Annotated in this window: 181 protein-coding genes, 6 tRNA genes, 1 other RNA gene and 2 pseudogenes; 88 read left to right on the top strand and 102 right to left on the bottom strand. The window is 73.3% G+C overall.

All coding sequences use genetic code 11. The features are described 5' to 3' along the window. Positions 1–303 precede the first annotated feature (303 nt). The 3 genes from ACH4SL_RS09455 (at position 304) to ACH4SL_RS09445 (ending at position 1,682) form a co-directional block, all read left to right on the top strand. A tRNA-Arg gene (locus tag ACH4SL_RS09455) sits at positions 304–376 on the top strand. 419 nt (positions 377–795) lie between these two features. After that, a complete protein-coding gene (locus tag ACH4SL_RS09450) occupies positions 796–1,296 on the top strand; it encodes a MarR family transcriptional regulator (protein WP_398443027.1) in 501 nt (166 codons plus the stop codon). A gap of 182 nt (positions 1,297–1,478) precedes the next feature. Continuing rightward, positions 1,479–1,682, top strand: coding sequence for a MarR family transcriptional regulator (locus tag ACH4SL_RS09445; RefSeq protein WP_398443025.1), 204 nt, complete (start codon positions 1,479–1,481; stop codon positions 1,680–1,682). Between the two features lie 3 nt (positions 1,683–1,685). On the opposite strand, the gene ACH4SL_RS09440 is transcribed toward ACH4SL_RS09445, so the two are convergent. After that, positions 1,686–3,923, bottom strand: a complete 2,238-nt coding sequence (locus ACH4SL_RS09440) for an MMPL family transporter (protein ID WP_398443023.1) — start codon at positions 3,921–3,923, stop codon at positions 1,686–1,688. Between the two features lie 114 nt (positions 3,924–4,037). Here ACH4SL_RS09440 and ACH4SL_RS09435 point away from each other — a divergent pair, with 114 nt between their 5' ends. Further along, complete coding sequence (locus tag ACH4SL_RS09435; protein WP_398443021.1) at positions 4,038–4,844, top strand: TetR/AcrR family transcriptional regulator; 807 nt, start codon at positions 4,038–4,040, stop codon at positions 4,842–4,844. Here ACH4SL_RS09435 and ACH4SL_RS09430 read toward each other — a convergent pair. The 7 genes from ACH4SL_RS09430 to ACH4SL_RS09400 all read right to left on the bottom strand — a co-directional run bounded on the left by ACH4SL_RS09430 (position 4,813) and on the right by ACH4SL_RS09400 (position 14,125). Beyond that, on the bottom strand, positions 4,813–5,622 hold the full coding sequence (locus tag ACH4SL_RS09430; RefSeq protein WP_398443019.1) for a DedA family protein: 810 nt from the start codon (positions 5,620–5,622) through the stop codon (positions 4,813–4,815). The genes ACH4SL_RS09435 and ACH4SL_RS09430 overlap by 32 nt on opposite strands. Positions 5,623–5,804: 182 nt before the next feature. Next, positions 5,805–6,554, bottom strand: a complete 750-nt coding sequence (locus ACH4SL_RS09425; protein ID WP_398443017.1) for an SDR family NAD(P)-dependent oxidoreductase — start codon at positions 6,552–6,554, stop codon at positions 5,805–5,807. Positions 6,555–7,050: 496 nt separating this feature from the next. Continuing rightward, entirely contained in the window at positions 7,051–8,340 is a 1,290-nt protein-coding gene (locus ACH4SL_RS09420; RefSeq protein WP_398443014.1) for a citrate synthase, read from the bottom strand. Positions 8,341–8,464: 124 nt separating this feature from the next. Beyond that, the gene (locus tag ACH4SL_RS09415; RefSeq protein ID WP_398443011.1) at positions 8,465–10,684 is read right to left on the bottom strand and encodes an ATP-dependent RecD-like DNA helicase; all 2,220 of its coding nucleotides are present in this window, start codon (positions 10,682–10,684) and stop codon (positions 8,465–8,467) included. A 290-nt stretch (positions 10,685–10,974) separates the two neighbouring features. Further along, positions 10,975–11,829, bottom strand: a complete 855-nt coding sequence (locus ACH4SL_RS09410) for a sugar phosphate isomerase/epimerase family protein (RefSeq protein WP_398443009.1) — start codon at positions 11,827–11,829, stop codon at positions 10,975–10,977. Next, positions 11,826–12,977 (bottom strand): dihydrodipicolinate synthase family protein, encoded by a 1,152-nt coding sequence (locus ACH4SL_RS09405; RefSeq protein WP_398443007.1) that lies wholly within the window; start codon positions 12,975–12,977, stop codon positions 11,826–11,828. Before ACH4SL_RS09405 ends, ACH4SL_RS09410 begins: the two co-directional genes overlap by 4 nt. Beyond that, positions 12,974–14,125 (bottom strand): Gfo/Idh/MocA family protein, encoded by a 1,152-nt coding sequence (locus ACH4SL_RS09400; protein ID WP_398443005.1) that lies wholly within the window; start codon positions 14,123–14,125, stop codon positions 12,974–12,976. The genes ACH4SL_RS09405 and ACH4SL_RS09400 overlap by 4 nt, the downstream gene beginning before the upstream one ends. 325 nt (positions 14,126–14,450) lie before the next feature. On the opposite strand from ACH4SL_RS09400, the gene ACH4SL_RS09395 reads away from it, so the two are divergent. The 6 genes from ACH4SL_RS09395 (at position 14,451) to ACH4SL_RS09370 (ending at position 21,027) form a co-directional block, all read left to right on the top strand. Next, positions 14,451–15,557: a LacI family DNA-binding transcriptional regulator gene (locus ACH4SL_RS09395; RefSeq protein ID WP_398443002.1), complete on the top strand. Its 1,107-nt coding sequence runs from the start codon at positions 14,451–14,453 to the stop codon at positions 15,555–15,557. Positions 15,558–15,678: 121 nt separating this feature from the next. After that, entirely contained in the window at positions 15,679–16,599 is a 921-nt protein-coding gene (locus ACH4SL_RS09390) for a GNAT family N-acetyltransferase (protein WP_398443000.1), read from the top strand. 101 nt (positions 16,600–16,700) lie between these two features. Next, the gene (locus ACH4SL_RS09385; protein ID WP_398442998.1) at positions 16,701–17,498 is read left to right on the top strand and encodes a sugar phosphate isomerase/epimerase family protein; all 798 of its coding nucleotides are present in this window, start codon (positions 16,701–16,703) and stop codon (positions 17,496–17,498) included. A 72-nt stretch (positions 17,499–17,570) separates the two neighbouring features. After that, positions 17,571–18,473, top strand: a complete 903-nt coding sequence (locus ACH4SL_RS09380) for a LysR family transcriptional regulator (protein ID WP_398442996.1) — start codon at positions 17,571–17,573, stop codon at positions 18,471–18,473. Positions 18,474–18,524: 51 nt separating this feature from the next. Beyond that, positions 18,525–19,046: a hypothetical protein gene (locus ACH4SL_RS09375; RefSeq protein ID WP_398442994.1), complete on the top strand. Its 522-nt coding sequence runs from the start codon at positions 18,525–18,527 to the stop codon at positions 19,044–19,046. A gap of 154 nt (positions 19,047–19,200) precedes the next feature. After that, on the top strand, positions 19,201–21,027 hold the full coding sequence (locus ACH4SL_RS09370; protein WP_398442992.1) for a glycoside hydrolase family 3 protein: 1,827 nt from the start codon (positions 19,201–19,203) through the stop codon (positions 21,025–21,027). Positions 21,028–21,064: 37 nt separating this feature from the next. On the opposite strand, the gene ACH4SL_RS09365 is transcribed toward ACH4SL_RS09370, so the two are convergent. Beyond that, positions 21,065–24,895: an ABC transporter ATP-binding protein gene (locus tag ACH4SL_RS09365; protein ID WP_398442989.1), complete on the bottom strand. Its 3,831-nt coding sequence runs from the start codon at positions 24,893–24,895 to the stop codon at positions 21,065–21,067. Positions 24,896–25,066: 171 nt separating this feature from the next. Next, positions 25,067–26,035, bottom strand: coding sequence for an agmatinase (gene speB / locus ACH4SL_RS09360; RefSeq protein WP_398442987.1), 969 nt, complete (start codon positions 26,033–26,035; stop codon positions 25,067–25,069). Positions 26,036–26,206: 171 nt separating this feature from the next. Between speB and ACH4SL_RS09355 the strand changes: the two genes are divergently transcribed. From ACH4SL_RS09355 to ACH4SL_RS09345, 3 genes are all read left to right on the top strand, one after another. Beyond that, complete coding sequence (locus ACH4SL_RS09355; protein ID WP_398442984.1) at positions 26,207–27,010, top strand: phosphatase; 804 nt, start codon at positions 26,207–26,209, stop codon at positions 27,008–27,010. 86 nt (positions 27,011–27,096) lie between these two features. Next, complete coding sequence (locus ACH4SL_RS09350) at positions 27,097–27,798, top strand: response regulator (protein WP_398442981.1); 702 nt, start codon at positions 27,097–27,099, stop codon at positions 27,796–27,798. Further along, positions 27,795–28,985 (top strand): sensor histidine kinase, encoded by a 1,191-nt coding sequence (locus tag ACH4SL_RS09345; protein ID WP_398442979.1) that lies wholly within the window; start codon positions 27,795–27,797, stop codon positions 28,983–28,985. The genes ACH4SL_RS09350 and ACH4SL_RS09345 overlap by 4 nt, the downstream gene beginning before the upstream one ends. Before the next feature lie 21 nt (positions 28,986–29,006). On the opposite strand, the gene tesB is transcribed toward ACH4SL_RS09345, so the two are convergent. The 3 genes from tesB to ACH4SL_RS09330 form a co-directional block, all read right to left on the bottom strand. Beyond that, positions 29,007–29,882: an acyl-CoA thioesterase II gene (gene tesB, locus ACH4SL_RS09340; RefSeq protein ID WP_398444064.1), complete on the bottom strand. Its 876-nt coding sequence runs from the start codon at positions 29,880–29,882 to the stop codon at positions 29,007–29,009. A 5-nt stretch (positions 29,883–29,887) separates the two neighbouring features. Continuing rightward, positions 29,888–31,045, bottom strand: a complete 1,158-nt coding sequence (locus ACH4SL_RS09335; RefSeq protein WP_398442977.1) for an acyl-CoA dehydrogenase family protein — start codon at positions 31,043–31,045, stop codon at positions 29,888–29,890. A gap of 105 nt (positions 31,046–31,150) precedes the next feature. Beyond that, entirely contained in the window at positions 31,151–31,762 is a 612-nt protein-coding gene (locus tag ACH4SL_RS09330) for a TetR/AcrR family transcriptional regulator (protein WP_398442975.1), read from the bottom strand. 99 nt (positions 31,763–31,861) lie between these two features. On the opposite strand from ACH4SL_RS09330, the gene ACH4SL_RS09325 reads away from it, so the two are divergent. The 6 genes from ACH4SL_RS09325 (at position 31,862) to glmS (ending at position 40,178) form a co-directional block, all read left to right on the top strand. Continuing rightward, positions 31,862–33,490, top strand: coding sequence for a carboxyl transferase domain-containing protein (locus ACH4SL_RS09325; RefSeq protein ID WP_398442973.1), 1,629 nt, complete (start codon positions 31,862–31,864; stop codon positions 33,488–33,490). A 7-nt stretch (positions 33,491–33,497) separates the two neighbouring features. Beyond that, a complete protein-coding gene (locus ACH4SL_RS09320; protein ID WP_398442971.1) occupies positions 33,498–35,624 on the top strand; it encodes an acetyl/propionyl/methylcrotonyl-CoA carboxylase subunit alpha in 2,127 nt (708 codons plus the stop codon). Further along, positions 35,621–36,637: a hydroxymethylglutaryl-CoA lyase gene (locus tag ACH4SL_RS09315; RefSeq protein ID WP_398442969.1), complete on the top strand. Its 1,017-nt coding sequence runs from the start codon at positions 35,621–35,623 to the stop codon at positions 36,635–36,637. Before ACH4SL_RS09320 ends, ACH4SL_RS09315 begins: the two co-directional genes overlap by 4 nt. Before the next feature lie 8 nt (positions 36,638–36,645). After that, positions 36,646–37,806 (top strand): acyl-CoA dehydrogenase family protein, encoded by a 1,161-nt coding sequence (locus tag ACH4SL_RS09310; RefSeq protein WP_398444062.1) that lies wholly within the window; start codon positions 36,646–36,648, stop codon positions 37,804–37,806. A 193-nt stretch (positions 37,807–37,999) separates the two neighbouring features. Further along, the gene (locus tag ACH4SL_RS09305) at positions 38,000–38,275 is read left to right on the top strand and encodes a hypothetical protein (protein WP_398442967.1); all 276 of its coding nucleotides are present in this window, start codon (positions 38,000–38,002) and stop codon (positions 38,273–38,275) included. A gap of 88 nt (positions 38,276–38,363) precedes the next feature. Then, the gene (gene glmS, locus ACH4SL_RS09300) at positions 38,364–40,178 is read left to right on the top strand and encodes a glutamine--fructose-6-phosphate transaminase (isomerizing) (protein WP_398442965.1); all 1,815 of its coding nucleotides are present in this window, start codon (positions 38,364–38,366) and stop codon (positions 40,176–40,178) included. A gap of 64 nt (positions 40,179–40,242) precedes the next feature. On the opposite strand, the gene ACH4SL_RS09295 is transcribed toward glmS, so the two are convergent. After that, positions 40,243–40,764, bottom strand: a complete 522-nt coding sequence (locus ACH4SL_RS09295) for a universal stress protein (RefSeq protein WP_031514753.1) — start codon at positions 40,762–40,764, stop codon at positions 40,243–40,245. Between the two features lie 771 nt (positions 40,765–41,535). Here ACH4SL_RS09295 and ACH4SL_RS09290 point away from each other — a divergent pair. From ACH4SL_RS09290 to ACH4SL_RS09280, 3 genes are all read left to right on the top strand, one after another. After that, entirely contained in the window at positions 41,536–42,870 is a 1,335-nt protein-coding gene (locus tag ACH4SL_RS09290; protein ID WP_398442962.1) for a helix-turn-helix domain-containing protein, read from the top strand. Positions 42,871–42,875: 5 nt separating this feature from the next. Then, positions 42,876–43,493 carry an oligoribonuclease gene (gene orn, locus ACH4SL_RS09285; RefSeq protein ID WP_398442960.1) on the top strand — a complete coding sequence of 206 codons (618 nt, stop codon included), beginning with the start codon at positions 42,876–42,878 and terminating at the stop codon, positions 43,491–43,493. Positions 43,494–43,628: 135 nt separating this feature from the next. Further along, positions 43,629–43,704, top strand: a tRNA-His gene (locus ACH4SL_RS09280). A 158-nt stretch (positions 43,705–43,862) separates the two neighbouring features. On the opposite strand, the gene ACH4SL_RS09275 is transcribed toward ACH4SL_RS09280, so the two are convergent. Beyond that, the gene (locus ACH4SL_RS09275; RefSeq protein WP_398442958.1) at positions 43,863–44,615 is read right to left on the bottom strand and encodes a TetR/AcrR family transcriptional regulator; all 753 of its coding nucleotides are present in this window, start codon (positions 44,613–44,615) and stop codon (positions 43,863–43,865) included. A gap of 84 nt (positions 44,616–44,699) precedes the next feature. Between ACH4SL_RS09275 and ACH4SL_RS09270 the strand changes: the two genes are divergently transcribed. From ACH4SL_RS09270 to ACH4SL_RS09260, 3 genes are all read left to right on the top strand, one after another. After that, positions 44,700–46,094, top strand: a complete 1,395-nt coding sequence (locus ACH4SL_RS09270) for an MFS transporter (RefSeq protein ID WP_398442956.1) — start codon at positions 44,700–44,702, stop codon at positions 46,092–46,094. After that, on the top strand, positions 46,091–46,459 hold the full coding sequence (locus ACH4SL_RS09265) for a nuclear transport factor 2 family protein (protein WP_398442954.1): 369 nt from the start codon (positions 46,091–46,093) through the stop codon (positions 46,457–46,459). Before ACH4SL_RS09270 ends, ACH4SL_RS09265 begins: the two co-directional genes overlap by 4 nt. A gap of 86 nt (positions 46,460–46,545) precedes the next feature. Continuing rightward, positions 46,546–46,929, top strand: coding sequence for an NUDIX domain-containing protein (locus ACH4SL_RS09260; protein WP_398442952.1), 384 nt, complete (start codon positions 46,546–46,548; stop codon positions 46,927–46,929). On the opposite strand, the gene ACH4SL_RS09255 is transcribed toward ACH4SL_RS09260, so the two are convergent. Beyond that, on the bottom strand, positions 46,904–47,362 hold the full coding sequence (locus ACH4SL_RS09255) for a winged helix-turn-helix transcriptional regulator (protein ID WP_398442950.1): 459 nt from the start codon (positions 47,360–47,362) through the stop codon (positions 46,904–46,906). The two genes, ACH4SL_RS09260 and ACH4SL_RS09255, sit on opposite strands and share 26 nt — an antisense overlap. A 103-nt stretch (positions 47,363–47,465) precedes the next feature. Between ACH4SL_RS09255 and ACH4SL_RS09250 the strand changes: the two genes are divergently transcribed. Continuing rightward, on the top strand, positions 47,466–48,092 hold the full coding sequence (locus tag ACH4SL_RS09250; protein WP_398442948.1) for an NADPH-dependent F420 reductase: 627 nt from the start codon (positions 47,466–47,468) through the stop codon (positions 48,090–48,092). Positions 48,093–48,329: 237 nt separating this feature from the next. Here the strand turns inward: ACH4SL_RS09250 and ACH4SL_RS09245 are convergent, their stop codons facing one another. After that, positions 48,330–51,266 (bottom strand): glycoside hydrolase family 48 protein, encoded by a 2,937-nt coding sequence (locus ACH4SL_RS09245; protein ID WP_398442946.1) that lies wholly within the window; start codon positions 51,264–51,266, stop codon positions 48,330–48,332. A gap of 341 nt (positions 51,267–51,607) precedes the next feature. Here ACH4SL_RS09245 and ACH4SL_RS09240 point away from each other — a divergent pair, with 341 nt between their 5' ends. Further along, complete coding sequence (locus ACH4SL_RS09240; RefSeq protein WP_398442944.1) at positions 51,608–53,161, top strand: cellulose binding domain-containing protein; 1,554 nt, start codon at positions 51,608–51,610, stop codon at positions 53,159–53,161. Between the two features lie 312 nt (positions 53,162–53,473). Continuing rightward, on the top strand, positions 53,474–55,309 hold the full coding sequence (locus ACH4SL_RS09235; RefSeq protein WP_398442942.1) for a discoidin domain-containing protein: 1,836 nt from the start codon (positions 53,474–53,476) through the stop codon (positions 55,307–55,309). Positions 55,310–55,518: 209 nt separating this feature from the next. Here the strand turns inward: ACH4SL_RS09235 and ACH4SL_RS09230 are convergent, their stop codons facing one another. Beyond that, complete coding sequence (locus ACH4SL_RS09230) at positions 55,519–56,550, bottom strand: LacI family DNA-binding transcriptional regulator (RefSeq protein ID WP_398442940.1); 1,032 nt, start codon at positions 56,548–56,550, stop codon at positions 55,519–55,521. A gap of 306 nt (positions 56,551–56,856) precedes the next feature. Here ACH4SL_RS09230 and ACH4SL_RS09225 point away from each other — a divergent pair, with 306 nt between their 5' ends. The 4 genes from ACH4SL_RS09225 (at position 56,857) to ACH4SL_RS09210 (ending at position 61,877) form a co-directional block, all read left to right on the top strand. Next, complete coding sequence (locus tag ACH4SL_RS09225) at positions 56,857–58,209, top strand: ABC transporter substrate-binding protein (protein WP_398442938.1); 1,353 nt, start codon at positions 56,857–56,859, stop codon at positions 58,207–58,209. A gap of 163 nt (positions 58,210–58,372) precedes the next feature. Then, the gene (locus ACH4SL_RS09220; protein WP_398442936.1) at positions 58,373–59,374 is read left to right on the top strand and encodes a carbohydrate ABC transporter permease; all 1,002 of its coding nucleotides are present in this window, start codon (positions 58,373–58,375) and stop codon (positions 59,372–59,374) included. 3 nt (positions 59,375–59,377) lie between these two features. Next, positions 59,378–60,298 carry a carbohydrate ABC transporter permease gene (locus tag ACH4SL_RS09215; RefSeq protein WP_398442934.1) on the top strand — a complete coding sequence of 307 codons (921 nt, stop codon included), beginning with the start codon at positions 59,378–59,380 and terminating at the stop codon, positions 60,296–60,298. Positions 60,299–60,395: 97 nt separating this feature from the next. Beyond that, the gene (locus tag ACH4SL_RS09210; protein WP_398442932.1) at positions 60,396–61,877 is read left to right on the top strand and encodes a glycoside hydrolase family 1 protein; all 1,482 of its coding nucleotides are present in this window, start codon (positions 60,396–60,398) and stop codon (positions 61,875–61,877) included. An 85-nt stretch (positions 61,878–61,962) separates the two neighbouring features. Here the strand turns inward: ACH4SL_RS09210 and ACH4SL_RS09205 are convergent, their stop codons facing one another. The 3 genes from ACH4SL_RS09205 to ACH4SL_RS09195 form a co-directional block, all read right to left on the bottom strand. Continuing rightward, positions 61,963–62,649 (bottom strand): response regulator transcription factor, encoded by a 687-nt coding sequence (locus tag ACH4SL_RS09205; protein WP_398442930.1) that lies wholly within the window; start codon positions 62,647–62,649, stop codon positions 61,963–61,965. A gap of 184 nt (positions 62,650–62,833) precedes the next feature. Then, positions 62,834–63,703 carry a spermidine synthase gene (locus ACH4SL_RS09200; protein ID WP_398442928.1) on the bottom strand — a complete coding sequence of 290 codons (870 nt, stop codon included), beginning with the start codon at positions 63,701–63,703 and terminating at the stop codon, positions 62,834–62,836. 24 nt (positions 63,704–63,727) lie between these two features. After that, the gene (locus tag ACH4SL_RS09195; RefSeq protein WP_398442926.1) at positions 63,728–64,114 is read right to left on the bottom strand and encodes a hypothetical protein; all 387 of its coding nucleotides are present in this window, start codon (positions 64,112–64,114) and stop codon (positions 63,728–63,730) included. Positions 64,115–64,426: 312 nt separating this feature from the next. Between ACH4SL_RS09195 and ACH4SL_RS09190 the strand changes: the two genes are divergently transcribed. Next, positions 64,427–65,968 (top strand): alpha/beta hydrolase, encoded by a 1,542-nt coding sequence (locus ACH4SL_RS09190; RefSeq protein WP_398442924.1) that lies wholly within the window; start codon positions 64,427–64,429, stop codon positions 65,966–65,968. 364 nt (positions 65,969–66,332) lie between these two features. Here ACH4SL_RS09190 and ACH4SL_RS09185 read toward each other — a convergent pair whose 3' ends face one another. The 8 genes from ACH4SL_RS09185 to ACH4SL_RS09150 all read right to left on the bottom strand — a co-directional run bounded on the left by ACH4SL_RS09185 (position 66,333) and on the right by ACH4SL_RS09150 (position 75,542). Beyond that, a complete protein-coding gene (locus ACH4SL_RS09185; RefSeq protein WP_398442921.1) occupies positions 66,333–68,843 on the bottom strand; it encodes a phosphatidylglycerol lysyltransferase domain-containing protein in 2,511 nt (836 codons plus the stop codon). Between the two features lie 107 nt (positions 68,844–68,950). Continuing rightward, a tRNA-Lys gene (locus tag ACH4SL_RS09180) sits at positions 68,951–69,024 on the bottom strand. 56 nt (positions 69,025–69,080) lie between these two features. After that, a complete protein-coding gene (locus ACH4SL_RS09175) occupies positions 69,081–69,713 on the bottom strand; it encodes a bifunctional DNA primase/polymerase (protein WP_398442919.1) in 633 nt (210 codons plus the stop codon). A gap of 111 nt (positions 69,714–69,824) precedes the next feature. Then, on the bottom strand, positions 69,825–70,217 hold the full coding sequence (locus ACH4SL_RS09170) for a hypothetical protein (RefSeq protein WP_398442917.1): 393 nt from the start codon (positions 70,215–70,217) through the stop codon (positions 69,825–69,827). A gap of 114 nt (positions 70,218–70,331) precedes the next feature. Next, positions 70,332–71,702 (bottom strand): AAA family ATPase, encoded by a 1,371-nt coding sequence (locus tag ACH4SL_RS09165; RefSeq protein ID WP_398442915.1) that lies wholly within the window; start codon positions 71,700–71,702, stop codon positions 70,332–70,334. Next, positions 71,699–73,309: a hypothetical protein gene (locus ACH4SL_RS09160; protein ID WP_398442913.1), complete on the bottom strand. Its 1,611-nt coding sequence runs from the start codon at positions 73,307–73,309 to the stop codon at positions 71,699–71,701. Before ACH4SL_RS09160 ends, ACH4SL_RS09165 begins: the two co-directional genes overlap by 4 nt. A 43-nt stretch (positions 73,310–73,352) precedes the next feature. Then, positions 73,353–74,432, bottom strand: a complete 1,080-nt coding sequence (locus ACH4SL_RS09155) for a hypothetical protein (protein WP_398442911.1) — start codon at positions 74,430–74,432, stop codon at positions 73,353–73,355. A gap of 138 nt (positions 74,433–74,570) precedes the next feature. Continuing rightward, a complete protein-coding gene (locus ACH4SL_RS09150; RefSeq protein WP_398442909.1) occupies positions 74,571–75,542 on the bottom strand; it encodes a phosphatase PAP2 family protein in 972 nt (323 codons plus the stop codon). 268 nt (positions 75,543–75,810) lie between these two features. Here ACH4SL_RS09150 and ACH4SL_RS09145 point away from each other — a divergent pair, with 268 nt between their 5' ends. The 3 genes from ACH4SL_RS09145 to ACH4SL_RS09135 all read left to right on the top strand — a co-directional run bounded on the left by ACH4SL_RS09145 (position 75,811) and on the right by ACH4SL_RS09135 (position 77,729). Beyond that, positions 75,811–76,500 carry a TetR/AcrR family transcriptional regulator gene (locus ACH4SL_RS09145; protein WP_398442907.1) on the top strand — a complete coding sequence of 230 codons (690 nt, stop codon included), beginning with the start codon at positions 75,811–75,813 and terminating at the stop codon, positions 76,498–76,500. Between the two features lie 90 nt (positions 76,501–76,590). Further along, on the top strand, positions 76,591–77,184 hold the full coding sequence (locus ACH4SL_RS09140; RefSeq protein WP_398442905.1) for a histidine phosphatase family protein: 594 nt from the start codon (positions 76,591–76,593) through the stop codon (positions 77,182–77,184). A gap of 116 nt (positions 77,185–77,300) precedes the next feature. Then, the gene (locus tag ACH4SL_RS09135; protein WP_398442903.1) at positions 77,301–77,729 is read left to right on the top strand and encodes an OsmC family protein; all 429 of its coding nucleotides are present in this window, start codon (positions 77,301–77,303) and stop codon (positions 77,727–77,729) included. A 12-nt stretch (positions 77,730–77,741) separates the two neighbouring features. Here ACH4SL_RS09135 and ACH4SL_RS09130 read toward each other — a convergent pair whose 3' ends face one another. Continuing rightward, the gene (locus ACH4SL_RS09130; RefSeq protein ID WP_398442901.1) at positions 77,742–79,040 is read right to left on the bottom strand and encodes a M6 family metalloprotease domain-containing protein; all 1,299 of its coding nucleotides are present in this window, start codon (positions 79,038–79,040) and stop codon (positions 77,742–77,744) included. Then, complete coding sequence (locus tag ACH4SL_RS09125) at positions 79,033–80,376, bottom strand: M6 family metalloprotease domain-containing protein (protein ID WP_398442899.1); 1,344 nt, start codon at positions 80,374–80,376, stop codon at positions 79,033–79,035. The genes ACH4SL_RS09130 and ACH4SL_RS09125 overlap by 8 nt, the downstream gene beginning before the upstream one ends. A gap of 322 nt (positions 80,377–80,698) precedes the next feature. Here ACH4SL_RS09125 and ACH4SL_RS09120 point away from each other — a divergent pair, with 322 nt between their 5' ends. Both ACH4SL_RS09120 and ACH4SL_RS09115 read left to right on the top strand, forming a co-directional pair. After that, complete coding sequence (locus tag ACH4SL_RS09120) at positions 80,699–82,480, top strand: putative bifunctional diguanylate cyclase/phosphodiesterase (protein ID WP_398442896.1); 1,782 nt, start codon at positions 80,699–80,701, stop codon at positions 82,478–82,480. 358 nt (positions 82,481–82,838) lie between these two features. Further along, positions 82,839–83,087, top strand: a complete 249-nt coding sequence (locus tag ACH4SL_RS09115) for a glycine zipper domain-containing protein (RefSeq protein ID WP_398444059.1) — start codon at positions 82,839–82,841, stop codon at positions 83,085–83,087. Here ACH4SL_RS09115 and ACH4SL_RS09110 read toward each other — a convergent pair. Both ACH4SL_RS09110 and ACH4SL_RS09105 read right to left on the bottom strand, forming a co-directional pair. Next, a pseudogene (locus tag ACH4SL_RS09110) lies at positions 83,054–84,439 on the bottom strand (glycoside hydrolase family 18 protein); the annotation flags it as partial. The gene ACH4SL_RS09115 and the pseudogene ACH4SL_RS09110 overlap by 34 nt on opposite strands. A gap of 275 nt (positions 84,440–84,714) precedes the next feature. Further along, complete coding sequence (locus ACH4SL_RS09105) at positions 84,715–85,800, bottom strand: LLM class flavin-dependent oxidoreductase (RefSeq protein ID WP_398444057.1); 1,086 nt, start codon at positions 85,798–85,800, stop codon at positions 84,715–84,717. A 450-nt stretch (positions 85,801–86,250) separates the two neighbouring features. On the opposite strand from ACH4SL_RS09105, the gene ACH4SL_RS09100 reads away from it, so the two are divergent. Next, positions 86,251–87,009, top strand: a complete 759-nt coding sequence (locus tag ACH4SL_RS09100) for an IclR family transcriptional regulator (protein WP_398442894.1) — start codon at positions 86,251–86,253, stop codon at positions 87,007–87,009. 70 nt (positions 87,010–87,079) lie between these two features. After that, positions 87,080–87,156, top strand: a tRNA-Lys gene (locus ACH4SL_RS09095). Positions 87,157–87,210: 54 nt separating this feature from the next. Here ACH4SL_RS09095 and ACH4SL_RS09090 read toward each other — a convergent pair. Both ACH4SL_RS09090 and ACH4SL_RS09085 read right to left on the bottom strand, forming a co-directional pair. Then, positions 87,211–88,005: a pentapeptide repeat-containing protein gene (locus ACH4SL_RS09090; protein WP_398442892.1), complete on the bottom strand. Its 795-nt coding sequence runs from the start codon at positions 88,003–88,005 to the stop codon at positions 87,211–87,213. A 351-nt stretch (positions 88,006–88,356) separates the two neighbouring features. Further along, positions 88,357–89,766, bottom strand: coding sequence for a M1 family metallopeptidase (locus ACH4SL_RS09085; RefSeq protein ID WP_398442890.1), 1,410 nt, complete (start codon positions 89,764–89,766; stop codon positions 88,357–88,359). 282 nt (positions 89,767–90,048) lie between these two features. On the opposite strand from ACH4SL_RS09085, the gene ACH4SL_RS09080 reads away from it, so the two are divergent. Continuing rightward, the gene (locus ACH4SL_RS09080) at positions 90,049–91,188 is read left to right on the top strand and encodes a PP2C family protein-serine/threonine phosphatase (RefSeq protein WP_398442888.1); all 1,140 of its coding nucleotides are present in this window, start codon (positions 90,049–90,051) and stop codon (positions 91,186–91,188) included. 32 nt (positions 91,189–91,220) lie between these two features. Here the strand turns inward: ACH4SL_RS09080 and ACH4SL_RS09075 are convergent, their stop codons facing one another. Beyond that, positions 91,221–91,871 carry a TetR/AcrR family transcriptional regulator C-terminal domain-containing protein gene (locus tag ACH4SL_RS09075; RefSeq protein ID WP_398442886.1) on the bottom strand — a complete coding sequence of 217 codons (651 nt, stop codon included), beginning with the start codon at positions 91,869–91,871 and terminating at the stop codon, positions 91,221–91,223. 90 nt (positions 91,872–91,961) lie between these two features. Between ACH4SL_RS09075 and ACH4SL_RS09070 the strand changes: the two genes are divergently transcribed. Beyond that, the gene (locus tag ACH4SL_RS09070) at positions 91,962–93,344 is read left to right on the top strand and encodes an FAD-dependent monooxygenase (protein WP_398444054.1); all 1,383 of its coding nucleotides are present in this window, start codon (positions 91,962–91,964) and stop codon (positions 93,342–93,344) included. On the opposite strand, the gene ACH4SL_RS09065 is transcribed toward ACH4SL_RS09070, so the two are convergent. Next, complete coding sequence (locus tag ACH4SL_RS09065) at positions 93,345–96,287, bottom strand: FAD-binding and (Fe-S)-binding domain-containing protein (RefSeq protein ID WP_398442884.1); 2,943 nt, start codon at positions 96,285–96,287, stop codon at positions 93,345–93,347. Between the two features lie 201 nt (positions 96,288–96,488). On the opposite strand from ACH4SL_RS09065, the gene ACH4SL_RS09060 reads away from it, so the two are divergent. Beyond that, positions 96,489–97,244, top strand: a complete 756-nt coding sequence (locus ACH4SL_RS09060) for an ANTAR domain-containing protein (protein WP_398442882.1) — start codon at positions 96,489–96,491, stop codon at positions 97,242–97,244. A 34-nt stretch (positions 97,245–97,278) separates the two neighbouring features. On the opposite strand, the gene ACH4SL_RS09055 is transcribed toward ACH4SL_RS09060, so the two are convergent. The 11 genes from ACH4SL_RS09055 to ACH4SL_RS09005 form a co-directional block, all read right to left on the bottom strand. Then, complete coding sequence (locus ACH4SL_RS09055) at positions 97,279–97,938, bottom strand: class F sortase (protein WP_398442880.1); 660 nt, start codon at positions 97,936–97,938, stop codon at positions 97,279–97,281. 15 nt (positions 97,939–97,953) lie between these two features. Beyond that, the gene (locus tag ACH4SL_RS09050) at positions 97,954–98,622 is read right to left on the bottom strand and encodes a hypothetical protein (protein ID WP_398442878.1); all 669 of its coding nucleotides are present in this window, start codon (positions 98,620–98,622) and stop codon (positions 97,954–97,956) included. A gap of 119 nt (positions 98,623–98,741) precedes the next feature. Further along, positions 98,742–99,521, bottom strand: a complete 780-nt coding sequence (locus tag ACH4SL_RS09045) for an HAD-IIA family hydrolase (protein ID WP_398442876.1) — start codon at positions 99,519–99,521, stop codon at positions 98,742–98,744. A gap of 102 nt (positions 99,522–99,623) precedes the next feature. Continuing rightward, positions 99,624–100,721 (bottom strand): 2-aminoethylphosphonate ABC transporter substrate-binding protein, encoded by a 1,098-nt coding sequence (locus ACH4SL_RS09040; protein ID WP_398442874.1) that lies wholly within the window; start codon positions 100,719–100,721, stop codon positions 99,624–99,626. Between the two features lie 52 nt (positions 100,722–100,773). Beyond that, on the bottom strand, positions 100,774–101,571 hold the full coding sequence (locus ACH4SL_RS09035) for an ABC transporter permease (RefSeq protein WP_398442872.1): 798 nt from the start codon (positions 101,569–101,571) through the stop codon (positions 100,774–100,776). After that, positions 101,558–102,448: a 2-aminoethylphosphonate ABC transporter permease subunit gene (locus ACH4SL_RS09030; protein WP_398442870.1), complete on the bottom strand. Its 891-nt coding sequence runs from the start codon at positions 102,446–102,448 to the stop codon at positions 101,558–101,560. Before ACH4SL_RS09030 ends, ACH4SL_RS09035 begins: the two co-directional genes overlap by 14 nt. Further along, the gene (locus tag ACH4SL_RS09025) at positions 102,441–103,511 is read right to left on the bottom strand and encodes an ABC transporter ATP-binding protein (RefSeq protein WP_398444052.1); all 1,071 of its coding nucleotides are present in this window, start codon (positions 103,509–103,511) and stop codon (positions 102,441–102,443) included. The genes ACH4SL_RS09030 and ACH4SL_RS09025 overlap by 8 nt, the downstream gene beginning before the upstream one ends. A 415-nt stretch (positions 103,512–103,926) precedes the next feature. Further along, complete coding sequence (locus tag ACH4SL_RS09020; protein ID WP_398444049.1) at positions 103,927–104,655, bottom strand: phosphonatase-like hydrolase; 729 nt, start codon at positions 104,653–104,655, stop codon at positions 103,927–103,929. Between the two features lie 218 nt (positions 104,656–104,873). Further along, positions 104,874–105,992: a TIGR03364 family FAD-dependent oxidoreductase gene (locus ACH4SL_RS09015; RefSeq protein ID WP_398442868.1), complete on the bottom strand. Its 1,119-nt coding sequence runs from the start codon at positions 105,990–105,992 to the stop codon at positions 104,874–104,876. A gap of 126 nt (positions 105,993–106,118) precedes the next feature. Next, a complete protein-coding gene (locus ACH4SL_RS09010) occupies positions 106,119–106,877 on the bottom strand; it encodes a GntR family transcriptional regulator (protein WP_398442866.1) in 759 nt (252 codons plus the stop codon). Between the two features lie 79 nt (positions 106,878–106,956). Then, complete coding sequence (locus ACH4SL_RS09005; RefSeq protein ID WP_398444047.1) at positions 106,957–107,985, bottom strand: ROK family protein; 1,029 nt, start codon at positions 107,983–107,985, stop codon at positions 106,957–106,959. 137 nt (positions 107,986–108,122) lie between these two features. Here ACH4SL_RS09005 and ACH4SL_RS09000 point away from each other — a divergent pair, with 137 nt between their 5' ends. Both ACH4SL_RS09000 and ACH4SL_RS08995 read left to right on the top strand, forming a co-directional pair. Next, positions 108,123–109,184 carry a Gfo/Idh/MocA family oxidoreductase gene (locus ACH4SL_RS09000; RefSeq protein ID WP_398442864.1) on the top strand — a complete coding sequence of 354 codons (1,062 nt, stop codon included), beginning with the start codon at positions 108,123–108,125 and terminating at the stop codon, positions 109,182–109,184. Then, the gene (locus ACH4SL_RS08995; protein WP_398442862.1) at positions 109,181–109,651 is read left to right on the top strand and encodes a heme-degrading domain-containing protein; all 471 of its coding nucleotides are present in this window, start codon (positions 109,181–109,183) and stop codon (positions 109,649–109,651) included. The genes ACH4SL_RS09000 and ACH4SL_RS08995 overlap by 4 nt, the downstream gene beginning before the upstream one ends. Before the next feature lie 351 nt (positions 109,652–110,002). Here ACH4SL_RS08995 and ACH4SL_RS08990 read toward each other — a convergent pair whose 3' ends face one another. Next, positions 110,003–110,854 carry a fumarylacetoacetate hydrolase family protein gene (locus ACH4SL_RS08990; protein WP_398442860.1) on the bottom strand — a complete coding sequence of 284 codons (852 nt, stop codon included), beginning with the start codon at positions 110,852–110,854 and terminating at the stop codon, positions 110,003–110,005. Between the two features lie 249 nt (positions 110,855–111,103). Then, a complete protein-coding gene (locus ACH4SL_RS08985) occupies positions 111,104–112,417 on the bottom strand; it encodes a DUF445 domain-containing protein (RefSeq protein ID WP_398444045.1) in 1,314 nt (437 codons plus the stop codon). A 97-nt stretch (positions 112,418–112,514) separates the two neighbouring features. Between ACH4SL_RS08985 and ACH4SL_RS08980 the strand changes: the two genes are divergently transcribed. After that, positions 112,515–113,699 (top strand): aminotransferase class V-fold PLP-dependent enzyme, encoded by a 1,185-nt coding sequence (locus ACH4SL_RS08980; protein ID WP_398442858.1) that lies wholly within the window; start codon positions 112,515–112,517, stop codon positions 113,697–113,699. Positions 113,700–113,723: 24 nt separating this feature from the next. On the opposite strand, the gene ACH4SL_RS08975 is transcribed toward ACH4SL_RS08980, so the two are convergent. After that, entirely contained in the window at positions 113,724–115,982 is a 2,259-nt protein-coding gene (locus ACH4SL_RS08975) for a transglycosylase domain-containing protein (protein WP_398442856.1), read from the bottom strand. A gap of 414 nt (positions 115,983–116,396) precedes the next feature. Here ACH4SL_RS08975 and ACH4SL_RS08970 point away from each other — a divergent pair, with 414 nt between their 5' ends. The 4 genes from ACH4SL_RS08970 to ACH4SL_RS08955 are packed head-to-tail and all read left to right on the top strand — an operon-like array spanning position 116,397 to position 119,979. Beyond that, entirely contained in the window at positions 116,397–117,200 is an 804-nt protein-coding gene (locus ACH4SL_RS08970) for an ABC transporter permease (RefSeq protein ID WP_398442853.1), read from the top strand. Then, positions 117,193–118,089 carry an ABC transporter permease gene (locus ACH4SL_RS08965; protein WP_398442851.1) on the top strand — a complete coding sequence of 299 codons (897 nt, stop codon included), beginning with the start codon at positions 117,193–117,195 and terminating at the stop codon, positions 118,087–118,089. Before ACH4SL_RS08970 ends, ACH4SL_RS08965 begins: the two co-directional genes overlap by 8 nt. A gap of 39 nt (positions 118,090–118,128) precedes the next feature. After that, positions 118,129–119,079 (top strand): ATP-binding cassette domain-containing protein, encoded by a 951-nt coding sequence (locus ACH4SL_RS08960; RefSeq protein ID WP_398444043.1) that lies wholly within the window; start codon positions 118,129–118,131, stop codon positions 119,077–119,079. A gap of 51 nt (positions 119,080–119,130) precedes the next feature. Continuing rightward, entirely contained in the window at positions 119,131–119,979 is an 849-nt protein-coding gene (locus ACH4SL_RS08955; RefSeq protein WP_398442849.1) for a GNAT family N-acetyltransferase, read from the top strand. 92 nt (positions 119,980–120,071) lie between these two features. Here the strand turns inward: ACH4SL_RS08955 and ACH4SL_RS08950 are convergent, their stop codons facing one another. Both ACH4SL_RS08950 and ACH4SL_RS08945 read right to left on the bottom strand, forming a co-directional pair. Next, positions 120,072–120,374 (bottom strand): GroES family chaperonin, encoded by a 303-nt coding sequence (locus ACH4SL_RS08950; protein WP_398182103.1) that lies wholly within the window; start codon positions 120,372–120,374, stop codon positions 120,072–120,074. A 49-nt stretch (positions 120,375–120,423) separates the two neighbouring features. Beyond that, the gene (locus ACH4SL_RS08945) at positions 120,424–120,750 is read right to left on the bottom strand and encodes a DUF3618 domain-containing protein (protein WP_398442847.1); all 327 of its coding nucleotides are present in this window, start codon (positions 120,748–120,750) and stop codon (positions 120,424–120,426) included. Positions 120,751–120,847: 97 nt separating this feature from the next. Between ACH4SL_RS08945 and bcp the strand changes: the two genes are divergently transcribed. The 4 genes from bcp to ACH4SL_RS08925 all read left to right on the top strand — a co-directional run bounded on the left by bcp (position 120,848) and on the right by ACH4SL_RS08925 (position 122,588). Then, positions 120,848–121,315, top strand: a complete 468-nt coding sequence (gene bcp / locus ACH4SL_RS08940) for a thioredoxin-dependent thiol peroxidase (RefSeq protein WP_398442845.1) — start codon at positions 120,848–120,850, stop codon at positions 121,313–121,315. Positions 121,316–121,390: 75 nt separating this feature from the next. Next, complete coding sequence (locus ACH4SL_RS08935; protein ID WP_398442843.1) at positions 121,391–122,011, top strand: HNH endonuclease signature motif containing protein; 621 nt, start codon at positions 121,391–121,393, stop codon at positions 122,009–122,011. Next, positions 122,008–122,505: an HNH endonuclease gene (locus ACH4SL_RS08930; RefSeq protein ID WP_398442841.1), complete on the top strand. Its 498-nt coding sequence runs from the start codon at positions 122,008–122,010 to the stop codon at positions 122,503–122,505. The genes ACH4SL_RS08935 and ACH4SL_RS08930 overlap by 4 nt, the downstream gene beginning before the upstream one ends. Positions 122,506–122,512: 7 nt before the next feature. Continuing rightward, positions 122,513–122,588: transfer RNA gene (locus ACH4SL_RS08925), tRNA-Leu, on the top strand. Between the two features lie 52 nt (positions 122,589–122,640). On the opposite strand, the gene rdgB is transcribed toward ACH4SL_RS08925, so the two are convergent. From rdgB to ACH4SL_RS08910, 3 genes are all read right to left on the bottom strand, one after another. Beyond that, positions 122,641–123,246: an RdgB/HAM1 family non-canonical purine NTP pyrophosphatase gene (gene rdgB, locus ACH4SL_RS08920; protein ID WP_398442839.1), complete on the bottom strand. Its 606-nt coding sequence runs from the start codon at positions 123,244–123,246 to the stop codon at positions 122,641–122,643. A 73-nt stretch (positions 123,247–123,319) separates the two neighbouring features. Beyond that, the gene (gene rph, locus ACH4SL_RS08915; protein WP_398442836.1) at positions 123,320–124,057 is read right to left on the bottom strand and encodes a ribonuclease PH; all 738 of its coding nucleotides are present in this window, start codon (positions 124,055–124,057) and stop codon (positions 123,320–123,322) included. 338 nt (positions 124,058–124,395) lie between these two features. Further along, complete coding sequence (locus ACH4SL_RS08910) at positions 124,396–124,629, bottom strand: glucose PTS transporter subunit EIIB (RefSeq protein WP_031524681.1); 234 nt, start codon at positions 124,627–124,629, stop codon at positions 124,396–124,398. 273 nt (positions 124,630–124,902) lie between these two features. On the opposite strand from ACH4SL_RS08910, the gene ACH4SL_RS08905 reads away from it, so the two are divergent. Both ACH4SL_RS08905 and ACH4SL_RS08900 read left to right on the top strand, forming a co-directional pair. Next, on the top strand, positions 124,903–126,144 hold the full coding sequence (locus ACH4SL_RS08905; protein ID WP_398444041.1) for a PTS transporter subunit EIIC: 1,242 nt from the start codon (positions 124,903–124,905) through the stop codon (positions 126,142–126,144). Between the two features lie 182 nt (positions 126,145–126,326). After that, positions 126,327–127,640: a PTS transporter subunit EIIC gene (locus ACH4SL_RS08900; protein WP_398442834.1), complete on the top strand. Its 1,314-nt coding sequence runs from the start codon at positions 126,327–126,329 to the stop codon at positions 127,638–127,640. Between the two features lie 158 nt (positions 127,641–127,798). On the opposite strand, the gene ACH4SL_RS08895 is transcribed toward ACH4SL_RS08900, so the two are convergent. The 7 genes from ACH4SL_RS08895 to clpS form a co-directional block, all read right to left on the bottom strand. Next, positions 127,799–128,551 (bottom strand): MBL fold metallo-hydrolase, encoded by a 753-nt coding sequence (locus ACH4SL_RS08895; RefSeq protein ID WP_398442832.1) that lies wholly within the window; start codon positions 128,549–128,551, stop codon positions 127,799–127,801. Positions 128,552–128,885: 334 nt separating this feature from the next. After that, positions 128,886–129,836, bottom strand: a complete 951-nt coding sequence (locus ACH4SL_RS08890) for a PLP-dependent cysteine synthase family protein (RefSeq protein WP_398442830.1) — start codon at positions 129,834–129,836, stop codon at positions 128,886–128,888. Next, the gene (locus ACH4SL_RS08885; RefSeq protein ID WP_398442828.1) at positions 129,836–130,114 is read right to left on the bottom strand and encodes a MoaD/ThiS family protein; all 279 of its coding nucleotides are present in this window, start codon (positions 130,112–130,114) and stop codon (positions 129,836–129,838) included. The genes ACH4SL_RS08890 and ACH4SL_RS08885 overlap by 1 nt, the downstream gene beginning before the upstream one ends. A 333-nt stretch (positions 130,115–130,447) precedes the next feature. Further along, a complete protein-coding gene (locus ACH4SL_RS08880) occupies positions 130,448–130,867 on the bottom strand; it encodes a Mov34/MPN/PAD-1 family protein (protein ID WP_031524693.1) in 420 nt (139 codons plus the stop codon). Between the two features lie 73 nt (positions 130,868–130,940). Further along, on the bottom strand, positions 130,941–132,458 hold the full coding sequence (locus ACH4SL_RS08875; protein ID WP_398442825.1) for an amino acid permease: 1,518 nt from the start codon (positions 132,456–132,458) through the stop codon (positions 130,941–130,943). Positions 132,459–132,535: 77 nt separating this feature from the next. Next, positions 132,536–133,105 carry a DUF2017 domain-containing protein gene (locus ACH4SL_RS08870; RefSeq protein ID WP_398442823.1) on the bottom strand — a complete coding sequence of 190 codons (570 nt, stop codon included), beginning with the start codon at positions 133,103–133,105 and terminating at the stop codon, positions 132,536–132,538. Continuing rightward, positions 133,105–133,422 (bottom strand): ATP-dependent Clp protease adapter ClpS, encoded by a 318-nt coding sequence (gene clpS, locus ACH4SL_RS08865; protein ID WP_398442821.1) that lies wholly within the window; start codon positions 133,420–133,422, stop codon positions 133,105–133,107. The genes ACH4SL_RS08870 and clpS overlap by 1 nt, the downstream gene beginning before the upstream one ends. Positions 133,423–133,577: 155 nt before the next feature. Here clpS and ACH4SL_RS08860 point away from each other — a divergent pair, with 155 nt between their 5' ends. Both ACH4SL_RS08860 and ACH4SL_RS08855 read left to right on the top strand, forming a co-directional pair. Further along, entirely contained in the window at positions 133,578–134,900 is a 1,323-nt protein-coding gene (locus ACH4SL_RS08860) for a nicotinate phosphoribosyltransferase (protein WP_398442819.1), read from the top strand. Positions 134,901–135,275: 375 nt separating this feature from the next. Next, on the top strand, positions 135,276–135,851 hold the full coding sequence (locus ACH4SL_RS08855) for an isochorismatase family protein (protein WP_398442816.1): 576 nt from the start codon (positions 135,276–135,278) through the stop codon (positions 135,849–135,851). Positions 135,852–135,854: 3 nt separating this feature from the next. Here the strand turns inward: ACH4SL_RS08855 and ACH4SL_RS08850 are convergent, their stop codons facing one another. Then, positions 135,855–136,157, bottom strand: coding sequence for a hypothetical protein (locus ACH4SL_RS08850; protein WP_398442814.1), 303 nt, complete (start codon positions 136,155–136,157; stop codon positions 135,855–135,857). Between the two features lie 88 nt (positions 136,158–136,245). Then, entirely contained in the window at positions 136,246–138,678 is a 2,433-nt protein-coding gene (locus ACH4SL_RS08845) for an immune inhibitor A domain-containing protein (protein WP_398442812.1), read from the bottom strand. A gap of 353 nt (positions 138,679–139,031) precedes the next feature. Between ACH4SL_RS08845 and ACH4SL_RS08840 the strand changes: the two genes are divergently transcribed. Further along, positions 139,032–139,316 carry a hypothetical protein gene (locus tag ACH4SL_RS08840; protein WP_398442810.1) on the top strand — a complete coding sequence of 95 codons (285 nt, stop codon included), beginning with the start codon at positions 139,032–139,034 and terminating at the stop codon, positions 139,314–139,316. Positions 139,317–139,357: 41 nt separating this feature from the next. Here the strand turns inward: ACH4SL_RS08840 and ACH4SL_RS08835 are convergent, their stop codons facing one another. Next, the gene (locus ACH4SL_RS08835; RefSeq protein WP_398442808.1) at positions 139,358–139,999 is read right to left on the bottom strand and encodes an RDD family protein; all 642 of its coding nucleotides are present in this window, start codon (positions 139,997–139,999) and stop codon (positions 139,358–139,360) included. A 75-nt stretch (positions 140,000–140,074) separates the two neighbouring features. Further along, complete coding sequence (locus ACH4SL_RS08830; RefSeq protein WP_398442806.1) at positions 140,075–141,277, bottom strand: RDD family protein; 1,203 nt, start codon at positions 141,275–141,277, stop codon at positions 140,075–140,077. Positions 141,278–141,547: 270 nt separating this feature from the next. On the opposite strand from ACH4SL_RS08830, the gene ACH4SL_RS08825 reads away from it, so the two are divergent. Further along, positions 141,548–142,027 (top strand): SsgA family sporulation/cell division regulator, encoded by a 480-nt coding sequence (locus ACH4SL_RS08825; protein WP_398442804.1) that lies wholly within the window; start codon positions 141,548–141,550, stop codon positions 142,025–142,027. Between the two features lie 37 nt (positions 142,028–142,064). Here the strand turns inward: ACH4SL_RS08825 and ACH4SL_RS08820 are convergent, their stop codons facing one another. Further along, complete coding sequence (locus ACH4SL_RS08820; protein WP_398442802.1) at positions 142,065–143,432, bottom strand: FAD-binding oxidoreductase; 1,368 nt, start codon at positions 143,430–143,432, stop codon at positions 142,065–142,067. A gap of 359 nt (positions 143,433–143,791) precedes the next feature. Here ACH4SL_RS08820 and ACH4SL_RS08815 point away from each other — a divergent pair, with 359 nt between their 5' ends. From ACH4SL_RS08815 to ACH4SL_RS08805, 3 genes are all read left to right on the top strand, one after another. Further along, positions 143,792–145,573 carry a DEAD/DEAH box helicase gene (locus ACH4SL_RS08815; protein WP_398442800.1) on the top strand — a complete coding sequence of 594 codons (1,782 nt, stop codon included), beginning with the start codon at positions 143,792–143,794 and terminating at the stop codon, positions 145,571–145,573. Between the two features lie 241 nt (positions 145,574–145,814). Then, entirely contained in the window at positions 145,815–146,612 is a 798-nt protein-coding gene (locus tag ACH4SL_RS08810; protein WP_398442798.1) for an IclR family transcriptional regulator, read from the top strand. A gap of 79 nt (positions 146,613–146,691) precedes the next feature. Next, on the top strand, positions 146,692–147,480 hold the full coding sequence (locus ACH4SL_RS08805; RefSeq protein WP_398442796.1) for a S16 family serine protease: 789 nt from the start codon (positions 146,692–146,694) through the stop codon (positions 147,478–147,480). A gap of 9 nt (positions 147,481–147,489) precedes the next feature. Here the strand turns inward: ACH4SL_RS08805 and ACH4SL_RS08800 are convergent, their stop codons facing one another. The 3 genes from ACH4SL_RS08800 to ACH4SL_RS08790 all read right to left on the bottom strand — a co-directional run bounded on the left by ACH4SL_RS08800 (position 147,490) and on the right by ACH4SL_RS08790 (position 150,320). Continuing rightward, a complete protein-coding gene (locus ACH4SL_RS08800) occupies positions 147,490–148,761 on the bottom strand; it encodes an MFS transporter (protein WP_398442794.1) in 1,272 nt (423 codons plus the stop codon). 122 nt (positions 148,762–148,883) lie between these two features. Beyond that, the gene (locus ACH4SL_RS08795) at positions 148,884–149,489 is read right to left on the bottom strand and encodes an ArsR/SmtB family transcription factor (protein WP_398442792.1); all 606 of its coding nucleotides are present in this window, start codon (positions 149,487–149,489) and stop codon (positions 148,884–148,886) included. A 360-nt stretch (positions 149,490–149,849) separates the two neighbouring features. Continuing rightward, positions 149,850–150,320, bottom strand: a complete 471-nt coding sequence (locus ACH4SL_RS08790; RefSeq protein WP_398442790.1) for an Lrp/AsnC family transcriptional regulator — start codon at positions 150,318–150,320, stop codon at positions 149,850–149,852. Positions 150,321–150,450: 130 nt separating this feature from the next. Between ACH4SL_RS08790 and hppD the strand changes: the two genes are divergently transcribed. Further along, positions 150,451–151,578, top strand: coding sequence for a 4-hydroxyphenylpyruvate dioxygenase (gene hppD / locus ACH4SL_RS08785; RefSeq protein WP_398442788.1), 1,128 nt, complete (start codon positions 150,451–150,453; stop codon positions 151,576–151,578). 27 nt (positions 151,579–151,605) lie between these two features. On the opposite strand, the gene ACH4SL_RS08780 is transcribed toward hppD, so the two are convergent. Beyond that, a complete protein-coding gene (locus ACH4SL_RS08780) occupies positions 151,606–153,075 on the bottom strand; it encodes an MFS transporter (RefSeq protein WP_398442786.1) in 1,470 nt (489 codons plus the stop codon). Between the two features lie 223 nt (positions 153,076–153,298). Between ACH4SL_RS08780 and ACH4SL_RS08775 the strand changes: the two genes are divergently transcribed. From ACH4SL_RS08775 to ACH4SL_RS08750, 6 genes are all read left to right on the top strand, one after another. After that, positions 153,299–153,370: transfer RNA gene (locus ACH4SL_RS08775), tRNA-Cys, on the top strand. A 131-nt stretch (positions 153,371–153,501) separates the two neighbouring features. Further along, positions 153,502–155,520 carry a hypothetical protein gene (locus tag ACH4SL_RS08770; RefSeq protein WP_398442784.1) on the top strand — a complete coding sequence of 673 codons (2,019 nt, stop codon included), beginning with the start codon at positions 153,502–153,504 and terminating at the stop codon, positions 155,518–155,520. Between the two features lie 62 nt (positions 155,521–155,582). Then, complete coding sequence (locus ACH4SL_RS08765) at positions 155,583–156,644, top strand: hypothetical protein (RefSeq protein WP_398442782.1); 1,062 nt, start codon at positions 155,583–155,585, stop codon at positions 156,642–156,644. A gap of 27 nt (positions 156,645–156,671) precedes the next feature. Next, a complete protein-coding gene (locus ACH4SL_RS08760) occupies positions 156,672–156,956 on the top strand; it encodes a hypothetical protein (protein ID WP_398442780.1) in 285 nt (94 codons plus the stop codon). Between the two features lie 11 nt (positions 156,957–156,967). Further along, on the top strand, positions 156,968–158,050 hold the full coding sequence (locus tag ACH4SL_RS08755) for a hypothetical protein (protein ID WP_398442778.1): 1,083 nt from the start codon (positions 156,968–156,970) through the stop codon (positions 158,048–158,050). Between the two features lie 79 nt (positions 158,051–158,129). Then, complete coding sequence (locus tag ACH4SL_RS08750; protein WP_398442775.1) at positions 158,130–158,897, top strand: isocitrate lyase/phosphoenolpyruvate mutase family protein; 768 nt, start codon at positions 158,130–158,132, stop codon at positions 158,895–158,897. A gap of 23 nt (positions 158,898–158,920) precedes the next feature. Here the strand turns inward: ACH4SL_RS08750 and ACH4SL_RS08745 are convergent, their stop codons facing one another. The 9 genes from ACH4SL_RS08745 to ACH4SL_RS08705 all read right to left on the bottom strand — a co-directional run bounded on the left by ACH4SL_RS08745 (position 158,921) and on the right by ACH4SL_RS08705 (position 170,280). After that, a complete protein-coding gene (locus ACH4SL_RS08745) occupies positions 158,921–159,910 on the bottom strand; it encodes a hypothetical protein (protein WP_398442773.1) in 990 nt (329 codons plus the stop codon). Beyond that, positions 159,895–160,557 (bottom strand): hypothetical protein, encoded by a 663-nt coding sequence (locus ACH4SL_RS08740; RefSeq protein WP_398442771.1) that lies wholly within the window; start codon positions 160,555–160,557, stop codon positions 159,895–159,897. The genes ACH4SL_RS08745 and ACH4SL_RS08740 overlap by 16 nt, the downstream gene beginning before the upstream one ends. A gap of 211 nt (positions 160,558–160,768) precedes the next feature. Further along, positions 160,769–163,087 carry a xanthine dehydrogenase family protein molybdopterin-binding subunit gene (locus ACH4SL_RS08735; RefSeq protein ID WP_398442769.1) on the bottom strand — a complete coding sequence of 773 codons (2,319 nt, stop codon included), beginning with the start codon at positions 163,085–163,087 and terminating at the stop codon, positions 160,769–160,771. 82 nt (positions 163,088–163,169) lie between these two features. Next, positions 163,170–164,909 carry a 2Fe-2S iron-sulfur cluster-binding protein gene (locus tag ACH4SL_RS08730; protein WP_398442767.1) on the bottom strand — a complete coding sequence of 580 codons (1,740 nt, stop codon included), beginning with the start codon at positions 164,907–164,909 and terminating at the stop codon, positions 163,170–163,172. Continuing rightward, the gene (locus ACH4SL_RS08725) at positions 164,906–165,778 is read right to left on the bottom strand and encodes an FAD binding domain-containing protein (protein ID WP_398442764.1); all 873 of its coding nucleotides are present in this window, start codon (positions 165,776–165,778) and stop codon (positions 164,906–164,908) included. The genes ACH4SL_RS08730 and ACH4SL_RS08725 overlap by 4 nt, the downstream gene beginning before the upstream one ends. Positions 165,779–166,066: 288 nt before the next feature. Beyond that, positions 166,067–167,686 carry a beta-N-acetylhexosaminidase gene (locus ACH4SL_RS08720; RefSeq protein WP_398442762.1) on the bottom strand — a complete coding sequence of 540 codons (1,620 nt, stop codon included), beginning with the start codon at positions 167,684–167,686 and terminating at the stop codon, positions 166,067–166,069. A gap of 414 nt (positions 167,687–168,100) precedes the next feature. Then, the gene (locus tag ACH4SL_RS08715) at positions 168,101–169,339 is read right to left on the bottom strand and encodes a tetratricopeptide repeat protein (RefSeq protein WP_398442760.1); all 1,239 of its coding nucleotides are present in this window, start codon (positions 169,337–169,339) and stop codon (positions 168,101–168,103) included. A 51-nt stretch (positions 169,340–169,390) separates the two neighbouring features. Continuing rightward, entirely contained in the window at positions 169,391–169,690 is a 300-nt protein-coding gene (locus ACH4SL_RS08710; protein WP_398181034.1) for a DUF3039 domain-containing protein, read from the bottom strand. 11 nt (positions 169,691–169,701) lie between these two features. Further along, positions 169,702–170,280: a YqgE/AlgH family protein gene (locus tag ACH4SL_RS08705; RefSeq protein ID WP_398442758.1), complete on the bottom strand. Its 579-nt coding sequence runs from the start codon at positions 170,278–170,280 to the stop codon at positions 169,702–169,704. A 268-nt stretch (positions 170,281–170,548) separates the two neighbouring features. Between ACH4SL_RS08705 and murA the strand changes: the two genes are divergently transcribed. Further along, positions 170,549–171,922, top strand: a complete 1,374-nt coding sequence (gene murA / locus ACH4SL_RS08700) for a UDP-N-acetylglucosamine 1-carboxyvinyltransferase (RefSeq protein WP_398442756.1) — start codon at positions 170,549–170,551, stop codon at positions 171,920–171,922. Between the two features lie 100 nt (positions 171,923–172,022). Here the strand turns inward: murA and ACH4SL_RS08695 are convergent, their stop codons facing one another. The 11 genes from ACH4SL_RS08695 to ftsE form a co-directional block, all read right to left on the bottom strand. Then, positions 172,023–172,304 carry an HU family DNA-binding protein gene (locus ACH4SL_RS08695; protein WP_398442754.1) on the bottom strand — a complete coding sequence of 94 codons (282 nt, stop codon included), beginning with the start codon at positions 172,302–172,304 and terminating at the stop codon, positions 172,023–172,025. 213 nt (positions 172,305–172,517) lie between these two features. Further along, positions 172,518–173,969: an NAD-dependent malic enzyme gene (locus ACH4SL_RS08690; protein WP_398442751.1), complete on the bottom strand. Its 1,452-nt coding sequence runs from the start codon at positions 173,967–173,969 to the stop codon at positions 172,518–172,520. 654 nt (positions 173,970–174,623) lie between these two features. Then, on the bottom strand, positions 174,624–176,903 hold the full coding sequence (locus ACH4SL_RS08685) for a HelD family protein (protein ID WP_398442749.1): 2,280 nt from the start codon (positions 176,901–176,903) through the stop codon (positions 174,624–174,626). Positions 176,904–177,081: 178 nt separating this feature from the next. Beyond that, entirely contained in the window at positions 177,082–177,669 is a 588-nt protein-coding gene (locus ACH4SL_RS08680) for a CGNR zinc finger domain-containing protein (protein ID WP_398442747.1), read from the bottom strand. A 430-nt stretch (positions 177,670–178,099) separates the two neighbouring features. After that, positions 178,100–179,251, bottom strand: coding sequence for a uroporphyrinogen-III synthase (locus tag ACH4SL_RS08675; RefSeq protein WP_398442745.1), 1,152 nt, complete (start codon positions 179,249–179,251; stop codon positions 178,100–178,102). A gap of 130 nt (positions 179,252–179,381) precedes the next feature. Further along, positions 179,382–180,746, bottom strand: a complete 1,365-nt coding sequence (locus tag ACH4SL_RS08670) for a nitrate/nitrite transporter (protein WP_398442743.1) — start codon at positions 180,744–180,746, stop codon at positions 179,382–179,384. 184 nt (positions 180,747–180,930) lie between these two features. Then, positions 180,931–181,300, bottom strand: a transfer-messenger RNA (tmRNA) gene (gene ssrA / locus ACH4SL_RS08665). Between the two features lie 127 nt (positions 181,301–181,427). Further along, positions 181,428–181,904 (bottom strand): SsrA-binding protein SmpB, encoded by a 477-nt coding sequence (gene smpB, locus ACH4SL_RS08660; RefSeq protein ID WP_398442740.1) that lies wholly within the window; start codon positions 181,902–181,904, stop codon positions 181,428–181,430. A gap of 18 nt (positions 181,905–181,922) precedes the next feature. Next, positions 181,923–183,188 (bottom strand): S41 family peptidase, encoded by a 1,266-nt coding sequence (locus ACH4SL_RS08655; RefSeq protein ID WP_398442738.1) that lies wholly within the window; start codon positions 183,186–183,188, stop codon positions 181,923–181,925. Positions 183,189–183,287: 99 nt separating this feature from the next. After that, positions 183,288–184,205: a permease-like cell division protein FtsX gene (gene ftsX / locus ACH4SL_RS08650; protein ID WP_398442736.1), complete on the bottom strand. Its 918-nt coding sequence runs from the start codon at positions 184,203–184,205 to the stop codon at positions 183,288–183,290. Positions 184,206–184,322: 117 nt separating this feature from the next. Beyond that, positions 184,323–185,012 carry a cell division ATP-binding protein FtsE gene (ftsE, locus tag ACH4SL_RS08645; RefSeq protein ID WP_398442734.1) on the bottom strand — a complete coding sequence of 230 codons (690 nt, stop codon included), beginning with the start codon at positions 185,010–185,012 and terminating at the stop codon, positions 184,323–184,325. Positions 185,013–185,344: 332 nt separating this feature from the next. Here ftsE and ACH4SL_RS08640 point away from each other — a divergent pair, with 332 nt between their 5' ends. Then, on the top strand, positions 185,345–185,536 hold the full coding sequence (locus ACH4SL_RS08640) for a hypothetical protein (RefSeq protein WP_398442732.1): 192 nt from the start codon (positions 185,345–185,347) through the stop codon (positions 185,534–185,536). Positions 185,537–185,615: 79 nt separating this feature from the next. Here ACH4SL_RS08640 and ACH4SL_RS08635 read toward each other — a convergent pair whose 3' ends face one another. The 4 genes and pseudogenes from ACH4SL_RS08635 to ACH4SL_RS08620 all read right to left on the bottom strand — a co-directional run bounded on the left by ACH4SL_RS08635 (position 185,616) and on the right by ACH4SL_RS08620 (position 192,484). Then, the gene (locus ACH4SL_RS08635; protein WP_398442731.1) at positions 185,616–186,488 is read right to left on the bottom strand and encodes a hypothetical protein; all 873 of its coding nucleotides are present in this window, start codon (positions 186,486–186,488) and stop codon (positions 185,616–185,618) included. Positions 186,489–186,726: 238 nt separating this feature from the next. Beyond that, positions 186,727–187,845 (bottom strand): peptide chain release factor 2, encoded by a 1,119-nt coding sequence (prfB, locus tag ACH4SL_RS08630; protein WP_398442730.1) that lies wholly within the window; start codon positions 187,843–187,845, stop codon positions 186,727–186,729. Positions 187,846–188,879: 1,034 nt separating this feature from the next. Next, a pseudogene (locus tag ACH4SL_RS08625) lies at positions 188,880–190,163 on the bottom strand (serine/threonine-protein kinase); the annotation flags it as partial. A gap of 536 nt (positions 190,164–190,699) precedes the next feature. Next, complete coding sequence (locus tag ACH4SL_RS08620) at positions 190,700–192,484, bottom strand: serine/threonine-protein kinase (protein ID WP_398442729.1); 1,785 nt, start codon at positions 192,482–192,484, stop codon at positions 190,700–190,702. A 774-nt stretch (positions 192,485–193,258) separates the two neighbouring features. On the opposite strand from ACH4SL_RS08620, the gene ACH4SL_RS08615 reads away from it, so the two are divergent. The 6 genes from ACH4SL_RS08615 to ACH4SL_RS08590 all read left to right on the top strand — a co-directional run bounded on the left by ACH4SL_RS08615 (position 193,259) and on the right by ACH4SL_RS08590 (position 204,355). After that, positions 193,259–196,672 (top strand): FtsK/SpoIIIE domain-containing protein, encoded by a 3,414-nt coding sequence (locus tag ACH4SL_RS08615; RefSeq protein WP_398442728.1) that lies wholly within the window; start codon positions 193,259–193,261, stop codon positions 196,670–196,672. Positions 196,673–197,195: 523 nt separating this feature from the next. Beyond that, a complete protein-coding gene (locus ACH4SL_RS08610; protein WP_398442727.1) occupies positions 197,196–198,632 on the top strand; it encodes an ABC transporter substrate-binding protein in 1,437 nt (478 codons plus the stop codon). Positions 198,633–198,736: 104 nt separating this feature from the next. After that, positions 198,737–200,017 (top strand): carbohydrate ABC transporter permease, encoded by a 1,281-nt coding sequence (locus ACH4SL_RS08605; RefSeq protein WP_398442726.1) that lies wholly within the window; start codon positions 198,737–198,739, stop codon positions 200,015–200,017. Next, the gene (locus tag ACH4SL_RS08600; RefSeq protein WP_398442725.1) at positions 200,014–200,934 is read left to right on the top strand and encodes a carbohydrate ABC transporter permease; all 921 of its coding nucleotides are present in this window, start codon (positions 200,014–200,016) and stop codon (positions 200,932–200,934) included. Before ACH4SL_RS08605 ends, ACH4SL_RS08600 begins: the two co-directional genes overlap by 4 nt. A gap of 110 nt (positions 200,935–201,044) precedes the next feature. Further along, the gene (locus tag ACH4SL_RS08595) at positions 201,045–202,007 is read left to right on the top strand and encodes a class I SAM-dependent methyltransferase (protein WP_398442724.1); all 963 of its coding nucleotides are present in this window, start codon (positions 201,045–201,047) and stop codon (positions 202,005–202,007) included. 107 nt (positions 202,008–202,114) lie between these two features. Then, positions 202,115–204,355, top strand: a complete 2,241-nt coding sequence (locus ACH4SL_RS08590; protein WP_398442723.1) for a CDP-glycerol glycerophosphotransferase family protein — start codon at positions 202,115–202,117, stop codon at positions 204,353–204,355. Between the two features lie 171 nt (positions 204,356–204,526). On the opposite strand, the gene ACH4SL_RS08585 is transcribed toward ACH4SL_RS08590, so the two are convergent. Continuing rightward, complete coding sequence (locus ACH4SL_RS08585) at positions 204,527–206,773, bottom strand: CDP-glycerol glycerophosphotransferase family protein (protein ID WP_398442722.1); 2,247 nt, start codon at positions 206,771–206,773, stop codon at positions 204,527–204,529. A gap of 187 nt (positions 206,774–206,960) precedes the next feature. Here ACH4SL_RS08585 and ACH4SL_RS08580 point away from each other — a divergent pair, with 187 nt between their 5' ends. The 7 genes from ACH4SL_RS08580 to ACH4SL_RS08550 all read left to right on the top strand — a co-directional run bounded on the left by ACH4SL_RS08580 (position 206,961) and on the right by ACH4SL_RS08550 (position 217,326). Continuing rightward, entirely contained in the window at positions 206,961–211,058 is a 4,098-nt protein-coding gene (locus ACH4SL_RS08580) for a CDP-glycerol glycerophosphotransferase family protein (RefSeq protein WP_398442721.1), read from the top strand. Positions 211,059–211,177: 119 nt separating this feature from the next. Continuing rightward, positions 211,178–211,612, top strand: coding sequence for a DUF2304 domain-containing protein (locus ACH4SL_RS08575; protein ID WP_398442720.1), 435 nt, complete (start codon positions 211,178–211,180; stop codon positions 211,610–211,612). Next, entirely contained in the window at positions 211,609–212,505 is an 897-nt protein-coding gene (locus ACH4SL_RS08570; RefSeq protein WP_398442719.1) for a glycosyltransferase family 2 protein, read from the top strand. The genes ACH4SL_RS08575 and ACH4SL_RS08570 overlap by 4 nt, the downstream gene beginning before the upstream one ends. Next, entirely contained in the window at positions 212,502–213,539 is a 1,038-nt protein-coding gene (locus ACH4SL_RS08565; protein ID WP_398442718.1) for a glycosyltransferase family 2 protein, read from the top strand. Before ACH4SL_RS08570 ends, ACH4SL_RS08565 begins: the two co-directional genes overlap by 4 nt. A gap of 67 nt (positions 213,540–213,606) precedes the next feature. Next, entirely contained in the window at positions 213,607–214,209 is a 603-nt protein-coding gene (locus ACH4SL_RS08560) for a class I SAM-dependent methyltransferase (protein WP_398442717.1), read from the top strand. After that, a complete protein-coding gene (locus ACH4SL_RS08555) occupies positions 214,206–215,741 on the top strand; it encodes a DUF6020 family protein (protein WP_398442716.1) in 1,536 nt (511 codons plus the stop codon). Before ACH4SL_RS08560 ends, ACH4SL_RS08555 begins: the two co-directional genes overlap by 4 nt. Before the next feature lie 85 nt (positions 215,742–215,826). Further along, positions 215,827–217,326, top strand: coding sequence for a hypothetical protein (locus ACH4SL_RS08550; protein WP_398442715.1), 1,500 nt, complete (start codon positions 215,827–215,829; stop codon positions 217,324–217,326). 52 nt (positions 217,327–217,378) lie between these two features. Here ACH4SL_RS08550 and ACH4SL_RS08545 read toward each other — a convergent pair whose 3' ends face one another. The 3 genes from ACH4SL_RS08545 to ACH4SL_RS08535 all read right to left on the bottom strand — a co-directional run bounded on the left by ACH4SL_RS08545 (position 217,379) and on the right by ACH4SL_RS08535 (position 223,997). Continuing rightward, positions 217,379–222,349, bottom strand: a complete 4,971-nt coding sequence (locus ACH4SL_RS08545; RefSeq protein ID WP_398442714.1) for an NAD-glutamate dehydrogenase — start codon at positions 222,347–222,349, stop codon at positions 217,379–217,381. A 285-nt stretch (positions 222,350–222,634) separates the two neighbouring features. Next, on the bottom strand, positions 222,635–223,288 hold the full coding sequence (locus ACH4SL_RS08540) for an HAD family hydrolase (protein ID WP_398442713.1): 654 nt from the start codon (positions 223,286–223,288) through the stop codon (positions 222,635–222,637). Between the two features lie 202 nt (positions 223,289–223,490). Further along, a complete protein-coding gene (locus tag ACH4SL_RS08535) occupies positions 223,491–223,997 on the bottom strand; it encodes a DUF6912 family protein (RefSeq protein ID WP_398442712.1) in 507 nt (168 codons plus the stop codon). 138 nt (positions 223,998–224,135) lie between these two features. On the opposite strand from ACH4SL_RS08535, the gene ACH4SL_RS08530 reads away from it, so the two are divergent. Beyond that, positions 224,136–224,651 carry an Rv3235 family protein gene (locus ACH4SL_RS08530; protein ID WP_398442711.1) on the top strand — a complete coding sequence of 172 codons (516 nt, stop codon included), beginning with the start codon at positions 224,136–224,138 and terminating at the stop codon, positions 224,649–224,651. A 65-nt stretch (positions 224,652–224,716) separates the two neighbouring features. Here ACH4SL_RS08530 and secA read toward each other — a convergent pair whose 3' ends face one another. Continuing rightward, positions 224,717–227,524, bottom strand: a complete 2,808-nt coding sequence (gene secA / locus ACH4SL_RS08525; protein WP_398442710.1) for a preprotein translocase subunit SecA — start codon at positions 227,522–227,524, stop codon at positions 224,717–224,719. Between the two features lie 269 nt (positions 227,525–227,793). On the opposite strand from secA, the gene ACH4SL_RS08520 reads away from it, so the two are divergent. Next, positions 227,794–228,396 (top strand): GNAT family N-acetyltransferase, encoded by a 603-nt coding sequence (locus tag ACH4SL_RS08520; RefSeq protein ID WP_398442709.1) that lies wholly within the window; start codon positions 227,794–227,796, stop codon positions 228,394–228,396. Positions 228,397–228,493: 97 nt separating this feature from the next. Then, positions 228,494–229,681: a winged helix-turn-helix domain-containing protein gene (locus ACH4SL_RS08515; protein ID WP_398442708.1), complete on the top strand. Its 1,188-nt coding sequence runs from the start codon at positions 228,494–228,496 to the stop codon at positions 229,679–229,681. A 48-nt stretch (positions 229,682–229,729) separates the two neighbouring features. On the opposite strand, the gene ACH4SL_RS08510 is transcribed toward ACH4SL_RS08515, so the two are convergent. Then, positions 229,730–230,461: a response regulator gene (locus tag ACH4SL_RS08510; protein WP_398442707.1), complete on the bottom strand. Its 732-nt coding sequence runs from the start codon at positions 230,459–230,461 to the stop codon at positions 229,730–229,732. Between the last annotated feature and the right edge of the window lie 225 nt (positions 230,462–230,686).

Raw genomic sequence — 230,686 nt, 5'->3', positions numbered from 1 at the left:
AAGGCCGGGCAATGGCCGCGTGACAGCGCGGCGAACAGTGCGGAAGCCCTGGTAGGCGGTGCCCAGTGGGACACAGGAGCCAGAATGAGCCACCGGCATAACGAGTGCACAACAGCAGCGTTGCGACCCGTCAAAAGCGATGCGGCTCGCGCGCCTGCCTGCGATTATCGGACCGCTTCACCGAACCTCCACAACGTGCCACGCGAGTGAAGCAGACAGCAGCACGGACGCGGCGCCCTATCCTTGACCTCGGCACAGGTCACGGAACCAGCCAGGGGCGTAGACAGCCGCGGCCGCTGTCCGGCCCCCGTAGCTCAGCGGATAGAGCAGGTGCCTTCTAAGCACTTGGCCGCAGGTTCGAGTCCTGCCGGGGGCGCCTTCGCGCGGCCGGTGCCTCCTCCGGAGGCGCCGGCCGTCGGCATCCACTGGTTCGGGCGGCCCGAATCTAGCGAGGCACGCGTAGCAACGGCGTAAAGGAACACTTCCGTCCGCTCCGCCGGCCCAGTGGCTCCGCACCGCGATCACCCCCAGGCGCCGCCCCCTCCGAAGGGGCACACGGGGGGACAAACAACCTCGCCATTCCCGCCTGCCCCACTGGTCAGCCGGGGTGGCGACGTTTTGCGCAAGTCGGATGAGCCGCTTATGGGGTTGTGAGAGGGTGTGCGCCAAAGCCGCCTCTACCGGACCGCAGATACGGCAACCGGAAGGATCACGTCCGCCCGGAAGCCGCGCCGCGGCGGTGCGGTAGTTTTTTGCCTGTCCCCGCGTGCTAGCGATTACGAGGATCGTCTGCGTATGGATTCCACACTCCCCGGAACCACGTCGGCAGCTTCGGCGGCACGGCGGCGGAGGCGGCTGAACCACCGGATCCAGGACGGCCTGCGCGATCTCAGCATCCAGATGGCGCTGCTCAACCACCAGGTCGGCATGCACCTCGATCTGCGGGACGCCGATCTGGAGTGCCTGGACCTGATCAGTCGGCACGGGCCGATCGGACCGACCGCCCTCGCCAAACGCGCCGGGATGCATCCGGCGACCCTCACCGGCGTGCTCGACCGCCTGGAGCGGGGCAACTGGGTGGTGCGCACGCCCAACCCCACCGACCGCCGGTCCGTACTGGTCCAGGTGGTCAAGGAGCGCACGGTCGAAGTGGCGCGCCTCTTCGCCGCGATGAACAGCGCGGTCGACGGAATCTGCTCCGACTACGACGAGGCCGAACTGGTCCTGATCGCCGACTTCCTCCTGCGGACGTCACGCGCCGGGCGGCTGGCCACGGACGAGTTGGCCGACAGCTGACCGGCGGACTCCCGTACCTCCTGCTCCCGCCCCGGAGCCCCTGTTACCCGTTCGCGACATTTGTCACTGTTACGCGGATTCCACGTCACAGGTGATCAACAGGCCCATGTGGCTTCCCTACCGGCGTTGTTGTCCCGGCGAGTGTGCTGACGGACAGTCATCCTCGCTCGGGAGGTAGCGATATGCCGGACCGGACTCTGTGGTCGTACGCGGACATCGCGACATACATCCGCGTGCAGGTCGACACGGTGCGCTCCTACCGCAAGCACGGGCACCTCCCCGATCCTGACCGGGTGGAGGGCGGTAAGCCGTACTGGTACGCGGACACCATCCGCGCCTGGAGTGCCCGGCGGCCGGGAAACCGCGGCCGCCGGGCTCCGGGGTGACCGTCAGCTTCTGGCCGCCGGTTCGGGGTCCCGCCGCCCGCCGGGGCGCGAGGCCTCGTCGCCCCCTCCGCCGTGGACCACTCCTCCGCCCTCCGATATGCCGAACCGCTCGTGGAAACGGCGCAGGACGGGCGGCGCCCACCAGGTTGCCCGCCCGGTCAGCCGCATCACCGCCGGCACCAGCAGCGTGCGTATCACCATCGCGTCCATCAGCACCGCCAGCGCGATGCCCAGGCCCAGCATCTTGGTGTTGGCGACCCTGGACATGCCGACCCCCACCATCACCACGGCCAGGATGACGGCGGCGGCGGTGATCAGCCCGCCCGTCCGCCGCAGGCCGAAGACGATGGACGACTGGTGGTCGCCGGTCCGGTCGTACTCCTCCTTGATCCGGGAGAGCAGGAACACCCCGTAGTCCATGGAAAGGCCGAACGCGACGCAGAACATCAGCACCGGCAGGCTGGTCTCTATGCTGCCCGTCGCGGTGAAGCCCAGCAGTCCGGACAGATGGCCGTCCTGGAAGACCCAGACCACCGCGCCGAACATCGCCGTGAGACTGAGCGCGTTGAGGAGCACCGCCTGCACCGGCACGATCACGCTGCCGGTCAGCAGGAACACCAGCAGCAGGGTGACCACACCGATGATGGCCGCCGCCCAGGGCAGTCGCTGCGCTATGGCGTGCTTGCTGTCCACGAGCACCGCCGACTGGCCCGTGACCGAGGCCCGGAAGTCCGTCCGCACGCCGCGGATCTCCCCCACCAGGTGCTGCGGACCGGAATCCACCGCGGCTCCCTTGGGTACGACCGTCAGATAGGCGGTGCCCGCCTCCTTGCCGGCGACCGGATCCTCCACCCGCACCACGCCCGGCAGACCGGCGACGCGGGCGCGGTAGTCCGCCAGCGCGGCGGGGTCGGCGCCCTCGGCGAGTACGGTGATCGCTCCCACCGGGCTCCCGGCGTAGTCCTGCCGGAGGTGCTGCTGCACGACGTGCGCTTCAGCCCCCGACGGCAGCTGCCGGTCGTCGGCCGATCCGAACTGCACGCGCAGGAAGGGCAGCCCGAGCAGCAGCAGCGCCGCCACCGCGGCCACCGCGAAAGCGGGCGCCCGGCGCATCACCAGCCGGGCCAGCGCGGCATAGCGGGCGCCGGGCTCGACCGCCGCCGCCCCCGCACGTGACCGGCGGCGCAGCAGCCGCCTCAGGTCCAGCGCGTTGACCCGCCCGCCCAGCAGCACCAGGGCGGCGGGCAGCACGATGAGCGCCGCCGCAGCGGCGAGCACCACCACGGCCACACCCGCGTAGGCGAAGGAGCGCAGGAAATACTGCGGGAAGACCAGCATCGCCGCGAGTGCGGCCGCCACCGTGAGCGCCGAGAAGAGCACCGTGCGGCCGGCCGTCCGCAGGGTCGTCGCCACCGCGCGCCGCGGATCGGCGCCCGCGGACAGCTCCTCGCGGAAGCGGCGGACGATGAACAGCGAGTAGTCGATCGCCAGCCCGAGGCCCAGGGCAGTGGTCAGGTTCTCGGCGAAGACCGAGACGTCGGTGAATCCGGTGATGCCGCGCAGCACCGCGCTCGTGCCCAGGATCGCGATGATGCCGATGCCCAGCGGGAGCAGCGCGGCGACGGCGCTGCCGAAGACCATGACGAGCAGCACCAGGGTGATCGGCAGCGCGATCATCTCCGCGCGCAGCAGATCCTGCTGGATCGTCGTCTGCATCTCGTGCTGTACCTCCGCGGTGCCGCCGACCGTGACGCTCACCGGGCCGTGCGCGCCGCGGTAGGCGGGGGCGATGCGTTCGACCTCGGCGGCCACGGCGTCGTCGTCCCCCCGCAGCCGGGCGGCGATCATCGCCGAGCTGCCGTCCTTGGCGCGCAGCACCGGCGCGCGGGTGTCCCAGTACGAACTGACACCGGAGACGTCGGGGTCCGCGGCGAGCCGGGCGGCGAGCCGGCGCCCTTCGGCCGCGACCGCCGGGTCGTCCGGATCGCCGCCCCGGGTGTCGACCAGCAGCACCAGGTTGGGCTGGGAGTCGGGGAAGTGCTCGGCGAGCGCCTTCGTGGCGTACGACGACTGGGATCCGGGGGCCTCGAAGCCGCCGCTGGACAGCCGGTCGCCGACCCCGCTGCCCGCCACGACGGCGAGCGCGGTGAAGAGCAGCGCGAGCAGCAGCGTCAGCCGCGGTCTGGCGGTCACGACCCGCGTCCAGCCCCCGACTGCACCCGCATGGTTGACATCAGCCATGGCAGAGGTGTCCTCTCCCCCTAGAACGACTAAAATCGCAAACGTGAGTGATCGCTCGCATTTTCAGAATGCGAGCGGTGGCTCGTGTTTGTCAATCCCCCTCTGGGAGTACACGTGTCCGAGGCGGACGAGAAACCGAGACGGCGTCAGGCCCGCGGCGAGCGCCGGGTCACGCAGCTGCTGAAGGCTGCCGCCAGCGTGTTCTGCACGGTCGGCTACACGGCGTCCAGCACCAACGCCATCGCGCGGGAGGCGGGCGTGTCACCCGGCACGCTCTACCAGTTCTTCCCGAACAAGGAGGCCATCGCCGTCGAACTGGGAAGCCGGCTGATCGGGGAGATGGAGGAGACCCACGGACGGGTCTTCACCGCGGAGAACGCCCGTCTCCCGCTCGACCGGCTGGTGGACGCGGTGGCGGACCCCTTCATCGAGTTCAACTGCGCCAACCCCGCGTTCTTCTCGCTCATCAAGGGCTCCGACACACCGGGCCGGATCGCGGAGGAGCACGACACCCTGCACGCCACGCTGCTCGACCGGGTGGCCTGGGTACTGGCACTGCGCCGTCCGTCGCTCTCGCCGACCGAGCGCACGGTGATCGCGCAGATGAGCTTCGCGATGTTCAAGGCGGGCCTCGAACTCATCCTGCTGACCGAGGACGACGCCGCGCGCACGGCGTACGCGAGGGAGCTGAAGAGCGTGCTCTACCGCTACCTCGGGCCCCACGTGGGCACCGGTCCGGTCGAGATCGGGGAGGAGGAGAAGGCCGCGGCGCGGACCTCGCTGGCCGCGGGGGGTGCGCTCTGGTTCGACGGTCCGCCGCAGGACATCGCGTACCGCCCGGGGTCCGGGTCCGGGACCGGCACGGAGGACCGCGCCACGCCGGGAGCGGCTATTTCCTCCGGCCTGCCGAAGGGCAGCTGAACGTCCCGTCGTGGCCGTCCCGTGGCCCCGCCGGCGGACCGACCCTTCCGGCGCCCTTGCCGGAGGGGTCGGACGGGCCCGACGGGCAGGGCACCGTACGGCCCTCACGGACCAGGGAGGTCGCGATCACGGCCGAGGGCCGAGGCGCACCGCCCGCCTGACGGCGCTCCCTGGCCCGTGAGAGCCACTGCGCGCCCGTACCGAGGGCGGCGACCAGCAGGGAGATCCCCAGGCCCAGGGAGAGGGCGTAGAAGGAGTTGGAAGCGGCCTCGCCGCTGATGTAGCCGGCCCCGACCGAGTAGGAGGCCCAGACCGACTCGGCCACGCCGGCGCCGATCGCGTAGCGGCGCACCGGATAGCGCATGATCCCCGCCGCCAGGCCGCCGATCACCCGTCCGCTGGGCAGGAAGCGCACACCGATCACGAAAGGGACGCCGTGCCGCTGTATGCGCAGCGCGGCCCACTTCAGCAGTGCCTCGCGGCGCGGTCTGCGGTGCATCCGCTCCAGCACCCGGCCGCTGAGCGCGCGCCCGGTGCGGTGCATGCCGAGATCACCGAGCACCGCGCTGGCGGCGACCACGAGCAGCACGAGCGCGAGGTTCAGATGGCCTTCCGCGGCCATCACCCCGCCCGTCACGAGGAGTACGGAATTGGGCACCAACGGTGGAGCCGTTGTCGCGGCCAGGATCGCGTACGCCCAGATGACGTGGCCGCCCCTCAGGAACTCGGCGAGTCCGGAGGTGAAGTCAAGTGACGACACACTCAGTGCAACGTCCATCCCACCGCCCCTCTTCCCCTTCCCCTTACTCAACGCTGACAGCGCGGGGCGGGGTCGGCAAGCGCATTGTCCGCGCTGCGGCCGATTCCCAGGGAAGCTCATCCTGAGGGTCCAGTCGCGGTACTCCTCAGGTAGTACGTCGCCGCAAGGGAAGTGAGGGGGACGGATGCGGGGCGGGCCGTTCAGCGGCCGAGCAGTTCGCCCCCGTTGACCTGGAGGATCTCGCCGGTGATGAATCCGGCCTCCGGTGAGGCGAGGAAGAGCACGGCAGAGGCGACGTCCGCGGGACGGCCGACCCGGCCGACCAGGGTCCGGCCGGCGCGCCGCGTCAGCTCGGCGTCGTTGAGCCGCGAGCCGAAGAACTCGGTGCCGGCGACCGTGCCGGGCGCCACGATGTTGCAGGTCACGCCCTGCGGGCCGAGTTGCGCGGCGAGGGAGTGGTTCCACGCGTGCAGGGCGGCCTTGGAGGCCCCGTAGGAGCCGCCGCCGCGCAGCGCGGCCACCGACGTCACCGTGACCACCCGGCCGCTGTCCGTGGTGAGGCGGTCCCGCAGCGACTCGGTGAGCAGGACGGCGGTCAGGACGTTGCGTTCGAAATCGCCGCGCCAGCGGGCCAGCACGCCGTGCGGCCCGGCGCCGACGGCCAGCTCCCGGCTGCCGGCGTTGTTGACCAGCACGTCCACCCGCTCGGGCAGGTGCGCCAGCGCCGCCTCGACGTCGTCCGGGTCCGCGAGGTCGCAGACCACGGGGGTGATGTCCAGTCCGTGTTCGGCCCGGATCTCCTCGACCGCGGCGTGCAGGACCTCCCGGCGGCGACCGACGATCGTGACCCGGTGGCCCTCTTCGGCGAAACGCACCGAAACGGCCCGCCCGATGCCCGTACCGCCCCCGGTCACCACGATGTTGCGCACCGCTGCCGCGTTCTGTGCCATGAACTCCGCCCCTCCAGGAGAGACAGCACGGTACGGGATGCCCGCGAAGTGGGCGCGAGCGGGGTAGCCTGCGGAAACAGCCTTCTCGAAGAGACGTAGATCACACGGCGGAGAACGTAACCATTACAGTGGTTGGCGGGTCTTATGTCTTGAGTACCGTGCTCCCGGCGGAGCCGGTCGGGGGGCTGTAGGTCGGACCGTCTTGGGGGACGGTCCGGAACGCGTCGCCGGGGCGACGCCCGGGGAGCTTGAGCGGCCCTCCCGGGCCGCTTTCGTCCCGGCAACGGCGCACAGCCGCCGACAATGACGCCCGGTCGGACCCGTGGGGGGATCCGTTCCGGGGAACGGGAGCGCCCCGTGCCGGACCCGTGGGGGGATCCTGCGCGGGGCGCTTCCTTGTACTGCCTTGTACTGCATCCGTTCCGTCCGGAACGGAACGCGCGCGCCGGACGACGCCGAGGCGTCGGTCCGGGCGCGCGCGGGGTGACGCCGAGCGTCAGCGGGCCTCGACCGAGACGTAGTCGCGGATCTCGACGCCCGTGTAGATCTGCCGCGGACGGCCGATCCGGGAGCCGGGCTCCTTGATCATCTCGTGCCACTGGGCGATCCAGCCGGGCAGCCGGCCGATGGCGAACAGCACGGTGAACATGCTGGTCGGGAAGCCCATCGCGCGGTAGATCAGGCCGGTGTAGAAGTCCACGTTCGGGTAGAGCTTGCGCGACACGAAGTAGTCGTCGCTGAGCGCGTGCTCCTCCAGCTTGAGCGCGATGTCGAGCAGCTCGTCGGACTTGCCGAGCGCCGAGAGGACGTCGTGCGCCGCGGCCTTGATGATCTTCGCCCGGGGGTCGAAGTTCTTGTAGACGCGGTGGCCGAAGCCCATGAGCTTGACGCCGTCCTCCTTGTTCTTCACCTTGCGGATGAAGGAGTCCACGTCGCCGCCGGTGGCCTGGATGCCTTCGAGCATCTCCAGCACCGACTGGTTGGCACCGCCGTGCAGGGGGCCCCACAGGGCGCTGATGCCGGCCGAGATCGAGGCGAACAGGTTCGCCTGCGACGAGCCCACCAGGCGGACGGTGGACGTCGAGCAGTTCTGCTCGTGGTCGGCGTGCAGGATGAAGAGCTTGTCCAGCGCGCTGACGACGACCGGGTCGAGCTCGTACTCCTCGGCGGGGACGGAGAACGTCATCCGGAGGAAGTTCTCGACGTAGCCGAGGTCGTTGCGCGGGTAGACCACCGGCTGGCCGACGGACTTCTTGTACGCGTACGCCGCGATCGTCGGCAGCTTGGCGAGCAGCCGGATCGTGGAGAGGTAGCGCTGTTCGGGATCGAAGGGGTTGTGGCTGTCCTGGTAGAACGTCGACAGCGCGCTGACCACGGACGACAGCATCGCCATCGGATGGGCGTCGCGCGGGAAGCCGTCGTAGAACCGTTTGACGTCTTCGTGCAGCAGGGTGTGCTGGGTGATCTGGCCCTTGAACTCCGCCAGCTCGTCGACCGTCGGCAGCTCGCCGTTGATCAGCAGGTAGGCGGTTTCGAGGAACGTGCCGCGCTCGGCGACCTGCTCGATCGGGTAGCCCCGGTAGCGCAGGATGCCTTCCTCGCCGTCGAGAAAGGTGATCGCGGACTTGTAGGCCGCGGTGTTGCCGTAACCGCTGTCCAGTGTCACCAGGCCCGTGTCGGCGCGCAGCTTGCCGATGTCGAAGCCCTTGTCACCGACAGTGCTCTCAACCACCGGGTAGCTGTGCTCGCTGTCCCCATACCGCAGTACTACAGAGTTGTCGCTCACGTCATTCCCTCACCGACGGTTTTGCCTCTTCTTCGAGGTGCCCTGACTACGTCCACTGTCCCCCATTTGGCACTGGTGCGTGCACTCGGGGTCGGCCATCGGGCCGAAAAGTGGCACGGAGTGCCTATTTTGCGCCCCTGGACAGCCGGTGGTCGAGAGCCGTGAAGCGTCGGCCTGCCGAGACCGTGCGCACCGCCTGCCCGATCGCCCGCCGCGAGCCGACCAGGACGACCAGGCGTTTCGCCCTGGTGACCGCGGTGTAGAGCAGATTGCGCTGGAGCATCATCCAGGCGCCCGTGGTGACCGGGATCACCACCGCCGGGTATTCGCTGCCCTGGGAGCGGTGGATGGTCACGGCGTAGGCGTGGGCCAGCTCGTCCAGCTCGTCGAAGTCGTAGCCGACCTCCTCGTCCTCGTCGGTGCGCACGGTGAGCCGCTGCTCCACGGCGTCCAGGGCCGTGACCACGCCCACCGTGCCGTTGAAGACACCATTGGCGCCTTTGTCATAATTGTTACGGATCTGGGTCACCTTGTCGCCCACACGGAACGTGCGGCCCCCGAACCGGCGCTCCGGCAGGTCGGGGCGGGCCGGGGTGACGGCCTGCTGGAGCAGCCCGTTGAGCGTCCCGGCCCCTGCCGGGCCGCGGTGCATCGGGGTGAGCACCTGGACGTCCCGCCGCGGGTCCAGGCCGAACCGGGCCGGGATGCGGCGCGCGACGACGTCCACGGTGAGCCGGCCCGCCTCCTCCGAGTCCTCCTCCGCGAAGAGGAAGAAGTCGGGGAGCCCCTGCGTCACCGGCGGCAGCCCGGAATTGATGCGGTGCGCGTTGGTGACCACCCCGGACTGCTGGGCCTGCCGGAAGATCCTGGTCAGCCGCACGGCCGGTACCGGGCTGTCCGGCGCCAGCAGATCCCGCAGCACCTCCCCGGCACCGACGCTGGGCAGCTGGTCGACATCCCCCACGAAGAGCAGGTGCGCTCCCGGAGGCACCGCCTTGACCAGCTTGTTCGCCAGCAGCAGGTCCAGCATGGACGCCTCGTCGACGACCACGAGATCGGCGTCCAGCGGGCGGTCGCGGTCGTATGCGGCGTCGCCGCCCGGCTTCAGTTCCAGCAGGCGATGGACGGTGGACGCCTCCGCCCCGGTCAGCTCCGCCAGCCGCTTGGCCGCCCGCCCGGTCGGGGCCGCCAGCACCACCTTCGCCTTCTTCGCCCGTGCCAGCTCCACCACGGAGCGCACCGTGAAGGACTTGCCGCAGCCCGGGCCGCCGGTCAGCACGGCGACCTTCTCCGTCAGCGCGAGCCGCACCGCCTGCTGCTGCTCCGGGGCGAGGTCCGCGCCCGTGTGGCCCGCCAGCCAGGACAGCGCCTTGTCCCAGTCCACGTCCCGGAACGCCGGCAGCCGCTCCTCGGGCCCGCGCAGCAGCCGGACCACCTGCGCGGCCAGCGCGATCTCGGCACGGTGGAAAGGCACCAGATAGACGGCCGTGACCGGCTCGCCGTCCCCGTCGGGGGCCGGGACGCTCTCGCGGACCACGCCCTCCTCGTCGGCCAGCTCGCCCAGGCAGTCGATCACCAGGCCGGTGTCGACCTGGAGCAGCTTCACCGCGTCGGCGATCAGGCGCTCCTGCGGCAGGAAGCAGTTGCCCCCGTCGGTGGCCTGCGACAGCGCGTACTGCAGCCCGGCCTTCACCCTTTCCGGGCTGTCGTGCGGTATGCCGACGGCCTGGGCGATCCGGTCAGCGGTCAGGAAGCCGATACCCCACACCTCGGCCGCCAGCCGGTAGGGCCGGCCCTTCACCACGGAGATCGAGGCGTCGCCGTACTCCTTGTAGATCCGGACGGCGATGGAGGTGGACACCCCCACGCCCTGGAGGAAGACCATGACCTCCTTGATGGCCTTCTGCTCCTCCCACGCGGCCTCGATCTTCCTGGTGCGTTTGGGCCCGAGACCGGGCACCTCGATCAGCCGCTTCGGCTCGCCCTCGATGACCTCCAGCGTGCTGACGCCGAAGTGCTCCACGATCCGCTCGGCGATCCGCGGACCGATCCCCTTGATCAGCCCCGAGCCGAGGTAGCGGCGTATGCCCTGCACGGTGGCCGGCAGCACGGTCGTGTAGTTCTCCACGGTGAACTGCTTGCCGTACTGCGGATGGGAGCCCCAGCGGCCGTGCATGCGCAGCGACTCGCCGGGCTGGGCGCCGAGCAGCGCGCCCACCACGGTCAGCAGGTCGCCGGAGCCGCGCCCGGTGTCCACCCGGGCGACCGTGTAGCCGCTGTCCTCGTTGGCGTAGGTGATCCTCTCCAGGACACCCTCCAGCACCGCGAGTGACCTGTCCGTCATGCCGACCTCCCTCCCCGGAGCCGATCTGATCCGACGGTACCGGCAGGCAGGGACACGGCGTTCGCGGCCTGTGGACAACCCCGCGGGGCGGCGGCCGCACGCCCCGCGGAACGACGGGAGCGGGGCCCGGCACCGCCGGACCCCGCTCCCGTCCATCACCCCCGAAGCCCCCCTCGGGCGCATTACCCTCACGGCTTCCCAGAGGCCCTCCCGCGAAGCCGTGACGCCCTATACGACATGCCACCCGCCGTCAGGGTTGTCCTACGACGGCCATACTTCTCAAGATTTTTTCAGCTGACGTGCGCCACGTACCTCTCGGCGATCTCCGCGACGACGTCGGCGCCCTCCCGCGCCCACAGCGCCGGGTTGAAGATCTCCACCTCGACGGGGCCCCGGTAGCCTGCCGCGTCCACCGTCTCCCGCCACCCGCGCAGGTCGATGCACCCGTCACCGAGCTGGCCGCGCCCCAGGAGCACACCCTCCGGAAGCGGGGTGACCCAGTCGGCGAGCTGGAAGGCCGCGATCCTGCCGCCCTCCCCGGCGCGCCGGGTGTGCGCGGGGGCCTGGTCGTCCCACCACAGGTGGTAGGTGTCGACGACCACGCCGACCTGGTCGGCGGGAAAGCGCTCGGCGATCTCCAGTGCCTGGCCGAGGGTGGAGATCACGCACCGGTCGGAGGCGTACATCGGGTGCAGCGGTTCGATCGCCAGCCGCACCCCGCGTTCTCCGGCGTACGGGGCGAGTTCCGTGAGCGCGTCCGCCACCCGCTCGCGCGCCGCCGCGATGTCCCGGTCACCGGCCGGCAGGCCCCCGGACACCAGCACGAGCGTGCCCGTCCCCAGGGCGGCGGCCTCGTCGATCGCCGCGCGGTTGTCGTCCAGCGCCTCGGCACGCAATTCCGCGTCCGTCGCGGTGAAGAAGCCCCCCCGGCACAGCGAGGTCACCGTCAACCCGCTGTCCCGCATCAGGCGCGCGGCGCGTTCCACGCCGTACTCCTGCACCGGGGCGCGCCACAGCCCGACCTTGTCGATGCCCGCGGCCCGGCATCCCTCGGCCAGCTCCGGCAGCGACCACTGCTTGACCGTCTCCTGGTTGATGCTCAGCCGCGCGAGATCGTACGGCTGCGTCCGTGCGGTGTCGGTCATGCGTCCACTCCGTGCAGGGTCAGCAGCCGGCGCATCCGGTCCTCGGCGAGTGCGGGATCGGGGAAGAGCCCGACCCGGTCGGCGAGTTCGTAGGCGCGTGCCAGATGCGGCAGCGAGCGCGCCGACTGCAGCCCGCCGACCATGGTGAAGTGCTGCTGGTGGCCGGCCAGCCAGGCGAGCAGGACCACGCCCGTCTTGTAGAAGCGCGTCGGCGCGCAGAACAGGTGGCGCGACAGTTCGACGGTCGGGTCCAGGATCCGGCGGAAGCCGTTCGTGTCACCCGTGTCCAGGACGCTGACCGCCGCCGAGGCCAGCGGCGCCAGCGGGTCGAAGATGCCGAGCAGCGCGTGGCTGAAGCCCTGCTCGTCCCCGGCGATCAGCTCGGGGTAGTTGAAGTCGTCGCCGGTGTAGCAGCGCACCCCACCGGGGAGCCGGCGGCGCAGCTCCACCTCGCGCCGGGCGTCCAGCAGCGAGATCTTCACCCCGTCGATCTTGTCCGGGTGCGCCGCGACGACCTCCAGGAAGGTTTCGGTCGCCGCGTCCAGATCGGCGCTGCCCCAGTAGCCGTCGAGTGCCGGGTCGAACATCGGCCCGAGCCAGTGCAGGATCACCGGCTCGGCGGCCTGCCGCAGCAGATGCCCGTACACCCGCAGGTAGTCGTCCGGGCCCTTCGCGGCGGCCGCCAGCGCTCGCGAGGCCATCAGCACGGCCTGCGCTCCGGCGGCCTCGACGAGCGCGAGCTGCTCCTCGTACGCGGCCGTCACCTCGGCAAGGGTGGCGGGACCGGTCAGCTGGTCGGTGCCGACCCCGCAGGCGATCCGGCCGCCCACCGCCCGCGCCTCGGCCGCGGAGCGGCGGATCAGCTCGGCGGCCCCCGCCCAGTCCAGGCCCATACCCCGCTGGGCGGTGTCCATGGCCTCGGCGACACCGAGGCCGTGCGCCCACAGATGGCGCCGGAAAGCGAGCGTCGCGTCCCAGTCCACCGCCGCGGGGGCGTCCGCCGCGGTGCGCAGCGGATCGGCCACCACATGGGCGGCCGAATAGACGACACGGCTGCGGAGCGGCAGATCCGGCGCCATTGCCACGGCTTCCGTGCGCGGCACGTACCGGTGGGACGTCCCCGACTCGTCGGGCAGTTCGATGCTCACAGCGACAGCTCCGGCACGTCGAACCGGCGGCCCTCCGCGGAGGACCGCAGCCCGAGCTCCGCCAGCTGGACACCGCGCGCACCCGCCAGCAGGTCCCAGCGCCAGGGCTCGTCGAGGACCACATGGCGCAGGAAGAGCTCCCACTGCGCCTTGAAGCCGTTGCCGAAGTCGCTGTTGTCGGGGACCTCCTGCCACTGGTCGCGGAAGACCTCGGTCGCGGGCAGGTCCGGATTCCACACCGGCTTGGGGGTGGCGGACCGGTGCTGGACGCGGCAATTGCGCAGCCCGGCGACGGCCGAGCCGTGGGTGCCGTCGACCTGGAATTCCACCAGCTCGTCCCGGTTGACGCGGACGGTCCAGGAGGAGTTGATCTGCGCCACGGCGCCGCCGTCGAGTTCGAAGATGCCGTACGCGGCGTCGTCGGCGGTGGCGTCGTACGGCTTGCCGCGCTCGTCCCAGCGCTGCGGGACATGGGTGGCGGTGAGCGCCTGGACCGTGCGCACCCGGCCGAAGATCTCGTGCAGGACGTAGTCCCAGTGCGGGAACATGTCCGCGGTGATGCCGCCGCCGTCCTCCGCGCGGTAATTCCACGACGGGCGCTGCGCGCTCTGCCAGTCGCCCTCGAAGACCCAGTAGCCGAACTCGCCGCGGATGGACAGGATCCGGCCGAAGAAGCCGCCGTCGACGAGCCGCTTGAGCTTCAGCAGGCCGGGAAGAAAGATCTTGTCCTGGACCACGCCGTGCTTGACGCCCGCTTCCTGCGCGAGCCTGGCCAGCTCCAGCGCCCCTTCCAGCGACGTGGCGGTCGGCTTCTCGCAGTAGATGTGCTTGCCGGCCGCGATAGCCTGCCTGACCGCGGCCTCACGCGCCGAGGTGACCTGGGCGTCGAAGTAGATCTCGACCGACGGGTCGGCCAGTACCGCGTCCAGGTCCGTCGACCAGTGCTCGATGCCGTGCTGCTCCGCGATGGCGCGCAGCGCGTGCTCCCGTCGGCCGACCAGGACGGGTTCCGGCCACAGCACGGTGCCGTCTCCCAGGTCGAGCCCCCCCTGCTCGCGCAGGCTGAGGATGGAGCGGACCAAGTGCTGCCGGTATCCCATGCGTCCGGTGACGCCGTTCATGGCGATCCGCACAGTCCTGCGTGTCACGTGGGGTCCTCTTCTCGGTGGTTCGGCGGGCCCGGCCGGTGCGGAGCCCACGGCGGCAACTGATGGCGAGCGCCGCAGCAAGGCGTACAGCAAGCGCTTTCTTTCGGTCTCACGCTAACCCGCGAGTCCCGTTCCGGGCAAGAGGTGCCACGATGAGGGAAAGCGCTTGCTGCCCGTCTGATGTGCACTCCCGATGACGCCCGGGGTGCCGGGATGAGAGCATGACCCGCGGGACCACGCGATCCCGCCCACGGCGCACACGGCCGGTCACCACCGACACGTCCGGTCGGCGCCGCGGGACCAGAAGACGGAGGACGGCAGCGAGATGGCAGTGACTCTGGCCGACGTCGCGGCACGCGCCGGGGTGTCGTCCGCCACGGTCTCCCGGGTGCTCAACGGCAACTACCCGGTGGCCGGAAGCACTCGCGAGCGGGTGCAGCGCGCGGTGGCCGAGCTGGACTACGTGGTCAACGGGCAGGCGCGCGCGCTGGCCGCCGCCACCTCCGACCTGGTGGGCGTGCTGGTCAACGACGTCGCCGACCCCTTCTTCGGGATCATCGCCAGCGCTCTCCAGGCCGAGGTCGGAGTGAGCGCCGCCGAGCCGGGCGGCAAGCTGACCGTCGTCTGCAACACCGGCGGGTCGCCGGAGGCCGAACTCACCTACCTCACCCTGCTGGAGCGCCAGCGGGCCGCGGGCGTGGTCCTCACCGGCGGCGCCGTGGACAGCTCCGCACACACCGATTCCGTCAGCGCCCGCCTCGCTCGCCTGGCCGCGTCCGGCACCCGCATCGTGCTGTGCGGCCGCCCGCCGCTGACCCTCCCGGGCGAGACGGGACCGCTGACCACGCTGGCGTTCGACAACTTCGGCGGGGCCCGGCGGCTGACGGAGCATCTGCTCTCGCTCGGCCACCGCCGCATCGGCTACGTGACGGGGCCGGCGGAACGCAGCACCACCGGCGACCGGCTCGCGGGCCACCGCGCGGCGCTCGCCGCCCACGGCCTCGCGCCGCGTCGCGGAACGGCCGGTACCGGCACGGCGGGGGACGCGGCGGACGACCCGCTGACCGTGCACGGCGGCTACGACCGGAACGCCGGCTACGACGCGACGCTCGAACTGCTCCGCCGGGACACCGACGTCACCGCCATCGTCGCCGCCAACGACACCGTCGCGCTCGGGGTCTGCGCCGCGCTGCGCGACCGCGGGCTGCGCATCCCCACGGACGTGTCGGTCGCCGGCTTCGACGACCTGCCCTTCAGCGCCGACGCCTCACCCGCGCTGACCACGGTCCGCATTCCGCTCCAGGAGGCAGGCGCGCGGGCCGGCCGGCTGGTGATGGGGCGGCTCGCGCCGCCGCCCGGCGGGGTGACCACGATCGCAACCGAGCTGATGGTCCGCGGGTCGACCGCGCCCCCGGCCGCCGGGCGCGTCTGAAAGTTATCCACAGGCGGCGAAAGCCCCTTCCGCCGGGGTCGCCCGTCGGCCTACCTTTGACTCAGTCAAGGTTCGACCGGTCGGACAGCGGCCGGCTCAACGGCAGGACGGGGGACGCATCATGGCCGTCAAGGAGATCCGCGAGTTCAACCGCTTCTACACCAACCTCATCGGCGCGCTCGACTACAGCCGCCACCTGCACACGCCCTTCACCCTCACCGAGGCGCGCGTGCTGTACGAACTGGCGCACGCCCCGCGGACCGACGCCGCGGACCTGCGGCTCGAACTGTCGCTGGACGCCGGGTATCTCAGCCGGATGCTCGCCCGCTTCGAGGAGCAGCAACTCGTCACGCGCGGTCCGTCCGCCGAGGACGCCAGGCGGCAGCGGATAGAGCTGACCGAGCAGGGCCGGGAGGCAGCCGGGCTGCTGGAGGAGCGGTCGCAGGAAGCCGTGGCCACGCTGGTCGACCGGATGGCGCCGGATGACCGTCCGCGGCTGGCCGAGGCCATGCGCACCGTCCGGGAGATCCTGCGGGACAGCGCCGTACCTCCCGCGAAGGGCCGGGTGACCCTGCGCGGGCCGCGCCCCGGCGACCTGGGGTGGGTGGTGGAGCGCAACGCGGCGGTCTACGCGGAGGAGTACGGGTGGAACGAGGAGTACGAGACGCTGGTCGCGCGTATCGTCGCGGATTTCGCCGAGACGCGGGAGCCGACGTGTGAGGCCCTGTGGATAGCCGAGCTGGACGGGCGGCGCGCCGGTTGTGTCTTCTGCGTGCGCGACACGTTGCCCGGCACGGCGCGGCTGCGGCTGCTGCTGGTCGACCCGTCGGCACGCGGGCACGGGATAGGCCGGCGGCTGGTCGAGGAGTGCCTGGCCTTCGCCCGTTCGGCGGACTACCGCGACATGGTGCTGTGGACCAACGACGTGCTCGGCCGTGCGCGGTCGATCTACCAGCGGGCCGGCTTCCGGCTGGTCGGCGAGCAGCCGCACCACAGTTTCGGCAAGGATCTCGTGGGCCAGGACTGGCATCTCACCCTGTAGTGCCGTGGTTGCCCGGTGCACGGCCGCGGACGGTACGGCGTCCGTACGACGCCGGCGGATCACGGTTGACCAGGCCGGATCGGGTGCCTAGTGTCCGGCGAATGAGATTCGCGTTCTCCACTCTCGGTGTTCCCGAACTGCCCGTCGACCAGGTGGCCCGGCTTGCCGCGGACAACGGCTTCCACGGCGTCGAACTCCGCGCGAGCCCCGAGGGCCCGGTGCACACCGGCCTTTCGGCGGATCAGAGAGCCGATGTGGCAGCGGAGTTCGGCAAGGCCGGGATCGAGGTCCTGACGGTCGCCGGATACGCAAAGGTGGCCGCCGCCGGGGACGACCAACCGGTGCTGGACGAGATCGCCGCGGGTGTGGCCCTGGCCCACGACCTCGGGGCGTCGTTCCTGCGGGTCTTCCCCGGCGGCAAGGACCTGCCGGCCGAGGAGGCGGACGCGCTGGCCGCCCGGCGGCTCGCGGCGGCGGCTCCGGCGGCGGCCGACCTGGGGGTGAGGGTGCTGTTGGAGACCCATGACTCGCACCGCGCCGGGGCCGACGTCGCGCGCGTGGTCGGCCGGGTCGGGCACACGGGCGCCGGTGCGCTGTGGGACGTCATGCACACCTGGCTGGCGGGAGAGCAGCCCGCGTCGAGTTTCGCGGCGCTGGCGCCGTACCTGGGATACCTCCAGGTCAAGGACATCGCCTCGGCGGCCGACACCACCCCGCTGCCGCTGGGTGCCGGTGCGCTGCCGCTGGCGGAGACGGTCGAGGTGCTCAGCCGCGCGGAGTGGGACGGCTGGCTGTGCTGGGAGTACGAGAAGCGCTGGTATCCGCAGGTCCCGGAGCTGGCGGGGCTGCTGGGAGCCGCCCGGGACCACCTTGACCGGCTGCTGACGGAGTCCGCCTGACGTAGGGCGGGGCCGCGGCGCCCCGGCCGGCCGACGTCACGTCGGGGTCGGGGCGGGGCGGAGGAGGGAAGCATGCTCGATCTGGGGCGGCTGAAGGCGCTGCACGCCGTGCACGCGCACGGCTCCATCGGCGCCGCGGCGACCGCGCTGGGGTACACGCCCTCCGCGGTGTCGCAGCAGATCTCGAAGCTGGAGCGGGAGACGCGGACGGTCCTGCTGGAGCGGCAGGGGCGCGGGGTGACGCTGACCGATGCCGCGCAGCTGCTGGTCGCGACCGCTGAGCAGTTGATGGCGATCGTGGAAAAGGCGGAGGTGGCGCTGGAGGAGCAGCGGGGCAAGCCGTCGGGGCGGCTGACGCTGGCGGCGTTCCCCACCGCGGCGAGCGGGCTGCTGCCCGCGGTCCTGGCGGAGCTGACGGCGAGCTGTCCGGCGCTGGAGCTGCGGCTCCTGGAGGTGGACGCCCATCTGTCGGTGGATCTGGTGGCGCGGGGCGTGGTGGACCTGGCGGTGGCGCACGACTGGGACATCGCGCCGCTTCCTGCTCCCGAGGGTGTGGAGCGCTGCGTCATCGGGAACGACGCGTGCGACGTGCTGGTGCCCGCGGGCCACCGGCTGGCGGGTCGGGAGCGGTTGGTGCGCTCCGACGTGGCGGCCGAACGGTGGATCTGCCAGCCGCCGGGTTCGGTCTGCCACGACTGGCTGGTGCGGACGCTGCGGGAAGCCGGCCGGGAGCCGGACATGGCCTTCCAGGTCGGCGAGTACGGCACACAGGTGGCGCTCGTGGCGGCGGGGCTCGGTATCGCGCTGGTGCCCAGGCTCGGGCGCGGGCCGATACCCGAGGGGGTGCGGGTGCTCCCGCTGGAACCCGCGCCCGTGCGGCGGCTCTACGCCCTGTGGCGGCAGGGCGCCGCCCGCCGCCCGTCGATCGAGGTGGCGGTGGCCACGCTGCGCGCCCACTGGCCCGCGGCGGCCTGACGGCCCGCCAGGGGTGCGGAACCGGCGGGGCGGGCGGCCCGTCCCACCGGCATGACGCTGACGACGACTTCGCGCAGGGCGGCCGCGGCCGCGGTGCTGGCGGCGGCGCTCGCCGTGGTGGGCGGCGGGTGCGGGACGCAGGAGGGCTCGGGCGGGCAGCAGGGCACGCCCGGGGCGGCGAGCGCCTCCCCGACGACGGCGGGTGACGGGACGCCCGTGGGGCAGGTGGTCTTCTTCACCTCGGCGCCCCGCGGCCCACGGGACGGCCACGAGGTGCTCGGCAGCCGGGCCGACGCCGAGCGCTTTGCCGCGGCTTTCACCGACGGGCAGGCCCGGACGCGGCTCACCGCCGTGGCGCGCGGCACCGACTTCACCCGGCAGGTGCTGGTCGGCTGGACACGGCCGACCGGGTGCAGCACGGCCACCGCGGCCGCCCTGCACATGTCGGGCAACCAGCTGGAACTGCACGTCAGCCAGCCCGAGCCGCTGCCGGAGTGCGTGGCGGCCTTCCGGGTCTCGGTGGTCTTCCAGGTGCCGCGCGAGCGCATGCCGACGCGCCCGGAGTTCGCCTGACGCGGGATCAGGCACGACGGGCGGGGTCGGCCGTACGGAGGACTTCGCGCGGGAGTTCGACCAGACCATTGACCGGCGAAAACTTCCACGCTATCCGTGTACCTCTGGAAATTTCCTTCAGCGTGCCTTCCTCCTCCGTCAGAAGGAGTTCGTCGTGCACCATCACCCGTCCCGCCGCTCCCTGCTCACCGCCGCCGCGGCCGGCTCCGTCGTCGCCGCGAGCGCCGCGCCCGCCGCCGCGGCCGGCGGCCGCTCCGCGCTCAGCAGCACGCAGCGCCGTACGATCCGCTCCCTCATCCGGCGCATGAGCCTGGAGGAGAAGGTCGGTCAGTTGTTCGTGATGCGGGTCTACGGGGCGTCGGCCACCGACCCCGACCCCGCGGACGCGGCCGCCAACCAGAGCGAGATCGGCGTCTCCACCGGCGCGGAGCTGCTGGCGAAATACCACGTCGGCGGCATCATCTACTTCGCCTGGGCCCACAACACGCAGAATCCGCACCAGATCGCCGACCTGTCCAACGGCCTCCAGCGTGCGGCCCTCGCGCAGGGCGCCCCCGTGCCGCTGCTGATCTCCACCGACCAGGAGCAGGGCGCGGTGGCCCGTATCGGAGCGCCGGGCACGCTCTTCGGCGGCGGCATGGCGCTGGGCGCCGACGGCAGCCCCGCGGACGCCCGGACCGCGGCGAGGGTGATCGGCACCGAACTCGCCGCGATGGGCGTCAACCAGAACTACTCCCCCGTCTCGGACGTGAACATCAACCCGGCGAACCCGGTGATCGGCGTGCGCTCCTTCGGCGCCGACCCGGCCGCGGTCTCCGCGCTCGCCGCCGCCCAGGTGCGGGGCTACCAGAGCGCCGGCATCGCCTCGACCGCCAAGCACTTCCCGGGCCACGGCGACACCGGCACGGACAGCCACTTCTCGCTGCCGGTCATCACCCACACCCTGGAGCAGTGGCAGACCACCGACGCCCCGCCCTTCCGCGCGGCCATCGCGGCGGGCATCGACTCGATCATGACCGCACACATCCTGGTGCCCGCCCTGGACGACTCCGGTGACCCGGCGACGCTCTCCCACCCCATCCTCACCGGTGTCCTGCGCGAGCAGCTCGGCTACGACGGGGTAGTGGTCACCGACGCGCTCGACATGGCGGGCGTCCGGGAGAAGTACGGTGACGACCGGGTGCCGGTGCTCGCGCTCAAGGCGGGCGTGGACCAGCTGCTCAACCCGCCGCTGCTGGACGTCGCCTACCGCGGTGTCCTCGACGCCGTGGCCTCGGGTGAGCTGACCGAGGAGCGGCTGGCGGTCTCCCTGGAACGCATCCTGGCCCTCAAGCTCCGTCTGGGCCTCTTCCGTGACCCGTACGTCAGCCGCGCCGGGGTCGACCGGGCGGTCGGCACCCGGGCCCATCTCGCGACCGCCGACCGGATCACCGACCGCGGCATCACCCTGCTCGGCAACGACACGGGTGTACTTCCGCTGCCCCGCCGCTCGCACCGCGACCTGCTGGTGGTCGGAGCCGACCCGGCGGCCCCGTCGGGGACCGGCGGCCCGCCCACCGCCGTCCTGGCACGGGCCCTGACCGACCTCGGCCACCCCGCGCAGGCGCTGTCCACCGGCACCGCGCCCGGGCAGGCCCTGATCGAGCAGGCCGTCGCCGCGGCCGCCGGCAAGGACGCGGTGGTGGTGTGCACCTACAACGTCACGGACGTGGCGCCCGCGCAGATCGCGCTCGTCGCGGCCCTGGCCGCCACGTCGGTGCCGGTCGTGCAGGTCGCCGTCCGCAACCCCTACGACATCGCGTACCTGCCGCCGGTGGCGGCGTCGCTCGCCACCTACGGCTGGACGGACGTGTCGATGCGCGCGGTGGCCCGGGTCATCGCCGGCAAGGCGTCGCCGGCCGGCCGGCTGCCGGTCGCCGTGCCGCGCGCGGACGACCCGGCCACCGCGCTCTTCCCGATCGGCTACGGCCTGGACTACTGAGCCGCCGCCAGGGGACCTTCCCCGCGGGTGCGGGCGGTCAGGCCGCCGCCCGCACCTCGCCGGTGAAGGTCCGCCACAGCTCGGCGTAGCGCCCGTCGCGGGCCAGCAGCGCCTCGTGCGTACCGTCCTCGACGACCCGTCCGTGGTCGAGCACCACGACCCGGTCGGCGCGCGCCGCCGTGCTCAGCCGGTGGGCGACGACCAGCGTCGTCCGGCGCGTCGCCAGCCGGTCGGCGGCCTGGTTGACCAGGGCCTCGGTCGCGAGGTCGAGCGCCGCGGTGGCCTCGTCCAGCAGCAGGATCGCCGGGTCGACCAGCTCGGCGCGGGCCAGCGCGATCAGCTGCCGCTGGCCCGCGGACAGGTTCCGCCCGCGCTCGGCGACCCGGTGCAGATAGCCGCCGTTCAGCGTGGCGATCATCGTGTCCGCGCCCACCGCGCGGGCCGCGGCCTCGACCTCGGCGTCGGTGGCGTCCATCCGGCCGTAGGCGATGGCGTCGCGCACCGTTCCGGGGAAGAGGTACGGCTCCTGGGGGACGACGCCGAGCTGCTGCCGGTAGCCGGTGAGGTCGAGCTCGCGCACGTCGTGGCCGTCCACCAGGACCGCTCCGTCGGTCGGGTCGTAGAACCTGGCCACCATCTTGACCAGGGTCGACTTGCCCGCGCCGGTCTCGCCCACGAAGGCGACGGTCTGGCCGGCCGGGATACGCAGGTCGATGCCGGAGAGGGCCTCGCTCCCCTCGGCCTGGGGCCCGCCGTAGCGGAAGTGCAGGTCGCGGAAGACGATCTCGCCGCGCAGCGGGCCGGCCTGCCGCGGTGCGGCGGCGGCCGGGGTGGTGGTGGGTTCGCGGAGCAGCTCGCCGATCCGGCCGAGCGACACCGACGCCTGCTGGTAGCCGTCGAAGACCTGCGAGAGCTGCTGCACCGGGGAGAAGAACAGGTCGATGTAGAGCAGGTACGCCACCAGTGCGCCCGCGGACAGCGTCCCCGCGCCGACCCGGTGGGCGCCGACGATCAGCACCAGCGCGGCGGCCACGCTGGACAGCAGCTGCACGAAGGGGAAGTAGACGGAGATCAGGAACTGGCCGTGCACCCGCGCCCGGCGGTATTCGGCGCTGCGCCGCGCGAAACGCGCGGCTCCGCTCCGCTCGCCGCGGAAGGCCTGCACCACGCGCAGCCCGGCGACGTGCTCCTGCAGGTCGGCGTTGACCACCGCGACGCGCTCACGGGCCAGCTCGTAGGCGCGGACCGACTTACGGCGGAAGGCCCACGTCCCGACGATCAGGATCGGCAGCGTGGCGAAGACCAGCAGGGCCAGCTCGACATCGATGAGCAGCAGCGCCACCAGGATCCCGGCGAAGGTGAGCACGCTGACCAGCGCCGTCACCAGGCCCGTCTGCAGGAACGTGGACAGCGCGTCGACGTCCGTGGTCATCCGCGTCATGATCCGGCCCGTCAGCTCGCGCTCGTAGTAATCCAGGCCCAGCCGGTGCAGATGCGCGAAGATCTTGACCCGCAGCGTGTAGAGCACCCGCTCGCCCGTACGGCCGGTCAGCAGCGCGGAACCCCATTCGGCGGCCCACTGCGCCAGCACCAGCCCGAGGCCGAGCAGCGACGCCGCCCACACCGCGCCCAGCGCCTGGCGGCGCACACCCGCGTCGATGCCGTGCCGGATCAGCACCGGCAGCAGCAGCCCGGCGAGCGCGTCGACCGCCACCAGCAGCAGGCTCACCAGCAGCGGTGAGCGGAAGCCGCGCAGCAGGGCGCGCAGGCCGAAGGACTGGTCGGCGGTACGCGCCTGCTCCTCGTCGACCTCCGGGGTGTCCACGGCCAGCGGCAGCGCGGCCACCTTCGCCAGCAGCTCCGGCGTGGCCGGCATACCCGCGAGCGCTCCGGCCATCGCGCCGGGGCCGCCACCGGGCCGGGCCGGGGCCGCACCGGCGCGCGGCGCACCGGCGGCGCCGTCCTCCCCCGGTGGCCGACGCCGGTCGGCGGGCCACAGTTCGGGCGTGACCGACCCGGACGGGCCCGGACCGGCCGGAGCGCCGCTGTTCTGCGCGCCCCCGTCCTCGCGGCCGAGGACGGCGACGGGGTCGATCTCGATCACGTCGGCGCCGAGGGCGTCCGGGTCGGTCAGCAGCGCCCGGTAGAGGGCGCTGCGTTCCTGGAGCTCGTCGTGCGTGCCGATGTCGGACAGCCGCCCGGCGTCGAGGACGGCGATGCGGTCGGCGAGGGCCAGCGTGGAGCGGCGGTGGGCGATGAGCAGGGTCGTACGGCCGCGCATGACCTCGCGCAGCGCGTCGAATATCTCGGCCTCCACCCGGGCGTCGACGGCAGAGGTCGCGTCGTCGAGCAGCAGCAGCCGCGGGTCGGTGAGGATGGCCCTGGCCAGGGCCACGCGCTGGCGCTGGCCGCCGGAGAGGGTGAGGCCCTGCTCCCCGACCACGGTGTCGTAGCCGTCCGGCAGCGCGCTGATGAAGCCGTGCGCCTGGGCGGCCCGGGTCGCGGCGAGGATCTGCTCCTCGGTGGCGTCGGGGTGGCCGTAGGCGATGTTGGCGCGCACGGTGTCGGAGAACAGGAAGCTGTCCTCGGGGACCATGCCGATACGCGACCGCAGCGACTCGAAGGTCAGGTCCCGCACGTCGACGCCGCCGACGCGCACCGCGCCGCCGGTGACGTCGTAGAAGCGGGGCAGCAGCAGCGAGACGGTGGACTTGCCCGAGCCCGAGGCGCCGACGACCGCGACCGTCTCGCCGGGCGCGATGGAGAGGTCGAAGCCGTCCAGGACCGGGCGGTCCGCGCTGTAGCCGAAGCTGACGTGGTCGAAGTCGACGGTCGCGGGGGCGTCCGCGGGCAGCTCCGCGGCGCCCTCCTCCAGGGTGGGCTCGGTGTCGATCAGCTCGAAGACGCGCTCGACACCCGCCCTGGCCTGCTGGCCGACGGTCAGCACCATGGTGAGCATCCGGACCGGGCCGGTGAGCTGCGCCAGGTAGGTGGAGAAGGCGACGAACGTGCCCAGGGTGATCTGGCCCCGCGCGGCCATCCAGCCGCCGAGCGCGAGCATGCCGATCTGCCCGAGCGACGGCACCGCCTGCAGGGCCGGGGTGTAGCGGGCGCTGAGCCGGACCGTACGCAGCCGGCCGGCGAAGAGCCTGCGGCTGACCTCGGTCAGCTTGCCCATCTCCTGCTGCTCCTGGCCGAATCCCTTGACCACCCGCACACCGGTCACGGAGCCGTCGACGATCCCTGCGACGGCCGCCGCCTGCCCCTGGGCGTACCAGGTGGCGGGGAAGAGGCGGTGACGGGAGCGGTTGGCGATGATCCACAGCGCCGGGGCGACGGCCAGCGCGACCAGGGTCAGCAGCGGTGAGAGCACCAGCATGACGACCAGCGAGAGCAGGAAGAGCAGCAGGTTGCCGATGACCATGGGCAGCATGAAGAGCAGGCCCTGGATGAGTTGGAGGTCGCTGGTGGCGCGGCCGACGACCTGGCCGGTGCTCAGCTCGTCCTGCCGGCGGCCGTCCAGCTTCATGATCGTGCCGAACATCTCGGTCCGCAGGTCGTGCTGCACGTCCAGCGCGAGCCGGCCGCCGTAGTAGCGGCGCATGTACGTCAGCCCGTAGACCACCAACGCGGCCGCGACCAGGGCGAACGCCCAGGGGGCGAGCGGCTTGTCGTGCTTGACGATCACGTCGTCGATGATCAGCCGCGGGACGAGCGGCACCAGTGCCGCGACGGCCATCCCGAGCAGCGAGGCCCCGAGCGACAGCAGGACGCTGCGCCTGTAACGCCAGCAGTACGAGGACAGCCGGCGGAGCCATCCCTGCTCCGGGCCGTCCTTCGCCGCTGTCTCCGGCTTCGCCGTCGTCACGCCGTCCTCCCACCGATTCGTCTGTCGTCCACCCCGCGACTCCAACACGTCCTGCTGCGCATTTCATCCTCCCGCAACAAAACCAACGACCAAGGTCGCACAAGAGTGCGACCTTGGTCGTAATCCCTTCGAGTGATTCCGGCCGGGTGAGCCGGCGGCGGTGGAGCAGCGCTAGGAGGCGTCCCGGCCGGCGGCGATCTGCCGGGCCATGATCGTCGTGAGTTCGTAGGCGGTGTGGGAGGCGGCGACCGAGGTGATCTCGGCGTGGTCGTAGGCAGGGGCGACCTCGACGACGTCCGCGGAGACCAGCGTGCAGTCGGCGAGCCCGCGCAGGATCTCCAGCAGCTCGCGCGAGGTCAGGCCGCCTGCCTCGGGGGTGCCGGTGCCGGGCGCGTGGGCCGGGTCGAGGACGTCGATGTCGACCGAGATGTACAGCGGACGGTCGCCGATCCGTTCCCTGAGCTGCTGCGCCACCTCGTCGACGCCGCGCCGCATGACGTCGGCCGACGTCACGATGCCGAAGCCCATCCGCTCGTCGTCGTCCAGGTCGCGGCGCCCGTACAGCGGGCCGCGGGTGCCGACGTGGCAGAGCGCCGAGGTGTCGAGCAGGCCCTCCTCGACCGCGCGGCGGAAGGGCGTCCCATGGGTGTAGGGGGCGCCGAAGTAGGTGTCCCAGGTGTCCAGGTGCGCGTCGAAGTGCAGCAGCGCGACGGGGCCGTGGCGGTCGGCCACGGCCCGCAGCAGCGGCAGCGCGATGGTGTGGTCGCCGCCGAGCGTCATCAGCCGGGCGCCCGTGCCCAGCAGGTCGTCCGCCCCCGCCTGCACACCGTCCACCGCCTCGGCGATGTCGAAGGGGTTGACGGCGATGTCGCCGGCGTCGGCGACCTGGGCGAGCGCGAAGGGCGACGCGTCCTGCGCGGGGTTGTAGGGCCGCAGCAGGCGGGACGCCTCGCGGATCGCGTTGCCGCCGAAGCGCGCCCCCGGGCGGTAGGACACCCCGCTGTCGAACGGGACGCCCACGACGGCGATGTCGGTGCTGCCCACCTCGTCCAGCCGGGGCAGCCGGGCGAAGGTGGCCGGGCCTGCGAAGCGCGGGGTGCGCGAGGAGTCGACGGGGCCGCGCGGCTGTGCGCTGCTCATGCTGACTGCCTTTCTGCGTGCGGGACGCACGCGGTGCGGGTCCCGGCGACCGTATGCCGCCGCAGGAAGTCCCCGAGTTGTACGTTCCCGCGCAACCGGGCCGTCTATTACGCCTCGGCGTCGATCCACAGGACATCGCACACGTCGGCCGCCGGGCGGGACAATGTCCCCATGCCCAAGCATCCCGGCGCCGCCGCGCCCACCCGCCGCGCCCTCGTCTCCCACCTGATACGCACCCGGATAGCCGGGGACGTGGCCACGAGCCGGGAGAACAACCTCGACCACTACCGCGAACTGGCGGAGGGCAACCGCTACTACTGGTTCGGCCTGGACCTCGGTGACCGCTGGACGGACCGCTCCGACGTCCTCGGGCTGATGGCCGAGCGCTGCGGCGTGGTGGCGGACAGCGGGCATGTCGTCGGGCAGGACACGATCGACCCGGAGCTGACGGTCGACGGCCTGGACCGGATGGCGGTCGCGCTCCACAAGGCGGCGGAGAACCGCTCCCGGGTGCTGCTGGCCACCGGTCACCCCGCGGGACTGTACGAGGTGCACCACATGCTGGGCCGCGCGCTGCGGGCGGCGGGCTGCACCCTGGTCCTGCCCGCCGACCGGCTCTACGCCGACGGGGGCGAGATCCGGCACGTCGGGTCGGTCGCCATGCTGCACCGGGCCGGCGGCCTGGTGCACACCCATTCGCCGGACCCCATGCGGGAGGTCCTGACCGGGCTGGAGCGCCAGGGCGAGGCGCCGCCCGATCTGGTGGTCGCCGACCACGGCTGGGCCGGCTGCGCGGGCTCCCGCGGCATCGACACGGTCGGCTTCGCCGACAGCAACGACCCGGCCCTCTTCGTCGGCGAGGCCGAGGGGAAGGTGCTGGTGACGGTGCCGCTGGACGACAACGTGCCGCCGCACCTGTACGCGCCGATGACGGCGTACCTGCTGGCGCAGGCCGGGCTTCCGCAGCCCGGCTGAGGCCCCGCGGCCGTCCGCGCGGACCTGACGCGTCCCCGATCCCTCGTTACGATCAGTGAAGGCGGGTGAGGAAGGCGGGCGGCAGCGTGGTCCAGGTAGCGATCGTCGATGACGAAGCGCTGGTCAGGGCGGCCCTGCGGAGCATCCTCGAATCCTCGGGCGACATCCGGGTGGTCGCCGACTGTGACGGCCACCAGGCGCTGGCCGCGGTCGCCGCCTCCCGTCCCGACCTGGTGCTGCTCGACGCGGTCATGCCCGAGCCCGACGACGGTCTGAGCGTCCTGCGCGCGCTGCGGGCCCTGCCGGAGCCGCCCGCGGTGGCCATGCTGACCGCCTTCGACACCAGCGCGCACCTGCGGGCCGCGATGGCGGCGGGGGCCTGCGGCTTCCTGCTCAAGGACACCGCGGTCGGCACCCTGATCGACGCCGTGCGCATCCTCGCCTCCGGCGGCACGGTCTTCACCCCGACCGTGGGCCGGGCCGTGGTCGACGGTTTCCTCGGCGCCCCGCCCCATGCCCCGGATCCCGTACCGACGACGGACTCCGGCGATGTACGGGAGGCGCCGGACGCCGCCGTGGGCGCGCTCACCGGGCGGGAGCGGGACGTGCTGGCGCTGCTCGCCGCGGGCGAGCCGAACGCGCGGATCGCCGCGGAGCTGCGCATCTCCGTGGGCACGGTGAAGGACCACGTCCGCGCGGTGCTGCGGAAGCTGGGCGCCCCCAACCGGGTGGCCGCCGCGGTCATCGCGCACCAGGCGGGGCTGGCCCGGCATCCGGAGCGCGGGTGAGATTCCGCGCCGCGGCCCCCGACACGGCGCTGCTGGCCCTGTCCGCGACCGAGGTATGGGCCACCCGGTCCTTCGGCGGGCCCGTCTCGCTGGCCTTCGCCTGCCTCGGCACGGCGGCTCTGCCCTTGCGCCGCCGTTTCCCCCTGACGGCGTACGCCACGACGCTGCCCGCCCTCGCCCTCGGCTACATCTGGTTCTCGCCGATGGGCACCCTCTACGAGATCTCGGCGGGCGGGGCCGCGCGGGAACGCGGCACATTGCCGCGCCGTACGCTCCGCCCGGCAATGTCCGGGTGGGTGTCCGGCCGGGCGCTGCTGATCGGCGGCTGCGCGCTGCTGGCCGCGGTGGTCAACCTCGTACCCTGGCCCTTCCGCGACCCCGTCACCTGGTCGCTGTCGGACACGATCCTCGCGGTCATGCTGTCCGCGCTGCTGGCCGTGGCGCCCACCGCACTGGGCCTGCTGGCCTCGTCCCGCCGCGAGCTGACCGGGCGGCTGGCGGAGCTGGCGGCCAGCAGGGAGCGCGAGCACGCGCTGGCCGCGGAGCAGGCGGTGGTGCGCGAGCGGGCACGGCTGGCCCGCGAGATGCACGACACCGTCGCCCACCACATCAGCCTGATCGCCGTGCAGTCCGGCGCGCTGGAGGCGACGGCGAAGGGGCCGCAGGCGCGGGCCGCGGCGAGCGCCGTACGCGAGCTGAGCCGGGACGCCCTGGACGAGCTGCGCCGGATGGTCGGCCTGCTGCGGCTGCCCGCCGCGACGGCGCAGGAGCTGGCCGCGGGCCCGGGCCTGGCCGGTATCCCGGCGCTCATCGCGGCGGCGGGGCCGCAGACGCACGGGGACCTGGCCGTGGTGGCGGAAGGGGCGGACGGCGAGCCGCCGGCCGAGGTGCAGCAGGCCGCCTACCGCATCGTGCAGGAGGCGCTGACCAATGTGCGCAAGCACGCGCCCGGCGCCCGCACCCGGGTGCGCGTGCAGCGCAGCGGCGCCGAGTTGCTGGTGGAGGTGCGCAACGGCCCGGGCACCCAGCCGTCGCCGGCCGCGCTCCCGTCCGGCGGCCACGGCCTGGCCGGACTGCGCGAGCGCGCCGCCCAGCTCGGCGGGGAATTCGCCGCGCTGCCCGGGCCGTCGGGCGGTTTCGTCGTGCGGGCCAGGCTGCCGCTGCTCCCGGACGGCCGGGCAGGGTGAGCAGCGGAGCGGCCGCCGGGGTCAGGTCCGGGGGATGCGGACGAGGCCTTCCTGGATGACCGAGACGGCGAGCCGGCCGTCCTGCGTCCAGATACGGGCCGAGGCCAGGCCGCGGCCGCCGGAGGCGGAAGGGCTGTGCTGGTCGTAGAGCAGCCACTCGTCGGCGCGGAAGGGCCGGTGGAACCACATGGCGTGGTCCAGGCTCGCGCCGACGACGTCGCCGACCGCCCACCCGCCGCGGCCGTGCGCGAGCAGGACGGAGTCCAGCAGCGTCATGTCGGACACGTAGGTCGCGAGGCACACGTGCAGCAGCGGGTCGTCGGCAAGCTTGCCGCGGGTGCGGAACCAGACCTGGGAGCGCGGCTCGCGCGCGGTGCCGGCGGTCAGGAACGGCGGGTCCTCGACGTAGCGCAGGTCGACGGCCGCGCGTGCTTCCAGCAGCCGGTCGATGACGCCGGGGTCGGGGAACTTGTCGGCGTGGGCGGGCAGCAGCTCCGCGGCGTCCGGCAGGCTTTCCGGGGCGGGCGCGTCGGGCATCGGCTCCTGGTGCTCCAGCCCCTCCTCCGCGGCCTGGAAGGAGGCCGACAGGTGGAAGATGGGCTGGCCGTGCTGGATCGCGACGACCCGCCGGGTGGTGAAGGAGCGGCCGTCGCGGATCCGGTCGACCTGGTAGACGATCGGCGCGCCGGGGTCGCCGGGCCGCAGGAAGTACGCGTGCAGGGAGTGCGCCCCGCGGTCCGCGGGGACGGTGCGCCCCGCGGCGACCAGGGCCTGCGCGGCGACCTGGCCGCCGAAGACCCGCGGCACGACCGCCGGGCGGCTGACACCGCGGAAGATGTCCTGCTCGATCGGTTCGAGATCGAGCAGGGCGAGCAGTGCTTCCAGGGGCTCGTTCAGTTCGCTCACAGGCCCATCGACTTGGCGATGATCGACTTCATGACCTCGCTGGTGCCGCCGTAGATGCGGTTGACGCGGTTGTCGGCGTACAGGCGCGCGATCGGGTACTCGTTCATGTAACCGTATCCGCCGTGGAGCTGCAGGCAGCGGTCGATCACCCGGGCGGCGACCTCGGTGCAGAACAGCTTCGCGGACGCGGCGTCGGCGGCGGTCAGCTCGCGCACGTCGTGGGCGTCTAGGGCGCGGTCGACGACGGCCTGGGCGGCGTCCACCTCGGCCTGGCAGGCGGCCAGCTCGAACTTGGTGTTCTGGAACGACGCGACGGACTGGCCGAAGACCGTGCGGTCCTTGACGTAGGCCTTGGCGAAGCGGATCGCGGCCGCGGCCTGGGCGTAGGCGCCGACCGCGATGGCCAGCCGCTCCTGGGGCAGGTTCTGGCCGAGGTAGGAGAAGCCCTTGCCCTCCTCGCCGAGCAGGTCCTCCAGCGGGATCCTGACGTCGGTGAAGGACAGCTCAGCGGTGTCGGAGGCCTTCAGGCCGAGCTTGTCCAGCTTGCGGCCCACCGCGTAGCCCTCCGACGCGGTGTCGACGACGAAGAGCGAGATGCCCGCCCGGCGGTCCTCCTTCGTCGCGGGCGCGGTGCGCGCGCAGACGATGACACGGTCGGCGTGGACGCCGCCGGTGATGAAGGTCTTGGCGCCGTTGAGCACGTAGTGGCTGCCGTCGGCGGACAGCTTGGCGGTGGTCTTCATCCCGGCGAGGTCGGAGCCGGTGCCCGGTTCGGTCATCGCGATGGCGAACATGGTGTCACCGCTCGCGAAGCCCGGCAGCCAGCGCTTCTTCTGCTCCTCGTCGGCGTACGCCATCACGTACGGCAGGCACAGGCCGGTGTGCACGCTGCTGCCGCCGAAGCTGACCCCGGCGCGGGCGCACTCCTCGGTGAGGACGGCCTGGAACTTGAAGCTCTCCTCGCCCGCGCCGCCGAACTCCTCGGGCACCTCGATACCGAAGACGCCCAGCTCACCGAGCTTGCGGTAGAAGTCGCGCGGCGCCTGGCCCGCGGCGAGCCACTCGTCGTAGACCGGGACGACCTCGGCCTCGATGAAGGCGCGTATCGTCTCGCGGAATGCTTCGTGGTCCTCGTTGAACACCGTACGACGCACAGCGCGCCTCCCGTCGGCGAGTGGTGACGAATGAACTGGACTGACCGGCCCGCCGTCCCCGCCGCCGACCGGCAGCGCGGCACGGCGGGCGGGATAAGCAAGCGCTCAGTAAGTTACCCGCCAGTCCTGCGCGCTGTCCAGGGCGCCCAGGGCGCCGAGAGCCAGCTTGCGCAGCAGTTCGGACATCCCGGCGCGGCTGGCGAGGACGGCCTGTGCGCCGAGGTGCGGCGTCGAGTTCAGCAGGCCGAAGACGGCGTGGACGGCCGTCCGTACCTCACGCTCCGTGGCGCCCGGATGGACCGCGCCGACCACCCCCACCCACACCTCCACGTACTGGCGCTGGAGCTGGCGGACGAGCTTGCGGTCGGACTCGCGCAGCCGGTCCAGCTCGCGGTCGTGCAGGGTGATCAGCGGCCGGTCGTCGATCGCGAAGTCGATGTGGCCGCGGATCAGCGCGTTCAGCGCCTGCTCGGGACCGGCCGCCTCCGCGACCCGGCGCCGGCCCGCGGTCAGCAGCCGGCCGCTGATCCCCACCAGCAGCTCGGCGAGCATCGCGTCCTTGCCCGCGAAGTGCCGGTAGAGCCCGGGGCCGCTGATGCCGACCGCGGCACCTATCTCGTCCACGCCCACGCCGTGGAAGCCGCGCTCGGCGAAGAGCCGTGCGGCCTCCCTGAGGATCTGGTCGCGCCGGCTGAGCGCCGAATTCGTCGAGTTCATGAGGTCGAGTCTAGACAATCCGGTTAGCGAGCGTTAACGTGGGGTAATCAAGTTAACGACCGCTAACATCCTCGCTCGCGAAGCCCGGGGGGCAGAACCATGGCAGCACCCGTCCTCACCACTACCGCGGATCCGGCATCCGAGGCGTTTCGCACCAACACGGCCGCGCACACCGCGCTCTCCGCGCACCTGCGCGACACGCTCGCGGCCGCGCGCCTGGGTGGTGGGGAGAGGGCCAGATCCCGACATACGGCGCGGGGGAAGCTCTTGCCCAGAGACCGGGTGGACGGGGTGCTCGACCCCGGCTCGCCCTTCCTCGAACTGGCACCGCTGGCCGCCGAGGGGATGTACGACGGGCAGGCACCGGCCGCCGGGGTGATCGCGGGGATCGGCCGGGTGGCCGGGCGCGAGGTCGTGGTGGTCGCCAACGACGCGACGGTCAAGGGGGGCACCTACTACCCCATGACGGTCAAGAAGCACCTGCGTGCCCAGGAGGTCGCCCTCGACAACCGGCTGCCGTGCGTCTACCTGGTCGACTCCGGCGGCGCCTTCCTCCCCCGGCAGGACGAGGTCTTCCCCGACCGCGACCACTTCGGCCGGATCTTCTACAACCAGGCCACCATGTCCGCCCGCGGGATCCCGCAGATCGCGGCCGTGCTGGGGTCGTGCACCGCCGGCGGCGCCTACGTCCCGGCGATGAGCGACGAGGCGGTGATCGTCCGCGGGCAGGGCACGATCTTCCTGGGCGGACCGCCGCTGGTGAAGGCTGCCACCGGCGAGGTCGTCACGGCCGAGGAGCTGGGCGGCGGCGAGGTGCACTCCCGGATCTCGGGGGTCACCGACCACCTCGCCGAGGACGACGCGCACGCCCTGAGCATCGTGCGGAACATCGTCGCCACCCTGCCCGGGCGCCCCGCCCCGCCCTGGACACTGCGGCCGACCGAGCCGCCGGCCGTGGATCCCGCCGGCCTCTACGGGGTGGTGCCGGTCGACTCCCGGACCCCCTACGACGTACGCGAGGTGATCGCCCGGCTGGTCGACGGCAGCCGGTTCGCCGAGTTCAAGGCGGAGTACGGGACGACCCTGGTCACCGGTTTCGCCCAGCTGGCGGGCCATCCGGTGGGGATCGTGGCGAACAACGGCATCCTGTTCGGCGAATCGGCCCTCAAGGGCGCCCACTTCATCCAGCTGTGCGACCAGCGCGGCATCCCGCTGCTCTTCCTGCAGAACATCTCGGGCTTCATGGTCGGCCGGCAGTACGAGGCGGGCGGCATCGCCAAGCACGGCGCCAAGATGGTCACGGCCGTGGCCTGCGCGCGGGTTCCCAAGCTCACGGTCGTGATCGGCGGATCCTACGGGGCGGGCAACTACTCGATGTGCGGCCGGGCCTACAGCCCGCGCTTCCTGTGGATGTGGCCCAACGCCAAGATCTCCGTGATGGGCGGCGAGCAGGCCGCCTCGGTGCTCGCGACGGTCAAGCGCGACCAGCTCGCCGCGGCCGGCGAGAAGTGGAGCGAGGAGGACGAGGAAGCCTTCAAGAAGCCCGTCCGCGAGCAGTACGAGGCGCAGGGCAACGCCTACTACGCCACCGCCAGGCTCTGGGACGACGGGGTGATCGACCCGCTGGAGACCCGCACGGTGCTCGGGCTGGCGCTCACCGCCTGTGCGAACGCCCCGCTGCCCGCCGCCGATCCCGCCGCGCCCGGCTACGGCGTCTTCCGGATGTGAGGCCGAGATGAGCACAGTCGATTCCACCGATTCCACCGCCGCCGGCCAGGGCCGCGCGGAGCACGCCGGGACCGCCGCCTTCGGCACCGTGCTGGTCGCCAACCGGGGCGAGATCGCCGTACGGATCATCCGCACGCTGCGCGAGCTGGGGATGCGGTCGGCCGCCGCCTTCACCGCGGCGGACGCCGAGGCGCGGCACGTCCGGGAGGCCGACACCGCGGTGCGGGTGGAGAGCTATCTGTCCGCCTCCGACCTGGTGCGGGCGGCGCTCGCCGCCGGGGCCGAGGCCGTGCACCCCGGCTACGGCTTCCTCGCGGAGAACGCCGCCTTCGCCCGGGCGTGCGCCGAGGCGGGCCTGGTCTTCGTGGGACCGCCCGCGGCCGCGATCGAGCTGATGGGCGACAAGATCCGGGCCAAGGAGACGGTACGGGCGGCCGGGGTGCCGGTGGTGCCCGGAAGCCAGGGCAGCGGGCTGACCGACGCCCAGCTGGCCGAGGCCGCGCGGGAGATCGGCGTGCCGGTGCTGCTGAAGCCGTCGGCGGGCGGCGGCGGCAAGGGCATGCGGCTGGTACGGGACACCGCGCTGCTGGCCGAGGAGATCGCCGCGGCCCGGCGGGAGGCCCTGGGGTCGTTCGGTGACGACACGCTGCTCGTGGAGCGCTGGATCGACCGGCCGCGGCACATCGAGATCCAGGTGCTGGCCGACGGGCACGGCGGGGTGGTGCATCTGGGCGAGCGCGAGTGCTCCCTCCAGCGGCGGCACCAGAAGGTCGTCGAGGAGGCGCCCTCGGTGCTGCTGGACGCGGCCACCAGGGCGGCGATGGGCGAGGCCGCGGTGCAGGCGGCCCGGTCCTGCGGGTACACGGGTGCGGGGACGGTGGAGTTCATCGTGCCGGGCGCCGATCCTTCGGCGTACTACTTCATGGAGATGAACACCCGGCTCCAGGTCGAGCATCCGGTCACCGAGCTGGTGACGGGGCTGGATCTGGTCGCCTGGCAGTTGCGGGTGGCGGCGGGTGAGCGGCTGGACTTCGCGCAGGAGGACGTCACGCTCAGCGGACACGCGGTGGAGGCGCGGGTGTGCGCGGAGACGGCGCGGCCGGCGGACGGGCGGGTCGACTTCCTGCCCTCGGCGGGCCGGGCGCTGGCGCTGCGCGAGCCGGTGGGGCGGCCCGGGGTGCGGGTGGACTCCGGGCTCGCGGAGGGCACGGACGTGGGCACCGCCTACGACCCGATGCTGGCCAAGGTCGTCGCGCACGGTCCCGACCGGGAGACGGCGCTGCGGCGGCTGCGGGCGGCGCTGGCGGAGACGGAGGTGCTGGGCCTCGACACCAACACCGGTTTCCTGCGGCGGCTGCTCGGCCATCCGGCGGTGGTGGCAGGGGATCTGGACACCGGGCTGATCGACCGGGAGGCGGCCCGGCTGGTGCCGTCCGAGGTGCCGCAGGAGGTGTACACGGCGGCGGCGTTGCTGCGCCACGAGGCCCTGGCGCCGCGGCCCGGCCCGGAGGGCTGGACGGACCCCTTCTCGGTGCCCAGCGGCTGGCGGCTCGGCGGGGAACCGGCCTGGACGGTGCATCACCTGCGGGTGCCGGGGCGGGATCCGGTGGAGGTGCGGGTACGGCCGGGCGAGGTGCGGGTCGGTGACGGGCCCGCGGTGCCCGCCCGGATCACGGTCGACGGCCCGCGGGTGCGGCTGGAGCTGGCGGACCGGATGCTGGCCTTCTCGCACGCGGGCGAATGGCTCGGGCGGGAGGGCGACAGCTGGCGGGTGCGGCCGTACGACCCGGTGGCCGAGGCGCTGCGGGGTGCGGCGCTGGGTGCGGGCGGCGGAGCGCTGTCGGCGCCGATGCCGGGGACGGTCACGGTGGTGAAGGTGGCCAAGGGCGACGAGGTGGTGGCGGGCCAGAGCCTGCTGGTGGTGGAGGCGATGAAGATGGAGCACGTGATCACCGCGCCGCACGACGGGACGGTGACCGAGATCGATGTCGCCGTGGGCGCGGCGGTGGCGATGGACCAGGTGCTCGCCGTGGTGGCCCCGGCGGGGCAGGGGCAGGGCGGCCCGGACGGCGCGGCGCAGGGTGGTCCGGGGGCGGAAGCGGGCCGGGGTGCGGTGGCCGGGGGTGCGTCATGAGGGCGGCGGACGAGGTGGCCGGCGACGGCGGCGGTGCGGCGGAGCCCGGGGTGCTGGAGCTGGGGCTGCCGGCGCCGGTGCGGGCGGACGGGTTGCCGCGCAGGGTGCGCATTCACGAGGTGGGGGCGCGCGACGGGCTGCAGAACGAGAAGGCGGTGGTGCCGACCGCGGTGAAGGCGGAGTTCGTGCACCGGCTGGCGGACGCGGGGCTGGGGACGGTCGAGGCGACGAGTTTCGTACGGCCGAGCTGGGTGCCCCAACTGGCCGACGCCGCCGAGCTGATGCCGCTGCTCGCCGACCTGGCGGGGCGGGATCCCGCGGTGCGGCTGCCGGTGCTGGTGCCCAACGAGCGCGGCCTGGAGCGGGCGCTCGATCTGGGGGTGCGGGAGATCGCGGTCTTCGGGAGCGCCACGGAGTCCTTCGCGCGGGCGAATCTGAACCGGACGGTGGCGCAGTCGCTGGAGATGTTCGAGCCGGTCGTGGCGCGGGCCGGGCAGGAGGGGCTGGCGGTGCGCGGCTACCTGTCGATGTGCTTCGGCGACCCGTGGGAGGGTCCGGTGCCGCCGGCGCAGGTCGCCGCGGTGGCCCGGCGCCTGTACGCGATGGGCTGCACGGAGCTGAGCCTCGGCGACACGATCGGGGTGGCGACACCCGGGCAGGTGGCGGCGCTGCTGGACGAACTGACGGGATCGGACGGGCCGATCCCGGTGGAACGGCTGGCCGTCCACTTCCACGACACCTACGGGCAGGCGCTGGCGAACACGCTGGCCGCCCTCCAACGGGGCGTGACCGTGGTGGACGCCTCGGCCGGCGGGCTCGGCGGCTGCCCGTACGCGAAGAGCGCCACCGGAAACCTCGCCACGGAGGACCTGGTCTGGATGCTGGACGGACTCGGCATCGACACCGGGGTCGACCTCGACCGCCTCAGCGCCACAAGCGTCTGGATGGCGGAGCAGTTGGGACGGCCGAGCCCGTCCCGTACCGTCCGCGCCCTCACCCACCGGGAGCAGTAGCCATGACCATCGACCACCGGCTGTCCGAGGAGTACGAGGAGCTGCGCGTCACCGTCGCGGAGTTCGCCCGCGAGGTGATCGCCCCGGCGATCGGGGACTTCTACGAGAAGGAGGAGTTCCCGTACGAGATCGTGCGGGAGATGGGGCGGATGGGGCTGTTCGGGCTGCCCTTCCCCGAGGAGTACGGCGGGATGGGCGGGGATTACTTCGCGCTGTGCCTGGCGCTGGAGGAGATCGCCCGGGTGGACTCCTCGGTCGCGATCACGCTGGAGGCCGGGGTGTCGCTGGGGGCGATGCCGGTCTTCCGGTTCGGCACGGAGGAGCAGAAGCAGGAGTGGCTGCCCAAGCTGTGCTCGGGCGAGATGCTCGGGGCCTTCGGTTTGACGGAGCCGGACTGCGGGTCGGACGCGGGCGGCACGCGCACCACCGCCCGGCTCGACGAGAGCACCGGCCAGTGGGTGATCAACGGCACCAAGAGCTTCATCACCAACTCCGGCACGGACATCACCGGGCTGGTGACGGTGACCGCGGTGACGGGGCGGAAGGACGACGGGCGGCCGCTGATCTCGTCGATCATCGTGCCGTCCGGCACACCGGGCTTCACGGTGTCGAAGAAGTACAGCAAGGTCGGGTGGAACGCGTCGGACACCCGGGAGCTGTCCTTCTCCGACTGCCGGGTCCCGGCGGGAAATCTGCTCGGCGAGCAGGGCCGCGGCTATGCGCAGTTCCTGCGCATCCTCGACGAGGGACGGATCGCGATCTCCGCGCTGGCCACGGGGCTGGCACAGGGCTGCGTGGACGAGTCGGTGCGGTACGCGCGGACCCGGGAGGCCTTCGGCCGGCCGATCGGCGCCAACCAGGCCATCCAGTTCAAGCTCGCCGACATGGAGATGCGCGCGCACACCGCGCGGCTGGCGTGGCGGGACGCGGCGTCCCGGCTGGTGCACCGGGAGCCGTTCAAGAAGGAGGCCGCCCTCGCCAAGCTCTACTCCTGCGAGGTGGCCGTGACCAACGCCCGCGAAGCTACGCAGATCCACGGCGGCTACGGCTTCATGAACGACTACCCGGTGGCGCGGATGTGGCGCGACTCCAAGATCCTGGAGATCGGCGAGGGGACGAGCGAGGTCCAGCGGATGCTGATCGCCCGGGAGCTGGGACTGACCGGCTGAGCCCCCCGGATCCGACGGAGGCCCCGGAGCCGGCCGGGCGCCGTCCGGATCCGACCGGGCGCTGTCCCGATCCGACCCGATACAGGGCATTTCTGCGCCCGCCGTCACTCCTTTGGCCGTTCCTGAGCTGCCATCCTGCCCGGAATCGGGCAGGATTCTTGCAAAGCGAAGATCATCACACCAGTATCAACGGGTGCTCGAACGCCGGACCCCGTACGACGACCTGATCGACCACCTGGTGCGCACCACGCCGCTGCACCGCGGCGAGGCGTCCCGGGTCGTCCTGGACGTCCTGGCGTACTTCGACGAGACGACGGAGGAGTTCGTCCGCCGCAGACACCGCGAGCTCCAGGCGAAAGGCCTGGTCAACGCGGAGATCTTCGCGCGGATCGGCGAGGAGCTGCCGCACCGCGCGGTCGCGCCCGCCGGGCTCTCCCAGCGCCAGCTCCGCCGCATCGTCTACGGCTGAGAAGACCCCGGGCACCAGGGCAAGCAAGGCGTCAGGGCATCAGGGCTTCAGGGACAAGCGCAGGACGACGGAGAGGGACGGACGGCTCATGTGCGGAATCGTCGGGTACATCGGCAAGCGTGATGTGGCCCCACTGCTGCTGGAGGGCTTGCAGCGGCTGGAGTACCGCGGTTACGACTCGGCCGGCATCGTCATCACCGGCAAGTCGGGCGAGCTGCGGACGGTCAAGGCCAAGGGCCGGGTGCGGGAGCTGGAGTCGCGCATCCCCAAGCGCTTCGCCGGTACCACCGGCATCGCCCACACCCGCTGGGCCACCCACGGCGCGCCCAGCGACGTCAACGCGCACCCGCACCTGGACGCCGGGGAGAAGGTCGCCGTCGTCCACAACGGCATCATCGACAACGCCTCCGAGCTGCGCATCCGGCTCACGGCCGAGGGTGTCGTCTTCGCCTCCGAGACCGACACCGAGGTGCTGGCCCATCTCATCGCCCGGTCCGCCGCCGAGACGCTGGAGAAGAAGGTCAGCGAGGCGCTGCGCTCGGTCGAGGGCACGTACGGCATCGCGGTGCTGCACCAGGACTTCCCGGGCCGGATCGTCGTGGCCCGCAACGGCTCGCCCGTGGTGCTGGGGATCGGCGAGAAGGAGATGTTCGTCGCCTCCGACGTGGCCGCGCTCGTCGCCCACACCCGGCAGGTCGTGACCCTCGGCGACGGCGAGATGGCCACCCTCAAGGCCGACGACTTCCGCACCTACACCACCGAGGGCTCGCAGACGACGGCGACGCCGACCACGGTGGAGTGGGAGGCCGAGTCGTACGACATGGGCGGCCACGACACCTACATGCACAAGGAGATCTTCGAGCAGGCCGAGGCCGTCGACCGGGTGCTGCGCGGCCGGATCGACGACCGCTTTGCGACCGTCCACCTGGGCGGTCTCAACATGGACGCGCGCGACGCGCGCAGCGTGCGCCGCATCAAGATCCTCGGCTGCGGCACCAGCTACCACGCCGGGCAGATCGGCGCGGGCCTGATCGAGGAGCTGGCGCGCATCCCCGCGGACGCCGAGCCCGCCTCGGAATTCCGCTACCGCAACCCGGTGGTCGACCCCGACACCCTCTACGTCGCGGTGTCGCAGTCCGGCGAGACGTACGACGTGCTGGCGGCCGTCCAGGAGCTCAAGCGCAAGGGCGCCCGGGTGCTGGGCGTGGTCAACGTCGTGGGCTCGGCGATCGCCCGCGAGGCGGACGGCGGCACGTACGTGCACGCCGGGCCCGAGGTGTGCGTGGTGTCCACCAAGTGCTTCACCAACACCGTTGTCTCCTTCGCGCTGCTGGCCCTGCATCTCGGCCGGGTGCGCGATCTGTCGGTCACCGACGGGCGGCGGATCATCGAGGGGCTGCGCCGGCTGCCGGCGCAGATCGAGGAGATCCTCAAGACCGAGCAGGACATCAAGCAGCTGGCCAAGTCGTACGCCGACGCGCACTCGATGCTCTTCATCGGCCGGGTCCGCGGCTACCCGGTCGCACGCGAGGCGTCGCTGAAGCTCAAGGAGGTCAGCTACATCCACGCCGAGGCCTACCCCGCCTCCGAGCTCAAGCACGGGCCGCTGGCGCTGATCGACCCGTCGATGCCGACCGTCGCGATCGTGCCCGACGACGACCTGCTGGAGAAGAACCGCGCGGCGATGGAGGAGATCAAGGCCAGGAACGGCCGGATCCTGGCGGTCGCGCACCAGGTGCAGGAGAAGGCGGACCACACGATCGTGGTGCCCAAGAACGAGGACGAGCTGGACCCGATCCTCATGGGCATCCCGCTCCAGCTCTTCGCCTACCACACCGCGCTCGCGCTGGGCCGCGACATCGACAAGCCGCGCAACCTGGCGAAGTCCGTCACCGTGGAGTAGCCGCACCGGGCGCGGGAGCGTACGTGCGCGTACGCCCCCGCGCCCGAGCGCGTACGCGCACGCCCTACGGGATGACGACGACCGGGCGCTGCGCCCGGCGGGCGAGGCGGCCGGCGACCGAGCCGAAGATCCGCCCGGCCAGCCCGTGGGTGCCGCCGACCACGATGGCGTCGGCCTCGTACTCCCGGCCGACCTCCTCCAACTCGTGGCAGATGTCGCCGCCGCGCTCCACCAGCACCCAGGAGATCTCGGCGAGGTGGTCCGAGCAGGCCAGCTCCAGGCCGAGCACCTCGGTGCGGTGGTCGGGGACGTCGACGAAGACCGGTGGCTCGCAGCCCGCCCACACCGTGGCCGGCAGCCGGTTGGCCACATGCACGATGATCAGGGCGGACGCCGTCCTGCGGGCCATGCCCACGGCGTACGCGAGCGCGCGCTCGCTGGAGACGGACCCGTCGAACCCGACGACGACACCGTGCCGGAAGGCCGGATCGCAAGGGTGCCGGGCGGGCGCCTGTTCGGGCAGCGCCGCGGCCGATTCGGCTAGCGGCCTGCGATCGGCGGGCTCGGGGAAGTCATGACCGGCCATGATGCGGATTCTCGGCGAGGGCGGCGCTGACGCGCCGAGCAACGGACAGGACGGGTCGTGCGGGTCGGTCCGCCGGACCGGCCGGTTTGGGCCAGTTCGCCACTTCCCGTCCCGCTCTCTCCAGAGTACGGCTGTAAGGACCGCCTGCACAGGTTCGGCAGCGTCTCCACCGGTCGCGTACCCGGAGTTCCCAGGAGAATGCCGGAGCGGCGCCGCGAGCGCAACGCCATCCCGCCAACCCGCGGCACGGCGCGGCGCACCGGAGCATCCCGGGGGCGCATCGGATCACCCGCGGGCGGCCGCGCGCCGTGAGACGGTCATACCCGCTGCTGCCACGGGATATCCACCGGATTCACCCGTTCCGTGCGGCAGTTGGCGGCGCGCCAGGGAGCCGCCCCGCGCGCGCCCGGCCGCCTTGTACGCGCCCCGCGCTCCTGAAGGTCGATTTTCGGCCAACTTCCGGGCCATGCACCGGCGTTCGGTTGGACGCCCGCTAACACCTCTGTCACCTGCGGTTCTACGATGCGGCGTGTCGCGGGTGACGCACTGCGTGGCCGAAGTGACGGGAGGCGTACTTCCCTCAGCGCGCAACGAGTGAAACGCTTCGTGATCGAATGCTTTACGCCACGTTGTCTTGTCGATTTGCCGTCAGGTGACAATGACGTCACTGACGCCCCACCTGACACAGTAGATTTGATCTTGGGTGGCCGCGCGGGGGGTACGTGCAGGACCGAGGTGACGACGCGTCGATTCGAGGGGGGCTTGAGCTCCATGAGCCAGGAGTCCGGTTCCGTTACGGCGACGGAGAGCCTGTCGCAGGCACCATCGGCATCGCCTCGCGCCATCCGTAAGCTCTCCGCGCGCCGGCGACCCGAGGTCGTGGCGGTGCTGCTGTTCAGCGGTGGCCCGATCTTCGAGAGTTCCATACCGCTGTCCGTCTTCGGGATAGACCGGCAGGACGCCGGGGTGCCGCGCTACCGGCTCCTGGTCTGCGCCGGCGAGGACGGGCCGCTGCGCACTACCGGCGGTCTCGAACTGACCGCGCCCTACGGCCTGGAGGCGCTCTCCCGGGCCGGCACGGTCGTCGTGCCGACCTGGCGGTCGATCTCCCAGGCCCCGCCGCCCGAGGCGCTGGAGTCGATCCGCCGCGCCCACGAGGAGGGCGCCCGCATCATCGGCCTGTGCACCGGCGCCTTCGTGCTGGCCGCGGCCGGGCTGCTGGACGGCAGGCCCGCCACCACGCACTGGATGTACGCGCCCACGCTCGCCAAGCGCTACCCGTCCGTGCACGTCGACCCGCGCGAGCTGTTCGTCGACGACGGCGACGTGCTGACGTCGGCCGGCACCGCCGCCGGTATCGACCTGTGCCTGCACGTGGTGCGCACCGACCACGGCGGCGAGGCGGCCGCGGCGCTCGCCCGCCGGCTGGTCGTGCCGCCGCGCCGGTCCGACTGGCAAACGGGCCAGCGGCACCTGGACCGCTCTTTACCGGAGGAGATCGGCGCCGACCCGCTCGCCGAGGTCGTCGCCTGGGCGCTGGAGCACCTCCACGAGCAGTTCGACGTGGAGGCGCTGGCCGCGCGCGCGTACATGAGCCGGCGGACCTTCGACCGGCGCTTCCGCTCGCTCACCGGCAGCGCGCCGCTCCAGTGGCTGATCACCCAGCGGGTGCTCCAGGCGCAGCGGCTGCTGGAGACGTCGGACTACTCGGTGGACGAGGTCGCGGGCCGCTGCGGCTTCCGCTCCCCGGTGGCGCTGCGCGGCCACTTCCGGCGGCAGCTCGGCTCCTCCCCCGCGTCCTACCGGGCCGCCTACCGGGCCCGCAGGCCGCAGGACGAGCCGGAGCGGCACCAGCCGCCCGCCGACCTGTCCGCGCTGCGCCGGGGCCCCGCGCCGACCGGTGCGGCGGCGCTGGCGGGGCACCATACGCCGGTCTCGCAGCTGCTCGCGCCGCCGGGCAAACCGGAGAGCGACGCCTATGCCGCGCGCGTGCCCGACCAGCCGGGGCGGGGTGAGCCGCAGGACGGGCCCGCCCGCTCCCGGCTGCGCGGCGCACGCGGTCTGGGCGCCGCACTGCCGGGACCGCGTGACCGCCCCGTAGGGTGAGACGCATGAACGACCGGATGGTGTGGATCGACTGTGAGATGACGGGGCTGTCACTGGCGCAGGACGCGCTGATCGAGGTGGCCGCCCTCGTCACCGACTCGGAGCTGAACGTGCTCGGGGAGGGGGTGGACGTCGTGATCCGCCCCCCCGCCGAGGCGCTCGACACCATGCCGGACGTGGTCCGGGCCATGCACACCGCCTCCGGCCTGCTCGACGAGCTGGCCGGCGGGATGGCGCTGGCCGAGGCCGAGCGGATCGTGCTCGACTATGTGCGCTCGCACGTCGCCGAGCCGCGCAAGGCTCCGCTGTGCGGGAATTCGGTGTCCACCGACCGCGGCTTCCTCGCGCGGGACATGCCCACGCTGGAGCAGCACCTGCACTACCGGATCGTGGACGTCTCCTCGGTCAAGGAGCTGGCCCGCCGCTGGTATCCGCGGGCCTACTTCAACAGCCCCGAGAAGAACGGCAACCACCGCGCCCTCGCCGACATCCGCGAGTCGATCGCCGAGCTGCGCTACTACCGCGAGGCCGTCTTCGTCCCGCAGCCCGGCCCCGACACGGACACCGCCCGCGCGATCGCCGCCCGCCACGTCCTCCCGTCGGAAGGCCCGGCCGCGCACTGACCCGGCCGCCGCGGGACCCGCACGGAGCCCCCGCGGGACCCGTACAAAAGCAGGGCGCGACCACCCCTCGCCACCCTGTACACTTTTCGAGGCGACGCCACCCCGGAAGATCACCGGGGCGACGTGCCGCCGATGGTGGGTGTAGCTCAGCTGGTAGAGCACCTGGTTGTGGTCCAGGATGCCGCGGGTTCGAGTCCCGTCACTCACCCCACCGAGGCCCCGGTCCGCGCAAGCGGGCCGGGGCCTCGCCGTTGTACGCAGCGGCTCTTTCGCGCTCGCAGGGCGGGTGGACTGCGGGCCGGTCGAGAAGGACCGGAAAACGCTCCCGTGAGTGGCGGGGTGGCGCCGGGGGCGGTAAAGGCGCGGGGCTCAGGGCGTGAGGCCGAGGGAGGCGACGAGGTCGCGCATCTCGTCGGCGTAGACGGCCGCCGGGTCGTGCACGAGGGCGCCCAGGTGGCCGTAGATCTCCAGGGCCATGAGGCCGTGCATACGGCCCCACATCCGCAGGGTCAGGGCGAGGCCGGCCGGGGGGAGGTCGGGGAAGTCCTCGCGGGCGTGGGCGGCCAGGCCCGCGTCGAAGTCCTCCCAGGTGTAGGCGCGGCCGTCCGGCTGGAGCGGACCGGCCGCGGGCCAGGCGGCGGCGACGAGGCCGATGAGGCCGGTGCAGGCGCGTAGTTCGGCGGATCTGCCGGGGCCGTCGTCGGGCGGGCGGTAGCCGGACACCGGGTCGCCGTAGATCAGCTTGAAGCCCGCCGGGTCGGCCAGCGCCCATGTGCGCATCGCCTGCGCCCACGCCAGGATCCGGGCGCCCGGCCGGTCCTCGGGGACGGCGTCGCGGGCGGATTCCGCGGCCTCCACCGCCGCGGTGTAGACGTCGCCGATCAACGTGGTGACCAGGTCGTCGCGGGTGCGGAAGTAGCTGTAGATCGCGCCGGCCGTCATCCCCATGTCGCGCGCGATGGCCCGCAGCGAGAGGGCGTCGGGGCCGCCGTCGGCCATGAGCCCGAGCGCGACCGCCTTGATCTCCGCGGTCGTCTGGGCGCGCATCCGCTCCCGGCGGCTCACCGGCTTCCCGGCCCCTGCCGTCCCCGTCCCAGCACCCGCTGTCCCTGTCTCGGCCACGGTTGACACTTTACAGGGTTGGACTACTGTACGGCGTGCCGTTTATTGAACGGCGTGTAGTAATTTTACGGCTCTAGGAGTCACATGGACCGGGACCGGCAACGCCTTGGGCTGCTGGCCTTGACGCAGCTCATCGTCGCTCTCGACTACAACATCGTGTACGTGGCGCTCCCCGACATCGGGGACGCGCTCGGCTTCGGCCCGCAGTCCGTGCAGTGGGTGGTCAGCGCCTACGCCGTCGGGCTCGGCGGGCTGCTCCTGTTCGGCGGGCGGGCCGTGGACCGGCTCGGCGCCCGCCGGATGTTCATGACCGGGCTGGCGCTGTACGGCGTCGCCTCCCTGGCCGGCGGCCTCGCGCCGAGCGCCGGGGTGCTCATCGCCGCCCGCGCGGTGCAGGGCGTGGGTGGGGCGCTGCTGACCCCCGCGACGCTCACGCTCGTCTACCGCGGCTTCGCCGAGGGACCGGCCCGCAACCGGGCGCTGGGCGCCTGGGGCATGGCGGGCAGCGCGGGCCTGGCGACCGGCTCGCTGCTGGGCGGGGTGCTGACCGAATACCTCGGCTGGGAGTGGGTGTTCTTCGTCAACGTGCCCCTCGCGCTGGGATGCGCGCTGGCCGCGCCCCGGCTGCTGCCCGCCGATCCGCCCCGCACCCGGGGCGCCTTCGACCTCCCGGGCGCCGCGCTGGCCACCGCCGGGTCGGTGCTGCTGGTCCTCGGACTGGCGAGCGGCCCGCAGGCCGGCTGGCTGTCGCTGCGCGGCGCCGGGGCGCTGGGGGCCGGGGCGGTGCTGATCGGCGTCCTGCTGTACGTGGAGGCGCGCACCCGCGACCCGCTGATCCCGCTGAAGCTGGCGCGCGGCCGCAACCTGTCCACCACGATGATCGTGATCGCCCTCTTCCAGGGCACCCTCGGCGGCGGCTTCTACATCCTGACGTCCTACCTCCAACCGGTCCGCGGCTACAGCGCGTTGCAGACCGGGCTGACGTTCCTGCCGCTGACACTGGTCTGCATGGCCGCGGCCCTCAAGGCCGCCCCGGTCCTGCTCGGCCGCTTCGGGGTCCGCACCACGCTCGCCGCCTCCACGGTCGGAACGGGCGCAGGCATCGCCGTGATGGTCGCGGGCACCACGTCCGGCGGCGGGTTCTGGACGCTGCTGCCCGGCAGCGTCGTGTGGGGCCTGTTCGGCGGCGTCGCCTTCGTCACCCTCTTCGCCTCCGCCGGATCCGGTGTCGCGCCCCACGAGCAGGGCGTCGCCTCCGGGCTGGCCAGTACCGCCAAGGAGGTCGGCGGCGCGATGGGCCTGGCCGCCTTCGTCGCGATCACCACCGGCTCGCCGCACCTCCTCGACGGCCTGCACGCCGCGGGCTGGACCGCCGCGGCGGCCACCGTCGTCGCCGGCCTGATCGCCCTGGCCCTGAAGGACCCCAGCCCCCAGCCCAACCCCGGCCCCTCCCCCGCCCTCGAAGGAGCAACCCGATGAGCACCACCGACCCGACGAGCACCCCCGGCCCACTCGGCACCGCCGATCTGATCGCCGCCTACATCGCCGTCTGGAACGAGCGGGACGCCGCCGCCCGCGAGACCCTCATGGGGACCGTCCTCACCGACGACTGCTTCTACTCCGACCCCGACCACGCGGGCCTGCACGGGCATGCCGAGCTGTCGCAGGCGATCGGCCTGGCCCACACCAAGCTCGGCGACCTGCGCTTCACCCTCGGCAGCCTGATCGGCGTCCACCACGACCGGGCGCTGTTCACCTGGCAGTTGGGCACCGTGGCCACCGGCTACGACGTGGTCGACTTCGACGGGGACCGCATCCGCAGTGTCGTGGGCTTCTTCGTCTGAGCGGCCCTGCTCCTGACGGCGCGTACCCCCCGGCACCGTACGGTCGGGGGGTACGGCGGCGGAGGAGTCGAGGGAGAGGGCACGCGGTGCTGATCGACACGGTGGCGTGGGTGCGGACCGAGGGCGGGCGGGTGCTGTGCGCGCGGCCGCGGGGGAAGGGGGTCTTCTACGTCCCGGGCGGCAAGCGGGAGGGAGCCGAGAGCGATCTGGAGACGCTCGTGCGGGAGATCCGGGAGGAGCTGGACGTCGTGCTCGACCCGGGGACGGCCGCGCACACCGGGACGTACGAGGCGGGCGTGGACGGCGGTCTCGTGCGGATGGCCTGCTACACCGCGGAATACCGCGGGGAGCTGATGCCCAGCAGCGAGATCGAGGAGATCGCCTGGTTCGGCTACGCCGACCGGCCGCTCGTGCCGCCCGTCGACCAGCTGCTCTTCGACGACCTCAGGGACGCCGGGCTGCTGGTCTGACCCCCTCCGCCGCGGACTCCTGGGCGGCCAGCAGGTCGTCGGCGTGGGCCAGCGTCCAGGCGGCGAGGGCGTGCAGGGGGCCGTCGACGAAGGTCACGCCGAGCGGCGTGAGGGCGTAGTCGACGTGGGGCGGGGCCGCGGGGTGCGCCTGACGGGCCACCAGGCCGTTCGCCTGGAGGCGGCGCAGGGTCTCCGTCAGCGCCTTGTCGCTCGCGCCGCCCAGCCACGTCAGCAGGTCGCGGCGGCGGCGCGGGCCCGGACGCAGGCCCGCCAGCACCACCGCGTCCCAGGTGTGCGCCAGCAGGTCGGTGGCGGCCCGCAGCCCGCAGTCGGCGAGGAAGGGCGGCCCGGGCGGCAGCGGCGGCGGACTGCTCGCGGCGCAGGAGGCCGCGGCCTCCCCGGGCACGGCCGGGCTCTTCGTCGCAGGCGTCATACCCCCATCGTGCCGCAGCCGTTCCCTACCGGGCGGTGCGTATCGGCCTGCCTACCGTCCTGCCGAGACAGCAGGACAGGAAACGTCACAGGGGAGCAGGACGATGCGGATCGGCATTCTGGGCACAGGCACACTCGCGGTCGCGCTGGGCGCGGCCTGGGGGCGCGCAGGGCACGAGATACGGGTCGGGGGACGCTCGCGGGAGCGCGCCGCGGGCGCGGCGGCGGCGATGGGCGGGGCGGCGGGCGCCGTGGAGCCCCGGGAGGCGGTGGAGGGGGCGGACGCGGTGCTCGTCGCCGTCGCCTGGGAGGGGCTCGCGGACATCCTCGGGCTCGCGGGCGCGGCCGACGGGACGCTGTCCGGCACGCCGCTGCTCGACCCCACCAACGCGGTCGCGCACGGCGTCGGTGAACTCCTCACCGGCGACGGTCGCTCGGCCGCCGAGCACATCGCGGACCTCGCGCCGGGCGCGCACGTCGTCAAGGCCTTCCACCTCTTCGCCGCCGACCAGTGGAGCGGCGGCCGCGAGCCCGTCACGGTGGCGATGGCCGGGGACGACGCCGGTGCGCTCGCGGCGGCCGCGAAGCTGGTGGAGGACGCGGGCGGGCGGCCCGCCGTGGTCGGGCCGCTGCGCCGGGCCCGGCAGTTGGAGGAGGTGGCCGGATTCGTCATCGGCCTGGTCTTCGCGGGCGTCGACCCGTCCTCGGCGGTGCCGAGCGTCCCGGCGTAAGGGGGCGCGCGGGCCGCCGGGAGCGCTCCCCGTGCGTTCCCGGCGGCGTAAGGCTCACAGGCATGGACGACACCACGGCCCCGCGCAAAAAGCGCCGGACGACACCACGGCCCCGCGCCCTCCCAGTGCCCAGGGAGGTGCGGGGCCGCGGCCGGGGTCCCGGAGGGAGCGGGGCGGCCGGGCGGCTGTCAGGAGGCCCGGGTCATCTCCCGCCCCGGCTCCCGCCGGGAGTACGGATCACGCGCCGAAGAGCAGACCGTAGGCTCCCATCGCCATGGCGATGTCGGCCTGGGCCCAGAAGCGGTGATAGGTGAAGCTGGGCGCGGCGCCGCCGTCGAGATAGGCCTGCACCTTCGACCAGTTCGGGTCGTTCTTGTAGAAGGACCGCAGCTCGATGAAGGTCGAGTTGGAGTCGATCTTGTCGCCGTTGGGCATCGTGCCGGAGAAGCTGGACGGCACGTAGACCGGGTCGTCGAACCGGTTGTAGTCGGTCCGGGTCTCCGGGGTCGCGATGCCCAGCGGGTCCTGGTAGTTGGTCCACATGCCGTCGAGCAGCTGCTTGGCCATGGTCTTGGCGGCCGTGCTGCCGGACTTGGCGGCGTAGTAGGACAGCGTCTTGGCGTAGGCCGCCGTGACGCCCAGGTCGTTGCCGTAGGCCGAGACCGTCACGTGCAGACCGGCGTTGGTGCCCGGGCTGGACGCGTTCCAGGTGTCCGGCTGGCCGGTCCACTGGAGGTCGGACGGGATCTTGAAGGTGCCGTCCGCGTTGACGGTGGTCTCGGACATGGCCCAGGTGACCCACTTGTCGAGGATCTTCTTGGCCTTGGCGTCACCGGTCTGCTGGTAGTACTCCGCGACCCGCTCCATCGACCAGGCCTGCATGCCGAACCACTGGTTCGACGGCGGGTCGTGGTAGACGGGCTCCCAGTCGTACGCCATCCCGTAGAAGGTGGGCGTGCCGGCCGGGGGCTGGCCGTAGGCGCCGTCCCAGCTGTTGGTGGCGCCGCCGGCGATGGCGCCCTCGGAGGACTGCAGCCACTGGTAGAACTCCAGCTGCCGGCTGAGGCTCGTGGTCCAGTCGGCCTTGCCGGTCGCGGACTTCGGGGCCATGGCCGTGTCGGTGGTCAGCGCGTAGGCCGCCAGCGGGTTCTGGTAGCCGAAGTGCGAGGCGCCGTCACCGATGCGCCAGGACCAGCCGCCGCCGGTGCCGGACGAGCCGCCCCAGGCGTAGTACCAGGACAGCAGGTAGTGCTCGCTGTCCTTGCCGGTGCCGGCCGCGCAGGTGCTCGGGTTGGTGCAGTTGCCGATCTTCTTGAAGTACTTGTCGAAGAACGAGTACCGCAGGTAGTCGCCCATCTTGCCGGCCTTGGCGACGGTCGCCGCGACGTCCGCCTTCTTGCCCTGCGCGGTGGCCCACTGGTCGGCCCAGTACGCGGCCTGGATCGCGCGTGCGTCGGCGTCGGGGGCGTCGGTGTACTTCCACTGCTGCGCGTAGTTCGAGTCACCCGTGAAGAGGTCCAGGTAACCGTTCTTGCCGCCGTACTTGAACGCGTCGCAGGTCGGCTGCGGCACGGTCTCCCACACCGACTCCTGCGCACCGCGCTGGAAGGTGTTGATGTACGACGGGCCGTCCGCGTTCGGGCCCAGCTCGCAGCCGCCACCGGGCGTGTCACCGTAGCCGTAGACGTTGTCCACGTCCTCCAGCCAGTGCATGCCGTAGATGTCGTCAGAGCCGTAGGCCGACTTCAGCTCGCCCGCGATCGGGTCCACGCCGACCTTGATGTTGCCGTCGAGCTGCGACGGGTAGTCGCTCGGCAGCGGGTGCTCGGGGGCGTAGGTGGCCGGCGCGCTCGGGTTGTACGAGCTGCCGGTCGGCTGGTCCGCGTGGGTGGGGATCATGTACTTCTCCATGGTGCCCCAGGACGCGTTGAACTTGCTCCAGTCACCGCTGACCTGCCCGTACATGGCCTGCAGCCAGATCATGTACGAATACGCCTCGGACGTGGTCTCGTGACCGTAGTCCGGGGCCTCGACCATGAGCGTCTCGACCGAGTGGTACGGGATGCCCTCGGGCGAGAAGTAGCCGCTCGACGGGTCGGTGATCTTGCTGTAGAGCGACAGGAAGCGCGCCGCGTAGTCACCGGTCGCGGCGATCTCGCTGACCGAGACCGTCGCGGTGCTGTAGCCGGTGGCGGTGGCCGAGAAGGTGGCCGCGCCGGTGCCGGAGGCGTTGGCGGCGACGGTCACGTTCTGCGCGGTGGACCAGTTGGACGGGGTGAAGGTCAGGCTTCCCCCGGACTGGACGCTCAGCCCGCTGTTGCCCGCGGTCCGCGCGACGGCGACCGTCACGTTGGCCGCCGGGGCACCGGACAGCTTCACGCCGAAGGTGCCGGTCTTGCCCTGCTGGACCGACAGCGTCGTGGGCGAGGCCACGATCGCCGGGCCGCTCGCGACGTGCACGCCCACCGGGGTCGACTCGGCGGACGCGCCCAGGCTGTCGTAGGCCTTGGCGTAGACCGAGTAGTCACCGGCCGGGACGCTCGCCCAGTCGAACGTGTACGGCGAGGTGGTGTCGGTGCCCAGCAGCGTGGTGTCGTTGTAGAACTCCACCTTGCTGATCGTGGCGCTGTCCGCCGCGACCGCGGTCGCGGCCAGCGGGATCGTGGCGCCCGCGCTGTAGGTGGCACCGGCCGACGGGCTGGTGAGCACCGGCAGCGGCGGCTGGTGCGCGCCACCGCACACCGTGCCGTTGACGCTGAAGGACGTCGGCGCGGTGTTGGTGCCGCTGTAGTTGAAGTTGGCGCTGGTGGTGACGTTCGCGTTGGCGGCGATCGTCCCGTTCCAGTCGAGCGACTTGACGGTGACGGCCTTGCCGGACTGCGACCAGGTGCCGTTCCAGCCGCTCTGCAGCGTCTGGTTGCCGGTGTAGGAGTACGTCAGCGTCCAGCCGCTGATCGCGCTGCTGCCCAGGTTGGTGATCTTGGCGTTGGCGGTGAAGCCGGAGCCCCAGTCCTGGGTGGTGTAGTCGACGCTGCACGACAGTCCCGCGGCGTGCGCGGAGCCGCCGGCGGCCACCGTCATGCCGAGCGGCAGGGCGAGCGCGGCGGCCAGGGCCGTCAGCAGCTTCGTGACCCGCCGTCCCGGCCTTCTCAGGATCGGTCTTCCTCTTGCCATGCGGGAGGTCTCCTCGCGCTGGGGTGTGGGGGGATGGGTGGTGCTTCTCAAGCTGTGAACCAGTGGGAGCGCTCCCACCATCAAGGCGTTGCCGAATACCTGTCAAGAGGTGAAGCACAAAGCCCTGCTGGGGGGCCTGCGATGTGCACTAGTCGGTGTGTGCGGCGCACAGTCGGCAGATGGCCGGGATGTCCCCCCTACCCTTGGACGGCACTTGACGCTAGGGTCGTGCGCCGGACCAGTGGGAGCGCGTCCACTTCTTGGTGACGTCCACCGGCGCCCGGCACGGGCACCGCGGACGGCACCCTTCCTCGATCCCCCCACTTCACGAGGAGTCGCTCATGCGACGACCCACGCGCACCGCGGCGCTCGCCGTCGCGGCCGTGAGTACGGCGGCGGCAGCCGCCGCCCTGCTCCCCGCACTCGGCGCCACCGCGGCGGGAGCCGCACCGGCCTGCGCCGTTTCCTACTCGGTGACGAACCAGTGGGACGCGGGCTTCCAGGGCAACGTTGTCATCACCAACAACTCCGCTCCCACCACCAGCTGGAAGCTCGGCTTCGCCTTCTCCGGCGGCCAGAAGGTCACCCAGGGCTGGAACGCCGCCTGGACCCAGTCGGGCACCGCCGTGACCGCGGCCTCCGAGTCGTACAACGGCGTGATCCCCACCGGCGGCACCGTCAGCGCCGGCTTCCTCGGCAGCTGGTCGGGCAGCAACCCGGCGCCGACGAGCTTCACGCTCAACGGCGTCACCTGCAACGTGGACGGCGGCGGCACCACGCCCCCGACCACACCGCCGACGACGCCGCCCACCACTCCCCCGACGACGCCCCCCACGACGCCGCCGACCACACCTCCGACCACGCCGCCCGGCGGTGACACCGCGCCGCCCAAGCTGCACGTGTCCGGCAACAAGCTGCTCGACTCGACCGGCAAGCAGGTCGTGCTGCACGGCGTGAACCGCTCCGGCACCGAATTCGCCTGCGCGCAGGGCAACGGCATCTTCGACGGCCCGGTCGACGACGCCGCGATCAACGCCATCACCAGCTGGAAGGGCGTCACCGCGGTCCGCGTGCCGCTCAACGAGGACTGCTGGGAGGGCCTGAGCTACGTGCCCGCGGCGGACGGCGGCGCCAACTACATCGCGGCGATCACCGGTTGGGTCAACCGGCTGGTCGCGCACGGCATCACGCCGATCGTCGAGCTGCACTGGACGCACGGCCTCTACACGGGCAACTCGGCGGGCTGCACCGACGTCAACGCCACCTGCCAGAAGCCGATGCCGGACGCGCAGTACGCGATCCCGTTCTGGACCAGCGTGGCCAACACGTTCAAGTCGAACACCTCGATCGTCTTCGACCTGTTCAACGAGCCCTACCCGGACCGCGCGACGTCCACCACCGACCAGGCCTGGGCCTGCTGGAAGGACGGCGGCACCTGCCCCGGCATCAATTACGAGGTGGCGGGTATGCAGGACATGCTGGACGCCGTCCGCGGCACCGGCGCGCAGAACGTCGTCCTGATGGGCGGCCTGGCCTACTCCAACGACCTGACCGGGTGGCTGGCGCACGAGCCGACCGACCCGACCGGCAATCTGGCCGCGGCCGTGCACGTCTACAACTTCAACTCATGCGCGAACAGCTCCTGCTGGGATTCCCAGCTGGCGCCGGTCGCCGCGAAGGTGCCGCTGGTGGCCGGTGAGATCGGCGAGAACACCTGCGGGCACACCTTCGTCGACAGCTTCATGAGCTGGCTGGACAGCCACCAGCTGGGCTACCTGGGCTGGACGTGGAACACCTGGGACTGCTCGTCCGGCCCGTCGCTGATCTCCAGCTACGACGGCACCGCGACGGCGTACGGCCTGGGTCTGAAGAACCACCTGGCGTCGCTGGGCTGACCCGGCGGCACCCCGAGAACGGGGGCGGTCCCGTGCATGGATGGCGTGCACGGGCCCGCCCCTCCCGCTTTCCCGGGGCCGACCGGCGCCCGACCCGTGCCTGAGCTGCGCCTGAGCTGCGCCTGAGCGTCAACTTCCGCCCCGGGCGCATCCGTTCGAGACTCGTACTCGTTGCAGGCACCAACTGGCCATTATTGAACAACTTATTGACGCGCCCATGGGCTCCTTGTATACATCACCTCGCCGAGAGAGCGCTCTCATCCCGCTCCGCCGGCCTCCGGCACGGACCCCCCACCCGGTTGAGGAGAACACATGTCAGGCAGTACATCCCTGCTGGTGCGCAGGCCGGCGGGGCACCGCCGCGGGCGCCAGCCGTATCTCGTCCTCACCGCCCTGCTGGCACTGCTGGCCGGGCTCGTCCTGGTCGTCGGCTCGCAGTCGCCGGCCCGCGCGGCGGGCACCCTGCTCTCGCAGGGCAAGCCGGCCACCGCGTCGTCGACCGAGAACGCCGGCACCCCGGCCTCCGCGGCCGTGGACGGCAACACCGGCACCCGCTGGTCCAGCGCGGCGTCCGATCCCCAGTGGCTCCAGGTGGACCTCGGCAGCAGCCAGGCCATCAGCCAGGTGACGCTCAACTGGGAGACGGCCTACGCCAAGGCGTTCACGATCCAGACGTCCGCCAACGGCACGAACTGGACCACGGTCTACTCCACCACCACCGGCACCGGCGGCGTGCAGAACCTCGCCGTAAACGGTTCCGGCCGCTACGTGCGGATCAACGGCACCGTACGGGCCACGCAGTGGGGCTACTCGCTGTGGGAGTTCCAGGTCTACGGCGGAGGCGGCACCCAGCCCGGCGCCTGCACCACCACGAACGTCGCGCAGGGCAAGTCGGCCGTGGCGTCCTCCACCGAGAACGCCGGCACCCCGGCCTCCGCGGCGGTCGACGGCAACACCGGCACCCGCTGGTCCAGCGCCTTCAGCGACCCGCAGTGGCTGCGGGTCGACCTCGGCTCGTCGCAGCAGATCTGCGGCGTCGGGCTGAACTGGGAGGCGGCCTACGCGACCGGCTACCAGATCCAGGTCTCCGACAGCGCCGACGGCCCGTGGACGAACGTCTACTCCACGACCACCTCGACCGGCGGCGTGCAGAAGCTGGACGTGACCGGCACCGGCCGCTTCGTCCGGGTCAACACCACCGCGCGGGCCACCGCGTACGGCGTGTCGCTGTGGGAGTTCCAGGTCTTCACCACCACCGGCGGCACGACCGACGGCGGCGGGAACAACGGCGGCACCACGGGCGGCAGCACCGGCGGCACGACCCCGCCCGACAGCTTCTGGGGCACCACCGACGACATCCCGGCCGCGCACAACGTCATGGAGCTGAAGATCCTCAACCGGACCAACGGCGCCTACCCGGACAGCCAGGTCTACTGGAGCTTCAACGGCCAGGTCCACTCGATCGCCGAGCAGCCGTACTTCGACATGCCGGCGAACTCCTCGGGCCGGATGTACTTCTACGTCGGCTCGCCGAACAGCCAGTACAACGACTTCATCGAGTTCACGATCGGCGCGAACGTCTTCAACGGCAACACCACCCGGGTCGACGCCTGGGCGCTGCCGCTGGCCATCCGGCTGCACTCGCACGACGGCCAGGACATCCAGCTCGGCGACAGCCAGGACCTGTTCACCATGAGCCGCGACCAGGTCTTCCAGTCCTTCCAGAACGCGGTGCCGCAGCAGTTCAAGGTGCTCGCGCAGACCCAGGCGCCCTACCGGATCATCGCCCCGGGCAGCGACCCGAGCTTCCGTGAGGGCGGGGTGAACGCGAACTACTTCACCGCGTACGCCCAGTCGGTCGGCGTCAACGAGCCCACCTCGAACATCTTTGGCTGCGCCGGCTCCATGGGCGCCGACGCCGCCAAGTGCGCCGCGCTCAACCGGCACACCGCGACGCTGCCCGCCGACCAGCAGCAGGACCCGACCAAGTTCTACAGCGGCGACCCGGCCAACTGGTACGCCAAGTACTGGCACGACCACGGCATCAACCACCTCGCGTACGGCTTCCCGTACGACGACGTGGCCGGCCAGGCCGCGTACGCCTCGCAGCAGAACCCGCAGTGGATGGAGGTCGCGGTCGGCTTCTAGCCGGCCCCGTACTTCGCAGCCCCCCAGGAGTTCCCCGGTTCCCCCCACATCCCCCCACAAAGCCGGGGGCGGGCCCGGTGCACACGCCATGTGCACCGTCCCCGCCCCCGGCGGTCCGCCCTCGCGGGGGCCCTACGAGGCCCCTCGCGGCCCCGCGGCCGCCGGACGCCCCCCACGGCGTCCGGCGGCCGCTGCCGCGTCCACGGGGGTCATACGGACTCCCGCTGCACCAGCTCCGTCGACAGCACGACGTGGCGGCGTACCGACTTGCGCTCGGCGATCTCCTCCAGCAGCACCCGGGCCATGGTGCGGCCCATCTCCTCGGTGGGCTGGCGGACGCTGGTGAGCGCCGGGTCCATGTGGCGCGCGATCGCGGAGTCCTCGAAGCCGACGAGCGCCACGTCCTCGGGCACCCGGCGGCCCGCCTCGCGCAGCACCGCACGGGCGCCTGCCGCCATCACATCGGAGGCGGCGAACACCCCGTCGATCTCCGGGCGGCGCACCAGCAGCTCGCGCATCGCGCGGCGGCCGCCCTCCTCGGTGAAGTCGCCGCGCGCGACGAGGGCGGTGTCGAAGCCGCCGGCGCCGCCGGAGGCGGCCTCGACCGCCTGCCGGTAGCCGTCGAGGCGGCTGCGGGCCACGTACATGTCCGGCGGGCCGGTGATGGTGGCGACCTGGCGGCGGCCGCGGGCGATGAGGTGGGCGACCGCGGCGCGCGCGCCGCCGACGTTGTCGGCGTCGACGTAGGAGACCGACTCCAGGTCGCTGCGGCGGCCGTTGAGGACCGCCGGCATCTCCAGCTGCTCCAGCAGGTCCGGCAGCGGGTCGTCCTCGTGCACGGACACCAGCAGCACGCCGTCGACCCGGTGGGCGGCCAGGTACTGCGCGAACCTGGCGCGCTCCTTGGGCGTGCGGATCAGGGTGAGCAGCAGCTGCATGTCGGTGTCGGCCAGCTCGGCGCCGATGCCGCGGATGATGTCGGAGAAGTAGGGCTCGGCGAACAGCCGGGTCTCCGGTTCCGGGATGACCAGGGCGATCGCGTCGGTGCGGTTGCCGGCCAGCGCGCGGGCCGCGCGGTTGGGCACGTACCCCAGCTCGGCGATAGCGGCCTCGACGGCGGCCTTGGCGCGGTCGCTGACCCGGGGTGACCCGTTGATCACCCGGGAGACCGTGCCTCGCCCGACTCCGGCGCGCAGCGCCACCTCCTCAAGGGTGGGACGCCCGCTGTGCCGTCCGTTCATGGCCACTGCCGCCTCCTGTACTCATTTCGCGCCACCTTAGCGTCCGGTCCTTCCCCGCAGGAGCGGTACCTGAGAGCGCTCCCACACTACAAGCCCCAGGCAGGGGCTTCCGTTCAAGAAGTAATCGCGAGTCAGCTCCGGACACGTTCCGGCAACGAAATGGACTTCACATCTTGACACTGACCCCTCCGAGGCGTGAATGTTCCGGAAAGCCTACGTGGGAGCGCTCCCACAGCGCCAACTTTCGTAACACCCCGGGGACCACGCACCACCAGCACGCTGACCCACCCTGACAAGGAGAGTGGAATGCGCACTTCCGGCAGAACCCGCAAGGCCGCCGTCATCGCGGTCGCGGGTCTCGCAGCCTGCGCGACCCTGATCACCGGCTGCAGCAGCGACAGCAAGGACGACAGCAAGGGCGACAGCTCGAAGGGCGGCTCGTCCAACGAGAAGATCACCCTGCACGTCGGCGACTTCGGCTCGTTCGGCTACGACGACAAGAACGGCGCCGCTCTCTACGCCGAGTACCACAAGCTGCACCCGAACATCACGATCGTCGAGGACAACGTCTCCGACGGCCAGCAGTACTGGGACAAGCTCAAGCTGCACCTGACCCAGAACAGCGGCCTGTCCGACATCCAGGCGATCGAGGTCGGCTACATCGGTCTGGCGATCCAGCCGAACCTGGCGAACAAGTTCGTGGACTTCAAGACGGTCCAGGGCTTCGACGCAGGCGCGTGGCTCCCCTACAAGGAGACGCAGGCCACCACCGGCGACGGCAAGGTCATCGGCCTGGGCACGGACGCCGGCCCGACGGCGATCTGCTACAACAAGGACGCCTTCGCCAAGGCGGGCCTGCCCACCGACCGCGACCAGCTCGCGGCGGCCTGGAACGGTGACTGGCAGAAGTTCATCGACCTGGGCAAGCAGTTCCAGAAGAAGGCCCCCAAGGGCATGAAGTTCTCCGACTCCGGCAGCGGTCTGTTCAACGCGATCCTGGCCAGCCAGAAGGACCAGTACTCGGACGCCAACGGCAAGCTGATCTACGACAGCAGCCCGGGCGTCAAGACCGCCTGGGACCTGGCGACGGAGGCCGTGGAGGCCGGCATCACCGCCGGCTACCAGCAGCTGGACCCGCAGAACGCGTGGTCGGCGGCCTTCAAGACCGGCAAGTTCGCGACCGTGACCTGCCCGAGCTGGATGGTCGGCCTCGTGCAGACCAACTCCGGTGACGCGGGCAAGGGCAAGTGGGACGTCGCCACGCCGCCGCAGGTCGGCAACTGGGGCGGTTCCTTCCTGGCGGTGCCGAAGTCCGGCAAGCACGTCAAGGAGGCCACCGAGCTGGCCCAGTGGCTGACCTCGAAGGAGCAGGAGGTCAAGGTCTTCCAGAAGTTCGGCAACATCCCGTCGAACGTCGCGGCCCTTGACGACCCGGCGGTCCAGAGCCTCACGAACCCGTACTTCCCGGGCACCCCGATCGGCAAGATCTTCGCGGGCGCGGCCAAGACCATCACCCCGGCCCCGATCGGTCCGTGGGACGGCAACGTGAAGGACATCATCACCAAGAACGGCATCATGGACATGGAGAAGCGCGGCACGTCGAAGGACAAGGCGTGGCAGAACGTGGTCTCCCAGATCAAGGACAAGGTCGTTCAGTAACCCCCGGCGGGGCCGCCCGGCAGTGTCTCCCACCTGCCGGGCGGCCCGTCATACGGCCGGCTGCGAGAAGTGAAGCCATCCGGCCGAGGCCTCTACAAGTTCTGAACAACCCTCCCCCCTCCCCCGGTTCACCGCCCGCACCCCTACGGGAAGGACGCCACTCGTGGCCACCTCCGTCAGGGCGACGTCCGACGGCAGCCCGCCGTCTTCCAGGCCCGCCCCGCGCTCCACACCCCAGGACGGCAGCCGACCTCCCGGCTGGCGCGCCCGGCTCTACCGCTTCGACACCAAGGCGTCGCCGTACGCCTACGTCGCCCCGTTCTTCGTCGTCTTCGCCGCCTTCGGCCTGTTCCCGCTGATCTACACCGGCTGGCTCTCGCTGCACCAGGTCGAGCTGGGGACGCACGGGTCGTGGGTCGGTTTCGACAACTACACCGCGCTGTGGGACAGCCCGTTCTTCTGGAAGGCGCTGCGCAACACCTTCACGCTCGCGGTGATCTCCACGGTGCCGCAGCTGCTGATGGCGCTCGGCATCGCGCACCTGCTCAACTACAAGATGCGCGGCCGCTCCTTCTTCCGGGTCGCGGTCCTGGCCCCGTACGCGACCTCGGTCGCCGCGGCCACCCTGGTCTTCGTCCAGATGTACAACCCCGACTACGGCATCGTGAACGAGGTGCTGGGCAAGGTCGGCTTCCCGCACATCGACTGGGAGTCGTCCAAGTGGCCCGCGCAGATCGCCATCTCGTCGATCGTGACGTGGCGCTGGACCGGCTACAACGCGCTGATCTACCTGGCCGCGATGCAGGCCGTCCCCGCCGACCTGTACGAGGCGGCGGCGCTCGACGGTGCCTCGCGCTGGCGGCAGTTCGTCAACGTCACGATCCCCTCGATCCGCCCGACGATCCTCTTCACGATCATCGTCTCCACCATCGGCGCGACCCAGCTGTTCGGTGAGCCGCTGATGTACGGCGGTGGCGTCGGCATCACCGGCGGCACCGACCACCAGTACCAGACGCTCAGCCTCTACATGTACGACCAGGGCTGGAACGTCGGCGAGCTCGGCCGGGCCTCCGCGGTGGCCTGGGTCATGCTGCTGATCCTGCTGCTCATCGGTGCCGCCAACCTGCTGATCGCGCGCTCCAACCGCAAGAAGCTGGGGGGCTGACCCATGGCTCAGATCGCCGAGAACGCGCGGACCGCGGGTCCGCGCCACTCCACCGCCGCCGTCCCGCGCCGCCGCCGCGGCCGGGCCGGAGCGCCGGGCAAGCAGCAGAACGCCGGACCGATCGCGTACGTGCTGATCATCTTCGCCGCGCTGGTGTCGCTCTTCCCGCTGTACTGGACGATCAGCGCGGCGTCCCACACGGACCAGGACATCATCGACGCCCGTCCGTCGCTGCTGCTGCCGAGCAGCCACATGATCGCCAATCTGAAGATCGTCTGGGACCAGGTCGACATGACCAAGGCCCTCATCAACTCGACGATCGTGGCGGGCCTGGTGGCCCTCAGCACCGTGCTGTTCGCGACGCTGGCCGGCTTCGCCTTCGCCAAGCTGCAGTTCCGCGGGCGCAACGCGCTGCTGACCATCGTCGTCGCCACCATGACGATCCCGCCGCAGCTCAGCGTCATCCCGCTCTACCAGATCATCACCAACGTGGGCTGGGTCAACCATCTGCAGTCGGTCATCCTGCCCTCGCTGGTCGCCGCGTTCGGCGTGTTCTTCATGCGGCAGTACCTCTCCGAGGCGCTGCCGATCGAGCTGATCGAGGCCGCCCGCGTCGACGGAGCGCACAGCCTGCGCATCCTGTGGCACGTCGTCTTCCCCATCGCCCGCCCCGCGATGGCCGTCCTGGGCATGCTCGTCTTCGTCCAGGCCTGGAACGACTTCTTCTGGCCCCTCATCGCCCTGAGCGAGCAGAACCCGACAGTGCAGGTCGCACTGGCCGGTGTCGGCTCCGGCAACCACAGCGTGGACCACGCCGTGGTCGTCACCGCCGCCCTGGTCGCGACGCTGCCGCTGCTGCTCGTCTTCGCCGTGCTGGGCAAGCAGATCGTCGGCGGTATCACCGCGGGCGCCGTCAAGAGCTGACCTCGTGTGCCCGTACGGCGACCACCCCCCGCGCCGTACGGGCCCGTGAGAGCCCCCTCCCCCCGACTACCCCCTGATTCCCCTGGAGTCCCCCGTCATGACAGCTGTCCATTCAGAGGGCACCGAGCTTTCCGCCGGCTCTGCCTCGCTCCGCTTCCCCCCCGGCTTCGTCTGGGGGTCGGCGACGGCCGCCTACCAGGTCGAGGGCGCCGCAGCCGAGGACGGCCGGACGCCTTCGATCTGGGACACGTTCAGCCACACGCCTGGCCGGGTCCGCAACGGGGACACCGGTGACATCGCCGCCGACCACTACCACCGCTACCGCGACGACGTCGCCCTGATGTCCGACCTGGGCCTGGGCGCGTACCGCTTCTCCGTGTCCTGGTCGCGGGTCCAGCCCACCGGGCGCGGCCCCGCCGTCCAGCGCGGGCTGGACTTCTACCGCCGGCTGACCGACGAGCTGCTCGACAAGGGCATCACCCCGGTCGCCACCCTCTACCACTGGGACCTGCCCCAGGACCTGGAGGACGTCGGCGGCTGGACCGTCCGCGACACCACCGAGCGCTTCGCCGAATACGCCGAGATCGTCGGCAGCGCGCTCGGCGACCGGGTGCCGTACTGGACGACGCTCAACGAGCCGTGGTGCTCGGCCTACCTGGGCTACGGCTCCGGCGTGCACGCCCCCGGGCGCACCGAGCCGGAGTCCGCCCTCAAGGCCGCCCACCACCTCAACCTCGCCCATGGCCGGGCGATCGGGGTTCTGCGTTCCGTTCTCCCCGCTACAGCGCAGACCTCGATCACCCTCAACCTGCACCAGGTCCGCCCGCTCACCGACTCCGCCGCCGACCTCGACGCCGCCCGCCGTATCGACGCGGTCGGCAACCGGGTCTTCCTCGGCCCGATCCTCGGCGACGGCTACCCCGCCGACCTGCTCGACGACACCGCCCACATCGTCGACTGGGAGACCCTGGTCAAGGACGGCGACCTCGCCGAGATCGGCCGCCCGATCGACCTGCTCGGCATCAACTACTACACCCCGACGCTGGTCTCCGACGGCCGCGCGCACACCGAGGGCGCGCAGCTGCCGCGCAACGACGGCCACGGCGACAGCGACCACTCCCCGTGGCCCGGCTCCGAGCACGTCGCCTTCCACCTCTCGCCCGGCGAGACCACCGCGATGCGCTGGTCCATCGACGCGACCGGCCTGCGCGACCTCATCAACCGCATCGCCCGCGAACACCCGGGCCTGCCGATGATGATCACCGAGAACGGCGCCGCGTACGACGACTACGTCTCGCCCGAGGGCCAGGTCAACGACCCCGAGCGGATCGCGTACGTGCACGGCCACCTCGCCGCCGTCCACGAGACCATCGCCGCCGGCGCGGACGTCCGCGGCTACTTCCTGTGGTCCCTCATGGACAACTTCGAGTGGGCCTACGGCTACAGCAAGCGCTTCGGCGCGGTCTACGTCGACTTCGGCACCCAGCGCCGGATCCCGAAGCAGAGCGCCCACTGGTACTCCCAGGTGGCGCGGTCAAACGTCCTTCCGGACCTCCCGGAGGAGGACGGGAAGTCCTGAGGGGACGGGAAAAAGGAGCGGTACGGCAGTTCGAGGGTGCTGCCGTACCGCTCCTTTCGTCTTTCCTGCCTTCCGCGGATTCGCCCTACGGAGGCGGCTCCAGCTTGACGCCCACCCCGCGCAGCGTGTGCAGATAGCGCGGCCGCGCCGCCGACTCGCCGAGCTTGCGGCGCAGCCACGACAGGTGCACGTCGACCGTCCGGTCGTCCCCGTACGACTGCCGCCACACCTCCGCGAGCAGCTCCCGGCGCGCCACCACCACGCCCGGCCGCGCCGCCAGGAAGCTCAGCAGGTCGAACTCCCGCCGGCTCAGCGCCAGCGCCACCCCGTCCAGCACGGCGAGCCTGCGGCGGGCGTCGATCGTCAGCCCCCCGACCCGGAGCACCGCCTCCGCGGCCGGCACCGCGCGCCCCCGCGCCCTCCGTAACACCGCCGCCAGCCGTGCGACCAGCAGCTCCACCGCGTACGGCTTGACGACGTAGTCGTCCGCCCCCGCGTGCAGCAGCCGCACCGCCCGCGGCTCCTCCCGCCCCGTCGCCGTCACCACCACCGGCACATCGCTGAACCCGCGCATCATCCGCAGCGCCTCCGCGCCGTCCAGATCCGGCAGCCCCAGATCCAGCACGACCGCGTCGAACCGCCCGCGCCCCACTTCCCGTAACGCCTCCAGGGCGGTCCCGGCACTGCGCACGCTGTACGAGGCGTCCGCCAGATGGCGGATCACCGTGGAGCGCAGGAAGGTGTCGTCTTCGACGACCAGCACACTGGCCATCCCGGCAACTTAGCGCGTCCGGCTCCGCCGGGGTTGCTGTTGTGACGCCGCGGGGTGCCACTTGCGGTGGCCGCGCGATCTTCCGTGGGTGCCTGGCTGGGCGCGCAGTTCTCCCCCAGGCTCCGCCCGGGAGGTGCCCCCACGCGCCCCTGGTGGTTGCCCGGCGAGGTAAGCGCGTCCTCGATCAGCCGAAGGCGTCCGGCGGAGGTGCGGGGGACGGGACGGCGGTCGCGTCGGTCACCACCGGGGCGCCGGCCGTGAAGGCGGTCAGGGAGGGGCCGGACTCGACGCGGCCGGGGTGGGGGTCGGTGGCGACGCGGCGGGTCAGGTCGGGGACCGGGAGGGGGTGGTCGGCGGCCCACAGGACGGCGTTGCCGAAACGCTTCCCCCGCAGGACGGCGGGGTCGGCGGCGAGGCAGACCTCTGCGAAGGCGGCGCTCGCCGTGGCGATCTGGCCGCGCAGGAAGGCCAGCGCGCCGCCGTCCGTGAGGTTCGCGGCGTACGAGCCGTCGGGCCGCAGCACCCGGCGGACGTCCGCCAGGAATTCCGCGCTCGTCAGGTGCGCGGGGGTGCGGGCGCCGCCGAAGACGTCGGCGATGACCAGATCCGCCCACCCGTCCGGCACCTTCGCCAGGCCCGCGCGGGCGTCGCCGCCGCGCACCTTGATCCGCCAGCCGCGCTCCCACGGCAGATGCGCCCGCACCAGCTCCACCAGCGCGGTGTCCAGCTCGATGACCTGCTGCGTGGACCGCGGCCGGGTGTACGCGGTGTACCGCGCGAGCGTCAGCGCCCCGCCGCCGAGGTGGACGACCCGCAGCGGGGCGCCCGGCGGCGCGGCCAGGTCGATGACGTGGCCCAGCCTGCGCTGGTAGGAGAAGCCCAGATGGTCCGGCGCGGCCAGGTCGACATGCGACTGCGGCGCCCCCTCCACGACCAGCGCCCACGCCTGCGGGCGCTCCCGGTCCGGTACGAGGGCCGCGGCGCCGCCGCCGACCTGCGCGGTCACCGCCTCGGGGGTGCGCCCGCGGCCGCCGCGCTCTCTTCTGCCTGCCATGCGCCGATTATCCGGGCCCGGCGGCTACCTCGCGCGCAACCCCAGGTAACCGTCGGCCAGCTCGATCGTGCGGGCCGCCTGGCCGAGCGCGTCGCGCAGCACCGCGGGGTCCGTCACCGCGGTCTCCGCGCGCGGCGGCACCAGCCACCCGCCGTCCGCGCCGGGCGCGACCGCGCTCGTACACGAGCTGCCCGGCACGTCCCACCCGTCGGCCGTCCCGGGCGGCACGAGGAAGCCGAGGCTGGCCCCGTCGCCGTCGTGCAGCACCGGGCCGACGCCGCTGCCGTAGCGCAGCAGGTCGACCGCCTCCAGGCCCTGCCGGGCCGGCACCGTCACCAGCTCGCACGGCGCCGGCAGCTCGCTGCCCTCCGGGCTGGGGCCCGACCTGTGCGTACCGCTCGTGTCCGCCACGGCCAACACTCCTCTCACGACGGGATGTCCCACACCCGTACAACGCGCGACCCGGGCGCGGATTCGCTGCGCCAGGGGTGGCGTTGCCTGGCGAATAGCGCGCGGGATATCCGTTTTGTACGACTCGCTGCCCGCGGGGGGGGGTGGGAGGTACAGGGCCGAGCCCCGACGCCCCCGCGCCCGGCGTGCGGCGCCTCCGGCGGGGGCTGACGCGCGCTCCCGACCCGCCCACGGGTGGCACCGGCAGACGGCCGAGCACCCGCACGGGTGGGCGGGCAGGCAGGAAGACCGAACCCGCCCTAGCGTGAAAACATGGCCCGTCTGCGTATCGTCGCCACCCTCGCCGCGGCCCTGACGGCGGCCCTCCTCGCCACCCCGCACCCGGCGGACGGCTCCGCCACCCGCACCCCGTACGACCAGAGCCCCACCTGGGCCGGCTGCCCCAACGTGCCCACGCCCCGGCCGGGCGCGAGCCCGCAGCACATGGAGTGCGCCACCCTCAGCGTTCCGCGGGACTACGCCCACCCCGGCGCGGGTGAGCTGGACCTCGCGATCAGCCGCATCCCGGCGACGGGCCCCGGCCCGCGCCTCGGCTCGCTCCTGGTGAACTTCGGCGGGCCCGGCCTCCCCGGCATCCCGGAACTCGCCGCGGTGGCCGCGAACGGCGACCTCGCCCGGCTCAACGAGCGCTACGACCTCGTCGGCTTCGACCCCCGCGGGGTCGGCCGCAGCACCCCCGTGGACTGCGGCGACCTCTCCGGCGTGACGGCCACCGACGCCGCCGCCCAGGCGCGCCAGGTGGCCCGGGCCTGCCGCGCGCACTCCGGCGGCCTGCTCCCGTACGTCGGCACGCACAACGCCGCGCACGACCTGGACGTCATCCGTTCGGCCGTCGGCGACGACCGGCTGACCTACCTCGGGTTCTCGTACGGCGGCCGGCTCGGCTCCGTCTACGCGCACGAATTCCCGCAGCGCACCGGGCGGATGGTGCTGGACGGGGTGCCGGACCCGACGCTCGACGACGTCGGGACGGCCCTCGCGCAGAGCGCCGCCTTCCAGCACGCGCTGGACGACTTCGCCGCGGACTGCGCGGCGCGCTCCTGCCCGATCGCGGGGCACACCGCGAAGGAGGTCGTGGCGGGCATCGCGGAGCAGGGGCACGCCCTGGACGGCGGCGGGATCGCCACCGTGACCGGGCAGCTCGACCACGAGGGCTTCGTGCAGGGCGTGCAGAACGCGCTCTACTCCAAGGACGACTGGTCCGACCTGCGGGACGCGCTGCGCGCCCTGCGCACGGGTGACGGCGAGCCGATGATGCAGCTCGCCTACCCCGGGCAGATGGGCCAGCTCAGCGGCGCCGGGATGCTCGGGCGCGCCGGGCTCCCGCCGCTGCGGCCCGGCCGCTCCGGCGCCGGGACCGGGCCGGACTGGGCGGTGCCCGACAACTACGAGATGGCCAAGCTCGCGATCGACTGCCAGGACACGCCGGAGCGGCGCACGGTCGCGGGCGTGCACCGCCTGGACGGGCGCTTCTCCGCGGCGTCCGCGGTCTTCGGGCCGTCGATCGAGGCGACGCTCCTCGCCTGCACGGGGTGGCCGCCCGGCGACCACGCCTCCCGCGAGGTCTCCGCGCGGACGGCCCCCCAGGCGCTGCTGGTCGGCACGACCGCGGATCCGGCGACGCCGTACCCCGGGGCGGCGCACATGGCCGCGGCGCTCGGCAACGGGAGCCGCGTGCTCACGTACCGGGGTGACGGGCACGGGGCGTACTTCGCGCACAGCCGGTGCGTACGCGCCTCGGTGGAGGCGTATCTGGTGGACGGGACGCTTCCCCCGTCCGGGGCGGTGTGCTGAACGCTCCGGGGCGGTGGGTTGCGGTTTGGTGCGCGACCTTCCCTTGGCGGGGGCTGGGCGCGCAGTTCCTCGCGCCCCCGGTGTCACCCGGCGGGGCATCGCGCGCCCCGTGCGGGGGTGGGGTCGGGTGCCACTCCGGGGGTACCTCCTCGGAATGCGCGTCCGACCTCATGAGCTAGGTGGCGGGTCTTGCGTGCGCATTCCTCCGGGGGCACCCCCGGATCGTCCCCCTCCCGGGCATGGTTGGCGGCTGCCTGCCGGTGGGGGTTACGGTTCGCCGCCGACGGTGGTTGCGGCCCACAGGAAGACCGGCACTTTTCGCTCTTACCTGCACGGGTGGTGCGGGTGGGAAAACCCCGCGCCGTCAGGCGCGGGAAACCTCCGCGGCCGGGAGGCCGAGGATGCGGCGGGGGATGAGGAAGCCCTCGGCCACGGCGGTGGCGGCGGCGACGCGGGGGAGGTCGAGGCGGCGTTCGCAGAGGAGGTGGCGGGGGTGCCAGGTGGGCGCGTACGCGGAGTACGTGCGGGAGCGTTCCGCGATGTTCCAGTGGCGGGCCAGCAGGCGGAGGGGGCCGCGTGAGGTGGCCGCGGAGCGGAACGCCGTGGTGTTGAGGGAGACGCGGGTGATCGCGGCGAGGGGGCCGGGGGTGGCATGCGCCGCGGTGAGGAGGAGGTCGGTGAGGAGGTGGTCCGCGGGGGCGCGGCCGGAGTCGCGGTCGTAGCGGACGAGGTCGAGCGTGAGGCCGTCCGGGCCCCAGGGGACGAAGCCGAGGAGGGCGCAGGTGCGCCCGTTGGGGTCGAGGCATTCGGCGAGCAGGCAGTCGCCGTCCGCTTCGTCGCCGAGGCGGCCGAGGGCGACGGCGAAGCCGCGTTCCGCGGGGTGGCGGCGCCAGGCGTCGGCGAGCTGGCGCAGGCGGCGCCAGTCGTCGGGCGGGACGTCGCGCTGGGCGCGGATCCGTACGGTGTAGCCCGCGCCGGAGAGCAGGTCGTGGGCGTTGCGGAGGGCGGGGGCCTCGCCCGCGGCGAAGGTGCGGGGGGAGACGACGGCCTCCCCGCCGGAGGCGTACGCGTGGAAGCCCTCCGCCTGGTAGGCGGCGGCCGCTTCGGTGCCGGCGTTGGTGACGGCGGGGACCCAGGCGTGGGCGCCGGCGAGGTCGAGCCAGGCGGTGACGGCCGCGGGCCAGGCGGCGGGCGGGCCGAGGGGGTCGCCGGAGGCGAGGGCGACGCCGTTGACGACGCGGTAGAGGATGGCCGCGTCGCGGCCGGGGGCCCAGCACACGGACTTGTCGCGGCGCAGCGCGAAGTAGCCGAAGGAGTCGCGCCGCCCGTACGCGCGCAGCAGCTCGCGCAGCCGGCGCTCGTCGGCGGGCTGGAGGCGGGCGCGGCCGCGGGGGGCGCGGAAGAAGGCGAGCAGGACGACGAGCAGGAGGGCGACGCTGAGGACGTTGATGGCCAGGTCGGTCCAGCCGGGCACGGTGATGCCGGGCAGGTCGAACAGGCCGGAGACGGTCAGGACGCGCACGGAGGCGTAGCGCAGGCTCGCGGCCCACTCGCGCGGCGGGGTGCGGTCGGTGGCGTGCACCAGCAGGGTGCCGACGCCGACGGCGACGACCGCGCCGATCACCAGGCTGGTCAGGCCGAGGGCGACGTTGCCGCGCTCGCCGCGCACGTTGAAGACGGGGCGGGAGACCAGCAGCGCGAGCAGGAAGAGGACGGTGACGGCGAGCGCGAGCCAGTTGACGGCGTGGCCGCGGGAGGTGGACACGGCGCCGAGCGTGCCGATCAGGATCAGCGTGTAGCCCGCGGCGAGCACGGTGGTGAGGATCCACGCGGCGCGCTTGCGGCGGCGCAGGCTGACCGAGAGCAGCAGCGCGAGCACCGCGCCGGTGAAGCCGGGGCTGACCAGGAAGGCCGTGACGTACTCGCCGTCGGTGGCCGCCCGCACCCGCTGGCGGAAGGGGGCGACGAGGCCGGTGACGACGTTGACGGCGGTCGCCAGCCGCAGGTACCAGACGGCGCCGGTCGCGCCGGGCGCGCGCAGCGGGCGCAGCACCCGGGCGAGCAGCACCTCCAGGCGGGAGGGCGGGATGTCGACGATGGTGGGCCGGTGCGGCTCCGCCTTGGTGAGCGACACCGGGTTCGGCGCGCCCGCGACCGCGTCCATCACGCGGGTCTTCCACCCGACGAGCCGGCGGTGGATGCGCTCCTCGCGGCGCTCGGAGCGGGCCATCCGGCGCGGCCTGCTGCCGTAGCGCCAGCGCGCCCAGGGGCTGCCGGGGCGGGCCAGCCGCAGGGCGCCGACGACGGCGAGGAAGGGCAGCATCACGCCGAGCAGCCCGGTCCACACCTTGCCCTTGGCCAGGCACAGCACGACGAAGCCGAGCAGCACGGCGGCGACCAGGTAGGGGGTCCAGGAGGTGCCGCCGACGTAGCCGCCGAGGGGGGCCTGGCCGATGAGCAGCAGGCCGATGACGCACACCGCGAGGATCACCGCGTCGACGGACCTGCGGCCCTCCTCGCGCCAGTACACGTCCTCCAGGTGCAGCACGAGCGCGAACTCGTCGAGGACCAGGCCGCAGCCCGCGCCGAAGACGAAGGCCAGGATGTCGTGCGCGAGCGGGCCGCCGTGCACGGCGAAGGAGCCGACGCCGCCGACGATCATCATGATCTGGCCGAAGACGACGTGGTGGATGTGCAGGCCGCCGGGCTGGACGTTGCCCGGCCACCAGGACACGCCCCGGCGGATCATCCGGACGCTGAAACGGATGAAGAGGAAGGAGCCCAGCAGGCCCGCGAGGAGCAGGAAGAGCGGGGTGCGGCCGCCGGTGCCGGAGATGTGTACGCGGACGGCGTCCGACAGCGACCAGTGGCCCATCGTCCCAGGGTGCGTTCCGGGGCACACCCGGCCAAGCGGGCACGCCGGTCGTGGATGCCTTGCAACGCCGAAGGCCCTCCGCGAACACGGAGGGCCTTCGGATCAGGTGCGCCGCCAGGGACTCGAACCCCGGACCCGCTGATTAAGAGTCAGCTGCTCTAACCAACTGAGCTAGCGGCGCCTGCTGACGAGGAAGACATTAGCACCCCCCGCGGCGACCTGGGAAATCGATAAGGCTCACGCGTTCCCGGGCACTCCGGCGAGCACCGGCGGGGCCGCCCGGCGGGCCTCCCGGACCGCCCGCAGACACGCCCACAGCAGCACGTCCGGGCCCGGCAGCCAGGGGTGGCGGGTGTCGGGTGCGACGACCCAGCGTGACATTCCGGGGCCGGCTTCCGGACCCTCGGCCGCCGCCGGGTCGACGTCCTCGGGTAAGCCGTGGAGCGGCGGCACCGTCACCGCGTCCCCGGCGCCGTGGCAGAGCATCGGCGGCACCGCGCCCGCCCACTCCTCCCAGCCGAGCAGGGCCGGCAGCCGCTGGGCGGTGCCCGGCGCGACGAGCAGCAGCACCCGGCCGCGGTGCACGGCGACCGGGCCGCTGCCCGGACCCGCCGCCCACAGCTGCTCCAGCACCCGACGGCCGAACAGCGGGGTGAGGTTGACCACGTCGAAGGCCCTGCCGCACGGCAGGACGCTCGGCGCGCCCGGCCGGGCGGACCACAGGGCCTCGACACTGCGCGGGAAGGCGCTCGCGGAGGCCAGCCAGGCGGCGCCCTCCGGGGTGACACAGGCGGTGTGCCGGCGCCGCTGGGCCTCGGTGACTATGCCGACGACACTTCCCGCTGGGGTGTTCCGCTGCCATTCATCCATGTCATCTACAGGTACGCGTCCGGCAGGCCCCGGCCCGGCGAATCGCCCGAACACGGGACAGGAGCGGCGGGACGGCGTACCCTTCCGTCCTCACACCGCGCGACTGACCCGTTACGGGGTGGCACCACCGTCGGCGATCAGGGCCGCGCCCCACTCGGCCATCCGCCGGGCGTAGTCCTCCGACCAGCCCGCCTGCCGGGCGACCTCGTCGGCGCCGAGCCGGTCGAACCGGCGCGGATCGGTGAGCTGCGCGGCCGCGATGGCCTGGAATTCCGCCGCCCGGTCGGCCGCGCTGCGGAAGGCCTGCTCCAGCTCGCTCGCCCGGGCCAGCAGCTCCCGCGGGTCGTCCATCGACTCCAGCTCGAAGAAGCGGTCGCCGCCCTCGTCGCCGCCGGGCGCCCCCGGCTCGAAGAGCAGCCGTGCGGGGCGCCGGGGCCGCTCCGGCCGCCCGTCCCGCCCGCCGTCGCCCTCCCGGCCCGAACTCCGCTGCTGCTCCTCGGACATACGCTGACCTCCGCTGACCCGTTCCGCCTGCCGACCCCCCATTGTCCCGCGTGCGCCCTACCCACGGCCCCGCCCCCGTACGCCCTCACGCCCGCCACCCGGTGCGTCACGCCCTCACGCCCGCCACGCCACCCGGTGCTCCGACAGGTGGGCCAGCACCGCGTGGTTGGCCTCCCAGCCATCCGGGAATTTCACCGTCACGCCGAGGCGGACCGGGTCGGAGGAGGGGTGTTCGTCGAGGAGGTCGGCGACGCCCGCGCGGCAGACGACGATGCAGGCGTGGCGGTGGCGGGAGGCCAGCACGCACAGGCGGCCGGTCTCCAGGTGGAAGGCGGTGGCGTCGGGGCGGCCGGACAGCGGGTGGAGGACGACGGTGACGTCGAACTCCCGGCCCTGGAGGCGGTTCGCGGTGTCCACCGCCACGCCGGACGGCCCCGCCGGGACGCCCACCGCGGCGAGCGCCGAGCGGACGGCGGCGGCCTGGTCGCGGTGCGCGGTGCCGACCGCGATCCGGTCGGCGGTCAGGGGCGCGGGGTCGGGGCCGCGCTCGGAGTACGTCAGGCCGCCGCGGTCCAGCAGCCTGCGGACGACCGCGGCGACCGCCCGTACCGCCTCCGGGTCGGTGCGCGGGGTGTGCCGGGCGGGCAGCTCCAGCAGGCCCCAGCCGGACTCCGCGGCTTCGTCCAGCACCCGGTCGGGCCCGCTGCCCTCCCCCGGCACCCCGAAGACGAGCCGCCGGTCGCCGTGGCCCGTGCCGCTGCGGAAGGGGGTGTACGGGTAGAACGCGCGGGAGACCAGCGGGGCCGCCGACGCGGGCAGCCGCCAGGACACCGGCAGCCGGTGCTGCGGCAGGCCCGGGTTGTGGGCCAGCAGCGTCACGACCGCGCTCGCCGACGGATCCCAGCTCAGGCCCGCCCACTGCTCGGCGCCCACCACGCTGAAGGGGTCCAGCTGGCCCGGGTCGCCGACGAAGAGGGCACGCTCGAACAGGCCCGCGACCTGGAGCAGCGCGTCCGACCGCATCTGGTAGGCCTCGTCGACGATGGCGTGCCGCCAGGGCTCGACGTCCTTGACGTACGCCCACTTCGCGGCCGTCGCGATCACCACGGCGCGGTCGCGCAGTTCGGCGACGGAGGAGGATTTCGCGATCCCCGGATGCCGGTCGAGCGACGGGTCCGGGGCTGAGTCCGTGCCGTGCAGGCGGCCCACGGCGAGTTCGGGGTCGGCGGTCGCGAGCCGGTCGGCGAGATCGTCGACCTGCGCGTTCGTCTGCGCGACGATCATCAGCTGCTCGCCGGACGCGGCCAGTTCGCGGGCCGCGCGCACCACGAGGGTGGATTTGCCCGCGCCCGGCGGGGAGTCGACGACCACACCGCGGGCGCTGTGGCCCTTGGTGTCGGCCAGGATCGCCGCGGTCGCCGCCGCGGCCTCCGCCCCGGGGTCGAAGCGGTCGGCGGTGGCGGCGCCACCGGTGCCCTGCGTCACAGGAAGTCCTCCGCGGTCACGGTGTCCGGCGGCTCCGCCGGCAGTGGCTGCTGCGCCGCTCCCTGCCCGGGCGGCCCCCCGTGCGTCCAGGGCGTCGCCTCCGCCTCGGGCAGCGCGGGCCCGCCGCGCGGGTCGTGCGCGAAGAGCGTGAAGGTCACCCGGTCGCCGGGGGCGGGCACGGAGCCCTCGCGGGGCGTCTTCCCCGCGCCCATGCCGCCGGTGAGCCGCACGGTGACCAGCCACTCGGCGGGGGCGGGCTCCTCCGCCGTGTCCGCCGGGCGGGGCTGCGGCACCGGGTGGGCCGGGGTGACGGCCACCAGGTCCGCGGTCTGGGCGGACTTCGCGTCCGGGAGGGCGCGGAAGGCGCGCGTGCCGGGCTCTGCCTGGGGGAAGTCGGGGGTCGTGAGCGTCACCAGGGGGCGGGGCATGGGGCGGCGCCCCTCGGAGTACGCCATCTCCACCTCCCGCACCGTGCCGGTGAAGGCCTCGCCGGACAGCCGCCGGGCCGCCATCACCAGCGGGTCGTCCAGCGCCTCCTGGGCGTACAGGCGGGCCTGGGCCGTCTCCCGCCCGGCCAGCTTCTGCGCCGCCGTGACCGCGTCGTCCCGCCGGGGCTGCGGCGGCTCCCCCGCCCGGAGCCTGTCGCGGTGGCCGGTGAAGGACCAGCGGTCCCGCTTCCACCGCTCCGCGACGTGCGCGCCCTCGGGAAGCGCCCGCAGCAGGTCCACGCCGCGCCACACGTCCTCCCACGTCGGCCGCAGCTGCGACGCGACCAGCCGCCGTACGTCCGCCTCCGCGACCCGCATCGGGCCGGTCGCGCCCGCGGCGCGCGCCGCGTCGTAGCGCTCCAGCGCCGGGGCGAGCACCCGGTTGTCGAACACCGGGTCGGTCGCCGGGCCCGCGGGCGGGCTGAGCAGCAGGCCGTCCGCGCCGCGCCCGGTCTGCGCGCGGGCCGCGGCCGCCGGGCCGTCGAGCCCCGCGGGCGGGTCGATCCAGCCGAGCAGCGCGCCCAGGTGCTGGTCCTCCATCGCGCTCTGGCCCGTCGCCCAGTGCCGGGTGAGCAGGTCGGTCATCGCGACGAGCAGCGCGCCGCCGGGCGTACGGGCCCGCTCGGCGTAATGCGTGAGCCACCGCCCCAGCAGCGGCACCGGGACCGGCACCGGGTGCGGGGCGTCGGTGTCCTCGACGGTGCGCAGGTAGCGCGTGGACCGGCCCAGCAGCCGTACGTACTCCAGGGCCGCGCCGTTGGGCACGATCAGCTGCGGGGCGTCCGCGCACACCTCGGTCTCTTCGCGGTTCCGCGTCGCGGGCTCCGTCTCGACGTCGTCGGCGTACGCGTCCATCACCGGCAGGACGACACCGGCGAGCCCGGCGAAGAAGGCGAACCGCTGTTCGCGGTCGAGCGGCTGGGGTACGACGAGGAGCGTCGGCCCCTCCCGGTCGGTGCCCACCATCGCGCCCAGCGGCGCACCCGCCTCGCCCGCGGTCGTGAGCGGCACGAGGACGAGCGGGCGCTGCGCCAGGTGCCGGTGCAGCACCGTCGCGGCGGGAACCGCCCGGCCGCTCCCCGCGGCTTCGGCCCGGGCCAGCACGTTCATGAGGCTCACGCGGCCTCCCCGCGGAGCAGCCGCGTCATGCGGTCGCGCCCGCTCATGACGCCGCCTCCGCCTCGGCGAGGGCCTCCGCGCGGAGGGCGGCCGCGCGGCGGAGGGCGCGGATGGCGGGGTCGTCGGTGTCCGCGCCCGGCGCGGGGTGCGCGGCCGCGCGGACGGCGTCGAGGGTGGTGAGCGCGCCGAGGTCGGCACGCAGGGCGCGGCCCAGCGCCTCGACGGAATCCGCCGCGCGGGCGCGTTCACGGCAGTGGAAGGCGAGTTCGCAGCTGGCCAGGCACTCGGGGGCGTACGCGGCGGGGACGGCCTCGACGGAGGCGGCGAGGTCGGGGCGGGGGGCGGCGGGGTCGAAGGTCGTGCCCTCGGGGAGCAGCGCCGCGATCTCCTCGATCCGGGTGAGGCGGGTCAGCTGGCGCCGGGTGACGGCGAGTTGCTTGCGGACGTCGACGCTGTCCGCGGTGGGGAGGTTGGAGAAGTCCTTGGGGCAGACCAGCAGGATGTCGCTGCGGGTGCGGCCGGGCTCGACCGCGTCGAGCGCGAGGACGTACACCGCGGCCTGCCGCGCCGCCGCGCCGACCTTCATCGCGTCGGCGGCGCCGTCCAGGATCGGGAAGGACTTGATCTCGACGACGGTCCAGGCGCCGTCGGGGGCGACGGCCACCGCGTCGGGCTCCAGGAAGACGGTGGAGCCGGCGACGTCGAGGGCGAGCAGCGGGTGGTCCAGCAGTGTCCAGCGGCCGCGCGGGGCCTCGGCGAGGGCGATCCGGGTGCGGGCGGTGCGGCCCTCGGGGCCCGCCGCGCCGAGGTCGGGGACCTCCGCGCGCTCCCCGTCGGCGCCCAGCAGCCGCAGCAGTTCGGCGCAGCCGTCCGCCTTGACGCGGGCCTCGAAGGCGTGGCCGCGGGAGAAGGCGAAGCGCGACTGGCCGAACCGCGCGGGCGCGCCCAGCGCTTCGGCGACGGCTCCCTTGTCCACGCCCGCGGCGTCCAGCAGGGAGCGGCGCCGGCAGCCGGGGTTGGCGGCGAGGGCGGCGAGCGCCCGCGCGTCGAGTGGCCGGGCGGGGGTGTCGGGGCCGCGCAGCACGGCCAGCCGCTCGCGCAGTGTGTGGTGCGTAGTGCTCACCCGCGCAAGTGTGGCACCCGGCTACGACAACCGTCCCCCGCGCCGCCCGCGCGGGTCGCGGGCCCCGGACGCGGGCCCGGAAAAGCCGCAGGGCCCGCCGGACGGGATGCGTCCTGCGGGCCCTGCGGCACGCTCCTCCTACGCTCTGCTGGGCTCGTTGCGCCCCTGCGCCTCCGTGCCGTCCGGATCGGCCGCGGGGGCCTGCGCCGGGGTGTCCGGGGGCTCCTTCGCGTCGGGGGCCTGCGGGGCGTCCGCGGACGCGGCCGGGCGCGGGGCCGGGACCTTCACGGCCGGCTCGGCGGCGGGCTCCGGGGCGCCCGCGGGAGCAGCCGCGGCCGGGCGGACCTTGGCGTGGTAGTGGTCCAGCAGCCGCAGCGCGGGCTTGGCGAGCAGGAAGCCGACGCCCATCGTGGCGACGCCCGCCGCCGCGTCCATCAGGTAGTGGTTGGCGGTGCCCATGACGACCATCGCGGTGGTCAGCGGGTAGAGCACGCCGAGGACGCGGACGAAGGTGTTGCGGCCGTAGCGGAAGAGCATGATGCCGCACCACAGCGACCAGCCGACGTGCAGGCTCGGCATGGCGGCGTACTCGTTGGTGAGGTGGCCGAGGCCGCGCGGCGCGCTCGCGTCGGTGCCCCACCAGCCGTAGCTGCCGTACTGGGCCATGGTGTCCATGAAGCCGTGCGCCCCGGGCAGCAGCCGGGGCGGCGCGGTGGGCACGGTCGTGAAGCCGACCAGGCCGATGAGCGTGGAGATCATCAGCCAGGTGCGGGCCTGCCGGTAGTGCGTGGGGCGGCGCAGCCAGAGCCAGACCAGGATCGTCGGCGTGACGATGTAGTGCATCGACGCGTACATGAAGTCCGCGGGGACGCCGAGGAAGGCGTGGTGCGTGAAGAGCCGGTTGAACCACTGCTCCGGGTCGAGGTGGGTCAGCTGCTCGAAGTGCAGGATGTCCGCACCGTGCTCGACAGCGTCGTCCACGTCACCGCGCACCAGCAGACGCGCGCCGGAGTACAGCGCGTAGACCACGGCAATCAACGGCAGCTCGGTCCACCAGCGCAGCCTGCCGCGGTAGGCGGCAGCTCGCGGCGCGGCGGCTGTGATCGTCATTGCGGGCGTCTCTCCAGGTTCTCCGAACGCCGCGGGCGGCGGTCATGGACTTGTGGCGTACCCTCTACCGTACGACGTACGGTAAACCGTACGCACACCGCCCCGGCAGAAGCGGCGAAACCCCGAGTTTATGCGGCGTTCAGCGCTCGTACGGTGTTCAACCACCCACGGCGGGGGGTATGCATGCACCGCGGAGGACGCGGTGAAGACGCTCCGGGTTGCCCTCCTCGCCCCGTGTGATCGCAAAGGACGTGAAAAGAACAAGCCGATGTCCGCCACCCAGCCGGCCAGCCCGCCTCGGCGCCGCGCACCGCGCAACTCGCTCAACCCCGACCGTATCCTCGACGCCGCACTCGCCCTGCTCGACCGCGACGGCGCCGAGGCCTTCACCATGCGCGGCCTCGCCCAGCAGCTCGGGGTCGGCACGATGGCCGTCTACTCGCACTTCCGGGGCAAGGACGAGATCAGCGACGCCGTCGCCCAGCGGCTGCTGGACACCATAGAGCTTCCGCGGGGGCGTTCCGGGGATCCGCGCGGTGAATTGCGCGAGGTGTGCCTCGGGGTATATCGGCTGTTCACCGACCATCCGTCCGCGCTGGAGCTGCTGGCCGGGCGGCCGCTGCGCGGCGACGACGCGATCGGGCTCATCGACCGGATGCTCGCGCTGCTCCAGCAGGCCGGGCTGAGCCGGGAGGACGCGGCCCACGCGCACGTGGCGCTCATGCAGTACACGGTCGGCTCCGCGCTGTGGAACACCCGGCGCTCGCGCGTACTCGGCAAGGAGGGCGCGCGCGACCGGGTGCTGGCCAAGATCGCGGCGCTGGACGCGGACGCCTACCCCGCGCTGGTGGCCCTCGGGCCCGAGCTGCTGTGCGACCGCAACGAGGGCACGGGGCAGTTCGAGTACGGCCTCGACGGCCTGCTGTGCGGCCTGCTGCCGCGCGCCCCGCGGGCCTGAGCGCGCCCCCGGCCCCCGGCGGGCGGTCCGCACGCGTCTGAGCGATGATGGGATTTTCCGCTCTTCGCACGACACGAGAGGCCGCACCGCATGGCTGCGCGCATCCTTCTGGTCCGGCACGGCCAGACGGAATGGTCCCTGTCCGGCCGCCACACCGGGCGTACCGACATCCCGCTGACCGACGAGGGGCGCCGCACCGCGCGACTGCTCGGCGAGCGGCTCGCGGGCGCGCCCTGGCACGGCCTGCCCGGCACCGAGGTGCGCACCAGCCCGCTGGTGCGGGCGTCCGAGACGTGCGAGCTGGCGGGCTTCGGGGACGGGGCCAAGGAGTGGGACGCGCTCCTGGAGTGGCACTACGGCGACTACGAGGGCCTCAAACCCGCCGAGATCCAGGCGCTGCGCCCCGGCTGGCTCATCTGGCGCGACGGGGTGCCGGGCGGCGAGTCGCCCGACGAGGTGGCCGCGCGCGTGGACGAGGTGATCGCCCGCGTCCGCTCGGGCCACCACGACGTGCTGCTCTTCGCGCACGGCCATGTGCTGCGCATGCTGGGCGCGCGCTGGCTCGGGCTGCCGCCGTCCTTCGGGGCGTCCCTGCGGCTGGAGCCCGCGTCGCTGTCGGTGCTGGGCTGGGCCTACGGGCAGCCCGCCGTCGAACGCTGGAACGACACCGGCCACTTGGGCTGACGCACCGGCCGTCCTGACTCCCGGGACGGGCTGCCGGGGGAACACCGGCGGGACCGGGTAGCGTTCACCGGGCGGCGCAGCCGCGACCGACGTCCGTATCCGATGGAGGCTTGATCATGGCAACCACCCGCACCGCTACCACCCAGTGGCAGGGCCCGCTGATGGGCGGCGCAGGCACCGTCTCGCTCGACTCGTCGGGCGTCGGCAAGTACGACGTCTCGTGGCCGTCGCGCGCCGAGGCGGCCAACGGCAAGACCAGCCCCGAGGAGCTGATCGCCGCGGCCCACTCCTCCTGCTACTCGATGGCGCTCTCGCACGGCCTGGCCGGCGCCGGCACCCCGCCGGAGAGCGTGGAGACGCAGGCGAACGTCACCTTCCAGCCCGGTGAGGGCATCACCGGCATCGTGCTGCGGGTGCAGGCCCGCGTGCCCGGCCTGTCCGCCGAGGACTTCGCGGCCGCCGCGCAGAACGCCAAGGAGAACTGCCCGGTCAGCAAGGCGCTCGCGGGTGTGAACATCACCCTCGAGGCCGAACTGCTCAGCTGAGCCGAGGCCGTGTCAGCGGCGGGTGACCCGTATCGTCCAGTCGCCCGCCGCGTCGCGGCGCTGCACCCGGAAGGTCACACCGGACGCCTTGTCGGTCCAGGTCTGGCCCGCGGTGAAGGGTGCGTCGTTGAGGGAGTTGAAGGCGCCGCTGCTGAAGTCGCAGGCGGAGGTGCCGGGATGGCCGTCGACGAGGGTGACCGGGCCCTTGCCCGAGTCGACGTCGGTGCGCACGCGGTAGGCGAGTATCCCCTGCCGGCAGGCGTCGTTGTCGTCGCCGACCGCGGCCCGCGCCTCCAGCACGAAGACCTTGGTCGGGCCGTAGGGGACGATGACGGCCTTGCGTCCGCCGGGCACCTCGACCGGGCTGAGGGTGTAGGTGGCCGCGCCGCGCGCGGTGACGCAGGAGATCTGCCGGTCGGTCAGCCAGCCGAGCCGCCACTTGTGCCAGGCGAAGAGGTCGCCCTGCAGGCCCCAGTCGAGCGACATGGTGTCCCACTGCCCGGCGAGCCTGTCGGTGCGCGGGAAGTCGTCGGCGGAGTAGAGGTCGGGCAGTCCGAAGGCGTGGCCGTTCTCGTGGCTGAGGACGCGCGAGCCGGACTGGTCGTGGCCGTATATCAGCGACACCTTGTTCAGCCGGGCCCCGTCGTCGGTGGTCGCCGCCGAGGCGCCGGTCCAGGTGACCGACAGCACCGCCTCGTCGGCGGGCGGGCCCGCGTTGGGCGTGACCAGGACGTTGACCAGGTCGTAGCCGCGGAAATCTATGCTCTTGTCGGCGGCCTTGAGCAGGTCGCGCATCATCGCGGTGTGTGCGTCCCAGCCGTAGCCGCGGCCTATCCCGTACGCGCTGAAGGGCCGCGGCATGCGTATCCAGCGCAGCACCGGCGTGGACTCGTAGTCGAGCCGGCCGTACGAGGCGGTGGCGTACCACTGCTTGACCGCCGGGAAGAACTCGGCGTAGCGCTCGGCGGCGCTGTACGGGGCGCGCGCGTCGGGGAAGTCGATCAGCAGCGTCAGCGCGCGCACGGTGCCGGTGGACGGGGCGAACTCCGCGTCCGGGCCGCGGGCCGTGGAGTCCGGGAAGCCCTCGGACATCGCCACGCCGGGCACGGCCCGCAGCGCGCACGGCCGGGCCGCGGGCGGCGAGGCGGGCAGCGCGGGCGGGCCGCCGCCCGCCGACACCGAACTCCCGACGGCGAGCATCCCCGCGGCCCCCAGCGCCGCGAGCCGCACCCCGCGCCGCAACCCCCGCACGGCGGCCCGCCGCCCGCCGCCGGGGAGGCCCGGGAGGCCCGGGGCGGGCCCGTCAGACATCGCGGCCGGCGTCCGCGGCGCCGGTCGTGCGCTGGGTGACCTTGACCGCCCAGTCGCCGTCCGGCTCGCGGCCGGTGACGGTGACGCGGGCGGTGCCGTCGGGCAGGGTGTAGGACTCCCCCGGCCCGAGCGGCGCGTCGGCCAGCGGCGGGTAGACGGAGGTGGCCGCGCACGCCGAGCTGCCCGGGTGGCCGTCGACCACGGTGACGGGCCCGTCGCCGGACTCGCGGTCCGAGCGCACCCGGTAGAGCAGCACACCGGTACGGCAGGCCTCCGCGTCGTTGCCGGTACGCGTCCGGGCCTCGACCGCGAGCACGCTGTCCGGGCCCGTCCGCAGCACCAGCAGCTTGGTGCCGCCGCCGGTGGACTCGTCGGGGGCGAGGTCGTAGTAGGACGTGCCGGGGCCGGTGACGCAGCCGACCTGCTCCGGGCGCAGCCAGCCGAGCTTCCACTTGTGCCAGGCGAAGGGCTCGGGGGCCAGGCCGAACTGGCTGCCCATCAGGTCCCAGTCGCCGACCCGGGTGTCCCAGTCGGCGGCACTGCCGGGCGGCGGGCGGTCGTAGAGGTCGGGCAGGTCGAAGACATGGCCGGTCTCGTGGGCGAGCACGTTGCGGTCGGGCGGGTGGCGCTCGAAGACGGTCACGAGCCGGGAGAGCGGGTTGCCGTCGAGGGTGACGGGCCGGGCGAGGTTGACGACCTTGGTGGCGTCGGAGTCCACGCCGGGCGCGTCCGGGTCGGCGACGAGGTAGACGACGTCGTAGCCGCGGAAGTCGACCGCCGGGTCGGCGGTGGTCAGCGCGTCCCGCAGGTAGGCCGTACGGTCGGCGGCGCGCCAGTCGCGGTTGATGCGGTACGCCGTGGCCGAGCGCGGCATCGTCAGCCAGCGGTCCACGGTGTGCAGGTGCAGCCGGAAGTGCCCGGCGGACGCGGCGTCCCAGAACCGCGCGGTCGCCGGGTAGTGGTCGGCGGCGACCTCCCGCGGGGTCAGCGCGGGCGGGGAGTCGGGGAAGGACAGGAAGACCATGAGCGCGTCCACGTCGCCCTGCGCCCGCGGGTAGCCCGCCGGGGCGCTGCCGGCCTGCTCGACGCCGCCGGGGTCGACCAGGCCCTCGGAGTGGTGCGCCGCGGTGCGCGGCAGCAGGCACGCGGCGACGGGCGCGGCGTGCGCGGCGGGGCCGGTGCCGAGCGTCCAGGCGACGAGCGCGCCCAGCACGCACGACCCGGCGGCCAGCGCACGCGCCCCGCGCGGGCGCCCCGGCGCGTCCGCCGCGGCACGCGCGGAGCGGACGACGCCGCCGCCCGGCGTGTCGCCTGCCGGAATGCCTGACCGCCGCACATGGACCTCCGGGGAGGGTTCGTGAGCCCGTTCGGGACACCTCACCCACTCTGCGGGGTCTTGCGGTGATATGCGGAGTTCGGCTGCTCCGGCCGGGTGGCACACGGGGCGCCGCACAGGCCCGCGGAGCCGAACACCCGCACGGCGGACGGCATTACGTTCCGTAACGGTCAGGGGGATTCGATCAGGACCGTCACCGATTCGCACAGAAACGGTCGGTGCGCCGGAGCGCGTGCGGAGAATCACCACGGCGACGCTGGATCGCCCGCTCCGCCAGCCCATATGATCGCGTGCGAGACGAGCGCGACACGGGGAGCAGGCCATGGGCGGACCCGCGGGCGGCCCCGGCGTCGACCCCGACAGCACAGCACAGGTCATCACACAGAGTCACACGTCTGCCCCACACCCGCGCGGCACCGCAGGTCGCGACGAGGCCGAGCTGCGCGACTACCGGGCCGCCTTCGCCGTGGCGAGGGCCGCGATGGCGCTGCTCTCCCCCGAGGGCGACGTGCTCGCCGCCAACCCGGCGCTCGCCACCCTGCTGGGCGCCGCGCCCGAGCGGCTGGCCGCCGTCGGCGCGGGCCCGCTGCTCGGCCTCGCGGGCGACCCGCACGCCCGCGCCGCCTTCCACGACGTGCTGACCGGCCGCCGCGACAAGCTGCGCTGCACCCGCCGGATCACCCGGCAGGACGACGGCGGCGCCCTCCTCGCCGAGATCACCCTGTCGCGCACCGGCGCCCGCCCGCTGCTGCTGACCGTCGAGGACGTCAGCGAACGGGACGCGCTGCGCGAGCAGTTGCGGCATCTGCGGATGCACGACCCGGTCACCAAGCTGCCCAACCGGGCGCTGTTCTTCGAACGCCTCACCGACGCGTGCGACAGCGCGGCGGGCCGCGGCGCGGGGCGTATCGGCCTGTGCTACCTGGACCTCGACGGCTTCAAGGCCGTCAACGACACCCTCGGCCACCGGGTCGGCGACGAACTGCTCGCCGCCGTCGCCCGCCGGCTCCAGGCCTGCGCCGAGCCCGGCGGGCACCTCGTCGCGCGGCTCGGCGGCGACGAGTTCGCGCTGCTGGTGCGCGACTCCACCGGCACCGGGCAGGCCACCGCGCTGGCCGAATCCGTACTGACGGCCCTCCAGCAGCCCTTCGACATCGCCGGGCAGCGGCTCGCGGTGTCCGCGAGCATCGGCGTCGTCGAGCGCGAGGCGCCCGGCGACTCCGCCACCGGGCTCATGCAGGCCGCCGACACCACGCTGTACTGGGCCAAGGCCGACGGCAAGGCCCGCTGGACGCTCTTCGACCCCGAGCGCAACGAGCACCGCATGACCCGCCAGGCGCTCAGCCGCACCCTGCGGCAGGCCGTCGAGCGCGGCGAGTTCGTGCTCGACTACCAGCCGCTGGTGGCCCTGGACACCGGCGAGCTGCGCGGGGTCGAGGCGCTCGTGCGCTGGGAGCACCCGCACTTCGGGCGGCTGTCGCCGAACCGCTTCATCGGGCTCGCCGAGGAGGACGGCTCGATCGTCCAGCTCGGCCGCTGGGTGCTCGCCGAGGGCTGCCGGCAGGCGCGCGCGTGGCAGCTGGCGTACCCGGACGCGCCGCCCGCGGTCAGCGTCAACGTGGCGGTGCGCCAGATGTGGGATTCCGACCTGGTCGCCGATGTCGCCGCGATCCTCGACGAGACCGGCCTGCCGCCGCGGCTGCTCCAACTGGAGCTCACCGAATCCGCGCTCATGGGCTCCGCGGGGCGCCCGCTCCAGGCGCTGCACGCGCTGCACGAGATGGGCGTGCGCATCGCCATCGACGACTTCGGCACGGGCTACTCCAACCTGGCCTACCTGAGCCGGCTGCCCGTCTCCGCCCTCAAGCTCGACGGCTCCTTCGTCCAGGGCTTCCGCTCCGCCGAGCACCCCAACCCCGCGGACGAGACAATCGTCGAGGCCCTCGTCCAGCTCGCCCACCGCCTGGGCCTGACGGTGACGGCGGAATGCGTCGAGAACGCGGAGCAGGCGGAACGCCTGCGACGTATCGGGTGCGACACCGGGCAGGGGTGGCACTACTCCCGGCCCGTCGCGCCGGAGGCGATTGCTCAGCTCATTCGCTAGCGACGGCTACGGCTGCGCAGGGCGGTAACCACCAGGGGCGCGGGGAACTGCGCGACCAGCCACGACGGCGGGAAGATCGCGCATGCCACCGCAAGTGGCACCCCGGGCGCCGCCGGGCACCCCGAAGGGGCCCGCGTCCTCGGGGGGAGGGAGGACGCGAGCCCCGGGGACGGGGGCCGACCACTCATCAGCCGGCCCCCGCAGGGATCAGCAGGAACCGAGGTCCTGCCAGACTCCCCATTCACCGGTCGTGCCGGGCTCCTCGTTGGTGGTCCACCACTTGGCCTGCCAGTTGTGGCTCTTCCACGAGACCTGGTTGCCGCCGACGTAGACGGCCGAGGCCGACCAGGAGGGCAGGGTGCAGGTGCCGCCCGGCGGAGTGGTCGGGGGCGTGGTCGGAGGAGTGGTGGGGGGCGTCGTCGGCGGGGTCGTCGGCGGCGTCGTGGGCGGAGTGGTCGGCGGGGTGGTGGGCGGGTTCGTCGGGGACGAGCAGCCCGAGGCCGAGCTCTTCGTGGCCGTCACGATCTTGTTGAAGAGGGTGGCCGCCGGGTCCAGGTCGAGCAGCGAGTACATCATCGAGCCGGCGAGCCCGTGGCAGTGCGCGTAATCCGCCTTGGCCTGGATGGACTGGGCGCCGAGGCCGGTCCAGAACTCGTTGCCGTTGTAGAACCAGTTGGACTGCGTGGCCGCGTCGTAGAAGGTGTCGGCGGGGTTGTCGACGACGCCGGTCAGCTCCTTGTAGTACGCGGTGCCCGCGACCTGGCTGATGCCGCGCGCCTGCGACGGCCCGGAGGCCGACGAGTAGAGGCCGTGGTTGCTGCCCGCGGTCACGCCGGTCCACCCGCGGTAGTACGTCGGGTAGCCCATGGTGATCTTGCTCGCGGGGAAGCCGCCGGGGATGCCGTACGCCGAGTTGCCGGACGTCCAGGCCGTGATGGCGTGGTCGACGCTGTACTTCTCGGTGCCCGGGGCGACCGGGGTGGAGGGGTCGCTCGGCGACTGGTACAGCGGGTCCTGGAAGTTGGTGGGCCCGGTGGCGTCCCAGGCGCCGTGCATGTCGTACGTCATGATGTTCGCGTAGTCGAGGTACTGCCCGATCTTGTCGGTCTCGATGTTCGCGATCTTGTCCTGGCCGGACGGCATCGCCGCGGTGAGCAGCATCTTCTTACCGCCGTTGGCCGCGCCGTACGCGTCCAGCTCGGTGCGGAACTCCTGGGCCAGCTTGGTGAAGTTGGCCTTGTCGTTCGGGCTGTAGTGGTTGCCGACGTGGCCGTTCGGCGAGCCCGGGTACTCCCAGTCGAGGTCGAAGCCGTCGAAGATGTTCGCGGCCGCGCCGGTGCCGCCGTAGCCGCCCTGCACGGGGAGGTTGCCCTTGATGAACATGTCGATGCAGGAGCTGACCAGCTTCTTGCGGCTGGCGTCGGTCGCGGCGGCGTCCGAGAAGTACTTCGAGTAGGTCCAGCCGCCGAGCGAGACGACGATCTTCAGCTTCGGGTACTTCGCCTTGAGCTTCTTCAGCTGGTTGAAGTTGCCGACCAGCGGCTGGTCCCAGGTGTCGGCGACACCGTCGACGCTGATGTCCGAGCCGAACGACTTCTGGTAGTCGGCGAAGGCGTCGCCCGCGCCGTCACCGGCGTTGGGGTTGCTCTCGTTCGTGGAGTCGGACGCCTTCGTGGCCTCGAAACACGTGAGGTTCGTCGGGTCGATGTTCTCGAACGAGTAGTTGAGGATGTCGAGCTTGCCGGCGATGCCCTCGGTGTCGAGGTTCTTGGGGTAGAAGGCGTTGCCGTAGATGCTCCACTGGTCGTAGTAGGCGATGTTGACACCGCCACTCGACGCTGCCGCGGCCGCGGCGGGCTGGGCCGCCGTCGACGACGACTCCGCCTGCGCGGTGCCGAGTCCGCCGACGAGCGCGGTGAGCGCGCCGAGGGCGAGCGCGGCGCTCGTGGCCGCGGCCACGAACGCTCTCTTCCTGGACTGCACAAGAACCTCCGGGGGGAGAGGGAGGAACAACAGGGGGCTGCGGGGTATGGATAGTCCCCTGATCAAGTGCACGTCAATGGTCTGAACCAAAGCCAGGACTAGACCAATTTCGGGCCCGGCGCGGCCCGTTGACAGTTCACGACATGAGCAAAGCCGCTCGTCAGCCGGGTGACGAGCGGCTTTGACCCTGTGTGATGCTCAGCCCTGCGGTCAGTTCGGCGTTGGACCACCGGGGCGCGAGTAACCGGTAATTAACTCGCGGCGGCGTCCTTGGGGAGGCCGTACGCGTCCGCGATCAGGTCGTAGGAGCGCAGCCGGACGTCCGGTGTGTGCGCGTTCGCGGTGATCACCAGCTCGTCCGCGCCGGTCCGGGCGACCAGCTCGTCGAGTCCGGTCCGCACCGTCTGCGGGTCGCCGTGGATCACGTTGGCGGTCCACGTCCCCAGGAACTCCTCCTCCATGGGGCTGAACGGATACGCCGCCGCCTCCTCCGGCGTCGGGATCAGCCCCGGCCGGCCCATCCGCAGCCGCAGCATCCCCAGCGCGCCGGCCAGCACCTGGCGGCGGGCCTGCTCCGGGTCCTCGGTCGCCAGCGCCGACACCCCGATCGACGCGTACGGGCGGTCCAACACCTCCGAGGGCCGGAAGGACTCGCGGTAGAGCGCGAGCGCCGGGATCGTGTTCTGCGCGGAGAAGTGGTGCGCGAAGGAGAACGGCAGCCCCAGCGCACCGGCCAGCTGGGCGCTGAAGCCGGACGAGCCCAGCAGCCAGATGCTCGGCCGGTCCGGGGACTGCACCCCGCCGTCCGCACTGCCCTGCACCGGGCCCGGCACCGCATGGATACGGGCGAAGCGGTGGCCGGGCGGGAAGTCGTCGTCCAGGAAGCGGGTCAGCTCGGCGAGCTGCTGCGGGAAGTCGTCGGCGCCCTCGTGCAGGCCCTCGGTACGGCGCAGCGCCGCCGCCGTCGCCCCGTCGGTGCCGGGCGCGCGGCCCAGACCCAGGTCGATCCGCCCCGGCGCGAGCGCCTCCAGGGTGCCGAACTGCTCGGCGATCACCAGCGGCGCGTGGTTGGGCAGCATCACCCCGCCGGAGCCCAGCCGCAGCGTGCGGGTGTGGGCCGCGAGATGGGCCAGGATGACCGCGGGCGAGGAGCTGGCCACGCCGGGCATCGAGTGGTGCTCGGCCACCCACATCCGGTGGTAGCCGCGCGTCTCGGCGGTCCTGGCGATCTCCACGCTGGTGCGCAGCGCGTCGCCCGCCGTGACCCCGGCCCCGACACCCACGAGGTCCAACACCGACAGCGGTACGGGCGCGCTGCCGCGGGCCACCCCGCGGATCCCGTGTCCGGCGGGGCGGCGCTCCCGCTGCCCGCCGCCGTCCGGGCCGCCGCCCGTACGGCCGTCCGTCCCGCCGCTCGTGCCGCCGTCCGCCCGGGCCTGCTCGTCACCCACAGCCGGTGCCTCCTCGTCGCTCTTGCCTGCCGTTCGGCCGCGCGCCGGGCGCGCGGAATACCCCGGGAAAGCACAACCGGAGTGCCCGCGGGGTTGTTCCCGGCCGGAAATCGATGCACCCGGAAATCGGGCAATGCCGCTGGCATATGCCAGACAGGCCCCTTCCTGCATATACGCCTGCGGGCCCGGGAAGAAGCCGTCAACCTCCTCTTCCCATAACGGCTTTGGGGCTATCGTGGAATCCGGTCGACCTGCCGGCTCCACCCGCTTCCGGGCACGAGCCGTGACCAGCAGCGACGACCGGGACGCAAACGGTCACACCTGCAGGGGGCTACCGTGGCGCTTGAGGAGCACCGACAGACCGCGCCGGTCTACGCGGTCCAGCACGCCCTGCGCGTACTGGAGGCCGTCGACGCGCACCGGCACGGCGTCACCGCCGACCAGCTTGCCAGGGAGATCGGGGTGCCCACCGGGTATCTCAACCAACTCCTCGCCATGCTGCGACGCGAGCGTTATCTCGGATTCCTGCCGGGCGGCGGCTACGTCGTCGGCGAGTCCCTCGTGCTGCTCGGCGCCGCCCAGCACGACGACGCGCTCGCCGAAAAACTCCAGGCCATTCTCGTCGAGCTGCGCGACGAGGTCGGCGCCGCCGTCTATTTCAGCCGTTACGACGACGGCGAGGTCAACATCATCGACTTCGCGGCGGGCCCCGGCGCTCCCAAGGTCAACGAGTGGGTCGACTTCCGCTCGGCCGCCCACGCCAGCGCCGTCGGCAAGTGCCTGCTCGCGCAGCTCGACCACAACGGGCGGCTCGAACACCTCTCCCGGCACCGCCCCGCCCGCCTCACCTCGCGCACCGAGATCGACGACCGGGCCCTGCTCACCAAGCTGGAGCGGCAGCCCGCGAGCGTCCCCACGCTCGACCTCCAGGAGTACGCGGTCGGCACGGTGTGCGCGGCGATCCCCGTCACGATAGGCAAGACGGTGGCGTGCCTGGCCCTGTCGATGCCGCTCGCCAAGGCCCACCGGCTGCGCCCCGCCGTCGACACGCTCAACGAGCGGGCCGCGCCCGTGCTGCTCTCGATGAGCATCTGAGCCGCGGCGCGCAATCCGCCGGGAGGGTGGTCATCGGCACCCCTCGGAAGGCCGTATAGTTGACCTCGTTGCGCCGCTAGCTCAGTTGGTTAGAGCAGCTGACTCTTAATCAGCGGGTCCGGGGTTCGAGTCCCTGGCGGCGCACCACCGAGGCCCGTACGTTTCCGCGTACGGGCCTCTTCTGCGTGCGTTCCCGCCTGCTCAGGCCCAGTGGCCGGGGCGGGCGAGACCGTGCGGGAGGCGGGTCGCGCCGTCGCCGGCGGCGCCGCCGAGCTGGGTGGCGGTGACGAAGAGCGCACCGCGCAGGTCGGCGCCGCGCAGGTCCGCGCCGCGGACGTCGGCGCCGATCAGGTCGGCGGACCTCAGGTCCGCGCCCCGCAGGTCGGCACCGACCAGGAGGGCCCCGCGCAATTCCGCGCCCCGCAGGTCCGCGCCGCGCAGCTTCGCCCCCATGAGGTCGGCGCCGCCGAGCGCGCGGGCGCGCGGGAAGCGGGCGCGGGCGAGCGCCGAGGCCTCGCGCAGGACCGGGACGACCCGGGCGCGCTCGGCCGCGACGTCCAGCGCGAGCAGCTCGTCCGCGCCGCCGAGGCTCAGCGCCTCGACCCGCCCGGCCGCCGCCGCGGCGGCCGGGTGCAGCCGCTCGGCGGCGGGCAGGGCGCGTACGTCGGCGAGGTAGCGGAGCAGCTCGTGCAGCTGCCGCACGACCGGGAGCACGGCGAACATGGCCCGCCCGCCGTCCTCGGCGTCGCGCCAGCCGCGCCCGCCGAAGGTGTGCAGGGAGATCTTCTGCCCGGCCCCGAAGCAGTCGTACGCGGTGCAGCCCGCGTAGCCGCGGTCCCGCAGCCGGTCGTGGATCCCGCACCTGTGCGTGCCGTCGAGGTGTTCGCACGCCTCGCCGGGTGCCTTGTCCCGCGGGAAGTCCGCGGAGCGTGTGAACGCGAGGGCGACGCAGCACAGCCCGAAGCACTTCGCGCAATCCGCTTGCAGCGCGTCCACCGTCCCCGGCCCCTTCCGTCGACCCCGGCCCCTATGGTGCCGCACCCCCGCCCTCCGGGCTGCCCCGTCCCTTGCCGCGGGACCTTACGGCCGGTGGTGGGCTGGTCGCGCAGTTCCCCGCGCCCCTGGGTGATTGCCACTTGGCGTGGCATGCGCCGTCCCGGCCGGTGGGGGCTGAGCGCGCAGTTCCCCGCGCCCCTGAAAACGCTCGCCCTCACGCGCAAGGGGCCGCCCCCGCAGGGGGAAGCGCTTGCGGCGCGGGGCAACACACCAGGGGCGCGGGGAACTGCGCGGCCAGCCCACCGCCGGGGGAAGGTCGCGCGTCCCACCGCGAGGGGCAGCTCGGGGCGGCTACGTGCCCGGGAGCGTGGCGGGCTTGGCCGGCGTGTAGAGCCACGTCGTGAAGAAGGCGCCGAGGTCGCGGCCGGACAACCGCTCCGCGAGGGCGCGGAATTCGGCGATCGTGCCGTTGCCGTAGCGGTGCTGCGCGGGCCACGCGCGCAGGAGCTCGCGGAAGGCGTGCTCGCCGATCGTCGTGCGGAGGGCCTGGATGGCGACGGCGCCGCGGTCGTACACCGCGTCGTCGAACTGCTTGTCCGGGCCCGGGTCGCCGGGCTCCACCGTCCAGAAGGGATCGTCCGCCGGGTAGGAGTCGTACGTCTCCCGGGCGGCCTGCTGGGTCGTGGGGCCGCCCTGGTGCTCGGCCCACAGCCAGCTGCCGTACGTGGCGAAGCCCTCGTTGAGCCAGATGTCGGACCACCGCTCCAGCGAGACGTCGTCGCCCCACCACTGGTGCGACAGCTCGTGCGCGACCGTGCCGTTGCCGTCGGCGGTCGCGAAGACCGCGGGGCTGTAGAAGACCCGGGTCTGCGCTTCGAGGGAGAAGTGCGAGGGGACGTCGGGGACGTAGCCGCCCGCCGCGTCGAAGGGGTAGGGGCCGAACCAGGTGCTGAGGAAGTCGATGATGTCCGCGGTCTGCTCGACGCCCTTGCGGGCGTTCGCCGCGGTGGTGGCGGGCAGCGCGGTGCTGTACGCGTTGATGACCGGCACTCCGGCGCGCGTGCGGCTGCGGGTGATGTCGAAGTGGCCGAGGGCGAGCGTGGCGAGGTAGGTGGCCTGCGGGGCGTCCTGCCGCCAGTGGTAGCCGGTCCAGCCGCCCGCGGTGTGCTGCGACACGAGCAGGCCGTTGCTGATGGCCTGCTCGCCCTCGGGGACGCGGACGGTCACGTCGTAGGTGGCCTTGTCCAGCGGGTGGTCGTTGCTGGGGAACCACCACCAGGCCGACTCGGGCTCGTTCGCGGCGACCCCGCCGTCCGCGGTGCGCTGCCAGGACGTGAAGCCGTAGCGCTGCACACCGGAGGGCACACCGGAGTAGGTGACCGTGACGGTGAAGGGCCTGCCGCGCGGGAGGGTGCGGGCGGGGGTGACGACGAGTTCCTGCTCACCGCTGGTCGCGAAGCGCGCGGGGCGGCCGTCGACGGTGACCTTGCCGACCGTGAGGGCGAAGTCCAGGTCGAAGGAGGTCAGGCCCTGGGTGGCGGTGGCCCGGATCGTGGCGGTGCCGGAGAGGGTGTCGGTCGCGGGCTGGTAGCGCAGGTCGAGGTCGTAGTGGGAGACGTCGTAGCCGCCATTTCCGTACGTGGGGTAGTACGGATCGCCGATGCCGGGGGCGCCGGGTCCGGCGGACGCGGCGGACGCGGGGATCACCAGCAGGTAGCCGAGTACGGCGGCGGTGGCGGTCGCGAGCAGGCTCTTTCGCACCGAGTGTCCTCCCGTGCGGGACGTGATGGACTGACAGGGACACGTCGACCGTAGGGAGCGGACCCGCTCCCCTGCCACCCCATCGCCCCCATCTGTCGCAGAAACTTCACCCGGCGCAACACATGACGCCCCCTCACCGTCAGATGACGTGCCGTCACCCGCGCGGCGCGGGAACCTCACCGCCGTCCGGGCCGTTCCGGGGTGGAGCGGTGTCGATCACCCGGGCGGAGCGCTGCCGCCACGGGTACGGGCGGATAGGTTCACCATGTGAAGATTGTCTGGTTGAGGAAGGCCCTCCTGCGGGTGGAGGGCGAGTATCTGGCCCGCCTGGGCCTTTCGCTGCCGCTGGCGACCATCGGGCTCGTCGTCGTCGCGGACCTGATCGCCGGGCGCGACCACTTCCTCACCCCGGGCATCGTGGTCGCCCCGCCGCTCGCCGCGATCACCGTCAGCTGGCGCAAGACGGCCTTCATCGGCGTGCTGGGCCTTTTCGTGCAGGCCGCGCTCGCCCCGTACGACGGCATCACCGACATCCCCGACCACGACGTCTTCTTCGGCCAGGCCTTCGCGTACGCGCTCGTCAGCCTCTTCAGCGTCTACATCGCGTGGCGGCGGGAGACGGGGGCGAAGGCCTTCACCGCGATCGCGTCCGTCGCCGAGGCCGCGCAGCACGCGCTGATGCGCCCGCCCGCCCCGCGGGTCGGCCCGGTCCGGCTCGCGGTGCGGTACGTGTCCGCCGCGGACGCCGCGCAGATCGGCGGCGACCTCTACGCGGTACTGGAGACCCCGCACGGGGTGCGGGCCCTCATCGGCGACGTGCGCGGCAAGGGCCTCGCCGCGGTGCAGACCTCGGCGGTCGTGCTGGGCGCCTTCCGTGAGGCCGCGTTCGACGAGGGCGGGCTCGACACGGTCGCCCGGCGGGTCGACACCAGCGTGGGGCGGCACGTCACCACCGGGGATTTCATCACCGCGCTCTTCGCCCAGTTCGACACGCCGGGCTCCGTCGAGCTGCTGCACTACGGCCATGTGGCGCCGCTGCGGGTCGCGCGCGACGGGGTGGTCGAGACGCTCGACCCGCCCGAGCCGTGGGCCCCGCTCGGCCTCGCCGATCTCGTCCCGGGCGACGACGGGCCCGTCGCGTGGCGGGTGCCGCTCGTCCTGGGGGATGTCCTGGTGCTCTGCACGGACGGCGTGATCGAGGCGCGCAGCCCGATCGACGGCACGTTCTACCCGCTGGCGGAGCGGGTGGGGCCCATCGTCGTCGGCGCCGACCACGATCTCGACGCCGCGGTGGAGCGCGTCTTCGCCGACCTCCTCCGGCACGCGGGCGGCTCCCTCTCCGACGACGTCGTCCTCCTGCTGCTGGCCCCCCAGCCCCGCGCCCTCCCCGTCCACCCGCCGGACCCGCCGCTGCCGGGGTAGCCGGGGTAGCCGGGGTAGGGCCCGGCGCGGGGTCAGGCGACGCCGTAGCGGGCCGCGATGCCCGCGATGACGAGTTCGAGGCCGTCGGTGAAGTGGGCGTCGTAGTCGGCGAAGATGTCCGCCCCGGCCGCCGCGGACAGCGGGAAGTCCGCCATGGCGCGGGCGCGCTCGTCGACGTCGAAGCCCTCGCGGCGCTCGTCCGGCATGGGCTGCACGCCCTGCTCCTCGATGACGAAGCCGAGCGTGTAGAGGTAGCTGGTGGAGGTGGCGCGGACGGCCTGGGTGAGGGTGAAGCCCGCCGCGGTGAACAGGCGCAGGGTGGCCTCCATCTCCTTGACGTGCTCGTTTCCGGTGAAGCGCGAGCCGCTGAAGACGCGGGCGCCGTCGCGGTAGCCGCGCAGCGCGTCGCGCAGGCCGTGGTTGGCCTTGCGCAGCCGCTCCTGCCAGGTGTCGGCGGGGTCGAGGGCCGACCCGGCGACCATCCGCCGGTACATCTGCGTGGCCATCTCGTCGAGCAGCGCCTGCTTGTCCTTGAAGTGCCAGTACAGCGCGGGCGCCTTGACGCCCAGTTCGCGGCCGATGGCGCTCACCGTCAGGCCGTCGAGCCCGACCCGGTTGAGCAGGTCGAGCGCGGCGTCGGCGACCCGGGTGCGGTCGAGGGGGAGTCGGGGGGCGGCGTTCACGCTTGACAGTTTAACGCCGTTAAGGGCAGCCTGGGGGCATCGCAATTTAACGGCGTTAAGGAGATGGGTGGCATGGGGGACCGGACGTACGTGGACGCGGACGTGCTGGTGGTGGGCGCGGGCCCGAGCGGGCTCGCGCTCGGCGTCGACCTCGCCCGGCGCGGGGTGGACGTGCTGGTCGCCGAGCGCGGGGCGGGCCTCGCCCCCGGCTCGCGCGGCAAGGGCATCCAGCCGCGCACGATGGAGGTCTTCGACGACCTCGGCGTCATGGACGCGATCCGCGCGGCGGGCGGCGCCTACCCGCTCGGGGCCGTCTGGCAGGACGGCGCGATCGTCACCCGGCGCCCGATGTTCGACCCGTCCGAGGAGGACGAGTCGTCGCCCTACGCCGACCCGTGGATGGTGCCGCAGTGGCGCACCCAGCAGATCCTGCTGGCCCGGCTGGAGGAGCTGGGCGGCCGCGTCTCCTTCGGCCGCGAGGTCACCGGCCTCGCCCAGGACGCGGACGCGGTGACCGTACGCCTCGCGGACGGCGGCGAGCTGCGCGCCCGCTACGCCGTGGGCGCGGACGGCGGCCGCTCCGCGGTGCGCGGGGCGCTCGGCGTCGGCATGGCCGGGGAGACGGTCGACCCGCAGCCCCTGCTCGTCGCCGACGTCCGGATCAGCGGCCTGGACCGCGAGCACTGGCACATCTTCCCGCCCGCGGGCGACACCGGCTTCATGGTCGCCTGCCCGCTCGCCGGGACGGACGACTTCCAGCTCGTCGCCCAGTTCGCCGAGGGCACGGAGGTGGACCTCTCGCTCGACGGCGTCCGCACGCTCGTCGCGGCCCGCTCGCACCTGGCCGCGGGCGACGTCACCGCGCTGTCCTGGGCCTCCGACTTCCGCCCGCGCGCCGCACTCGCCGACCGCTTCCGCGACGGCCGGGTCTTCCTCGTCGGCGACGCCGCCCACGTCCACTCCCCCGCCGGGGGCCAGGGCCTCAACACCAGCGTGCAGGACGCGTACAACCTCGGCTGGAAGCTCGGCGCGGTGCTGCGCGGCGGCGCGCCCAAAGCGCTGCTCGACACCTACGAGGAGGAGCGCCGCCCGGTCGCCGCCGACATGCTCGGCCTCTCCACGCGCATCCACCGCGGCGAGGCCCGCCGCGGCGCCGCCACCCGCCAGCTCGGCCTGGGCTACCCCGTCTCCTCCCTCACCACCGAGACCCGCCCCACCCCCGGCCCCCTGCGCGCGGGCGACCGTGCCCCCGACGCCCTCGTCTCCGGCACCCGCCTGCTGGACGCCTTCCGCGGCCCCCACTGGACCCTCCTGACCACCGGCGAGGACGCCCCACCCCCGTACGGCCCCGGCGTCTTCCTCGTCCGCCCCGACGGCTACGTGGGCTGGGCGGGCCCGACGGAGGACGGCCTCACCGCCTACACCGCCAAGGTGGGCTCCCCCGAGCCCGTGCGGGTGCCGGCCGCCCGCTGATCAGCGCGTCGCCCGCTCCAGGGCGAGGATCACCGACTCGTACGGCTCGCCCGTGGCGCGGGACATGCCGACCTCGCACATGCGGTTGGCGCACAGGTAGGCGCCGTAGGGGCGGGCGGCGACCTCGTCGGCCTCGGGGCGGGTCGCGGACGCGGTCAGCTCCTCGTGGAGCATGCCGCGGTCGCCCGCGAAGCCGCAGCAGCCCGCGTCGTCGGGGGTGACGACCTCGCGGGCGAGGGCGGCGGCGACGGTGGCCAGCGCCGGGACGGGGGCGCCCAGGTGGTGGGCGGAGCACGTGGGGTGGAGGACCGCGGAGTCCAGCGGGGCGGTCACGGTGAGGCGGGGCAGGACGTGCTCGGCGGCCCACACGGTGGAGTCCAGGACGGTCAGCTCGCCGTGCAGCTCGCGGTTGGCGTCGGTGAGGTAGGGGACGACCTCGCGGGCGAGGCCGAGCGTGCAGGACGTCGCGTCCACGACGAGGGGGAGCCGGCCGCCGCCGGTCCACGCCCAGGCCTGCTCGACGACGCGGTTGGCCATGAGCGCGTTGCCGGCCGCGTAGCCCTTGGAGTGCCAGATGGTGGCGCAGCAGGTGCCGGTGACGTCGGGGGGTATCCACACCGGCAGGCCCGCGCGGGCCGAGACGGTGACCAGGGCGCGCGGCAGCCAGCCCGCCCCCTCGTCCGCGGGGCCGAAGACGCGGTTGACGCACGCCGGGTAGTAGACGGCCCGCGCGCCGTCCCGCGCCGTACGGGGCAGGGCGCCGGGCGCCGCGCCGGGGATCTCCGGCAGCCACTCGGGTATCAGCTCGCGGCCCGCCGCCCGCCGCGCCAGCGAGGTGGCGGCGGTCAGCGGGCGGTCGCCGACCCGGCCGCGCACCGCGTCGGCGGCGGCGACCGCGCCGCGGGCGGCGCGCTCCCCCGCGCCCCAGTGCCGCGCGGCGGACGCGGCGGCGCGCTCCTGCACACGGCTGTGCCGGGCGTGCCGGAAGGCCTTCATCATCGCGCCGGTGTCGATGCCGACCGGGCAGGCGAGCTTGCAGCTCGAATCCCCGGCGCAGGTGTCGACGGCGGCGTAGCCGTACGCGTCCAGCAGCGCGCCGAGGACGGCGGAGTCGGCGCCCTGGCGCAGCATCTCGCGGCGCAGCACGATGCGCTGGCGCGGGGTGGTGGTCAGGTCGCGGCTGGGGCAGACGGGTTCGCAGAAGCCGCATTCGATGCACGGGTCGGCGACCGCCTCGATCGCCGGGATCGTCTTGAGGCCGCGCAGGTGGGCGCGCGGGTCGCGGTCCAGGATCACGTGCGGGGCGAGCACGCCCCCGGGGTCGAGCAGCGCCTTGACCCGCCACATGAGCGCGGTCGCCGCCGGGCCCCACTCCTGCTCCAGGAAGGGCGCGATGTTGCGGCCGGTGCCGTGCTCGGCCTTCAGGGAGCCGTCGAAGCGCTCGGTGACGGTGCGGCAGAAGTCGGCCATGAAGGCGCCGTAGCGCTCGACGTCCTCCGGCCGGGCGGCGTCGAAGGTGAGCAGGAAGTGCAGGTTGCCGTGCGCGGCGTGGCCCGCGACGGCGGCCTGGAAGCCGTGCCGCCGCTGGAGGTCGAGCAGCTCCTCGCACGCCTCGGCGAGCCGCCCCGGCGGCACGGCGAAATCCTCGGTGATCAGGGTGGTGCCGGACGGGCGCGCCCCGCCGACCGCCGTGACGAACGCGGTGCGCGCCCGCCACAGCGCGGCGATCCGCTCCCGGTCGCGCGTGAAGCCGCCGTAGCCCTCCCCGGCGGGGACGGGCGCGACGAGGCCGAGGTCGGCGCAGACGTGCCCGGCGGCCCGCTCGTACGCGGCGAGCTGCGTGTCGTCCGCGGCGCGGAATTCGACCAGCAGCGCCGCGCAGCTCTCCGGCAGCCGCGCCCACTCCTTCGGTACGCCCGGCACCGCGGTCACCGCCCGCAGCACGTTGCCGTCCATCAGCTCCACCGCCTCCGCCCCGGCCTGCGCGAAGTGCGGCACGGCGGCGGCCGCGGCGGGCAGCGACGGGAAGAACAGCAGGCCCGCGGTCGCGGCGGGGCGCAGCGGCAGCGTCCGGTAGACCGCCTCGGCGACGAAGCCGAGCGTGCCCTCCGAGCCGATCATCAGGCCGCGCAGGATCTGGGCGGGGCTGTCGGCGTCGAGGAAGGCGTCCAGCCGGTAGCCGTTGGTGTTCTTGACCGCGAGTTTCGCCCGGATGCGGGCGGTCAGCTCCGCGTCGGCCTCGATCTCGTCGCGCAGGTCCAGCAGGCCCTGGTAGATGTCCGGCTCGGCGGCGGCGAGGGCCGTGTCGGCCTCCGGGTCGGCGGTGTCGACGACCGTGCCGCTCGGCAGCACGACCGTCAGCGAGGCGACCGTGCGGTAGGAGTCGCGGGTGGTGCCCGCGGTCATGCCGGAGGCGTTGTTGGCCAGCACGCCGCCGACGGTCGCGGCGCTCGCGCTCGCCGGGTCCGGCCCCAGCACCCGCCCGTGCCGGGCGAGCGCGGCGTTCGCGCGGGCCAGCACGGTGCCGGGCAGGATGCGGGCGCTGGCGCCGTCCGCCGCCACCTCCACGCCGGTGAAGTGGCGGCGGACGTCGACGAGGATGTCCTCGCCCTGCGCCTGCCCGTTCAGGCTCGTGCCCGCGGCCCGGAAGACCAGATGGCGGCGCTCGGACCGGGCGAAGCCCAGCAGCCGGACGACGTCCTGCACACTTTTGGGCACCACGACGGCCTGCGGCACGAAGCGGTAAGGGCTCGCGTCGGACGCGTACGCCACGAGGTCGGTGAGGCCGCTCAGGACCCGGTCCTCGCCCAGCAGCCGGACGAGCCCGGTCCGCAGCTCGGCGGGCGTGCCGCCCGCGAGGGTCTCCACCACCCGGTCCGGCGCGGCCTCCCCCGCGGGGGACGGCCGCAGCGCGGCGCCGCCCTTCGGTTCACGCACGGGCATGGGGACCTCCTCGGCGGGCGGCCCCGGGGGGCCGGACCAGGCGGAGAAACATTCCTTTCCTACCGCTCGGTGAGGATATGCCCGGGTGGTGCGGGTCGCGCGGGCTCCGCCCGCCGGTCTCCGTCCTGCGACGGAGGCGGAAGCGCCGGTCAGCGGCAATACTCGGGGCCGGAGCCGGTCCGACGGGGGAAGGGGAACGGCGTGCACGCACATCTGCCGGACGGGTGGGCCTCACCCGCGGGGCGGGAACCGTCCGGGGACGTGGAGCGGCTGCTGGCCGACACGCTGCTCGGGCTCGGGGACCCGCTCGACGACGAGGCCGAGGACGACGCGCCGCTGCGGGAGCTGGCCGCCCGGCTGCCGCGGCTGCTCCGGGTCGCCGCGGCGGGGGTGCTGCTGGCCGCGCAGGACGGGGAGCTGCGGGTGGCGGGCGCGTCCTGCGAGCCCGCGCGGCTCCTGACCGGGCAGGGGCCCGGGCCCGACAGCTACCACGAGGGCGCGGAAGGCGGGGCGCCCGACCTGGAGCGCGACCCCGGCGCCCTCCCGCCCGACTACGCCCGGCGGGCGCTCCGCGCCGGTTACCGCGCGGTCCTCGCCCTGCCGCTGCGGCACGGCAAGGAGACGGTGGGCGCGCTCGTCCTCTTCCGTGCGGCGCCCGGACCGCTGGACCCGGCCCGCGCGGACCTCGCCCGCACCCTCGCCGGAGCCGCCGCCCTCGGCGTCCTCCAGCGCAGGACCCGCCGCCACCACGCCCGCCTCGCCGCCCAGCTCCAGACCGCGCTGGACACCCGCGTCCCGGTCGAGCAGGCGAAGGGCCTGCTGGCCGAGCGCTTCCACGTCCCCGTGGACGTCGCCTTCGACCTCCTGCGCACCCACGCCCGCGCCCGCCGCCTGAAGGTGACCGACCTCGCCCTCGCCCTCCTCGCGGGCACGGCGACCGTACCGGGCCCTTCGTAGGCGCGTGCGCGGTTCTCCACCGGCGCCCGCGGGCTCACGCCTTGTGGGAGCCGGTCAGGGCCGCGTAGACGACGACGTTCGCCGAGTACGCCTGGGTGGTCTCGTCGAAGGCGCCGCCGCAGGTGATGAGGCGGAGTTCCGGGCGGCCCGCGGAGCCGTAGACGCGGGTGGCGTCGAAGTGGGACTTCTGCTCGATCTCGACGGCCTCGACGGCGAATTCGGCGACCGTGCCGTCGTCGCGGGTGACGGAGACGAGGGCGCCGCGGATGATCGTGGAGAGGGCGTAGAAGACCGCGGGCTGGGTCTCGGTGTCGACGTGGCCGACGACGAGGGCCGCGCCGGACGCGCCGGGGGCCGGGCCGTCGCGGTACCAGCCGGCGACGTCGGGGGTGGAGTACGGGGGCGGGTCGACGGCGCCGTCCTTGAGGCCGCGGGGGACGAGCTTCGCGTGGATGCCGACGGACGGGACGTCGATCCGGGTGGGGACGGCGGCGGGCAGCGGCAGGTGCGGGGCGTAGACCTGCGGGGGGCGGTCGGCGGCCGCGGCGGCGAGGTTGCCGCCGGTGGGCGGCGCGGTGGCGCCGGGGAGGTGGCCGCCGTGGCCGAGCAGCCACGCCGCCAGCAGGACCAGGCCGACCACCGCCGCGGCCCAGGTCCTGCCGCGTCCTTCCGTCCCTTCCGCCCCCTCCGCCATGCCGTTCAGCGCCGCTCAGCCGCGGTCGGCGGTACGGCGCCGGTGGAGGACCAGCCCGGCGAACCCGGCCGCCGCCACCGCGCCGGTGACGAGCAGCGGGCCGGTGCTGGTGCCGGCCGCCGCCGGGCCCGCGGCGAGCTGCGCCGGGGCGCCGTGGGTGACGACCTTCGCCGTGCCGCCGCCGCCCGCCGGGACGGGGTTGACGGGCGTCAGCGGGTTGTGGCCCCCGCCGCCACCGCCACCGCCGCTCGTGACCGTCACGGTCGCGGACGCGGAGCTGGCGGAGCCGTTGCACTCGACGGACACGGCGTAGGAGCCCTCCGTCGCGTCGGACTTGATGAAGGCCGTACCGTCCCAGCCGTCACCGGCGGGCGCGAGCGTGACCGCGTCCACGAACACCTCGGCGCTGGCCTGCGCCTTCGCACCGGACTTGCAGGAGGCCCTGAGGTGCAGGTTGACGACCCCGCCGGGCGCGACCGTCGTGGGCGAGACGTCCATCCCGGACGCCGACGACGCCGAGGACGAAGAGGACGAAGAGGACGAAGAAGAGGACGACGACGCGGACGAGGACCCACCTCCCCCCTCGTCCGCGAGCGCCTGCTTCGGCAGCCCGGTCACCCCGCCCAGGGCGAGCACGCCGAGAGCACCGGCGGCGGCGATGACGGGCATTTTCAGACCAAACATGGGGACCTCCGCTCGGCCGGGGCGGGGAGTCGCGCCCGGTGCTTACGAAGATCCCCGCGGGCCCCCGGCTTCGCACGCTCGGGGGTCCATCAGGGTGACACGGTCGATACGCAGCGTGATCAGATCTCGGCGACCAGGTCGGCGATGGAGTTCACGACGTAGGACGGCTTGAACGGGTAGCGCTCGATGTCCGGCACCGCCGTGAGCCCGGTGAGCACCAGGTAGGTCGTCATGCCGGACTCCAGCCCGGCCAGCACGTCGGTGTCCATGCGGTCGCCGATCATCGCGCTGGCCTCGGAGTGCGCGCCGATCGCGTTGAGCCCGGCGCGCATCATCAGCGGGTTGGGCTTGCCGACGAAGTACGGGTCCCGGCCGGTGGCCTTGGTGATGAGCGCGGCCACCGAACCGGTCGCGGGCAGCACGCCCTCGGGCGAGGGGCCGGTCTCGTCGGGGTTGGTGGCGATGAAGCGGGCGCCGCCGCGGATCAGCCGGATCGCCTTGGTGAGCGCCTCGAAGCTGTACGTGCGGGTCTCGCCGAGCACCACGTAGTCGGGGTCGTGGTCGGTGAGGATGTAGCCGACGTCGTGCAGCGCGGTCGTCAGACCCGCCTCGCCGATGACGTACGCGGTGCCGCCGGGGCGCTGGTCGTCCAGGAACTTCGCGGTGGCGAGCGCGGACGTCCAGATGTTGGCCACGGGCACGTCCAGGCCCATCCGGGAGAGCCGGGCGTGCAGGTCGCGCGGGGTGTAGATGGAGTTGTTGGTGAGCACCAGGAAGGGCTTGCCGGATTCCTTGAGCCCCTTGAGGAAGGCGTCGGCGCCGGGGATCGGGGTGCCCTCGTGGATGAGCACGCCGTCCATGTCGGTGAGCCACGAGTCGATGGGCTTGCGGGTCGACACCGGTCGGTCTCCTGTCGTCATGGCCTGCGTGGCGCCCCAGCGTAACCGGGGCGGGTGTGCCCCGCCCCGGGCGTCTCGGCTGCTGGGCGACCTGGTGCGGTGTCAGCTGCCGGTCGCCGACTGCCAGGCGTCGACGTACGTGGTCAGGTTGCTGTCGATGTCGTTCCAGTCGGGGGTGAAGACGTCGACACCGGACATGATCTTCTGCAGCTCGGTGGCGTTCTTGTCGGTCGGGTGGATGTCGCCGCGGGAGGCGAAGCCGCCGCCGACGGAGGAGACCTCCTGCTGGACCTCGGGGGTCAGGAAGTAGTCCAGGAGCTTCTTCGCCGCGTCCGCGTGCGGCGCGTTCTTCACGACGCCGGCCGCGTACGGCAGCGCGAAGGTGGTGGGCTTCCCCGTGGCCGTGGCGGCGGGGAAGAAGATGCCCTGGTTCGGCATGGAGGCCATGTCGGCGTAGTTCATCTGGACGTCGCCGTTGGCGACGAGCAGCTCGCCCTTGTCGACCTTGGCCGCGAGCTGGCCGGTGGACGCGGAGGGGCCGACGTTGTTGGCCTGGAGCTTCTTCAGGTAGTCCATCGCGGGCTGCTGCCCGCCGAAGTCGTGCACGGCCTTGATGACGACCGCGGTGCCGTCGCCCGCGACGCCGGGCGTCGAGTACTGGAGCTTGTTCTTGAACTTCGCGTCCAGCAGGTCGTCCCAGGTCTTCGGCGGCTGCGGCAGCTCCTTGGTGTTGTAGATGAAGCACAGGTAGTTGTTGACGATCGACACCCAGCGGTTGTCGGCGCCCTTGTCGGCCGCGGCGACCTGGTCGGCGCCCTTCGGGGTGTACGTGTCGAGCAGGCCCTTGGTGTCGGCCTGCTGGATGAACGGCGGCAGGGTGACGATCAGGTCGGCCTTGGTGTTGGACTTCTCCCGCACCAGGCGCTGCACCATCTCGCCGGAGCCGCCCTCGACGTAGTTGACCTTGATGCCGGTGGCGGCGGTGAAGTCCTTGAAGACCTTGTCGTAGAAGCCGTCGCCCGCGTCGCTGTGCAGGCCGTCGGCGCTGTAGACGGTGATCTCGGTGGAGGCCTTGCCGCCGTCCTTGCCGCCCTTGCCGGAGGCGGAGGACGAGCCCCCGCAGGCGGCCAGCGTCAGTCCGAGGGCGAGCGCACCGGCGACGGCGGTGAGCGGGGTGAGGGTACGGGGGTGAGCGCGCATGGCAGGTCGAACTCCTTGCGGGAACGTGGAGAGTAAGGGGAGGAGGAAGGTGTCAGCGGTGGTCGGCGCGCGAGCGCACCCTGCCCAGGGCGAGCAGCACGACGAGGGTGGTGAGCATCAGGGCGACGGCCAGGGCGGCACCGGTGAACAGGGAGCCGCGGTTGGTGGCCGCGTAGATCCGGACCGGGAGCGTCGTCCAGTCCGGCGGGTAGAGCATCATCGTCGCGCTCAGCTCGCCCATCGACAGCGCGAAGCACAGGGCGGCGGCGGCGCTCAGCGAGGGCAGCAGCAGCGGCAGCTTCACCGTGAGCAGCACCCGCAGCGGGCGGGCGCCGAGCCCCGCGGCGGCCTGCTCGTAGGCGGGGTCGAGGCGGGCCAGCGCGGCGGTCACCGACTGGTAGGCGAAGGCGGTGACGAGCACGGCGTGCGCCAGGATCACGATCCGCCGGGTGCCGTTGAGCAGCAGCGGCGGCTGCGAGAAGGCGACCAGCAGCGCGAGTCCGACGACGACCGACGGCACCGCGACGGGCAGCATGAACAGCGCGTCCAGCACCCGCCGGGCCCTGCCGCGCAGCCGTTCGGCGGCCAGCGCCGCCCAGCCGCCGGTCAGCAGCGCGAGCGCGCTCGCGGCCAGCGCCGTCCACAGGCTCGTGGTGAGGGCGTCCAGCGAGTCGCCGCCGGTGAGGTCGCGGTAGTGGTCCAGCGTGGGGTGCGAGGGCAGGGCGCCGCTCCAGTTCCCGGCGAAGGACGCGGCCAGGACGACGGCGAAGGGCAGCGCGAACAGCGGCAGGAAGAGGACGAAGAAGAGGACGCGGGCGGCGGTGCGCCCGGCGCGGCTATGCACCAGCACGGCGGGCTCCTCCGGTGGCGCGGGCGAGGGCGGCCCGGTAGAGGGCGTAGAGGGTGACCGACAGGACGACGCACACCATCGCGACCGCGCACGCGCCCGGGTAGTCGCCGTCGAGGATGGCCTTGCTGTAGACCATCAGCGGCAGCGTCGTGACGCCCTTGGCGCCGGTGAAGAGCACGATGCCGAACTCGTTGAGGCACAGCACCAGGACGAGGCTGCCGCCGGCCGCGAGCGCGGGCACCGCCTCCGGCAGCACCACCTGCCGGACGATCCGCGGCGCCCGCGCGCCCAGCGACGAGGCCGCCTCGATCTGGGCGGTGTCCAGCCGGGTGAAGGCCGCGAGCAGCGGGCGCATCACGAACGGTGTGAAGTACGTGATCTCGGCCAGCAGCACGCCCCACGGGGTGCGCAGGAAGTCCACCGGCCCCGTGGCGGCGCCGGTGACGTCCGTCCACAGGCCGTTGGCCATGCCGACGGTGCCGTAGACGAACAGCAGCGCGAGGGTGATCAGGAAGGACGGGAAGGCGAGGAAGACGTCGACGAAGCGGCCCAGCGCGCGGCTGCCGGGGAAGGGCACGAAGGCGATGACCAGCGCGAGGAAGAAGCCCAGCAGCAGGCACCCGGCGGTGGAGGCGCAGGCGATCCACACGGTGTTCCACAGCGCCTTGCGGAAGGACTCCTGTGCGAAGAGGTGCCGGTAGACGGCGGTGGAGTGGCCGCCGGTGTCGGGCGCGAAGGACTGCTTGGCGACGAGGTAGAGCGGATAGCCGAAGAAGAGCGCGAGCGCGGCGAGCGGGGGCAGGGCCCAGGCCCACGGCCTGAGGGCGGCGCCGCGGTTGCTCCTCACCGGGGCCGCCGTCTCCCGGGCGCTAGCCATGGTCGGCGCCTTCCCCGGTGATGCCCGCGGGCAGCAGCACCGCGTCCTGCGGGTCGAACGCGAGGGTGACCTCGGCGCCGGGCCGCGGGGGCTCGCGCAGGTCGCCGACGTCGGCGTGCAGCGCGGTGCCGTACGCCTCGACGAGCAGCCGGTGGGTGTGGCCGCGCCACTGGACGGCGGTGACGGTGCCGCGCAGCTGGTTCGGGCCGTCCTCCGCGAGCCGCAGCGCGTGCGGCCGTACGCACACGGTCGCCTCCGCGCCGGGCGCGATGCCGGCCGCGGGGGCGGGGTCGAGGCGCAGGACGGCCGGGCCCAGCCGGTAGGTGCCGTCGGCCGCCGCCGTGACGGGCAGCAGGTTGGCGTTGCCGACGAAGGTCGCGGTGAAGGCGGTGCGGGGGGTGCGGTAGAGGGCGTCGGGGGTGCCGCAGTCCTGGAGCCGGGCGCGGTCCAGGACGGCGATGCGGTCGGCGAGGGTGAGCGCCTCGATCTGGTCGTGCGTGACGTAGAGCATCGAGAGGTCCGGCAACTCGCGGTGCAGCCGGGCGAGTTCGGCGAGCATCCCGGAGCGCAGGGCGGCGTCCAGCGCGGACAGCGGCTCGTCGAGCAGCAGCACGCCGGGCCGGATGGCGAGCGCGCGGGCCAGCGCGACGCGCTGCTGCTGGCCGCCCGACAGCTCACGCGGGTAGCGGCGGGCGTAGCCGCGCATCCCCGTCATCTCCAGCGCCTCCGCGACCCGCGCGGCGGTCTCGGCCCGCGAGGTGCGGCGGGCCCGCAGCCCGAAGGCGACGTTCTGGTCGACCCGCAGGTGCGGGAAGAGCGCGTAGCTCTGCACGACCATCCCGATCCCCCGCCGGTGCGGCGGCAGCCCGGTGACGTCCCGCCCCCCGATCAGCACCCGCCCCGCACTGGGCGTCACAAACCCGGCGACGGCCCGCAGCGCGGTGGTCTTCCCCGACCCGGAGGGCCCGAGCAGCGCCATCACCTCGCCCGGCTCGACCACCAGGTCCAGCCCGTCCAGCACGGTGCTCCCGCCGTACGCGACACTGACCCGCTCGAACCGGATCCCGGACGCGGCGGTGCCCTTGCCGGGGGCGGTGACGGGTGCGGGGGCCGACTTCCCGGCCGCGCCGGACGCGGGGGCGGAGGCGGGCTTCCCGGCAGCGCCGGACTCGGCGGCCTCGGCCGCGAGGTCCGGCGGCGCCTCGCCGGAGGCGGCGGGCGCGGGAGCACCGGGGGCGGTGCCGACGGCCGTTGCCTCGCCGGAGGCGGCGGGCGTCCCGGCCGCGAGGCCGGATCCAGCCGCGCCGGACGCCGGGGCCGCAGGGGCCGGCGTCCCGGACGCGCCGGGCTCGGCGGCCTCGGCCGCGAGGTCCGGCGGCGCCTCGCCGGCGGCGGGCTTCCCGGCCCCGGTGGGCGCGGGGGCCCCGGCCGCGAGGCCGGGCGTCGTGCCGTCAGGGGTGCTGCTGTTCGCGGGCATGTCAGCGCTCCCGCAGCAGCGCGGGGAGTTCGGCGACGGAGCCGAGGACGTGGGTCGCGCCTGCCGCGTGCAGTTGCTCGGCGGTGTGCGCGCCGGTCGTGACGCCCGCGGCCACCGCCGCGCCCGCGCGCAGGCCGCTGCGGACGTCGGAGGCGGTGTCGCCCGCCGTCGCGACCTGCCGTACGGCGCCGGTGCCGGTGCGCAGCAGCGCGGTCAGCACCATGTCGGGGTGCGGGCGGCCGCGCCCGGCGTCGGCGGGGCAGAGGGTGAGGTCGGCGAGGTCCTGCCAGCCGAGGGCGGCGAGGATCGCGTCCTGCGTGGTGCGGGCGAAGCCGGTGGTCAGGACGACCTTGCGGCCGTCGGCCCGCAGCTCGCGGACGGCCTCCTCCGCGCCGGGCAGCGGCGCGCACAGCCCGCTGTCGACGAGTTCGGCGTAGGCCTCCTCGAAGGCGGAGTTGGCCGCGCGGGCGCGGTCCTCCGCGCCGAAGAGCGCGCGGAAGACGGTGATCTTCGACTCGCCCATCGTGGCCCGCACGTAGTCGAGCTGCCGCTCGTACACCTCGCTGCCGGGCTCGACACCCAGCCGCCGGACGGCCCGCGAGAAGGCCTCCTCGACGAGCCCGCCGTCAGCGACGGTGGTCCCGGCCATGTCGAGGACGACGAGCGTGACGGGCGGGCGCGCGAGGTCGGCGTCGTCACCGCCGTCCGCGGCCTGCGGGGCGGTCGGCACGGCGCCGGGCACGGGCCCGGCGGCCTCCCCGTAGGGAATCCGGCCGGTCGCGTCGGCGGACGCGAAGCCGCTCCGCGACGCACCGGCCGCGGAGGCAGCCGCGGCCGGTGACTCACCGGCCGCGAAAGCGGCGCTGCCCTGCGGGCCGTCCGGCGCCGCCCGGTGCGGGGTGTCCGGGCCGGCGGGCGTGGCGGGGGTCTCGCGAGTAGTCATGGCGCTCACCAGCCCATCTCGTCGGCGCTCGCCTCGGCGATCGCCGGCGAGCAGGTCATGCCGCGGCCGCCGGGACCGGTCACGAGCCAGACGGCGTCGCGGACCTGCTCGCGGTGGACCACCCGGGTGGTGTCGACGCACTGCGCGTACACCCCGGCCCAGCGGCGGCGGATGCGCGGCAGGGGGCGGCCGAGGAGGGCGGCGGCGCGTTCCCGCAGGTGGTCGTACGGGTCCTCGGTGACGTCGAAGCCGAACGGCTCGTCGTATTCGTGGGTGTCGCCGATGGTCAGCGAGCCGTCGAGGCGCTGGACCAGCAGCAGCTGCATGCGGTGCGCGGCCGCGACCGGCGGCTGCGGGGAACCGGAGCGCAGCGCGTCGAGGGCGCCGCCCTCGTAGGCCGGGTAGTAGCGGAAGCTGTCGGCGTCGGCGACCGACGTGGTCAGCGCCTCACCGAGCGGGTCGGTCTGCGCCATCTGCAGCCGGACGCGGCGCACGGGCAGGTCGGGGGCCAGCTCGCGGGCCAGGCCGGAGAGCCAGGCGCCGGTGGCGAGCACGGTGCGGTCGGCGCGGTGGGTGTCGCCGTGGTCGTCGCGGACGGCGCCGTCGGTGACCTCGCGGACCTCGCGCCCGGGAAGGAAGGTGTAGCGGCCGCTCGCGGCGAGGCGGGCGCGCAGCGCGGGGAGGGCGACGCGGGATTCGACCGCGGCGTCCTTCGCGCACAGCAGCGCCCCGCGGATCTCGCCGCGCAGCGCGGGGTTGCGCTCGCGGACCTGCTCCGGGGTGAGCCAGCCGAAGCCGCGCTCGGCGGCGTCGGGGCGGGCCAGCACCTCGTCGGCGACGGCCTGCTCGGCCTCGTCCCGTACCAGCGTCAGCGAGCCGTTGGCGCGGAAGCCGACACCGGGGACCTCGGCGCCGATCTTCTCCCACAGCTCGCGGGCGCGCAGCGCGGTGGCCAGCTCGGGCCCGGCGGCGCGGCCGCCGACCCACACGAGGCCGAAGTTGCGGACGGACGCGCCGCGGGCCTCGCGCTCGCGCTCCAGATGGACGACTTCATGGCCGCGCTCGACGGCGTGCCATGCGTGCATGGTGCCGAGCACCCCGGCTCCTACGACAGTGACTCTCACGCGGTCGAGATTCGGCGGGCAGGGTGTCGCGTGCGCGACGGTACGGCGGCGGGCGGGTGAACAGGCCCACAAGCTTGGACTAGACCCGTTATCTTTTCGTGATCTCACTTACCAACGGGCAAGCCCTCAGGCCTTCTTGTCCAGGTGGACGGTGAAGCTGAAGCGGTCCCCGCGGTAGAGCGACCGCACCCGCTCCAGCGGCTCCCCCGCCGAATCCCGGCTGGAGCGGTGCAGCAGCAGCATCGGCAGCGCGGGCGGCGTACCGATCAGCAGCGCCTCGCGCGGGGTCGCCAGTACCGTCTCGATCCGCTCGTCCACCGACGCCGGTTCGACGCCGAGACGCTCGCGCAGATAGGCGTAGAAGGACGTGTCCGGCGCGAAGTCCCGTGCCAGGTACGGGATGCGGGCCACCGCGAGGTAGGTGCTCTCCAGGCCCACCCGCTCCTCGTCGGCGAGCAGCACGCGCTCCATGTGCCAGACCGGGGCGCCTGGTTCGATCCGCAGCTCGCGGGCGAGCACCGGGTCGGCGTCGAGCTGCTCCAGGTCGATCAGCCGCCGCCCCGGGGTGCGGCCCTGGCGGCGTACGCCCTCGGTGTAGCTCGCGGTCGACAGCGGCTGCACGAGCTTCGGGCCCGCCACCACGGTGCCGCGGCCCTTGCGCCGCACCCGGCCCTGGATCAGCAGCTCCCGCAGCGCCTGCCGCACGGTCTCGCGGGCCACCGCGAAGCGCGCCGCCAGCTCGCGCTCGGTCGGCAGCAGACCGCCCTCGCCCAGCTCGTCGAGCATCGCCTCAAGACGCGTCTTGACGGCGAAATACTTCGGCACCCGGCCGTGCTCCGGGATGCCGGCCCTGATCGGGGCGTGCGGATCGGCGGCGTCACTCACGCCCCGATCCTTCCAGACCCGCGCGCCGCCCCCGCCGGGCACGGATGCCGACGCGGGCACCCCGCCGCGGCAACGGGGGTCAGGACAGCGCGGCCGCGGCGAAGAAGGGGGCCAGCGCGAGGAGGGCGGCGCCCTCGGGGGTGGCGCGGGGGCCGGCCGCGGGGAGGGTGACGGGGACGGGGGCGACCGCGGCGGACACCCCGGCGCGGAAGGCGTCCGGCGCCGCCAGGACCGTGACGCCGCCCAGGACGACGCGGTCGACGTCCAGCAGCGCCACCAGGTTCGCCGCCCCCACGCCGAGCAGGCGCGCGGCCCCGGCCACGTCACCGCGGGACACCGCGGCGAGGCACAGCGCCTCCAGGCAGCCGCGCCGCCCGCACTTGCACGGCGGCCCGTCCAGCTGCACCACCTGGTGCCCGAACTCCCCCGCCCCCGCGGCCCCGCCGCGGTAGAGGACGCCGCCGAGGACGAGCGCGGCCCCGAGCCCCGTCCCGAGGTGGAGGTACGCGAACGAGCCGCCGCCCGGCCCGGGTTCGGCCAGGACGGACAGCGCGGCGGCGTTCGTGTTCTTGTCGACGGCGACGGGCAGGCCGAGCCGCCGCGCCAGCTCCTCCCGCAGCGCGCAGCCCGACCAGTGCGGGAAGCCGGTGACGCCGTGCAGCGTGCCGGTGCGGTGGTCGAGCGGGCCGCGGATGCCGACGCCGACGCCCAGCACCCGGCCGGGCGCGAGCGCCGCGGCGGCGCGCAGCTCGCGCTCCATCGCCGCGAGGCCCTCCGGCACGGGCCGCCCGAGGTCGAGCGGCGCGGCGTGCTCGGCGACCGTACGCCCGGCGAGATCGGCGACGACGGCGGTGAGCGCCTCCCCGTCCAGATGCGCCCCGACCGCGAAGGCGGCCCCCGCCGCGAGCCGCAGCTCGGTCCGCGGCTTGCCCCCGGTGGACGCGAGCCGCCCGGCCTCCTCGACGAGCCCGTCCGCCCGCAGCCGACCGGTGATCTTGCTGACCGCCTGCGGGGTGAGCCCCGTCCGCTCGGCCAGCTCCAGCCGGCTGAGCCCGCCCGCCGCGTCCCGCAGCAGCCCGAGGACGACGGCGGCGTTGTGGCTGCGCATCCCGGGCAGGTTGAGCCCGCCCTGGGCCGGGGCGTCCACACGCGGCAGGGAGGCGTCGTCCGGGGGCGGAGGTGTCGTCACGCCTTCATTGTCGCGCGCGCTTGCACTTTGGCAACACTGTTGCCAAAGTGAGGTGCATGACCACCGCCGCACCCCTCCGCGTCGCCCTGGTCGGCTACGGCCCGGCCGGCTCGTTCTTCCACGCCCCGCTGATCGCCGCCGCACCCGGGCTGCACCTCGACACCATCGTCACCGGCAACCGGGAGCGGCGCGCGCAGGCGCGCGCCGAGCATCCGGGGGTCGTCTTCGCCGGCACCGCCGACGAGCTGTGGCCGCGCGCCGCCGAGCTGGACCTCGTCGTCCTCGCCTCCCCCAACCGCACCCATGTGCCGCTCGCCACCGCGGCCCTCGAAGCGGGCCTGTCCGTCGTCGTCGACAAGCCGCTCGCCGCGACCGCCGCCGAGGCCCGCGCGCTCGCCGCCCTCGCCGAGGACCGCGGCCTGCTGCTGACCGTCTTCCAGAACCGCCGCTGGGACAGCGACTTCCTCACCCTGCGCGGCCTCCTCGCGCACCGCGAGCTCGGCGAGGTCCACCGCTTCGAATCCCGCTTCGAGCGGTGGCGCCCGCAGCCCAAGGGCGGCTGGCGCGAATCCGGCGACCCCGCGGAGATCGGCGGCCTCCTCTACGACCTCGGCAGCCACCTCGTCGACCAGGCCCTCACCCTCTTCGGCCCGGTCCGCACGGTCTACGCCGAGTCGGACGTACGGCGGCCCGGCGCCGCCGCGGACGACGACGACTTCATCGCCCTCACCCACACCGGCGGCGTCCGCTCGCACCTGTGGATGAGCGCCACCGCCTCCCGCCTCGGCCCCCGCTTCCGCGTCCTCGGCAGCATCGGCGGCTACGTCACCTACGGCCTCGACCCGCAGGAGGCCGCCCTCCGCGAGGGCCTGCGCCCCGGCGAGGGCGCCGGATGGGGCTCCGAGCCCGAGGACGCGTGGGGCACCGCCGGCACCGACGAGACGGCCTGGGCCGTACCCTCCGAGCCCGGCGACTACCCGGCCTTCTACGCCGCCGTCGAAACCGCCCTCCGCGAGGGCACTCCCCCGCCGGTCACCGCCTGGGAGGCCGCCGCGGCCATCGAAGTCATCGAGGCGGCCCGCGAATCCGCCCTCACCGGCCAGGCGGTGACGCTGTGACCTCCCCGCACCTCGTCGACCCCGCGGTACTCACCGAGCAGGAACGGACCCTGGTCCTGCCCCACTTCACCCACGACGACGCATGGCGGCTCGGCTGCCTCCTCGTCGACCTCGCCCGCGCGCAGGACGCCCCCGTCGTCATCGGCATCCGCCGCGGCGACCAGCGGCTCTTCCACTGCGCCCTGGAGGGCACGGCCCCCGACAACGACGCATGGCTCGACCGCAAATCGCGTACCGCGCTGCGGTACGGCACGTCGTCCCTCGCGGTGGGCGAGCGCTTCCGTGCGAAGGGGACGACGTTCGAGGCGTCCTCCCACCTCGACCTCGCGCTCTACGCCGCGCACGGCGGGGCGTTCCCCCTCCGGGTGGCGGGCGTCGGCATCATCGGCGTCGTCGCCGTCTCCGGCCTCCCCCAGGTCGAGGACCACGCCCTCATCGTGGAGGCCCTCACCCGCTTCCTGGGCTGACGCCTCCGGCGGGGGGTGTTTCCCACCCGCACCACCCGTGCGGGTGAGATGTCGTCTGACGGTCTTCCTGTGGGGCTCAACCACCGTCGGCGGCGAGCCCGCCGTACAACCCGGAGGGGGACGATCCGGGGGTGCCCCCGGAGGAATGCGCACGCAAGACCCGCCACCTGGCTCATGAGGTCGGACGCGCATTCCGAGGAGGTACCCCCGGAGTGGCACCCGACCCCACCCCGCACGGGGCGCGCGATGCCCCGCCGGGTGACACCGGGGGCGCGGGGAACTGCGCGACCAGCCCCCGCCAAGGGAAGGTCGCGCAACGAACCGCAACCCCCCGCCCCGGGGCGGCAGCCCCTACGCGGAGGCAAGCACCTGACGCTGACGGCCCAGCCCGTCAATCGTGAGCTCCACCGTGTCGCCCACCCGCAGGTACGGGCGGGGCTCGGGCTGGCCCAGGGCGACGCCGGCCGGCGTCCCCGTGTTGATGACGTCACCCGGGTACAGCGTCATGAAGTGGCTGAGGTAGCGGACGATCTCCGCGACGGGGAAGATCTGGTCGCGCGTCGAACCGTCCTGCCGCAGCGTCCCGTTCACCCACAGCCGCAGCGGGAGGTCCTGCGGGTCGGGGACCTCGTCCGCGGTGACGAGCCAGGGGCCGAGCGGGTTGAAGGTCTCGCAGTTCTTGCCCTTGTCCCACTGGCCGCCGCGCTCGATCTGGAACTCGCGTTCGGAGACGTCGTGCGCGACGGCGTAACCGGCGACGGCGGCGAGCGCCTCCTCGTGGCTCGCCGCGTACCGCAGCTCGCGGCCGATGACGACGGCGAGTTCGACCTCCCAGTCGGTCTTGGTGCTGCCGCGCGGCACGAGGACCGTGTCGTCGGGGCCGACGACGGTGTCGGGCGCCTTCATGAAGACGATCGGCTCGGCGGGCACCTGCGCGCCCGTCTCGGCGGCGTGGTCGTGGTAGTTGAGGCCGATGCAGACGATCTTGCCGATGCGGGCGAGCGGCGGCCCGACGCGCAGGGACGCGTCGAGCGCGGGCAGGGCCGCGGTGTCGGCGGCCGCGACACGGGCGAGGGCGTCGGCGTCGGCGAGCAGCGCGCCGTCGATGTCGGGGACGAGGCCGGAGAGGTCGCGCACGACTCCGTCCTGGTCGAGCAGGGCAGGGCGCTCCGCCCCGGCGGGTCCGACTCGCAGCAGCTTCACAGGGGTACTCCGTTGTGCCTAGGGTGTCCGCGGCGGAGAACGGCGCGGACGGCGCACGCCCTCCGACAGGGCGCAGATGTCATCGGATGTCTGTCCGATCCTCCGACCGGCAGCGGATCCACGCAAGCCCTGTTCACGAGCTGGACGCAGCGGCGTACCGCCATCGCGGCCTGCCCAGACGTCGGACGGCCCGACGGCGGCGCGCCCGCGCGCCCGCTCACCCACCCGGCCGCGCGCCCGCGCGCCCCCTCACCCGCCCACCAGACGCGACACCGTGTAGATGAGCAGGCCGACGAGCGCCCCGACGACCGTGCCGTTGATACGGATGAACTGCAGGTCGCGCCCGACGTGCGCCTCGATCTTGCGGGAGGTCTGCTCCGCGTCCCAGCCGGCGACGGTCTCGCTGATGAGCGCGGTGATCTGGTCGCGGTAGGTGGTGACGAGGTAGACCGCCGCGTCCTCCAGCCAGCCGTCGACCTTCTCCCGCAGCCGCGGGTCCGCGGACATCCGGCGGCCCAGGGTGAGCAGCGAGGCGCGGGTGCGGGTGCGCAGCTGGCTGTGCTCGTCCTCGGCGGCGGCGACGGTCATGGCGCGCACCGACCCCCACACCGAGGCGATCAGCTCCTGCACCTCGGGGCGGCCGAGCAGGTCGTTCTTGAGGCGTTCGACGCGCTCGCGGGTGTCGGGGTCGGTCTGCAACTCCGCGGCGAAGTCGCGCAGGAAGCGGTCGACGGCGCCGCGCGCGGGGTGCTCGGGCGATTCGTTCATCTCGGTGACGAAGCGCAGCAGTTCCTTGTAGACGCGCTCGCCGACCTTGCGGTCCACGAAGCGCGGGGTCCAGCCGGGCGCGCCGCCCTGGACGGCGGTCATGACGGAGTCGGAGTGCTGGACCAGCCAGTCGCGGGCGCGCACGCACACCAGGTCGACCAGGCGGCGGTGGCCGCCGTCGGCGACCGTGCGCTCCAGGAGCTTGCCGAGCCCCGGGCCGACCTCCTGGGCGGCGGCCCGCCGGGTGATCGCGTCGCTCACGACGGCCTGGACGTCGGAGTCGCGCAGCACGGTCAACAGGCCGCGCAGGGCCGCGGCGGCCTGCTCGGTGACGCGGTCGGCGTTGGCCGGCTCGGACACCCAGGCGGCGAGCCGGGAGCCGACGCCGACGGCCCGCAGCCGGGTCCGTACGACCTCGGCCGACAGGAAGTTCTCCCCGACGAAATCGCCGAGGCTCGCGCCGAGCGCGTCCTTCTTGGTGGGGATGATCGCGGTGTGCGGGATGGGCAGGCCCAGCGGGTGGCGGAAGAGGGCGGTGACGGCGAACCAGTCGGCCATCGCGCCGACCATGCCCGCCTCGGCCGCGGCCGCGACGTAGCCGGCCCAGGCGCCCGAGCCGCTCGCGTCCGCCCATTTGGCGAGGGCGTAGACGGCGGTCGCGACCGCGAGGAAGCCGGTCGCGATGAGCTTCATCCGGCGTACCCCGCGGCGCCGTTCCGCGTCCGGGTCGGCCGCACCCCCCGCACCAGCCGGAACGACACTCCCCGACACCTGGTCCACCTGCTTCGCCCGCATATCCACCTGCGTATTGTCGCCAGCGCTGACGGAAGTGGAACGAACGGCGGGTTCCCGGCGCCTCCCGCGCCGCCCCGCGGACGGGAGAGCGACCCTGATGGACGACGCGACGGACACCGGCGGCGCGCCCACCGGCCACGCACCCGCCGGGGACACGACGGACACCGGCCGCGCGCCCGCCGGTTACGCCGGGCTCTTCGACGCCCCCGCGGGCTATCTGGACTTCGCCCGCTACGGGCCGCCCTCGCGCCCCGTGCTCGACGCGACCGCCGAGGCGCTGGGCCGCTCCGCGCGCGCCGACCACACCACCGTCAACGAGCTGATGCGGGCCGACCTGCTGGCCCGCGAGTCCGCCGCGCGGCTCGCGGGGACGGACGCCGAGCACACCGTGCTGCTGCCCAACACGACCACCGGGCTCTTCCAGGCCGCTTTCGGCATCCCGTCGGGCACGGTGCTCGTGCCCGAGGGCGACTTCCCCGCCAACCACTACCCGTGGCGCCGCACCGCCGCCGCGGGCCTGGCCGAGCCGCGCTGGCTGCGCGGCGACGCGCACGGCCGGCCCACCCCGGAGGCGGTACGGGACGCGCTCACCGCCGACGTCGTCGCCGTCTCCCTCAGCGCCGTCGACTTCCGCACCGGCTACCGCGCGGACCTCGCCGCGATCCGCGACGTCATCGGCCCCGACCGGCTGCTCGTCGTCGACGCGATCCAGGGCTTCGGGGTCGTCGAGATGCCCTGGCAGGCGGCGGACGTCGTCGTCACGGGCGGCCAGAAGTGGCTGCGGGCGGGCTGGTCGACGGGCTTCGCGGCGCTGTCCGACCGCGCGCTCGAACGGCTGGCGCCGACGCTCACCGGGTGGACGGGGGTGGAGGACGTCGCCCGCTTCGACGGCGCCGAGCACCCGCCGGCCGCGGGGGCGGGACGCCTCAGCCTCACCAACCTCAGCCCGGTCGCGGCCGCCGCGTTCGCCGCGGCGCTCCAGGTCGTGGAGTCGGCGGGGGTCGCGGCGATCGAGTCCGCGGTCGCCGCGCGGGTCGACGAACTGCTCGACGCGGTGCGCTCGGCCGGCGCGGAGGTCCTTTCCGAGACGGCACGCCCCCGGCGCGCCGGCATCGTCTCCTTCCGCCTCCCGGGCGTGGCCGCGGCGGACGTGGCCGCCGCCCTCCACGCGGAAGGCCTGACGCCCACGGTCCGCCCCGACTCCCTGCGCCTTTCTCCGCACGCCTCCACCCCGCCGTGGGTGGCCCCCGAGGTGGCGAAGGCGCTCACGTCCCTGCGGTGAGCCGCGCGCCCGGAGCCCGGGAGGTCAGCCCTCGTCCGAGCCGCCGCCGGGGCGCGCCGTGCCGCCCGGGTCGCCGGGGCCGCCGCCGGTGAGGCCGCCGAGGGGGTCGAACGTCGGCTGCGTCGGGGGCGGCTCCGACGTGGGGGGCGCCTGCGACGTCGGCTCGTCCGTGGGCCCGCCCGGGTCGGTGGACGGCGGCGCGGAGGAGTGCGGCGGGGCGCTGTGGGAGGGCGGCGCGGACGTCTCGCCCGGCGACTGCGTCGGCTCGTCGGACGGCTCGTCCGTGACCGGCGGCAGCGTCGGCACGTCCCCGTTCGTGTCGAGGTCGAAGTCGCGGACGGGCACCCCGTCGAGCGCGGCCCCGGTGTACGCGGCCCAGACCGCGCCGGGCGGGCCGCCGCCGTTGATGCGGTCGGTGTGCATCGCGCCGTACATCGCCTTCTGCTTGCCGTTGGCGGGGTCCATGCCGAGCAGGGCCACGACGGTGGCGAGCTTCGGGGTGTAGCCGGCGAACCACGCGGCCGTGTCGTTCTCCGCGGTGCCGGTCTTGGCCGCCGAGGGCCACCCGGAGTCCTGCGCGACGGTCGCGGTGCCGCCGGAGCTCTCCACGACGCTGCGCAGCACCTGCGTCACGGTGTCGGCGACGTCCCGCGGCACGTTCTGGTGCGCCTGCCGGTCGGGCAGCGGCAGGTCGCTGCCGTCCTTGCTGACCTTCTTCACCAGCGTGTAGGGGATCTCCTTGCCGTGGTTGGCCAGCGTCGCGTACACCTGCGCCATGTCCAGCGGGCTGGCGCCGAACGACCCCAGCGCCATCGCGGGCGTCGTCGGGATCTTCACGGACTCCGGCATCCCGAGGTCGTGCGCGGTGTCGATGACCTTGTCCGTGCCGACGTCCTGCGCCATCTGGGCGTAGACGGAGTTGACGGACTTGTCCATCGCGCGGGTGACGTCGATGTGCGGGTAGCTGTGCCCGTCCTCGTTCTCCGGGGCGTAGCCGACGGGGCCGTCCGGACCGACGACGGGCCGCTTGTTGTCGCCCTCGTAGACCGTTTTCGGCGTGATCCGCTTGCCGCCCTGCGTCCTGGAGTCGTGCTGGAGCGCGGCGGCCAGGATGACGGGCTTGAAGGTCGAGCCGGGGGTGTACGTGGCGTTGGTGGCGCTGCTCACGTACTGCTTGGTGTAGTCGACGCCGCCGTAGAGGGCGACGACCTCGCCGGTCGCGGGGTCGATGGACACCCCGCCGGCCCGTACGTACGCGTCGGCCTTGTTCTTGCCGAGCTTGTCGTAGACCTGGGCCTGGGCCGCCTTGACGAAGTCGTCCTCCTTGCCCTTCTGGATGCTGGTGACGATGCGGTAGCCGCCGCGGCGCAGCGAGTCGGCGTCGACGATGTGGTTCGCGTCGAGGTAGTCGTTGACGGCCTCGATGATGTAGCCGCGCTGGCCCGCCTTGCTCGCGACCGGGGTGGGCGCGCCGATGGTGGGGAATTTCGTCGCCGCCCGGTCGGCGGCGCTGAGCCAGTGCTCCTTGACCATGCCGTCCAGGACGTAGTTCCAGCGCGCCTTGGCCGCGGTCGCGTTCTCCGGGTGGGCCGCGAGGTCGAATTCGCTGGGGGCGTTGAGCAGCGTCGCGATGTACGCGCCTTCCGCCACCGTCAGGTCCGATGCGTTCTTGTGGAAATAGGCCTGCGAGGCGGCCTGGATCCCGTACGCGTTCCGCCCGTAGTAGCTGGTGTTGAGGTAGCCCTCGAGGATCTCGTCCTTGGTGACGTTGCGATCGAGTTTGATCGCGATGAAGAATTCCTTGACCTTCCGCGACGCCGTCTGGTTCTGGTTCAGGTAGTAGTTCTTCACGTACTGCTGGGTGATCGTCGAACCCGACTGCCGGCCCTTGCCGGTCGCGGTGTTCCACGCCGCCCGCACCATCGCCTTCGGGCTGACCGCCGACTCGTGGTAGAAACTGCGGTCCTCCGCGGAGAGCACCGCGTGCTGCGCGGTCTTGGAGACCTCGGCCAGCGACACGTTCTGCCGGTTGACCGCGCCGTCGCGGGACAGCTCGGTCTTGCCGTCGGAGTAGTAGTAGACGTTGCTCTGGGCGACCGCCGCGGCGTTCGGGTCCGGGATGGACACCAGCGCGTAGCCCACGAAGAAGCCGCCCAGCAGCAGCACCAGGACACCGAGGAAGGTGCCCAGGACCACCCGCCACGTCGGCACCAGCCGCCGCCAACCCGTACGGCCGGAACCGCCCGCGGCGCCACCCGCCGCCCCGAAGTGCGCGTCGCTCATATCAGTAGGGACTCCTCATCCGCCGCCGGGGTTGTCCGCGGCGGAAAACCGAGAAAACACCGAGAAATCCGTCCCGAACCGGCACGGACACACACGTAATCGTACGTACGCCCCAGGGCGCACACTCCTCCCACACTGGCGCATCCCCCGTCCGTCCGGGCATCCGGGCGCCCATCCGTGACAGGCCTGTGACAGGACGGTCAAACCCCGGCGGGCGCCACCCGGCGGGAAACCGCCCGGGGAACGGCGGAGAACACCCGGGAAACCCCGGCGAAAAGCAGTGGAAGGCGCCCCCCGACGCGCACTAGGCTTCTGCGCTTGTGTGTCCCGCGGGATGTGCCGCATCTCACGGGGACACCCCGGGGGGGCACCGGTGAAACCGAAGAAGCGGGGACAGGGAGAAAGGCGGAAGGTATGGGCGGCTTCTACGCTGCCGTCATGGTCCGCGGCTTCCGGCGCTATGCGACCTACCGCATCGCGACGGCGGCCGGAGTCGTCACCAACACGGTCTTCGGACTGATCATCTCCTACAGCTACATCGCCCTGTGGAGCCAGCGCCCGCACCTCGGCGGCTACAGCGAGGCGCAGGCGCTGACGTACGTGTGGATCGGACAGGGCCTGCTCGCGCCCATGGCCCAGATGGGCGGCGGCTTCGAACGCGAGATGATCGGCCGGATCAGCTCGGGCGCCATCGCGATCGACCTCTACCGGCCCGCCGACCTGCAAGGCTGGTGGCTCGCCTCCGACCTCGGCCGGGCCTGCTTCCAGCTGCTCGGCCGCGGGGTGCTGCCCGGCGTCGCCGGCGCCCTCGTCTTCGACCTGGCCATGCCCGGCTCGCTCCTGCCCTGGCTGCTGTTCGCGGCCGCCGTCGCCCTCGGCCTGCTGGTGAGTTTCGCGATCCGCTACCTCATCGCGCTCAGCGCCTTCTGGCTGCTCGACGGGGCCGGGGTCATGCAGATCGCCGGCATCGTCGCGCTGTTCTTCTCCGGCATGCTGCTGCCGCTCAACGCCTTCCCCGGCGCCCTGGCCGGCCTCGCGCAGGCACTGCCCTGGGCGGCGATGCTCCAGACCCCCGCCGACGTGCTGCTCGGCCGCCGGCACGGCGCCGGCGCGGCGCAGGCACTCGCCGTGCAGGCCGGCTGGGCCGTCGCACTGCTGGCCGCCGGGCGCCTCCTGCAAGGCGCCGCGACCCGCCGGGTGGTGGTCCAGGGTGGCTGACACCACGGGCACCACAGACACCACCGACACCGCGCCGGCCCCGTCCCCCGAAGCCTCCCCCGCCGCCGCACGCCCGCACACCGCCGTACGCGAGGGCCTGCGCGCCTACCGGCTGATCGTGCGGATGTGGATGCGCTCCACCATGGCCTACCGCACGTCCTTCGCCCTCACGACCCTCGGCAACCTCGCCGCGACCGCGCTCGACTTCGTCACCATCGTGCTGATGTTCTCCCGCATCGACACCCTCGGCGGCTTCGGCCTGCCCGAGATCGCCCTGCTCTACGGCACCACCAGCGTCTCCTTCGGCCTGTCCGACCTGCTCGCCGGCAACGCCGGATCGCTCGGCGACCGGGTCCGCGACGGCACCTTCGACGTCCTGCTGCTGCGCCCCGCCCCGCTCGTCGCCCAGGTCGCCGCCGACCGCTTCGCCCTGCGCCGCCTCGGCCGCGTCACCCAGGGACTCGCCGTCCTCGGCTGGGGCGTACTACGGGTGGACGTCGACTGGACGCCGGCCAGGGCCGCGCTCCTGGCCGTCACCCTGCTCGCCGGAACCGCCATCTTCTGCGCCGTCTTCGTCGCCGGAGCCGCCTTCCAGTTCTGGGCCGGCGACGCCTCCGAGGTCCAGAACTCCGTCACCTACGGCGGCAACACCCTGCTCCAGTACCCGCCCGGGATCTTCGGCCGGGAGCTGGTACGCGGGGTGACCTTCGTCGTCCCCCTCGCCTTCGTCAACTGGATGCCCGTGCTGCACATCCTCGGCCGGCCCGACCCCCTCGGCCTGCCCGGCTGGGCCGACTACCTCGGCGCACCCGTCGCCGTGCTGTGCTGCGCGCTCGCCGGGCTCGCCTGGCGCGCCGGCGTCCGTTCCTACCGCAGTACCGGGAGCTGAGAACCGATGACCCACACCCCCGCCTCCGGCGCCGCACCCATGATCGCCGTCGAGAACCTGGAGAAGGTCTTCGACGTCACCCGCAAGATCCCCGGCCGCGCCCTGCGCCGCGAACGCCACCAGGTCAGGGCCGTCGACGGCCTGGCCTTCACCGTGCCGCGCGGCGAGATGGTCGGCTACATCGGCCCCAACGGCGCCGGGAAATCCACCACCATCAAGATGCTCACCGGCATCCTCACCCCCAGCGGCGGCACCGTCCGCGTCGCCGGCATCGACCCCTCCCGCGACCGCACCCGGCTCGCCCGCCGCATCGGCGTCGTCTTCGGCCAGCGCACCACCCTGTGGTGGGACCTGCCGCTGCGCGACTCCTACGAGCTGGTCCGCCGCATGTACCGCATCGAGCAGCCCCGCTACACCCGCAACCTCGACACCTGCGTCGACCTCCTCGACCTCGGCCCGCTCCTCGACGTCCCCGTACGCCAGCTCTCCCTCGGCCAGCGGATGCGCGGCGACATCGCGGCCGCGCTGCTGCACGACCCCGACGTGCTCTACCTCGACGAACCCACCATCGGCCTCGACGTCGTCAGCAAGGCCAAGGTCCGCGAATTCCTCGCCGCCGTCAACGCCGACCGCGGCACCACCGTGCTGCTCACCACCCACGACCTCACCGACATCGAGACGCTGTGCAGCCGCGTCATGGTCATCGACCACGGACGGCTCATGTACGACGGCGACCTCGACGGCCTGCACGCCGCCGGCGAGTCCGAACGCACCCTGGTCGTCGACTTCGCCCGCGAACTGCCCGCCGTCGACATCCCCGGCGCCCGCTGGATCCGCAGCGAGGGCCCGCGCCAGTGGCTCGCCTTCCCCGCCGGGCAGAGCGCCGCCCCGCTCGTCGCCGCACTCGCCGCCGACCACCCGCTCGTCGACCTGTCCGTCCGCGAACCCGCGATCGAAGATGTCATCGCCCGGATGTACGGGGCGGCGTAACATCCCCGGAACCGTCCGTGCGGGCCGGGACCACAGAACAAGGGAGTTCATGTGCGGGAGGACTTCACCGTCGCCGAGGCGACGGCCGCCGACTGGGACGAGATCATCGGATGGTGCGCGGCCGAGGGCTGGAACCCCGGCCTCGGCGACGCGGCCTGCTTCCGCCCCACCGACCCGGCCGGCTTCCTGGTCGGGCGGCTCGGCGGCCGCGTCGTCTCCGCCGTCTCCGTCGTCACGTACTCGCCCGACTTCGCCTTCCTCGGCTTCTACCTCGTCCACCCCGACCACCGCGGCACCGGCCTCGGCATCGCCACCTGGAAGGCCGCGATGCCGCACGCCGAGGGCCGCCTCGTCGGCCTCGACGCGGTGCCCGAGCAGCGCGCCACCTACGAGCGGTCCGGCTTCACCGCCGCCCACGACCAGATCCGGCACACCGGCCGCCCCCACCGCGGGACCCCCTCCGCCGCCGTACGGGCCGTCACGCCCTACCACCTCGACGCCATCAGCGCCTACGACAGCGGGTGCTTCCCCGCCGAACGGCACGCCTTCCTCAGCCGCTGGCTCACCGCCACCGGGCACACCGCCCGGGTACTGCTCGACGAGAACGGCCACGTCACCGGCTACGGCGTCGTCCGCGCCGCGCACGAGGGCCACCGCGTCGGCCCGCTCTTCGCCGACACCCCGGAAGGCGCCGCCGCGCTGCTGGACGCGCTCACCGGCGCCCTGCCCGAGGACGCCGAGGTGTGCGTGGACGTACCCGACCACAACACGGCGGCACTCGATCTGGTGACATCCCGGGGCCTCGCCCCCACCGCCCGCTTCACCCGCATGTACACCGGCCCGGCGCCGTACTCCCGCCACGAGGCGACGTACGCGACGACGACGCTGGAACTCGGCTGAGCGCTTGACGGCGTAAAGCGGCGCCCCGGGCCGCGCGGTGCGGCCCGGGGCGCCGGGAAGCGGTCGGTCGGCAGGTCAGCCCGGTCAGCAGGTCACAGGTACAGCCCCGTGGAGTCGTCGGTGCCCTTCAGGCGTTCGGCGGCCACCGCGTGCAGATCGCGCTCGCGCATCAGGACGTACGCCACGCTCCGGACCTCCACCTCGGCCCGGTCCTCCGGGTCGTACAGCACCCGGTCGCCGACCTCCACCGTCCGTACGTTCTGCCCCACCGCGACGACCTCGGCCCACGCCAGCCGCCGGCCCACCGCCGCCGTCGCCGGAATCAGGATGCCGCCGCCGCTGCGGCGCTCGCCCTCGCCGGCCTCGTGCCGCACCAGGACGCGGTCGTGCAGCATCCGGATGGGCAGCTTGTCGTGCTCACTGTTCGAACTCACCCGCACGACGTTACCGGCGGCGCCGCCACGACGAGAGACCGCCCACCACCGCGATCAGCGCCACACCCGCCACCGCCGCCGGAACGATCCGCTCCAGCCGCGGCGCGCCGTCCGCCCCCACGAAGGGCGCGGTGGCCCGCCCCACCACCTCGTTGATCCTCGTGTACGCCCGCCCCGCCGTGCGGTCCACCGCCGACATGGCCTTGGCCTTCGTGTCCGCCGCGATCGTCGCCGGATGCACCCGCACCGCGAGCTCGTCCAGCGTCTCCGCGAGGTCCTGCCGCCTGCGGGCGATGTCCGCCTCGATCTGAGCGGGCGTCCTGACGTCGTCCGACACCGCGTATCCTCCATCGGCTGATTAGGTACCGTTCGGACAGTCTGTCAGTTCGACGCGGCCCGCGCCTCGTCGGCACCCCCGTTTGAGGAGCTTCCCCATGGCCGAGCGCCTGTCCCCTGGCGACCCCGCCCCCGACTTCACCCTCCAGGACGCCGACGGCAAGCCCGTCTCGCTCGCCGACCACCGCGGCCGCAAGGTCATCGTCTACTTCTACCCCGCCGCCATGACCCCCGGCTGCACCAAGCAGGCCTGCGACTTCACCGACAACCTCGACCAGCTCGCCGCCGCCGGCTACGACGTCCTCGGCATCTCCCCCGACACCCCCGAGAAGCTCGCGAAATTCCGCACCAAGGAATCCCTGCGCGTCACCCTCCTCTCCGACCCCGACCGCGCCACCCTCACCGCCTACGCGGCGTACGGCGAGAAAATGAACTACGGCAAGAAGACCATGGGCGTCATCCGCTCCACCTTCGTCGTCGACGAGTCCGGCACGATCGCCCACGCCTTCTACAACGTCCGCGCAACGGGCCACGTGGCCAAACTCCTCCGCGACCTGGACGTCTGAGCAGCCGTAACCGGGGGCGGGGCGGGTCGTTGATCCGTACGAGGGACGAACACACGTCCTGGTACGGGGGTGGCGATGGCGGCCAGATACACCCGGGAGGCGCTGGCGGAGGCGGCGCGCACCGCGCGGGACATGGACGACGCCGTCCGCCGCTGCGGCGGCAGCCCGACGCCCAGCAGCAGGCGCTACCTGCGCAGGAAGTTCGCCGAGGCGGGCATCGACGCCTCACACCTCGCCCCGGAGCGGGCACGGCACACCGAGAGCCGGCTCCGGGAGGCGGTGGCCGCGGCGACCAGCGTCAAGGACGTCGTCCGGCGGCTGGGGATCAACCCGGTGGGCGGCAACCACGCGCACATCAGCCGCCGGATAGCCGCGTACGGAATCGACACCGGCCACTTCCGGCGAACACCCGGCCGCCGCCCCGACCCCGACGGCCCCGGCCCGCTGCGGCTGCGCACTCCCGGGGAGGGGCGGACCCCGGGTACGCGACTGCGGCAGGCGCTGCTGGCGGCCGGCGTGCCCGAGCGCTGCGCGATGTGCGGCACCGGACCCGAGTGGAACGGCAGGCCCCTGGTCCTGGAGGTCGACCACGTCGACGGGACGTGGTGGGACAACCGGCCGGAGAACCTGCGGCTGCTGTGCCCCAACTGCCACACGGTCACCGACACCTACCGCGGGCGGAAGAGGCGGCAGTGAAGCGCCCGACGTATGCACGCGACCTGCTGGCGCGCGCCGCCGCCGAGTCGGTCAGTCTCGCCGGGGTGCTGCGGCGGCTGGGCATCCCCGAGAGCACCACCACCCGGACGCGGCTGCGCCGGAGCCTGGCGGCGTACGGGATCGACACCGGCCACTTCACCGGCCAGGGGTACGCGCGCGGGGTCCCGTCACCGCATCGGCTGTCCGCGGACCGGATCCTCCGGCGGAAGGACGTCGGCGAGCGCCGGACGAAGACCGCGCAGTTGCGGCGGGCGCTCGACGATCTGGAGGTGCCGCACGTGTGCGTCGGGTGCGGGCTCGGCGACATGTGGCAGGGCAGGCGGCTGGTGCTGGAGATCGACCACGTCAACGGCGACCGGCTCGACAACCGCCGGGAGAACCTGCGGTACTTGTGCCCTTCCTGCCACAGCCAGACCCGGACGTTCGCGAACCCGTCGCGCCGCCCTGCGACGCTCCGGAACCCAGTACAGTAGCCCCCGGGGGCCCGTACCCCAGCTGGTTAAGAGGGCACCGATTTAGGGTCGGCGTGTCGTGGGTTCGAGTCCCACCGGGCCTACCGCTCAGGGCGCGGCACTCCACGAGTGGCGCGCCCTTTTCCGTGCCCGCGCTCAGCCCAGCAGCTCCGCCATCATCGGCGCCAGCGCCCGGAACGCCTTGCCGCGGTGGCTGATCGCGTTCTTCTCGTCGGGGGTCAGCTCCGCGCAGGTGCGGGTCTCGCCGTCGGGCTGGAGGACGGGGTCGTAGCCGAAGCCGCCGGTGCCGGCGGGGGCGTGGCGGAGGGTGCCGGTGAGGCGGCCCTCGGCGACGCGGGTGGTGCCGTCGGGGAGGGCGAGGGCGGCGGCGCAGGCGAAGTGGGCGGCGCGGTGCTCCTCGGCGATGTCGGAGAGCTGGGCGAGGAGCAGGTCGAGGTTGGCGGTGTCGTCGCCGTGCCGGCCGGCCCAGCGGGCGGAGAAGATGCCGGGGGCGCCGCCGAGGACGTCCACGCACAGGCCCGAGTCGTCGGCGACGGCGGGCAGGCCGGTGGCCTGGGCGAGGGCGTGCGCCTTGAGGAGCGCGTTCTCGGTGAAGGTGACGCCGGTCTCCTTGACGTCGGGGATCTCGGGGTAGGCGTCGGCGCCGACGAGGTCGACGTCGAGTCCGGTGCCGGTGAGGATCGCCCGCAGTTCGGTGACCTTGTGGGCGTTGCGGGTGGCGAGTACGAGGCGGCGCGTCATGGGTCCGATTATCCCGGGTGTGCCGGGTGCGTCCCGCGTACGGGGGGCGTACGCGGGACGCGCCCGGGTCGGGTCAGGCCTCGGTGACGGCTTCGAGCGCCGCCTTCTGGGCGGCGGTCAGCTCGGCGCAGCCGCCGACGGCGAGGGCGAGCAGCGCGTCGAGTTCGGCGCGGTCGAAGGGCTGGCCCTCGGCGGTGCCCTGGACCTCGACGAAGCGGCCGTCGCCGGTGCAGACGACGTTCATGTCGGTTTCGGCGCGGACGTCCTCGGTGTAGGCGAGGTCGAGCAGCGGGACGCTGTCGACGATGCCGACGCTGACGGCGGCGACCGTGCCGGTCAGCGGGCGGGACTTGGCCTTGATGAAGTGGTTCTGCTGCATCCAGGTGACGGCGTCGGCGAGGGCGACGTAGGCGCCGGTGATCGCGGCGGTGCGGGTGCCGCCGTCGGCCTGGAGGACGTCGCAGTCCAGGACGACGGTGTTCTCGCCGAGGGCTTTGTAGTCGATGACCGCGCGCAGGGAGCGGCCGATGAGGCGGGAGATCTCGTGGGTGCGGCCGCCGATCTTGCCGCGGACGGACTCGCGGTCGCCGCGGGTGTTGGTGGCGCGGGGCAGCATCGCGTATTCGGCGGTGACCCAGCCTTCGCCGCTGCCCTTGCGCCAGCGGGGGACGCCCTGGGTGGCGCTTGCCGTGCACAGGACGCGGGTGTCGCCGAAGGCGACGAGGACGGAGCCTTCGGCGTGCTTGCTCCAGCTCCGTTCGATGGTGACGGTTCGAAGCTCATCCGGCCTGCGGCCGTCGATTCGTGACATCCCCGCACCCTATCCGGGTGCGCCCGGGGCCCCTGCCGGGCTGGGCCCGGCCCCCCGTTGCCCTGCCGGGCGGAGGGCTTCTCCGCGCCCCGCGGGGGGTTCTCGTGAGGCGGCGCGCGGGGCCGCGCCGGGCGACCCGGCGCAGCTCCGCGCGCCTGCCCCTGCCACCTCCCCGGCGGGGCGCGGAGAGCATCGTCAATGCCCCCGGGGGCGAGAGCGCGGCGCCCGCACAGCCCGCGGCCGCTCGGCTGCGGCACCCGCACAACCCCGGGCGAGGGTACGGCGGCCTCACAACCAGCGGCCGCTCGGGTGCGGCGCCCGCGCAACCCCCGGTGGGGCTACATCATGTCTTCGATGTCCGCGGCGATCGGGTCGGCGTCGGTGCCGATGACGACCTGGATGGCGGAGCCCATCTTCACGACGCCGTGCGCGCCCGCGGCCTTGAGTGCGGCCTCGTCGACGAGCGCGGGGTCGCGGACCTCGGTGCGGAGCCGGGTGATGCAGCCCTCGACCTCTTCGATGTTGTCGATTCCGCCGAGCCCGGCGACGATCTTCTCTGCCTTGGTGGCCATTGGTGTCTCCCTGCTTCCCTGACCCACCGCGGGTCCGTAATGTCACGGTAACGCACGGTTGGCCCAACTTCACGGGCGGTAGGCCGCCCCATGGACCACCATGTCGATCATGGACGCCGGTCACCCGCACTCCCCAGTGGTCTACACCACTGTACGCGAGCAGCAGGTCCGCGGAGCCACCCGGTGAGCGCCGCGGACCCGGCGGCGGACGCCGCCGCGAGCGGACCCGTACGCCGCGGCCGGGGCAGCAGGTTCTTCCAGGGCCTGCAGAAGATGGGCCGCAGCCTCCAGCTGCCGATCGCCGTCCTCCCGGCGGCGGGCATCATCAACCGGCTCGGCCAGGACGACGTCTTCGGCCCCGACGGTCTGGGCTGGGACCGCGTCGCGAAGGTCTTCGTGGGCGCGGGCGGCGCGCTGCTGGACGGCAACTTCGGCCTGCCCCTGCTCTTCTGCGTGGGCGTGGCCATCGGCATGGCCAAGCGCTCGGACGGCTCGACGGCGCTCGCCGCGGTCGCCGGCTACCTGGTCTTCTTCGGCATCCTCACCCGCTTCCCGAAGGACTGCCCGCAGGGGTCGACGTACACCCAGCTAGGCCAGCTCGCGGGCGCGTGCACGCTCAAGGACGGGACGACGACGCTCGCGGAGTTCCAGACGCCGGGCGTCTTCGGCGGCATCGTGATGGGCCTGCTCACCGCCTTCTTCTGGCAGCGCTTCCACCGCACGAGGCTGCCCGACTGGCTGGGCTTCTTCAACGGCCGCCGCCTCGTCCCGATCATCATGTCGGGGGTGGCGATCGTCTTCGCCGTGGTCTGCCTGTTCATCTGGCCGCCGATCGGCGACGGCCTGACGAGCTTCAGCAAGAAGCTCGTGGACCTCGGCTCGTGGGGCGCGGGCATCTTCGGTGTCGCCAACCGCGCGCTGCTCACGGTGGGCCTGCACCAGTTCCTGAACACCTTCGTGTGGTTCCAGTTCGGCGACTTCACCAAGCCGGACGGCACGGTCGTGCACGGCGACATCCCGCGCTTCCTGGCGGGCGACCCGACGGCCGGCCAGTTCCAGACCGGCTTCTTCCCGATCATGATGTTCGCGCTGCCCGCGGCCGCGCTGGCGATGACGCACACCGCCAAGCCGCACCGCCGCAAGGAGGTCGGCGGCCTGATGCTGTCGGTCGCGCTGACGTCCTTCGTGACGGGCATCACCGAGCCGATCGAATACTCGTTCCTCTTCATCGCGCCGCTGCTGTACGCCTTCCACGCGGTGCTGACGGGTGTGTCGATGGCGCTGTGCTGGGGCCTGGGCATCAAGGACGGCTTCAGCTTCTCCGCGGGCCTGATCGACTACGTCATCAACTGGAACCTGGCGACCAAGCCGTGGCTGATCCTGGTGGTGGGCGCGGGCTTCGCGGTCGTGTACTACCTCCTCTTCCGCTGGGTGATCCTGCATTTCGATCTGAAAACGCCGGGCCGCGAGCCGGAGGAGCTGGGCGAGGAGCTGGAGCGCGACAACGTCAAGTAGCCGCCACGCCGCGTGACGGCGGCCCGGACCGTACGTAAGACCCCCTGGTCAGCAGGCCGGGGGGTCTTCGCTGTGCGTGAGCGGTGTGACGCAGCGCACCCGGAAGCGCGGATTCCTTTACCCGTAGGGGTCGTGTAAAACTGGTCTACACCACTGAGTGGTATAGACCACGGAGGAATCTGATGACAACGGCCACGGCCACCGCCGGCACTCCGGCGGCCCCCGCGAAGAAGCGGGGCTCCGGCCTCTTCCAGGGGCTGCAAAAGGTCGGCCGCAGCCTTCAGCTGCCGATCGCCGTCCTGCCCGCCGCGGGCATCCTGCTCCGGCTGGGCCAGTCGGACGTCCACGAAAAGTGGCACTTCCCGACGGACGTCACGAGGGTCTTCGCCGGTGCCGGCGGCGCCCTGCTGGACTCCTCCTTCGGCCTGCCGCTGCTGTTCTGCATAGGTGTGGCGATCGGCTTCGCCAAGAAGTCGGACGGCTCGACGGCGCTCGCCGCGGTCGTCGGCTTCCTGGCGTACTTCGCAGTGATCCACCAGTTCCCGATCGACCCGGGCACGCCCGGCATGAAGTACACGGGCAGCGGGCTCGGGGGCGGCTACTGGGCGAAGGGCGAGACCGTCGTCGGGGCCAGTTTCCAGAACCCCGGCGTACTGGGCGGGATCATCCTCGGCCTGCTGACCGCCGTGCTCTGGCAGCGCTTCCACCGCACCAAGCTGGTGGACTGGCTGGGCTTCTTCAACGGCCGCCGCCTGGTGCCGATCCTCATGGCCTTCACCGGCACCGCCCTCGGCGTGCTGGTGGTCGCGGGCTGGCAGCCGATCGGTGACCAGATCACCCACTTCGGCAAGTGGATGACCGGCCTCGGCTGGTTCGGCGCGGCGCTCTTCGGCCTGATCAACCGCGGTCTGATCCCGATCGGCATGCACCAGTTCGTCAACTCCGTCGCCTGGTTCCAGATCGGCGACTACAACGACGCGGCCACCCACACCGTGGTGCACGGCGACCTGACCCGCTTCTTCGCGCACGACCCGAGCGCGGGCCAGTTCATGTCCGGCTTCTTCCCGATCATGATGTTCGGCCTGCCGGCCGCCGCGCTGGCCATCGCGCACTCCGCGCGGCCCGAGCGCCGCAAGGCCGTGCTCGGCATGATGGTCTCGCTCGCGCTGACCTCGTTCGTCACCGGTGTGACCGAGCCGATCGAGTTCTCCTTCATGTTCATCGCGCCGCTGCTGTACGCGATCCACGCGGTGCTGACGGCCGTGTCGATGGCGGTCACCTGGGCCCTCGGTGTGCACGCGGGCTTCACGTTCTCCGCGGGCTTCATCGACTACGCGCTGAACTGGAACCTGGCGAGCAAGCCGTACCTGATCATCCCGATCGGGCTGGTGTTCGCCGCGGTCTACTACGTGGTCTTCCGCTTCGCGATCACGAAGTTCGACCTCAAGACCCCCGGCCGCGAGCCGGAGGAGGAGGTCGAGGACGTCACCCGCTGAGCGGGCGACCACCTCGGCACACTCCGAGAACCACCCGCCCCGGCGTCCGGCCGGGCCCCGTACCGATACGGGGACCTGCTGCGCACCTGCCGGGTGCCGGGGGCGGGCGGGTGTGAGGCGGGTGCGGTCTGCGGCTGGGCCTACAGCTGGTGCTGGGCTTACAGCTGGTAGACCGCGCCCGCCTTCGCCAGTTCCACGGGGCCTTCGTAGGCGGTACGGGCGTCGCGCAGGTTGAGCGCGGGGCTGGTCCACGGCGGGATGTGGGTGAGCACCAGGCGGGAGACGCCCGCGCGGGCGGCGATCCGGCCGGCCTCCAGGCCGTTGAGGTGGAGGTCGGGGATGTCCTCCTTGCCGTGCACGAAGGACGCCTCGCACAGGAAGAGGTCGGCGCCCTCGGCGAGGGTGTCGAGCGCGGCGCAGGGGCCGGTGTCGCCGGAGTACGCGAGGGTGCGGCCCTGGTAGCCGAGCCGGAAGCCGTAGGCCTCGACGGGGTGGCTGACCAGGTCGGTGGTGATGTCGAAGGGGCCGAGGGCGAAGCGGCCGGGGGTGAGGGTGCGGAAGTCGAAGACCTCGCTCATGCACTTCTCGTCGGGCACGTCGCCGTACGCGATGTTGAGCCGCCGCTCGGTGCCGGCCGGGCCGTAGACCGGGATGACGGGGGCGGGGCCGCCGTCGTGCCGGTAGTAGCGGGCGACGAAGTAGCCGCACATGTCGATGCAGTGGTCGGCGTGCAGATGGCTGAGCACGACGGCGTCCAGGTCGTACAGGCCTACGTGGCGCTGGAGTTCGCCGAGGGCGCCGTTTCCCATGTCGATCAGCAGCCGGTAGCCGTCCGCCTCGACGAGATAGCTCGAACAGGCCGAGTCCGCGGACGGGAAAGACCCCGAGCAGCCGACGACGGTGAGCTTCATTCCGGGAAACACCTCCGTGGGCGCGCCGCATCCACCCCATTCCTGAGGGCGTGGGGGTATTGGCGGAAGCGGTCCGCCATGTCTTGCGAGGGTAAGGCGCGCTGCGCCGCACGGGGCCACCGTGGTACCCGTGTGTGGGCGGAATCACCAGTCCGGGTGTCTTGGCGGGGCCTCGGCGGGCCGCGGGGGGGGCGTCCGGTTGTCCGGGGTTGCCCGGGTCGGCACCCGGGTGCCGGCTTCGGTGGCGGTGCGCCGCCGCGGCCCCGCGGGACCTGCCGCGCCGGCCGCAGAAGGGTGCGCGTCCCGGGGCGGCGCCCCGGGACGCGCGGGGGCTTCAGGCCCAGAGCTGGCCGTGCAGGGCGGCGACGGCGGCCTCGTCGCTGGGGGCGGTGTAGATGCCCGTGGACAGGTACTTCCAGCCGCCGTCGGCGACGACGAAGACGACGTCGGCGCGCTCGCCCGCGCGCTGCGCCTTGGCGGCGACGCCGAGCGCGGCGTGCAGCGCGGCGCCGGTGGAGACACCGGCGAAGATGCCCTCCTGGGCGAGGAGTTCGCGGGTGCGGCGGACGGCGTCGGTCGAGCCGACCGAGAAGCGGGTGGTCAGCACGGACTCGTCGTAGAGCTCCGGCACGAAGCCCTCGTCGAGGTTGCGCAGGCCGTAGACCAGGTCGTCGTAGCGCGGCTCGGCGGCGACGATCGTGACACCGGGCACCTTCTCGCGCAGGTAGCGGCCGACGCCCATGAGGGTGCCGGTGGTGCCGAGGCCTGCGACGAAGTGGGTGATGGTCGGCAGGTCGGCGAGGATCTCCGGGCCGGTGGTGGCGTAGTGCGCGCCGGGGTTGGCCGGGTTGCCGTACTGGTAGAGCATGACCCAGTCCGGGTGCTCGGCGGCCAGCTCCTTGGCGACGCGTACGGCGGTGTTGGAGCCGCCGGCGGCGGGCGAGGAGATGATCTCGGCGCCCCACATGGCGAGCAGCTCGCGGCGCTCGGAGGAGGTGTTCTCCGGCATCACGCACACGATGCGGTAGCCCTTGAGGCGGGCGGCCATCGCGAGCGAGATGCCGGTGTTGCCGGAGGTCGGCTCCAGGATGGTGCAGCCGGGGGTGAGCCGCCCGTCCGCCTCGGCCTGCTCGATCATGTACAGGGCCGGGCGGTCCTTGACGGAGCCGGTGGGATTGCGGTCCTCCAGCTTCGCCCAGACGCTCACCTCGCCGGACGGGGACAGGCGCGGCAGGCGGACCAGCGGGGTGTTGCCGACCGCCGCCAGCGGACTGTCGTAGCGCATCAGGCCATGCCCCCGGCGACGGCGGGCAGGATCGTCACGCTGTCGCCGTCCTTGACGTCGGTCGCGATGCCCTTGAGGAAGCGGACGTCCTCGTCGTTGAGGTAGACGTTGACGAAGCGGCGCAGCTCGCCCTCCTCCACGACCCGGGCCCGCAGGCCGGCGTGCCGGGTGTCGAGGTCGGTGAGCAGCTCGTCGAGCGTGCTGCCGGCGCCTTCCACGGACTTCTCGCCGTCGGTGTAGGTGCGGAGGATGGTGGGGATGCGGACCTCGATGGCCATTCGTTCGCTCCAGTGAGTGCGTGGGGCATGCGGGGGTTCGTGTCGCGGTGGCGACGCGGGCTGGCTGCGGTGCTGTGCGGGCCGTACGGGGTTCGTGCGGTCGTGCGGGCCTCGGGGCCTTGCGGGCCCCGGGGCGCGTGCGGCGGGGCGGGGCGCGCCGTCAGTCGCCGGGGGCGGACGGACACGCCGCGTTGGTGCGGCGGCACAGGTCGACGTGCAGCCGCGCCACGAGCAGCGAGCCCGGCGCCTTGTCGCTCACGTCGGAGAAAACCATGGGCTCATCGTATCGATTCCCGCCACCGGCCCCAGGGCCTCGTCTCGGTATCCGGGACGTCAGGCGTACGAAGCCACTACTTTGACCGGCTCTTCGGTCACGGTGCCGTCCACGATGCGGAACGAGCGGAACTGGGGCTCAGAAAACTCCTCCGCGGTGGACACCAGGACGTAGTGCGCGCCGGGCTCGTTGGCGTACGAGATGTCGGTGCGCGAGGGGTAGGCCTCGGTCGCGGTGTGCGAGTGGTAGACGATCACCGGCTCCTCGTCCCGGTCGTCCATGTCCCGGTAGAGCTTGAGCAGGTCGGTGGAGTCGAACTCGTAGAAAGTCGGGGAGCGGGCGGCGTTCAGCATGGGGACGAAGCGCTCGGGGCGGCCGCTGCCCTCGGGGCCGGCCACGATGCCGCAGGCCTCGTCGGGGTGGTCGGCGCGGGCGTGGGCCACGATCGCGTCGTGCAGCTCCTGGGTGATGGTCAGCATGCAAGAAAAGTACAGCGCGCTTGTCTCACGCCCCCTGCCGGTGGCCGGTCTCACAGCGCCGGGGGCATCGGGGTCACAGCGCCGCCGCGTCCGGGGCGGCCGGGCCCTCCGGGGCGCCCGGCGCGAGCGCGTCCGCGGGCGGCGGGGGCAGGTGCGGGCGGCGGGCGAAGGCGGCGGGGTTGCGCCGCCGCAGCACCCGGTAGCCGGCCGCGAGCAGCGCGAGCCACACGGGCACCCCGTAGAGCGAGACCCGGGCCTGGCTGTCGGCGCCGGTCATCACCAGCACGGCGGCGAGGAAGCCGAGCGCGGCCCAGCTGGCGGCGGCCCCGCCGGGCGCGCGGAACCACGCGGTGGCGGCCCGCCCGGCCCGTACGGCGGCGCGGTAGCGGATGTGCGAGCAGAGGATCACGCCCCACGTCCACACCCCGGCCACCGTCGCGAAGGCGGTGATGTACGTGAACGCGCCGTCGGGGTCGACGTAGTTGATCCACACCCCGACGCCCATCAGGGCCACCGACGCGGCGGTGCCGGCCGCGGGGGTGCGGCGGCCGGTGAGGCGGGAGAAGAAGGCCGGGCCCTGGCCGTTGACGGCGAGGTCGCGCAGCATGCGGCCGGTGGAGTACATGCCGGAGTTGCAGGACGACAGGGCGGCCGACAGCACCACGAAGTTGACGATGCCGGCGCCGAAGGGGATGCCGATGACGGCGAAGGCGGCCACGAAGGGGCTCACGCCCGGCTGGAAGTGCGTCCAGGGCACCACGCACAGGATGACGGTGAGCGCGCCGACGTAGAAGAGCACGATGCGCCACGGCAGGGTGTTGATGGCCTTCGGCAGCGTCTCGCGGGGGTTCTGCGCCTCGCCCGCGGTCACCCCGACCAGTTCGACGGCGATGTAGGCGAACATGACGATCTGCAGGGTCAGCAGCGAGCGGCCCACCCCGTTGGGGAAGAAGCCGCCGTCGTGCCACAGGTGGCCGACCGACGCGGTGTCACCGGCCGCCGAGACGCCGAGGGTCAGCACGGCGACGCCGATCAGGATCATTCCGACGATCGCCGTCACCTTGATCATCGACAGCCAGAACTCGACCTCTCCGAAGAGCTTGACCGAGATCAGGTTGGCCGCGAAGAGCACCAGCAGGAAGCCGCCGGCCGCCGTCCACTGCGGCACGCCGGGCCACCAGAACTGCACGTACGTGGCCGCGGCGGTGACCTCGGCCATCCCGGTCACCACCCACATCAGCCAGTACGTCCAGCCGGTGACGTAGCCCGCGAAGGGCCCCAGGAACTCCCGGCCGTAGTCGGCGAAGGAGCCGGACACCGGGCGGTAGGTGAGCAGCTCGCCGAGCGCGCGCATGATCGCGAAGACCGCGGCGCCGGCGACCGCGTACATCAGGATCAGGCTCGGGCCCGCCTGGTGGATGGCGCGGCCGGCGCCGAGGAAGAGCCCGGTGCCGATGGCGCCGCCGATCGCGATCATCTGGATCTGCCGGCTGCCGAGCCCGCGCTCGTAGTCCGCGTCCGCGTCCCCGCCCGCGCCCGTGCCGCCGCCCGGGGCGGGGGCGTCGGGCGGTACGTCCTTCACGTCCGTCATGCCCGGATCCGTACCACGCGGGCGGTACGCCGGAATCCGCGCTCCGCCACCCGGGGGGCCGCCGGGCGCGGAAGGGCTCAGCCGGTCATGGCCTCGACGAGGGACTCCTGGAGGCTGCCGAGCCAGAGGTAGGCCATCACCATGGGCTTGCGCTCGTCGCTGTCGGGCAGCTGGTAGAGGCCGTTCTGGTCGTCCTCGCTGACATCGAGGTAGGTGCCGATGGTCAGCCGCAGGTCGTTGAGCGCGCCGAGCCACTGGCGCGCCTCGGGGGCGGCCAGCCGCAGCTCGGAGCCGTTGCGGTCGAGGCTGCGGACCATCGCGAGGGCGTCCTCGCGCTTGCGGGAGCGCAGGTCGTTCTCGGTGAAGCGGCGGAATTCCGACGCGTCGCCGTCGTCCTCGTACGCGTTCGGGAAGAGCCTGGCCAGCGCCGGGTCCTCGGGCGGCTTGCTGGGCCCTTCTGCGAACAGCTCGGCCAGCGGGTCGGCCTCCGCGTCGGGGTCGGCGGCGCCCGGGCCCGGGCCGATGAGCTCCAGCAGCTGCACGGCGAGCGTGCGCAGGATGGAGATCTCGTCCTCGTCCAGCAGGATCACGGCGCCTCCGCCGTCGACGCCCGTGAACACGCCCCGCCGGGCGCGGCGGCGGCCCATCAGCGGTCCTGCGACAGGGTCGCCCACAGGCCGTAGCCGTGCATCGCCTGCACGTCGCGCTCCATCTCTTCGCGGGTGCCGCTGGAGACCACGGCTCTCCCCTTGTGGTGGACGTCCTCCATGAGCTTGGTGGCCTTGTCCTTGGAGTAGCCGAAGTACGTCTGAAAGACGTACGTCACGTAGCTCATCAGGTTGACGGGGTCGTTGTGCACGAGTGTGACCCAGGGAACGTCCGGCTCCGGCACCTCGAACGGCGCTTCGCTCGACGCGGGGCGGGTCTCGACAGGCTCGACAGGCGCGACACTCACAGGTTCCATGCTGCCGCCGGTGGGGGCTCTCGCACAAATGGGCGTGCCGGAGGGGGTGCGCCGGGGCGCGCGGTTCCCCCGACCGCGCCGCCGCGCGCCGTGTGAGGGGGCGCACACGGCGGAGATCTCGTCAGTTTGACGAAATCGGGGGTAGCATCGGCGCCATGAGCACAGCAGAGCTGGGACTGCCGGTGGACGTGCCGTCCACCGCGCTTTTCACCGACCGCTACGAGCTGACCATGCTGCAGGCAGCCCTGCGCAGCGGCGCCGCGCACCGCCGCTCGGTCTTCGAGGCCTTCACCCGGCGGCTGCCGGAAGGCCGCCGCTACGGCGTCGTCGCGGGCACCGGCCGGGTGCTCGACGCCGTCGAGAACTTCCGCTTCGACGCGCCCGTCCTGGACTTCCTGCGCCGCGAGCAGGTCGTCGACGACGACACCCTCGAATGGCTGGCCGGCTACCGCTTCACCGGCGACATCTGGGGCTACCCCGAGGGCGAGGTCTACTTCCCCGGCTCGCCGATCCTGCGCGTCGAGGGCACCTTCGCCGAGGCCGTCGTCCTGGAGACGGTCGTCCTGTCGATCCTCAACCACGACTCCGCCATCGCCGCGGCCGCCTCCCGGATGGCCGTCGCCGCCGGCGGCCGCCCGCTGCTGGAGATGGGCGCCCGCCGCACCCACGAGCTGGCCGCCGTCGCCGCCTCGCGCGCCGCGTACGTCGGCGGCTTCCGCACCAGCTCCAACCTCGCGGCGGGCTTCCGCTACGGCATCCCCACCGTCGGCACCAGCGCGCACGCCTTCACGCTGCTGCACGACACCGAACGCGACGCCTTCACCGCCCAGGTCGACTCCCTCGGCCGCGGCACCACGCTGCTCGTCGACACCTACGACGTCGCCACCGCGGTCCGCGCCGCCGTCGAGATCGCCGGGCCCGAACTGGGCGCGGTCCGCATCGACTCCGGCGACCTGCTGCTGCTCGCCCACCGGGTGCGCCAGCAGCTCGACGACCTCGGGGCGAAGAACACGAAGATCGTCGTGACCTCCGACCTCGACGAGTACGCCATCGCGTCGCTCGCCGCCGCGCCCGTCGACTCCTACGGGGTCGGCACGACGCTCGTCACCGGCAGCGGGCACCCGACGTGCTCCATGGTCTACAAGCTCGTCGCCCGCGCGGGCGCCGACGGGGGCCCGCTCGTACCCGTCGCGAAGAAGTCCATGGGCGGCAAGACCAGCGTCGGCGGCCGCAAGTGGGCCGCGCGGCGGGTCGACGAGGACGGTGTCGCCGCCGCGGAGGTCGTCGGCAGCGGCCCGATCCCCGCGGAGCTTGCCGACCGGCAGCTGCTCGTGCCCCTCGTCCGGGGCGGGGACATCATCGGCCGCGAGCCCCTGGAGACAGCGCGGCTGCGCCACATCGAAGCTCGCGCCTCGCTGCCCCTGTCGGCGACCCAACTCTCGCGGGGCGAGCCCGTCCTCCCCACGGAGGTCCTCTGACCCTGCGGGGGCGTTTTCTCCCCTGACCCGCCCCTTCCCGAAACCGGGGCTCCGCCCCGGGCCCCGGCTGCGGAGGACGGTTCTTCTGCCGCGCAGGGCGAGCGTTTTTAGGGGCGCGAGGAACTGCGCGACCAGCCACAGCGCGCCTGCGCGTCGCCACCGACCGAAAGGGGCAGCCCGGTCCGTCCCGGACCACCGGCCGGTGGGTGGTTGCTCGCGCAGTTCTCCCCCAGGCTCCGCCCGGGAGGTGCCCCCACGCGCCCCTGGCGGGGCGCAGCCCCTTCGCAGAAGGTGGGCCCCGGGGTGCAGCCCGCGGAGGGGTGCGGGACAATCCCAGGGCTCGGGTCCTCACATCGCATCCGCCGGAAGGGCACTATGCACCGCGCACTCATCGTCGTCGACGTGCAGAACGACTTCTGCGAGGGAGGCAGCCTCGCGGTTGCCGGTGGGGCGGACGTGGCCGCCGGGGTCACGGACCTGATCGGGGAGTCCGCCGGGAGCTACCGGCATGTCGTGGCGACCCGGGACCGGCACATCGACCCGGGAGACCACTTCTCGGAGCAGCCGGACTTCGTGACGTCCTGGCCGGTGCACTGCGTGGCGGGGACGGAGGGCGTCGGCTTCCATCCGAACTTCGCGCCCGCGGTGGCCTCGGGCGCGGTGGACGCGGTCTTCGACAAGGGCGCGTACGCCGCCGCGTACAGCGGTTTCGAGGGGCAGGACGAGAACGGGACGAGCCTCGCGGACTGGCTGACCTCGCGGGAGGTCGCCGAGGTGGACGTCGTGGGGATCGCGACCGACCACTGCGTGCGGGCCACCGCGCTGGACGCGGCGCGCGCCGGGTTCGGGACCCGGGTGCTGCTGCGGCTGACCGCGGGGGTGGCGCCGGAGACCGTCGAGGCGGCGCTCGGCGAGCTGCGCGGCGCGGGCGTCGAGCTGGTCGAGGCCTGAGCCTCACACGCGGTTGAGCGCGGATATCGGGTGCCAGGGGTCGGACGTCCTGGCGCGGTAGTCGCGCCAGATCAGCCCGTCCGGGTGGTGCAGGACGGCGCTGATCTCGTCCGGCGTGGGCGGTTCGGCGTTGCCGGAGATGCGGGCGCCGCGGAAGCCGAGGTTGCTGAGCCGGGTCAGGGCGCGCTGCCGGTTGAGCGCGTGCACGACCACGCGTATCCGGTGCGCCGGGTCGGCAGGGTGCGGCAGCGCGAGCGCCACGATCACCGTGCCGCTCGGCAGCTTGCTGAAGCCTCCGACCGCCATGGTCACATCGTGCGCCGTTCGGCCGCCGTCCACCAGCAGACGGCGGCCGAACGCATCGTTACCGCAGGTCAAACACCCCGTGTCGGGGTCAGCGGTGTGCCGGGCCGACCTGCACCGTGAGGGTGCTGCCGTCCAGCGGCTGGGACAGGATCGTCAGGCGCGTGTTGGTGTCGGGCACCTGCACGCTGCCGTACGGGTTGCTCGGGTCGTAGTAGCTGCCGTAGTGGTCGTCGAAGACCGGCGCCCCGAGCTTGGGCCTGATCTTGGTCGCGACCCCGTTGTTGTGCAGGGTCAGGCCCTTGGTCGGGTACCAGCTGAAGGTCGAGTCGTACGCCTGGATGCGGTTGCGCATGATCGAGCCGTCCGACCACTTCTCGGCCTTGGCGTGCGCGTCGACCGGGAGTATCTCGCCCTGACCGGGGTGCAGGCCGACGTCGTTGTTGGCCTGCGAGGTGTCCCACAGCCAGACGAGCAGCCCGTTCTGGTACGGGAAGTGCTCGGCCTTCTGCGGGGCGGTGTTCAGCCAGCCGAAGTTGTACGGGCCGGTCTTCAGGGTCTGGTCGAAGGAGACGTACTGCCGGTTCTCCGCGATGTAGAACTCGGGGTAGTCGTCGGTGAAGGACGCGCCGATGCGGGTGAAGCCCTTCGCCGTCCAGCCGTTGTCGTCGCCCTCGGCGCCGTCGCTGAAGACCGGCGCGCCGTCCGCGGTGACGCTGATCGCGTCGGCGGTGAAGCCCTGCTGGGCGACGCCGCCGTCGGTCAGGTAGCGGAAGCGCAGCTGGATCTGCTGCCCGGCGTAGGCGTCGAGCGGGAAGGACAGGTCCTCGTAGGCGCCGCTGGTGCCGGTCAGCGCCGGGTAGCCGCCGCCGTCGCGGGGCAGCGTCTTGCCGTTCGCGGTGCCGTCGACCGGGGTCCAGTTGGCGCCGCCGTCGGTGGAGACCTCGGTGTAGAGGTAGTCGTAGTTCTCCTCGATGTCCCACCAGCCCTTGAGAGTGAGGGACGCGGAGGTCCTGCCCGTGAGGTCCACCGAGCGGGTCAGGGTGTTGGCCAGGTTGTCACCGCTGCCCGACCACCACTGCTTGTCGCCCTCGGCCGGCTGGGTGACGGTCGTGGTCACCGTCTTGTCCGGGAGGCTGACGATCAGCGCCTGCTTGTCCTTGGTGTTGTACTCGGCGACGCCCAGCTTGGTGGTGGAGCGCGTCGCGGCCTTGGCCGTGCCGTAGTTGAGCCAGCCGAGCTGGAGCTTGTCCCAGGCGTTCATGTCGTCGGGGCGGTCGCCGATCGAGTCGCCGCCCGTGCCGAGCCAGGAGCCGGAGGACATGAGCGTCCAGAAGGCGGTGTTGTTCTCGCCGATGTACGTGGTGTCGTACTCGTCGGGCAGGCCCAGGTCGTGGCCGTACTCGTGGGCGAAGACGCCGAGGCCGCCGTTCTCCGGCTGGAGGGTGTAGTCGCCGACCCAGATGCCGGTGTCGCCGATCTGGGTGCCGCCCGCGCGGTTGTCCGCCGGGCCGGTGCGGCCGACGTCGGTGCCGTACGCGTACCAGCGGTGCGCCCACAGCGCGTCGGTGGCCTGCGCGCCGCCGCCGCCGGACTCGTCGACGCCCGCGTGCACGATCTGGAAGTGGTCGATGTAGCCGTCGGGCTCGTTGAAGTTGCCGTCGCCGTCGTAGTCGTAGCGGTCCCACTGGTCGTACTGCGCCAGGTCCGCCTTGATCTGCGCGTCGGTGCGGCCCTGGGCCTTCTGGTCGGCGACGTACGCGGTCGTCGCGTCGCGGATCAGGTCCCAGGCGCTGGAGCAGATGGTGCTGCCGCAGTAGTTGGAGCCGTAACGGGCCTCGTTCCAGGGCACCTTGACCCAGGCGGAGACCTCGCCGTCCACGGAGTAGCGGCCCGAGGACTGGCGCTCGTAGTAGGTGGCGAGCGAGTCCTTGCCGGCGGCGTGGCTGAAGTACAGGTCCTGGAAGTGCTGCTGGTTGTAGTCGGCCTGCCAGGCGGTGCTGGTGTCCTTGGAGCGGTCGGGCTTGGCGATCTCGTTGTGCGCGGGGCCCGGGTCGCCGCCGTACTGGGTGACGGGCGGCTCGGGGCCGTCGGGTCCGTCCGGGTCGTAGGTGGTCGTGTCGTCCACCTGGTCGCCGAACTCCGCCAGGATGGTGAAGATCTTGTCGGTCTTCTCCCGGCCCAGCTCGACGTACTTGCTCTTGCCCTTGCCGCCCTTCGCGCCCTTGCCGCGGCCGAGGTCGACGACCTTCGAGCCGCCGATGGTCTGCACGGTGGCCTGCCCCGCGACGACCTGCTGGAGCGCGGCGGACCGCTCGGCGTCCTGCTGCGCGCTGAAGGGGCCCGGCAGGTCGTGGGACTGGTTGCCCGCCGGGTCGTGGGACGAAGCCGCCGGCACGCCCGCGGGCGCGCTCCCCCGGTCCGCCCCGGCGGCGCCCGCCGCGGTGGCGGTGGGCAGCACCCCCAGAACGGCGATGGCCAGGGACAACGCGGCGGTGTGGGTGATCCTCCGCTGAATCTTCAAGATTAATTGACCTCCCCTTGGGAAAGGCCATTGCATCGGAGTGCCGGAGGAAAAAACAGACCTTGACTTGAGCATGGCAGGACAGTACGTTTACCGGTTTCACGGCTCCGCTGAGCGGACGTCAGGACTCCCCGACTCCCGTACACGGCCCGGACGGTGACGCTCCCTCCGGCCGCGCTCCCCGTGCGCCGCACACCTCGCACGGCGTCGGACGCGCGTGCGACCCCGTGCGCCCCCTCGTGCACCGCGCCGGGGGTTAGGTTGTGCTTACCGGGTGGCGCCCCCGGGCATGCCGAACACGAGCCACCCGTCAGCGTGCCCCCTCTTCGACGTACCCGAGGACGGTCCTTCCGATGCCACGTCCGACGACCGCGCAACTCGCCTACGGTTCCCTCACCGTCGTCCTGTCCACCTTCGCGGCGCTGCTGCTGTCCGACGTACGCTCCGGCGCCGCCGTCGTCGCCGTTGCCGCCGCCGGGCTGCTGCTCGGCCTGTTCGTCGCCGCCGCCGTGACCATGCCCGCCGTGGCCCGCCGCCGTGCCACCGCCACGCTGCCCACCGCCGTCTCCGTGCCCCGCTCCCGGGTGGCCGGCGGCGCGGAGCCGCAGCGCGTCGGGGAGCACAGCCTGCGGCGCTGAGACCTCGTGCGGCGCCGCCGTCCCCTGCGTGCGGCGCCCCATCAGACGGCGGTCACGACCACGGTCCTGGCCGCCTTCTCGTGCAGCCCCTGCTTGTACGGCTTGTCGAACGCCACGGTGATCCCGATCAGCAGGAACCAGAAGCAGCTGCAGCAGAAGGCCGGCAGCCACAGCACCGCGGCGCGCACCGCGGCCGCGTTCGTGGTCGGCACACCGCCGTCGGAGAGCATCGCGGCCCGCAGGCCCATCAGCTTCTTGCCCACCGTCTGGCCGGTGGACTTCGTCATGTACCACTCGTAGAGGAAGCCGAGCCCGGCCGTGAAGACACCGCCGATCGCGGAGCGGCCGTAGCTGAAGTCGTTGCCGTTGACGCCGCCGGCCGCCCAGTCCAGCAGGCCCGCGGGAATCAGCACGATGACGATGTCGATGATCCGGGCGATGACGCGCTTGCCCGAGTCGGCGAGCGGCGGCATCCCCGGCAGCGGCTCGGGCCCCCCGCCGCCCCCGCCGCCGTACCCGGGCGGCGGGTTGTCGTACGGATTGCCCCCGCCGGGCGGCGGGTTCCCGAACGGGTTGCCTCCGCCGGGGGGCGGGTTCCCGTACGGGGTGCCCCCACCCGGCGGCGGGTTCCCGTACGGATTGCCGGGCGGCGGCTGGGTGGGCGGCGGCTGATCACTGCTCATGACCCGAGTCAAACCCGCGGGCTGACGGTGCGCCCGCCGCCAAGATCCATCCGGGGGACCCTGCCCCCGCGGGGGTCAGGCCCCGGCGACGAAGGTGCGGGCGGCCTTGTCGTGCCAGCCCTGGCGCCAGGGGCGGTCGAAGAGCGCCCAGGCCACGCCGACCACGCCGACGGCGAGGGCGTTGAGGACCGAGCGCAGCGCCCAGCGGCGCAGGCTGACCCCGAAGCTCGGGGGGAGCTGGCCCTCGATGTCGAGGACCTTCAGACCCATCAGCTTCTTGCCCAGCGTGCGGCCCCACCGCGCGGTGGGCAGCACTTCGAGAAGCAGCCCCGCGAGCAGCGCGACCAGCAGGATCGCCCCCGCCTCCGCACCGGTCGTGGTGTCCAGGAGCGACACCTTGACCGTCTCCCCGGTGAGCTTGGCCGCGTCCACCTTGTCCTTGGCGTGGTGGTAGGCCGCCGAGCCCAGCGGCAGCGCCGCCGCCCCGGTCACGGCGGCGAAGAGCACGGTGTCGACCAGCCGCGCGGCGAAGCGGCGCCACAGGCCGCCGGGGCGGTCGTGGCCGCGGGCGGAGGCGAAGGGGTCGGCGGCGACCGGCCGCCACGGCACCGCGGCGCCCTCCCGGGCGAGTTCCTGGACCTGCTCCGCCCAGGGCGCCGGGCCCTGCTGCGGCACCGCGGGCGGCGCGGCGGCGGCCGCCGGGCCCTGGGCGGCCGGGGGCCCCACGGGCGAGGGCGTCGTCCACGAGGGCTGCGCGGGCGCCTGCGGCTGCGGCACCATCGGCCGCGCCCCGCCCCGCCCGTCCGGCGCGCCCCAGGAGATCGGCGGCAGGTCACCGCCGGGCGGATTCGCGGCCGGCACCGGCCACACCGGCGCGCCGGCCGCCGGACCCTGGGCGGCCGCGGCCGCCGGGGGCCGGGAGGCCGTAGGGTCGGGCCAGACCGTGCCCCCGGCGGAGGGAGCGGGGAAGGCCGGGCGGGCGGAAGGCGCCGCCTCCGGCTCGCCCTGGACGGCGGCGGGCGCGGTCGGGTCGGCGTCCAGGAAGACGGGACCGGACTCGTCCACCGCCGGTGCCGCGGGCGCCGGCGGTGCGGACGCGGCCGGCGGGGTGCCCCCGGGCGCGGGGCGGCTCGTACCCGGCACCCATGCCGTGCCGTTCCAGTACCGGATGTAGTTCGGAATCGACGGGTCCGGGTAGTAGCCCGGCGCCGGCGACGGCGAGCCACCGGCCCCGGCCGCGCCGGAAGGACCGGAAGGACCAGAAGGGGGAGCGCTCATGGGTCACAGCTTCCGTATCTGCTCGGCCAGGGGATACAGCGTCCAGACATACCAGACCCGGGGGGCCGTTGGACCCGCGCCACCGCGCGCCACCCCGTCTGACACGTCAATACCCGTCCGCGCCGCCGCGCGCCCCCTCTTCCGGAATTTTGAACCGAAACCCGAGAAGTCGCGTAATGGTGAGGGAGGCACGCGCTCTCTCCAGGTGCTGGCCCCGATCGCGACACCCGCCAACTGGGGCCACCGCGCCAAGGAAAGGACGTCGACTCGATGCAGACCGTGGTGGAACGCGAACTTGAAATGCAGTTGGTGCTGTCGCCCGAGCGCAGCATCCCGGTACCGGCCCGACTGGTCTACCGCACGAACGACCCGTTCGCCGTGCACGTCACCTTCCATGTGGGCTCCGACCTGCCCGTCAACTGGACCTTCGCCCGCGAGTTGATCGTGGAGGGCGTCTTCCGCCCCTGCGGGCACGGTGACGTGCGGATCTGGCCGACGAAGGTGGGCGGCCGCAGCGTGCTGTGCATGGCGCTCAGCTCACCGGACGGCGAGGCGCTGCTGGAGGCGCCGTCGTCGCCCGTCGCGGCGTGGCTGGAGCGCACCCTGCGGGCGGTGCCGCCGGGCACGGAGCACGAGCAACTGGGCATGGACGACGGCCTGGAGCGGCTGCTCGCGCCCGCCGCCGGCGACGACCTGTGGCTGCGCGACCCGTGGAAGGACTCGGACGACACCCCCGACACGGGTGCGTGACGCGAGCGCGCCGGGAGACCGCCAGGCGGAGGGGGCCTCAGAAGACCTTGCCGGGGTTGAGCAGCCCCTTCGGGTCGAACACGGCCTTGATGCCGCGCTGGAGATCCATGCCGACCGGGCCGACCTCCCGGGCCAGCCACTCGCGTTTGAGCAGCCCCACCCCGTGCTCGCCGGTGATCGTGCCGCCGAGTTCCAGGCCGAGCGCCATGATCTCGTCGAAGGACTCCCGGGCCCGCCGGGTCTCGTCGTCGTCGTGCCGGTCGAAGCACACCACGGGGTGGGTGTTGCCGTCGCCCGCGTGCGCGCACACCCCTATCGTCAGGTCGTGCTTGGCGGCGATCGCGGCGACGCCCTCCAGCATCGCGGCGAGCCGCCCGCGCGGCACGCACACGTCGTCGATCATCATCGCCGTCGACACCTTCTCCAGCGCCGTGAGCGACAGCCGCCGCGCCTGGAGCAGCATCTCCGACTCCGCCGCGTCCTCCGCCGGGACGACCTCGGTCGCGCCCGCGGCCGTGCACAGCTCGCCGACGGCCGCGAGGTCGGCCGCCGCGTCCGGGGTGTCGAACGCGGCGAGCAGCAGCGCCTCGGTGGACTCCGGCAGCCCCATCTTCGCCATCGCGTTGACCGCCCGCACGGTCGTGCCGTCCATCAGCTCCAGCAGCGACGGCACGTGCCCGCGCTCCATGATCGCGCACACCGCCGCGCCCGCCGCGGCCGCCGACGGGAATTCGGCGACCATCGCGAGCTGCTGCGGCGGCGCGGGCCGGAGCGCCAGCACCGCCTTCACCACGACCCCGAGGGTGCCCTCGGAGCCCACGAACAGCCGCGTCAGGTCCAGTCCCGCGACGCCCTTGGCCGTACGCCGCCCGGTCGTCAGCAGCCGCCCGTCGGCCAGGACGACGTCCAGGCCGAGCACGTACTCGGCGGTGACGCCGTACTTGACGCAGCACAGGCCGCCCGCGCCCGTCCCGATGTTGCCGCCGATCGTGCACTGCTCCCAGCTCGACGGGTCCGGCGGGTAGTACAGCCCCTGCTCGGCGACCGCGCGCGACAGCACGGCGTTGACGACGCCGGGCTCGACGACCGCGATCCGCTCCACCGGGTCGATCTCCAGGATCCGGTCCATCTTCGCGAGCGACAGCACGATGCAGCCGTCCACGGCGTTGGCGCCGCCCGACAGCCCCGTGCGGGCGCCCTGCGGCACGACCGGCACATCGTGGGCGGACGCGGTCCGCAGCACGTGCTGCACCTCTTCGGCGGTGCGCGCCAGCACGACGGCGAGCGGCGTGCCCGCCGCGGAGAACCCTGCCATGTCCGCGGAGTACGCCTCCGCGACCGCCGCGTCCGTGATCACTGCCCCGCCGGGCAGCCCGGCCGCCAACTCCTCGATGACCTCACCCATCCCCTTACCTTCGCATCCGCGACACCTGTCGCACTAGGCCTCTCCTCTGCGAGGAGCCCGAGCCACCAGGGGCGCGGGGAACTGCGCGAGCAACCCACCACCGGCCGGTGGTCCGGTACGGACCGAACTGCCCCTTTCGGTCGGTGACGACGTGACGGTACGTCTTGGCTGAGCGCGCAGTTCCCCGCGCCCCTGAAAAGCGCCGCCCTGCGCAGAGGGCAGGCACCGCGGTGTGACGTCGGTCGCACAGACGTGGGGGGCCGAGCGTCAGAGCCGAGGCCCGGGCCGGAGGCCTATACGCTGGGGCGTCCCACGGGCCGGCTGGGCCGGCCACCGCCTTCCACCCCCCGCCGGAGACCGTGACTACCTCGCACCCCCACCACCTGTCCCCCGCCTTCCCCGGCCGCGCGCCCTGGGGAACGGCGAACAAGCTGCGGGCCTGGCAGCAGGGCGCCATCGACGCGTACGTGGCGCGCCAGCCGCGGGACTTCCTGGCGGTGGCGACCCCGGGCGCCGGAAAGACCACCTTCGCGCTGTCGCTCGCGTCGTACCTGCTGCACAACCACCTGGTGCAGCAGATCACCGTCGTGGCGCCGACCGAGCACCTCAAGACGCAGTGGGCGGACGCGGCGGCGCGGATAGGCATCCGGCTGGACCCGCAGTACAGCGCGGGTCCGGTGGGGCGGGAGTACCACGGCGTGGCCGTGACGTACGCGGGCGTCGGCGTGCGGCCGATGCTGCACCGCAACCGGTGCGAGTCGCGCAAGACGCTGGTGATCCTGGACGAGATCCACCACGCGGGCGACAGCAAGTCGTGGGGCGAGGCCTGCCTGGAGGCCTTCGAGCCGGCGACCCGGCGGCTGGCGCTGACCGGCACGCCCTTCCGCTCGGACACCAACCCGATCCCGTTCGTGGCCTACGAGGAGGGCAACGACGGCATCCGCCGCAGCTCCGCGGACTACACGTACGGCTACGGCAACGCGCTCGCCGACCACGTCGTGCGGCCGGTCATCTTCATGTCCTACAGCGGCAACATGCGCTGGCGCACCAAGGCGGGCGACGAGATCGCGGCCCGGCTGGGCGAGCCGATGACGAAGGACGCGACCGGGCAGGCGTGGCGTACGGCGCTGGCGCCGACCGGCGAGTGGATGCCCAACGTGCTGCGGGCCGCCGACCAGCGGCTGACCGAGGTGCGCAAGGGCATCCCGGACGCGGGCGGCCTGGTGATCGCCACGGACCAGGACTCGGCGCGGGCGTACGCCAAGCTGCTGCGCGAGCTGACCGGCAGCAAGCCGACGGTGGTGCTGTCCGACGACACGGGCGCGTCCAAGCGCATCGAGGACTTCAGCGCGTCGGAGGACCGCTGGATGGTCGCGGTGCGGATGGTGTCCGAGGGCGTGGACGTGCCGCGGCTGGCGGTCGGCGTCTACGCCACGACGATCTCCACGCCGCTGTTCTTCGCGCAGGCCGTGGGCCGTTTCGTACGGTCGCGGCGGCGCGGCGAGACGGCGTCCGTCTTCGTCCCGACGATCCCGACGCTGCTGGAGTTCGCCGCGGAGATGGAGGTCGAGCGCGACCATGTGCTCGACAAGCCGAAGAAGGCGGGCGAGGACGACCCGTACGCCGAGGAGGACCAGCTGCTCGCGGAGGCCGAGCGGGAGCAGGACGAGGCCACCGACGAGGACCAACTGCCCTTCGAGGCGCTGGAGTCCGACGCGGTCTTCGACCGGGTGCTCTACGACGGCGCCGAGTTCGGCATGCAGGCGCATCCGGGCAGCGAGGAGGAGCAGGACTACCTGGGCATCCCGGGGCTGCTGGAGCCGGACCAGGTGCAGATACTCCTGCAGCGGCGGCAGGCCCGGCAGATCGCGCACAGCCGGCGCAAGCCGGACGAGGAGGCGGATCTGCTGGAGCTGCCCGCCGAGCAGCGCCCGGTCGTCTCGCACCGGCAGCTGCTGGAGCTGCGAAAGCAGTTGAACACCCTTGTCGCCGCGTACAACCATCAGAGCGGCAAGCCGCACGGCGTGATCCACACGGAGCTGCGCCGGGCGTGCGGCGGTCCGCCGAGTGCCGAGGCGACCGCGGGTCAGCTCGGCGAACGGATCAAGAAGGTGCAGGAGTGGGCCACCCGAATGCGATGATTTCTCCCGTGTTACAGGGATATGAAAAGCGACGAGGCGTCACCACACCGCCCGGATTGTGGACGACCTCTTCCGCTGAGCGGTACACGCCCGCTACCGTGCCGATCACGCACGCGCCGTGGCAGAGCCGCCGCGGAGCGCAGCCGGTAAGCCGACATCCGGCGGCCTCTCCGCGCACCGCCGCGGGACCGGCGGTGCATCCCCCCGACAGGCGCCGCCGATTCTATGAGGGAGGGGCGTCGTGACCGCCGAGACGTCTCAGACACTGGACCGGGGCCTTAGGGTCCTGAAACTGCTCGCCGACACCGACCACGGACTGACCGTCACCGAACTGGCGTCCAAACTCGGCGTCAACCGGACGGTCGTCTACCGGCTGCTGGCCACCCTGGAACAGCATTCGCTGGTGCGCCGCGACCTCGGCGGCCGGGCCCGGGTGGGCCTCGGCGTGCTCGGTCTCGCCCACCAGGTGCACCCGCTGCTGCGCGAGGCGGCGCTGCCCGCGCTGCGCTCGCTGGCCGAGGACATCGGCGCGACCGCCCATCTCACCCTCGTCGACGGCAGCGAGGCGCTCGCCGTCGCCGTGGTCGAACCCACGTGGACCGACTACCACGTCGCCTACCGCACCGGCTTCCGGCACCCGCTGGACCGCGGCGCGGCCGGCCGGGCCATCCTCGCCGGGCGCGGCATGCAGCCCACCGCGGACGGCAGCCGCTGGGAGCGCTTCGCCGACAGCGTCGAGGCCGAGGGCGAGGGCGGCACCGCCGACGTGGAGGGCTCCGGCGCCACCGGTGACGAGCGCGGCACCCTGGTCCGTACCGGCACCGCCACCGTCGGCACGGGCCTGGCGACCGACCGGGTCCGCTACGTCCTCACCCACGGCGAGCTGGAGGCGGGCGCGTGCGGCGCGGCGGCCCCGCTGCTGGGGGTGCCGGGCGTGGAGGGCAGCGTCGGCGTCGTGATGCTCGCCGAGGCGGTGCCCGAGCGGGTGGGGCCGCGCGTGGTGGAGGCCGCGACGGAGGTCTCCGAGGCGCTGCGCTGAGGTCTGCCGCAGGAGCGGCGGGGGTTCGGCGGGGGCCGCGGATTCGGGGCGGGCGCCCGGGTGAAATAGGGTCGGGCGCATGCCTACGCTTTCCCGCCGGACCGTGATCCTCGCCGCGTGCTCGGCGGTCGTGGCCGCCCTGCTGGCCGTGGCCGCCCTCGCCCCGCTGCCGGTGGTCATCGCCGAGCCCGGGCTCACCGCCGACGTGCTCGGCAGCAACGCGGGCACCCCGGTCATCACGGTCAGCGGGGCCCCGGTGCGGCAGACCAGCGGGCAGCTGCGGATGGTCACGATCCAGGCGACCGGGCCGTCCGCCTCGGTGCACTTCGTGGACGTCGCCAAGGCGTGGTTCGCCGACGACCAGGCGGCGATGCCGCGCGAGGCGGTCTACCCCAGCGGCAACAGCACCGAGGAGATCGACAAGGCCAATCTCAAGGAGATGACCGAGTCGCAGCAGGACGCGACCGCCGCGGCCCTGGACCATCTGCACCTGTCGCCCTCCGCGGTGAAGGTCAACCTGCGGCTCGCGGACGTCGGCGGCCCCAGCGCCGGGCTGCTGTTCTCCCTCGGCATCATCGACAAGATCGCCGGCAACGGCCGCGGCGGCGACCTCACCGGCGGCCGCGTCATCGCCGGCACCGGCACGATCGACGCGCACGGCAAGGTCGGCGCGGTCGGCGGCGTGCCCCTCAAGGAGCAGGCCGCCCGGCGCGACGGCGCCACCGTCTTCCTCGTCCCGCGCGCGGAGTGCTCGGACGCCAAGGCCCGGCTGCCCAAGGGGATGCGGCTCATCCCCGTGGAGACGCTGGACGGCACGCTGTCCGCGCTGGACGCGCTCGCGGCGGGGAAGAAGACGCCCACCTGCTGAGGCGCCCGGTCAGACGGGCTCCGCGGACACCGCGACCGGCGCCGCCTCCGGGTGCGGGGCGTCCCAGCGGCGGAAGGCGGGCAGCACCAGCGGGCTCAGCGTCGTGAGCAGGTAGGCGGCGCTGACGGCGGCGAGCGTGCCGCGCAGCCCCGCGTACTGCACCAGATACCCGGCGGCGAGCCCGCCGAGCGGCATGGCCATCAAGGTCCCCGAGGCAACCGCGCCGAACACCCGGCTGCGCAGCCGCTCCGGGACGAGCCGCACCATCTCCGTACCGATGATCGGGTTGAGCACGCCCGCCGCGATCCCGCACGCCGCCGTGACGGCCACCAGCGGGGAGAGACCCGGCACGAACGCGGCGACCGCGGTGCGCGGGAAGCCCGCGATCAGGAAGGCCCCGATGAACAGCCCGCGCCGCGGCAGCCGGTGCCCGTAGGCGCCGTAGAGCAGCGATCCGACGAGCGCCGCGGCGCCCGCCGCCCCGGACACCAGCCCGATCGCGTACGCGCCGCCCAGGTGCTCGCGCGCGTCGACCGGCAGCAGCACCGCCGACCACGCCTGGTCCAGCGCGTTGGTGACCATCGCCATCACCACGATCGCGAACAGCAGCCGGGCGCGCACCAGATACGCGTACCCCTCGCGCAACTGCGCCCCGTAGCCCAGCTCCTCGGGCTCCGCGCCCTTGCCGCGCGGTCTGCCGTGCGCGCGGGCGCCGAAGCCGACCAGCAGCGCGGACGCCGCGAAGCTCACGGCGTCCACCAGCAGCACGTCCGCCGCGCCGATCACCGCGATGAGCAGCCCGGCGAGCGGCGCCCCGATCATCCGCGCCCCGCGGAAGGCCCCCTCGTACGCGCTCGTCGCCCGCGCCACGGTCGTGCCGGCCACCTCCGCGAGCCGTGGCACCAGCACCTCCCGGGCGGTCTCGCCCGGCGCGTGAAAGAGCCCGGCGACGGCGACGAGCGCGAGCAGCGTCCCGTACGACAGCGCGCCCGCCATGTGCAGCACCGGGATCGCCCCGACCGCGACCGCGCACACCGCGTCGGACACCACGCTGCTGACGGTCTGCCCGAGCCGGTCGATGAGCGGCCCGCCGAGCAGCGCCGCGACGGCCACCGGCAGCGTCGAGGCGAAGGCGACAAGCCCGGCGCGGGCCGGACTGCCGGTGGTCTGGAGCACGAACCACGGGACGGCGACGATCGTCAGCATGTTGCCGCAGACGGATATGACGTTGGCGACGACGAGCAGGACCAGCGGCCGCCGGTCGGCGGGTTCGATGGGCACGGTTCCCCCCTGGGACGTGGTGCGTCGGCGGGCCGGTCCGCCCGCCGGGTGGGCGGCGCGGACCGCGGTTGCGGTGCGGGGCCGGCCGGCGCGGTGGTGGGCGCGGGGCGGCCGGGTGCGGGCTAGTCCGTGTGGCGCGGGAAGGCGTGCAGGTGGACACGGATCCGGGCGGAGCCCTCGGCGTCCTCCGCGACCCTGCCGCGGTAGGAGTCGATGAGTTCGTGCAGCCGGTCGTCCAGCTCGCGGGCGAGCTCCGGGGTGAGCCGCAGGGTGAAGTCGCTGACGTCGAAGGCCTCCTGCCACCGCTCGGGCCACTCCCCCATGGTGCCGAGCCAGGTGCCCAGCTCCTCGGAATGCGCGGCGGCCTGGGCGTACAGCAGCGTGTTGATCGCCCCGCGCACCTCCGGATCCGGGTGCCGCATGAACTCCGTGACGCTGTCCACCCGGCTCCCCCGGTGCACCGCCCGCCACCACCGCTCCCGCCCCGTCCCCCGCCCGGGGTCGTCGACGACGAACCCGTACGCGGCGAGCTGCCGCAGGTGGTAGCTGGTCGCCCCGCTCGACTCCCCGAGCCGCCCGGCGAGCGCGGACGCGGTGGCGGGCCCGAACTCCCGCAGCGCCCCCAGCAGCCGCACCCGCAACGGATGCGCGAGCCCGCGCAGCGACCGCGGGTCGAGCGGGCGTATGTCGTCGGTCGGCGGCGCGTCGGCCACGGGATTCTCGGTCACAGGGGCCACGGTAGAGATGCAAAGATTCCTTTGCAACGGATTTTGCAAAGAAACCTTTGCACAGCTGCTGGTGCCGGACACCGGGGGCGCGGCGGTCACCCTTCGCCGTGCTCCGGCGGCGCCTCGGCGAGCTGGAAGCTGTGGGCTCCGGGATGGTCGGCGAACTCGCAGCACGGCTCGCGCGTGCCCGCGTCCGCCGCCGGGCAGGAGGCCGCGCTCGCCCTGACCCGCTCCCCCTCGGTGACGACCGGGCCCTGCTGGAGATGGACGCCGCCATGTGCTCAACGCCGACGGCGACCCGTCCGGGGCTGCCGACAAGGCCGTCGCCGTCCGGGAGCGGCTCCCCGCGGTCTACCGCGGCTACGCCTCCCGCGCCGCCTGCTCCACCAGGGGGATGATCCGCAGCGGCACCGGGTTCTCCAGGGCGATCGCCGTCGAGGCGCGGACGATGCCGTCGAAGCCGACGACGCGGTCGATCACGCGCTGGAGGTCGGCGTTCGAGCGGGCGACCAGGCGGCAGAGCATGTCGCCCTCGCCGGTGGTGGTGTGGAGCTCCAGGACCTCGGGGACGGAGGCGAGGTGGGCGCGGACGGCGGGGCCGAGGCCCTGGCGGATCTCCAGGGTCGCGAAGGCCGTGACCGGGTAGCCCAGCGCCGCCGGGTCGACCTGGGGGCCGAAGCCACGGACCACGCCGTGGGAGCGGAGGCGGTCCAGGCGGGCCTGGACGGTGCCGCGGGCCACGCCGAGGCGGCGGGAGGCCTCCAGGACGCCTATCCGCGGCTCCTGGTCCAGCAGCACGATCAGCCGCCCGTCCAGCGCGTCGATCCCCATCCCCGCCCACCGGCCTTCCGCGTGGTCATCCTGCACAGATTGACCCGTCGATCGTCGCTTCCGCTGGGCAGCTTGTCCATCGAAAACCGGAACTGTTGCGCACCCTGAAGGCCGGGGAGACGCTGTGGGCATGACTGAGACCAAGGACGAGACCACGGACGTCTTCCCCGTCAAGGGCATGGACGCGGTCGTCTTCGCGGTGGGCAACGCGAAGCAGGCCGCGCACTACTACTCCACCGCCTTCGGAATGCGCCGGGTGGCGTACTCCGGGCCCGAGAACGGCAGCCGCGAGACCGCCTCGTACGTCCTGGAGTCGGGCGGCGCGCGCTTCGTCCTCACCTCCGTCATCAAGCCCGCGACCGAGCGCGGCCGCTTCCTCGCCGAGCACGTCGCCGCCCACGGCGACGGCGTGATCGACCTCGCGATCGAGGTCCCCGACGCGCGCGCCGCCTACGCGTACGCCGTCGGGCACGGCGCCACCGGCCTCGCGGAGCCGTACGAGCTCAAGGACGACAACGGCACCGTGGTGCTCGCCGAGATCGCCACGTACGGACAGACCCGGCACACCCTCGTCGAGCGTACCGGCTACGACGGCCCCTACCTGCCCGGCTACGACGCCGCCGCCCCGCTCGTCGAGCCGCCCGCCCGGCGGTACTTCCAGGCCGTCGACCACTGCGTCGGCAACGTCGAACTCGGCCGCATGAACGAGTGGGTGCAGTTCTACAACCGCGTCATGGGCTTCACCAACATGAAGGAATTCGTCGGCGACGACATCGCCACCGAATACTCTGCCCTCATGTCGAAGGTCGTCGCCGACGGCACGCTCAAGGTGAAATTCCCGCTCAACGAGCCCGCGGCGGGCAAGAAGAAGTCCCAGATCGACGAATACCTCGAATTCTACGGCGGCCCCGGCGTCCAGCACATCGCGCTGGCCACCAACGACATCGTCGCGTCGGTCCGCGCCATGCGCGCCGCGGGCGTCGAATTCCTCGACACCCCCGACTCCTACTACGACACCCTCGGCGAATGGGTCGGCGACACCCGCGTCCCCCTCCACGAGCTGCGCGAGCTGAAGATCCTCGCCGACCGCGACGAGGACGGCTACCTGCTGCAGATCTTCACCAAGCCCGTCCAGGACCGCCCGACCGTCTTCTTCGAGATGATCGAGCGGCACGGCTCGATGGGCTTCGGCAAGGGCAACTTCAAGGCCCTCTTCGAGGCGATCGAGCGCGAGCAGGAGCGCCGCGGCAACCTCTGAGCCGCAGGACCGGTGGGGCCCACCGGTCTATGACGCTCGCGGCCGCAGCCGGCGGGAGATCGCGGCGGCCGCGAGCGCCAGGGCCGCGGCGGGCAGGAAGACGGCGGCGAACGCCGCGGGGTGCGAGGCCGCGCGGGTGGCGGCGGCATGGGCCGCGGGGGCCACCGAGCCGCCGCCGAGGGCCGCGAAGACGGAGCCCGCGGCGCCGACGAAGACCACGTTCGCGAGGGCGTCGCCGACCTGGAGCGCCGCGGAGTTCGTGCCGGTGTCCGCCGGGCGCGACACCCGGAGCATCAGCACCGTGAGCGTCGAGATCGTCATCCCCATGCCCATGCCGCCCGCGCACCACGCCACCGCCACCACCGCCGCCGGCACCGCGTGGTCCAGCGCGAGCGGCACCACCGCGATGGCGCCCGCGGTGAGCAGCATGCCCACCTGCACGAGCCGCTCGCGCACCGGCTCGAAGCGCGGCCGGGCCTGGAGGTACGAGCCGAGCGCCCACGTCAGGCCGCCGCCGGCGAGGGAGAGGCCGGCGAGCGTCGGGGACAGGCCGCGCTGCGTCACGAGCATGAGCGGGATGAACGTCTCCGCCGCCGCGAAGGTGCCGGACGCGAGCCCGCGCATGAGGACGACCGTGGGCAGCCCGCGGGCCGCCCGGAAGGTGCCGCGCGGCAGCAGCCGCAGGGCCGCGGGCACCATCAGGGCCGCCCCGGCGAGCGCGGGCAGCACCGACAGCAGCCGCAGGTCCTGGCCCGCGTACTGGAGCAGCACCGCGCCGCACGCGAGCAGCGCGGCGAGCCCGATCCGCCGCCCGTCCATCCGCGGCCGCACGGTGTCGCGCGGGCCCGCGTGCGCGGCCGTACGCCGCAGCGCCGGGAGCATCACGGCCAGCGGCAGCACCACCAGCGCCGGGATGGCCAGGAAGACCCAGCGCCAGCCCAGCTGCTCGGTCACCGTCCCGGACACCAGCGGCCCCACGATCGACGGCACGACCCAGGACGCCGAGAAGGACGCCATCACCGCGGGCCGCAGCCGCTCCGGATAGGCCAGGCCCACCACCACGTACAGCGCGACGATCACCAGCCCGCCGCCGAGCCCCTGCACCGCCCGCCCGAGCACGAACACGCCCATCGCGCTCGCTGTCCCGCTGATCACCAGCCCCGCCCCGAAGGCGGCGATCCCGGTCGCCAGCGGGGCGAGCGGGCCCCCGCGGTCGCACCACTGGCCGCTCACGACCATCGCGAACAGCGACGTCGTGAAGTAGCCGGAGAAGCCGAAGGCGTAGAGGCCGAGCCCGTGCAGGTCGCGGGCGGCGACGGGCATGGCCGTGCCGACGGCGGTGGCCTCGAAGGCCACGAGCAGCACGACGGACACGACCCCGAAGGTGAGGGCGCGGTAGTCGCGCCCGAGTATCCCGCCGCCGCCCGCGCCGGCCTCCCCGGCCCCCTCACCAGGTACGACACCCGGTGCGGCCTTGCTGTCCCCTGCAACGCTCATCGCCCCAGCGTAAGGGGCGTCCCCCCGTTTCACCCCTGCCATGCGACCGTACTCCGCTCCCCCTTCCGCCCTACGTCCCGCGCCCTACCGCCGCCCCGACCGTGAACCCCTGTGAACGCGTCATTGCGGTCGCATGGCACTCCCCCCGTTTCCGTTGACCCCCTCCCCCGCCGGCGGCGATGCTCGTAGCGCAGGAAGAACACCGCAGCACGAAGCAACGCACGGCCGTGTGCCCGAGTGGTTCAGGGACTCGATTGCAAATCGAGTGACACCGGTTCGAATCCGGTCACGGCCTCTCCTGCGCCGACGCGCCTCCGCGCGGCGCACTGTGGATGTTTAAGCGGAATCACCCCACCCATCCCTCCCGTCTCGCCTAACGTCGCTTCCGGCCCCTGCGATCGGCGCGGGCCTTGGGGGGAGTGACAGGTGAACGACTTCTCAGGGGTGGACCCCGACCGGGTGCGCTTACTCGCGGACCGGCTGAAGGCGCTGGCGGACACCCTGGAGCGCGAGGCGCCCGCCATCCGCAAGCATTTCGACGACTGGCACGGCACGATCAGCCAGTCCCTGCTCTTCCAGCAGGTCACGCAGATACGCAAGGACGCCGGCGACATGGCCAAGCGGGCCGACCTGGCACTGGAACTCGCGCACGGCACCCACATCGGCGACCCGCACAGCCCGACGTACGGTTTCGTCGACGTCCCCTGGGACGTCAACGAGATCGACGTCACGCGCGAGGCCCAGCAGGAGGCCCAGCTCCTGAAGGAAGCGATGGACGACCCCGACGACCCGGAGTCGCGGAAGACCATCGCCGAGGTCGCGCAGTCGATGGCCGACCACAAGGACGACCCCGCCTACATGCAGGCGTTCATGGCGAACGGCGGCCTGGACCAGGCGGCGCGCGCCGCCCGTGTCCTGCACGGGCAGGACGGCACCACTGCGGACGAACAGGTGCTCAGCAAGCAGTCCGAGGCGATACTCGCCCAGTTCGGGCAGGGCGTCCAGGGCGCGACCACCATGGCCCAGCAGGGCCGGATCACCGTACCGCCGGACTGGGAGAAGTCGCTCACCCAGCCCGCCGACGGCGACATGTGGTCGGTCGGCATGCTCTTCAAGTACGGCCCGCCCGGCGACAAGTGGGACGCCAAGGTCCTCTCCGACGTCGGCGGCGCGATGCTCGACTGGCGCAGCTCGCGGGACATGCGCCCCCATTACGCGGAGCCGACCTCGATGTGGTCGGGCGGCTACATCGACCCCGACCAGAACGCCTGGTACGTCTCCCTCGGCCTCAACTACGACGGCGGCAAGAACTCCGAGCAGAAGCGGATGAGCATCTCCGCGAACGACCCGTCGATCGCCCTGATGCAGCGCGTCAGCGAGAACGCCGACGCCTCCCGCGACCTGCTGACCGGCCCCAAGGGCCCCGACCACGCCAAGGTCCTGGTCAGCAACAAATGGCACACCCCGGGCCTCGACCAGCTCAACGACGCCAAATTCCCCGCCGCCGTCATCCGCGCCGCCACCCTCGACCGCACACACCACCCGCAGGACTCGGTCGAGGCGGCGGGCAACATCATCAACGCCGCCGGGAACGAGTACACGCTGGAGCAGAACCGCAAGCCGGAGGACCGGAAGAACTACCCGTCGGGAAACGCGGAGATCACGCACACGCTCTCCAGCGTCTTCCAGGCGTACGTGCCGGATTTCGCCGAATCCTGGAGAACGGACGCCCGGAAGGCCGGTCCGAACACACAGGACGGTTCACTGGCCGTCGGCGACGCCCAGACCCGGCTGTTCCTCAGCATGATCATGCAGAACCCGAAGGAATCGGCGAACCTGCTCCAGTCCGTGGACTCGCAAATCACCCTCGCCACCATGGGCGGCCTGGACACGGACACCTTGCAGGACCTCAACCACTACGCCGCGCTGCGGGGCGAGATCTTCGGCACGAACAGCGGCAACGCGATCCACGACGCCGAACTCCTGGACTCCGAGAATTCCAGCCGAGAAATGTGGTTCAACATCTTCTCCAGCGGCGTCGCCGCTTATCCCGGCGGTCCGGCCTGGGGACAGGCCGCGATCTGGGCGGGCCTGCCCTACGCGGACACGCTGTTCTCCACCGGCAACGCCGCTCAGGCGGAGAGCGAGTACGAGAAAGGGCTGTACGAGCAGAAGGACGCGATGCGTATACCAGTCATGCAGGGAATGCTGCGCTCGGGAAAGATCCAGCCACCTGCGGGCCGCCCGGAGTGGGGCAACGGCGACATCGTCATCAAGACCAAGGACGACGCAAAGGTGTTCAACGACTGGTGGGCCGCACTCACCGCAGGGAACCACAAGGACCGCGTTCCCGTTCTCGACAAGGCGGACGCCGGAATGATGGAGTATTTCAACGAGGGCAGCGGAAGGGTCAAGTCCCCCTTCCTGAGAGGTACATCACCGTAACCCATTCACCAACTCGTCGGCGACGCACGGCGTGGAAGAAAAGGCGGGACATGCGGTACCGAATGAGCCAGAGACGTTCCGCGACGGCGCTGCTGGTCCTTGCCGTCCTGGCCGGCGGCGCCGCGTGCGGGGGCGGGGACGGGTGGAAGCCGCCCGCCAAGGGGCAGGCGACCGTGCTCTTCCGCAACGCGGGCAACGGCCTGGACCCCAGCCACGACATCAGCCCGCTCGGCGCGCTGTATCTCGCCGACGACGGCACCCTGGCCGTCTACGACGGCTTCATCTACACCGTCTCACCCGGGCGCGAGGTCACCAAGTGGTGGCAACCGGACGTCGCGCGGGACGGTGCCGGCGGGCTGGTCGCGCTGCCGGACCACAGCGTCGCCGTAGGCGCCTACGGCCGCGTGTACCGCCGGGACGCCAAGGGCCGGACGACGCTGCTGGCCGGGGTGGTACGCAAAGGCGCGACCCGCCACCAGCCCGTACCGGCGAGCGCCGACGCGGCCACTTACCACTTCTACGGCGTCGCCGCCCCCTTCGGCAGACGCCCCGACGGCACCCTTCTCATCTCCGACGCCGAAGCCGTATGGGCCCTCAAGGACGGCACCCTCACCCGGCTGTACGTCTACCCCCACGACGGCACGGACAAGCCGGGCCGCCTCCCCGCCGACTACGCCATCACGTCCAACACCGTGGACGGCGCTGGGAACGCATACGTCGGCACCGGCAACGACGACGGCGGCGTCGGCGGCCCCACGCTCGACGAGATACGAGTCGTGCACCCGGACGGCACCTCCGCCCCCCTCGCCGTCCCCGCCCGGGCTCCCGGCATCGCGCCGCCGCTCAGCGGCCTCAAGGCCCTGTCCATGGCCGGCGGCGACGGCGAGAGCGTCTACGTCAACACCAGGCATGACAACGACCAGTACCTGCTCCGCATCAGCGGCGGCGGCGTCACGGTGCTCGCCCACCACCTCGTCGCCGACGACAGCGAGATCGACTGCAAGAACCACCAGCCCATGCAGGCCAGGGAAATCCCCTGCGCCCTCCCCGAAACGATCACCTACCGCAATGGCAGGCTCGTCATGGGCGGGCACGTGCACTACTTCCTCGAACTCGCCGTCTGACTGCACGGCCACCGGAAAGGACATCCCATGGGCGCCCCCGACGCGGACCGGCTCGACACCGCCTGCCGCCACGACATGCAGCTCATCACGACCTCCGTCGGCAAGATCCAGGGAGCCATCGGCGACGTGATCCCCCTCATGGGACCGGACACCTGGTCCGGTACCCCCGCCCAGGACTGGGAGACCGACTACCGCGGCCGCACGGCCCAACTCCTGCGCCTCTTCACCACCTACCAGCCCGAACAGGACCGGCTCATCGAGAAGGCCCGGCAGGACCAGGACGCGAAGGACAGCAAGCGCACCGGAACCTGAGGGGGCAACAAATGAGCCGCACACCCGCCTTCCGACAGGTGGCAGCCCTCGCCGCAGGCCTCGCCTTGGTCGCCCTCACCGCGTGCGGCGGAGGAGACGGGTGGAAGCCGCCCGCGAAGGGGCAGGCGTCCGTGCTCTTCCGCGACGCCGGGAACGGGCTGGACGCCAAACGCATCGGGGGTCCGCTGAACGCGTTCTCGATCGCCGCAGACGGCACCCTGGCGGTGTACGACGGCGCCTACGTCTACACCTTCTCGCCCGACCGCAAAGCCGCCACGCTGTGGAAAATCGACCTCGCGAAGTACGGCGGCGGAGGACTCGTAGCGCTGCCCGACCACACCTTCGCCGTCGGCGCCTGGGGCTGCGTCTACCTCCGCGATGCCAAGGGGCGGATGACGCTCCTCGCCGGAGTGGTGAAACCCGGAGGCACCAGGCACCGCCCCGTACCGCAGACCGCCGACGCGGCCACTTACCACTTCTACGGCGTCGCCACCCCCTTCGGCAGACGCCCCGACGGCACCCTCCTCGTCTCCGACGAGGAAGCCGTATGGGCCCTCAAGGACGGCACGCTGACCCGCCTCTACCTCTACCCCGACAACGGCGGCCACGAGGGCGACGACGGTCCCACCGAGTACGTGATCACCTCGAATGCCCTGGACGGCGCCGGGAACGCCTACGTCGGCCCGAACAACAACGACGGTGACGGACACGGCAGAGATCTCGACCGCATACGCATCGTGCGTCCCGACGCCACCTCCGCACCCCTCGCCCTCCCCGCCAAGATCCCCGGCATCCCGTACGCGAACAGCGATCTCACGGTCGTCTCGATGGCCGGCGGCGACGGCGAGAGCGTCTACGTCAACACCACCGCCGAAAGGAAGGACGAGTACCTGCTCCGCATCAGCCGGGGCAGCGTCACCGTCCTCGCCCACCACCGCGTCACTGACGGCAAGCGCTTCCACACGGACTGCACCGCACACCAGCCCATGCAGGCCCGCGAGATCCCCTGCGCCCTGCCGGAGACGATCGCCTACCGCAACGGCAAGCTGGTCATGGGCGGATACCAGCACTACTTCCTCGAACTCGCCGTCTGACCCCCGGCCGGATTGGCCCACGATTTCCGGGGCCGAGTGGTCCAGTGCCGCGGGCCGCGCAGGCCGTAACGTCGGGCGTATGACGACGCACCAGACGAACGCCGCGCAGACCGCCGACGCCACCGGGCCCGCCGCCGTGCTGCGGGGGCTGCACCACGGGCGGGCGCAGGGGGATCCGCTGGTCCTGCCCGGGCCGTGGGACGCGGCCTCCGCCCGGGTCTTCGCCGACGCGGGCTTTCCGGCGCTGGCCACGCCGAGCGCCGGGATCGCGGCGTCGCTGGGGTACCCGGACGGGCAGGGCACCCCGGCGGCGGAGATGTTCGCGGCGGTCCGGCGGATCACCCGGGCGGTGGACGTGCCGGTGAGCGCCGACATCGAGGCGGGGTACGGGCTCGGGCCCGAGGAGCTGGTGGAACGGCTGCTGGAGGCGGGCGCCGCCGGGTGCAACCTGGAGGACAGCGACCCGGCGACGGGCACGCTGGTGGACGCCGGGGAGCAGGCCGAGCGCCTCGCCGCGGTGGTCGCGGCGGCGGGCGGCGCGCTCGTCGTCAACGCGCGCGTCGACACGTACCTGCGCGGCGAGCGCACCCCGCAGGCCGCGATCGAGCGCGCCCGGCGGTACGCCGCCGCGGGCGCCGACTGCGTCTACCCGATCATGGCCCCCGCCACCCACCTCGGGCCGATCGCCGAGGCGGTGGGCGTCCCCGTCAACGCGCTGTGCAAGCCGGGCACCCCCTCCCCCCGGGAGCTGGGCGCGCTGGGCGCCTCCCGGGTGACCTTCGGCGGCGGTCTCCAGGCCCAGGCGCTGGAGGCGGTACGGGAGATGGCCGCGGGCCTGGTGGGCTGACCGCCGCCCCGGGGAGCGGGCCGTCAGTGCACGACGGCCTGGCTCTCCCGCACCACCACGGTCGTCGGCGCCTGCGACTCCCCGTCGGGCAGCGGCGGATTCGCCGCGGGCCCGTCCGCGTTCGCGGACGGCGTCCAGTGCACCTTCCACACCACGGACGTGGTCAGGGTGTAGCCGCTGCCCGGGGAGGCCTTGCGGTAGGTGATGTTGCACGCCGCGTCGTGGCTGTCGAGCTTGTACCCGCCGCCCGCGGGGGCCAGCTTGTACGTGCAGCCGGCCGGTTCCGCGTCCCCGGTCGTCTCCACCCGCAGCTCGGACGGCACGGCGACGACCGTCGAGGCGACATGGATGCCGAGCGCCGCGTTGTCGAGGCTCGCCGTCACCGTCACCCGGTCCAGCGGCTCCGTGAACGCCACCTCCGTGGGCAAATTGACCAGCTGGTTCTTCGCCGTGGGCCGCACCGTCACCGCCGGGGGCGGCAGCACGGTGTTCGCGTACGCCAGCCCCGCGAGCGTCTGGGGATCGACGGGCGACACCTCGGGCGGCGGCGGCTTGTCGGGCGTGAACCAGGCGTAGGGGTCCAGGCTGGCGCACTTGTCGGCCTGGCTGAGGTCGGGGATCTTCAGCTCCCACCAGGCGCCCTTGTCGCCCTTGTGGAAGTCGTCCGCCCCGTAGTCCCTGGCCATGCCCGCGTAGGCGTTCTCCGACGACACGTAGTGGCTGTTGAGGTAGTTCTCGAACTCCTCGGGCGAGTAGGCAGGTTCGTACCAGCACGCCGGGGGCCGCCATGTGGCGCCCTTCGGCGGTGCCATGTGCGCGCCCGAGCCTCCGTAGCTGTGCGTGTAGTGGACCTCGGACTCGATCACGTTCGACGGAGGGGAGTCGGCGGGCGGGGTGACCGGCTCGGGGAAGACGTTGTCGGCCTGGCTGGGCGCGGCAAGGCCCCAGCTGAGGGCGACCGCGGCCGCCAGTACGGGCGGAAGGCGGCGCGCGGACCTCAGGAGACCCGGCACGAGGCGGCCCCCCGCTGCGACTTGTAGTCGGCCATCTGCCAGGTGCCGTCGGCCGCCTTGCGCATGAAGGCCGTGTGCGACACGAAGCTGTTCAGACTCGGCGTGGTCTTGTCGATGCGCCCGGTGTCCGTGTGCTTGTTGTAGGAGTACCGCTGGTCCTCGCAGAACGTCACCCCCGCGGTCTTCGCGTCGACGCTGGTCACCTTGCGGTTGTAGAAGTGCAGGTCGCCGGTCGCCGTGAGGTGCTGCTTCTTCCCCGCCGAGATGCTCTCGCTCCAGATCTCCAGCGCGGTTCCGGTCAGGTACTTCTGGAGCAGCGGCTCGTCGGGGTCGTCCTTGCCGAGGGCGACGTACACGGAGTTCAGCCCGTACCCCTGGTCCCGCAGGACCGCGTCCTTGACCGCGTCCCCCGTCGTGTCCGCGTCCACGACGACCTTGACGTCCGGCGGGAAGTCGAACGTGGGCCCGGCCGGCGCGGAGGTCGTCGGCGCGGCCGTCGTCGTGGACGCGCTCGGCGCCGGGGCCGACGTGCCGGAGTCCTCCGCGCCGATCTTCTTGTCGTCGCCGCCCCCGCCGCAGGCGGTGAGCAGGAGGGTGGCCGCGGCCAGGGCGCAGGTCGCGGTGGTGAGGGACGTTCGGCGTCGCATCGTGTTGCCCTGTCTCCCGGGTGGACTGCGTGTGCTCGGGTCGGCGGGAGAATCGGGCTCGGCCGTCACCACGGCAGCATCAAGGGCACCACGGTCTCCGCAGCCCCCGTGCGGCACCGCCGGTCACCGGCAGCCACACCTGCATCCCCCTGGGCCTTACGCTATCGGGCCGTCAGGTGCCACGTCCATGAAACACGGGTGGCGGATGTGTTTACGCCGTGGTCGGGGGCTTGACGATGGCCGCCTGCGGGCGGATCGGCAGGCGGGAGACGGGGCGGCCCGTCGCCGCACGGACGGCGGCGGCGACCGCGGCGGGCGCGGTCACGACGGGCACCGCGCTGACCGCCTTCGCGCCGAAGGGCGCGACGACGTCCCGCTCCTCCACGAGCTTGACGATGCGCACGTCGGGGGCGTCGAGGGCGGTCGGCAGGGCGTAGCCGGTGAGCGAGGGGCGCTTGACGACCCCACGGGGCGCGCGCAGATCCTCCATGAGGGCCAGGCCCATGCCCTGCGTGACGCCCGCCTCGATACGGGCGGCGAGCTGGCGCGGGTTGAGGATCCGGCCGACGTCCTGGGCGACGGCGAACTCCACGACGCGCACCGCGCCCAGCTCGATGTCGACGTCGACGACCGCGCGGATCGCGCAGAAGGTGAGGCCGACGAAGGCGTCGCCCTGGCCGTTGTCGTCGAGCCGGTCGGTGGGGTGCGGGCGGCACTGCGCGGTGGCCCACAGCTCCTTGCCGTCGAGCGTCTCGGCGACGGTCGTGGAGAGCACGCCGTCGTACGAGGTGATCTTGCCGTCGGCGATGGTGAGCAGCTCCACCGACATGCCGAACTTCGCGGCGAGCGGCTGGAGGAGCTGGGTGCGGACCATCTTCGCGGCGCGCTCCACGGCCCCGCCGGAGACCCAGGTGTGGCGGCCGCGGGCGGCGGGCCCGGCGGGCGGCTGGTCGGTGTCGGCGGGCAGCACGCGCACGTCGTCGACGCCGAGCACCTCCTGCACGATCTGCCGGGCGAGCGTGGCGAAGCCCTGCCCGGTGTCGACGGCGGCGCAGATGACGGTGGCGCGGCCGTCGTGCACGCGCACGGTCGCGGTGGACACCTCGTCGGTGCCCTCGGCGCCGAGGACGTGGACCATGCCGAGCGCGTAGCCGACACCGCGGCGCACCGCGCCGGGTTCGCCCGCGCCCGCGGTGCCGCCGGGCAGCAGCCACTGCGACTCGTCGTCGCCGTCGGGCAGCGGCGGCAGGTCGGCGTCGCGGACGGCCTTGAGCAGGTCGCCGACGGGTGCGGGGAAGGTGACGGTCTGGCCGGTGGGCAGCAGGTCGCCGGTGGCCAGGACGTTGCGCATGCGGATCTCGGCGGGCTCCAGGCCGAGTTTCGCGGCGAGCTTGTCCATCTGGCCCTCGTAGGCCGTGCAGACCTGGAGCGCGCCCTCGCCCCGGACGTGCCCGGAGGGCGGGTTGTTGGTGCGCACCGCCCAGCCCTCGACGAAGACGTGCGGGACGACGTAGGGCCCGGCGGCGAAGGCGACGGCGGCGGCGAGCGCGTCCGAGGACGCGTCGGCGTAGGCCCCTGCGTCCAGCAGGATCTGCGCCTCGACCTTGACCAGGCGGCCCTCGGAGTCGGCGTGGTGGCGGTAGCGCAGCAGCGTGGGGTGCCGGTGGGCGTGGCCGAGGAAGGACTCCTCGCGGGTCGCGACGAATTTGACCGGGCAGCCGGTCCTCAGCGCCAGCAGGCCCAGCGGCAGTTGGACGCCCGAATCCTCGCGGTCGCCCATCGCGCCGGGCACACCGGTGACGACGACCTTGACGTGGTCGGCCTCCAGGCCGAAGCAGGCGGCGGCGATGTCGCGGTCGGCGTGCGGGTCGGTGGAGGCGACGTACAGCTCCACGCCGCCGTCCGGGCGCGGCACGGCGAGGCCCGCCTCGGCGCCGATCGGCGCGGGGTCCTGGCGGCCGACCCGGTAGAGGCCCTCGACGATGACCTCGCCGACGGCCTCCGGGTCGCCGAAGCGCAGCGGGATGTGCCGGATCAGGTTGCCGTCGGGGTGCAGCGGTTCGGCGGCGAAGGCCTTCTCCGGGTCGGTGACCGGCTCCAGCACCTCGTACTCGACGAGGATCGCGGCGGCGGCGAGCCGCGCGGTGTCGGGGTGGTCGGCGGCGACGGCGGCGATCGGCTCGCCGTGGTGCCGGACCATGTCGGTGGCGAAGACGGGCCGGTCGGCGACCCGGCGGCCGTGCATCGCGTCGCCGGGCACGTCCTCGTGCGTGAGGACGGCGCGCACGCCGGGCATCGCGGCGGCCTCGGCGGTGTCGATGCGCACGATCCGCGCGTGCGGGTGCGGCGAGCGCAGCACCGCGGCCCACAGCAGCCCCTCGGCCCACAGGTCGGCGGCGTAGGGGTAGGTGCCCTGCGTCTTGGCCGCCGCGTCGGTGGAGGGCAGCGAGGTGCCGATGCCGTGCGGGCTGCCGCCCGCGGGCGCCACCACCGCCTCCGCGGCCGGGCCCGACCCGTCGATGACGCTCATCGCGCGCCTCCCGTCGTGTGCGGTGCCGTACGCGGCCGTACGGGTGAGGGCTCGGCGTTCGCGGCGGGGAGGCGGCGCGCGGTCATACGGCGGTCTCCGGGGATGCGGGTCCGGACTGGGCGGGGATACGGGCTGTGGGCGGGGATTCGTCGGTCTCCTGGGCGGCACGCGCGTCCCGGCCGTCGCGGGTGGCGACGACCTGGCGTACGGCGTCCACCACGCCGCGGTAGCCGGAGCACCGGCACAGGTTGCCGGAGAGGGCGTGCCGGGTCTCCAGGTCGTTGGGGCGGTGGTTGCCCTCCAGCAGGTCGTGCATCGTCATGGCCATGCCGGGGATGCAGAAGCCGCACTGGACGGCGCCGCAGTCGGCGAGGGCCTGCTGGATGTCGCAGGGGCGGCCGTCGGTGGACAGGCCCTCCACGGTGCGTACTTCGGAGCCCGCGGCGGTCGCGGCGGGCACCAGGCAGGACGCCACGAGCCGCCCGTCGACCTTCACCGAGCAGGCACCGCACTCGCCCTGCTCGCAGCCGTCCTTGGCGCCCGCCAGGCCCAGCCGCTCGCGCAGCACGTACAGCAGCGACTCGCCGAGCCACGCGTCGGTGACGGGGCGCTCGGCGCCGTTGACCCGCAGCACGTAGGAGGCGACCGGGTGCTCGCTGCGGGTCGGCTCGGGGGCCTCCTCCGCGGGCTCCGGCGCGGCGTCGGGCTCGTCCGCCGTGTCGTCCGCCGTGTCGTCGGCGGGCAGCGGTACGGGCCCGGGCTCGCCGTCCTCCTGCTCCGACACGGCCTCGGCCTCCGGCAGCGGCTGCGGCGCGGCCCCGGCGACGTACTCGCGCCCGCCCGCCTCCCCGCCCTCGGCTCCGCCGTCGCCGTCCTCCGGCGCGTAGGACGCGGACTCCCCCCGCGGGTATCCGGACGCGTCCTCCGGCGCGGTCGGCGGCTCCTGCGCGGGGTAGCCGACACCGCTCTCCGGCGCGGCACCTGCGGGCTCCTGCGCCGGGTAACCGGCAAGCCCCTCCGGCGCGGTCGGCGGCTCCTGCGCCGGGTAGCCGGCAAGCCCCCGCGGCACGGCGCCGGTGTCCTCGTCCCGCGCGTAGCCGGCGGGGCCCCCGGGCGGAAAACCGGCGGGCTCCTCCGCCCCGTACCCGGCAGCCTCTTCCGCCCCGTACCCGGCGCCGTCCTCCGGCGTGTGCCCCTGGTCCGGCTCCTCCGGCGCGTACGGTGCGGCGTAATCCGCCGGGTAGCCCGGCTCCGCGGCGGCCTCGGCCCCGGTCGGCGCGTCCTGCGCCTCGTCGGGCGCCGGGGGCCACGCGGATTCGGCGGGCGGCTGCCAGGGCGCGGAGCCCGGCGCGCCGAAGGCGGACCACCCGGTGTCCGCGGCCCCGCCCTGCTCGGCCGGCGGCGCGGCCCAGCCGGCGGTCTCCCCGGCGGCGGCCTCGGCCTCCGCGCGGGCCTGCGCCTGCGCGGCCTGCGCGGCGGCGGCGCCCTGCCCGAACATCCCGGCGGGGAAGGACTGCGTGGTGGGCGCGGCGGGCGAGGGCGCCTGGTCCCAGGGCGAGGCGAAGGCGCCCACGGAGTATTCGCCGGAGTCGCCCTCGGGCTCGTCCCGTATCACCGGGATCGTCCAGCTGGTGGCCGGGTCCTGCTCGCCCACGGGGCCGTGCGCGCTCAGCGGGTCCTCGCCCGGGCGCGGCTGGGGCGGCAGTTGCGCGGCGAAGGAGACGTGCATGGTCTGGTCGGGGTCGTAGTCCCCGCCGCCCGGAACGGGCTGCCAGGCCCCGGAGTTGCCGGCGCCGCCCGGCGTCTGCGGCTGGTCGGTCATGCCAGGGCCCTCCCGAGCGCTCGGCGGGACAGTGCGGCCACGGTACGGCGCAGCTGGACGGCCGCCGGCGGCAGGTCCACGTCCGGCTGGTCGGGGATGCACGCGGCGGCCACGTACTCCCCGAAGGCGGTGCAGGCCTCGGGCGCGAGGCTGCGCTCACCGTCCCAGTCGATGAGCCCGGCGACCCACTGCTCGGCCTCCAGCGGGCGCAGCGGCACCTGCGCGACGGCGCCGACCGCGCAGCGCACCTGGCGTCTGGCCGGGTCGACGACGAGCGCCACCGACGCGACGGCCCGGCCGGGGCCGGTGCGGCCTGTGGCCTTCAGGAAGGTCTGCGGGGCGTGCAGCAGCGGGATGCGCACGAAGGCGACCAACTCGCCGGGGCGCAGCGGGTCCATGCCGGTCAGCAGGTGGCTGACCGGGATCTCCCGGTCCGACTCCGGCCCGGCCAGGACGACGCTCGCCTCCAGCGCCGCCAGCACCGGCAGCGCGTCGCCGGTCGGCGCGGCCGAGACGATGTTGCCGCCGAGCGTGCCCGCGTTGCGGATCTGCGGCGGTCCCGCGGAGCGCGCGGCGGCGGCGAGCGCGGGGATGAGCGCGGCGAAGTCGGGGCGGCCCATGCGCGCGTGGGTCAGGCCCGCGCCCAGGAGCGCGGCCCCGTCGGCGTACTGCCAGCCGCGGATCTCGGCGATCCGGCCCAGGCCCACGAGTGCCGCCGGGCGCAGCAGCCCGGAATTCACCGCCGCCATCAGGTCGGTGCCGCCCGCGACCGGCACGGCGGTGGGCATGGCGGCGAGCGCCGCCACCGCCTCGTCGAGTGAGGACGGCAGCGAGACGATCTCCGCCGTCTGCTGTGCATACGCGCTCACGCAGCTGCCCCTTCCCGGCCTTCCTCGGTCACGCGGTAGCCGTACCGTACGTGCTGACAGCCCGGACGTGGCAACTCTGGCACATCTTCCCCAGGGGCCGTCGCGCAGGTCCACGACGTACCGATCCGTCCGCCACGCCGGTGATCGTACGTCTCCCGGGGAAATCGGCACAGTGCCATGTTTGGCGTCCTTCGCGGTGTTGCGCCGGATTACGCGTCCACCGTGCCAGGTCCCGCCGTACGGGACACGGAAGTTCACAGATTTCCCACCGGCCGCCGCACCCCCGGGTCACACGATCGGGGGCGGCCCCTCCTTCGGGCGCCCGACGACCCCGGGACGCCGCTGCCAGGGACGCGGGCCGGACGCCGGGCGGTACTCGACGCCCAGGGCGTCCAGCCGCGCGTAGTGCGTACGCATCCGCGCCGCGAAACCGGCCCAGTCGCGCTCCGCGGGCGCGGGCAGATCGGACCAGGCGACCTCGGCGAAGGCCGACAGCCGCGGGTAGACGGCGTAGTCCACCGCGCGCGCCGAGTCCAGCACCTCCGTCCAGACATTGGCCTGCGTGCCGATGACGTGCGCGGCCTGCGCCGCGGTCAGCTCCGGCGGGACGGGTTCAAAGCGGTAGACGTCCTCCAGCGTCCGCACGTGCGCGATCGGCACCGGCTCGTCCGGCCCGTCCGCCTGCCGCCAGTCCAGGTAGACCTGCGTCTGCGGGCACATGACCACGTCGTGCCCGGCCCGCGCCGCCGCGATCCCGCCCGCGTAGCCCTGCCACGACGACACGGCCGCGCCCTCCGCGAGCCCGCCCTCCAGGATCTCGTCCCACCCGATGAGCCGCCGCCCGCGCTCCGCCAGCCACCGGTCGAAGTGCCGGATGAACGCGCTCTGCAGCCCGTCCTCGTCCCCGACGCCCAGCTCCGCGATCCGCGCCTGCGCCGTCGCCGACTCCCGCCACTGCTCCTTCGGGCACTCGTCACCGCCGACGTGCACGAACGTGCTCGGGAAGATGTCCAGCAGCTCGCCGAAGACGTCCTCGTAGAACCGCAGCACGCCCTCCGTCGGCGCCAGCACGTTGGGGTTGACCCCCCAGCGGTCCAGCACCCCCAGCGCCGCGGTGTCCACCACGTCGGTGTTCCCCAGCTCCGGGTACGCGGCGATGGCCGCCTGCGAGTGGCCCGGCACGTCGATCTCCGGCACCACCGTGATGTACCGCTCCGCCGCGTACGCGACGATCTCCCGCAGGTCGTCCTGCGTGTAGTAACCGCCGTGCGGCCGCTCGTCCCACACCTTCGACGGCGCGAGCCCCACCCGGGTGCGCTCCCGCCACGCCCCGACCTCGGTCAGCCGCGGATAGCGCGTGACCTCCATCCGCCACCCCTGGTCGTCCGTGAGGTGCAGATGCAGGACGTTCAGCTTGTGTGCCGCCATCAGGTCCAGCTGCCGCAGCACCCCGTCCTTCGGCATGAAGTGCCGGGCCACGTCCAGCAGGAAGCCGCGCCACCCGAAGCGCGGCCGGTCCTCGATCTCGCACACCGGCAGGCTCCACCCGCCGCCCCCCGGCAGCGGGGCGCGCCGGAAGGCCGCCGGCCCCAGCAGCTGCCGCACCGTCTGCGCCCCCCAGAACACCCCCGCCCCGTCCCCGCCCGTGAGCTCCACCCGCTCCGGCGTCACCTTCAGCCGGTACGCCTCGGGGCCCAGCTCCCCGTCGACCCCGAGGCTCACCACGGCGTCCCCCGCCGCCCCGAACTCCACGCCGGTGGCCGCGCCCAGCACGCCCCGCACCCACCGCGCGGCGCGCTCCGCCCCGGCCCCCACGTCCAGCCGTACGGCGTCCCCCAGCGCGAAGCGCTCTTCCCTCACGTCTGCCCGCACGACCTGCGGCGCCGGAATCAAGTCCACGCCGCCCATCTTGCCCCGTGCGGTGCCCCGCGGGCGGGGCGGGTACGTCAGCGGCTTCCCACCGCGGTGGGTGCCCGCGCCTGGCGGCGCGGGGTTCTCCCACCCGCACCACCCGTGCAGGTAAGACGTCCTCTGACGGTTCTCCTGTGGGGCTCAACCACCATCGGCGGCGAACCCGCCGTACAACCCGGAGGGGGACGGTGCGGGGTGCCCCCGCAGGAATGCGCTTCCCCGTACCTCACCAACACCGAAAGAGGGCAAACGCGCATTCCGAGGAGGTGCCCCGTGCCGGCACCCGACCCACCCGCCGGGCCGCCGCGAAGGGGCGCGGGGAACGGCGCGAGCAACCACCCACCGGCGCAAGGTCGCGCAACACACCGCAACCCACCGCCCCGGGGCGAACCCCCTAAGCCCCCGCCAGGGTCAGATCGCGCGGCGGGCCTGCAACGACGCCGCCCCCGCCACCGCCCACGTCGCCGCGAGCCAGCCCGCATGGGCGATCGCGAGGTCACGCCACGTGGCCCGCGACGCGGAAGCGGCCACCGCCCCCGCGAGGCTCGCGCCCAGCAGGAGCGCCGGGACGACGATCTGGAGCCGGCCGAACCAGGAGAAGAGGAACGCCCGCCGGGCGAACTCGGGCCCGTACCACCAGTGGACCCCGGCGACGGCGACCGCGACCCCCGCGGCGCCGGCGACGGTGACGGGCACGGCCGCCCACAGCGGCCACAGCTCGCGCCGCCACGCGCGGTCGGCGACGAGCCCGGTGGTCAGGAGCGGCGCGACGGGGATGACGGCCCCGACGTGCGCGGCGCGCAGCCGCCACAGCCGGTCGCCGGCGGCGAGGTCCGCGGCCAGTTCGGTGCGCACCGTCGCGCGGATGCCCCGCATCCGCGCCACCGCCCCGGTGCCGGTCCGCCGGCTGTGCATCCGTACGAGCACGACGAGCAGCAGCGCGGTCACGAGGAGTACGGCGCCGGCCGCGACGAACTGCCAGTCGTCGCCGGTCTCGATGCGGTAGAGCTGGATCGCCCAGAGCACGGCGACGGCGACCCCGCCGGTGAGGAGCCCGGCGCGCGGCGCCTGGAGCTGCCCGGGGTCGGCCCCGAGCAGCAGCGAGCGCTCGACCGCGGCCCGGTGCTCGGCCCGCAGCCGCCGCGGCATGCGGCCCAGCACGCCGCGTCCCGCGCTGAGCGAGCGGGCGAGCGCGACCTGCGCCTCGGCCTCGCGCGGGGCCAGCTCGACGGCCCTGCGGGCGGCGGCGACCGCGTCGGGGACGCGGCCGAGCCGCCGGTAGACGTCGGAGAGCAGCACGGCCGGCTCCCAGCCGTCCGGATCCGCCCCGCCCGCGCGCAGCGCGACGATCAGCGCGTCGTGGACCTCGTCGAGTGAGAGAAGGACCACACCGGCCAGGACGAAGACGTCGGCCGCCTCCGCGGGCCCGGCCAGGGCGAGCGCCCAGTCGACGGCCTCGCGGGCCTCGGCCGGGCGCCGCTCCTGGGCGAGGACCCAGGCGCGCAGCAGGTAGCCGGCGCTGCCGTTGCGCTCCACGAAGGCGTCGCCGACCACGGCGTGCGCCTCCGCGAAGCGCCCCTGCGCGACGAGCGCGTGGACGCGCTCGCCGCTGGTGGAGTCGTCGTCGGGCGCGTCCGGCGTACCGAACACGCCTCCGTCACCCTCGTCTTCCACGGGCCTCCCCTGTCCGCCGGAAGGGCGTCAGGCGTTGCCGCCGCTGCCCTTGCCGGACTTGTCCTTGCCCCCGCCGCCGAGCGGCATGCCCTCGTAGATCTCCTTGCACATCGGGCAGACGGGGTATTTCTTCGGGTCGCGTCCGGGGACCCAGACCTTGCCGCACAGGGCGACGACGGGCGTGCCTTCCAGCGCGCTCGCCATGATCTTGTCCTTCTGGACGTAGTGCGCATAGCGCTCGTGGTCGCCGTCACCGTGGGAGAGCTGCGGAGTCGGCTCGACCAGGGTGCCGGTGCCCGCCCCGCGCTCGGGCTCAAGAGTGCTCATAAGAGACAAGACTAGTTGAGGGAGGGATCGTCGGGATACGTGGCCACCATGGCCAGCTCGCTCCGCTGCCGGCGCAGCACGGAGCGCCACAGCCGCTCCGGGTTCGGCGCGGACACGTCACCCGGCTCGGACTCGACGACGTACCATGCGCCGTCGGTCAGCTCGCGTTCCAGCTGGCCGGGGCCCCAGCCGGAGTAGCCGGCGAAGATGCGCAGGGAGCCCAGCTCCGCGGCGAGCAGCTCGGGCGGGGCCTCCAGGTCGACCAGGCCGATCGCCCCGTGCACGCGCCGCCAGCCGAGCAGCTCGACCGCCTCGCCGGGGCGCGGCTCGCCGGGCACGACGGCCAGGCCCAGGGCGGAGTCCAGCGAGACCGGTCCGCCCTGGAAGACGACCTGCGGGAGCACCGCGAGGGCCGCCCACGGCTGGAGGACGTCGCCGACGCCGACCGGGGTGGGGCGGTTCAGGACCACGCCGAGGGACCCCTCGGCGTCGTGGTCGAGGAGCAGCACGACCGCCCGGTCGAAGTTGGGGTCGGCCAGCTTCGGGGTGGCGACGAGCAGCCGTCCGGTGAGCGAGGACACCTCGGTCATGGTCCACATGATCCCGCATGCGGGCCGCGCTGGGGAGTCGTCGCAGGGACCGGTGGGCAGCGCCCGGGCGCGCCCGCCGGTGGTACGCGCGGGCGTGCGGCGGCGGGTGCGCCGCCGGCCCCGCCGGTAGGCCGCGGGCGGTACCCCTCGGCAGGGCAACAGAAGGGGCGCGCGGGGCGCATTACCATTTCCCCTGTTCCTCTTGTTCTGCTGTTCCACGGCTCCACGGCTCCACCCGTTCCGAACCGTTTCCGACGATCGCGAGACCATGACCGACATCGCCGATGTACTGCTTGTCCATGGCGGAACCCCTCTCGAAGGCGAGATCCGGGTCAGAGGCGCGAAGAACCTCGTGCCGAAGGCCATGGTCGCCGCCCTCCTCGGCAGTGAACCCAGCCGGCTGCGCAACGTGCCGGAGATCCGCGACGTCAAGGTGGTGCGCGGGCTGCTCCAGCTGCACGGCGTGACGGTCGAGGCCGGTGACGAGCCGGGCGAGCTGGTGCTCGACCCGACCCGGGTGGAGAGCGCCAACGTCGCGGACATCGACGCGCACGCGGGCTCCTCGCGCATCCCGATCCTCTTCTGCGGTCCGCTGCTGCACCGCCTCGGCCACGCGTTCATCCCGGGCCTGGGCGGCTGCGACATCGGCGGCCGGCCGATCGACTTCCACTTCGACGTGCTGCGGCAGTTCGGCGCGCGCATCGAGAAGCGGGCCGACGGGCAGTACCTGGAGGCCCCGCAGCGGCTGCGCGGCTGCAAGATCCGGCTGCCGTACCCGTCGGTGGGCTCGACCGAGCAGGTGCTGCTGACGGCGGTGCTCGCCGAGGGCGTGACCGAGCTGTCGAACGCCGCGGTCGAACCGGAGATCGAGGACCTGATCTGCGTCCTGCAGAAAATGGGCGCGATCATTTCCGTCGACACCGACCGCACCATCCGCATCACAGGTGTGGACACGCTGGGCGGCTACACCCACCGGGCGATCCCCGACCGGCTGGAGGCGGCGTCCTGGGCGAGCGCGGCGCTCGCCACCGAGGGCAACATCTACGTGCGCGGCGCGCAGCAGCGCTCGATGATGACCTTCCTGAACACCTTCCGCCGGGTCGGCGGGGCCTTCGCGATCGACGACGAGGGCATCAGGTTCTGGCACCCGGGCGGCCCGCTGGACGCCATCGCGCTGGAGACCGACGTCCACCCCGGCTTCCAGACCGACTGGCAGCAGCCGCTGGTGGTCGCGCTGACGCAGGCGTCGGGGCTGTCGATCGTGCACGAGACGGTGTACGAGTCGCGGCTCGGCTTCACCGAGGCGCTCAACCAGATGGGCGCGCACATCCAGCTCTACCGCGAGTGCCTGGGCGGCAGCGCGTGCCGTTTCGGGCAGCGCAACTTCCTGCACTCCGCGGTGGTGTCCGGGCCGACCAAGCTGCAGGGCGCCGACCTGGTCATCCCCGACCTGCGCGGCGGCTTCTCGTACCTCATCGCGGCGCTGGCGGCGCAGGGCACCTCGCGGGTGCACGGCATCGGCCTGATCAACCGCGGCTACGAGAACTTCCTGGCCAAGCTGGAGGGCCTGGGCGCGCACATCGAGGTGCCCGGCGTGCCCGCGCCGGCCTCCGGCGAACCCCCGGCGGTCGCGGTCGCCTGACCGGGCGTCCGGTCGTGCGTGAGGGCGGCCTCCCCGGTGCCGGGGAGGCCGCCCTCACGGTTTACGGCGTTGCCTGGGCCCATGAGGCCGGGCGCGCAGCTCAGTTGCCCTTGGCGGCTTCCTTGAGCTTCGAGCCGGCGGAGACCTTCACGCTGTAACCGGCCGGAATGCTGATCGGCTCACCGGTCTGCGGGTTGCGGGCGGTCCGGGCGGCACGGTGAGTGCGCTCGAAGGTCAGGAAGCCGGGGATGGTGACCTTCTCGTCGCCCTTGGCCACAATCTCGCCGACGGTGTCGGCGAGAGCGCCGAGAACGGCGTCGGCGTCCTTGCGAGTCACCCCGGCACGGTCGGCCAGCGCGGCCACCAGCTCACTGCGGTTCATATCTGTGTACTCCCGTGTTCTTTCTGCCATGGGGGCGCGAGCTCGAAGCTGTTGCTGTGTGCCTCACTGCCCAGGTGTGCATCCTGCCCCCATATATGGGCCGAAAGCCAATCGCCTGCCCGCGCGAGTCGCGGAAAAAGCGGTGCGGGACGGCCGGGATGACGGATTGTCGTCCGGTGTTCGACGCTCGGAATACGATTCCGGCGCTTTCCCTTACAGCCCCGCGGCCGGCTCCGTCGTGACGGCCGCGGAGACCGCGGGCCCCTGCGCGCGCGCCGCCGCCCGTACCGCGTTGGCGACCGCGCCCGCGACGCGGTCGTTGAAGACGCTGGGGACGATGTAGTTGGCGTTCAGCTCGCCGTCGCCCACCACATCGGCCAGCGCGCGGGCCGCGGCCAGCATCATCTCGGTGTTGACCGTACGGGACTGGGCATCCAGCAGGCCGCGGAAGACGCCGGGGAAGACCAGCACGTTGTTGATCTGGTTGGGGAAGTCGCTGCGCCCGGTGGCCACCACGGCGGCCGTCCGGCGGGCCTCCGCCGGGTCCACCTCCGGATCCGGGTTGGCCAGCGCGAAGACGATCGCGCCGTCCGCCATCGCGGCGACGTCCGCGCCGTCCAGCACGTTGGGCGCGGACACCCCGATGAAGACGTCCGAGCCCACCACGGCCTGCTTGAGGGTGCCCGTCACGCCCTCCGGGTTGGTGTTGTCGGCGATCCAGCGCAGCGCCGAGCCCTCGGGGGCGTCCACCAGGTCCTCGCGGCCCGCGTGCACCACGCCGTGGATGTCGGCCACCACCGCGTGCTTCACACCCGCCGCGATCAGCAGCTTCAGGATCGCCGTACCGGCCGCGCCCGCGCCCGACATGACGACCCGCAGGTCGCCGATCTGCTTGCCGACCACCCGCAGCGCGTTCGTCAGCGCCGCGAGCACCACGATCGCGGTGCCGTGCTGGTCGTCGTGGAAGACCGGGATGTCCAGCGCCTCGCGCAGCCGCGCCTCGATCTCGAAGCAGCGCGGCGCGGAGATGTCCTCCAGGTTGATGCCCGCGAAGCCCGGCGCGATGGCCTTGACGATCGCCACGATCTCGTCGGTGTCCTGGGTGTCCAGGCACAGCGGCCACGCGTCGATCCCCGCGAACCGCTTGAACAGCGCCGCCTTGCCCTCCATCACCGGCAGCGCGGCCTTCGGCCCGATGTTGCCGAGCCCCAGCACCGCGGAGCCGTCCGTGACCACGGCGACGCTGTTGCGCTTGATCGTCAGCCGCCGGGCGTCCTCCGGATTCTCCGCGATCGCCATGCACACCCGCGCCACGCCCGGCGTGTAGACCATCGACAGGTCGTCGCGGTTGCGGATCGGGTGCTTGGACTGCATCTCGATCTTGCCGCCGAGGTGCATCAGGAACGTACGGTCCGACACCTTGCCGATCGCGACGCCCTCGATGCCGCGCAGCTTCCGGACGATCTCCGCGGCGTGGTCCGTCGAGCTGGCCGCGATCGTGACGTCGATCCGCAGCCGCTCGTGCCCCGACGCGGTGACGTCCAGACCCGTGACCGATCCGCCGGAGGACTCCACCGCGGTGGTCAGCGCGCTGACCGCGGTCCCGCCGGCCGGGACCTCCAGACGCACGGTGATCGAGTACGAGACGCTTGGCGCCGTTGCCATGACGACCTTCTTCCGGTTACTGCGGTGTGCTGAGGGTGAGGGGGTACGTCGTGGTACCCCCGGTACCCGTGGAACATTACTTCCACGATGTGAATCGACGGCAACGCCCGGGTTCACCCTCGCGGCGGGGAAGAGCTTCCCGGAATCGTTTGTTAGCCTGGGTACGGCACCGGCCCGATCCAAGCCCCCGGGCCCAACCTTAGGCGCTTCGAGCGCCCACTTGCCGCGAGGCGAGCATGGCGGGTCGGTGTCACCAACCTACGCCGGGTGCCCCGGTCGGGCCCCTGCTCTTCCGGGGCGCGGGCCCCTTTGCCCCACGGGCTGCCCCTTTCCCGCCGTCGCGCGGGGCTCGGGCCCCTTTGCCCCACAGGGTGCTCCCTCCCGCCGTCGCGGGACCTTCCCTTTCGCTGTGGCTTGTCGCGCAGTTCCCCGCGCCCCTGGTTTGTTGCCCTGCGCGGCATGCGCGAGCCCCTGGCGGGCGCTTCCCCTGCGGGGGGGCGGTCTTGCGCGCGAGGGCGAGCGTTTTTCAGGGGCGCGGGGAACTGCGCGCTCAGCCCCCACAGGGGGAAAGGCGACATGCCACGCCAAGTGGCAATCACCTCAGGGGCGCGTAAGGGCACCTCACGGGGCAGCCCGGGGCGGAGCCCCCCGCGCTCAGGGGAGGAGGAGGTCCGGGACGCCCGCCGGGTTCGGGGAGTCGAGGGGGGTCGCCAGGACCGCGAGCCGCTGCGTCGCCCGCGTGAGGGCGACGTACAAGACGCGCAACCCCGCAGGGGATTCCTCCGCGATTTCCGCCGGGCTCACGACGAGCGTCGCGTCGTACTCCAGACCCTTGGCCTCAAGGCTGCCGAGCGCCACCGCGCGGTCGCCGAGCCCCTCCAGCCACTCCCGCGCCTGCGCCCGCCGGTGCATGGCGACCACGACGCCCACCGTGCCCTCCACCTCGCCGAGCAGCCGCGCGGTCTGCGCGCGGACATCGGCGCCGAGGTCGTCGCCCGCGACGCAGAAACGGGGCGCGAGCCCCGTGGAGCGGACCGCGCGCGGCGGCTGCGTCCCCGGCATCGCGAGGGCCAGCACCGTCGAGGCGACCTCGGCGATCTCCGCCGGGTTGCGGTAGTTGACGGTGAGCGTGAAGCGCCGCCGCGGCCGCGAGCCGAGCGCCTCGTCGCGCGCCTGCCCGGCCTCGTCCACGTCGGACCACGAACTCTGCGCGGGGTCGCCGACGACCGTCCAGGTCGCGGCGCGGCCCCGGCGCCCGACCATGCGCCACTGCATGGGCGTGAGGTCCTGCGCCTCGTCCACGATGACGTGCGCGTACTCCGTCCGCTCCTCCTCCAGCCGCTCCGCGCGCCCGCGCCGCCCGCCGGCCGTCCGGTCGGCGTACGTGGTGACCTCCTCCAGGCCGGTCAGCTCGTCGAGCGGGTCCGCCTCGCGCCGTACGGGCCGGGGCAGCGGCCCGAGGAAAGCGGCCAGCTCGTCCAGCAGCGCGACGTCGTGCGTGCTGACGCCCGTGCGGCGCAGCGAGCGGGCGACGCGCCGGACGTCCGGCGGGGTGAGGACGCGGCGCGCCCACCGGCCGAGCCGCCGCTCGTCGGCGAGCGCGGCGAGCACGGTGCGCGGCTCCAGCAGCGGCCACCACGCGTCGAGGAAGCCGGTGAAGTCCTGCTCGGTGCTGATGTCCTCGTCGAAGCCCTGGCGCTCCTCGGCGGCGAGTTCGGCGTCGTCGAAGGTCCGCCCGGTCTTGCGCCACAGCGCGTCCAGCAGGAGCCGGCGGGCGCGCGGCCGGAGCAAGTTGACGGGCGCGGTGCCGCCCAGCACGGTGCGGCGTACGGCGGCCAGCTCGCCGGAGTTCAGCTCGATCCGCCGCCCGAAGGCCACGACCCGCAGCGTCTCGGGGGCGCCGGGCACGGCGTCCAGGCAGCCGCGGGCGGCGTTGCGCAGCACCTTGAGCATCCGCAGCGAGCCCTTGACGCGGGCGACGGCGGGCTCGTCGTACAGGTCGGCGGTCACGCCGTCGACGAGCGAGCCGAGCGCGCGGATCGCGACCTGCCCCTCCTCGCCGAGCGAGGGCAGCACGCCCTCGGTGTACGCGACCAGCAGCGGCGTGGGGCTCACGCACAGGATGCCGCCCGCGTAGCGCCGCCGGTCCTGGTAGAGCAGGTACGCCGCGCGGTGCAGCGCGACCGCGGTCTTGCCGGTGCCGGGGCCGCCGGTGACCTCGGTGACGGAGGCCGCGGGCGCCCGGATGACCATGTCCTGCTCGGCCTGGATGCTCGCGACGATGTCCCGCATGGTGTGCGTCCTGGCCTGGCCGAGCGCGGCCATGAGCGCGCCGTCGCCGACCACCGGCAGGCCCGTCGTCAGGTCCGGGCGCAGCAGGTCGTCCTCGACGCCCAGGACCCGGCGGCCCTTGGAGCGGATGACCCGGCGACGCACGACACGCCCGGGTGCGACGGGCGTCGACCGGTAGAAGGGCGCGGCCGCGGGCGCCCGCCAGTCGATGACGAGCGGGGAGTAGTCGGCGTCCAGCACACCGATCCGGCCGATGTGCAGGGTCTCGGCGATGTCCGCGGTCCGGTCGGGACGGATCGCGTCGTCGGCGGGCTCGACGGAGGTGTACGCGCCGTCCGCGCCCTTCTGGCCGTCCTTGCCGCGCAGCAGGTCGATCCGGCCGAAGAGGAAGTCCTCGAACTCGCTGTTGAGGCGGTTGAGGTGCACCCCCGCGCGGTAGACCTGCGCGTCGCGCTCGGCCAGCGCACCCGGCGTACCGACGTGGCCCGCCTTGGCGGCGTCGCTCATCAGGAACTCCACCTCGTGGATCTTCTCCTCGAGGCGGCGGTAGACCCGGTCGAGGTGGTCCTGCTCGACGGCGATCTCCCGCTCCCTGGTGCCGCCGCCCCCCTGCCGGTCCTGAACTGCGGTCTGCGCGGCCACGCAGGGCCCCCTTCGTCCTTCGTCCGTACGTCATGCTCGCGCCCGCGGTGTTCCGGTTCCGTGCCCCGTTCCGCGCGAACGACAGCCTGCAACCGTACGCGACCTGCGCGCTTCTGCCCACCCGGCGGTACCGGCCCGACCTGTCGGATTCGCCCCGGTGGGCCCGGGGCGGCCCCGCTCAGGCGTTCCGCAACGCCGGGCCGGTACGGCGGCGGTGCCGGGCGACGCGCTCGCGGTTGCCGCACACCTCGCTGCTGCACCAGCGGCGGCGCCTTCCGCGGGAGGTGTCGAGGTAGACCAGCGAGCAGTTCTCGCCCTCGCAGCGGCGCAGCTGGGAGCGGGCGACGGGGTCGGTGAAGAGGTCCACCGCGTCCCGCGCCACCGCCGCGAGCAGCGAGGCCGCGTCCGGGGGCGCGGCGAGGGTGCGGGTCAGCTCGCCGTCGGGGGCGAGGGCCGCGCGGGGAGCGGGTGGGGCGGGGCGGGCGAGGGCGTTCAGCCGCGCGATCGCCTCCGGCGGGGGCGGGGCGGGGGTGAGCTGGGCCTCGACCAGCTCCTCCAGGAGGGCGCGCAGTTCGCGCAGGCCGCGGGCCCAGGCGGCCCAGTCCGCGTCCGCGGGCAGCGGGGTCCCCGGCGGGACCAGGCCCGTCCCGTACAGCCACTCGGTGACGCGGTCGGCGCGGTCCAGGCGCTCGCCGACCGGGCGGGCCACGCGCGTCGCGACGAGGTCCAGGCAGACCCGCCCCCCGTCGAACCTCAACTCCCCCACCGTCCCCTCCCTCCCACACCGTCGCCCCCCAGAGTGCCCCGCCCTAGCCGGGGGGGCTAGATCCGTGACGCGCCGGGTTGCCTGTTGCGGTGTGACGCGCGACCTTGCGGTGGTGGGTGGTTGCTCGCGCAGTTCCTCGCGCCCCTTCGCGGCAGCCCGGCGGGTGGGTCGGGTGCCACTCCGGGGGTACCTCCTCGGAATGCGCGTCCGACCTCATGAGCCAGGTGACGGGTCTTGCATGCGCATTCCTCCGGGGGCACCCCCGGATCGTCCCCCTCCGGGTTGTACGGCGGGCTCGCCGCCGACGGTGGTTGAGCCCCACAAGAAGACCGGCACTTTTCGCTCCTACCTGCACGGGTGGTGCGGGCGGGCAAACCCCGCGCCGCCAGGCGCGGGAAACCCCCGCGGCGGGAAGCCGCGGACGTACCCCTCACCCCGAAGGGGCTGCGTACTTGTCGGCGTGCGGGTCGAGCGACAGGCGATACCCCCGCTTGACCACCGTCTGGATCAGGCGCGGAGCGCCGAGCGCGGCCCGCAGCCGAGCCATCGCCGTCTCGACGGCGTGCTCGTCCCGCCCGGCGCCGGGCAGGACCCGCAGCAGATCCGCCCGGGAGACGACCCAGCCGGGCCGCCGGGCCAGCGCCCGCAGCAGGGCCATACCGGCAGGCGGCACAGGCCGCAGCGCACCGTCGACGATCGCGGCCTGGCCGCGGATCTGGACCTCGTGCCCGGCGACGGGGAGCGGCCGGACCCGCCCCGGCAGCTCGCGGGCGATGAGCTGGACGAGGGGACCGAGGCGGAAGCGCTCGGGCTGGAAGGTGGGGACGTCGTGCGCCTGGAGGGGCAGCGCGGTGACGGGCCCGACGCAGCCCGCGAGGACGTCCGTGCGCAGGGCGTCGAGGAAGGCGTCCAGGCGCCCGCGCTGCGCCGCCCGGCCGAGGAGCGAGGCGGCGGCGGGCGCGCTCGTGAAGCTCACGGCGTCGAGGGCACGCGAGGTCACCGCGTCGAGGAGGCGGTCGACGGGCCCCAGGTCCTCGGGCGGCATCCAGCGGTAGACGGGGACGGCCACGACGCGGGCCCCGGCGGCCCGCAGGGACTCGTTGAAGCCGGGCAGCGGCTCACCGTGCAGCTGGACGGCCACGCAGCGGCCGTCGACGCCCTCGTCCAGGAGCCGTTCGAGCACCTCGGCCATGGATTCGGACGCGGGCGACCACGCCTCGGTGAGGCCCGCGGCGCGGACGGCGCCGCGGACCTTCGGCCCGCGGGCGAGGAGTTCGACCTCGCCGAGCCGCCGCAGCAGCGCCTCACCGAGGCCCCACCCGTCAGCCGCCTCGATCCAGCCGCGGAAGCCGATCGCGGTGGTGGCGATGACGATGTCGGGCGCGTCGTCGAGCAGTTGCTTGGTCGTGTCGAGCAGCTCCGCGTCGTCGGAGAGCGGCACGATCCGCAGCACGGGAGCGCGCAGCACGGCGGCGCCGCGGCGCTCCAGCAGCGCGGCGAGCTCGTCGGCGCGGCGGGCCGCGGTCACACCGACGGTGAAGCCCGCGAGGGGGGGCACCGCCGTGGGAAAAGTCGGCTCCATCGTCTCGTCCACCTTGCCGCTCGGTTTCCTGTCGCACCCCGCCGCCCCGCCCGGGGACTGGCATCGTCCCAAGGCGGGGTGACAGGTTCGGTTCGCCGGGATTTCCCGGGTGTTACGTGGTGCGCGCCGCTCACACCTCGGCGTACGCGGCGACCGCCTCCGGCGTGCTCGCTTCGCTGCCGCTGCCGGTACGGGCCGGGCGGCGCAGGTATACGGCCCAGGTGACGGCGAAACAGACCGCGTAGTAGGCCAGGAAGGACACGAACGCCGGGGTGCCGTCCGCGGTGTTCAGGAAGGACTCGCGGAAGGCGAGGTTGATGCCGACACCGCCGAGGGCGCCGACCGCTCCGATGAGGCCCATGGCGGCGCCGGACAGCCGCCGGGCGTGCGCGGCGGCGGCCTCCCCGGCGAGCCCGGAGGCCTCGGCCTTCTTCTGGAAGATGCCGGGGATCATCTTGTAGACCGAGCCGTTGCCGAGCCCGCTGAGCACGAAGAGAGCGATGAAGCCGGGCAGGAAGAGCCCGAGCGACTCGCGTGCGGAGGCGGCGATGACGACGCCGGTCGCGGCGGCCATGGCCAGGAAGTTCCACAGGGTGATGCGCCCGCCGCCGAAGCGGTCGGCGAGGCGCCCGCCCAGCGGCCTGATGAGCGAGCCGAGCAGCGGCCCGATGAAGGTGAGGTAGGCGGCGTGCAGCGGGGTGCGGCCGAACTGGTTCTGCAGCACGAGGCCGAAGGCGAAGCTGTAGCCGATGAAGGAGCCGAAGGTGCCGATGTAGAGGAGCGACATGATCCAGGTGTGCGGGTCCTTCGCGGCGTCGGCCGCGGCGCCGGTGTCGTTCTTCACCGGTGCGAGGTTGTCCATGAAGAGCGCGGACAGCAGCGCGGCCACCACGATGAGCGGGATGTAGACGGCGAGCACGATCCGCGGGTGCCCGGCGCCCGCGGTCGCGATGACCAGCAGCGTGACGAGCTGGATGGCGGCGACCCCGAGGTTGCCGCCGCCCGCGTTGAGGCCGAGCGCCCAGCCCTTCTCGCGCAGCGGGTAGAAGGCGTTGATGTTGGTCATGGACGAGGCGAAGTTGCCGCCGCCGACGCCGGTGAGCGCGGCGACCAGCATGAGCGTCCCGTACGACACCCCGGGGTGCATGACGAAGGCCGCGGCGACGGTCGGCACGAGCAGCATGGCCGCGCTCACGATCGTCCAGTTCCGCCCGCCGAACACCGCGACCGCGAAGGTGTACGGCACCCGCAGCACCCCGCCGACCAGGGTGGGCATGGCGACCAGGAAGAACTTCCCCGCCGGGTCGACGCCGTACTCGGGCCCCATGAAGAGCACCATCACCGACCACAGGCTCCACACGGAGAAGCCGATGTGCTCGGAGAGCACCGAGAAGACCAGGTTCCGCAGCGCGATCCGCCGCCCCCCGCCTTCGTTCCAGAACCCCTCGTCCTCGGGATCCCACGTCTCGATCCACCGGCCCGCCCACCGACTCATGGCGCCTCCCTGTTCGCTCCACCCGATGTCGCCCCCGACGATAGGCACACCGGGTTACCTGCCGATGGCCAAACGTCACACCGACGCAACCGTGCTCTCATTCCCCCCACGGACCCCCTGTGAGCCCCCGGAAACGCCGAACGGCGCCCCCCGCGTGCGGGAGGCGCCGTTCGGCGCATGGGATGAGTGGAGATGGCGGGAATCGAACCCGCGTCCTGTGGTGCGGAAACAGGGCTTCTCCGAGCGCAGTCCGCTGTGCTTTTCTCGGCCCCGGCGGTCACGCGGACAAGCCGCCGACAGGCCCAGTCACTGTTTGATTTCCTTCAAGGACCCGTGACCGGTCCTAGAAGTTTAGATCCCTTGATGATGCCAGGATCCGGGTCGGGATCACCCCCGGGCTGACACTTCGCAAGTCGCTACTTAGGCAGCGAGGGCGAAGGAATCGCGCTTGGTGTTGGCGATTATTGGTTGCGACATATGGTTAACGAGATCATTGCCGCTTCCTCGGCTCGCTTCCCCTGCTTCGACATCCCCAGTCGAAACCGATCATCCCCATGTGGTGTTTTCAAGGTGCACACCGGACTCACCATGGCCCGGTGGCGCTGCATCCATCGTACGTGATCAGCGCGCGGCACGGCCAGCGTATTCCCCCGCACGGCCCCCGTACGGCCCCCGGAGGGGTCAGCGCTGGCGGCGGCGGGCGGCGGAGACCGCGCGGTCCGTCTCGCGGCGGTCCTGCTTCTCGCGCAGGGTCTGCCGCTTGTCGTACTCCTTCTTGCCCTTCGCGACCGCGATCTCGACCTTGGCGCGCCCGTCCTTGAAGTACAGGGCGAGCGGCACGATCGTGTAGCCGGTCTCGTCGTACTTCTGCTGGAGCTTGTCGATCTCCGCGCGGTGCAGCAGCATCTTGCGTTTGCGGCGGGCGGTGTGGTTGGTCCACGTGCCCTGGGTGTATTCCGGGATGTGCACGTTGTGCAGCCACGCCTCGCCGCCGTCGAGCTGGCCGAAGCCGTCGACGAGGGACGCGCGGCCCTGGCGCAGCGACTTCACCTCGGTGCCCGTGAGCACCAGGCCCGCCTCGAACGTGTCCAGGATGAGGTAATCGTGCCGCGCCTTCTTGTTCTGCGCGATCAGTTTGCGACCGGTCTCTTTTGCCATAGCGGGCCCATTCTCGCACTACGAGGGGGTGCCGAGGCCAGCCATTACCGAGCGGGCTTCGGCGAGGGCGTCGTCGCCGCCGGCCACCTGGACGTCCGGCTCGATGCCCTGGCCGTCCACGCTGCGGCCGTCCGGCAGCCGGTAGTGGCCGACGGTCAGCTCGGCGACGGAGCCGTCCGGCAGGGTGCTGGGCATCTGCACCGAGCCCTTGCCGAAGGTGCGCGAGCCCACGACGACCGCCCGCCCGCGGTCCTGGAGCGCGCCGGCCAGCATCTCGGCGGCGCTCATCGTGCCGCCGTCGACCAGCACCACCAGCGGCACCGCGGTGTCGCCGCCGGGGTCGGCGTAGAGGGCCCGCTGCTCGCCGTGGACGTCGTAGGTGGCGACCAGGCCGCCGTCCAGGAGGGCGGAGGCGGTCGCGACGGCCTCCTCGACCAGGCCGCCGGAATTGCCCCGCAGGTCCAGCAGCACGCCGTGCCGGGCCGCCTGCACGGCGGCGCGCACCTGCTTGCCGGTGCCGAGCGAGAAGGCGTCGACGGCGACGAGGGTCGGGCCCTGCGGGCCGTCGGGGTGACTGACGGTGACCGCCTCGGTGGGCAGCGTGGCCCGCTGCACGGTGGCGGACAGCCGGCTGTCGCCGCGCAGCAGCACCAGCGTCACGGAGCTGCCGGGGACGTTGTCGCCGCGCAGGTCCGCGACGACCTCGGTGACCGCCAGGCCCGTGCACGCCGTGGCGTCGATCGACACCAGGACGTCGCCGACGCGGATGCCGGCGGAGGCGGCGGGGCTGCCGGACTGCACACGGGCGATCTCGACCCGGCCGCCGTCGACCTGCCGCACCCACAGGCCCACGCCCACGTAGCGGCCGTCCAGCGCCTCCTGGAGGCCCGCGTACTCCTGCGCGGTGTAGTACGACGACCAGCGGTCGCCGCTGCGGCTGACGAGCTTGCGGGCGGCCTGCGGGCCGACCTTGCCCTGCTCGATCTGCCGCGCCAGGCCCGAGGTGTCGGTGCTCGCCCGGTCCTCGCGGCTGCCGGACGCCGCGCGGTCCTTGCCGCTGTCGGCGCCGCCGCCCGCCGCGCCGTCCGCCCGGGCGGAGTTGGCGCGGCCGGTGGCGTCGGGCGAGGGCGAAGTGGCCGCGGCCACCCGGGTCCTGTCCCGGGCCTGCGGTTCGGCGAAGCTGCCCGCGGCGGCGCCGGAGGCGAGCATCGTGCCGAAGACCAACGTCAGGGCGGCCCCGCGGCGGATGCGGCGGGGCGTCCCGAGGAGCAACAGGCCGGACATGGCCGGAAGTCTAGGCGAGAAACGGGCGTCGTACGGAAAGATACGACGTCCGCCGGTAGGTGCTGTGGACACCGCCCGCGCGCCCCTCTCCGCTGCCCGTCATACCTTCAGATAGCGGCGCAGCGCGATGAACGCGGCGAGCGCCGGCATCAGCACGCCGATCAGCAGCACCAGCGGCAGCACCTTGACGACGGAGTCCCAGCCCAGGAAGGACACCAGCGGGATCTTCTCCTGGAGCTTCAGGCCCGCGTCGATCATGAAGTACCGCCCGCCGAGCAGCATCACGCACGCCACGCCCGCGCCGACGAGCCCGGCGAAGGCGGCCTCCATGATGAACGGCATCTGGATGTAGAAGCTGGACGCGCCGACCAGCCGCATGATGCCGGTCTCACGGCGGCGGCTGAAGGCCGACACGCGCACGGTGTTGATGATCAGCAGCATCGCGACGGTGAGCATGAACGCCAGCGCCACGTAAGCGGCCTTGGTCATACCGCCGAGCAGCGCGAAGAGGTTCCTGAGGGTGTCGCGCTGGTCCTCGACCGACTGCACGCCGGGCCGCCCGTTGAAGGCGCTCGCGACGACGGCGAACTTCTTCGGGTCCTTGAGCTTGACCCGGTAGTTCTCCGGCATCTGGTCGGGCGTGATGGAGCTGGCCATCGGGGAGTTCTTGAACTGCTTCTCGTAGTTCTTGTAGGCGCTCTCGGAACTCTCGTAGTAGACCTTCTCCACCACCGGGAGGGCCTTGATGTCCTTGAGGATCTGGCTCTTCTGGTCGTCGGTGACCGCACCCTTGGCGCAGCTCGTCGTGGTCGTGGCGTCGGCCTTGTTGCAGAGGTAGACGGTGACCTGGACCTTGTCGTACCAGTAGCCCTTCATCGAGTCGACCTGCTTGTTGGCGAGCAGGGCGGCACCGGCGAGGGCGAGCGAGAGCGCCACGGAGATGATCACGGCGAAGGTCATCGTGAGGTTGCGCCGGAGGCCGACGCCGATCTCCGACAGGAAGAACTGGAGGCGCATGGGGGGTCGGGGTCCTTTCGGAAGGGGGCTGCTGTCGTACGGCCGCTCCGCCGGGCCGCGGCCCGTAGGGGCCTGCGAGGCTTCCGGCGGGGGCCAGCGGGGGCGCCGCCGCGGGCGCTAGTGCTGGTAGCCGTAGACACCGCGCGACTGGTCGCGCACCAGCCGCCCCTTCTCCAGCTCGATGACGCGCTTGCGCATCTGGTCGACGATGTTCTGGTCGTGCGTGGCCATGACCACGGTGGTGCCGGTCCGGTTGATGCGGTCCAGCAGCCGCATGATGCCGACGGACGTCTGCGGGTCCAGGTTTCCGGTCGGCTCGTCCGCGATCAGCAGCATCGGCCGGTTCACGAACGCGCGGGCGATGGCCACACGCTGCTGCTCACCACCGGACAGCTCACCGGGCATGCGGTCCTCCTTGCCGGACAGACCCACCAGGTCCAGCACCTCGGGCACGGTCTTGCGGATCGTGCCGCGCGGCTTGCCGATGACTTCGAGGGCGAAGGCGACGTTCTCGCCGACGGTCTTGTTCGGCAGCAGGCGGAAGTCCTGGAACACGGTGCCGAGCTGGCGCCGCATGTGCGGGACCTTCCAGTTCGACAGCCGGTTGAGGTCCTTGCCGAGGACGTGCACCATGCCGGTGTCGGTCCGCTCCTCGCGCAGGATCAGCCGCAGGAAGGTCGACTTGCCCGAACCCGACGAGCCGACCAGGAAGACGAACTCACCCTTCTCGATCTCCAGTGATACATCGCGCAGGGCGGGACGGTTCTGCTTCGGGTAGGTCTTGGAGACGTTGTCGAATCGGATCACGTTCGCACCAATGGTTTGCGGGGTGAGCGGACTGGGGATGAGGGCGACACTACGCGAGAGCACAAGCGGTGCGCAGTCGCCGTGGCGGGTTCGTGCGCGGTCCCACAGGGCATAACCGGGCAAGCTCTGGCATTCCTGTCCGGCGGCCGCCCGCGGGCTCCGGCTCGTTCCCGCGCCCCCTTGCGCGCCCCGCCCGGGAACCTGGCACAGTGGAGAGAGCGTGTCCCCTTCGAGAGCGCGGTGAACGCACGGCGGCGCAGGACTAGAGCCAGGGCCGCTCGGGAACGATTCACCCACCGGTAGCGTTCACCGGACGGAGTGAGGAGATCACCATGACAGTCGACCGGCTGGTGTGCGCGAACTGTTCCGGCCCGGTGGCCGAGGGCCGCTGTTCCGTGTGCCGCGCCAACCGCGCGCGCATGCAGCAGGAGCCCGGCTGGTCCTCGATATCCCCGGCGACCCTCGTCGCCCTCCTGGTGGCCCTCCTCGCGGTCGTCCTGGTCGTGGAGCACGCGACAGCATAGCTTTCCGTCACACTCCGTGACGATACGGGGCCCGGAACGCTGGCTGCGTTCCGGGCCCCGGTGCTGTGCGTGGCAGCCGTCAGGCCGCGGTACCGCCGCCGCGGCGGCCGGCCAGGCGCGGGGTCAGCGTGAAGCCGACGCCGCCGGCGATCAGGGTCGCCGCGCCGAGCAGCATGAACGTGGTGCCGCTGGAGCCGGTCTCGGCGAGCTGGCTCGTGGTGGTGCCCTGCGGGACCGGCGCCGTGTTGTCGGTGCTGGTGTTGTTGTTGCCGCAGTCGACGCTCTCGCCGGTCAGCGTGCAGGTGTTGTTGTTGCCGTCGGTGCCGGTGTGGCCACCGGTGGTGCCGGTGTTCCCGCCGTTGGCGTTGCCACCGTTCTGGTTCCCGCCGTTCTGGTTGCCCTGGGACGCGCCGGCGGACGTGCCCGTCGAGGTCCCGGTGGACGTACCCGTCGAGGTCCCGGTGGACGTACCGGTGGACGTACCGGTCGAAGTGCCGGTGGACGTACCCGTCGAGGTCCCGGTGGACGTACCGTCGGTCGTACCGTCCGTGGTCCCGTCGGTCGTACCGTCGGTGGTCCCATCGGTCGTGCCGTCCGTGGTGCCGTCCGTCGTACCGTCGGTCGTACCGTCCGTGGTCCCGTCCGTCGTGCCGTCGGTGGTCCCGTCGGTCGTACCGTCCGTGGTCCCGTCCGTCGTGCCGTCGGTGGTCCCGTCGGTCGTACCGTCCGTCGTACCGTCGGTCGTCCCGTCCGTCGTACCGTCGGACGTGCCCGAGGTCGTACCGGCGGTCAGGACCGGCGGGTCGTCGTCGTCGGCGAGCCGGACGTTGACCGACGCGTGGTTGGGCGACACGGCCTGCGCCGCGCCCACCGCTGTCAGCGACGCACCGCCGGCGACGACGACCGCCGCGGCTATGCGAGCGACACGCACTCGCGTGTTGCGCTTGCTCATGAGTCAATTACCCCCAGTAGATGTCTGCTTCGGGCTGCGCAGCATCGTGGTGGTGTTGTCACTGGAGGGCTTCGACGCTCTCCCCCGTGCGCTGACTCCTCCGCGCATGCGCATGCCGCGCATTACCCTTGCGGCTTTCCGGCGGACCGTCAAGGGCATTAAGCACACAATGCACCAATTGCCCTGACGTGCGCGGCACTTCCGTACACGTCTGTGACATCGCGGGGCTGTTGGGGACTCAGGCGGCGGTCTTCTCGCGGGACTTGCGCCAGCGGATGCCCGCCTCGATGAAGCCGTCGATGTCGCCGTCGAGGACGCCCTGCGGGTTGCCGACCTCGTGCTCGGTGCGCAGGTCCTTGACCATCTGGTAGGGGTGCAGGACGTACGAACGCATCTGGTTGCCCCAGGAGTTGCCGCCGTCGCTCTTGCCGAGGGAGTCCATCAGGGCCTGCTCCTCCTGGCGGCGGCGTTCGAGCAGCTTGGCCTGGAGGACGTTCATGGCGCTCGCCTTGTTCTGGATCTGGGAGCGCTCGTTCTGGCAGGAGACGACGATGCCGGTCGGCAGGTGGGTGATGCGGACGGCGGAGTCGGTGGTGTTGACGCCCTGGCCGCCGGGGCCGGAGGCGCGGTAGACGTCCACGCGCAGCTCGGACTCGTCGATCTCGACGTGGTCGCTCTGCTCCACGACCGGCAGCACCTCGACGCCCGCGAAGGACGTCTGGCGGCGGCCCTGGTTGTCGAAGGGCGAGATACGCACCATGCGGTGGGTGCCCTGCTCGACGGAGAGGGTGCCGTAGGCGTAGGGGGCCTTGACGACGAAGGTGGTCGACTTGATGCCGGCCTCCTCGGCGAAGGAGGTCTCGTAGACCTCCGTCGGGTAGCCGTGGCGCTCGGCCCAGCGCAGGTACATGCGCTGGAGCTGCTCGGCGAAGTCGGCGGCGTCGACACCGCCGGCCTCGGCGCGGATGTTGACCAGGGCCTCGCGGGCGTCGTACTCGCCCGACAGCAGCGTCCTGACCTCCATCTCGTCGAGGGCCTTGCGGACGTCGCCCAGCTCGGCCTCGGCCTCGGTGCGGGTGTCGGCGTCGTCCTCGGCCTCGGCCAGCTCGAAGAGGACCCCGAGGTCGTCGATCCGGCCGCGCAGCGCCTCGACCTTGCGCAGCTCCGCCTGGAGGTGGGAGAGCCGGCTGGTGATCTTCTGCGCGTTGTCCGGGTCGTCCCAGAGGGTCGGCACCGCCGCCTGCTCCTCCAGCGCGGCGATGTCGTCCCGCATCCGGTCGAGGTCGAGGACGGCCTCGATCGACCCCATGGTCGAGGACAGGGATTTCAGTTCTTCGGATACATCGACGATTGCCACGGGTCCAGCCTACCGGCTGGCCGAAACAAGCCGACGCCGTGCGCCCGCCGCCCCGCCGCGGGGCCGGGGCCCCGCGCCGCGGCTCATACGGCGGCCGTCGCACGGGTGAGGGTGCCGCCCGCGGTACGGGTGAACAGCTCCAGGGTGTGCGGGGAGGCGGCGACCGTGCCGACCGCCCGGTCCGCGTCCGTACCGGGCAGCGGGGCGGCGGACCAGTCGGCGTCACGGGCGGCGGCGGCCTGGCTGCCGGCGGCGAAGGCGTAGAGGCGGCCGCCCGCGGCCACCGCGTCGGGCCGGGCGGTCGCGTCCAGGCCCTGGACGACGGCGGAGGGGCGCCACGCGCCGCCGGAGTAGGGGAGCTGGAGCACCGCCCCGTCGGCCTTGCGGACCACGAAGGCGTCAAGGGTGCCGCGTGCCTGCGAGACCAGCGCGGGGGCCGCGGTGATACGGCCGGCGGTGGGCACGACGGCCCAGGCGTTCCAGCGGTCGCCGACGAGCGAGGCGGTCACCAGGTCGCCGCCGACCCGCCCGACGAGGTCGACCCGGCCGGGTTCGGAGGACGCGGCGGCGGGTGCGGCGTCGAAGTGGGTGCGCTCGTCGACCTGCGACCAGGCGTTCCAGTCGCCGCCCGAGGTGGCCCCCGTCGCGCCGGTCATGGTGCGGCGGTAGAGCAGGCCGTCGGTGCCGAGCGCGAAGAGGTCGATCCGGCCGTCGCGGGCGGAGACCACCGCGGGGTCGTCGTCGACGTTTATGCCGGTGAGCTTGTGCCAGCGCCCGTAGCCGCCGTGGCTGTCGCGGACGACGTACCAGACGTTCTTGTCCTTGCCCCGGGCGAAGACGTACGTGGCGCCGTGCACGGCGAGCGCGCGCGGGCCGCCGGTCAGCGGGACCCCGGCGGCGGGGACGCCCTGGAAGCCGGACCAGCGCGGCAGCGCGATCGGCTGCCCGGTACGGCTCTGCGGGGCGTCGGCGGCGGCGGTCGGGGCGGCCGGGGTGGTGGCGTGCTTCGCCTGCGTCGCGGGCGGGTCGCTGGGCGGGGTGTCGCCGCGCGAGTCGCCGGAGCCGGACGAGCCGGAGGAGCCGGCCGCCGCGATGCCCCAGCCGCCGATCCCGGCGACGGCGAGGGCCGCGGCCGCCGCGGCGGCGAAACGGATGCGGCGCTGCCGTATGGCGTCCGAGACGGAGCGGTGCCGCGGGCTCGCGGGACGCCCGGGGGCCGAGGCGCGTGCCTTGGCGCTCGCGCGGGAGGCGGCGCCGTAGCCGGCCAGCTCCTCGGGGGTGGGCAGCTTGATGCTGGTGTGGGTGTCCCGGCTGGAGTCCGGGGCCGAGCCGCGCACCAGCGGTACGGCGCCGCGCCGCCGGTCGCCGCCGTCCGCGCCGGCGGGGGGCGGGGGCGGCAGCGGGACGCCCGGGTGGGCGCCGTCCTCGGTGTCGTACCCCGCGTCGCCGGGCTCGCCCTGGTCGCCGGGCACGGCGACGTCGAGGGCGGGCAGGCCGGCCAGCCGCGGCAGCAGGTCGCGCAGCTTCGCGCCCAGCTCGGCGGCCGTCAGCCGGGAGGCGGGCGCCTTGGCCAGGCACGCGGTCAGGACGCGGTCCAGCTCCGGTGGCAGGCCGGGCAGCGGCTGGACGGCCTCGGTGACGTGCCGCCGCAGCACCGCGCCGGGGTGCCCGCCGCCGAACGGCGTGAATCCGCCGAGCAGTTCGTACAGCACGGTGGCCAGCGCGTAGATGTCGACGGAGGCGCGCGGCGGCAGGCCCTCGATGATCTCCGGGGCGAGGTAGTCGGGGGTGCCGATGATGCGGGTCGCGCGGGTGCGGCGCGGGGTGTCGACGAGCCGCGCGATGCCGAAGTCGGTGAGCAGCGCGGGCGGCGCGCCGCCGGGGCCGGTCGGCGCGGCGGAGTCCAGCAGCACGTTCTCCGGCTTGACGTCCCGGTGCACGACGCCCGCGGCGTGCGCGGCGGCGAGCCCGTCGGCCACGTCCGCGGCGATCGCGACCGCCGCCTCGGGCGCGAGCCGCCGCTCCCGTTCCAGCCGTGAGCGCAGGTCGGTGCCCCGCACCAGGTCCATGACCAGGGCCAGGTCGCTGCCGTCCACGACGAGGTCGCGGATGCCGACGATGTGCGGGTGGTCGAGCGACAGCAGGGCGGTCCGCTCTTGCACGAAGCGCCCGACGAGATCCTGGTCGGACGCGAGGTCCTCGCGCAGCAGTTTGATGGCGACCGGTCCCTCGGGGCCGTCACCGAGCCACACCGTGCCCGCGGATCCCCGCCCGAGCACCTGGTGGGCGGTGTAGCGGCTGCCGATCTTCCTGGCCAAGGCTTGCTCCGACTCCTCCGACGGTCCGTCGCGTTGCCGACAAAGCTACGCGGATGAGGGGCGGTTCGGGATACGAGAGGTCGGTGAGGAGGCTTTCCGCACGAGAAATCACCCTCCAGAAGTCGACAAATCCCCTCACTGGCGTGGGCTTTGCGCTGCGGGGGGCGTATTGCGGTGGCCCGCGCGACCTTCTCTTGGTGGGTGGTTGCGCGCGCAGTTCCCCGCGCCCCCTGGTGTGCCCGGCGGGGCATCGCGCGTTCCGTGCGGGGTGGGGTCGGGTGCCACTCCGGGGGTACCTCCTCGGAATGCGCGTCTGACCTCTCCCCGGGTCGGTAAGCCTCGAAGTGCGCATTCCTGCGGGGGCACCCCCGGATCGTCCCCCTCCCGAGGTCTCGTGGGCGGCTGTCCCGCCGGTGGGGGTGAATGTTTCAAGGGACTGCGGTTCGCCCCCGATGGCGAATGCGCCCCACTGGTGGGCCGAAAGCCGACGTCGTACTCGCACGGGTGGCTGGGGGTGGGAAGCCGGGGGCGGGGCGTCAGCCGAGGTGGTTGCCGGTGAGGCCCGGGGGGAGGTTTTTGCCGTCGAGGCCCGGCGTGGGCGTACCCGTGCCGCCGTTGGAGTCGCCGGTGATGGACGAGACCGTGTGCCACGCGGACTTGAGCCAGTCCGAGGAGGCGTCCCACAGGTTGCGCGTCGTGTTGAACCAGTCGGGCAGCGGTGTCGTGTACCAGACCAGGACGAAGAGGGCGACGAGCACCAGGATCACCACGAGGCAGCCCTTGAGGCACCCCAGGCCCGGGATCTTGACGGGATTGGCGCTGCCGCGGCGCCGCTGCTCGCGCTCGGGCGCCTGCGGGCGCTGCTGCTGCGGCGGCTCGTACCGCTGCGGCTGCTGCTCGTAGCGCCGCGGTTCGTACGCCTGCGGCTGCGGGGGCTGCTGGTAGCGCGGCTGCTGGGGTTGCTGCTGCGGGTAGCCGTAGCCCTGGCCCTGCTGCCCCTGCTGCTGCGGATATCCGTATCCCTGGCCCTGCCCCTGCCCCTGCCCTTGTGCGGGGCGGGCGGGCTGGCGGCGCGGGCGGCGGAAGAGGGGGTCCATCTCGGGGGGCAGGTAGTGCGCCTCGGTCTGGTCGTTGCGCTGCCGGGCCGCGTTGAGCTGCGACTCCCACGGGTGCGGGCCCTGCGGCTGCGGCGGGCCGGAGTCCGGTACGGGGGGCAGCACCCGCGTGCCGTCCCCGCCCGCCGGCGGGAGGACGCTGGTGGCGGCGGACGGGTCGTACTGCTGCCCGCCGCCGGATCCCGACGGCAGCACCTGCGTGGGGTCGGCGTCCGGACCGGCCGCACCCGCCGCGGCGGCGAGGTTGGCGCCCCGCGGCAGCGTCGGGTCCTCGTCCGGTACGAGCAGCGCGCCCACGCCGAGCGCGGCCTCGGCGGCGGCGGGCGTGGCGTGCACCCCGACCCCGGCCGCGACGACCCGCAGCGCGCGGGCCAGCGTCTCGGCACTGGGCCGCTGCGCGGGCTCCTTGCGCATGCAGCGCTCGATGACCGTCCAGAGCGGCTCGGGGATGTTGCCGGGCCTCGCCGGCTCCTGCCGCAGATGCGCCTGGAGCACCTCGATCGCGCTCTCGCCCTGGAAGGGCGCCCGGCCCGTGACCAGCTCGTAGAGCAGGATGCCGGCGCCGTAGACGTCCACCGCGGACGTCTGCGGGCGCCCCTGCGCGGATTCGGGCGCGACATACGCGGGCGTGCCGACGAACTCGTGGGTCCGGGTCACGCCCGGGGAGTCGGCGAGCCGCGCGATGCCGAAGTCGGTGAGCATCGGGTGCATGCGCTCGTTGCCGTCCTCGTCGACGAGGGTGGCGAGCAGCACGTTCGCGGGCTTGAGGTCGCGGTGGACGACGCCGTCGGCGTGGCTGGCGGCGAGCGCGTCCGCGACGGCCGCGGTGAGCAGCGCGGCGGCGACGGGGCTGAAGGGTCCGTTCTCGCGCAGATAGCGGTGCAGGTCGGGACCGTCGACCAGGTCCATCACGAGCGCGAGCAGATCACCCTCGACGACCAGGTCGCGGACCCGCACGATGTGCGGGTGGCGCAGCCGCAGCAGCACGGAGCGCTCCCGCAAGAAGCGCATCACCACGTCGGGGTCGCCCGCGAGCTCCTCCTTCAGCACCTTGACGGCCACGGTCGCGCCGGGCGCGAGGCCCTCCGCCGCCGGCGGGGCGTCCGGACCCCCCTCCGCGCCGCGGACCCGGGCACGCCAGACGGTGCCCGTGGCGCCTCGCCCGAGCGGCTCCTCCAGGAGGTATTTGCTGCCTACCGGCCGCACGTCATGCGCTCCCTGCTCCGTAGTGACCGGGCGCTTCCTCCCGGTGCCCGATGCCCGGTTCCGGCCAAGCGTAGTGCCGTGCGGCGCGAGGTGGGTCGGGCGGCGAGGCCGAATTCCCGGGTAGGACGCGCACGAGCTCCGCTCGGTTGCGAGGCCCCGCGCCTTGCGGTGGGCGTGCGGCTTTCCCGCCGCGGGGGTTTCCCGCGCCTGCGGCGCGGGTGTTTCCCACCCGCACCACCCGTGCGGGTAAGACGTCGGCTATCCGTCCACCAGTGGGACCACACCACCGTCGGCGGCGAGCCCGCCGTACAACCCGGAGGGGGACGATCCGGGGGTGCCCCCGGAGGAATGCGCACGCAGGTCCTTGCCGATGCGGGTGAGGTCAGACGCGCATTCCGAGGAGGTACCCCCGGAGTGGCACCCGACCCCACCGCCGGGCCGCCGCGCAGGGGCGCGGGGAACTGCGCGAGCAACCCACCACCGGCGCAAGGTCGCGCAACACACCGCAACCCCCCACCCCGCAGCGCAGCGCAGGTGCTCACACCCGGACGTATGGGGCGGCGCAGCCACGGGCAAGATCACGGGAGCCGATACCGGCGGCAGGCTGTCGGCGCCGGGTGGGAGGATGCACCCGTACGGTCCGGTGGGGGCGGGCGGGAGCGGCCCCAGCCGGGTATGTGCCAGTGCAATGCCAACGCGCTCGTGCGCGCGGCCGGGGTCGGGGTAGGGACGCCCGCCCCGCCGTACGCCCGGGCAGAAGGGACCGCGGACGAGATGCAGATCCGGCTGACCGTCCTCGGGCCGCGCAGCGGCCGGGCAGCCCGCGGCAGCGACGTACTCGTGACGGCGCCCGCGGGCACCGTGCTGGGCTCGGTCGCCGGCGCGCTCGCCTCCGCGGCGGGGTCCGGGCAGCCGGGCCGCTCCGCCGGGTCCTCGGTGGCCCTCTTCGCCGGGCAGGAGCGCGTACCGCCGACCGCGGTGCTGGGCGTACCGCCGCTCGTGGACGGCGCGGTGCTCGCGCTGCACGCCCCCGCGGGCCCGCACGACCCGGGCCCGTACGGCAGCTTCGGGGAGTACGGCAGCCCCGCCGCGGGTGCGGCGCGGCTGCTGGTGGTCGGCGGGCCGGACGCGGGCGGCGTGCATCTGCTGCCCGGCGGGCGGGCGACGATCGGCCGGTCCGCGGACGCGGATGTGCCGCTGGACGACCCGGACGTCTCGCGGCTGCACTGCGAGGTCGCCTTCGGCCCGGACGGCACGCCGACCGTCGCCGACCTCGGTTCCACGAACGGCACGGCGCTGGACGGCCGCGCCGTCGACCGGCAGCCCGTACCGCTGCCGCCGGGCGCGCTGCTGCAGCTCGGCGAGTCCACGCTGCGCCTCGACCCGCCGGGCACCCCGGCCCCGCACCCCCTGCCGGCCGCCCCGGACGCCGAGGGCCACCTCCGGGTGAGCCTGCGCGACTCCGGAGGGGAACCGGCGGAGGTGCACACCGCGGCCCAGGCCGGGCCGCGTACGTACGCGCAGGCGCCCGCGGCTGCCACCGGGCCCACCGCGTACGGCCACGGCACCTTCCAGCCCGCCGCGACGCCGAGGTCCCCCGTTGAAGACCCGGCGGGGTACGGGGAGACCACCGGCGGCAGGCGGGACACCGGCCAGGCGCGGCGGCCCGGAGCGGGCGGCGGGCGCGGCGGGGTCGTCGGCTCGATAGGGGCGTGGGCCCGGCGCAGACTCCAGGGCGCGGGGCGCGCGGAGAGCGCGGAGGCGTACGCCGGGGCGGAGGCCGCGGCGCTGCGGGAACGCTGGCCGGATCCGGCGGCGGTACTGCTCACCGCCCTCGGGCCGGGCCGCCGCCTGTGGGAGCGCGGCCCCGGCCACCCGGACGCGCTGACCGTACGGCTCGGCACCACCGGCTACGGCCCGCGGCAGCCCGCGGGGGTGCCCTTCGCCGTCGCCCTGCGCGACCCGCACTCCGCGGCGCTGACCCTCACCGGTCCGCGCCCCCGCCTCGCCGGACTGGCCCGCGCGGTGCTGGCCCAGCTGTGCGCCCTGCACTCCCCAGGCACCCTGGAGGTCGTCCTGCTCAGCGCCGACCGCACCCGCCCCGCCGACCAGCGGGCCGAGGAGTGGGCGTGGCTGAACTGGCTTCCGCATCTGCGCCCGGCCCACGGCCAGGACTGCCGCCTGCTGCTGGCCTTCGACCGCGAGCAGGCCCAGGCACGGACGGCGGAGCTGGTCCGCCGGATCGAGGAGGACGCGGCGCACGCCTGGGGGCCGCCCGGCGCACCGGCGCCCACCGCGAGCCGTGCTCGGGCCGCAGGCGGCGCGCAAGCGCCCAGCAACGCAAACGCAGCAGACCCCGCCCGGACCTCCGGATCGACCGGCGCCGTTGGTCAAGCCTGGGCAGCAGGCAGCGCACAAGCCACCGGAGACCCCGCGTGGACCTCCGGATCAGCCGACGCCACGGGCCGCGCCCGGACGGCAAGCGACGCACAAGCTCCCGGCGACGCAACCGCCACAGCCCCCGCCCGGACCCCCGGAACAGCCGACGCCACGGGCCGCGCCCGGACGGCAAGCGACGCACAAGCACCCGGCGCACCCGGCGCACCCGGCGACCCGACCGCCACAGCCCCCGCCCGGACCGCCGGGACAGCGGGCGCGGCGGGCCGCCCGGGAGCCGCAGGGACCGTCGGCGGGGCGCGGGCGGCGGGAGCCGCAAGTTCGGCAGGCGCTACGGGCCCCGCCTCCGCCGCGCGGGGCGCGGGTGCCGCGGGTGGGACGTACGTCGTGCTGGTCGTCGACGGCGACCCGGGCTCGGCCGCGCTGCGCGAGACCGTCGCCCGGATCGCGGCCACCGGGCCCGCGGCCGGCGTGCACGTGCTGTGCCTGGCCGAGCCGGGCGAGCGGCCCGCGGTCGACACCGGCGTGGTCGCCCGGCTGTCCGGGGACGTCGCGACGACGCTGCGGGTCGAGCCCGCGGACGCGAGTGGCACGGATGAGGACGACGAGATCGTGCTGGACGCGGTGTCCGCCGCCTGGGCGGAGCACTTCGCCCGGGCGCTGGCCCCGCTGCGGGAGGCCGACGCGGAGTCGTACGGCGCCGGGTCGCGGCATGCGCTGCCCGCGGCCGTACGGCTGCTCGACGAGCTGGACCTGGCGCTCGCCACTCCCACGAAGATCGCCGCGCGCTGGGCCGCCGCGCACCCCGCGGTGCCGGCCGCCGGGGCGGTCCTCGGCGCCGGGGCGGGCGGCGAACGGGTCGCCGTCGACCTCGTCGCGGAGGGTCCGCACCTGCTGGTCGGGGGCGCGCCGGGCGCGGGCAAGACGGAGCTGCTGCGGTCGTTCGCGGCCGCGCTCGCCGCGGGTGAGCGGCCCGACCGGCTCTCGCTCGTCCTGCTCGACGGCGGCGGCCAGGAGCGCGGCGAGGGGCTCGCCGTATGCGCGGACCTGCCGCACGTCACGGAGCACCTGGCCGCGAACGACCCGGTGCGGATGCGGGAGTTCGCGCAGGCGCTGGGCGCGGAGCTGAAGCGGCGGGCGGCCGTGCTCGGGGAGCGGACGTTCGCGGCGTGGCACGCCGAACGGGTCGTGGCCGCGGGCGTACCGCACCAGGGCGGGCGGCGGCCCGCGGACGCGGACGCGGCGGAGACGCCCGCGATGCCGCGGCTCGTGCTGCTCGTCGACGACCTGGACGCGCTCGTCGCGCCCGCGCTCGGCAGCCCCGGGCGGCCCGGGGCGGGCAGCGTCGTCCGCGCGGTCGAGGCGGTCGCCCGGGAGGGTGAGCGGCTCGGCGTCCACCTCGTCGCCGCGACCGGGCGGCCCGAGCGGACCGCGGGGACGGACGCGGACGAGCGGGCGCCGCTGCGGATCGCTCTGCGCAGCGCGGATCCGGAGTCCGCGGCGCTTCTGGTCGGTGTCGAGGATCCGGCGGGCTTCGACGAGGCGGTGCCCGGACGGGGCTATCTCCGCCGGCCGGGCGGGGCGGTGACGGCCTTCCAGGCCGGGCGGGTCAGTGGGCGCATTCCCCGTACGGCGACGCTGCGGCCCACTGTCGTGGCGCTCGAATGGGAGCGGTTGGGGGATCCGCCGGCGCGGCGGCAGGTCCGTGAGCTCGGGAACGGGCCCACGGACCTCGCGCTCCTCGCCAGCGCGCTCCAGCGCGCCTCGGAGGCCGCGCCGCTCTCCTCCTGACCTCGCGCCGTCCCCGCGCCCGGGGGGTACGTCGGCGGCTTTCCCGCCGCGGGGGTTTCCCGCGCCTGGCGGCGCGGGGTGTTTCCCACCCGCACCACCCGTGCAGATGAAGGGCGTGTGCACGCCTTCCCGTGGGGCGAAACCACCGTCGGCGGCGAGCCCGCCGTACAGCAGAAGGGGGACGATCCGGGGGTGCCCCCGGAGGAATGCGCACGCAGGCCCCGTCACGCTCGGGAAGAGGTCGGACGCGCATTCCGAGGAGGTACCCCCGGAGTGGCACCCGACCCCACCGCCGGGCCGCCGCGAAGGGGCGCGAGGAACTGCGCGAGCAACCCCCCACCCACAGCAAGGTCGCGCAACGAACCGCAACCCACCGCCCCGGAGCGTCAACCCCCCACCCCCCTAACACGTTTGCGCCAAGATCACGGAGTGGTCACAGCACCCCTACCCCGGCGTTCCCGGCCTTGCCGGGGGAAGTTCACCGGGCGTAGGACAGGACGCCACGGGACTGAGGGGATGCGAGATGCACACGTTAAAGCGCAAGCCGCGTACAGCCACCACGAGCAAAGCCGCAGGCAAAAGCCTCCGCCGCGCTACGCGCATAGCGGTGGCGACCGCGGCGGCGTCCGCCCTCGCGCTGACCGCCGCGGCCTGCGGCGGCGACAAGAAGGACGACGGGGACAAGAAGAACTCGCCCAGCTCCAGCGCGAGTTCGAGCAGCGCCGCAGGCGGCGCGCTGCAACTGCCCGACCTGCACGGGCAGAAGCTGGAAGTGGCCGCGGTCTGGACGGGCCCTGAGCAGAAGAACTTCCAGAAGGTGCTGGACGAGTTCGACAAGCGCACCGGCGCGAAGAGCACGTTCGTGCCGACGGGCGACAGCCAGTCGACCTTCCTGGGTGCGAAGATCCAGGGCGGCGCCCCGCCGGACGTCGCGTTCCTCGCGCAGAACGGCGTCCTGCACCAGTTCGCCGACAAGGGCTGGCTCAAGCCGCTGGGCGCGCAGGCCAAGGCCGAGCTGCAGAAGAACTTCTCCCAGGGCTGGCAGGATCTCGGCGCCTGGAAGGGCCAGCAGTACGGCATTTACGCCAAGGTGTCCAACAAGTCGATGATCTGGTACAACACCTCCGCCTTCAGCAACGCGGGCGCGACGGAGCCGAAGACCTGGGCCGACTTCCTGAAGACGGCGGAGACGGTCTTCGACTCGGGCACCCCGCCGGTGTCGATCGGCGGCGCGGACGGCTGGACGCTCACCGACTGGTTCGAGAACGTCTACCTGTCGCAGGCCGGCCCGGACAAGTACGACCAGCTGGCCGCGCACAAGATCAAGTGGACGGACCCGTCCGTCAAGGACGCGCTGACCACGCTGGCCCAGCTGTTCGGCAAGAAGGACCTGATCGCGGGCGGCACGAAGGGCGCGCTGGCGACCGACTTCCCGAAGTCGGTGACGCAGACCTTCACCGGCAACCCGCCGGCCGCCGCGATGGTCTACGAGGCGGACTTCGTCTCGGCGTTCATCGCGGGCAACACCAAGGCGAAGGTCGGCACGGACGCCAAGGAGTTCGCCTTCCCGGCGGTCGGCAGTGGCAAGGCGCCGGTCGTCAGCGGCGGTGACGTGGCGGTGGCGCTGAAGGACACCCCGGCGGCGCAGGCGCTGCTGACCTTCATCGCGTCGCCGGACGCGGCCAAGATCTGGGCGCAGGGCGGCGGTTACCTGTCGCCGAACAAGAACCTGGACATGGCGGCGTACCCGGACGACGTGCAGCGCAGCATCGCCACCTCGCTGATCGGCGCGGGCGACGACTTCCGCTTCGACATGTCGGACCAGGCGCCGGCGGCCTTCGGCGGTACGAAGGGCCAGGGCGAGTGGAAGGACCTCCAGGACTTCCTCGCCAACCCCGCTGACATCGCGGGCGCGCAGGCCAAGCTGGAGGCGGACGCCGCCAAGGCGTACGGGGGCTGAGGGTGGCCCCGGCATCGGTGGCGGACGCCACCGCGGGGGCGGGCGGCGGTGCCGCCGCTGTCCCGCCCCCGCCGGGGCCCGCCAAGGGGCCCCGGCGCAGTGTGATGACGACCCGGCCGTGGGTGGCGGCGCTCTTCCTGCTGCCCGCGCTGATTCTGCTGGGCGCGCTGGTGGCGTACCCGATCGTCTACACCGTCAAGCGCAGCCTGTACGACGCGGACGACAGCGCCTTCGTGGGGCTGAAGAACTTCGGCACGGTCTTCAGCGACCACGGCATCCTCACGGCGGTGCGCAACAACGTCGTGTGGGTGCTGGTCGCGCCGACGGTGGCGACCGCGCTCGGCCTGGTCTTCGCGGTGCTGACGGAGAAGGTGAGCTGGGGCACGGCGTTCAAGCTCGTCGTCTTCATGCCGATGGCGATCTCGATGCTGGCCGCGGGGATCATCTTCCGGCTGGTGTACGAGCAGGACCCGCACCAGGGCGTGGCCAACGCGGTGGTGGTCGCCGTCCATGACACCTTCAGCGACTCGGCCGCCTATCCGGGCGCGAGACCGCGGCCGAACAGCGACCTGAAGCCGTCCGCGGGCGGTTCGTTCACGTCGCAGGCGAAGGCGGCCGCGGGCGCCCCGGCGGATCTGCCGCTCGTCGGCATCCCGCAGAACAAGGTGCCCTCGGGCGCGCAGGACGCCAAGCCCGCCGCGCCGAAGCAGGGCGCGGTGACGGGCACGGTGTGGCTGGACTTCCGGCCGGGCGGTACGGGCACGCCGGGGAAGATCGACCCGGGCGAGAAGGCGCTGTCGGGCGTGAAGGTGCAGGCGGTCAGGGACGGCAAGGTCGTCGCGTCGGCGAAGACCGGCAAGGACGGCACGTACGAGCTGCCCGCGGACGCCGTCGGCGCGCAGCTGCGGCTGCCCGCGTCGAACTTCTCCGGCAAGTACGAGGGCATCAACTGGCTCGGCCCGAGCCTGGTGACGCCGTCGATCATCGCGTCGTACATCTGGATGTGGGCCGGTTTCGCGATGGTGCTCATCGCGGCGGGCCTGGCCGGCATGCCGCGCGAGCTGCTGGAGCAGGCCCGGGTGGACGGCGCCAACGAGTGGCAGGTCTTCCGCCGGATCACGGTGCCGCTGCTGGCGCCCGTGCTGGTGGTGGTCACCGTCACGCTGATGATCAACGTCCTGAAGATCTTCGACCTCGTCTACATCATCGCGCCGGGCGACAGCCAGCAGGACGCCAACGTGCTGGCGCTGCAGCTGTACCTGTCGTCCTTCGGCGGCGGCAACAACCAGGGCGTGGGCAGCGCGATCGGCGTGATCCTGCTGCTGCTGGTGCTGCCGGTGATGATCTTCAACATCCGGCGGCTGCGGAAGGAGGGGCGCCGATGAGCGCGGACCAGGCCGCGGCACCCGCGGTGGAGCCGGCACGTGCGGCGCGGCCCGCCGAGAAGCCGCGCCGGGGGCTCGGGGCGCGGGTGGCGGAGCTGGCGAGTGGCGGGCTGGTGCGGATCGTGCTGCTGGTGGTGGGCCTGTTCTGGCTGCTGCCGACAGTGGGCCTGCTGCTGTCCAGCCTGCGCACCCCGACCGACATCGCGGCGAGCGGCTGGTGGAAGGTCTTCACCTCGCCCTCGCAGCTGACGGTGACCAACTACCGCACGCTGCTGGACAACCACGCCGTCACCGACTCGCTGGTGAACACCGCGCTGATCACCGTCCCGGCCACGCTGCTGGTCGTGGTGATCGGCTCGCTCGCCGGCTACGCCTTCGCCTGGATGGACTTCCCCGGCCGCGACTGGTGGTTCATCGCGGTCGTGGCGATGCTGGTGGTGCCGGTGCAGGTGGCGCTCATCCCGGTGGCGAAGCTCTTCGGCGACATCGGGATCTTCGGCGACATCTCCGGGGTGGTGCTCTTCCACACCGCCTTCGGGCTGCCGTTCGCGATCTTCCTGCTGCGGAACTTCTTCGCGGAGATCCCGCGCGAGCTGCTGGAGGCGGCGCGGCTGGACGGCGCGGGTGAACTGCGGCTGTTCCTGCGGGTGGTGCTGCCGCTGGGCGGCCCGGCGATCGCCTCGCTGGGCATCTTCCAGTTCCTGTGGGTGTGGAACGACATGCTGGTCGCGCTGATCTTCGCGGACAGCGACTCGCAGCCCATCACGGTGGCGCTGCAGCAGCAGGTGCGGCAGTTCGGCAACAACATCGACATCCTGGCGCCCGGCGCCTTCGTGTCGATGGTCATCCCGCTGGCGGTCTTCTTCGCCTTCCAGCGGCAGTTCGTCAACGGGGTCATGGCCGGCGCCGTGAAGTAGCCGAGCGTGCACGACCGGGCATTCCGGGTAGCGGGGGACGTCTACACTGACGCCCCCCGCAGCCCGGGGCGGCCCCCGCCCGGGGCCGCCGCCCGTTCGAACGGATCGCCATGACGCTCTCCCCCGCCGACGCCGGCCCGGCCGGCGAGCAGCTTCCCGCGCCCGCCTCGCTGGACGAGGTCAAGGGCTGGTTCTTCCCCGCCGACCAGGTGCTCTTCGACTGGTTCCTGACCCGGCAGCAGGAGCTGACCGAGCCCGGCGACCTGCTGGAGATCGGCGCCTACATGGGCAAGAGCGCGATCTTCCTGGGCGGCTACCTGCGCGACGGCGAGACCTTCACCGTCTGCGACCTGTTCGATTCCCCGGCGCAGGACGACGCCAACTCCGCGGAGATGCGCTACTCCTATTCGACGCTCACCCGTCGCTCGTTCGAGGCAAATTACCTGTCCTTCCACGACGCCCTCCCGGCCGTGCTCCAGGACCTGTCGTCGGTCGTGCCGGAGCGGGTGCCCGCGGCCAGCTGCCGCTTCGCGCACATCGACGGCTCGCACCTGTACGAGCATGTGCGCGGCGACATCGACAGCGCCCGCGCCCTGCTGCACCCGCACGGCATCGTCGCCCTCGACGACTACCGCTCCGAGCACTGCCCCGGCGTGGCCGCCGCGGTGTGGGAGGCCGTCGCCACCGGCGGCCTCAGCCCGGTGTGCGTGACCGGCACCAAGCTCTACGGCACATGGGGCGATCCGGCGCCGGTGCGCGAGGCGCTGCTGGGCTTCCTGGCCGGCCGCGACGACCTGTGGCACGGCACCGAGGCGGTGGGCGGCGGCACGCTGGTGCGGGTCAAGGCCGCGAAGACCGTCGTGCCGCCCGCGCACCCGGTCTCCCGGCACCGGCCCGCCGAGCCGCCCGTCGAGCCGCCCGTGGAGGCGGCCCCGGAGGTGCCCCAGCAGCAGGCCGCGCGGCCGGCCGTACGGCGGCGGTCGCCGCTGCGGCGGTTCGCGCTCGCGGTGCTGCCGCCGTTCATGGCCCAAGGCTTCGTAAGGCTTCGGGCGGCACTGCGCCACCAGGCGTAACCAGCGGGGCAGCCGCGCGTTCGCAGGATATATAGCGTCACACGCCGCATTTCTCGCGCATGCGGTCGTAACGTCCCTGCCCCCGTGTCGAACCTGGATGTGCTGCTGTGCCCCGCTTCAGCGTCATCGTGCCCGTCTTCCACGTGCAGGCCTATCTGCACGCCTGCCTGGACTCCGTGCTCGGCCAGTCCTTCGGCGACATCGAGGTCATCGTGGTGGACGACTGCTCGCCGGACGGCAGCGGGGAGATCGCCGACGCCTACGCCGCGCACGACCCGCGCGTCACCGTGCTGCACCTGCCGGAGAACGTCGGCCTCGGCCCCGCCCGCAACGCCGGGCTCGCCCGCGCCACCGGCGAGTACGTCCTCTTCCTCGACAGCGACGACACCTACGCGCCCGGCGCGCTCGCCGCCGTCGCCGCCCGCATCGACGCCACCGGCCACCCCGACCTGCTGGTCTTCGACTACGTGCGCACGTACTGGAACGGCCGGGCCGAGCGCAACCAGTTCGCGGCGCTGCTCGCGCAGGACGGCCCGCAGGTCTTCACGCTCGCCGAGCGCCCCGAGCTGCTGCGGCTCATCATGGTCGCCTGGAACAAGGCCTACCGCCGCGACTTCCTCACCCGCACCGGCCTGCTCTTCCCCACCGGCTACTACGAGGACACCCCCTGGACGTACCCGGCGCTGATGACCGCGCGGAGCATCGCGCTGCTCGACCAGGTGTGCGTCCACTACCGGCAGCGCCGCCGGCGCGGCATCCTGCGCACCACCAGCCGCCGGCACTTCGAGATCTTCCGGCAGTACGACCTGCTCTTCGCCCTCGTCGACGCGGATCCCGCGCTGGAGCGGTGGCGCGGGGTGCTCTTCCGGCGGATGCTGGACCACCTCTCGACGGTCTTCTCGCTGCCCGACCGGCTGCCGCGCTCCTCCCGCCCGGAGTTCTTCCGCCGCTGCCGCGCCCAGTACCGCAAGCTGCGGCCCGACGGCTTCCGCCTCGCCCCCGGCAGCCGCAGCGGGGTGCGCTACCTGCTCATCGCGCTCGGCGCCCGCCGCACCTTCACCGCCCTCGGCGGGCTGCACCGGCTGCGGCTGCGCACCGCCCGCAAGGCGGCGGCCCTGCGGCGGCGGGCCCGCGCGGCGGCCCTGCACGCGTACTACCGCCTCCAGCGGCGCCGCCCGCTCGACCCGGGCCTCGCCGTCTTCTCCGCCTACTGGGACCGCGGTTACGCCTGCAACCCCGCCGCGATCGAGGCCGCCGTCCGCGCCCTCGCCCCGCACATGCGGACGGCCTGGGTCACCACCGAGGCCTACGCGCACACCCTCCCCGCGGGGGTGCGGCGCCTCGAACCCGGCTCGGCCGCCTACTGGAAGGCGCTGGCCCGCGCGTCCTACCTGGTCAGCAACGTCAACCTGCACCGCCGCTACGCCAAGCGCCCCGGGCAGGTCAACGTGCAGACCCACCACGGCACCCCGCTCAAGCACATGGGCATCGACCTGATGGCCCATCCCGCCGCCGCCCGCGGCACGGACTTCGAGCGGATGCTGCGGCACGTCGACCGCTGGGACTACAGCGTCTCCGCGAGCCGCCACTCCAGCCTGGTCTGGGAGCGCGCCTACCCCGCCGCCTTCACCTGCCTCGAATACGGGCAGCCGCGCACCGACGTCTTCCACCGGGCCACCCCCGAGGACGTCCTCGCGCTGCGCGACCGCTTCGGCATCCCGCGCACCGCGACGGCCCTCCTCTACGCCCCCACCCACCGCGACTACGAGCGCGGCTTCCGGCCGCTCCTCGACCTGCCCCGGCTCGCCGAGGAACTCGGCCCCTCCGTCGTCCTGCTGATGCGCGCGCACTACTTCCACACGCCGGACGCGGCCGCGCCCGCGGCCCACCCGCGGGTCATCGACGTCAGCGCGCACCCGTCCGCGGAGGAGGTGTGCCTCGCCTCCGACGGGCTCATCACCGACTACTCGTCCCTGATGTTCGACTACGCCGGGCTCGACCGGCCGATCGTCCTGCACGTCCCCGACTGGGAGACCTACCGGGCCACCCGCGGGGTGTACTTCGACGTCACCGCCACCCCGCCCGGCCCTGTCGCCCGCACGCAGGACGAACTCACCGACATCCTCGCGACCGGCTCCTGGTCCGGCACCCGCGCGGCCGCCCTGCGGGCGGCTTTCCGGGCCCGCTTCTGCCCCTACGACGACGGCCACGCGGCCGAGCGGGTCGTCCGCCGCGTCTTCCTCTCCGAGGAGGGCGGCCTCCCCGCGGTGGTCCCCCTCCCCGACCGCACTCCCGTCCCGGGTCTGCCCCCGGCGCCCACCCGCGGGACCGTCCGCCCTGCCCCCTGAGCTCCGCTCCGGACCTTGCGGTGGGTGGTGGGCCAGCCGCGCAGTTCCCCGCGCCCCCAAAAACGCTCACCCTGCGCGGAGGGGCAAGCCCTCAGGGGCGCGGGGAACTGCGCGCTCAGCCCACCACCGGGGGAAGGTCGCGCGGGCCACCGCACGTGGCAGCCCGGAGCGTCAGGGCGCCGGCACCGCAGGGGCCGAGGTCTCCGCGGGAGCGGGCGCGAGCGCGGGCGCAGGCGCAGGACGCCGCTCCTCCAGCGGCCGGTAGGGAAGCAGCCCCTCCTCGGAGAGGAACACGCGGCGGACGACGCGCTCCGCCGCGAGCCCGTCGTCGTACGCGCAGAAGCGCGTACGGAAAGCCGCCCGCAGAGCAGCCGCGGCCTCGCCGCGGTACGCCCCGGAGCGGAACGCTTCCGCGAGCGCCGCCTCGTCCCGCGCGACAGCGCCCGGCGTCTCGCCGGGGCGGCCGGACAGCAGGTCGAAGTAGACGCCCCGCGCGGCGCGGTACGCCGCCCAGTCCGCGGAGTGGATCACGATCGGCCGGTCCAGGTTCGCGTAGTCGAACATCAGCGACGAGAAGTCGGTGACGAGCGCGTCGGACGCGAGGCACAGCTCCTCCACGCTCGGGTGCGCGGAGACGTCCACGATCGCCCCCGCCGCGTGCAGCGCCTCCAGCTCGGGGCTCTCCCCGTAGAAGTAGTGCGCGCGCACCAGCAGCGTGTGCCCGGGCCCGAGCTCGCGGGCGAGCCGCCCGAGGTCGAGCGGCAGCACGAAGTCGCGCTGGTAGTCGCGGTGGGTGGGCGCGTAGAGGATCGCGACCGTGCCGTCCGCGAGGCCGAGCGCCTGCCGCGCGGCCCGTACCTCCTCCGCGCCCGCGGTGTGGAAGACGTCGTTGCGCGGGTACCCGCTGGGCAGCGTGGTGTAGCCGCTGGGGTAGACGCGGTCGAAGACCTCCGCGGAGTGCTGGTTGGCGACGAGCGAGTAGTCCCACTGGTCGGCGTGGTCGAGCAGCCGCCCGAAGCTCATGCCCTTGCCGGCGGCGGGCCGGGCCCGCAGGTCCATGCCCATGTGCTTGAGCGGCGTGCCGTGGTGGGTCTGGACGTACGTCTGCCCGGGGCGCTTGACGACCGTCCCGGTGAAACTCGCGTTGTTGACGAGGTAGCGGGCGCGGGCGAGGACGTCCCAGTAGCGGCGGGTGTTGACCACGACGTGGTCGGTGCCGGGCGGCAGCGCGTCCCGGTCGCGCTTGGTGACGACCCACACGGCGCGTAGGTGCGGGGCGATCTCCTCGGCCTTGCGCGCGATCGCGGCGGGGTTGCAGGCGACACCGCGGTTCCAGTAGGCGGCGTAGACGACCAGATTCGGGTCGATCGGGCGGCGCAGCCGCATCCGGTAGTAGCGCTGGTAGGCCGCGCGGGCCAGCCCGTGCCGGTGGGCCCGCAGCCGCCGGGCGGCGCCGCCGGCGAGGGCACGCAGGGCCAGGGCGGCGCGGTAGCGCGGGTAGGAGCCGCTGCCGGCGGCCCGTACCCAGCGGGCCTCGGCGGGCTCGGGGGCGGTCCAGCCGGCGGGGCGGTGGTCGGTGAGCAGCCGCCCGGCGCGGCGGACGAAGTCGGGCGTGGCGTCGGGCGTGAGCCGGTCCTCGCCGACGGCCATGAGCTGCGCGGTCATCTGCCCGTAGAGCGCGGCGCGCTGCGGCCCGTCGGTGATCTCGGCGAAGAGCTCGTCGTAGCGGTCGAGCACGGCCAGGTGGTGGCGGCCGCGGGTGGTCGTGAGGCTGCCGGAGCGGCGCTTGCGCCACCGTACGCACACCCGATCCAGGCAGGCGATGCGCTCGGCGGCGGTCAGCACGCGGGCGGCGACGGCGATGTCGGCGTAGGGGGCGTCGCCGAACGCGAAGCCGTGCCCCGTCCAGTGGTCGCGGCGCACCGCGCGGTTCCAGGCGGCGGGGTGGAGGGCGAGGCAGCCGGGGCGTTCGGCGGCGGTGAAGACGCGGTCGCCCGCGGCGGCCAGGAAGTCGGCGTCGCCGCTCTCCTGGACGTTCTCCCACACGGTGAAGCGCTCGTGGTCGAAGAGCAGCACGTCGGGGTCGCCGGTGGCGGTGAGGCGGGCGTCGAGGGCGGCCAGCGTGCCGGGTGTCATGACGTCGTCGGCGTCGAGGAAGAGCAGGTAGTCGCCGGTGGCGTGGGCGGCGCCGGCGTCCCGGGCGAGCCCGGTGCCGCGGTGGACGTCGAGCCGGACCGTGCGGACCCGGGGGTCGGTGGCGGCGAGGTCGGCGGCGACCGCGCCGGACGCGTCGGGCGAGGCGTCGTCGACGGCGACCAGTTCGAGGTCGCCGTAGGACTGGCCGAGGACGGACTCGGCGCAGACGCGCAGGAAGCCCTGCGCTCGGTGGGCGGGGACGACGACGCTGAAGCGGGGCATGACCATCCTGGACAGATCGGTGGTTTCCGGCGCGGGGTAGCTTCCGAGGGTAATCACATGGGCACCGTGTGTCGATCTGCGGGGCCGTGTCGCTCGTTCGGCCTACCTTCGGTGACCGCTCAGGGCGCGGCGAGTTGAACCACACGGCATGGTCTGCCGCCGCCACTGAAAGGAGCGTTGCCGTCCCATGACGCCCCGCTTGACCGTCGTCGTGCCCGTGTACAACGTCGAGCAGTACCTGGAGGAGTGCCTGCGGTCGATCGCCGCGCAGTCACTGGCCGACCTCGACGTGGTGATGGTCGACGACGGGTCTACGGACGCCAGTGCGGACATCGCCCGCGCGTTCGCCGCGGGCGACTCCCGCTTCCGGCTGGTCTCCCAGGAGAACGGCGGGCTCGGCCACGCCCGCAACACCGGTGCCCGGCACGCCGACCCGGAGACCGAGTACCTGACCTTCGCCGACAGCGACGACGTCCTCCCGCCGCACGCGTACGGCCGGCTCACCGCGCTGCTGGACCGCTCGGGATCGGACTTCGCGACCGGCAACGTCTACCGGCTCACCGCCGCCGGCCGCAGCCAGGCCTGGCAGTACCGCGGCATGTCGAAGACCGTCAGCCGCACCCACGTCACCCGCGACCTGGGCCTGCTGTCGGACCGGGTGGCCTGGAACAAGGTCTTCCGCCGCGACTTCTGGAACCGGCACGCGCTCGCCTTCCCCGAGGGCGTCCTCTACGAGGACACGCCGGTGACGATCCCCGCGCACTTCCTCGCCGAGGCCGTGGACGTCTCCCACGAGCACGTGTACTACTGGCGCATCCGGGAGGGCTCGATCACCCGGCGGCGCACCGACGTCAAGGGCGTCACCGACCGCATCGCCGCCGTCGACGGCGTCTCCCGCTTCCTCGCCGATCCCGCCAACACCCGCTGGAGCAGGCACAAGCGGGACTACGACCGCTCCGTCCTCACCGACGACCTGCTCTACTTCATCGAGGCGCTGCCGATGGCGGGCCCCGACTACCGGCGGGTCTTCATGGAGCGCACCGCCGACTACCTCACCCGCGTCGACCCGGACCTCTTCCCCGGGCTGCCCGTCGAGCTGCGGATGCGCTGGGAGCTGATCCGCGAGGGCCGACTCGACGACCTGCTCGACGTCCTCGCCCACGAACAGCACGGCGGGCGTACCGTCTTCGACCTCGCGGGCCCGCCGCTGCGCAAGCGCGCCGCCCTGCCCCGCCCGGACGGCACGCCCGTGCCGCTCTCCCGCGCCGCGACCGCGGTGGGCCGCTCCGACCTGCCCGTCGTCGCCCGGCTGCGCGACCTGCGCCTGCGCGAGGGCAAGCTGGTGCTCAGCGGCTATGCGTACGTCCGCAACGCCGACGCCCGCGGCCGCCACGCCCAGTTCACCACCGCGGTGGCCACCTGCGGGCGCAGGCGGCTGCTGCTGCCCGTGCGTACGGTGCGGGTGCCGGACGTCACCGACGAGCAGCGGCAGGAGCGCCACTGCTACGACTGGTCCGGCTTCGAGATCACCGTCGACCCCGCGCGGCTGCGCGAGCAGGGGCAGTGGAAGCCCGGGCAGTGGCGGATCGGCGTGGTGGTCGCGGGCGCCGCGGGCCTGCGCCCGGCCGCGCTGCGCGCCGCCGAGACCGGCGCGGGCTCCTCCCCCGTGCCCTTCCCGCTCACCGACGACATCCGCCTCGTGCCCTGGTACAAGGACGGGCGGCTGCACCTGTCCGTCGAGCCCGTCACCCGCCGCCTCACCGGCCACCGCGCCGGGGCCGACGGCACGACGCTGCGGCTCGCGCTCGACGTCCGCGACACCCGCCTGCCGGTCTCGCTGCGGCTCACCCAGCAGACGGGCGGCTCCGTGCTCGACGTGCCGCTGGAGCCGGGCGAGCCGTCGGGCGGCTGGACGCCGCTGACCGCCGAGGTGCCGCTGGCCCGGCTGGGCCGCGCGCGGCCCGACCTCACCGGGCTGCCGAAGGAGGTCGCCCCCGAGACGACGACGACCTGGACCGCCGACCTCGTCTTCCCGGGCGGCAACACCGCCCGCGTCGCCCTCGACCGCGCCCTCCCCCCGGGCCGCTACCCCCTCCCCGCCGACGAACGCGGCACGAGCGGCCCCGTGCCCCGCGAACTCTCCGTCGAGAACACGGCAGCCGGCAACCTCGTCCTCCGCGACCGCATCCCCCACGCCCTCGCCGACCACCTGACCCTGACCCCGCAGGGCCTCCTCCTGATCGAGGGCACCCTCCCGCCACGCCCCGCGGCGAAGCCGCCCACGGAGAACGCGGGGGCCGCTGCCGGGCAGGGCGGCGCGGAGGCCACGGGGCCCGGCGATGCGGTCGCGCCCGCGGCGCCGGACGAGGCCGCGGCACCGGACGGACCCGCCGGCCCGGACCGTACCGGCGAGGCTCCACGCGCGGTCAGCCCCGAGCAGGGCCCTGACGGCGAGGCCGCGACGGCGGCAGCCGAGCCCGGCACCGAGACGGCAGCCGCCAACCGGCCCGACCGTACCGACGAAACCACGGCCACAACCGGGGCCGCCGGACCGGGCCGTACCAGCGAAACCGCGGACGCGGCCGGCGCCGAACCGGGCCGCGACGGCGAAGCCACAGCCACGGCAGCCGCCGCACCCGACACCGAGGCGGGGGCCGCCGACCTCCCGAACCGTACCGACGAAGCCGCCGCAGCAAGCGGAACCGCCGAGCCGGGCCGTACCAGCGAAACCGCGGACGCGGTCAGCGCCGAACCGGGCCCTGACGGCGAAGCCCCAGCGGCGGCAGCCGCCGCACCCGGCGCCGCGGGCGTGCGGCTCATGCTGCGGCACGGCACGTACAGCGCCGAGACCGGCGTCGGAGTCAGCGTCGGCGTCGCGGAGGAGCCGGGCGGCGGCGCCCGGTTTTCCGCGTCCGTGGACGTCGGGCACCTCCCGTACGCCGGGCGCTGGTATCTGCACCTGCGGGCGGACGGCCGGGACACGCCCGTACGGATCGCGCAGGCCGCGATGCCCGCGCTGCCGATGGCGCTCCCGGAGGCGGAGGGCGCCCGCCCGGTCACCGTCGACCGGCGCTTCCACGACCACCTCTTCGTCGCCGCAGGCGACCCCGTGCCGGCCGGGGACCGCAGCCCGTACCGGCAGCGGCTGCTGCGCGAGCGCCGCTACCCGGTGCTGGTGCGGCGCGAGCTGACCGAGACCGTGCTCTACAGCAGCTTCGACGGCCGCCGCTGCGACGACTCGCCGCGCGCCGTGCACGGCGAGCTGGTGCGCCGCGGCGTGGCGATGGAGCACGTGTGGGCGGTCGCCGACCGCAACGTGCCCGTACCGGCCGCCGCCCGCGCGGTCGTGATCGGCAGCCACGCCTGGTACGAGGCGCTGGCGCGCAGCCGCTGCGTCGTCACCAACACCCACCTGCCCGCGTTCTTCCGCCGCCGCGACGGCCAGCACGTCGTGCAGACCTGGCACGGCAGCCCCGTCAAACGCTTCGGCCAGGACCTGGCCGGCACCCTGTGCGCGGACCTCACCCACATGTGGCCGCAGCCGCGCCGCGGCGACCAGTGGAGCCTGCTGCTCTCGCCGAACGCGCAGAGCACTCCCGTGCTGCGCCGCGCGCTGGACTTCCACGGCGAGACCGCCGAGACCGGGCTGCCCCGCACCGACCTGCTCAGCGGCGAGGACCGGGAGAAGGTCGCCGAGGAGGTGCGCGCCCGGCTCGCCCTCCCGCCGGGCCGCACGGTGGTGCTGTACGCGCCGACCGTCCGCGACGACGAGGCCTACGACGCCGGGCACCAGCGGCTGCACCTCGCCGCCGACCTCGCGGCGCTGGAGGCGGAACTCGGCGACACGCACGTGCTGCTGGTGCGCGCCCACCCGCGCGTCGCCGACACCGTGCCCACTGCGCCGGACGGCAGGGGCTTCGTGCGGGACGTGTCCGGCCACCAGGACCTGGCCGAGCTGCTGCTCGCCGCCGACGTGCTGGTCACCGACTACGCCTCGCTGCTCGCCGACTTCGCGGTGACCGGGCGCCCGGTCCTGCTGCTCGCCCCGGACCTCGCGCACGTGCGGGACACGCTGCGCGGCTTCACCTTCGACTTCGAGGCGCAGGCCCCCGGCCCGCTGCTCGCGGACACCGCGGAGCTGATCGCCGCACTGCGCGACCCCGCCGCCGCGGTCGGGCCGTACGGGGACGCGTACGACGCCTTCCGCGCCGCCTTCTGCCATCTGGACGACGGCAATGCCGCCGCCCGCGTGGCGGATCTGATTCTGCGCGGGCCGCGGATCTGATGAGGCGGGGGCGCCGCGCCCCCGCCCCGTGTCCCGCGAAAACCCCGCCCCCCTCCCACCCCTTGGTCTCTCATGCCCTTCGCGCCCCGGCACAACAGCCCCTCCTGGAGGCCGTCACCGTGCAGCTGTCCGTGATCACCTCGCTCACCGGACTGGCCCTGCTGGCCTGCATCCTGGAGCTGCTGCGCCGCCACCAGCTCAAGGAGAAGTACGCGGCCCTGTGGCTCGCGGTCGGCTCCGCGGTCGTCCCGCTGGGGCTCTTCCCGTGGATGCTGGACTCGGTCGCGGGCAGCGTCGGGATCAAGTCGGGCGTCAGCCTGGTGCTCTTCGCGGGCATCGTGCTGCTGCTCCTGGTGTGCCTGCACCTGAGCTGGGAGTCCAGCCGCCTGGAGGAGAAGACCAGGACGCTGGCCGAGGAGATCGCCCTGCTCAGGACGGAGATCGACGCCCCGGACCCGGGCCCGGCCCCCTCCCCCGCACCTGCCTCCGGGTCCGGGCCGCGTCCCGGCTCCGGCCCCGGTCCCGTCGCGCGGCGCCCGGAGCGCTCCGGATGAGGTCGGGCGCGGGATTCGACGCGGGCGCCGGCCTCGGCACGGGAGCGGGCGGCGGCGCCCGTACGGACACGGCAGCGGGTACGGGCGCGGGCGCGGGTACGTCCGCCACGACCGGCACCGCCCCGGCGGCTCCGGGCGGGGCGCGCCGGGTGCTGGTCATCGTGCCCGCCTGGAACGAGGCGGCCGGGCTCGCCGCCGTCCTCAAGGAGCTGCGGACCGCGGTGCCGTGGGCGGACATCCTGGTCGTCGACGACGGCTCGACCGACCTCACCGCCGCGACCGCCCGCACCGCGGGCGCCATGGTGGCGCGGCTGCCGTACAACCTGGGCGTCGGCGGCGCGATGCGCACCGGCTACCGCTACGCCCTGGACCACGGCTACGACGCCGCCGTGCAGGTCGACGCCGACGGCCAGCACGACCCCGCCTACGTGCCCGCGCTGCTGGCCGCCCTGGACACCGCGGACCTCGCGGTCGGCGCGCGCTTCGCGGGCGTCGGCGACTACCGGGTGCGCGGCCCGCGGCGCTGGACGATGCGGCTGCTGTCCCTCGTGCTGTCCGCGCTCGCCGGCACCCGGCTGACCGACTCCACCTCCGGCTTCCGGGCCTGCAACGGCGACCTCATCGCCTTCTTCGCCCGCTGGTACCCGGCCGAATACCTGGGCGACACCGTCGAGAGCATGGTGGGGGCGCTGCGCCGCGGCTACCACGTGTGCCAGGTGCCGGTCGCGATGCGGCCGCGCGCGGCGGGCGCGCCCAGCCAGTCCGCGGGCCGCGCCCTGGTCTACCTGGCCCGCACCGGCCTGGTGCTGCTGCTCGCGCTGACCCGCCGGGTGCCCGCCCCGACCCGCGCGGACCTGCCCCGTATGCCGCGCACCCCAGGAGCCCACCGATGAGCGGCGACGGCGTGCGCTTCGACGTGACGATCCCGTACTACGGCGACGTCGCCCTGCTCCGGGCGGCGGTGCGCAGCGTGCAGGCGCAGGACGGGGACGACTGGCGGCTCACCGTCGTGGACGACGGCCGCGAGCCGGGTGTGCCGGAGTGGTTCGCCGGGCTCGGCGACCCGCGCGTCCACTACCTGCGCAATCCCGAGAACCTCGGGGTGACGGGCAATTTCAACCGCTGCGTGGAGCTGGCCCGCGCGCCGCACGTCGTGCTCATGGGCTGCGACGACCTGATGCTCCCGGGCTATCTGCGGACCGTGCGGCGCGCGCTGCGCCGCTCCCCCGGCGCCGCCATGGTGCAGCCGGGCGTGCAGGTCGTGGACGGCGACGGGCGGCCGTGCCGCACGCTCACCGACACCGCGAAGAAGCGGCTGTACGCGCCCGGCCGGGTGCGCCGGGCTGCCGCGCTGCTCGGCGGCGAGGACCTGGCGGTCTCGCTGCTGCGCGGCAACTGGCTGTACTTCCCGTCCGTGTGCTGGCGCACCGACGCGCTGCGCGCCCACCCCTTCCGCGCCGACCTGGGCGTGATCCAGGACCTGGCCGTCGTCGTCGAACTGCTGCTGGACGGCGGGCGGCTGGCCACCGACCCCGAGGTCTGCTTCCGCTACCGGCGGCACGCGGAGAGCGCGTCCGCCGCGCAGGCCGCGACCGGCGCCCGCTTCGACGAGGCCCGCGGCTTCTTCCTGGACGCCTCCGCGCGGCTGCTCGCGCACGGCTGGCCGCGTGCCGCCCGCGCCGCGCGCCACCACTGGTCCTCCCGGCTGCACGCCCTGACGCTGCTGCCCGCCGCCGCGTCCTCCCGCCCGGCGGCGGAAGCGCTGCTCCGGCATGCCTTCGCCCCGCGCCGGGCCCCGCTCCCGGCGGCCCCGCCGCCCCGGGCGGACGAGCCGGACCCGGCGGCCGGACCGCGGGAGTCCGGCACGCCCTCGCCGGAACCCGTGACGGGACCCGCGGCGGAGCCCTCCGGGCGGGATGCCCCCTGAGCCGCCGGAGCCGTATCAGCCACCCCGGCCGTACCAGCTGTGACGTGAAAGGCGTGAAAGCCCAGCAATGTCCGACACCACCACCCCCGACTACACCGCCCGCCTGCTGGCGCGGCGGCTGCTGCCCACCCAGGCGCCCTACCGCTGGAATCTGCGCCGGCTGCGCCTCGGCAGAGTGCTGGACATCGGCTGCGGGGTGGGCCGCAACCTCCAGCACTGCCCGCCCGGCAGCGTCGGCGTCGACCACAACGCGTACTCCGTGGCCGCGGCCCGGGAGCGCGGCCTGACCGCGTACACGCCCGACGACTTCACCGCCGCCGGCTTCGCGCCCGGCTCCTTCGACGCCCTGCTGTGCGCGCACGTCCTGGAGCACCTCGACGCCGACACGGCCACCGCGCTGCTGGCCGCCTACCTGCCGTACGTCCGGCCCGGCGGGCGCGCCGTGCTGATCACCCCGCAGGAGGCGGGCTTCGCGAGCGACGCCACGCACGTGCGCTACGTCGGCTTCGAGGAGCTGGCGAAGGAGGCCGCGACCGCCGGGCTCACGGTGCGCCGGATGTACTCCTTCCCGCTGCCGCGCCGGGCCGGACGGGTCTTCAAGTACAACGAGTTCGTGATGGTCTGCGCGGTGCCCGCGGCCCCCTCGGCGGACCGCCGGGCCGCCAGGTGAGCATCGACGCAGGTCCGCAGGACGGCGCCCGCCGCCTGCCGCCGCCGGCCGCGCTGCGGCGGGCCGCCGACCGCGTCCCGCCGCACGCCCGGCTGCCCGTCGCCGTCGCCGCGGGCTGCGAGTTCGTGCTGCTGCTGTGGTGGCTGGCCTTCTACCCGGGCCTGATGAGCTTCGACACGGTCACGTACGTCTGGCAGGTGACGACCGGTCACTGGCGCAGCGACCACTCCGTCGCCTACGACGTGCTGGTGTGGCTGTCGCTGCAGATCACCGGCGGGCTCGGCGCGCTGACCTTCCTCCAGACGGTGGTGCTGGCCGCCTGCCTCGGCTACGCCTGCCACGGGCTGCGCGCCCTCGGCGTGCGCGGCCGGTGGGCGGCCCTCGCCCCGCTGGCCGTCGTGGTGATCCCCTCCACCGGCACCTTCGGCATCTTCGTGTGGAAGGACAGCGCCTACGCGATCGCCGCCGTGCTGGCCTTCGGCGCGTGCGCGCACCTCGCGGTGCGGCAGCGGCCCGTGACGCACTGGTGGCTGCTGGCCGCGGCCATGGCGGGCCTGTCGGTCTTCCGCAACAACGCCTACCCCGCGGTGGTCGTCGCGGGCCTGGTGCTGCTCGCCGCGATCCCGCGCTGGTGGCGGCGGATCGCGGCCGTCACGCTGATCCCGACCGCGGCCGCGCTCGGCCTGAACTTCGCCGTCTACCCGGCGGTCGGCATCCAGTCGCCGCGCACCAGCTCGTACTACGCCTTCAACTACGCCGACATCGCCGTCGCCTACCACCGCGCGCCGGACTCCTTCCGCGGCTCGGACCTCGCGGTGATGCGGCAGGTCGCGCCGCTGTCGCACTGGTCGGGCGGCGGCGCCAACTGCGCCTGGGTCGACCCGCTCATGGCCCCGCCCTTCGACCGGCCCGCCGCCGAGCGGCTCAACAGCCGGCTGCTGGACGTCTGGGGCCATGTCCTCAAGGCGCGGCCCGACCTGGTGATCTCCGCGCATCTGTGCCGGGGCCGGATCGCCTGGGCGCTGCCGCACAACGACACCGACATCTACGTCCAGCCGCCGGTGATCCCCGCCGACCGCTTCGGCTACGCGCTCCCCGGCCACCCCATGGCGGGCAGCCGCTGGCTGCCCGCGCTGCGCACCGACGTGCCGTCCGTGACGCTGCACCGCGCGGGCGTGTGGGCCTACACCGCCGCCCGCGCGCCGGAACTGACGTGGCTGCTGTGGACGGGCTCGCTGTGGTGCTGGGCGACGTATCTGATCGTGGCCCGGGTGATGCGGCGGCGGCCGCTGCGGGCCGCCCTCGCGCTGGCCGCGACCACGGTGGGGCTCCAGGTCGCGGTGCTGGTCGCGACGCCCGCGGGGCTCTTCCGCTACATGGCGGCGCCGGTGGTGCTGGGCTTCCTGTCGGTGCCGCTGCTGGCGGCGGCGCACCCCGCCGACCGGCCGCCCCCGGAGCCCGTCCCGCCCCGGCGCCGGGTCTTCCGCGGCCGGTCGGCTCCCCCGCGCCCGGAGGAGGAGCCGGCGGCGTGAGGGTGCGGTGGGGGTGGCGCGGGGTGCCGGGGACGGCGGGGCGGTTACGGGTACGGACGGGCGGGGCCCGGGGCGGGGGTGGGTGGTGACGGGTGAGGCGCGGGCCGCGGTCGCGCCGCGGGTGCTGGCGTGGCGGCCGTCGCCGTACGCGCTGGCCGGCGGCGCGTTCTGGCTGCTGGTCGCGGTGGTGGCCTGGCACACGCCGGTGATGTCGGACTTCGGGCAGCACGCCTCCGCCGTCCAGCGCGTCCGGGACGACCCGTGGCATCCGGCGAACCCGCTGCTGGACGAATCCGGCGCCGGGAGCCCGTACTACTCGCCCTACATCGTCGCGCTGGGGCTGGCCGCCCGCCTGACCGGGGCCGCCGGGTGGGAGGCGGTGCGCTGGGCCGGGCCGCTGAATCTGGCGGTGCTCGTCACGGGCGTCGGCGCCTACGCCCGGACGCTGAGCACGCGCCGCCTCGCGCCGGTGTACGCGCTGCTGGCCTTCACCCTGCTGTGGGGGGTGCAGAGCAAGGAGTGGAGCGGCTTCTGCGGGGTGTGGTCGCTGACCCGCGGGGCCTCGTACCCGAGCACCTTCGCCGTCGGGGCGACCTTTCTGCTGTGGGCCTGGAGCGACCGGCTGGCCCGGCGCGGCGGCTCGTGGTGGCAGCACGCGGGGCTCGGGGCGGCGGGCGGGGCGCTGCTGCTGATCCACCCGATCACGGCGCTGGGCGCGGCCGTCGGCATCGCGGCGACCGTGGCGGGGCGGCAGCGCGGCCGTTCCCGCGCGGTGTGGCTGCGCTGGGGGCTCACCGCGGCGGCGGGGGTCGCGGCCGCGGCGGCGTGGCCGTACTTCGACGTCTTCGCGCTGGCCGGCGACACCACCGTGGACGCGGTGCACCGGCGCCTCTACACCCACCCCTGGCAGTGGTACGGCCTCGCCCTGGCGGGCCTGCCGGCGCTGGCCCTGCGGGCGCGGCGGCGGCTGCGCGACCCGTTGGCCCTGATGTTCGCCGCCGACGCCCTCCTCGCCGGATACGGCTGGGTGAGCGGCCACTACACCTACGGGCGGGTCATCGGGCTGCTGCTCGTCCCCCCGCAGTTCGCGCTCGCGGTGGAAGTCGCGGCCGCGCCGCCGTGGACCCGGCTGCGGGCGGTGCTCGCCCCACTGGCCGCGGCGGCCCTGGGCTTCGCGCTCTTCGCGCAGGCCGGTGCGGTGGTGCCGCAGAGCTGGCTGCCCGTCGCGACCCCGCATCCGGCACGCTGGCCGGACTACCGCTGGGTCGCGGACCGGGTGCCGGTCGGCGACACCGTCCTGACGGACGACACCGTGCCGCTGCACGTGCTGCCCGCCTACGGCCTCTTCCTGGCCGCCCCGACCTGGCCCGACCCGTCCACCCCGGCCGCCGAGCGGGACCGCCGCTGGGCCGACGTCGGCACGTACTTCGCCCGCGGCACCTCCCCCGCCCGCCGCTCGGCGATCGCCCGCCGCTACGGCGCGCGGTGGCTGCTGCTCCCCGCCGGCCGCCCCGCCCCGCGCGGCGTCACCCTGGTCGCGGCCTCCCCGCGCACCGGCGAGCGCCTCTTCCGCATCGCACCGTAGGACCCCCGTCGCCCGGGGGCGCCGGACCGCGCCGGCGCCCCCGGGGCCGGGCTCAGCGGTGCGTGCGCAGCAGCGTCCGGAAGGTGCGCATCGCCACCGACAGGCTCGCCAGGTCGAACTCCTCGGCGCCCTGGATCTCCTCCAGCGTCGTCCGCGCCCGGCCGATCAGGCCCGAATTCTGGTCCTCCCAGGCCTGGTAGCGCTGCTCGGGGGTCTCCACGCCGTTCCCGGCGGACAGCACGTCGGCGGTCAGCGCCGCGTGCGCCGCGAAGAGGTCCTCGCGGATGGCGGCGCGGGCCATCGACTGCCAGCGGTCCGAGCGCGGCAGCAGGATGATCCGGTCGAGCAGCTGGGTGATCTGCAGCCGGTCGGCGAGGTCGAAGTAGACCTCCGCCACGTCCAGCGGCTCCTTGCCGCTGCGGTGCGCGACCTCCACGATGTCCAGCGCCGGGAAGGCCGAGGACAGCCCGGCGACCCGGGTGGCCAGCTCCTCGGGCACCCCGCTGCCGGTCATCTCGCCGTGCACGGTGTCGAACCACTCCAGGTCGGCGCCGCGCAGCAGCTTCGGCAGCTGCGACCAGACCGCGGCCACCCCGTCCTCGAAGTGGTCGATGGTCTCGGCGATCTGCAGCGGCTGCAGCCGGTTGTTGAGCAGCCAGCGGGTGGCGCGCTCGACCAGCCGCCGCGAGTGCAGCCGGATGCGGGTCTGGACCTCGGCGGTCACCCGGTTGTCCAGCGCCTCGACGTCGTCCCAGATCCCGCCGAGCCCGAAGATCGTCCGGGCCGCGGTGTGGGCCCGCACGATCTCCTCGGTGGTCGCGCCGATCTCCTCCCGGAAGCGGTGCAGGAAGGTCGTGCCGGCGGTGTTGATCGTGTCGTTGACCAGCAGCGTGGTGATGATCTCGCGGTGCAGCGCGTGCGCGTCGATCTGCGCGGCGAAGCGCTCGCGCAGCGGCACGGGGAAGTACGCGTGCAGCAGCCCGCGCAGGTAGGGGTCGTCGGGCAGGCCGGTACCGATCAGCTCGTCGGCCGTGGTGATCTTGGCGTAGGCGAGGACCACCGCCATCTCCGGCTCGCTGAGGCCCTGCCCGGCGCCCGCCCGCTCCCGGATCTGCCGGTCGGTGGGCAGGAATTCCAGCGCCCGGTCCAGATGGCCGTCGCGCACCAGCCGCCGGATGAACCGCTGGTGCGCCTGGAGCAGGCTGCCCGCCTGCGCCATGCTGTTGCCGAGCGCGACGTTCTGCGCGTAGTTGTTGCGCAGCACCAGGTTGCCGACCTCGTGCGTCATCTCCGCGAGCAGCGTGTTGCGCTGCTTGACGGTCAGGTCGCCGTCGGTCACCAGACCGTTGAGCAGGATCTTGATGTTGACCTCGTGGTCGGAGGCGTCCACCCCGGCGCTGTTGTCGATCGCGTCGGTGTCGATCCGGCCGCCGGTGCCCTCGGGGCCGCCGGAGCGGGCGAACTCGATCCGGCCCAGCTGGGTGAAGCCCAGGTTGCCGCCCTCGCCGACCACCTTGACCCGCAGGTCCGCGCCGTCGATGCGGATCGCGTCGTTGGCCTTGTCGCCGACGTCGAGCTGACTCTCGGTGGAGGCCTTGACGTACGTGCCGATGCCGCCGTTCCACAGCAGGTCGACGGGGGCCTGGAGGATCGCCTTCATCAGCTCGGCCGGGGTGAGCTTGGGCGCCCCCGGGCCCTTCTCGATCCCGAGCGCCGCCCGCACCGCGGCGCTGACCGGGATGGACTTGGCCGTGCGCGGGTAGACGCCGCCGCCGGTGGAGATGACCGAGGTGTCGTAGTCGGCCCAGCTGGAGCGGGGCAGGTCGAACAGCCGGCGCCGCTCGGCGTAGGAGGTGGCGGCGTCCGGGGTGGGGTCCAGGAAGATGTGCCGGTGGTCGAAGGCGGCGACCAGCCGGATGTGCTCGGACAGCAGCATGCCGTTGCCGAACACGTCACCGGACATGTCGCCGATGCCGACGACCGTGAAGTCCTCCTCCTGGGTGTTGAGGCCCATCTCCCGGAAGTGCCGCTTGACCGACTCCCAGGCGCCGGAGGAGGTGATGGCCATCTTCTTGTGGTCGTAGCCGACCGAGCCGCCGGAGGCGAAGGCGTCGCCGAGCCAGAAGCCGTAGGAGACGGCGACCTCGTTGGCGATGTCGGAGAAGGACGCGGTGCCCTTGTCGGCGGCGACCACCAGGTAGGTGTCGTCGCCGTCGTGCCGCACCACGTTCTGCGGCGGGACGACCTCGCCGGCCACCAGGTTGTCCGTGATGTCGAGCAGGCCGGAGATGAAGGTCCGGTAGCAGTCGATGCCCTCGGCGAGCCACGCGTCGCGGTCGGCGGCCGGGTCGGGCAGCCGCTTGCCGACGAAGCCGCCCTTGGCGCCGACCGGCACGATCACGGTGTTCTTCACCATCTGCGCCTTGACCAGGCCCAGCACCTCGGTGCGGAAGTCCTCCCGGCGGTCGGACCAGCGCAAGCCCCCGCGCGCGACCTTGCCGAAGCGCAGGTGCACGCCCTCGACCCGCGGCGAGTACACCCAGATCTCGTACGCGGGCCGGGGTGCGGGCAGTTCGGGGATGGCCTGCGGGTCGAACTTCATCGACAGGTAGCGGTGCGGCTGCCCGTCGTCGCCGCGCTGGAAGTAGTTGGTGCGCAGCGTCGCCTTGATCAGGCTGAGGAAGGAGCGCAGGATGCGGTCCTCGTCGAGGCTCGCGACCTGGTCGAGCGCGCCGTCCAGCTCCTCCAGGATGCCGTCGGTGAGCTCGCTGCCGGCCCGCTGGTGGTCGGGGGACAGCCGCGCCTGGAAGAGGTTGACCAGCAGCCGGGTGGTGTGGACGTTGGTGCGGAGGGTGTCCTCCATGTAGTCCTGGCTGAAGGTGGACCCGGCCTGCCGCAGGTACTTGGCGTAGGCGCGCAGCACCATCGCCTGCCGCCAGTCCAGGCCCGCGCGCAGCACCAGCGAGTTGAAGCCGTCGTTCTCCGCGCGGTCGGTCCAGGCCGCGGAGAAGGCCTCCTGGAAGCGCTCGCGGGCGTCCTCCCCGAGGTCGCCGAGCGCGGGGTCGAGCCGCAGCCCGAAGTCGTAGACCCACACCCGCGACCCGTCGGAGCGGCGCAGCGCGTAGGGGCGCTCGTCGACCACCTCGACGCCGAGCCGCTGGAGCACCGGCAGCACCGCGGACAGCGACACCGGCGCCCCGGTGCGGTAGATCTTGAAGCGTCGCTCCTCGGGCGCGGCCCCCACCGGCTCGTAGAGGCTGAGGGTGAAGTCGTCCTCGCCGAGGTGCTCGAAGTGCTGGAGGTCGGCGACCGCCACCCGGGGCGGGAAGTCGGCGCGGTAGCCGTCGGGGAAGGCCTGCCCGTAGCGGCGCAGCAGCTCGGCGGCCCGCTCCTCGCCGCACTCGGCGGTCAGCGCCTCGGCGAAGCCGTCGGACCAGGACCTGGTGGCCTCCGACAGCCGGTTCTCGATGTGCTCGACGTCGGAGTCGGTCAGCTCGCGCAGCGAGCCGCCGGGGTCGATGCGGATCACGAAGTGCAGCCGGGACAGAACCGATTCGGTGTTCCAGGCGGTGAAGTCGACGCTGCGGCCGCCCAGTTCCTCCTGGAGGATGTTCGTCAGCCGCAGCCGCACCGCGGTGGTGTAGCGGTCCCGCGGCAGGTAGACCAGCGCGGAGAAGTAGCGGCCGTACTCGTCCTGCCGCAGGAACAGCCGCAGTTTGCGGCGCTCCTGGAGGTAGAGCACGCTGGTGGCGATGGCTTGCAGCGTCCCGGCCGGGGTCTGGAACAGCTCGTCGCGCGGGTAGGTCTCCAGGATCTGGAGCAGGTCGCGGCCGTCGTGGCTGTCGGCGGAGAAGCCGGCGCCCGCCAGCACCTCCTCGACCTTGCGGCGGACCACCGGCACCCGCCGTACCGACTCGGTGTAGGCGGCCGACGAGAACAGCCCCAGGAAGCGCCGCTCGCCGGTGACATTGCCCTCGGCGTCGAACGTCTTCACCCCGACGTAGTCCAGGTACGACGGGCGGTGCACCGTGGAGCGGCTGTTGGCCTTGGTCAGGATGAGCAGCTTGTGCTCCCTGGCCTTGGCCCGGGCGTCGGCGGGCAGCCGGCTGAACGACGGGGAGTTGGGGTGCCCCGGGTGGCCGGGGTGGGTGCTGTCGGCCTGCGGGTGCTGCGGGTCGGAGCGCAGGATGCCCAGGCCCGTCCCCGGCACGGCGACCAGCACGTCCTCGCCGCCGCCGTCCTCGGCGGATTCGGTGATCAGCTCGTACTCGCGGTAGCCGAGGTAGGTGAAGTGGTCGCCGTCGAGCCAGCGCAGCAGCTCCAGCGCGTCGTCGATCTCCTGCTTCGGCAGCGGCGGCGGGCTCGCTGCCAGCTCGTCGGCGATGGACTGCGCGGCCTGCCGCATCTTGGCCCAGTCCTCGACGGACTCCCGCACGTCGGACAGCACCCGGCGCAGGTCGGCGGTGATCTCCTGGAGGTCGGCCCGGTCGGTCTCGCGGTCGATCTCCACATGGATCCAGGACTCGACGAGCACGTCGTGCGGCAGCGCCCCCGCGTCCGGCTCCACCCCGGCGGGGAGGATCTCCAGCAGCTTGCCCGTCAGATCCCGGCGGACGGTGAACTGCGGGTGGACCACCACATGGATCGCGCGGTTGGCCTGCGTCAGCGCGTTGGTCACCGAGTCCACGAGGAAGGGCATGTCGTCGGTGACGACCTCCACGACGGTGTGGCTGCACTGCCACCCGTTCTCCTCCACCGTCGGGGTGTGCACCCGGACGTTCGCGGTGCCCTGCGGGCGTACCTCGGCGAGCCGGTAGTGCGACAGCGCCGCCCCGAAGATGTCGTCCGGATCGCGGTCGACCAGGTCTTCCGGTGCGCTGTGCAGGTAGTACCGCTGGAGGAACGCGCTCAGGGCCTCCGCGTCGAGTCCCTGGCCCGGCAGCCTCCCCTGCTGGCTGTGCTCACCGACCTGCGCCGCCTGCGCCAGCCGCTCGGCCTTGGTTTCGTCCAGCTTGCTCTGCATCTCTTCTGACTCCTGTCGCGCGCCATTGCGTGACGTCGGTTGATGGCACGACGTACCGGTACGCGGGGTTTCCGCTGCGGGACGGCGCTGTGCCGGGAAAGGGGTCGGTCGTGCGCGTCGGCACGAACCCGCCCCTGGAGAACGGATCACCAGTGATCACGGCGTCCAGGCTATCGCTCCGCCCGGGAGGGCTGTCAGGCGACGTCTTCGTACAAATGCACCGGCCACCTTTGGCCCTGATGGACAGAATGGCGCCGTGATCGGGCCCCGACCTGCGGCGATCCGTCAGGAGGCTATTCGCTCGGCGAGCTCGACCGCCTCGGCCAGGGTGTCCGCCACCGGCACCCCGGAGGCCTCCAGGGCCGCTCTGCTGTGCGAGCCGCCGGTGTAGAGCACCGCGTGCGCGCCGGCATGCGCGGCGGCGGCCGCGTCGTCCAGGGCGTCGCCGATCACCACGACCCGGCGCGGGTCGACGTCGCCGAGCGAGCGGAGGTGGCGGACCATCTGCTCGGACTTGCCGGCCGTCGAGGAGTCGGTGCGGCCGTCGACCCGCAGGAAGCGCTCGGTGATGCCGTACGAGGCGACGAACGGCACCAGCTCGGCGTGCGGCGCCCGCGAGCACAGCGACTGCGTCAGCCCCGCCGCCTGCCGTGCGGCGAGCAGTTCCGCGGCGCCCTCGGCGAGGCTGCAGGACTCCGCGAGCCGCCAGTAGTGCCGGTGGAAGGCGCTGTCCATGACCTCCCACTCGGCGTCCGACGGCAGCCGGCCGATCAGCCGCTCGTAGAACCGGGGCACGGGCACGCAGTACAGCTCGCGGTAGCGGTCGAGGGTGATCGGGGACAGGCCGATCTCGGCGAAGGAGGCGTTGGTGGCCTCGATCACCGCGTCGATGTCGTGGAGGAGGGTTCCGTTCCAGTCCCATACGAGATGCGTGCTCATGGAAGGAACCGTACTCGCGTGAGCCCCCGCCCCGTCTCACGGCCTGTGGATAACTCCGCCCGCGGTGCGACGTTCCGAACACCGGCCAGCGGGACGGTCGGACCTCCCGACGTCCGGACTTCCCGACAGTACGACCACCCGCCGACCCGACGGTCGCACGGTACGCACATACGGGTGATCGGCCGCGGGGCGGACCGGCCGTTCACCCGATCAGGTTGGGGATCTCCTGCGTCGCGTACCAGAGCAGCTCGTGGTCCTCGGCGCCGTCCACCGTGAACTGCGCGTCGTCGTCCCCGGCGTCCGCGGCGCCCAGCGCGGCCGCGGCGGCGGACACGTCGCCCTCGGCCTCGTCCGAGTCCAGATGGACGGCCGCCGCGTCGGACAGCGGCACCGGGCGGCCCAGCCGCACCTCGCCCAGCGCGGCCGGGTCCAGCCCGCGGTCGGGGTCGAAGCGCACCGCGGCGTCGGGCACGTCCACGGCGACGACGGTGCGGCGGCGCGGCAGATCGGGGTGGACGGCCAGCAGCCGCAGCGACGCCTGGGCGGCCCTGGTCAGCGCCGCGTACTCCAGTTCCTCTATGTCGTCGGAGACGTACCACTCGCGCAGGCTCGGCGTCACCGCGAAGGCGTCGATGGGCGCGGGCCCCACCTCACCCGCCTTGTACGCCTCGGCGAGTCCCGCAATGGTCGTCGGAATATAGACGCGCATGGCGTGAAGCATACGTGCGCAACCAGCCTGATAGGTGAATTCCGCGGCGGCTTCGCACAGCGCCCGACGCGCTTGCCCGGCCGCCGGAACGCCCCCTAGAACCGGACTACCAGCCGGTAACGATCTTGGGGAGCCACCGTGACGCAGCCACCGCACCAGCCCGCCGCCCCCACCCCGCGCCCTGCCGCCGGAGCACCGCCCCGCAGGCCCCGGGGCGCGGGCGCGGCACCGCCCGGCCGCCGGGACCCGCGCCGCCCCGCCGGACGGCCGCCCGCGGGCCGGGGGCCGGGCGGGGTGCTGCGCCCGCAGTCGCCGCACGACTGGTTCGCCGGCCGCCTGCTGGACGTCCTGACCGGGCGGCAGCCGCTGACGATGCTGGCCGGCAAGGTCCGCGACGAGGCGTACCAGCGGCTGTGGGAGCTGCACGCCCGGCGGGCGGACTGGCGCCCGCGCGGCGCCCGCGGCCGTACCCCTTTCGTGTACCGCTGCTACCCCTTCCGCACCCCCGGCGGGGCACTGGAGGTCTGCGCGGTGGTGTGCCTGGACCAGGACGTCTTCCGCGCGCTGGCCTTCCGGCTGGAGGCCGGCGGCCCGGACGCCGCCACCGGCTACGGGCCCGAGCGCTGGCGCTGCACCGCCGTGGAGGCGGCATGACGCGGCCGGGGGCCGGGCCCCTCGCGGGACCCGGCCCCCGGCCGGCGGTCGTGGCAGCCTCGCGGCTACTTCTTGCGGCGCCGCCCGCCCTTGGCGGCCTTGCGGCGCTCGGCGCGCGTCGTGCCGTCCTCGGCGGCCGGCGCGGCGTCCGCGGGGGCACCGGCGAACTCGCCCTCCACGACACCGCCCTCGCCGTCCACGGACGGCGCGGAGAAGTGCAGCCGGTCGGCGCGCTTGGGCGTCTCCAGGCCCTTGGCGCGGATCTCCGGGCGCTCCTTGGTCAGCGACGGCGCCTCGTCCTGGACGTCGGCCTCCGCGTCGGCCGGCACCGGCACCTCCTCGACCTGCTGCTCGACCTGGACCTCCAGGTTGAACAGGTAGCCGACGGACTCCTCCTTGATGCCGTCCATCATGGCCGTGAACATGTCGAAGCCCTCGCGCTGGTACTCCACCAGCGGGTCGCGCTGCGCCATGGCGCGCAGCCCGATGCCCTCCTGGAGGTAGTCCATCTCGTAGAGGTGCTCGCGCCACTTGCGGTCCAGCACCGACAGCACCACGCGGCGCTCCAGCTCGCGCATGATCTCCTCGGTGAGCGACTTCTCCCGCTCGCCGTACTGCGCGTGGATGTCGTCCTTGACGGCCTCGGCGATGAACTCGGCGGTGATCCCGGCGCGGTCGCCGGCCTCCTCCTCCAGCTCGTCGATGGTCACCTTGGCCGGGTAGAGCTGCTTGAAGGCGCCCCACAGCCGGTCGAGGTCCCAGTCCTCGGCGAAGCCCTCGCTGGTCTCCGCGTCGATGTACGCGTCGATCGTGTCGTCCATGAAGTGCTGCACCTGCTCCTGCAGGTCCTCGCCCTCCAGGACGCGGCGCCGCTCGCCGTAGATGACCTCGCGCTGCCGGTTGAGCACCTCGTCGTACTTCAGGACGTTCTTGCGGATCTCGAAGTTCTGCTGCTCGACCTGCGACTGGGCCGAGGCGATGGCGCGGGTGACCATCTTGTTCTCGATCGGCACGTCGTCGGGCACGTTCGCCATCGACATCACGCGCTCGACCATCTGCGCCTTGAACAGCCGCATCAGGTCGTCGCCCAGCGAGAGGTAGAAGCGGGACTCGCCCGGGTCGCCCTGGCGGCCGGAGCGGCCACGCAGCTGGTTGTCGATACGCCGCGACTCGTGCCGCTCGGTGCCCAGCACGTACAGCCCGCCGAGGTCGACGACCTCCTCGTGCTCGGCCTTGACGGCCTCCTCCGCGCGCTCCAGCGCCGCCGGAAGGGCCGCGGCCCACTCCTCGACGTGCTCGATCGGGTCCAGGCCGCGCTGCCGCAGCTCGGCCTCGGCCAGGTCGTCGGGGTTGCCGCCGAGCTTGATGTCGGTACCGCGGCCGGCCATGTTGGTGGCGACGGTGACCGCGCCCTTGCGGCCGGCCTGCGCGACGATCGACGCCTCACGGTCGTGCTGCTTGGCGTTCAGCACCTCGTGCGGCACCCCGCGCTTGGACAGCTGCGCCGACAGGTACTCGGACTTCTCGACGGACACGGTGCCGACCAGCACCGGCTGGCCCTTCTCGTGCTTCTCGACGATGTCCTCGACCACGGCCGCGAACTTCGCCTCCTCCGTGCGGTAGATCAGGTCCGGGCGGTCGACGCGCGCCACCGGGCGGTGCGTCGGGATCGGCACCACGCCCAGCTTGTAGATCTGGTGGAATTCGGCGGCCTCGGTCATGGCCGTACCGGTCATGCCCGACAGCGTGCTGTAGAGGCGGAAGAAGTTCTGCAGGGTGATCGTGGCGAGCGTCTGGTTCTCGTCCTTGATGTCCACCCCCTCCTTCGCCTCGATCGCCTGGTGCATGCCCTCGTTGTAGCGGCGGCCGGCGAGGATACGGCCGGTGTGCTCGTCGACGATCATGACTTCGCCGTCCATGACGACGTAGTCCTTGTCGTTCTTGTAGAGCTCCTTGGCCTTGATGGCGTTGTTCAGGTAGCCGACGAGCGGGGTGTTGACCGACTCGTAGAGGTTGTCGATGCCCAGCCAGTCCTCGACCTTGGAGACGCCGGACTCGTGGATGGCGACCGTGCGCTTCTTCTCGTCGACGTCGTAGTCGCCGGTCTCCTCCTTGCCGATACCGCCGGCCTCGCCGCGGTTCAGCCGGCGCACCAGGCGCGCGAAGTCGCTGTACCACTTGGTGGCCTGGTCGGCGGGGCCGGAGATGATCAGCGGTGTGCGGGCCTCGTCGACGAGGATCGAGTCGACCTCGTCGACGATCGCGAAGTTGTGGCCGCGCTGGACGAGTTCGTCCTTCGACCAGGCCATGTTGTCGCGCAGGTAGTCGAAGCCGAACTCGTTGTTCGTGCCGTACGTGATGTCGCACGCGTACATCTCGCGGCGCTCGGCCGGCGACTGGTTGGCGAGGATGCAGCCCACCGTGAGGCCGAGGAACTTGTGCACCCGGCCCATCCACTCCGAGTCGCGCTCGGCGAGGTAGTCGTTGACGGTGATCAGGTGCACGCCCTTGCCGGACAGCGCGTTGAGGTACGCGGGCAGGGTGCCGACGAGCGTCTTGCCCTCGCCGGTGCGCATCTCGGCGACAAAGCCCATGTGCAGGGCCGCGCCGCCCATCAACTGCACGTCGTAGTGCCGCTGGCCCAGCACGCGCCGCGAGGCCTCCCGCACCGTGGCGAACGCCTCGGGCATCAGGTCGTCGAGGCTCTCGCCGCCCTCGTACCGCTCCTTGTACTCGTCGGTGAGGGCCCGCAGCTCGGCATCGGAAAGGCTCTCGAAGTCCTCTTCGATGGAATTGACCTGGTCCGCGATGCGGTGCAGTTTGCGCAGGATCTTGCCTTCGCCTGCACGCATGATCTTGGTGATGACGGACACGTAGGCTGGCTCCTTGCCGGTCGGGCCTGGCGCGGTTGCCGCGCTGGGCACAGCAGGGGTTTTGTCTGCCGAGGCCCCGCTGCAACGGCCATCGTAAGCGAGGAGAGCATCGGGCCGGGAGGCCCGGCGGCGGCAAAACGGTTTTCCGCCGCCCCGGCGCCAGCAATACTCGGCCGGGGAGCCGCCTGTACGGCCCGTTTCCCGGGTCCTTTCCGCGAAACCCCCGCCCGTTCGCGGCCCTGCCCCCGACAGAGAGGTGCGTATCCGGCATGCAGTCCGTCACGCTGACCACCGACCGCCTGTACCTGCGCGAACTGGAGCCCGCCGACACCGACGCGGTGTTCGCCGCGTGCCAGGACCCCGAGATCCCCCGCTGGACGAGCGTGCCGTCGCCGTACACCCGCGAACACGCCGCGGAGTTCGTCGAGCGGATCAGCCCGCAGGGCTGGCGGGACGGCACCATGTACAACTTCGGTGTCTTCACCCGCGAGAGCGGCGCCCTGGTCAGCTCCATGGGCCTGGTCAGGCTCGCGCAACTGGGCGCCCCCGTGCACCAGGCGGAGCTCGGCTACTGGACGGTGAAGGAGCAGCGCGGCAAGGGCTACACCGTCGAGGCGGCGCGCGCGGTGTGCCGGTGGGCCTTCGAGGGCCTGGGCGTGGAGCGGCTGGAGTGGTACGCCGAGGCCGGCAACGAGGGCTCGCGGGCGGTCGCGCTGCGGCTCGGCTTCGTCATGGAGGGCACGCAGCGGGCCAAGATCTCCCAGCGCGGCACCCGCCGGGACACCTGGATCGGCGCGCTGCTCCCCTCGGACCTGGGCCTCGCGACGGCGACCCCGTACCTGCCGTACGACCCGGCGCGGCCCGCGGACTGACCCGGCAAGGCCTGCCCGGCAGGCCCGAATCCCGACCAGGGAAGGCGTCGGCGCAGGTCAGGGGCGATTGTCAGTGGCTCCCCCTAGCCTGGCCCCCATGACAGCGCTGCCGCCTCCCCAGCTCTCCCTGTCCGCCGACGAGGCCCGCCGGATCGCCCTGCGCGCCCAGGGATTCCTCGGCGCCCCCGACCGGCGGGCCGGCACCCGCGGCGTGCTGCGCGCGCTCGGGGCCGTGCAGCTGGACACCATCTCGGTGCTGGCCCGCTCGCACGAACTGGTCCCCTACGCGCGGCTGGGCGCGGTCGGCCGGCAGGCGGTGGAGGAGGCCTACTGGTCGGACGACCACGCCTTCGAGTACTGGTCGCACGCCGCGTGCATCCTGCCCGTCGAGGAGTGGCCGCACTTCGCCTTCCGCCGCCGGGCGCGCCGGGCGCGCGGCCACCGCTGGCACGTACTGGCCGACGCCGAGCGCTCCTGCGCCGCCGTCCTGGACCGCCTCAAGGCCGACGGCCCGCTGACGTCGACGGAGCTGGGCGGCGCCAAGAACGGCGGCCCGTGGTGGGACTGGTCGGAGACGAAGATCGCCGTCGAGTGGCTGCTGGACACCGGCGAGGTGGTCTGCACCCGGCGCCGCGGCTGGAAGCGGGTCTACGACCTGGCGGAGCGCGCCGTCCCCGCCGAGCTGCTGCACGACGAGCTGGACGACACCGAGTGCATGCGGCGGCTGGTAGCGCAGGCCGGCGCCGCCATGGGCGTGGCGACCCGCGCCGACCTCGCCGACTACCACCGCCTCAAGGGCGAGCAGGTCGCCGCGGTCATCGACGGTACGGACCTGGTGCCGGTCGAGGTCGAGGGCTGGGGCAAGCCCGCGTGGGCGGATCCGGCGGCGCTCGCGGCCGAACCGCGCGGCCGGCACCGTACGACGCTGCTGTCGCCGTTCGACTCGCTGGTCTGGGACCGGCCGCGGACGGAGCGGATCTTCGGCTTCACCCACCGCCTGGAGGCCTACACCCCCAAGCCGAAGCGGGTGCACGGCTACTTCGCGATGCCGCTGCTGGCGGGCGGGCGGCTGGTGGGCCGGGTCGACCCGGCGCGGGAGGGGAGCACCCTGGTCGCCCGGCAGGTGACGCTGGACGGCCCGAAGGCGGTGCAGCCCGCGGCGGACGCCATCGCCGAGGCGGCGGGATGGGTGGGCTGCGTGGAGGCCCGGGTGGAGCGGGTGCTGCCGGAGACACTGCGCGAGCCGCTGGCCGCCGCCGTGCGGCTCACCCACGACCGCCGCTGAGCCGACCCGGCGCGGGGCGGACCGCCGCCCCGCGGGCGGGGCCGCCCGTCAGCGGATCTCCAGGATCTTCTCCCGCATCGCGTAGACCACGGCCTCCATCCTGGAGTGCAGCTGGAGCTTCTCCAGGATGTTGCGGACGTGGTTCTTCACGGTGTTCTCGCTGATGTACAGCTCCTTGGCGATGTCGCGGTTGTTCAGCCCGGTCGCCACCAGCTTGAGCACCTCCAGCTCCCGGTCGGTCAGCCGGGGCGCCGGCAGCAGCCGCCGCTCGTCGGTGCGCTGGATCATCGACTTGAACTCGGTCAGCAGCTTGGACGCCATCGACGGGCTGATCTGCGACTGCCCGTCCGCCACCGCGCGGATCGCGGTGGCCACCTCGTCGGTGGAGATCTCCTTGAGGAGATAGCCGGTCGCCCCGGCCTTGATCGCCTCGTAGAGGTCGGCTTCCTCGTCGCTTATCGTCAGCATGATGATCTTGGCGCTGGGGGCCACCTCCTTGATGGAGGTGCACGCCTCGATGCCGCCGCGGCGCGGCATGCGCACGTCCATCAGCACGATGTCGGGCAGCAGGTCGGCGGCCTTCTCCACCGCCTCGGCGCCGTCCCCGGCCTCGCCGACGACCTGGATGTCCTCCTCCTGCGCGAGCACGATCTCCAGCCCCCGCCGGAAGAGCGCGTGGTCGTCGACCACCAGGACCCGGATCGGCTCGGCGGGCGCCGGGCCGTCCGCGTCGGGATCGGAGTCGCCACCACCGGCAGCCCGGTGCGCGAATTCCGGCATCAAATCCTCCCCGTCAGACCACAGTTGCCCCACTGCCGGTCCAGCATTTCACGTCCTGGCGCGGCGGTGCCCCAGGGCGAGCCCTGGGGCACCGCCGCGGGGGGGCCGACCGGGGGGGGGCCGCCCCCGCGGGGGCGGGGCCGCCCCGGCACCCGGGCCCGGCCCCCCCCCCCCCCCCCCGCGGCGGCGGGCAAGCCCCCGCCCGGGGGGGTTGTGGGTTTGGGC

It is taken from the genome of Streptomyces sp. NPDC021020 (assembly GCF_044333285.1).
Classification (GTDB): Bacteria; Actinomycetota; Actinomycetes; order Streptomycetales; family Streptomycetaceae; genus Actinacidiphila.
This window is presented reverse-complemented; position numbering and strand designations above follow the sequence as displayed.

Coding starts and splice junctions, on each gene's coding strand:
- ACH4SL_RS08820 (WP_398442802.1), bottom strand. CDS start 143,432: ATGGGTGAGGTCATCGAGGAGTTGGCGGCCGGGCTGCCCGGCGGGGCA.
- ACH4SL_RS09315 (WP_398442969.1), top strand. CDS start 35,621: ATGAGGGCGGCGGACGAGGTGGCCGGCGACGGCGGCGGTGCGGCGGAG.
- ACH4SL_RS09190 (WP_398442924.1), top strand. CDS start 64,427: ATGGCCCGTCTGCGTATCGTCGCCACCCTCGCCGCGGCCCTGACGGCG.
- ACH4SL_RS08850 (WP_398442814.1), bottom strand. CDS start 136,157: ATGGCGGTCGGAGGCTTCAGCAAGCTGCCGAGCGGCACGGTGATCGTG.
- ACH4SL_RS09380 (WP_398442996.1), top strand. CDS start 17,571: ATGCTCGATCTGGGGCGGCTGAAGGCGCTGCACGCCGTGCACGCGCAC.
- ACH4SL_RS09135 (WP_398442903.1), top strand. CDS start 77,301: ATGGCAACCACCCGCACCGCTACCACCCAGTGGCAGGGCCCGCTGATG.
- ACH4SL_RS09410 (WP_398443009.1), bottom strand. CDS start 11,829: ATGACCGACACCGCACGGACGCAGCCGTACGATCTCGCGCGGCTGAGC.
- ACH4SL_RS08600 (WP_398442725.1), top strand. CDS start 200,014: ATGAGCGCGGACCAGGCCGCGGCACCCGCGGTGGAGCCGGCACGTGCG.
- ACH4SL_RS08535 (WP_398442712.1), bottom strand. CDS start 223,997: ATGCGCGTCTATATTCCGACGACCATTGCGGGACTCGCCGAGGCGTAC.
- ACH4SL_RS09140 (WP_398442905.1), top strand. CDS start 76,591: ATGGCTGCGCGCATCCTTCTGGTCCGGCACGGCCAGACGGAATGGTCC.
- ACH4SL_RS09120 (WP_398442896.1), top strand. CDS start 80,699: ATGGGCGGACCCGCGGGCGGCCCCGGCGTCGACCCCGACAGCACAGCA.
- rph (WP_398442836.1), bottom strand. CDS start 124,057: ATGTCACGAATCGACGGCCGCAGGCCGGATGAGCTTCGAACCGTCACC.
- murA (WP_398442756.1), top strand. CDS start 170,549: ATGACCGACATCGCCGATGTACTGCTTGTCCATGGCGGAACCCCTCTC.
- ACH4SL_RS08790 (WP_398442790.1), bottom strand. CDS start 150,320: ATGGGGATCGACGCGCTGGACGGGCGGCTGATCGTGCTGCTGGACCAG.
- rdgB (WP_398442839.1), bottom strand. CDS start 123,246: ATGACGCGCCGCCTCGTACTCGCCACCCGCAACGCCCACAAGGTCACC.
- ACH4SL_RS09170 (WP_398442917.1), bottom strand. CDS start 70,217: ATGTCCGAGGAGCAGCAGCGGAGTTCGGGCCGGGAGGGCGACGGCGGG.
- ACH4SL_RS08840 (WP_398442810.1), top strand. CDS start 139,032: ATGCCACGTCCGACGACCGCGCAACTCGCCTACGGTTCCCTCACCGTC.
- ACH4SL_RS08690 (WP_398442751.1), bottom strand. CDS start 173,969: ATGGCAACGGCGCCAAGCGTCTCGTACTCGATCACCGTGCGTCTGGAG.
- ACH4SL_RS09425 (WP_398443017.1), bottom strand. CDS start 6,554: ATGGCACAGAACGCGGCAGCGGTGCGCAACATCGTGGTGACCGGGGGC.
- ACH4SL_RS08570 (WP_398442719.1), top strand. CDS start 211,609: ATGAGGTCGGGCGCGGGATTCGACGCGGGCGCCGGCCTCGGCACGGGA.
- ACH4SL_RS09270 (WP_398442956.1), top strand. CDS start 44,700: ATGGACCGGGACCGGCAACGCCTTGGGCTGCTGGCCTTGACGCAGCTC.
- ACH4SL_RS08905 (WP_398444041.1), top strand. CDS start 124,903: ATGGGCCGCAGCCTCCAGCTGCCGATCGCCGTCCTCCCGGCGGCGGGC.
- ACH4SL_RS08825 (WP_398442804.1), top strand. CDS start 141,548: ATGCAGACCGTGGTGGAACGCGAACTTGAAATGCAGTTGGTGCTGTCG.
- ACH4SL_RS09210 (WP_398442932.1), top strand. CDS start 60,396: ATGACAGCTGTCCATTCAGAGGGCACCGAGCTTTCCGCCGGCTCTGCC.
- ACH4SL_RS09050 (WP_398442878.1), bottom strand. CDS start 98,622: ATGTTTGGTCTGAAAATGCCCGTCATCGCCGCCGCCGGTGCTCTCGGC.
- ACH4SL_RS08695 (WP_398442754.1), bottom strand. CDS start 172,304: ATGAACCGCAGTGAGCTGGTGGCCGCGCTGGCCGACCGTGCCGGGGTG.
- ACH4SL_RS08985 (WP_398444045.1), bottom strand. CDS start 112,417: ATGCGGGCGAAGCAGGTGGACCAGGTGTCGGGGAGTGTCGTTCCGGCT.
- ACH4SL_RS08540 (WP_398442713.1), bottom strand. CDS start 223,288: ATGAGCACGCATCTCGTATGGGACTGGAACGGAACCCTCCTCCACGAC.
- ACH4SL_RS09200 (WP_398442928.1), bottom strand. CDS start 63,703: ATGGCAGGCAGAAGAGAGCGCGGCGGCCGCGGGCGCACCCCCGAGGCG.
- ACH4SL_RS09130 (WP_398442901.1), bottom strand. CDS start 79,040: ATGTCTGACGGGCCCGCCCCGGGCCTCCCGGGCCTCCCCGGCGGCGGG.
- ACH4SL_RS09295 (WP_031514753.1), bottom strand. CDS start 40,764: ATGGCCGGTCATGACTTCCCCGAGCCCGCCGATCGCAGGCCGCTAGCC.
- ACH4SL_RS08565 (WP_398442718.1), top strand. CDS start 212,502: ATGAGCGGCGACGGCGTGCGCTTCGACGTGACGATCCCGTACTACGGC.
- ACH4SL_RS08875 (WP_398442825.1), bottom strand. CDS start 132,458: ATGACGGACGTGAAGGACGTACCGCCCGACGCCCCCGCCCCGGGCGGC.
- ACH4SL_RS09040 (WP_398442874.1), bottom strand. CDS start 100,721: ATGCGCGCTCACCCCCGTACCCTCACCCCGCTCACCGCCGTCGCCGGT.
- ACH4SL_RS08545 (WP_398442714.1), bottom strand. CDS start 222,349: ATGCAGAGCAAGCTGGACGAAACCAAGGCCGAGCGGCTGGCGCAGGCG.
- ACH4SL_RS08615 (WP_398442728.1), top strand. CDS start 193,259: ATGCAGATCCGGCTGACCGTCCTCGGGCCGCGCAGCGGCCGGGCAGCC.
- ACH4SL_RS09175 (WP_398442919.1), bottom strand. CDS start 69,713: ATGGATGAATGGCAGCGGAACACCCCAGCGGGAAGTGTCGTCGGCATA.
- ACH4SL_RS09255 (WP_398442950.1), bottom strand. CDS start 47,362: ATGACGCCTGCGACGAAGAGCCCGGCCGTGCCCGGGGAGGCCGCGGCC.
- ACH4SL_RS08585 (WP_398442722.1), bottom strand. CDS start 206,773: ATGCCCCGCTTCAGCGTCGTCGTCCCCGCCCACCGAGCGCAGGGCTTC.
- ACH4SL_RS09005 (WP_398444047.1), bottom strand. CDS start 107,985: ATGCGCAGCCACAACGCCGCCGTCGTCCTCGGGCTGCTGCGGGACGCG.
- ACH4SL_RS08735 (WP_398442769.1), bottom strand. CDS start 163,087: ATGAGCGTCATCGACGGGTCGGGCCCGGCCGCGGAGGCGGTGGTGGCG.
- ACH4SL_RS08705 (WP_398442758.1), bottom strand. CDS start 170,280: ATGACCGAGGTGTCCTCGCTCACCGGACGGCTGCTCGTCGCCACCCCG.
- ftsX (WP_398442736.1), bottom strand. CDS start 184,205: ATGCGCCTCCAGTTCTTCCTGTCGGAGATCGGCGTCGGCCTCCGGCGC.
- ACH4SL_RS08635 (WP_398442731.1), bottom strand. CDS start 186,488: ATGAGCAAGCGCAACACGCGAGTGCGTGTCGCTCGCATAGCCGCGGCG.
- ACH4SL_RS08980 (WP_398442858.1), top strand. CDS start 112,515: ATGGACGACGCGACGGACACCGGCGGCGCGCCCACCGGCCACGCACCC.
- speB (WP_398442987.1), bottom strand. CDS start 26,035: ATGAGCAGCGCACAGCCGCGCGGCCCCGTCGACTCCTCGCGCACCCCG.
- ACH4SL_RS09395 (WP_398443002.1), top strand. CDS start 14,451: ATGGCAGTGACTCTGGCCGACGTCGCGGCACGCGCCGGGGTGTCGTCC.
- ACH4SL_RS09415 (WP_398443011.1), bottom strand. CDS start 10,684: ATGACGGACAGGTCACTCGCGGTGCTGGAGGGTGTCCTGGAGAGGATC.
- ACH4SL_RS08895 (WP_398442832.1), bottom strand. CDS start 128,551: ATGAAGCTCACCGTCGTCGGCTGCTCGGGGTCTTTCCCGTCCGCGGAC.
- ACH4SL_RS08515 (WP_398442708.1), top strand. CDS start 228,494: ATGACAGCGCTGCCGCCTCCCCAGCTCTCCCTGTCCGCCGACGAGGCC.
- glmS (WP_398442965.1), top strand. CDS start 38,364: ATGTGCGGAATCGTCGGGTACATCGGCAAGCGTGATGTGGCCCCACTG.
- ACH4SL_RS08970 (WP_398442853.1), top strand. CDS start 116,397: ATGGGCGGCTTCTACGCTGCCGTCATGGTCCGCGGCTTCCGGCGCTAT.
- smpB (WP_398442740.1), bottom strand. CDS start 181,904: ATGGCAAAAGAGACCGGTCGCAAACTGATCGCGCAGAACAAGAAGGCG.
- ACH4SL_RS08765 (WP_398442782.1), top strand. CDS start 155,583: ATGAGCCAGAGACGTTCCGCGACGGCGCTGCTGGTCCTTGCCGTCCTG.
- ACH4SL_RS09330 (WP_398442975.1), bottom strand. CDS start 31,762: ATGAACTCGACGAATTCGGCGCTCAGCCGGCGCGACCAGATCCTCAGG.
- ACH4SL_RS08755 (WP_398442778.1), top strand. CDS start 156,968: ATGAGCCGCACACCCGCCTTCCGACAGGTGGCAGCCCTCGCCGCAGGC.
- clpS (WP_398442821.1), bottom strand. CDS start 133,422: ATGGAACCTGTGAGTGTCGCGCCTGTCGAGCCTGTCGAGACCCGCCCC.
- ACH4SL_RS09235 (WP_398442942.1), top strand. CDS start 53,474: ATGTCAGGCAGTACATCCCTGCTGGTGCGCAGGCCGGCGGGGCACCGC.
- ACH4SL_RS08520 (WP_398442709.1), top strand. CDS start 227,794: ATGCAGTCCGTCACGCTGACCACCGACCGCCTGTACCTGCGCGAACTG.
- ACH4SL_RS08870 (WP_398442823.1), bottom strand. CDS start 133,105: ATGGGCCGCCGCCGCGCCCGGCGGGGCGTGTTCACGGGCGTCGACGGC.
- ACH4SL_RS09145 (WP_398442907.1), top strand. CDS start 75,811: ATGTCCGCCACCCAGCCGGCCAGCCCGCCTCGGCGCCGCGCACCGCGC.
- ACH4SL_RS08830 (WP_398442806.1), bottom strand. CDS start 141,277: ATGAGCGCTCCCCCTTCTGGTCCTTCCGGTCCTTCCGGCGCGGCCGGG.
- ACH4SL_RS09055 (WP_398442880.1), bottom strand. CDS start 97,938: ATGGCGGAGGGGGCGGAAGGGACGGAAGGACGCGGCAGGACCTGGGCC.
- ACH4SL_RS08730 (WP_398442767.1), bottom strand. CDS start 164,909: ATGACCGACCAGCCGCAGACGCCGGGCGGCGCCGGCAACTCCGGGGCC.
- ACH4SL_RS08805 (WP_398442796.1), top strand. CDS start 146,692: ATGCCTACGCTTTCCCGCCGGACCGTGATCCTCGCCGCGTGCTCGGCG.
- ACH4SL_RS08950 (WP_398182103.1), bottom strand. CDS start 120,374: ATGCTGCACGACCGCGTCCTGGTGCGGCACGAGGCCGGCGAGGGCGAG.
- ACH4SL_RS09290 (WP_398442962.1), top strand. CDS start 41,536: ATGAGCCAGGAGTCCGGTTCCGTTACGGCGACGGAGAGCCTGTCGCAG.
- ACH4SL_RS09265 (WP_398442954.1), top strand. CDS start 46,091: ATGAGCACCACCGACCCGACGAGCACCCCCGGCCCACTCGGCACCGCC.
- ACH4SL_RS08750 (WP_398442775.1), top strand. CDS start 158,130: ATGACGACGCACCAGACGAACGCCGCGCAGACCGCCGACGCCACCGGG.
- ACH4SL_RS09205 (WP_398442930.1), bottom strand. CDS start 62,649: ATGGCCAGTGTGCTGGTCGTCGAAGACGACACCTTCCTGCGCTCCACG.
- hppD (WP_398442788.1), top strand. CDS start 150,451: ATGACTGAGACCAAGGACGAGACCACGGACGTCTTCCCCGTCAAGGGC.
- ACH4SL_RS09440 (WP_398443023.1), bottom strand. CDS start 3,923: ATGGCTGATGTCAACCATGCGGGTGCAGTCGGGGGCTGGACGCGGGTC.
- ACH4SL_RS08655 (WP_398442738.1), bottom strand. CDS start 183,188: ATGTCCGGCCTGTTGCTCCTCGGGACGCCCCGCCGCATCCGCCGCGGG.
- ACH4SL_RS08935 (WP_398442843.1), top strand. CDS start 121,391: ATGGCGGCCAGATACACCCGGGAGGCGCTGGCGGAGGCGGCGCGCACC.
- ACH4SL_RS09250 (WP_398442948.1), top strand. CDS start 47,466: ATGCGGATCGGCATTCTGGGCACAGGCACACTCGCGGTCGCGCTGGGC.
- ACH4SL_RS08610 (WP_398442727.1), top strand. CDS start 197,196: ATGCACACGTTAAAGCGCAAGCCGCGTACAGCCACCACGAGCAAAGCC.
- ACH4SL_RS09390 (WP_398443000.1), top strand. CDS start 15,679: ATGGCCGTCAAGGAGATCCGCGAGTTCAACCGCTTCTACACCAACCTC.
- ACH4SL_RS08855 (WP_398442816.1), top strand. CDS start 135,276: ATGCACCGCGCACTCATCGTCGTCGACGTGCAGAACGACTTCTGCGAG.
- ACH4SL_RS09375 (WP_398442994.1), top strand. CDS start 18,525: ATGACGCTGACGACGACTTCGCGCAGGGCGGCCGCGGCCGCGGTGCTG.
- ACH4SL_RS09150 (WP_398442909.1), bottom strand. CDS start 75,542: ATGACGATCACAGCCGCCGCGCCGCGAGCTGCCGCCTACCGCGGCAGG.
- ACH4SL_RS08890 (WP_398442830.1), bottom strand. CDS start 129,836: ATGCGCTACGACAGTCCGCTGGCGGCGGTCGGCAACACCCCGCTGGTC.
- ACH4SL_RS08975 (WP_398442856.1), bottom strand. CDS start 115,982: ATGAGCGACGCGCACTTCGGGGCGGCGGGTGGCGCCGCGGGCGGTTCC.
- ACH4SL_RS08710 (WP_398181034.1), bottom strand. CDS start 169,690: ATGAGCACTCTTGAGCCCGAGCGCGGGGCGGGCACCGGCACCCTGGTC.
- ACH4SL_RS09185 (WP_398442921.1), bottom strand. CDS start 68,843: ATGGGCCACTGGTCGCTGTCGGACGCCGTCCGCGTACACATCTCCGGC.
- ACH4SL_RS09355 (WP_398442984.1), top strand. CDS start 26,207: ATGCCCAAGCATCCCGGCGCCGCCGCGCCCACCCGCCGCGCCCTCGTC.
- ACH4SL_RS08900 (WP_398442834.1), top strand. CDS start 126,327: ATGACAACGGCCACGGCCACCGCCGGCACTCCGGCGGCCCCCGCGAAG.
- ACH4SL_RS09030 (WP_398442870.1), bottom strand. CDS start 102,448: ATGGCTAGCGCCCGGGAGACGGCGGCCCCGGTGAGGAGCAACCGCGGC.
- ACH4SL_RS08860 (WP_398442819.1), top strand. CDS start 133,578: ATGAGCACAGCAGAGCTGGGACTGCCGGTGGACGTGCCGTCCACCGCG.
- ACH4SL_RS08720 (WP_398442762.1), bottom strand. CDS start 167,686: ATGGGCGGCGTGGACTTGATTCCGGCGCCGCAGGTCGTGCGGGCAGAC.
- ACH4SL_RS08960 (WP_398444043.1), top strand. CDS start 118,129: ATGATCGCCGTCGAGAACCTGGAGAAGGTCTTCGACGTCACCCGCAAG.
- ACH4SL_RS08835 (WP_398442808.1), bottom strand. CDS start 139,999: ATGAGCAGTGATCAGCCGCCGCCCACCCAGCCGCCGCCCGGCAATCCG.
- ACH4SL_RS08510 (WP_398442707.1), bottom strand. CDS start 230,461: ATGCCGGAATTCGCGCACCGGGCTGCCGGTGGTGGCGACTCCGATCCC.
- ACH4SL_RS09450 (WP_398443027.1), top strand. CDS start 796: ATGGATTCCACACTCCCCGGAACCACGTCGGCAGCTTCGGCGGCACGG.
- ACH4SL_RS09215 (WP_398442934.1), top strand. CDS start 59,378: ATGGCTCAGATCGCCGAGAACGCGCGGACCGCGGGTCCGCGCCACTCC.
- ACH4SL_RS08760 (WP_398442780.1), top strand. CDS start 156,672: ATGGGCGCCCCCGACGCGGACCGGCTCGACACCGCCTGCCGCCACGAC.
- ACH4SL_RS08595 (WP_398442724.1), top strand. CDS start 201,045: ATGACGCTCTCCCCCGCCGACGCCGGCCCGGCCGGCGAGCAGCTTCCC.
- ACH4SL_RS09325 (WP_398442973.1), top strand. CDS start 31,862: ATGGCAGCACCCGTCCTCACCACTACCGCGGATCCGGCATCCGAGGCG.
- ACH4SL_RS09230 (WP_398442940.1), bottom strand. CDS start 56,550: ATGAACGGACGGCACAGCGGGCGTCCCACCCTTGAGGAGGTGGCGCTG.
- ACH4SL_RS09245 (WP_398442946.1), bottom strand. CDS start 51,266: ATGGCAAGAGGAAGACCGATCCTGAGAAGGCCGGGACGGCGGGTCACG.
- ACH4SL_RS08580 (WP_398442721.1), top strand. CDS start 206,961: ATGACGCCCCGCTTGACCGTCGTCGTGCCCGTGTACAACGTCGAGCAG.
- ACH4SL_RS08910 (WP_031524681.1), bottom strand. CDS start 124,629: ATGGCCACCAAGGCAGAGAAGATCGTCGCCGGGCTCGGCGGAATCGAC.
- ACH4SL_RS09430 (WP_398443019.1), bottom strand. CDS start 5,622: ATGGACGTTGCACTGAGTGTGTCGTCACTTGACTTCACCTCCGGACTC.
- ACH4SL_RS08560 (WP_398442717.1), top strand. CDS start 213,607: ATGTCCGACACCACCACCCCCGACTACACCGCCCGCCTGCTGGCGCGG.
- ACH4SL_RS09320 (WP_398442971.1), top strand. CDS start 33,498: ATGAGCACAGTCGATTCCACCGATTCCACCGCCGCCGGCCAGGGCCGC.
- ACH4SL_RS09240 (WP_398442944.1), top strand. CDS start 51,608: ATGCGACGACCCACGCGCACCGCGGCGCTCGCCGTCGCGGCCGTGAGT.
- ACH4SL_RS08880 (WP_031524693.1), bottom strand. CDS start 130,867: ATGCTGACCATCACCCAGGAGCTGCACGACGCGATCGTGGCCCACGCC.
- ACH4SL_RS09385 (WP_398442998.1), top strand. CDS start 16,701: ATGAGATTCGCGTTCTCCACTCTCGGTGTTCCCGAACTGCCCGTCGAC.
- ACH4SL_RS08885 (WP_398442828.1), bottom strand. CDS start 130,114: ATGGCCATCGAGGTCCGCATCCCCACCATCCTCCGCACCTACACCGAC.
- ACH4SL_RS08740 (WP_398442771.1), bottom strand. CDS start 160,557: ATGCGACGCCGAACGTCCCTCACCACCGCGACCTGCGCCCTGGCCGCG.
- ACH4SL_RS09065 (WP_398442884.1), bottom strand. CDS start 96,287: ATGCCCGTGCGTGAACCGAAGGGCGGCGCCGCGCTGCGGCCGTCCCCC.
- ACH4SL_RS09445 (WP_398443025.1), top strand. CDS start 1,479: ATGCCGGACCGGACTCTGTGGTCGTACGCGGACATCGCGACATACATC.
- ACH4SL_RS08670 (WP_398442743.1), bottom strand. CDS start 180,746: ATGAGTCGGTGGGCGGGCCGGTGGATCGAGACGTGGGATCCCGAGGAC.
- bcp (WP_398442845.1), top strand. CDS start 120,848: ATGGCCGAGCGCCTGTCCCCTGGCGACCCCGCCCCCGACTTCACCCTC.
- ACH4SL_RS08780 (WP_398442786.1), bottom strand. CDS start 153,075: ATGAGCGTTGCAGGGGACAGCAAGGCCGCACCGGGTGTCGTACCTGGT.
- ACH4SL_RS08675 (WP_398442745.1), bottom strand. CDS start 179,251: ATGGAGCCGACTTTTCCCACGGCGGTGCCCCCCCTCGCGGGCTTCACC.
- orn (WP_398442960.1), top strand. CDS start 42,876: ATGAACGACCGGATGGTGTGGATCGACTGTGAGATGACGGGGCTGTCA.
- ACH4SL_RS09225 (WP_398442938.1), top strand. CDS start 56,857: ATGCGCACTTCCGGCAGAACCCGCAAGGCCGCCGTCATCGCGGTCGCG.
- ACH4SL_RS09000 (WP_398442864.1), top strand. CDS start 108,123: ATGACCACCGCCGCACCCCTCCGCGTCGCCCTGGTCGGCTACGGCCCG.
- ACH4SL_RS08605 (WP_398442726.1), top strand. CDS start 198,737: ATGACGACCCGGCCGTGGGTGGCGGCGCTCTTCCTGCTGCCCGCGCTG.
- ACH4SL_RS08640 (WP_398442732.1), top strand. CDS start 185,345: ATGACAGTCGACCGGCTGGTGTGCGCGAACTGTTCCGGCCCGGTGGCC.